Genomic DNA, 230,686 nt, shown 5'->3' on the forward strand with positions numbered 1-230,686 from the left:
TAGCGCAAGGTCCACTCTCCGAAAAGAACGGATCCCCTGCTTTCCCCCGTAGGGCGTATGCGGTATTAATCCAAATTTCTCTGGGCTATCCCCCACTACCAGGCAGATCCCTATGCATTACTCACCCATCCGCCGCTCGTCAGCATCTAGCAAGCTAGATCTGTTACCGCTCGACTTGCATGTGTTAGGCCTGCCGCCAGCGTTCAATCTGAGCCATGATCAAACTCTTCAGTTTAAATCGTTTGCATCTCCATAACCCGAAGGTGATAGAGAAGCGGCTCTATTACGCAAATTACTCAACAAATTGATGAGTCACTTGTTTAACAGAACAAAGTATTTTTTTGCATTCCATCATAACTACGAGAGTTAATCTGAAAGCTTCATCCTGCCAGACAAGCGCCCACACGAATTGTCTGAATTCTTTGTTAAAGATCACTCTTCATCGCATCTTGTGAAGAGGAACACTTGAGCTTGTTTCCAATCCGAGCTCTTTTTAAAAGAAGTTCGGGTCACCCAAGCGAGGCCGCCATTTTACTGATGGCCCGATCAGTGTCAAGTGATCAATTTCGCTCACTTGATTGCCTGTTTGCGTTCATTTCACTTCCGCCGCCAGACAACGGATGCGCATTTTATGCACAGAGACGAAAAGGTCAACAGCTGTTGAATAAATATACGGCAATTACCTAACAATCAGAGCACTTCAATAAAAAGCCAGAGCTAAGCTCTGGCTTTTTATTGAAGTGCGAACCGGCTTAATTCAAACCGGCAGCCTGCTTGATTGCAGTTTTAAGGGCTTCATTCAAATTCTGAGGCTGAATCACACGACCATTTACAAATACAGCCGGGGTACCAGTCAAACCAAGACGCTCGGCTTCATCTTCAGCCCTGGCAACACGAGTTTCAGGACGGTCAGAGTTCATGCATGCCTGAAAAGCCTCTTTATCAAGAGCCAGGGCATCGGCTAACTGCACAGGTGAATCCGGGTTCAGTGAAGACTGCTGCTGATACGCTGCGTCATTGTATTCCCAGAACTTACCCTGCTCATCAGCACAAACGGCACCCAAAGCCACCTGACGGGATATGCCTGACTGATTGATCGGGAAATCCATGTAGATCATCCGCGCCTTATCACCAATCTCTTCCATCAACACATCGAGAGTGGCAGCGGCATCTTTGCAGTGTGGGCACTGATAGTCAGCGAATTTGACGATCGTCACCTTGGCATCCGGATTTCCCTTAACCGGGAACCCTTCATAATCAATCACCGTCAGCGGTGCTTCCGGCTCAGGCAAGGTTACCTGCATATCAAGCTCAGTGCGGAGACGCTCAACCAGCTCCTCCCGCTTCATCTGAACCTGCTGCCCCATCAGATATCCCCGAATCTGCTCTTTGATTTGCTCAAACTCGGCAGGAATACGCTCACGGTTTTGTTCGTAGAAGGCTTTCAGCTCATCATCAGACAGATCATCAATACCCAGTGTCTCTTTTAGAACTGTCTGCCGGTCACCACCCGTCTCCTGCACTTTATTAGAGACATAAATTTCACCGGCAGTACTGGCAAGAATCTGCCTCTTCTGCATCCAGGCCTGAGTATCAACGTCATGAAGTGCACGAGCTGCGGCAGGAGGAAGATCTTCAATCGTGTAAACCTTGCCCCCCATGGACAGAACACCATTGGCCTGGTCAGTTCCCATTCCCGGGCTGACTGCAAAGTAAGTCGCAGCGGCACCAACGGCCAACCCGGCAACCAGTGCGGACAGCACTTTTATTGTCATTGGGGCATCCTTTGTTTTTGTTAATCTTTGAAATCCTAGGGGGATTACTGGAAACGGTCAAATTAAGCCGCCGGAGCCAGCAATTCACTGAGCCGCAAATGCTTTTGCACATGCTCGACAGTCACTTCCAACCCTTTCTGATCATCACTGGTAAAGCGGGCAGGTTCCGGACTATCAATATCCAGGACAGCAACCACCTGTCCATTAATAGAGATGGGTAACACAATCTCGCTGCGGCTCGCAGAATCACAGGCAATATGACCTGGGAAGGCATCCACATCTTCCACCAGCATCACCTTCTTCTCAGCAACGGCCGTACCACACACACCTTTACCAACAGGAATGCGGGTGCAGGCCGGCAAACCATGAAAAGGTCCCAACACCAGCTCACCATCACGCATAATATAGAAGCCAGCCCAGTTAATATCCGGCAGAGTGTGAAACAGCAGACTGGCCAGATTTGCCATCCCTGCAACAGGATTGGCTTCACTGGACAGCAGACCATCCGCCATCAGATTCAGCTCATGATAAAAATCTGCAACCGGTTGATCCTTGTCAATTTCAAAAGCAAACATCATGCGTTCCGTTTAAGTAAAATAATAAAAATTATGAGATGAATATGCCGTTACCCGGGCACGGGTCACGGTCTGGAGCGTCGCTTTCATCTGCGCCATTTCATTTATGGCACGCTGTGCCGGCTTCCCTTCATCACTGGCAAACCAGGGGGAAATATAAATCCGATCTTGCGTATCGAGTTTCACCCTCTCAAAAAAGCGACGGGTTTCCTGGCAATGCTGTTCAAAATCATCGGCAGCCAGAAAGCCAGTCAGTACAGTCACGCCAACACCGCAGCCCGCCTGCTTGAGTTCACGGATCAAATGCTCCGTTGGTACTGTATCGCCACGCTTATTGATCGCACCTCGCAATACAGAGGAACCCGTCTCCAGACCGACAACAACATGGCTAAGACCTGCCTCCGCCAGTTCCTTTAACCGGGATCGCACCTTAGGGCTGAGATTATCGGCATCGGCAAAGCAGGCAATCCCTTTGGGCAAAACCGGAAACTCCGTCTGAATTAGGCTCAGTACGCTCTGCAAAGAATGAAAAGGCAGAGCCAGAGCATTGGCCGACCCGAGAAACACACCAGACCGCGATTCATTAACCAGCCTCCGGACATTAACCATACGAGTCCCTATCACAGATGGATTCATAACCTGAAATGGCTTATCGCGATAAAACACACAGAAAGAGCACTGCCCGTTTGGGCAGCCGGTAGTGACTGGCACCACCCAGTCACGATAGCGATCCGGAGGCAATACCGGCACGCCTTCAGGGTAAGTTTGCGGATAGAGGGCATCCAACTCAGAAAACGCTGAATCAGGTACACTGGAAATCAGTTCAAACTGAGCCCGGGACAAAAATTCAGGATTACCCCGGAACTGTTCAACCAATAACTGCAAGCGTGCCTGCACACCTTCAGCCTGCACAGAAGAATCAAGATGATTATTTTTGAGAATACGGCCGTCCACTAAACGGCGGAAGAAGTCATCACCCAGATGAGCCGAACACCAGGCACCCAGTGCGTCAAAACGGGCGCTCCCCTGATCACCAAACTCGCACTTAAAACCAGACAATTGTGATGAACTCACTGCAGAGGAAACATCCAAACAGACAAAGCCTGACAAAACAGGATTTGACCTTTTATAGAGAGTATTGGAAGGTTATCGTTACGGTCGCTTAAGAACAACACAAAATAAGCAGCATTGGTTATTCATGAAGTTACACCCTTTATCGCTTACTCAAGCCTCTTTCTATATGGCACTCTGCCTTCTCAGCGTCCTGCTTTCGCCTTATTCAGAGGCTTCCGATTCCATCAAAACATGCGACAAGGTTGTGCTTTCCGGCCCCCCAAATCTTCCACCTGTCGTATGGACGGATTACAAAACCATGAAGGGAGCCGCCACCGACCTGCTGACCCAAACACTGGCTGAACATAATATTGCCACCTCCACGGAACATCTTGGTGGTTACCGCCGGGTATTACGCGCCATGGAGGAAGGACGTATTGCCATGACGGTGGGCATCACCCGGGATAAATTTCCTGAGGGGGTCGCCAGCTTTTCCGACACACCTCTTTATAATCACGCTCTGACCATTCTGGTAAAAAGAGACATGGTGGAAAAGCCGCAGGAGATAAGAGACCTGCTGGAGTTAAAAGGCGCCATGCCAGATCAGTTAGCTGTGGAGGATATTTTCGGTGCGCACTCCCCCAAACATCTAATGCGTACCTTTACTCCGAATCTTGCACTAAAGATGTTGGCTATTGGGCGGGTGGATTACACGATCTATCCAGATATGCAGGATGATCTGTTTGTTTCCCTAATGAATATGGAAGGTCAGTTTGAAAAGCTGCCTCTGCTATCAGCCACCATCCCGGTTTATGTCGCTTTTTCCAATCAGCTGGACTGTGCGCTTCCGCTGGACAAGATCAACCAGACTCTCACTCAGGCGGCGGCATCCAAACAGGCTCAGCAGACACTTAACGACAGCCTTTATAAATGGATGAACTATCAACTGGAGAAACGGGACTGACTCCCAGCTCAATGGCGGAGGTAACTTGGCAGGTTGCCGGGGGAATTTGGCCCCACCTCACCGGCCAATGATTTCTTTTCATACTCTTCACAAATAGCAAGATAACGCCGCAAAACAGAAACCGGCAATTCACGCCAGTTGTAGTAGGTATTCTCTAGAGCATTATTTAACAACACCTGCCCGACAAAAGCTGTACGCCCGTCGGCTGAATCTGCGGGATATAAGGCCTCAATGCCATCCAGGATCTGCTGCCGCTCTCTTCTGTTCATGGCGCAACTCCTTCTTTAAATCGTTACTTTTATTGTAGTGTTTCCGCTCTACAGCTCTGTATAGAACCGTTTACTATTATCAATCCCAGCAGCCCCACAAAAGAGCATAAAAAAACCGGCCACTATGGACCGGCGTTAGCTTTTATATAGCTGTAGTCGAGAGCCTGATCAGACACACACCTGCAGGCATTGTTCAACAATATCCAGACCTTCCCGGAGGATATCTTCTTCAATGGTCAACGCTGGCAGAAAACGAATCACGTTCCCACGCACGCCACAGGACAACAAGATCAGTCCGTGCTCTTTGGCCGTACTCACAAGCGCTTTGGTCAACTCAGCCTGTGGTTTGCCCTCAGCATCCACCAGCTCCATAGCGACCATTGCACCCAGCACCCGGATATCACCGATAACAGGAAACTTTTGCTGCAACTGCGCCAGTCGGCTTCCCATAATCTCACCGATAGCCAATGCCTTTTGGCAGAGCTGCTCCTCATCAATCAGCTTCAGCACTTCGAGGGCAGCAGCACACCCCAACGGTGAACCGGCATAGGTTCCACCCAGACCACCAGGGTTTGCGGCATCCATAATGTTCGCCTTCCCTACCAGACCAGCAATAGGGAAGCCACCGGCAATACCTTTGGCCAGCGTCATCAGGTCCGGCTCAATGCCCAGATATTCCGACGCAAACATTTTCCCGGTACGGGCAAAGCCGGTCTGAATTTCATCGGCAATCAACACAATGCCGTGTTTATCACAAATCTCACGGAGAGCCTGGGCAAACTCCGCCGGGGCATGATAAAAGCCACCTTCGCCCTGAACCGGTTCAAAGATAATCGCGGCAACACGATCTGGTTCAATATCGCAGGCAAACAGTTGCTGTAGCGCCTGCAGACTGTCTTCCACAGAGACACCGTGAAACGCATTCGGGTAAGGAGCGTGGTAAATCTCTCCTGGGAAAGGACCAAAGCCAGCCTTATAGGGAACAACCTTACCAGTCAGCCCCATGGTCATATTGGTACGACCATGGAAACCACCATTAAAGGCAATCACACCACTGCGACCGGTATGCACCCGAGCCACTTTGACGGCATTCTCAACCGCCTCAGCCCCTGTTGTGACGAAGATAGCTTTCTTGGGAGACGAACCGGGAACCCGCTCGGTCAATTGCTCAGCCAGCTCTACGAAAGAGGCATAAGGCGTGACCATTGCACAGGTATGAGAAAAGCGCTCCAGCTGCGCCTTCACCGCTTCAACAATACGCGGATGGCTGTGGCCAGTATTATTCACGGCAATACCGGAGCCAAAATCAATATAACGATTCCCTTCCACATCCCAGAGGCAGGAATTCTCGGCACGGTCCACATAAACCGCACTGGCATTGCCCATACCTCTGGCAATCACCGCTTCCTTTCGGGTCTGAAGATTCTGATTTGATGCCATAATACGATTCCTCCTGTTATCCCTGAATGCCGCCAAAGCAGAGGTATTTCACTTCCAGATATTCATCAATGCCTTCTTTTGCACCCTCTCGGCCAAAGCCAGACTGCTTCACTCCACCAAATGGCGCCACTTCGGTTGAAATAATGCCTTCATTAATACCCACCATGCCGTACTCCAGCGACTCAGCCACCTTCCAGATACGGTTAATGTCACGGCTATAAAAGTAAGCAGCCAGACCATAAATGGTGTCATTCGCCTTGGTAATCAGCTCTTCATCACTGCTGAAACGAATAACCGGTGCAACCGGCCCAAAGATCTCTTCCTGAACAATATCCATGGATTGCTCAACATCAGTCAGAACTGTCGGCTCAACAAACAAACCGTCCTGTAACGTGCCGCCCGCTGCAATTTTGGCTCCCTGGCTGACCGCATGATCCACCAGTCCCAGGATTTTGTGTTTAGCAACCTGATCAATCACGGGCCCGACATTCACACCCTCATCAAGTCCATTGCCCATTCTCAGCCGCCCGACTGCGGCAATAAATTTATCCATAAACTGGTCATAGATAGCGTCGTGCACGTAAAGCCGATTGGCGCAGACACAGGTCTGCCCGGCATTTCGGAATTTGGAAGCTATGGCACCGGCAACAGCCGCATCAAGATCCGCATCATCAAACACTACAAACGGGGCATTACCGCCCAACTCCATAGATACCCGCTTCACAGTATCGGCGCACTGAGCCGTGAGAATACGGCCAACACGAGTTGAGCCAGTAAACGACAGCTTCCTTACCGCTTCACTTTTGCAGAATGCGTCACCTACTTCCTGAGGTGACTTGTGCATAACCAGCTGGAAAACATCACGAGGCACACCGGCCTGATAAGCCAGTTCGGCAACGGCATAGGCTGACAAAGGCGTCTGATGAGCAGGCTTGCCAACAAAGCTGCAGCCGGCTGCCAAAGCGGGAGCCGCCTTGCGGGTTATCATGGCAATGGGAAAGTTCCACGGGGTAATCGCAGCGGCCACACCAACCGGCTGTTTAATAGTCATCAAGCGACGGTCACCGGTATGTCCGGGAATGGTATCGCCATAGGTGCGCTTGCCTTCTTCAGCAAACCACTCAATAAAGGAGGCACCATAAGCCACTTCACCCTTGGCTTCTGCCAGTGGCTTACCTTGCTCCATAGTCATAATGCGGCCGAGATCATCCTGATTCGCCATCAGCAGGTCATACCAGCGCTTGAGAATTACGGCCCGCTCTTTCGCTGTGGTTTTCTGCCACTCTTTCTGGGCCTGACGGGATCGCTCCAGCGCGTCATCAATCTCCTGCCGTGACTGCACAGGGATAGAGCCCAATACCTCACCTGTTGCCGGGTTGGTCACTTCAATAGCAGAGTCAGACGGTTTACACAGGCAGGCGAGCAGCGCCTGATTCACAATGGACTTCATAACTTACCTCTGAACATACATCCTTGGATGGCTCCAGACAGCATGGCTCACCCGCAGATTATTATTATTTTTTTGTGTTGGTTTAGATTGCGAGTTTGTCTCTCAGGTTGTACCAGGCCGCGCCCATGGCGGTGAATGGAATCTGGAAGTGCCGTCCGCCCGGGAAGGCATAATGTTTCAGGGAAGCAAAAGCATCGAAGCGCTCTGCATGACCAGCCAGTGCTTCAGCCAGCAGACGCCCTGCCAGATGAGTGCAGGTTACCCCGTGACCACTGTAGCCCTGCAGGTAATAGATGTTGTCATCAAAAGAACCAAACTGTGGCATGCGGGAATAGGTCAGCAGGAAATTACCCGTCCAGGCATAATCAATCTCCACACCTTGTAACTGTGGGAAAACCTTCTCCATCTTTGGACGAATCAAACGCTCCACAGAATCTGGCTCACGGGCGCCATAAACCACACCACCACCAAACAGCAGACGGTTGTCGCCCGTCAGACGGTAATAATCGAGAAGATAATTGCAGTCTTCCACACAGTGATTGTGGGGAATCAACTCCGCGGCCAATTCCTCGGACAACGGCCTTGTTGCAACTACCTGTGTACCACAAGGGATAGCCTTGTTACTGATATTGGGAGCCAGACCTCCCAGATAGGCATTACCCGCCAGAACCAGATAACGGGATTTCACCAACCCCTGAGCGGTATAGACAACAGGGCTGGCCCCTTTTTCAATACGAGTCACAGCAGACTGCTCAAAGATTTGTCCGCCCAGACTAACAATTGCTTCAGCCTCACCCAACGCAAGGTTCAGCGGATGAATATGCCCGCCACGATTATCCAGAAGTGCACCGCAGTAGGCGTCTGTGCCCACATAGTCTCGAAGCTCGTCCTTGCCAATCAAAGTCAGATCCTGATTACCGTAACGCTCCCAATTCGCTTTCTGTTCTTTCAAACCTTCAAACTGCTTATTGTTTAGCGCGGTAAACAGACCACCCTGCTGGTAATCACAGTCGATCTTGTAGGTTTCAATCCGCTCACGAATAATATCCCCGCCTTCCATAATCATGCTGCACAGGGACTGGGCGGTTTTGTTGTCATAACGGCTTTCGATCACATCCACATCACGGCTGTAGCTGTTGACGATCTGCCCGCCATTTCGGCCCGTTGCTCCAAAGCCCACCTTTGCCGCTTCCAATACGATAACGCGAAACCCTTTCTCAACCAGATGCAGCGCCGTGGATAAACCACTGAAACCAGCTCCGACAATACAGACATCACATTCCAGCTCACCTTCCAGAGCGGGAAACTGGCGATGATTATTAACGCTGGCGGCATAATAGGAGTGGGTGTGCTGTTGCATAGCCTGTCCTCACCTTAAAGGTTTATTCTTCTTATGATTATTAAAAGCTGGCGGGCGCATGAGCGCTGATAATTTTGCAGACGGTTTTGCCTGGATTCCTGAAGGAATGGGCAATACTGGTATCGTAAAGAAAGCTCTCACCGGCCTTGATATGGTAGGTTTTATCACCCACCGTCAGCTCCAGCTCACCTTCCAGAACGATGCCGGCCTCTTCGCCTTCGTGCTCGATCGTCTTAACACCGGTGCCGGCACCGGGCTGATACTCTTCAATCAGAAAACCTAGCTGGCGATTGCTGCGCCCATCACACACCAACTTCATGGAAACCTTGTCATTTCCAATCTCAATCAAACGGTCTGGAGTAATAACTACACCCGGCTCAGTAAACACTTCCTCTTCGCAGAAAAATTCCGACAGAGACAGGGAAAACACGTTCACTATTTTATGCAGTGAACTGATGGAAGGACTGACTTTGTTGTTTTCGATGGAAGAAACAGCGCTATGGGTAATCCCGGCCCGCTCTGCAAGATCTCTCTGGGTAAGGTTATGCGCTTTGCGCAAACGGCTAACCTTATCGCCGACATTCACTTTATTCATTTTACTGACCATGCAGGACAGCCTGCTTGCATTCTTGTTCAATTTATAGAGCAAACACTAATCCAAACACTGCCCAACTATCAATTATTTTTTACACTAGAACTCTAAAAGTTACTAATAACCAGTATAAAAAGCAGATGTCGGCTATTTTCGCGAACCCACTCGATCAATATATCGAACAACCACTTCACAAACACACTCAGAATAATGAACAACCACCATCAGGACCAAAGCACATCTATTGCTGCTTTATTAATAGTTTTCAGCCATAGTCAATGCATAAGCGATCAAAACGAGAACAGCAGCTTATGCCAACTCATCTTCCCAAAGGCTCTTTAAGAGCATTACTTTTTTCTTTGACCTTGATTGTTATTGCCGGCTGTACCGGGCGATTGCTGTATAACAATATTGACTGGATCCTGCTGAAAGCGATTGATGATTTCATCACGCTTAATGAGCAGCAGGAGAAGCTAATCACGAAACGAATCCAACCTCTTAAAGTGTGGATTGAAAACAATGAAGTGCCGGCCTATGAAAACCTACTTCAGCAGCTCCTGTCATTAAATAAAGAGTCACTAACGATTGATACCCTATCCGAGCTTCAGAATCAGATTCAGGAGCGCTACAACAGTATTCTTAGCAGGCTCTCGCCCGACCTTATCGCAATCAGCCAGACACTGACCGAAGAGCAAAAGCAGGAATTTCTGGAAAGATTGACTGAGAGGCACCAGGAAAGAGATAAGGAGTATGCCAATAAAAGCGAGCGCCAGATTCGCAGCCAACTCTGCGATAGAACGGAAGAATCTGTAACAGACTGGATTGGCTCAATAAACCGTGAGCAACAAATAATTGTTAAGCACTTCTGCGAGGGCATGCAACTCACAACCAAAGAGTGGCAAGAATACCGCCAACGGCTGCGAGAACAAACTCAGGCCCTGCTGACCATACCACCTGCAAGTACCGACTTTGAAAAACAGCTCAATGTATTACTGATGGAGCGGGAAACCCTATACAGCCCGGCTTTGAAAAAGAAGAATTCCCATAATCGGGAGCTGGCCATGACTGCCATCGTTGAACTGGGGCAAACTCTGAGTGAAGATCAGTGGCAACACTTCTACCGCCGCATTGAAAAATGGCAGAAACTGCTGGCTGATTTCAGACAGCATTAATGTCAGATAATTGGCGAAGCGACCCGCTTAAGCCCGTTCCGAACGCAACAACAGAAAATTCTGACATAAAAAAAGCCCATCTCATTGAGATGGGCTTTTTAATTGGTAGGCGATACCAGATTTGAACTGGTGACCTCCACGATGTCAACGTGGCGCTCTAACCAACTGAGCTAACCGCCTGCTGTGCTTTGGTAGGCGGTACCAGATTCGAACTGGTGACCTCTACGATGTCAACGTAACGCTCTAACCAACTGAGCTAACCGCCTCCAAAGCACGCGGCGTAAGTTACCCTCAGAACCCAGAAAAGGCAAGCCCTGCTTAAAAACTTTAACCCTGGGAAAAACACCTACAAATCACCCCGTAAACAGCCAGAGAAATGACCACTCATTTGAATCCGGCCCGATTCCTGACTACTACTTAACGGGTAAACATGAAGTTTGGCTACGTAGTACAAGGAGGTACGCCAATGATCAAAAAGTTTACCCTCGCCTCACTGCTTTCTATTGCTCTTCTTTCCGGCGGTCACGCCATAGCTGATGATAAAGGCAAACAGGGCAGTCATGTGGTGAATATCAATTCCGCCAGTGCAGAAACCCTGGATAAGGAATTAAAGTTTGTCGGCGAGAAGACTGCGGAGCGCATCGTTGAACACCGCGAGAAACACGGCGAGTTTGAGAACGTCGAAGAATTGAGCGAAGTGAAAGGTGTCGGCGCGCAGATAATCAAAGCTAACCGCACGCGAATGGTGACTGAATAAAAGTCATAAAAAAAGCCGCTTGAAAAAGCGGCTTTTTAAATTTGGCTCCCCGAACTGGACTCGAACCAGTGACCCAATGATTAACAGTCATTTGCTCTACCAACTGAGCTATCGGGGATCCGTATTGGATGCGTTGCAGTTTACTGAGACAGGCGACGACGGTCAATACGCTCTGCGCAAAAACTTACCACCTGCCTCATTATTACCATCAAGCGCTGACAAAAGCCTCCAGACGATCCAAAGCCGCTTCCAGATTTTTCATACTGGTGGCGAAAGACAGTCGCATATGACCCGGCGCACCAAACGCCGAACCCGGCACCATAGCCACACCCGCTTCAAGCAATGCTTCGGCAAAAGCAATATCCGTCTCGTAACCCTTAACAACCATCGCGTCACTCATATCCGGAAAGCTGTAAAAGGTCCCATCAACAGGAAGCGCACTGATACCCGGCATGGCATTCAACCGTTGCAGCACATAATCATGGCGTTTTTTGAACTCAACAACCATTGCCTGCACACAATCCTGAGGACCGGACAATGCCGCCACAGCTGCCGCCTGGGCAATAGAGCAAGGATTGGAGGTGCTTTGCGACTGAATCTTCTTCATATTCTTGATCAGCCACTCCGGACCACCCACATAACCAATCCGCCAACCGGTCATGGAGTAAGCCTTGGAGACCCCATTCATAACAATGGTGCGCTCATACAAATCCGGGCAGACACTGAGGATATTCACATAGGAGCCCTTCTCCCACAGGATATGCTCATACATATCATCCGTGGCAATCAGCACATCTGGATATTCACGCAGAACTTCACCCAGCGCTTCAAGCTCAGCTGCTGAATAAGCCATACCGGTTGGATTGGACGGACTGTTCAAAACCACCAGACGGGTTTTATCCGTCAATGCAGCCCTGAGCTGGGCGGCGGTCATCTTAAACTTCTGGGTAGCATTGGTTTCAATAATGACTGGCTCACCTTCGGCAATACGCACCATATCGGGATAAGACACCCAGTATGGAGCCGGAATCACCACTTCATCACCAGGATTGAGCAGCGCCAGGGCCATATTGAAAAAACTGTGCTTGCCGCCAGCAGATACCAGAATCTGCGTCGGGGTGTAGGTCAGACCATTGTCTCGTTTGAATTTTTCTATAATGGCTTGCTTGAGTGCCGGAGTACCATCTACAGCCGTGTATTTGGTCTGTCCGTCATGAATCGCCTGAATCGCGGCCTGTTTGATATGATCCGGGGTATCGAAATCAGGTTCCCCTGCCCCCAAACCAATAATATCTTTCCCTGAGGCCTTTAATTCTGCGGCTCTTGTAGTTACTGCCAGTGTCGGTGATGGCTTCACAGCCTGCACCCGACGGGAAAGTCGTTGATCCACCCCTCTCTCCTCTTTATTTCGCACAGGTCTCCATGAATAGCTGGACGCTTGTAAATGCGAAAAGCCACCCCCCCGTACACAGACAAGCAGGTTACCACCAGCGAAAGATAAAAGCATCATGGTAGCCCTGCCCCCTCAATACAGCCAGCCTATTTATCCCCCACTTCGTACTTGGTTACCCCAAAGAGAGCATGACGAAGGTAACTGCAGGCACTGAGGCAAAAAGGCGAGAGGATTGATGACGCTCTGGTCAAATGTGGTGACATTTAAATTTGATCAAGCTTGAGATGCCTGGCGGAGAGCCCTCGATGTTGTTGGTGGTGGAATGCAAATGCAGAGCCTTGTTTTATTGTCAACATGGACAGGAAATATCAATGGTGTGGTTCAGAGGGCACCTATCGTGATGGGCGACATCGGTACCCTTGTTTCTCGAGGGAAATTAAAGGAAGAAGTTTACAATTGGGAAAGCGAATATGTACCCACCGAGCATAGGTATCCCAAGGCGGAGGACGACCATTGCGATAGGAATGTTAATGAATAGGCTTACCACCGTACTTAGATCGTCAGTCATGATAGATGTACCGTAACCAATGGCTGCACCTATGAGGACTTGAATTATGATGATGAAGACTACGGAAGCTCCGATAGCACCAGCAGCGGCATTCCCCTTGAAATCACTCATTGCTTTTACTCTGAATTTCGTCAGTGGTTAATAAACTGAATCGTTGACAAGACCTGACAACTCATTCATCAAAGGGTCAGAGCCCATGTAGGAGTTGATATTGGAGACAGTCTCGCTCACATGGTCAAGGATTTCATAATCGATAGCTGTGTAACGGTAGGCGATGTGATTCTTACCGACATCGCTGTGCAACATTAAAAATGCAAGAGATAAGGGGAAAAAAAGTTCGCTGTCAGTGGCTCCCCTTGAAAAGAGATTACGCAATGCATGGTCTAATCCAGCTAGGGCAATAGCAGACTCATGCGCTTTCATCTTTATAAATTCATCTGGAACATTGCTGGCGATAATATTTGCCATTCCATCGGGACTGAAACCGTCTGAGTGAAAAGATTGTTGCAGCTTGAATATTCGCCTTAAAACGACGGTAACTTTTGATCGAGCATAGGTGGATTTTACTGAATCAAGCAGACCCATGATAACCTCAGAAAACTGGCCACTGTATGCATATCGAAGTTATTGTATGTGACCCGCCATAGTAATACGTGCAAACACCTAGACAGGTTTTGGTGAGAAAAAAACCTGCGCCCAATTATTAAGTAGAGTATGGCTCAGTACCCCCCCGTAGCCCCACCTTGGGCTCGGAGCCTTCACCAACAAATCCAGTTTTGGGCAGGTGTCTTTCCTGCTCCGACCGCCATCAGTTTCCGCAGCGTCCAGCCCTGCGCCTTTCCCAGCGAGAACTCGATACCCCCCACCACCATCAGACGACACTGTCCCAATTGGGTATACCTGTGTGGTACTGCCCCACATGTGTCCCACAAGGGTTGCAATCGTTACTTTTGGGACATACGATACGCAACACCTAAGAGCCTATTGGGACACACAGGGCAATACTCATGGCAACGAACACCGGCACACAGACGACAGAGACCACTGGTAAGACCTACTGCTACGCTCGTGTATCCACCACTGACCAAGATACGAGAGTGCAGAAGGACATCCTCTCTACCGCTTACCCTGAAGCAGTGGTCATGGAGGAGAAAGCATCAGCCACCAGCAGAGACAACAGACCCAACCTTGAACTACTGCTGACGCTTATCTCTGAGGGAGACCGCCTGGTGGTCTGGAAGCTTGACCGCCTCGCTCGGAACATGAGAGACCTCACCCAGATTGTCCACGAGCTGGAGCTGAAAGGTGCTTCCCTTGTCATTCACGACCAGCACATAGACACAGGTACTGCTTCAGGCATAGCATTCCTACAGATGCTGGGAGTCTTTGCTGAGTTCGAGACCAATTTGAGGAAGGAGAGGCAGGCAGCAGGGATTGCCAAGGCAAAGGAGGAAGGCAAGTACAAGGGAAGGAAGCCGACGGCGAAGATGCAAGCTGACACAGTGAGGGAACTTAAGGCCAACGGTATGGGGGCATCAGCCATCGCAAAGAAACTGGGTATCGGTCGGGCTTCTGTGTACCGGATACTGGAGGAAGCAACAGCCTAATCTTTTTCCCTTGCCTAAAGACAGAGTGAGATTGTCTCGACTTCGAGACTAGTGATGGTGGTCAGTGTTACAGCGTTTAGCCCTTGCGTGTTTCCTGACCCGCCATACAATGCCCTCTCCCTTCAGCGCATGACTCAGTATCAGGCATGGAATACCTACACGAAGCCCGTGATTGTCTTGTCTCTGTCCTTTCACATCTCCGTAAGGAGAACACCTGCAGCTCCAAGAGTGGCCTTATAGATACGCTGCAGGAGGAATTAGACGATGTCGTCTACCAGATAGAAGCTCACTACTTCCACAACGACTGATCTTAAACACGCAGCTACGCCCCTGAATCAAGGTAGACACCCTGCCGGACATATTCTGTGAGCGTAGCTGTGCGAACCATTCTCAACTACCAAGGACAAACGCAGTATTGGACAGAATCTCGAACACTGAACAGACCTATGGTCAAGACGCTGGTTATCGGAAAGGACAGCAGCGAGATGTTGTGGACTCTATAGGAGCCTACCTCATCAGGGGAAATGGCCTTCTGTTTGGAACCCGAGACAAGTTGGCCTCAAAGTTTGGCTGCAAGCCAGCGGCCTTTAAACGTGCAGTCAATGACCCTCGATTCCCCTTCAACCGCTACCGTGTCATCACTGACAGGGACATTGGACACGTCTACACGCTACCAGAAGTCAGCACGGCACAGGCATTCCGTTACGCTCGCAATTCTGGGGCTTGGCGGTACAAACTCATCATGGAGGATGGCTCAGAGTATCTCAAAGTGCCTTATATAGACCCAGAGCCACTTACGCTGACAGAAGAAGAGGTGGTTGCCATTGACGCTTTCGACATGACGGCCATGCAGACACTGAAGTCACTCTCCGCAGAACGTCTTGCAGAACTTGATGCGGTCAACAGTCTTTACATGGATGAGGTAGAGGAGGATGTCTATGAAGACGAGGAACTGTGTTGGTCAGCGGAAGAAGCCGCATAACTGTACCACTATATAAGACACCCTGAGTTATTGCCCTTAAGGACAACCTCCTAGCCACGGATGAAAACCGGCAAGCGCAGCGATGCAACCATACCGCCCCTAGGAGGAACCCCAGAGCCTGCCACAAGGCTCCCTCCCTCCACTGACTACAAAGCATACAACCATGATTGAGTACCTTTTCCCTGTCGATTACGAAGACCAGCTTGACCAATGGGAGGCAGACCACAGGGTCAGCCCTACCATCACCCATATAGGCGGTCGCAATGAGAACCTGACACCCTTAAAGACCACCACTTGGTCTCCCTCTAACGGTCAACGAACCTGTGAACACTGCCATTGTGTCTTTACTCCACCAGCGTCTTCTTTCTCCATCCACTGTAACCGCTGCCAAGGAAGGTATCGTCAGTATGGGATGTATGAACTACCAAAGCAGTGGAAGGGGGATAAGGCACTTAAGGCCGTACGCAGAGCCACCCAGAAAGTCCTACAGGCTGTGTCAGTAGAAAGCTGTGCCGAGTATCGCCACGCCTTCAGAGCTGTCTCTAATTTGTTCTCCAGCCCTCCTGCCGATGCCTTCCACCTCTACCGTTCTACCCCTTCTCTGTCACAGATACAGACCACGGAACTTAAAGCCAGGTACTTGAGTTACCATCTCCTGATGCACGCTGACCATGAGGAGCTTCTAGGCAAGGCACTCGAACTGGTTGCAGTGGTCACGCATGACTGGTCAATTATCAACTATGCAGGAGAAGAAGTGCGGGAGATATGGTTAGGCCATGAACTCATCAGGTCATATCGTAAACCCAAGGTGAGAACTGATAGGGGAGTCATAAGACACTGGTCTTATATAGATCGAGATTGCAAGCAGGTCATAGGTAACGCCCTCCTGAAGCCACTCCAAGCCCTCTATAATGCCCTACAGCCAGCCATCGCAATGAGGCTGAAGCATGAACTGGTCATCAGCCAGAAGCGAACTGAAGCCCGTACAGAGGCCGTACGCTACAGACACTCCCAGACGATGAAAGCTCAACGCTGGCCTACTATGGCAAAGGATTATATCTGTGGACGAATAATGACAAGAGAAGAAGATGGAAGCTGGAGACCTGCCATTGAGGCAGAGATGGGTAACTGGAGACGCTTTGAGTATCACGCCCCCACGCACTGAGGAAGCGGTCAACCGAAGACCACGTTACCTTTCTTATCAAGACTCCACCGCTCCCCCGTATCGATGGCCTCAAAGTCAGCATCAAGTCTCCATCCTCCGCTCTTGAGTCGCTTCACGGTCACAGTGGTTCCGAGGTCGCTTACAGCTACCGTCAGCCCCTCATCAGTATTGATGGTGGTAGACGTTACCTTTACTGCCGCCTCCATCTTAAGGAGGTCACCCTTCAACCTCTCAAGCTCAGCCTCTGCACGACCCAAAGCCGATAACAAGGCTGCTGACGCTGGGGATTTAGCGATTGCATCAACGATGTTAGCTATTACTGACTCTTCGGTCTTTATTGCTTGCTCACAGGCTAGGTGCGCCTCCCCCTTACCCTGCTGTATTGTCGGCAGAGCAACCTTGCAGTATTCCAGAAGGCGACTCTTGATGTGGTCTTCAGCGTACCTCAAGGGTGCTCTTTTCGTCTGACCGCACTGCCCAACTCGTGCATTTCCACAGCTTAGGTAAAGGTGTTCCTTGACTCGTTGAAGGTGCATCTTGCCACCACAAGACGCACAGAAGGTAATGCCCGACAGGGGGCTGACACGCCTATTCTGACTTGAGCTGCAGCTCTTCTTCCGCTCCTCCATCCCCAATTGAACCTGCTGAAAGACCCCTGATGTTACGAGGCCATAAGTTACAACACGCTCATCCCTCAGGATTTTGTTCAACGTCGAACCTGACCACCGTCCACCCGTAAAGCTGACAGGGTTTTCCTTGTTCATTTGTGAGGCGATGGAGGATGTCCCTACCCCCTTGGAGGCAAGAGCGAAGATTTCAGCAAGTAACGCTGACGCATCCGTTTTAGGAACAATCTGACCATCAACTCTCGTCAGGAAGGCAGGTAGTTTACCCATACTCTCTCGACGCTTCTCCCAAGCAGCCCTTGAGCGGTCAGCTTTGACCTGTGACTCTTTATAGGCGGAATCCGCTGCGATGATAAACATGATCAGGTCAGTGGCTTCAGCGGTCACATCATAGACACGGCCGGTCATGACATCATGCAAAACAACTCCTGCCTCTATGAGCCTGTCCAGAAGCCCAAGGGCTTTACGTGGGGACTGTCTGGTCAGACGATCACCTGACGCAACAAGAAGGGCAATCGGGGTATTTATCTCACCAGCTTCTACACTCCGAAGAAGAAGACCTAGCTCACCTTCCTCAACATTTCGGTTGTGGTAACCAGAGCGACCTATGTCTTCAAGAGTATTAACAAGCTCCAGCTCTGGATGATTGTTAAGGTAGGCTCGTATACTGTCATGCTGGCGAGCGGTTCCAGTACCCTTGATCTGTGCGGCAGTGGAGATACGGTGGTACGATATGGCTTTCATGCTTACTACGGCGCGGGACTTATTTATGAGCATGCGAGTATGCATGCAAACTGATTCATAATAACCCACCTCAACAAAAGCAGGAACCCAATGGTGCAGAGTTCCCCCCAATTAACCGTGGTTTCCCCCTTTCAACCGGCGGGAGACCAGCCAACAGCGATCAAGAAACTGGTTGCTGGCGCTCGAAGCGGCCTGGCCTGCCAGACCCTGCTCGGAGTGACCGGATCGGGCAAGACTTTTACCTCCGCCCATGTCATTGCCGAACTGAACCGTCCCACCCTTGTGATGGCGCCCAACAAAACTCTGGCTGCGCAGCTTTATGGGGAGTTCAAGGAGTTCTTTCCCAATAACTCCGTAGAGTATTTTGTCTCCTACTACGACTACTACCAGCCGGAAGCCTATGTTCCGTCTTCCGACACCTTTATCGAGAAAGATGCCTCGATCAACGAACATATTGAGCAGATGAGACTGTCTGCCACCAAGGCTCTACTGGAAAGAGACGACGCCATTATTATCGCGACGGTCTCCTCCATCTATGGCCTCGGTGACCCGGAATCCTATCTGAAGATGATGATGCATCTGGTTCGGGGTGACCGGATCAATCAGCGCACGGTTTTGCGCCGTCTGGCGGAACTCCAGTACACCCGCAACGATATGGAACTGAAACGTGCCACTTACCGGGTTCGGGGCGATGTGATCGATATCTTCCCGGCGGAATCCGAAAAAGAAGCGGTGCGCCTGGAGCTCTTCGATGACGAACTGGAACAGATAAGCTGGTTTGATCCATTAACAGGAGAAGTTCTGCGCAAGGTTCCCCGGGTAACCATCTATCCGAAGACCCACTATGTCACCCCACGGGAAACCATTCTTGGCGCAATCGACTCGATCCTTGCCGAACTGGACGATCGCCTGAAGTTTCTTAAGGAGCACAACAAACTGGTTGAAGCTCAGCGCCTCGAGCAACGCACTCGCTTCGATACCGAGATGATGCTGGAACTGGGCTACTGCACAGGCATTGAAAACTATTCACGTTATCTGTCCGGCCGCGCACCGGGTGAGCCCCCACCCACCCTGTTTGACTACCTTCCGGACAATGCTTTGCTGCTGATTGACGAATCCCATGTCACAGTGCCTCAGATCGGGGCCATGTATAAAGGCGACCGCTCCCGCAAGGAGACGCTGGTTGAATACGGCTTCCGCCTGCCTTCGGCACTGGATAACCGGCCAATGATGTTTGATGAATGGGAGGACAAGCGTCCACAAACCATTTTTATCTCTGCCACCCCAGGCAACTATGAAAAAGATCATCAGGATCAGGTGGTGGAACAAGTGGTTCGCCCTACCGGTCTGGTTGACCCTGAGATTGAAGTTCGCCCAGCCACAACACAGGTGGACGACCTGTTAAGTGAGATTCAAATCCGCACCTCCAAAGGCGATCGCGTACTAGTCACCACTCTGACTAAGCGCATGGCGGAAGATCTCACAGAGTACCTGGGAGAGAATGGCGTAAGGGTGCGCTACCTTCACTCTGATATTGATACCGTAGAACGAGTAGAAATCATCCGCGACCTGCGGATTGGTGCCTTTGATGTTCTGGTCGGCATCAACCTGCTGCGGGAAGGTCTGGATATGCCGGAAGTCTCGCTGGTCGCGATACTGGATGCCGACAAGGAAGGCTTCCTGCGCAGCGACCGCTCACTTATCCAGACTATTGGTCGTGCCGCTCGAAATGTGAATGGTAAAGCCATTCTTTATGCTGACAAGGTCACCGGCTCCATGCAGCGCGCCATGGATGAAACCGAGCGCCGCCGCCAGAAGCAGATGGACTTCAATGCCGAGCATGGTATTACTCCACAGGGCATTCGCAAAAATGTCACCGATATTCTGGAAGGTGCCGTACCCGGCAGCCGGGGCCGCCAGAAGCAGAAAGTTGCCGAGAGCAAGGCAACCTACACCAGCGCACCGGAACTGCACTCTCCACAGGATATCGCCCGCCGCATCAAGAGCCTGGAAGAACAGATGCACAAGCAGGCCAAAAACCTGGAGTTTGAAGAGGCCGCCAAGACCCGGGATGAGATTATGAAACTGAGGGAAGAATTAAAATCTTTCTGAAGAGAGGATTAAATATCACTGTGACCTGCCTCAGCAGGTCACACACCCTGCAAATCCATTAACTGCGAAGATTCGCCTGATCCGCAAGAATTGGCTGCTCACGACTGATGATATTCAGTAAGACCATACAACGCTGCTCGCCTTTATCACAGAGATAGATGCCTTCCAGATCAGCAAAAGGCCCATCCTTAAAGACAACCTTCTGACCAGTCTTGAACACAGGCACACTTCTGAGATGATCCTCACGCTCCAATAAGCCATCAATCAACTCATTGGGGACGGTAGCCGGCTTGCCACCGAACTTCACGAAGTCATAAACACCACGGGTGGAGCGCACCTTCTCCCATGGCAAAACCTCAGCATACTTCTTCTCATTCAGAAGAAAGATATACCCCGGAAACAGTGCCTCAAACGTGTCCCGTGACTTTTTCTTCATTAACGGGCAAAACGGTTCAAAGCCCTGTCTTTCAAGGTTTTCAACGGCGCGCAGCTCCTGCCGCGGGCGCGTTTTTAATAGATACCACTCATCCATAAGACCTGTCCGCCCGACACTTATTGCAGGCTGTTTATTATAGAGTCCAGAACATCAACCGGAGTATTGGATTGTGTCACCGGGCGACCAACAACCAGGTAGTCGCTGCCATTCAGCATGGCCTTTGATGGTGTCACAATCCTACGCTGGTCACCACTACCAAAACCTTCAGGACGAATACCCGGGGTGACCAATTGAAAAGATTGACCAAGTTCAGACTTCAATAACGCAGACTCCATAGCCGAACAGACGACACCATCCATGCCACTGTTTTTGGCCAAAGTCGCCAATTTGAGCACCTGCTGCTCTGGAGAACCAAAACCCAGCTCAGCCATATCTTCTGCCGACATACTGGTCAAAACCGTCACCGCAATCAGTAACGGCTTCTGCGGAAGAGTCAGCGCCTCCAGCTCTTCACGGCAGGCTTCCATCATTCTACGACCACCGGAAGCATGGACATTAACCATCCACACCCCAAGCTCGGCAGCGGCTTTTACAGCCTTGGAAGCGGTATTGGGAATATCGTGAAATTTTAAATCGAGAAAAACATCAAAGCCCTTGGCCTGCAGAGCTTCTACAACAGCCGGGCCGGCACTGGTGAACAGTTCTTTGCCAACCTTTACCCGACACTTGGCTGGATCAAGACGATCAGCCATGGCCAGAGCCTGATCTGCATGGGGATAATCCAGAGCGATTATGAGAGGACTTGAGCAGACCATAAAACTTCCTGTCACTTGAGAGTATGAGTGTCAGGTGCGGGAGTATAAAGAAGCCAAGCCCAAATTGCATGCGTCAACTGTCGTACATTTAGGCATGACGCATAGGAATCCTCCTGACTTACTCACCCTCCAACCCCATAATCGGGCGGGTACTGCCCCACTCATGGCAGCGAGGACACTGCCAATGTAACTCCTTGCCATCAAAACCACACTGACCGCAACGATAAACAGGCTTGGAATGCTCCAGGCGCCCAGTGAGATCACGAAGCATCATCAGGTTCTGGCGAGCACGCCCTTCAGCCATCTGCAGATGAATATCAATCAGGGAATTCAGCCCCTTCAGCGAAGGCCTCTTAACGATCTGCTCAGCAACAAAACGCCCCGCCTCTTTTTCACCCTGCTGCTGAGCAATCAAGCGTGCAGATGCCATAACGACCGCCGCCGACGGCGCTTCTCTTAAACACCGCCCCAGGTAAGTGCTGAGACCACGCTGAGAGCGCAGGCGGCCATACCCCTCTTCAAGCAATCCCACACTTTCGGGAATAAAACTGCGATCCTGATCAACAATGCGCTCAAGCGCCTTGACCGCATCCTTGGGGTTATCAATCTTCAGCTCAACCTGCCCCTGCAATAGAGAGACACGGACATTTTCAAAACTGGAACGAGCCGCCTGACGCAGATACCTTCTAGCCGATAGCACATCCGACTCACGCAGCGCCTGCTCAGCCAATTCACACAAATAGTGGGAGCGCTGACTCTCAAACCCGGAAGCTTGAACACCCTTCAGTGAACCCACCAACTGAATAGCCTTATCCCACTCCTTCTCACGCTCATAGATAGACAAGAGTGTCTGAATACTTTCCCGCCACCCCGGCCATTGCTGACGAACAATATCGAGAAGCAAAGTTTCGGCGCGATCAAACAGCCCGGCTTTTTTATAATCCCGAGCCAGCTCCAGCTGCACATCCAGCATCTGCTCACGGGTCAGACTCGGTCGCGCAAGAAGATCCTGATGGGTTTGGATCGCTCTATCCAACTCACCCCGCTGACGGAACAGCCTCCCTAAAACCATAAAGGTCTCTGCGGTATCGCTATTAATCTCTAAAGCCTTGATAAAGCTTTCAATAGCCTCATCGGTCTGCTCATTCAATAGATAGTTCAGACCTACAAAGTATTCACTACTCAGTTGATCCGAAGAACGATGACCGGACCGACGCACACGCTCCCGCCGACCGATTAAATAACCAATCCCAAGGGAGACAAAAATAAGAATAAAGAGGGCGAGATCCAACATTCAGGAGGCCAATCCCCGCAGCGCACTGACACGAAGCTTTTGCAACTCCTTCTCACTCAGAGCCAGCTTCTTTTCCAAACGACGACTGCGAAGCAACAAACGCACAAGAACCAGCAATCCGAAAGTGACCGCCACCACAGCCCCACCAAGAAAAGCCAGAAACAGTGCCGTAGACAGCTCAACCGGGCCAGTTATCCACCCCCAGATAGCAACAGTAACTACCTGCTGATTGGAAAGAATAAGACCAGAGAAAAGCACGAGGAGAGCAACCCCTAGCAGCACAAGGCATGAGGCTTTGAGTATCTTGAACAGCCTATCGAGCATACATTTTATCTGCCAGAAACATTTCAGGCCAACAATGAACCCGCAACCACCCTACCAACACGATACAGGTTATTGCGGAGTACCAGCCGAAGTTAATAGTTGCGGAAGCGCCGATCAGCCAACAGAGATTCGTTGACTCGCTCACGCAATTCTTTACCAGGCTTGAAGTGGGGCACATATTTACCGGAGAGATCAACAGCATCACCGGTTTTGGGGTTACGCCCAACGCGTGGCGCGCGGTAATGGAGAGAGAAGCTGCCAAACCCGCGAATCTCTATACGGTGACCACTCGAAAGCGCACCTGAGAGCTCATCAATTATGGTTTTCACCGCCAGTTCGACATCCTTTGAGATCAAATGCCCCTGACGTTCCACCATCCTTTCAATCAACTCAGAACGAGTCATATCCACGCCTCCCGTAACAAGTCCCAAACCTTGGGAAAGCTACTGTTCTTATTATCCCCCAGCACTGACTCCAAAACACGACAAAATCAATCTACACCCCGTCATGATTCGACAACCGAGTACAGCCACCCCAAATTAGCCAATATCCCTAAGCGAATCAAGACACTGGAAACAACTAAATCCAGAAAAGCGGCCAATAAAAAAGCCACAGAGGTATAACCCCTGTGGCTTTTTGAGCTGACCATCACTAAACCATTTGAAAAGTTCAGCGACAGCCGTCAGGCAATATTACTTGCCTTCCATCTGCGCCTTGATCAGGTCACCGATGGTGGTAGGACCAGCTGTGTCGTCCTGCTTGGTACGCAGTTCCTTCATAGCGGTCTTCTCGTCAGCTTCGTCTTTGGCCTTGATGGACAGGCTGATCACACGGTTCTTGCGATCAACGCTAACGATCTTGGCTTCAACTTCTTCGCCAGCCTTCAGCAGAGTGGTCGCATCTTCAACGCGATCACGGCTGATTTCAGACGCCTTCAGAGTACCTTCAACTTCTTCAGCCAGAACTACGGTCGCAGCCTTGGCAGTTACTTCGCTGATGGTGCCCTTAACGATGGTGCCTTTCTGGTTAGCATCAACGTAGTTGGCGAATGGATCGTTCTGCAGCTGCTTGATGCCCAGGGAGATACGCTCACGCTCTGCATCGATAGACAGAATGATGGCTTCAACCTCATCACCCTTCTTGTAGTTGCGAACGGCTTCTTCGCCAGTTTCGTTCCAGCTGATGTCGGACAGGTGAACCAGACCGTCGATACCGCCAGGCAGACCGATGAAGATACCGAAGTCAGTAATGGACTTGATGGTACCCTTAACAACATCGCTCTTGTTGGAGCCAGCAGCGAAGTCTTCCCATGGGTTAGCTTTGCACTGCTTAACACCCAGGGAGATACGACGACGCTCTTCGTCGATGTCCAGAACCATAACTTCAACTTCGTCACCCTGAGAAACAACTTTGCTCGGGTGGATGTTCTTGTTGGTCCAGTCCATTTCGGAAACGTGTACCAGACCTTCAACGCCTTCTTCCAGCTCAACGAAGCAGCCGTAGTCAGTCAGGTTGGTTACGTGACCGGAAACCTTGGCACCTTCTGGGAAGCGCTGCTTGATGTTGACCCATGGATCTTCACCCAGCTGCTTCAGGCCCAGGGATACGCGGTTACGCTCACGGTCGAACTTCAGAACCTTAACCAGGATCTCGTCGCCAACGTTCACGATTTCGCCAGGATGCTTAATACGCTTCCAAGCCATGTCAGTGATGTGCAGCAGGCCGTCAACACCGCCCAGATCTACGAACGCGCCGTAGTCGGTCAGGTTCTTAACAACGCCCTTAACTTCCAGACCTTCCTGCAGGGATTCCAGCAGCTGCTCACGCTCAGCGGAGTTTTCAGCTTCCAGAACTGCACGACGGGAAACAACAACGTTGTTGCGCTTCTGGTCCAGCTTGATAACTTTGAATTCCAGCTCTTTGCCTTCCAGGTGAGCAGTGTCACGTACTGGACGAACGTCAACCAGAGAACCAGGCAGGAACGCACGGATAGTGTTAACGTCGACAGTGAAGCCGCCCTTAACCTTACCGGAGATAACGCCCTTAACGATTTCTTCAGAAGCAAACGCAGCTTCCAGACCTTTCCAGGACTCAGCGCGCTTGGCCTTCTCACGGGACAGACGGGTTTCGCCGAAGCCGTCTTCCACTGCATCCAGAGCTACCTGAACGGTATCACCGATCTGGATGGACATTTCACCGTTTTCGTCACGGAACTGCTCTGCAGGGATAACACCTTCAGACTTCAGACCAGCGTGAACGATTACCCAGTCACCATCGATGTCAACCACGATACCATCGATGATGGAACCTGGCTGCATTTCGATTTCTTTCAAAGACTCTTCAAAGAGTTCGGCAAAACTTTCAGTCATTACAAATCCTGTAGAATACCTTGCCAGAGCATCCGAAACGGATGATTCACAAAAGTATTGTCATCCATACCACCAGCTAGCATGGGCAAAGAGTTTTAAAGGGATAAAAGCCAGTGCTGGCCTTCGTCAACGGCTCCCACCTGAGAACCACGACAATACTTTCATCCCACCCTGAAAATGCCGGCCAAAGCCAGCATTCTCAATCTTGAAAATGAGTTATACCCGGAAGCTTATGAAGCGGAGACAGTGATCAGATCACGGCCTTTTTACGCATTTCTTCAAGTACACGGGCAAGCACTTCCTGAATGGTCAGTTTAGTGCTATCCAGCACGATTGCATCATCGGCTGGAATCATCGGCGCCACGGCACGATTAGCATCTTGCTCGTCACGGCGAATTATATCTTCTAAAAGGCGGTCAAGACTAACATCGACACCCTGCTCCTGCAACTGGATAAACCGACGTTTTGCCCGTTCTTCCGCGCTGGCCGTGAGGAAAATCTTCACCGGTGCATTCGGAAACACCACCGTTCCCATATCCCGACCATCCGCAACCAGACCCGGCAATTCGGCAAATGCCTGCTGACGGGAGAGAAGTGCGGAACGTACCGCCGGCAAGGCAGCAATTTTGGAAGCCCCAAGGCCAATCTCTTCCTGACGGATCGCCTTTTCCACCGGCTCGCCTTCAAGAATAATGCCCGGCGGCACCTGATCGCCGTCACCAGCCACAAACTGCACATCAAGATGGGCGGCCAGCACTTCCAGTGAGGCCTCATCATCCAGTGACACACCATGATTAATGGCGGCCAGTGCCGTCAGCCGGTAAAGCGCGCCACTGTCCAGCAGATGCCAACCTAACTCGCGGGCCAGCAGACCACAGACTGTTCCTTTACCGGAACCACCCGGGCCGTCAATGGTGACGACCGGTACACTGTTTTCAATCACAATCGCTTAACTTTCCGTTTCGCTTACATTCAATCCAACCGAATGGGCCAGATCTACAAAATTCGGGAAGGATGTAGCCACATTGGCACAATCCAGAATCCGGATTTCCGCCGCCGCCCGCAAAGAGGCAACCGCAAAGGCCATGGCAATACGGTGATCTCCATGACTATGAACCGTCCCCCCCTGGAAGACAGTCTCAGCCAGGGAGCCAGGTACACGCATACCATCTGGCAACGCAACCGCATTCACACCCAAAGCATTCAAACCATCCGCCATGGACTGGATACGGTCACTCTCTTTAACCCGCAGCTCTTCCGCACCGGTCAGCAGGGTATCACCTTCCGCACAGGCCGCAGCCACAAACAGAACCGGGAACTCATCAATCGCCAACGGCACCAGGTGCTCGGGAATCTCGATACCTTTCAGAGGCGCATAACGCACCCGGATATCAGCCACCGGCTCACCACCCACTTCGCGTTGATTCTCCAACGTAATATCCGCGCCCATCAGCTTAAGGATATCCAGAATACCGGTACGGGTTGGATTAATGCCCACATGGGTGAGCAGAAGGTCTGCACCCGGGCTGATCGAGGCTGCCACCAGGAAAAACGCTGCCGAAGAAATATCAGCTGGCACATCTATCTGGCCGGCACTGGTGAGCTTGCCACCACCCTGAAGGGATACGCGATCGCCTTCCACGGTGACAGGGTAGCCCAAACCATTCAGCATACGCTCGGTATGATCGCGGGTTACACCCGGCTCAGTCACGGAGGTTTCACCCTCGGCATAGAGACCAGCCAGCAGCAGACAGGATTTTACCTGTGCTGAAGCCATTGGCATATCGTAATGAATACCATGGAGATTTTGCTTACCGCGAATCGCCAGAGGTGGGCGCCCACCTTCTTCCGTTTCAATCACCGCCCCCATTTCTGCTAATGGATGCACGACACGATTCATCGGACGGCGGGAGAGTGATTCATCACCGGTCAGGGTCACATCAAAATTCTGAGCCGCCATAAGGCCTGCCATCAAACGCATGGCCGTACCGGCATTACCGAGATAGAGAGGCCCTGGAGGTGGCTGCAAACCATGCAGGCCAACGCCATAAATCGTCACCCTACCTTCATGGGGGCCCTCAATAACTACACCCATATCACGAAACGCCTGCAGCGTTGCCAGCGCATCTTCCCCTTCCAGGAAGCCGGAGACATGAGTCGTTCCTTCTGCCAGTGCACCCAGCATAATGGAACGGTGAGAAATGGATTTATCCCCGGGGACACGCAGGGTGCCCTTAATCACGCCGCCGGGTCCGGCCGTATAAGTGAGTGTATTGCTGCTCATAGACTTCAGATAAGACTGGCTTTCCAGCATGCGGGTAAAATGTTCACGGGCGGCTTTGGCACGGGTAATAATACCCGTCATTTTCCGACTGTCGCCCTGCTCCACAGCACTGTACATCTCTTGAAGACCGAGAGAGAACTCGTCCAGTGCTGACAACAGAGCCTCACGATTGGCAATAAAGACATCATGCCACATGGTCGGATCACTGGCGGCAATACGGGTAAAATCCCGGAAGCCGCCAGCGGCGTAGCGAAAAATCTCCTGACTGTCCCGATCCCCCGCCAGAGTATCAACCAGAGAGAAGGCTAAGAGGTGAGGTAGATGGCTGGTACGTGCCAGCACCTGATCATGGTGATCTACATCCATCTCCAACACCAACGCACCCACGCTTTCCCACAGACGGCGCACGACAGCAACCGACTGCGGATCATTTTCTGGCATGGGCGTTACGATTACCTTGTGAGCTTCGTAAAGATCCGCCCGTGACGCCGTGACTCCGCTTTTTTCAGAGCCGGCAATCGGATGACCAGGAACAAAAGCAGAAAGACTTTCTCCCAGCACATTCCGTGCAGTCGCAACAACATTACACTTGCTGCTGCCAACATCAGTAATCACCTTTCCGGCCAGATCAAAAGCGGACAGGGTCTCCACCAATGCAGACAACGCCAACACTGGCACCGAGAGCACAACAATATCCGCTTCAGCAACAGCCTGTTCCAGGTCAGGCACAGCCCGATCAATAATGCCGCGCTCTTTGGCGATAATCAGCGCCTGCTCATCCCGATCACAGGCCAGCACTTCACGACAGACACCACGGGATACGAGTGCCGCCGCCAGCGAGCCACCAATCAGACCCAGACCAACTATCAGAACACGGGCATCATTCAGTGATTTCATAGAGCTGCTACTTCGCTCAAGGCTGCTGGCAAAGCATCCAGAAACGCCTGATTCTCTTCCGGCGTACCGACAGAAACCCGCAGATGAGCAGGCAGACCATAACCGGTCACAGGGCGTACAATCACACCACGCTTCAGCAGGGTCTGGTACACCTGTTCGCCATTATGGCCTGTATCGAAGGTGATAAAGTTACCTAAAGACGGGATATACGACAGACCAAGAACATCAAGCCCCTGCTCCAGCTGACGCAAACCATCGGTATTCATAGCCTTACTGCGGGCAACATAATCTTCATCAGCCAGTGCCGCCACAGCTGCGGCCAGAGCAAAACTGTTGACATTAAAAGGCTGACGCACACGGTTCAGCACTTCCGCGATAGCCACAGAAGAAACACTGTAGCCAACCCGAAGGGAAGCCAGACCATAAATCTTGGAGAAGGTGCGGGTGACTACCAGATTCGGATAATCCGCCAACCAGTCCAGACCATTGGGGTAATCGGGATGGTCAATATATTCACAGTAAGCTTCATCCAGAACCACCAGCACCCGCTCGGGTACTGATTGCAGAAAGGTCTTCAAAGCATCCCGATCCAGCCAGTTACCGGTTGGATTATTCGGATTGGCAATAAACACGACACGCGTCTTATCTGTGATAGCTGCTGCCATCGCCACAAGATCATGACCATAGTCTTTCGCCGGAACCTGTACCGGCTGACCACTGGCTGCCAGCGTCGAGATCGGATAGACCGCAAAAGCGTGCTCGGAGAATACCACTTCATCACCGGGAGAAACCCAGGCCCGAACAATCAGATCCAGCACATCATTGGAACCATTACCCAGCGTGATGCCTTGAGGATCAACGCTCAACTTGGCAGCCAGCGCCTGCTTAAGCTGATAACCACTACCATCCGGATAACGTGCCAGGTCCGCACATTCCGACTGCAGAGTCGCAACCACCTTCTCGGATGGCCCCAACGGATTTTCGTTACTGGCCAGCTTCACAATAGCTTTTTCATCCAGCCCCAACTCACGGGCCAATTCTGAAATTGGCTTACCTGGCTGGTAGGGCTTTAACCGGCTAACACCCGGCGTCGTTTGCTGAGCAAAATCGCAGCTCACCTCTCCCCCTTGTACTTTTATTACCAAAGCCTTCTTATCAAAGCCTGCCGTCATACGACAGAAGTTAGCGAGCGAGTTTACAGGACACCTTTGGGATAGGAGCCCAGCACCTTCAACTCAGCCGCCAGAGATTCCACTTCGCGCAGCACATACTGCACCTTTGGATCGTCTTTGTGCCCGCTGAAATCAATAAAGAACACATAGTTCCACACGCCACTGCGGGCCGGGCGCGTTTCAATGCGGGTCAGGTCGATATCATAGCAATGGAACGGTGCTAGCAGCCTGTGCAGACTGCCCGGCTTGTTGCGCATAGCGACAACCAGAGACGTCTTATCTGTGCCGCTGGCCGGTACCGAATCATTACCAATAATCAGGAAGCGGGTGGAGTTATCCGGCTCATCTTCAATCTTCTCAGCGATCTTGGTCAGACCATACAGTTCAGCAGCCATATCTCCGGCAATCGCGGCAGAGTTCCACTCACTCTTCACTCGGCGGGCCGCTTCGGCATTACTGCTGACAGCCACCTTTTCCACCATCGGCCAATGAGCATCCAGCCACTTACGGCACTGAGCCAGAGACTGGGCATGGGAGTAGACACGGGTAATCTTGTCCTGACGGGTGTTTTCACCGCAGAGCAGATGATGATGAATACGCAGCACAACTTCACCGCAAATCTGCAGCGAAGAGTTCATAAAGGTATCGAGCGTATGGGTGACAACCCCTTCGGAGGAATTTTCTACCGGCACCACACCATAATTAACGGCACCGGCTTCCACTTCCCGGAACACCTCATCAATCGCAGACATAGGCACACAGACCGCAGAATGACCGAAGTGCTTCAGAGCGGCCTGCTGGGTAAAGGTGCCTTCCGGTCCCAGATAGGCGACACGAACCGGTTTTTCCAGAGCCAGACATGCGGACATGATCTCCCGAAACAGGCGAGCCATTTCTTCATCATCCAGCGGACCGATATTCTTTTCCATAATCGCCCGCAAAACCTGAGCCTCACGCTCAGGGCGATAAAACACCGCATCACCACCCGCTGCCAGCTTGACTCTGGCGACCTCCTGCGCAAGGCGGGCACGCTCACTGATCAGCTGCAGGATATTGGTATCCAGCTCATCAATACGATCCCGCAAACCTACCAGGGGGTTACTCTGCTCCGCTCCCTTATCCGCTTCACTCATGGTCTTGTCACTCCATCAAACCCGACGCGTACTCATTTTCCCAAAATCTAACCGTACCGCTTTTCAAAATCGGCCATAAAGGCAATCAAGGCATCCACGGACTCTTCACTCACGGCATTATAAATGCTGGCGCGCATACCGCCGACTGCACGATGCCCCTTCAAATAAAGCAGCTTCTGCTCAGCCGCCTGACTGAGAAACTCGGCGTTCAAATTATCATCCTGCAACTTGAACGGAACATTCATTTTTGAACGGTAACGCGGATCGACCGGGTTACTGTAAAAATCACTGCCATCAATCGCACCATAAAGCTTGGCAGCCTTGCGATCATTAACCTGAGCAATTCCTTCAACACCACCCTGACGCTTCAGCCACTTGAACACTAACCCTGCCAGATACCAGGAGTAGGTGGGCGGCGTATTCAGCATGGAATCATTATCTGCGATGTTCTGATAGTTCATCAGTGTCGGACAGGCATCCGCCGCCTGACCCAGCAAGTCGTCCCGAACAATCACTACAGAGATACCAGCCGGCCCGATATTCTTTTGAGCACCGGCATAGATCAGCCCAAACCGGCTGACATCCATTGGGGTTGAAAGGATGTTGGAAGACATATCCGCCACCAGCGGCACACCACCAACATCTGGGATATCAGCAAAGGCCAGACCGCCAATGGTTTCATTCGGGGTGTAATGCACATACGCCGCATCAGGATCCAGCTGCCAGCTGTCCCGATCGGGAATAGTTGAGAAATTCTGATCTTCGCTGCTGGTCGCGACATTCACACCACCAAAGCGGCGGCCTTCTTTGATAGCCTTAATAGACCAGTGACCGGTATTCAGGTAGTCCGCCTTGCTGGCAGCTCCCATCAGGTTCAGTGGCACCATAGCGAACTGGGAAGTGGCGCCGCCCTGCATAAACAGAACTTTGTAATTGGCAGGAATCCCCATCAGATCGCGCAGATCCTGCTCAGCCTCTGTGGCAATAGCCATATACTCAGGGCTGCGATGACTGATCTCCATCACCGAAACACCACGTCCCTGCCAGTCCAGCAGCTCATCGCGAGCCTGTTCCAGTACTTCTTGTGGCAGTGCCGCAGGCCCCGCACTGAAATTATGTGCTCTTGTCATAAATCTTCGGATGCCACCGACCCCAAACGGTTTTGATGTTTTGATACTGCTCAGCCCACGCTTAGCCACCTGCGATTACGGACTTACAAACGAACAGTGCGGAAACCTGCAGGTGTAATGGCCCAGCATTGTAACCAAAACCATGCACCGGTGATACGCCACACCCGACACAATCACACGCCTTACACAGCAAGACATTTGCGCAAATTCATCATCAAATACTGCACAAATAGCAAAAATCTCTAAAAACAATCAGCAAATCAACAAGTTATATTGACAACAATCAGCTCGAACACCTCATCATCCTGCGACAATCGCCTGGCAATGCTTCCACTGTAAATCCCCCCTCGAGAGATTTTTCTTCAATGAGCAAGGCCAACGCAGCCGCTGAGCTGAACAACCGGGCGTCGCTGATCGAACGGATCGGCAAAAAGATTCCGGACCCATTGTTATCTTTATGTTCCTGTACGCCCTTACCGCCATCATTTCGGTGTTAATGGGTGGCTACACCTTCAGCAGTGTTGGCGCCAGCGGCCAGCCGGTCGAATACGCTATCAACAATATGATGACCGGCGAGAAGATTCGCTGGATCTTCGATAACGCTATCCTGCAAAACTGGCTGGCATTCGGTAACGGTGTTCTGGGTGTGATCCTGATTTCTGTTCTGGGTGTAGGCGTGGCGGAAGAGTCCGGCATGCTGGCAGCACTGATCAAGAAAGCAGGCTCCCATATCAACGAACGTTTCCTGCCTCTGCTACTGGTTTTCCTGGGCATCATGAGCAGCGTGGCATCCGATGCCGGTTACCTGATCCTGATCCCACTGGCCGGTCTGCTATACGCCGGTACTGGCAAGAACCCGCTGATCGGTATGGCCGCTGCTTTTGCTGGTGTATCCGCAGGCTTTAGCGCCAACCTGATTCCAGCGACCCCGATTGATGCCATCGTCGGCAACAACGCCATGGTGTTCGCAGAATCCCAGGGCGTTCCGTTCACCACTGCCGCTGGTGAGCCACTGAACGCGTCAACCATGAACTACTTCTTCATTGCCGCGTCTGTATTCCTGCTCTGTACCGTAGGCGCCTGGGTGACCCAACGCTTTGTTGCACCCAAGCTGGAAAAGCAGAGCTATATCATTCCTGAGGATATGGATCTCAACGACTTCACTGTGAAGCCGGAAGAGCACAAGGCCCTGAAGATGGCCGGTCTTGGCCTGATCATATCTGCACTGGCGATTGCCGGTCTGGCTATGGGCCCTCTGGCGGCTTATACCAATGACGCCGGTCGCACAGTTAACCCATTTGTGAACAACATGATTCTGGTCATCGCGTTGTTCTTCATTATTACCGGCGTGTTCTACGGCGTATCGATTGGCAAGTTCAAATCTGTGACCTGCGTGGTAAATGCCATGGTTAAGCAGATGAACACCATGGGCTACATCCTGGTTTTGACCTTCTTCTGCTACGCCTTCCTGGCTCTGCTGGGTCAGTCTGGACTTGGTACATATGTCACTTATCTGGGCGCCAACTTCTTGCAGGCACTGGGCTTGGATGCCGTACCGGTACTGCTGCTGATCGGCTTTATTATTGTGACTGCCATCATCAACCTGCTGGTTGGCGGCCTGACCTCCAAGTGGATGCTGCTCGGCCCGATCTTTATCCCAATGCTCTATCAGGTTAACCCAGCCATGACTCCGGATCTGGTATCTGCAGCATTCCGTGTTGCCGACTCCAGTACCAACATCATCACTCCAATGATGACTTATGCAGGTGTAATCCTGGCCTTTATGCGCAAGTACAAGCCTGAGATGACCATTGGCGACCAGATCAGCATCATGCTGCCTTACTCTGTTGCTTTCCTGACCATCTGGACCACCTTCCTGGTGATCTTCTTTATGTTCAATATCCCGATGGGCTTCTAAACCCTCCCAATTGAGACAAAAAATCTGAACATAAAAAAGAGGGAGAACGCTTTGCCGCTCTCCCTCTTCTTTACATAACCTGAACACTCACCCCTTCAGGTAATTCAAAACCACCTCATGATGATCCTTGGTTTTGAACTTATTAAAGACATGCTCAACCACACCGTTTTCATCAATCAGAAAACTGATGCGATGAATGCCATCAAACACCTTCCCCATAAACTTCTTCTCACCCCAAACACCAAACTGATCAGCCACGGCATGATCCTCATCGGAGAGCAGGGTAATTTTCAGCTCTTTTTTCTGTTCGAAGTTTTTCAGACGTTTGACAGGGTCCGGACTGAGACCAAGAACCACAACATCCAGATCATCAAAATCAGAGCGATGGTCGGTAAGGCTGCAGGCCTGCACAGTACAGCCAGGCGTGGAGGCTTTCGGGTAAAAGTAAACCAGAACTTTTTTACCGGCGAAATCACTTAGGCTAACGCTGTTTCCGTCCTGATCCAGCAGAGTAAAGGCGGGCGCTTTATCACCGGCCTGTAGTGTTTTTATCATCACAACTCCTGACTGTGCTATCTGTCGGAGGTGATTATACCTACATTGCCAAAGGGCAGCACTGTTGACCTTAATACTGCTGAGCTGAGCTTAGCCCTGCAGCCAGCCCTGACGCTGCTGCCAAACCGTAAAGCTATCCAGCCGGTTATTCATATCGTAGACCTGAAACCCTAACTGTACGCCTTCGGGCAACTGCATCTGGAAAACAAGAAATAACGCCTTCACAAAGTACTTGTAGCCATTCAACAACAGCTGCTTGCGCATAATATTGCCGGCATTGTGCTCAAAGTTATGAATCCTGTGGATCCAATTTCGGCGCTGTTCGGGCGTCATTCCACGAATCCAGTTGGCAACAACACCGCCAAGCCAGCGCAGTGGCCACTAGGCATTTTCGGCCGGATTGATAATGGAGTCGGGCGGGAGGCTTTCCACCAAAGAATTCATCATCGACAAATGTGCAGAGATACTTTCTTCACCATCACCGGCAAATTCTTCAAAAGCTTCTGCTCCCGCCAACCCGATGAAGGACAAACTGGCATGCACCAGCTGACACAGCGACATTGCAACATCCCTCACCTTATCAGGAACCGGGACGGTGACCGCAGGTGCGGTAAGGCGAGGCGGTTCGACCCGGGCAGCCCCCACACCGGCAGGGGCACTTTCGGAAGCATCCTTAACCGCAGCAACACCCAACTGAATGTGAGCGTCCTGAAATTGCTTCACCCGGCGCTCAGCTACAGCCTTTTGCGCCTGCTGGCACACACTCAGGGTCAGACCATCTTCAGGACTTCTGAACAATGGGACCTCAGACTGCGGCAGCTCAGAATCCTTTTGCGAGAGCCAGGAAGACTGACAACTGTTGCTTAAGCTTAATGTGAGTGAAGACATCCCCACCCTCCCGGACAAAACCTGATCAACGATTTTTGAGGACTGGCACTTTTACAAACTCACGCACTCTTTTCACCAACACCCGCGCAAGCTGTTCTGACAATACCAATCACCACCTGCCAGCCCGTTGCCTCTGCACGTCAGCCACACTAACAACCTTGTCAGCTACTCGATCAGCATCGGCTTCCTAAGAAACAGACCGATACTGAGCCTGGAAGCAAGCCTTCAACTCGCCGATATCTCCACTGTAATTCTTGCCACGTTCCTGCTCGGCCGCCCTGTCCACAACAGACATCCAGTCCGCTTCGCCATAACCATAATCTGCCGGGTGTACCTTCACACCCAGATCCAGTAACAGCTCCTCCAGCAGTGCCGCAGCCTCCCAGCAGGAACAACCCAAAATATCCTCTACACACCGCAGAAAATAATCATCTTCAGCACAGGCTCTAATAATCACAGGCAGGGTAAAACTACAGGCAACACCATGAGGCATGCTTCTCTCCAGCGTTACGAGATAAGACAGACTATGAGCAATCGCGGTGCGGGTATTAGAGAAGGCCAGACCAGCCAGTAATGCTCCTTCCTGCAGCCCCCTCCGCACATCCAGATCAATTTTGTCTTCCACAACTTCAGACAGGGAATGAAGGATCTTTTTTGCAGCCTGAACAGCGTACAGCCGACTGACAGGGTTACGGTTTTTATTCCAGAGACTTTCAAAGGTATGGGAAAGAGCATCCAGTGCGGAATGGATGGTTACTGATCGCGGCAGACTGCTGGTCAGCTCCGGCTCCAACACTGCAGCCTCTGCATAAAGCAAAGGATCAGATAAAGAATATTTACGCTGACCCTCGGGATCCCAGACCGTTGCCCAACACGTCACCTCACTTCCGGTTCCGGCAGTGGTTGGCACGGCAATATAATCCACCACCTTCTTTATTGACTGCCGCCCTAGAACAATATCCCACAGTTTCGTAGAAGAGTCAGAACAAGCCACCAAAACCTTGCAGGCATCAATAACAGAACCACCACCCAGAGCGATCATTATTTCCGGCCTGAGGCCAGCCGCCTGAAACTGACTATGCAACTCTGCCAGATGTGTAAGAGAAGGGTCTTCCTGCACGCCATTGATAACAAGATCGGGAGGCCTGCCAATAATGTCCGTTACTTGCTGGGTCAGCGTACGAGAATACGCCGAATCATAAGTCACAACGCCATAACGGCGCGCACCAACAAGCTCTTCCAACTTCCCCAAAGATCCCGCGCCCGCATAAATTGCTACAGGGTTGGCATATGTCCACATTGGACAATCCTCTTACGCTGAAAGCCCGGTTCAGGCGCTGCAACCATAGACAAGTTTCAGGAAAAGGAACGAGAAATTGGAAAGCCACAAACATTCAGGGGAGAATACCACCCGCAATGACCTCTCAGCGGATCAATTGCCCAACAATAATGACAACACAATATGGCCCGCACCATGTATTACTACACTCTTTTTTGCGCACTTATTCTGGCTATTGGGGAAACCCTGGTGGTTATCAATACCGAAAAATACTGGCCACTCTCTCTGGATGATTATCTGGCCGTAGCAGCCCTGGCAATTCTGGCTCAGGCGGCCAAAGCCAAACCGAAATGGCTGGCAATGCTTCCGGCAGTCTGGACATTTATTATTGGCAATCTGTACGCCATGCTGTTTACCCGACTTGATCCAGTCACTGGCTCGGGCGAAAGAATTGGGTTGCTTATCGTAGCGATTGCGGCTGCCGCTGTTGGCCTAATTGGTGCTATTCAAACCTGGAGAAAGCAGAGCGCATCCTCCTGACAGCCGAGTGAAAAGGGGCTATAAAAGCCCCTTACCTCACCCTAACCAATATATCTGTGACTGGAAACTTTGGCATCCTTAGGAGCAAGACCCACCTTCTTTTTCGCATAAAGCGTCGCCCCTTCCTTAAGCCGTGAAATAAAATCCCTCTTCACATACATACCTTTCGTGGCACGCAGCGGCGTCAATACATAACGGGATTTATCAATAAAACGCTGGGCATCTTTTATCAGCGGATCCAGATGTTCCCTTTTATTCTTTTCGGCATTATTCATCCAGTCATCTTCCATCAAATTATCAGCGATGACATTCAGCACAATCATATGGTCATTATTCACAATGAAATAACAACCTAGGAGAGGTGAAACATTGAAAAGATCACTATTCAGTTGATGCCCATTGCCGGTGCGCAGGATTTCATTAACACGCTTCATCTCTTTGTATTTAGCACCAAAGACAACCAGCTTGTGGCAAAGCTTGGCAAGTGCTGAAGCCGCAGATACCGCAGGCCCTGTAACTCCGCCAAGATCTGCAAACAGCCCCGCTGTCGAGGTACCTAACTGAGTGGTTCGGATCGTCGCCACTGCCGCATGATCAGCAGAGCTTTCCCGCAGCAGCCTCCGGATAGCATCGCAGGCTGCTCGAGCATCACCCGGGATTAACGCATTCTTATGCTTTGTGGTTTTGCAGGAGCGATAAAACTCCTGAGCCGACTTGCCCCACTCTTTGGCTGCCAGCGCGCCACTCTTCACCTGCTGAACAACAGGAAGAGCCGAGCTGACAAAGTCCAGCATAAACTCCTGCCCCAACTCAGCCAGGATATCTTGCAGATCATCAACATCAAACAACTCAACCAGCAACCGCATGGCTTTATCAAAACCAGGAATCTTCAACATCTCTGACATATTGAGACCCGGCACACTGAGATCCGGAAGATTAATTTCCGGCAGCGATGGATTGGGAAGATTCATAGTGATGTTGACATCGGGAAGCTTCAGATTAGGGAGGGGGATACGCAAATCAACGGAAAAGAAATCAGGAAAAGCATCCTTAAAACCGGAGATCTGACCAGGTAGATCAATCCCCATCAGCTTCTGCAGATCCAACACCAGAGAAGGTAAGGAAATATGAGGCCAGCGTTGACTCAGCCCCCATATCATGGCCCGCAGATTTATCGTCGGAAGCAGATCTTTATGCCGCAGAATACCTTTAAGGTTCAGGCGAAATCGTGGCAAATCAAACCCCGGCAAGCTGCCCAGATTAATATCCGGAATACGAGCAATGGGGAAATCAGGAAGGGTCAGTCCGGGGATTTTTATTTTTGAGAGTTTAGGTAGATCAATACCTTTGAAAATATCCGGATTCAGTGACGGCATATCCAAAGATGGTACGTGAACACCATCTGCCGAAGACACCACCTTCTTAGCCTGTTTCGCTGCGGTCACAGCCTCTACGGCCAGCGCCTTGTAATCCTTAACCTTGAGTTGGGTGCCGGCAAACATTTTCTCCAGTGCCAGTCTGCGTTCACGGGTTACTTCCATGAAAGCAGCCTTCAACCGGATTTCCTCCTGCATACTCAGCGCCATAACTTGCCCCCTCAATAGCCTTTCAATGTTTGAATGATTGTTTTCGCATCTTTCAACATCAGGCTTGAGACAACAGACAACCGAGCCCGTACAACTCAGATACTTATTCTAATGAAACTTCGCTTACCCCTGAACATACAAAAAAGGGCGGTATAAAACCGCCCTTTGATAAACCGATGAAAACTTACTCGTCTCCATCCTCTCCTGCATCGTTGTCGATATCATCCTGCATATCTTCAACAACCTCAGCAGAGTCATCCGCAGGCTCATTCACAGAAGCATCACCGGAATCCAGCACTTCGCCAGAAACCACTTCCATTTCTTCCGGATCTTCAACTCGCTCCAGACCGATCACCTGCTCGCCTTCGGCTACACGTATCAGACGCACACCCTGGGTGTTACGGCCAACCATGGAGACTTCGGCAGCACGGGTCCGCACCAGCGTACCCATATTGGAGATCAGGATAATGTCGTCTTCTTCACCAACCTGCTTGGCACCAACCACCAGACCATTACGCTCGGTCACCTTGATGGACACAACGCCCTGGTTACCACGGCCCTTGGTTGGATACTCTTCCAGCTCAGTACGCTTACCGAAGCCATTAGCGGTTGCAGTCAGAATTGGATCATTACCCTTCGGTACGATCAGGGAGACAACCTTCTGACCATCCTGCAGACGGATACCGCGAACACCGGTGGAGACACGGCCCATGGATCGCACCAGACCTTCCTCGAAACGCACCACCTTACCAGCATCGCTGAACAGCATAATCTGCTGATCCGCTTCACACATGGCTACGCCAATCAGCTCATCACCTTCCACCAGATTAATCGCCCGAATACCGGACGACAGCGGGCGGGAGTAAGCGCTCAGAACCGTCTTCTTAACGGTACCGTTAGCGGTTGCGAAGACCAGGGACTTGTCATCACTGTAACCAGCCACCGGCAGCATCGCGGAGATACGCTCACCTTCGTCCAGCGGCAGAATGTTAATAATCGGACGACCACGGGCAGTACGGGATGCCACAGGAATCTCGTAAACCTTGCGCCAGTAAACCTTACCCTTGCTGGAGAACAACAGCATCTGGGTGTGGGTGCTGGCAACCAGCATATGCTCGACACAATCTTCGTCTTTCAGGGAACCGGAGCTCTTACCCTTACCACCACGCTTCTGGGCCTGGTATTCGGTCAGAGGTACGGTCTTGGCGTAACCGCTGCGGGACAGGGTCACCACCATATCTTCTTCGGTGATCAGATCTTCAACGGTCAGGTCACGACGGGACGAGATAATCTCGGTACGACGCTCATCACCGTATTCGGTCACCACCGCTTCCAGCTCTTCGCGAATCACTTCCAGCAGACGGGCTGGTTCGGACAGGATCAGCGCCAATTCAGCGATACGATCCAGAATCTCACGGTATTCGGTCAGCAGTTTCTCGTGCTCAAGGCCGGTCAGACGATGCAGACGCATTTCCAGAATCGCCTGAGCCTGAGCCGGGGACAGACGATACTTGTTACCTTCCAGACCAAAGCCTTCCGGCAGGTCATCAGGACGGCAAGAGTCGCTGCCTGCTTTTTCCAGCATGCCCAGAACCAAACCGGCATCCCACGCCTGTGCCATCAAAGCTTCTTTCGCTTCAGCGGCATTCTGGGATTTCTTGATGGTCTCGATCACCGGATCAATATTGGACAGAGCAACCGCCAGACCTTCGAGGGTGTGGCCACGCTCGCGCGCCTTGCGCAGTTCGTAAACGGTACGACGGGTCACCACTTCACGGCGGTGACGAACAAATGCTTCCAGCATCTGCTTCAGGTTCAGCGTCTGTGGACGGCCGTCCACCAGCGCAACCATGTTGATACCAAACACGGTTTCCAGCTGAGTCTGGGCGTACAGGTTGTTGAGGATAACCTCACCCACCTCGCCACGGCGCAGCTCGATAACTACCCGCAAACCGTCCTTATCGGACTCGTCACGGATTTCGCTGATACCTTCAATTTTCTTCTCTTTAACCAGCTCGGCGATCTTTTCGATCAGACGCGCCTTGTTCACCTGGTAAGGCAGTTCGTGAATGATAATAACTTCACGATTCTTCTTCGGATCCTGAATCACTTCCGCGCGGGAGCGAATCCAGATACGACCACGACCGGTACGGTAGGCCTGCAGAATACCGGCTTTACCGTTGATAATGGCGGAGGTCGGGAAGTCAGGACCCGGGATAAATCCCATCAGGTCATCGATGGTCGCTTCCGGGTTGTCCAGCAGATGCAGACAGCCGGTCACCACTTCGGTCAGGTTATGGGGCGGAATGTTGGTCGCCATACCTACGGCGATACCGGCACCACCATTGACCAGCAGGTTGGGAACACGGGTCGGGAGAACTTCCGGAATCTGTTCAGTGCCATCGTAGTTCGGCACATAATCCACAGTTTCCTTGTCCAGGTCAGACAGCAGCTCATGGCTGAGCTTATCCATCCGAATTTCGGTGTAACGCATCGCAGCGGCAGAGTCGCCATCGATGGAACCGAAGTTACCCTGACCATCCACCAGCGGATAACGCAGAGAGAAATCCTGCGCCATACGAACGATGGTGTCATACACCGCCGAGTCACCATGGGGATGGTATTTACCGATGACGTCACCAACAACACGAGCAGACTTCTTGTAGGGTTTGTTCCAGTCGTTGGAAAGCTCGTTCATGGCGAACAGCACCCGCCTGTGAACAGGCTTGAGTCCGTCGCGAACATCCGGCAACGCCCGGCCAACGATAACGCTCATCGCATAGTCCAGATAGGACTGCTTGAGTTCGTCCTCAATATTGACCGGTAGAATTTCGTTTGCAGTGTCTACCATAAATGCCTAAAGATCCTTAAAAGCCTGTCATCAGCCGGCACGTCTCCGTTGCCGACTGTGTTGATGCCGGTCCATCCAGCCACCTGCCAGCGGCCACCCAGAGCCCTTCAGGGCGTTTGAGCAACCGGAAATCGATAAATCATACCATAAGCCGTATCAGCGTTCGCACTTAAATCAGAAATTAATCACCCAGAAAATCATTGAGACGCCCACTTTTTCACAGTCTTTGCCCCACGAAGCAAAATGATCAAAAGCACACACGGGCGGGTACAGGGACGCAAGCTGCTAACCAGAGTGTCAGCCATCCTAACTGCGGATTTTGAAAGCGGAACATCGCACTCAGGAGCCGGTCACACATTTATCGGTGGGGCAAGTAACAGGAAACCCGGATATGGACTATTCAGATTTCTCCCAGACAGGGCTATCCAACTATTACCAGCTCAAAAACGACCCCAACACCCAGGTCAATGAAGATGCCAGCAACCCCAACATCTCCACGTCAGGGCAAAAGATTTCAGTGACCGCTGCAGCTGCGCCAGCCCATGTTCACAACTCCATCTTACTCACCCGAGAAAAAACGCTGGAAGATGACGATGTCACGGTGATCCCGCCGGATGATGTCATACCAGAAATCCCCAGAAGAGAACCCTCAATCAGGGATCGTATTTTTGATGAAGCCCATAAAGGCAATTGGGACTTTGTTGCCGACAATGTGGGCTTTCTGGAAATCAGGGACTTTCAGGATGGCAAAGGCAGCACTCTGATTCACCTGGCCGCGCAGACCAAATACTCCCAAAAAGCGCTCGAAGCTATGCTCGCCATTCCGGAGCTGGCGAATGCCAGAGACCGGAATCAGCAAACCCCACTGATGATCGCAGTCATGAACATACGTTCAGACGCGATTATCAAAGTTTTGCTGAAAGCGGGAGCAGACCCAGACCTTGTGGACAGCGACAATCTCTCCACCCGGGATTATGCAGAAAGAAGCGAAGAGCCCCGATTACAGAAAACCTTTTGTCAGGGCCCCACAGAGAATCAGCCCAGCCACACAACATTAAGGACACACCCCAACACAGATAATAGAGACATCCACACTCTGGCCCGAGACCAAGATATTAAAGCCCTGCGTTTGCGCATTCGCAGTGATGTGGATGTCTGGCAGCACGACAGCCAGGGAAGAACAATTATGCACAGTGCGGCAGAAGCTGGTGCTACGCTGACACTGGACTGGCTGATAAACCATTATCCCGACATGTGTCAGGCAACGGATAACAAGGGCAACTGGCCAATCCATAGCGCCTTTCTGAAGCACCAGCTGGAAGCCGCTCGCGCCCTCTGGCTCTACTCTCCCACACCACCAGCCAACCATGATGGTATGAAGCTTCATAATATTGTTGCGACCATGCCCAGCGCGATCAAGGGTCGCTTCGACTACAGTTTCACCACCCTCATTGACGATGAAAACGAACAGCTCAGGCAGATTTACCAGCAGGCAAAACGAGGCCAGTGGAAGCAGGTTATGCCTCAACTTCCCCAACTCCGGCATCGGCTTGAGCAAGCCATGGACGGGCACCAACTTATCCATATTGCTGCAGAGAGTCCGGGCTCCGGAGATGTTCTCGCTTACCTGTGCGAACAGTTTCCAGCCATGCTGCTAAAAACCGACATTAACGGCCAGACCGCCCTTCATATCGCTCTGATTAATAAACGCTCGGCGCGCACATTCCGCACACTACTGAATGGCGGAGCCAATCCCCTGCTCAACAACCATGAAGGCCAATCCGTACTGGATCTGGCCATTAATGGACCTTTGTCATGGCTCCCCTCCCTGCTGCTGGAACATCTGTCAAAACAGACGGGAGGAGATGGCCAATCCCTGCTGGCAACATTAACTGAACAAACCTTCAGAGAGAAATCACTGCCGCTTCTCAACTGCATTTCTCAGCTGAAGCTCACGCAGCAACCGGTTTTTGCCCTGGGCAGAAATTTACTGCACCTGGCCATTGAACATAGTTTTTCCGAGGCCGTCGAACAGCTATCACAAAACCGCGCAGAGCTGATTGAGCAAAGCGATATCAATGGCGACACCCCTCTCCATCTGGCTATTCAGTACGCCCGTTTTGGGCTGACTGTGGCGGTCTACAAAGAGGAGCTGATGTACCAGCAGAATGGCGACCAGGAAACACCAATCGATTTAATCAACCAGATGCCAGAAGACGAGAAGGAACAGTTTCTACAACTGATTCCCGCCCATACCAAGCATACGATCAAACCCTTCCAGCCCCATTCCGCCAAGAAGGAACCTTACTTTTCACAATGGACCATGCCGAAATCCAGCCAGACTGCGGTCAAAATTTATCAGCAGGCTCTGACTGCAGCCAAGAACAAAAAACGGGATGAGTTGCGCCAACTCTACCGGGATACGCCAGACACAGAGTTCGATCAACAGTTTGGCAACTACTCCCATTACGCCATCTTTGCGGTAATGGACGACACAAATCGCCTACACACCGCAATGAATATGTACCCTCGCACTTACAAGGCTGACCTCACACTGCTGGAAAAAGATGAGTTGGACCAATACACCTGCTTTGACCACCTGATACAAAGTGGCCGTATATTGAAGCCTGACAGTAAACTGGTGATCAGCGCCCATGGACCAGGCATTGCCGGCATGAACGGCCGGACCTTTGCCCGGATGCTGGACCGGTGGCTGACAAGTACCGGTTGCTACAAAGACATGACACCCCGCATCACCCTGCGCAGCTGCAAAACCGGTCAGGTCAAATGTGATGAGGACGACAGCTTTGCCCAACAAATGCTGGAAGAACTGTGTGCCCTGGATCGTGAGACCAAAGTGACCGGCTGCACAGAAATTGTCTGGGCGATTGAAAAAGGTGAAGACATTTGTGGTAAGGCCGAAGCTGTCGAAATTGATGGCCGGACGATCAAAAAATTTACTTACTGGCAGGGCAGTGGCATCTGGCTGGATAAAAAACGTCAACAGCAATATGGCTTCCAAAACATTTCCACCAAGAACCGCAGAACCAATCTCGTCAAGGTTTATAAGCTCGGGAAGGGAGGACTGGTAAAGGCTGACAAATTTATTACCGAAGGAGCCGAAGGCCTCCATTCAATAATGCTGCCGGTACGACCCACCATCAGAAAACACTGACCGCCTACAGAAGTTCGTACGAAAGAATGCTTTATCTGAGCGGGTTTTGGGTATAATCCCCGCAAGCAGACTATGGATATCACCATGACGGATTTCGCTCATTCCCAATCAGCCGCTGCGGCTATTGATACCCTGATTCATGCCCGCTGGATTATTCCGGTGGATGGCAGCCAGACCATTCTTGAACATCACACTCTGGCCATAGCGAATGGACGGATCACTGCAATCCTGCCAACGGATAAAGCTAATCACCTTAAGGCAGAGACGGTTTACAACCTGCCTGATCATGCCTTGATGCCCGGTTTTATTAACACCCACGGCCATGCCGCCATGAGTTTGCTGCGTGGTCTGGCAGACGATCTGCCCATCATGACCTGGCTGCAGGATCATATCTGGCCGACAGAAACTACGTTCGTTAACGAAGACTTTGTTTACGATGGTACCCGTCTCGCAATCGCCGAGATGATCCGCTGCGGCACCACCACCTTCAGTGATAACTACTTCTTCCCGAATGCCGCCGGTCAGGCTGCATTGGAAGCGGGCATGAGTGCCCAGCTGGTATTCCCGGTGATGGATCTGGCCACCGCCTGGGCCAAGGATGAAGCACACTACATCTATAAAGGCCTGGAAGTGGTTGACCTGTTCCGCAATCAGGACAGCATCATTGTAGGCTTTGGCCCTCACGCACCTTACTCGGTCAGCGATAAAACCCTGAAAGAGATCATCACGCTTTCGGAACAGCTGGATATCAATATCCAGATGCATATCCACGAAAGCGCCCATGAAGTTCACGACGCGGTCAAAGCCACAGGTGTGCGTCCTCTGCGCCGACTGGCCGATCTGGGCCTGCTGTCTCCGCGACTGCAGTGCACCCACATGACCCAGCTGAACGAAGGCGAGATTCAACTGATCGCCCAGAATGGCTGTAGCGTATTGCACTGTCCGGAGTCCAACCTCAAGCTGGCCAGCGGCTTTGCACCGATTGCCCGTCTGCAGCAGGCTGGAATTAACGTAGCCATTGGTACCGATGGCTGTGCCAGCAACAATGATCTGGATATGCTCGGCGAAATGCGTACCGCATCGCTGATTGCCAAGGCCGTTGGCCAGGATGCCACCGCACTGGGTGCCTGGGGTGCATTGGAAGCCTCGACCATCAACGGTGCCCGCGCCATGGGTATTGAAGCCGAGACCGGCAGTCTGGAGCTTGGCAAGAAAGCGGATATCGCCGCCATTAACCTGAGCGAGCTGGAAAACCAGCCGATGTACAACCCGGTTTCCCAGGTCGTCTATACCGCAACCCGCAACCAGTTTACCCATGTCTGGAACCAGGGCCGCATTCTGATGGCTGATCGTCAACTGACCACACTGGATGAAACCTTCCTGAAGCAGAAGGCCAGACAGTGGCAGGACCGTATCGTGGCCAACCTGACCAATTAAGCGTCAGGGTGTAATGAAAAGCACAGTATTTAGAAAACGACAATGACAGAACAAAGCAAGCCACAGAACAATAATGTCGACCGGGAAGAGGTCGCCAAATTTGAAGCTCTCGCCAGCCGCTGGTGGGACCAGAACAGTGAGTTCAAGCCGCTGCACCAGATCAATCCGCTGCGGCTGGATTATATCGACCAGCGCGCCAGCCTTGCCGGCAAGACGGTACTGGACGTCGGCTGCGGCGGCGGCATTCTCAGCGAGTCCATGGCTCGCCGGGGTGCGAAGGTAACCGGCATTGATATGGGGGAAGCACCTTTGTCAGTGGCGCGTCTGCACGGCCTGGAAAGTGGCGTCGAGGTCACTTACCGACAAGTGACTGCGGAGCAGCTGGCTGACGAGCAGCCTCACAGCTTTGATGTGGTCACCTGCCTGGAGATGCTCGAGCACGTACCGGATCCATCCAAGGTGATTGCGGCCTGCGCCAGGCTGGTTAAACCCGGTGGTGATGTATTCTTCTCCACCCTTAACCGTAATCCCAAGGCCTGGCTGTTCGCCATTGCCGGCGCCGAGTACGTTCTGAATCTGCTGCCCAAGGGCACCCATGATTTCAAGAAGTTTATTCGTCCCCATGAGCTGACCAGCTATTGCCGGGCCGCCAAACTGAACGTGCATCACTCAACCGGTTTGCTCTACAACCCGATCACCAAACACTACAGCCTGAAGGACGGTGATCTGGATGTGAATTATATGATTCATACCACCTCCGCCCCGCTGGACTAACAGCGTCGCTCAGGCGAAGATACAAGGCTCCAAACGGCGGGACTGTCTCCCGCCTTTATCACTGCGGAAAACATCAATGGAAGATTCGCGAAGGCGGCCGGTACAGGCCATTCTTTTTGACCTTGACGGCACACTTCTGGATACTTCGGACGACTTTGTCCACACCCTTAACCGCCTGTTGGCAGACGACGATCGTCCACCACTGCCGGCGCAACTGATCCGCTCGCAGGTATCCAATGGCTCCGCAGCCATGGTGACTCTGGGTTACGGACTTCAGCCAAGCGATGACGACTTCGAGCCACAGCGCCAACGCTTTCTCAAGGCTTATCAGCAGCACACCAGCCAGGCAGACCGGGATACCTCCGCCCACCTGTTTGATGGTATGGACGAACTGCTGGCCGCCATTGAAACCAGTGATATTCCCTGGGGCATTGTCACCAACAAACCCCGTCATCTGACTGTTCCCATTCTGGAACAACTGAAACTCTCTCAGCGTTGCGCCGTACTGGTTTGCCCGGAAGATGTCGCCAATCGCAAGCCTGATCCGGAATCCCTGTGGCTGGCCACCGAAACCCTGGACTGCTCTCCCGAGGCATGCCTCTACGTTGGCGACCACGAACGGGATATCCAGGCGGGTCAGGCGGCAGGCATGTTCACCTTTGCCGCCCTGTACGGTTTTATTCCTGCCGGTGAAGACCCGGACGACTGGCGTGCTGACTATAATGTCGATTCGCCGCAACACCTGTTGGAATGGCTGGATGACTGGGACTGGCAGCTGCCAGACAACTGACCTTGAAGCCCTAAATTCACCCGATAAGGATAATGGCCATGTTTGAATACCAGGCTCCCGCAAATCTGCTGGAAAACCGCGTTATTCTGGTAACCGGTGCCGGTGATGGTATTGGTCGTGCCGCTGCACTCACCTATGCCCGCCACGGTGCCACCGTGATTCTCCTGGGACGCACGACCGAGAAGCTGGAAAAGGTTTACGACGAAATCGAATCGGCCGGTTATCCGCAACCGGCCATTATCCCTTTCAATCTGGAAGGGGCGGCTCCCCACGATTACGATGCCATCGCCGACACCATTGCTCAGGAGTTCGGGCGACTGGACGGCCTGCTGCACAATGCCGGCCTGCTGGGCCGCCTGGGTCCGCTGTTTCAATACGATCCGGATACCTGGCAGCAGGTCATGCAGGTGAATGTGAATGCCGAGTTCATGCTCACCAAGGTGCTGCTGCCGCTGCTGCGGGAAGCACCGGAAGCGTCCGTAGTCTTTACCAGCTCCAGCGTTGGCAGCAAGGGCCGTGCTCACTGGGGCGCCTACAGCGTCTCCAAGTTTGCCACCGAAGGGTTGATGCAGGTGTTGGCTGATGAGGAAGACGGCTTGAGTCAAGTGCGCTCCAATGCCATCAACCCAGGCGCGACCCGTACCGCCATGCGTGCCAAAGCCTATCCGGGTGAAGACCCGAACACCCTGCCAGCCGCTGAAGATATTATGCCGGTCTATCTCTACCTGATGGGCAGTGACAGCCGTGAGGTGAATGGCCAGGTGCTCAAGGCCCAATAATCTCCTTTCTCCCTTTCTTTCCCTGCCACAGTGAAAAGTGCATTTTCGCTGTGGCATTTTGCTCACTTTTCACTCAAAATCTCGCCCCGTCGGGCAATCTCGACTACAAACAACAAAGACACTGACAATAAAATAATGAGCGAGGATTCCTCTATTGGAGCAAAGAACCTCCCGTTCAATGGCCTCCGGACATCCCCCCTGGACCATTGAGCAGGCTGCTGATCTGTATGGCATTCACCGTTGGGCCAACGATTACTTCGGACTGAACAGCGACGGTAATGTCACCGCCAAAACCCTGAACACTCAGGTACCCCTTCTCGATATTATCCATGGCATGGCTGAACGCGATCTGCAGATGCCGGTGCTGCTGCGTATTGAAAATATTCTTGATGCCCAGCTGTGCCGGTTGAATGAAGCGTTTCGCAATGCCATTGACGAGTGCGGGTATCAGAACCGTTACCGGGGCGTTTATCCCATCAAGGTCAATCAGCAGGCCCAGGTGGTGGAAGAGATCGCTGACTTTGGTGCCCGTTATCAGCACGGCTTTGAAGTCGGCAGTAAACCGGAAATGATCGCCGCCCTCTCCACCCTGAAAGAACCCGGCAGCCTGATTATCTGTAATGGCTATAAAGATGCCGAGTTTATCGAGCTGGGGCTGAACGCTGTTCAGCTGGGCTTCGAGTGTTATTTTGTGGTGGAAACCCCCACCGAGCTGCCCATCATTCTTGAGCGCAGCCGGGCACTGGGCATTGAGCCACTCATCGGTATTCGCGCCAAAATGACCAGCGCCGTCAGTGGTCACTGGAATTCCACCAGCGGTGACCGCAGTGTGTTTGGTCTGACCAGCACCCAGATGATTCACGCTGTAGACCGGCTGCGGGATGAAGGCATGCTGCACTGCCTGAAGCTGCTGCACTGCCACCTCGGCTCTCAAATTCCCAATATTCGTGATATCCGCAGCGGCATTGTCGAGGCCTGCCGTTACTACGCTGATCTGGTCAGCGAAGGTGCGGCCATGACGCATCTGGATCTTGGTGGTGGTCTGGCGATTGATTACACCGGCGCCCAGACCAATGATGGCCAGAGCCGGAACTACAGCCTTGAAGAGTATTGCGAAGGCATTGTCGACACGCTGAAAACCAGCTTCGACAATTGCGGCATTGCCCACCCGGTAATTATTACAGAGTCTGGCCGTGCGACCGTTGCCTACTCTTCTGTACTGCTGTTCAACGTGCTGGATGTCACCACCTTTGAGCCCGTCGCTCTTCCGGCTGCCGATATTGAACGGCCAGAGCTAAAACATCTGCGGGACGTGTTCAGCTACCTGACCCCGGAACGGGTTCAGGAGTGTTATAACGACGCCCATTACTACCGCGATGAAATCCGCGAACAGTTCAAGTTTGGTCAGATTGATCTCCGTACCCGTTCCATTGCCGAGAATCTGTTTCTCGATATTCTTCAACGTATTGCCAACCTGATGGATTCCATGGATCGCGTTCCGCCTGACCTTGAAGGTCTGCGCACCTCGCTGGCGGATATCTATTACGGCAACTTCAGTCTGTTCCAGTCTCTTCCCGATATCTGGGCGATCGAGCAGCTGTTCCCGATTATGCCGGTGCATCGCCTGCAGGAAGCCCCAACCCGTCAGGCTGTTCTTGCCGACATCACCTGTGACTGTGATGGCAAGATTGATCGCTTTATTGATCCCTGGGAAGGCACGGCCGCGACTCTTCCATTGCATCCCTTAAAGGAAGGCGAGGAGTATTACCTCGGCGTATTTCTGGTTGGGGCCTATCAGGAAATCCTCGGTGATCTGCACAATCTCTTTGGTGATACCAATGTGGTCAGCGTACGCCTGAACCGCGATGGCAGCTTTGACTTTGTCAAAGAGATTTACGGCGATTCGATTGCCGATGTGCTGAGCTATGTCGAGTATCAGCCTAAAGAGCTCTACAAAAAATTCCGCGACACCGCCGAGCAGGCGGTCAAGGATAAACGCATCAGTGCCTCCGACCGGCAGCGGATGATGAATACCTTCAACGCTAGCCTCCAAGGCTATACCTATTACGAGCGTTGAAACCCGGTTACCGGTTTATAACTAATAATATTTTTGAGGGGGAAATTCCCATGGCAAAAGTTCTGATTATCGGCGCCGGCGGCGTAGGTCAGGTGGTGACTCATAAGTGTGCGCAACTGCCTGAAGTATTTAGCGAGATTGTGTTGGCCAGCCGCACCGAGTCCAAGTGCAAGGCAATTGCTGAGCAAATCCAGAAAACTCAGCAGCGTACTATTGAAACCGCGCAGGTGGATGCGGATAACGTTCCGGAACTGGTGGAGCTGATTAACCAGGTTAAGCCGTTTATGGTGATTAACGTGGCGCTTCCTTACCAGGATCTCACGATTATGGATGCCTGTCTGGAAACCGGTGTTCACTACCTTGATACCGCCAACTATGAGCCACTGGATACCGCTAAATTCGAGTATAAGTGGCAGTGGGCCTATCAGGAGAAGTTTGAGAAAGCCGGCCTGATGGCTTTGCTGGGTTCCGGCTTTGATCCCGGCGCTACCAATATGTTCACTGCTTATGCAGCCAAGCATTACTTTGATGAGATCCACACGCTGGATATCATCGATGTAAATGGTGGTGACCATGGCTACCCGTTTGCTACTAACTTCAACCCGGAAATCAATATCCGGGAGGTGACTGCTGAGTGCCGTCATTGGGAAGATGGTGGTTTTGTCACCACACCGGCCATGTCACTCAATCAAAGCTTTACCTGCCCGGATGGTGTCGGTGAATACAATATTTACCGTATGTACCACGAGGAGCTGGAATCTCTGACCAAGCACTACCCGACGCTGCAGAAGGCGCAGTTCTGGATGAGCTTTGGTGACAGCTACCTGAAGCATCTGGAAGTGCTGGGCAATGTTGGTATGACCGGTATTGAGCCAATCAACTTTAACGGTACCGAGATTGTTCCTATTCAGTTCTTGAAGGAGCTGCTGCCTGATCCTTCTACTCTGGGCCCGCGCACCAAGGGCAAAACCTGTATCGGTTGTGTGGTGCAGGGTATCAAGGATGGCAAAGAGAAGTCTGTGTACGTCTACCAGATTAAGGATCATCAGGACTGCTACGGTGAGGTTCAGTCCCAGGCCATCTCTTACACCACCGGGGTGCCGGCCATGATTGGCGCCAAGATGATGGTGGAAGGCACTTGGCTGAAGCCGGGCGTGTGGAATATGGAGCAGCTGGATCCGGATCCGTTTATGGACGATATGAACCGCTATGGCTTGCCATGGAAGGTGATGGAAGATCCGGCTTTCAAGCTGATTTAATAGTTTGATTGAAAGCTGAACTCTGGCTCCCACGCTCTGCGTGGGAACCAGAATTGTGCGACCAACTAAAGTACCAGAGCTCAGGAGATTCTCTCCGCTCATGCAATACGTCCCTGTATTGGTTCGCTCCCACGCCAGTCCCTGGCGTTTGAGAGAAACACCTGAGTTCTGGTACGTCACGTGTTGAGCAAACGGCTCTTTCAGAGACAACACTTTTAAAATGATAAAAAGCCGCTCTTTTTTAAAATTTGATGCAACCCGGGTTCCCTCCCCCTGCTTTGTGGTCGATGAGGTTGCCGTTGAGAACAACCTGAAAATTCTGAACCGGGTTCAGGAAGAATCTGGTGCCAAAGTTCTGCTGGCGCTCAAAGCCTTTTCCATGTTCAGCCTGGCTCCGCTGATCACCCGCTACCTGTCCGGCACCTGTGCCAGTGGTCTGCATGAAGCGCAGTTGGGTTATGAAGAGTTTGGTGGTAATAGTCAACAAGGCGAGGTGCATACCTTTTCTGCCGCCTATTCCGAGCAGGATTTACAGGAGATTCTGAAGATCTCCAACCATGTGGTCTTTAATTCCCACAGCCAGTGGCAGCGTTTCCAGCCACAGGTTCAAGCCGCGAAAGCTTTGCGGCCGGAGTTACGGTTTGGCCTGCGGGTAAACCCGGAACATTCCGAAGGTGCCACCCCGATCTATGATCCCTGTGCTCCCTGCTCCCGTTTGGGTATTCCTCTCAGTCAGCTGGATACATCTCAGCTCGACGGGATTTCCGGCCTGCACTTCCATACTTTGTGCGAACAGGGGTTCGATGCGCTGGATCGTACGCTGACTGCTGTTGAACAGAAGCTGGGTGACCTACTGCCTACCCTTGAGTGGGTTAACTTTGGCGGCGGTCATCTGATCACCGACCCGAGCTATGATGTTGATGCGCTGATTCAACGTATCAAAGCCTTTCAAAAACAATACAGTGTGCAGGTTTATCTGGAGCCGGGGGAAGCCATTGCTATTCGTACCGGCGTGCTGGTCAGCGAAGTTCTGGATATTACCCATAACACCATGAGCCTCGCTATCCTCGATACTTCGGCCACCTGCCATATGCCTGATACTTTAGAGATGCCTTACCGTGCGGATATCTTCGAGGCCGGGGAAGCGGATGAGAGAGCGCATACCTATCGTCTGGGCGGCATGACCTGTCTGGCCGGTGATGTGATGGGGGATTACAGCTTTGATCAACCTCTGGCTATTGGGCAGAGACTGATCTGGGATGATATGAGCCATTACACCATGGTCAAAACCACCACCTTTAACGGCATTAATCTGCCGGCACTGGCCATCTGGAATTCAGAAACCGATCAACTGAAGATCGTTAAAGCGTTTGGTTATCAGGATTTCCGTAACCGCCTGTCTTGAGACTCAGCACTTCACTGCGAATGGCAAAACAATAGAATAACGGTTTGCCATTCGTAGCTGCCTACATATCTTTCCACCAACTAATCAATTGACCCAAGAAGCGCAACCAGTTGTGAGCCAACGTGCGTTCCAGCCTCTTTGCATTACACTTTTGCCGCCCCGAAACAAAGGTCAAAACAATGATGAGGCTAATCAACAAAAGTTGGCGTGACTTTTCCCTTAACCAGACGATGCTATTCCAGAGGCTGTTCCAGGAGATATGGCAGCAAAGCCGCAATACTTTGCTTCTGCTTTGGCTCTTTGCATCGTTAGGCCATGCAGCTATACAAACAGAGTCTGCCGAATGGCAGGACCTCTACCGACAGATGCATCTCGCTCTGCTCTGGCAACAGCACTCGGATGAAAGTACGGCGTTGTCATTGCAAACCTTTAACATGGCGACGGACATTCTTGCCCGTGAATCCCGTCTGGCCAAAGCCGAGCAGAAGAAGCCTGTGCTGGTTGTCGATATTGATGACACCCTAATCAACAGCACCGCTTACTTTGCCGGTTTTCTGGGGACTAATGATCTTCTCACCCATGAGCGGGATCTTTTGTGGTGGAGCGCCCAGCCTCCCATTCCTAAACCAGGAGCCCTTGATTTTCTGAAGCAGGCTGATGCCATGGGCGTCGATATTCACTATCTCACCGCACGCAGTCTGGATCCTTCTGTCCACCCCGCCACGCTCTCAATGTTGAAGCAGGCGCAGTTTCCACAAACATCCGTGGATCATCTGCATATCAGCCTGTCTATGCAGAAGTTTGATTATATTCAGCAATGGCGTGATCAACCGCCCTACAAACTGGTACTAACGCTGGGTGACAAAGTGTCCGATCTGGGCTTGGTTCACGGTATACAGGCCGATCAGCAGAAACAGTTTCTTGAGCAATATCCCAATCTTCCCGGACAAAATGCACTGCTGCATACCAATGTTGTTTATGGCCGCTGGGAATGCATTACCCATGGCAACTGCACCGGTGATGCCACGGACGAAATGCAGAAGCGTCACGATCGCTTTCACAAGCTGGCCGATCCTTTTCTCACCCGCCCGGATCATTTCCAACCGTCCATTAACGGTATTGCCGGTGAGGAACTGGGCCAGTTACTACTCTGGAATGCCCACGCCGCCGAATACCCATTTATTACCCGACAGGTCTATAACCGGGCCAGCCAGTACTGGCTGAACAAGCCTGAGCCGAACACTGCCGTTATTATTGATATTGATGGCACAGTGCTGGTTGATCTCGAATATTACGCCCATGTCTTCCTGAATGATCACAGCCATCAACCCCTTGAGCTGTTTCATTATCTGGCGACCCTGCAGCTGCCGCCAAGACAGGTACCCGGAGCAAAAGCCTATCTGGATACAGTGCAATTTGCGGGGGGCGAGATTTTTTATGTCACCAACCGCCGGGCGGTGGCTGCCGATGGCAGAAATATGCGCATCTATTTACTGCAGGCTTTGGCCCGAGCCGGTTACCCCATGCCAGCGGAAAATCATCTGCTGATGCTGGAGGATCATAATCCTGAGCTGAACCTCGAAAAGGCACGTCGCTTTCAGGCCATCGAGCAAGGTACCGTGACCGGAACACCGGTAAAAGTTGTGCAATGGATTGGCGACTCTCTGGAAGATCTGGGTCTCACACCCGAAGACCTTGCCCACAATAATGATGCACCAGCCACTGGCAAGCAGGCAGAACTGGGACGTAGCCGTTTCCTTCTGCCTTATGGGCTTTATATGGCTCGCTGGTATCCGCGCCTGATGAAAAGATGGTATGGAGAGAACTGGAAGGATGTTCCTGTAGAACAGCGTACCAAAGACAGAGTGGAACGGATTGAAAAGTGGCGCCCTGCGGCTTGAGTCAATAACGTCCTGAAATAGTGCAGAATATGAGTCGCTGACCGCGACTCATATTCTTTCCTGATCAATCAGGGCTTGATGGCATGGAATACACCCCAATGCTGTAAGCCATTACGATTGCGTTCCAGCTTAATCTGCCAGCCCTGAGTCAAATCCTCGTAGTCTTTAGAGGTGAACAGGCTCAGGAATTCGCCTTTATTATCCTGAATACGGGCAAGCTCCTTGGTCAGCGACTGCTCAAATATATCGGTACGGTTCTCCGCCCGCACCTGAGTAAAGCCAACGTTCTGCAGCATCGTTTCATAATCTTCAACGGTCAGCAGGTGATAGTGACGGGCCGCAACATAATCACGAAACTCGTCCGTCCAGGAACCATCACCGGTGCAGTAATCTGAAACCAGAAGCTGGCCGCCCGGCTTGAGCCATTTAAACAGCTTCTTATACAAAGCAGCTTTATCTTCGATATGCATGATCACATCCCGGCTGTAGATCACATCAAAGCTATTGGCCGGGAAGTCAGCATCCGTCACATCAAGAATATTAAAGCTGACTGACAGATTACGCTGCTCAGCCTTATTCCGGGCTGACGTCACCATATTCCGGGACAGATCAACGCCCTCGACAATCGCCCCATACTCGCGGGCCATATAAAAAGCACTGCCGCCCATACCGGAGCCAACATCCAGCACACGATCACCAGGTTCAAGATTCAGCTGGGCGGTGAGGTCACGGGTGGTATCCAGCCCCCCGATGCTGCAGAAATCCTCGCCAAAGATATATTCGTACCGCTGTATACCATTCAGGGTGTACTGGTTCTCATCGAGAAAAGCCTGGCTATCAGCAACAGACGCATCAACAGCACCGCCATCTGCGAAAGCCCCTCCGGAAGCCGCTCCCCATAGCAGTACCCCGGCAGCCAACATAGCTTTTCCAAACCGCACGCCAGTTCCTGAATGCATATCCTACTCTCGTTTGTTGTGTTGAAAGAGCAAGAACTATGGATCATAGTTGCGAATTATCCAGATATACGTCATTTGACGTTTTGATTCATATTTTGCAGTAGACCGGCAGGGAGCAGGGTCATAAAAACTACGGAAAACTGAAATAGGAATTTCACAGGCCCCGGCACATACTGCAGCTGATTAGTATTAAGAGTTGCGAAGCATGTCTTCTCTGACCCTACACCCCGACAAACTGCGCCATCCCTTCAAGCGTGCCTACAAGCGCTTCCGCAAGCCGTTGCGTTGCGCATTAATTGCCTGCGCGGCCCTTCTGGTTGCTCATCAGACCAATATTGATGACATAGCCTACCGGCAACTGGCGGAATACATTACCCCGGCCGAACTGAAAGACCGTTCCATCTGGCTTAACCAGTATCATATTGATGGCCAGCCAATTCTGCTGGACAACATTACCGAAATTTCCGGGCTGACCTGGAGCAGCGATACCCAGACGCTGTTCGCCGTTGCCAATGATCCTCCCCGGGTTGTCGAATTCAAACCGGATGGCCAGATTCTGCGCATCATCCCCCTGAAGGGATTCCATGATGTCGAGGCGATCACCTGGATTGGCAATGATACCTTTCTGGTGGCCGATGAACGCCGGCAGGATGTTGGTCAGGTGGTGATCAAAGCGGATACCCAGACTCTGGATCGGGCTGACAGCCCTATTGTGACGATTGGTATTGGCGCCGGCCGTAATAAAGGTTTTGAAGGTCTGGCCTGGCACCCTGAGAGCCAGAGTATATTTGTGGCCAAGGAGCGGGATCCTTTAACCATCTACCGGATCAAAGGCTTTATCTCCGAGAGCCGCAATAATCTGGAAGTCAGTCAGGACGAAGGTTTGAACAAAGCTGTCGCCCGGGATAATCAGGACCTCTCCGGCCTGCACCTGGATAGCCGTAGTGGCAACCTGCTGGTGTTGAGTGACCAGTCATCTCTGCTGTCAGAAATTACCATGGATGGGGATATTATCAGCTCCATAGATCTGGGCTGGCTGCCAGGTACTGGTATTACCCAAGCAGAAGGTGTGGCGATGGATGATAAAGGTGACATCTATATCGTCGAAGAGCCAAACCGCCTCTACCGACTCACGAAAAAGAAGTAAAAAATCCGCAGGCCATCGGTGTCATAGAGGCGTGTTTCCCCGAGCCTCTATCATGGTGGGCAACACCATGGCCTGCTTTCCGGAATGGTCCCCGGTAGCGAATCAGGCTACCTGTTTAAACTCCTTCAGGTGGAGATGCCAGCCACCTTTCAGAGGAGAGTCAACCGAAGAGGACTCACCGGTATGAACAGCCTCCCGGTGTTGGGAAGCCATCAGACGTTGCACTTGTTCTTCCTGCCCTGATTCCATATCCACAATCAGCAGGCTTTTGCCATCAGCCAGAAGGTCGTGGTAAGGCGACAATCGCCAGTTATCATGGTTGGCGCCAATCAACCCACCCAGCCAGGTACTGAAGCCAAGGGCAATCAGCGACACAAAGGCTGTAATCACTCCACCCAATTCATGATGACCAAAGTACATCCAGGTCAGAGTTCCGCAAACAGCAGACGCCACGACACCAATAATTAAGCCGCGTAAACCGCTGTGAATTAAATCGGTATCACCAAAGGTCCCGACATCATTTAAATGTTTCTTCTCAAGGGACAGGTGATTGTTGTTAGCAACGTGGAGATGATTATGGGCGACGCCCAAATCTTCCAGATCGTAACAGGCTCTTTCGAGATCGTTTAGAGAATCGAACAGATAGTGATACTGCTTCATTATTCACTCCCTGAATATCAAAGTGTTTTTTGTCTTAGAGGTAGAACTCCAGAATCAGATATTTGATCAATACTTATACAATAGATGAATTTTGTACAACCACACTCCCCACTCAAATGCGATTTTGAAACTGAGCCAGATATTCTTATAACCAATCAAAGTAAGTGCTCCAGACGCCGGATTTAGGGCTAAGCCCAGAATAAACAGCAACCTCGTCATTACCTTCTAAACTGCTCTGCCCAACTGCCTCAGAGAAGGGTTACGACTGTGCTCAGCCTACCGTTGGTGACTATAAAATCCTTACTACGCAGTGCCGCCGTTCTCTTATTCTTTACCTTCTCCTGCTTATGTTTTGCGACGGGATCGCCGAAGCCTGATGCCGAAGAGGAAATCACCTGGGAGTCCTATCATGAATGGCTGACAACAGATGCCCAAAGTCGTGCATTTACCAAGGCATTCACTACTCATCATTTCAATCTTGAAGATGTTGTTATGGCCTGGAAAAACCCTCCTGATTTTCTCGAAGCGTACTCTCTGGATGGCCTGCTAAACGATCTGTTGTTTTATATTGATGAATGGCTGCAAAGTCATGATATAGCGCCACCACCTGCAATCGTGACAATCACTCCCGAACTTCTTCCCGAAAAGCCGTTAGAAGACTTTCTCCAATATGTGACCGATAGAGATGCCATCCTGTTACCGGCCATTGCCCACCTTCACCATCTTGCCTTTGCCGAAGACAGTCCGCTCAGTGAAGAAGAGCTGGAATACTTCCGCTACCGGCTGCGCTGGATTAATGATGTCCGGCTACCCGAAGGCGTGACCATAGATTGGGAGCAAGAGTTCCAGGAACTGGTTGGTGACTTCAGTAACCCAGAGCTTTGGCAAAACCGCCTACAGATCCCCACCAGCAGAACCACCATAGCCCTGAAAAAACAGGCGGCTGCCGACCCTTATAAAGACCGGGTTGAGCCCAACCTCGGGCTTGAGGGCTATAACCTGTCACTGAATATGAAAACAACATGGAATGCCTACATGGCTTTGCATGACAATAAAATGAAGTTTTCGGAAATGACTGACCCGCTCCTGAATGCTCACAACCGCTTCTCGCTGGCCGCTTCAGTGTTTGGGCCGTACTACAGCCGGGAAGAAGATTATCGGCTCATCGCCTACTGGCTCAGACACAGTGAACTGGAGCACAAACTCACACCAACAGGCCGAAAGCTCTGGCGGGAACAGGTCGCTTACTTCACCGTTCCAACCGCAAACAAGCGTGAAGACCTTGCCTTAAAAGACGAATCCTCAGCTCCCCAAACACATAAAAAAAGCAAGGGGCGTAAAAGAACAGTGATAACTAAAAAAGCCGAGAGCAAAACACCGGACAGCAAGCCGAAGGCCTCACCGAAACAGAGAACGCAAAACCAATCAGAGCCGGTTAGCTCCAACAGCCCCAAAGAAGCTCGCTCCCCGATAAAGGTCCCAAACTCTGCCAGTGCATCGACCTTCGATGTCGGCAATGTTATGCAGGCTATGACCACTAACTATGAAGCACTTAAAGAAGCCAACAAACCTCTGCCACGGCTTATTACCAGTATCTCCAGCACAAACGGCAACCGGATGAACGTTCCGCCAAGCCCAATGCTCACGCCTTCAACACCAATGACACCCTCTATCCCCGGGCCACCAACCAACACACCGACGACACCACATATTCCCTATCATGGGAATGGGACAGGATTTCATCCTTTGGATATGATGCCGCAGCCAGTTTCACAGTCTTCGCCGCTGGCGCGGGCAGTCCCCAGCCAACTCGACTTTGGTGGTGGGCATCACCATCCCCCCAATCAACGGGGATTCGGCTTCTTTGGTCCGGTGAACAGTACACAATCCTACTCACCTCCTCCGGCCACACCAACAGTGACCTCCGGGTGGAACTTTGATAGCAGCTTTAAATTTTAAGACCATTGCGCTGCTGGTCTGATTCTGTCGATCGGCAGCGCAACTCACTTCAGCCTTAGTCCTTATCACTAACCCGGTTTTCAGCCCGCTTAGATCTACGGCTTAATCCCCAAACCAGCGCACCGGCAACCGCCAGAGACATCAGCAGATGATCAGGCTCGGTAAAAAAGTGCAGGACTCCAGCAAAGCCATGATCCCCAGGATGGGCATACACAGAAGAAGATATAAGCATCAGAGCCAGTGCTTTCATTATTGTTTTGATGGTCATACCGCCACTCCCAGTTTTTGATCGTCAGTCAGGCGAGCGGGCAACATGCCCTGCTCAATAATAAAGTCGAGAATCTCCCGCAGGCCCTGCCCGGTTTTCATATTGGCAAACACAAACGGACGATCACCACGCATCTTGCGGGTATCCCGATCCATTACCTCAAGCGAAGCACCGACCAACGGTGCAACATCCACCTTATTGATAATCAACAGATCGGAACGGGTGATACCGGGGCCGCCTTTACGGGGAATCTTGTCACCGGCGGAAACATCAATCACATAGATGGTCAGATCAGACAGCTCGGGGCTAAACGTCGCACTCAGGTTATCGCCACCGGATTCCACCAGCACCATCTCCAGACCCGGATGACGGTTGCACAGCTCATCCACCGCAGCCAGATTCATGGAAGCATCTTCACGAATGGCAGTATGCGGACAACCACCAGTCTCAACGCCCATAATCCGATCCTGCTCCAAAGCCTCATGGCGCATCAGGAACTGGGCATCTTCCTTGGTGTAAATATCGTTGGTCACCACTGCGATGTTGTAATGCTCGCGCAGTGAACGACACACCGCCGTCAGCAGTGCGGTTTTACCGGAACCTACCGGACCGCCGACGCCTACTCTTAATGTTTGTGGTTTCATAACACCCTCCCCTAAATTTTTATTTGCGGCTGACAATACTGACCAAGGCTTGCAGAGAGTTTGTTTTTCAAAGGCCATGGATGGCCTGAGAGGGCTTCAGGGCAGGACAGCCCTGCAGCCCGGAAAAACAAACACTCTGCAGCCGCCAAACTCAGGACCGAAACAGCCGCGAATACTGTTGTTCATGCCATGAACTGGCCATGGCGTAATGGTGCAAACTGTTGCCAATCTCTTCATCAGCCAAAGCAAAGCCTGCTGTAATCACTGGCTCAATCTCGGTAATCAGGTTCTGCAAAACCCGCTGGGCAGCGGTTTGCCCCAGCGGTACCGCCTTGGAAGCCGAAGCCACCTGATTTTCACACCAGCTCCATAAAAAACCGGTAGCTGCCATGGTTTGCGGAATCTCCTGCCGTACACATGCCAATGTATACATCGCAATCACTGTTGGCTGCTCCAGCCACTCAACACGATTATCGTCGTGCAATGTGCGATGCCAGGTCTGAAAAGTGCGACCAACCTGACAATCCTCGGTAAACAGCTCTTTGGTCTCCCGAAAAGCCAGCAACCGGTCATTCCAATAATTTATTGCCTCGCGATCCTGCTGCTCCCAGCCCTGATACAAACGACGGAACATAGGAATATCCAGCGTGCCTAACCCCTGCACCATCAAATCCCGTATCCAGCGCCCGGTGCTCTGCTCATCATGGCACCAGCCTTTATCAATCGCGGTTTCCAACCCCTGGGAATAAGCAAAAGCGCCAATCGGCAATGAAGGGCTGGAGATATGCAACAACGAAAGAACATTGGCCAGATTCATGACTTAATGCTCATGATGATCGTGGTGGTGATGGCCATGTGAATGACTATGTGAGTGACCACTCCGAGCATAAGCACCATTTTCAGGCTCAAACGGTGCCGAGCCTTGCACCACTTCAAGGCCAAGCAGCTCCAGCATCTCATCCAGTACATGGTCACACTGATAACGCAGCCACTGGGATGCACCATTATCGGTCGCACCAATCTGCAGTGGGACGTGGCGATTTCCCAGGTGATAACAGGCACGGGCAAACAAGTGTGGATTCTGACAAACCACCGTGCTCACCTGTTCATCCGCCGCGAGCACCTCAACCACTTCACCGGTTTCCGCCTTGAGCAGCGTGCCATGACGCATCACCTCACCGCGTTCCAGAAAAATGCCGGCAGTCTTGCCACTAAGCGTTATGGCTTTTAGACGACCACGTTTACGATCATCAAAAGGCAGGCAAATACTGTCGTCAGCGGCCCGGTGTTCCTCTAATCGTTCAGTCAGTTGCAACATAGTTATTCTCTTTAAAGCCGCTGATTAAAATAAGAAGTAACGCTGTGCCAGTGGCACCACGGTCGCTGGTTCACAGGTCAGCAACTGACCATCGGCTCGCACCTCATAGGTTTCCGGATGCACTTCCATATGGGGCTGCCAACTGTTGAGCACCATATCTTTCTTCTGAACGGTGCGGCAGCCGCGCACGGCGGACAGCGTTTTGCCGAGGCCTAACGCCCTGCGAATGTCGTTATCAAGCGCAGCCTGAGAAACAAAGGTCAAAGCGGTTTTCTCGACCGCCTTACCCATGGCTCCAAACATTGGGCGGTAGTGCACGGGTTGAGGTGTTGGGATAGAAGCATTCGGATCACCCATTGGCGCAGCGGCAATCGCGCCACCCTTGATAATCAGCGAAGGTTTCACACCAAAGAACGCAGGCTTCCAAAGCACCAGATCCGCCAGCTTTCCTTCCTCTACGGAACCCACTTCATGGGCAATACCATGGGTGAGCGCTGGATTAATGGTGTACTTGGCGATATAACGGCGGGCACGGAAATTGTCGTTATCTCCGGTTTCTTCCGGCAAAACGCCACGCTGCTCTTTCATCTTATGAGCGGTCTGCCAGGTACGGGAGACAACCTCACCCACCCGCCCCATCGCCTGGGAATCCGATGCGATCATACTGAACGCCCCCAGATCATGGAGAATATCCTCGGCGGCAATGGTTTCCCTGCGGATACGGGAATCGGCAAAGGCCACATCCTCAGGAATATTCGGGTCGAGGTGATGGCAGACCATCAACATATCGAGATGTTCATCCACAGTATTGATGGTGTACGGTCGGGTCGGATTAGTAGACGATGGCAGTACATTGCTCAGCCCACAGGCCTTGATAATATCCGGCGCATGTCCACCACCGGCCCCTTCGGTATGGTAGGTGTGGATAACCCGCTCTTTGAATGCGGCAATCGTATCTTCAACAAAACCTGACTCATTCAGGGTATCGGTGTGAATGGCAACCTGAATATCGTAATCCTCAGCCACCGATAGACAACAGTCGATCGATGCCGGTGTGGTGCCCCAGTCCTCATGGAGTTTCAGGCCCATCGCACCGGCTCGTACCTGCTCTTCCAGCGCACCCGGCAGGCTCGCATTACCTTTGCCCAGAAAACCAATATTCATAGGAAGGCTATCAACAGCCTGCAGCATGGTGCTCATATGCCAGATACCCGGTGTGCAGGTTGTGGCATTTGTGCCTGTGGCTGGGCCGGTACCGCCACCCAGCATGGTGGTGACGCCAGACATGAGTGCCTCTTCCACCTGCTGCGGGCAGATAAAGTGGATATGAGCATCCACTCCACCGGCGGTTACGATTTGTCCTTCACCGGCAATCACTTCGGTACCGGGACCAACAACGATAGTGACGCCAGCTTGCATATCCGGGTTACCGGCCTTGCCAATGGTTTGAATCCTGCCGTGCTTAATGGCGATATCCGCTTTCACCACACCCCAGTGATCAAGAATCAGCGCATTGGTAATCACCGTATCCGGCACCTCGGCATCAAGAGACTGGCTTTGCCCCATGCCATCACGGATAACCTTGCCGCCACCGAACTTCACCTCATCGCCGTAAACGGTGTAATCCTGTTCCGGGCTGATAAACAGACTGGTGTCACCCAAACGAACCTTGTCGCCAACAGTAGGGCCAAACATCTCCCCATAGGTTCTTCTATCCATCGTCGTATGGTTCATAAGACCACCTCTCCCGAATCAGATACCTCTTCGAGTGGTCCCATCACCTCACCACGAAATCCATAAATAGTGCGGGTACCGGCAAAAGCCACCAGCTCGACTTCCCTATCCTGCCCCGGCTCAAAACGAACGGCTGTGCCGGCAGGAATATTCAGCCGAAAGCCACGGGTCGATGCCCGATCAAAAGACAAGGCCGGATTGGTTTCCATAAAGTGATAGTGAGAGCCCACCTGCACCGGTCGATCACCGGTATTGGCAACAACCACGGTACGTGTCTCACGCCCTGTATTGATGGCCAGCTCTCCGGGAGCTGTAATTAATTCACCGGGAATCATGCTTGCCCCTTGTTGTTATTGATATCAGGGAATCGGGTTGTGAACGGTCACCAACTTGGTGCCATCAGGAAAAGTGGCTTCCACCTGCACTTCGTGGATAATCTCGGCAATACCTTCCATGACCTGCCCGCGACCGATCACCTCGCGCCCTTCATTCATTAACTGGGCAACGGTTTTGCCATCACGGGCACCTTCCATAATATGCATGGAGATCAGAGCAATAGACTCCGGGTAATTCAGCTTAACGCCTCGAGCCAGACGACGCTCGGCAACCAATGCGGCGGTATAGAGTAGAAGCTTGTCTTTCTCCCGGGGTGTCAGTTCCATAATGTTCCCTGCGCTTTGTCGATGACTTTTTCATCACTCAATGCAAACAGTGCGCCAAACTGGAACTTCCCCGCACAGCGCCACAGATGAAAAGCTCGGGGCACTTGGCAACCAACAAGACGCACCATGAGCGAACACAACACCAACCCACAAACAGCCTGGCGCACCATAGGGCAGCACAAGACTATTTATTAAGCATTCAGGTATTCCAGATCCGCGGCCGGCAGGCATCACGACCGTTCACCAACGGACGACACCAACCCCACACACGCTCAAAAACAGTGCGCGCCCGACTGGAGGACTGACCGAGGTAACGCACTAAAAGGAGGCCATTGCGATACGTCATGGCAACCTCCGCAGCAAAGCCGGCCTCATAGAGCTGCTCATGCCATTCCGAGAGTTCAACCTCTTCAGCAAGGGTGACGATCATCGAGCCAAACACCCGACCGCCGTTCAATCCCAATAGATTGCCGAGCCTGTCATCACCAGGCTCCAGATGCAGACGTTCGATAAACAGAGGCTTGCCAGAGCGGCTCACCTCAACCGTCTGCAACATCTGCCCATGATCGAAACCTTCACCAGATGCCTGCCGTCCCAGGCAGAAAATATCCCAACCAATAAACGCTGCATCGGCCTCCAACTTTATACGGGTATGCAATTCCGCCCGGCAACCTTCAAAGAGAATGGTCTCCTGAGGCAACCACTCCAACGAGCCACCCCGGGCAACGGTAATATCCACCCTCTGTATCTGGCTATCCGAAGCCTTGTTGTAATAGACCTTGCCGGCAGCAGGCGTGGTCACCAGACCGGCAGCGTTCGGTTGCACTTTAATCTGCTGCACCAATTCATCTCCCGCCACCAGCCCGCCCGGGGGATGCAATATATAAAGGTGCGCCAGATCCTGCCCTTCGGGATAAAACGGTCGCTGCAGCCGCAAAGGGCCATAATGACGGGTCTTACCAAGAATGCTTTGCTGCTTATAGCGCTCTACCGATACTTCCAGATAGGCCCGCCAATTTTGATAAGCCTGTTTGAGTGCCTCTGTCACGACATCCTGCCTCTGTTCTTATTCTTCCCTTCACAAAGCAAATATCACACCACGCCCCAATATGAAGCTCATTGCTCTGCACAATTTGTGCGCAATACACATCTCTCTCGGGGAAATAACGATTCGCAACAGTGCAGTGCATCATCCAGAAACCACCGAACAAAACCTCTGCAGACACTACTCCAGAGCCATCCAGAACCAGCTGGCACTCACCTTGCTATGACTGCATAGCGTCGAAGGACAATGCACTAACAACAAACAAAACCATTACAAATCGCGCAAGGACTGACCATGAAAACAATAAAAGCGACACTGACAGGACTCTCACTGGCTGTTTCACTGGCAGCCACCGCCAATATTGCTCAGGCTGCCGAAGACACAATCAAGGTAGGCGTGCTGCACTCCCTGTCCGGCACCATGGCCATCAGTGAAACCACATTAAAAGACACTGTTCTGATGATGATCGAGAAGCAGAACAAGGAAGGCGGTCTGCTTGGCAAAAAACTGGAGCCGGTTGTCGTTGATCCCGCTTCCAACTGGCCGCTGTTTGCCGAAAAAGCCCGAGAGCTGCTGGTGAAGGAAGAAGTCGATGTCATCTTCGGCTCCTGGACTTCCGTATCACGCAAATCGGTACTGCCGGTACTGGAAGAGCTGAATGGCCTGATGTTCTATCCGGTGCAGTATGAAGGGGAAGAGTCCTCGAAGAACGTCTTCTACACCGGCGCCGCGCCTAACCAGCAGGCGATTCCGGCAGTGGACTACCTGATGAGCGAAGCCGGTGGCAGCGTTGAGCGTTTTGTTCTGGCTGGCACGGACTATGTCTATCCGCGTACCACCAACAAGATTCTGGAGTCTTACCTGCAGAGCAAAGGCGTGGCGGAGAAGGACATCATGATTAACTACACCCCGTTCGGTCACTCGGACTGGCAGACCATCGTCGCCGATATCAAGAAGTTCGGTAACGCTGGCAAAAAGACTGCCGTGATCTCCACCGTCAATGGCGATGCCAATGTTCCGTTCTACAAAGAACTGGGTAACCAGGGTATCTCGGCGGAAGATATTCCCGTTATCGCCTTCTCTGTGGGTGAAGAGGAACTGTCTGGTATCGATACCGCACCGCTGGTCGGTCATCTAGCAGCCTGGAACTATTTCATGAGTGCTGAAAGTGAGGTCAACGACGAGTTTATCGATACCTGGCAGACCTTTATCAAGGATGAAGAGCGCGTCACCAACGATCCAATGGAAGCCACTTATATCGGCTTTAACATGTGGGCTAAAGCGGTTGAAAAGGCCGGTTCTACAGAAGTTGATGCGGTGCGTGATGCGATCTACGGCGTGACCGTACCTAACCTGACCGGTGGCACCGCTGTGATGAACACCAACCATCACCTGACCAAACCGGTGCTGATTGGCGAGATTCAGGATGATGGCCAGTTTGAGATTGTCTGGGAAACCAGCGGCGGCGTGATCGGTGATGCCTGGACCGACTTCCTGCCGGAAAGCGCCAAGATCATTGCCGACTGGACCTCCCCGGTGAAGTGCGGCAACTACAGCCTGGAAACCGGTGTCTGCTCTGGTCAGAAGTATGAGTAAGCACTGACCCAACTCTGTACGCCGGAACCCGACAACCCACGTTCCGGCGTGCACCTTTCCCACCGCATAACATAACAAGGCTTTTTATGAAGGTATTACAGCGCCTGGCCGTTTTGGTGATGCTGTGCCTGCCGTCATTGGCACAGGCCCTGCCAGACGACCTTGGCCAACAATTATTAAAAGGGTCCTGGACCGAACGGGAACAGTTAGCCTCGACTCTGGCATCCAGCCCTGATGCTCTCTCTCTCAAAGCCGCACAGTTATGGCTGGATGGCGAACTGTTTGTTCTGAAATCCTCAAAGCAGCTGGTGCTGTCAGTTAAAGAAGACAAACGCTACCGAGTGACTGATCTCGTCTCCGGAGCTGACCTGGGTCTGCACAAAAAGCGGGCTATCAAAAAGGTTCCTTTGAATAACAAGCTTCGCGGCCTGCTGCGCACAACACTCTCTCTGCAAAATCTGCAATCTCCCAATAAAGACCTGCGCCGGGAAGCGATTGAAAACCTTCTGGGCGATACCAGCGCAGAAAGTCTGGCGCTGCTGAATCAGGTACAGCAACAAGAACAAAACACTGATCTGCAAGCCTTGATCGCCACCGGGCTGGCTGTTGATGCACTGGAATCCGGTACACCACAGGAACAGATCAAAGCAGCCCAACAGCTGGGAGACTCCAACCACCCTGTTGCGGCACAAGCCTTGCTCGCCCAACAGGCCAATACCGATGATCAAGCCCTGCTGGCAGCCATCAATAAATCCCTGGCCGATATCGAACAACGCCGTCGTTTTTATGGAGCGATTGAAAACACCTTCTTTGGCCTGAGCCTCGGCTCGGTGTTGCTGCTTTCTGCAATCGGCCTCGCGATTACCTTTGGGGTGATGGGCGTGATCAATATGGCCCACGGCGAGATGATTATGCTCGGGGCCTACACAACATTCGTTGTACAAAGTCTGCTGCCTGATCATATTGGCGCTTCACTGTTTATCTCTTTGCCGCTGGCCTTTCTGGTAGCCGGAGCCACTGGTGTTCTGATCGAGCGCACAGTGATACGTCATCTCTACGGCCGCCCCTTGGAAACCCTGCTGGCGACATTTGGTGTCAGCCTGATTCTGCAACAGGCGGTACGCTCTATCTTCTCGCCACTGAACCAGAGCGTTATCACACCGGAATGGATGAGTGGCTCGATTGTTATCAATGAGATGCTGTCGCTGACGGTAAACCGTGTGGTGGTGATTGGGTTTAGTCTGGCGGTGTTCCTCGGCCTGCTGTTTGTTTTGAAATACACCCGCGCCGGATTGTCTATGCGTGCCGTGACCCAGAACCGGGCTATGGCCAGCTCCATGGGTATTCGCACTGGTCAGGTTGATGCTCTCACCTTTGGTCTGGGTTCTGGTATTGCCGGGATTGCCGGTGTCGCACTCTCCCAGCTAACTAACGTCGGCCCTAACCTCGGTCAGAACTACATAATCGACTCGTTTATGGTGGTGGTGTTCGGTGGTGTCGGCAATCTGTGGGGAACCTTCGTCGCCGCTATGGGGCTGGGCATCGTTAACAAATTTATCGAGCCATGGGCCGGGGCAGTGATCGCCAAGATTCTGGTACTGGTCTTTATCATCCTGTTTATCCAGAAGCGACCACGCGGACTGTTTGCCCTCAAGGGCCGTGCCATCGAGTCATAAGGAGCCTCCATGACGACGAAACTTCAAGGCGGCTCGGTCACGCGGCTGCTACTAAACGACAGAGGCGGACGCTGGTTTCTGGCCACTCTTGCCATTGCGACTGTGCTGGTACTGGCGCTGAACCTGCTGGTGCCAGAATCTTCCCCGCTGCATGTCAGCACCTATATGGTCACACTGCTCGGCAAATACCTGTGCTATGGCCTGCTGGCTTTGGCGCTGGATCTGGTGTGGGGCTACTGCGGAATTCTCAGTCTTGGCCACGGTGCGTTCTTTGCACTGGGCGGTTATGCCATGGGCATGTATCTGATGCGCCAGATCGGCGACCGGGGCGTATACGGCAACCCCGATCTGCCCGACTTTATGGTGTTTCTGGATTGGCAGACGCTACCCTGGTACTGGCAGGGTTTTGACCAGTTCTGGTTCGCTGCCCTGATGGTACTGCTGGTGCCAGGGGTACTGGCCTTCCTGTTTGGTTGGCTGGCATTCCGTTCACGGGTCACCGGCGTTTATCTCTCCATCATTACCCAGGCACTGACGTATGCCCTGATGCTGATGTTCTTCCAGAATGACTTTGGCTTTGGCGGTAACAACGGCCTGACCGACTTTAAGGATATTCTTGGGTTTGATCTGCAGGCTGATTCAACCCGGGCGGTTTTATTCCTGCTCTCCTCATTGGCATTGATCGCCGGTTATCTGCTCTGCCGGGCATTGGTCAACAGCCGTTATGGCCGTGTGCTCGTTGCCGTACGTGATGCCGAAAGCCGGACCCGCTTCCTCGGTTACCGGGTCGAACATTTCAAACTGTTGGCCTTTGTCGTCTCCGCCATGCTGGCTGGTATTGCCGGCGCCTTGTATGTGCCGCAGGTTGGCATTATCAACCCGGGTGAGTTCTCCCCTATCAATTCTATTGAACTGGTGATCTGGGTTGCCATCGGTGGCCGTGGCACATTATTTGGCGCTGTGATTGGTGCCCTGATGGTGAGCTATGCCAAAACCTGGTTCACCGGTGCTTTTCCGGAAGTGTGGCTGTTTGCGTTGGGCGCACTGTTTGTGGTCAGCACTCTTTGGCTGCCTAAAGGACTGGTTGGTGTTGTTGGACCGGTACTCGAACGCTGGCGTACACATCGCCAACAACCTGCTTTAAAGGAGGTGGCCGACCATGGTTGAGAGTACCCACGGCAAATCCATTCCAGATGACACCCTGCTCTATCTGGACAGCGTGACCGTCAGCTTTGATGGCTTTAAAGCCCTGAACGATCTTTCACTGTTGATTCGCAAGGGTGAACTGCGGGCGATGATTGGCCCGAACGGCGCCGGTAAAAGCACCATGATGGATGTGATTACCGGAAAAACTCGCCCCGATGAAGGCAAGGTGCTCTATCGGCAGGCTGATAACAGCAGTGCCGATACCGACCTGACTCGCTTCGATGAGGCGGCCGTTGCCAATATGGGCATAGGTCGCAAATTTCAGAAGCCTTCGGTGATTGAAAGCCTGACCGTATGGGAAAACCTTGAACTGGCACTGGCTGGACGACGCTCGCCGTTCGCAACCCTGTTCCATCGTATCGACCAGACCGATGAACAGAAGATATCGGACACACTTGACCTGATTCACCTTGCAGAACGCCGGGATGATCTTGGCGCCAACCTCTCCCACGGACAAAAGCAGTGGCTGGAGATTGGCATGCTGCTGTTACAGGAGCCGGAACTCTTACTGGTCGATGAACCCGCCGCCGGCATGACCGACGAAGAAACCTTTCGCACGGCGGATCTGCTCCGGGAGATTGCCCGGGAACGCTCGGTGGTTGTGGTGGAACACGATATGGAATTTATCCGGGCGCTGGACTGCCGGGTAACGGTGCTGCATGAGGGCCATGTGCTGGCCGAAGGTTCGCTGGACCATGTACAGAACAACCAGCAGGTTATTGACGTTTATCTGGGGCGCTGAACGATGTTGGAAATCAATGATATCGATGTCTATTACGGTGCCAGTCAGGCGCTGAAAAAAGTATCGACCAGGGCAGATAAAGGCAAGATAACCGCCGTGCTTGGCCGCAACGGTGTCGGAAAAACCACACTGATGCAATGCGTCGCCGGCCATGTATTACCAGTGGATGGCAGTATTAGCTGGCAAGGCAAACCAATCATCAACGATCCGGCTCACCTTCGTGCCCGCCATGGTATTGCCTATGTACCGCAGGGGCGACAGATATTTCCGCTGCTGACAGTGCAGGAGAATCTTGAAACCGGTTACGCCTGTGTCTCCCGCAAACATCGGGTGATTGATCCGGAGATTTTTGATCTGTTTCCGGTTCTGCACGACATGCGTCATCGGCGAGGCGGTGATCTCTCCGGTGGTCAGCAACAACAGCTGGCCATTGCCCGAGCGTTAATCACCCGCCCGGAACTGTTAATTCTTGATGAGCCAACCGAAGGCATTCAACCCTCGATTATCAAGGATATCCAGCAGGTCATCGCCATGCTGCGTGACCGGGGAGATATGGCGATCCTATTGGTGGAGCAATACTTTGAATTCGCCTGCGAACTGGCTGACAACTTTACGGTACTGGATCGGGGGGAAGTAGTTCTGGAAGGCGAGAAGGACAAGGTCAACCTTGAGCAAGTGCGGGCTCATATCATGGTCTGACCAAATTTTGTAGTGATAGCAGGAATAATTTGTCCTCTGGAGCGTGCTCTTGACAGAAAGCATTCAGAATAGAAAAGATAACAGCGTGTCTGAACAAAACCATCAATAAAAACAACAGGACTGTCTGTATGAAAAAAACTCTGATTGCACTGTCTATGGCTCTACTCACGCCGGCAATGGCAAGCGCTGAAAACTACTCTATCGGTACTGGCGGCCAGAGCGGCACCTACTACCCATTCGGTGGTGCGCTGGCCAAAGTCTGGACCGACAATATCGACAACATCTCCGTTAAAGCTGAAGTCTCTGCTGCCTCTGTTGAGAACACCATCAAGGTTGTGCGTGGCGATATGCTGACCGGTCTGGCCATGGGCAATGTGGTTCTGGATGCTTATGAAGGTGTTGGCAAGTTCCCGACCAAGATGCCGGTTAACGTGTTGTTCGCGCTCTATCCGAACCTGGTGCATGCCATGTCCCTGAAGGACTCCGGCATCAGCTCTGTTCTGGATATGAAAGGCAAGCGTGTTTCCCTCGGCGCTCCTGGCTCCGGCACCGCGGTCACCTCCGCCGCTCTGCTGGAAAGCATGGGTATTGATGTTGAGAAGGATATCAAAGCCGTTTACCTGAACTACTCCGAAACCACCAACGCACTGTCTAATGGTCAGATTGATGCCGGCTTTATTGTTGGTGGTCAGGGCGTTGGTGCGGTCACCCAGTTCGCACTCACCAAGGATATTCAGATTCTGTCCATCCCGGCGGATGCTCAGAAGAAGTTTATCGGTGAATACCCGGCTTACAGCAGCTACACCATCCCGGCTGATGTGTACAAAGGCGTAAACGCCGTAGATACCCTGAGCATCTGGAACGTGCTGGTAGTGAAAGCGGATATGAGCGAAGAGATGGCGTACCAGCTGACCAAGACCGCCTATGAAAATATCGACAAGGTGCGTCAGGTGGTGAAGGCTGCGGAAATGACAACCCCTGAGAATGCGTCCCGACTGGCAGGCGTGCCTCTGCATCCAGGCGCAGAAAAGTACTTGGCAGAACAGCAATAAATCGTTTTTGTAGTTAGCGAGTGAACTGCCATGAATCAGTTGTCTATCCGTCTGGCCGGATACGTTATCCTGGCACTGGCTGTCTGCCTGTCTGCCTTCCAGATCTGGCAGGCGGTCACGCCTACCATATCCGCCACCTACTTCCGGCCTATTCACCTGGGGTGGGTGATGGTGCTGGTGTTTCTGCACTATCCGCTGGTACAAAACAGCGAGAGCCGCTGGTATGTACCCGGCAAACTGGTTGACCTGATTCTTGGCATTGTGACCGTCGTCGCTGGCTATCAGATAGTCAGCTTCGACTACAACGATATTAATTATCTTCTGTACGGACTGGGCACAGCCGACAAGCTGGCCGGTGCCGCCTATGTTCTGTTACTGCTGGAAGCCTGCCGCCGGGCCACCGGTTGGGTGATGGTGTTTATTACCCTGGTCTTCCTTGGTTACAGCGCCTTTGGTGATCTTATGCCCGGCGCGTTGGCCACCAAGGCTTATTCCCTTGAAGAACTGATTCAGTTCCAGATCTTCTCCACCAACGGTGTCTTTGGTTCTGCTCTTGGTATAGCCGCAACAACCGTATTTATCTTTGTCCTGTTCGGCGCCTTTCTGGAGATTACCGGTGCCGGCAAGTTCTTTATTGATCTGGCCTTCTCCATCGCCGGTAAATACCGTGGCGGCCCTGCCAAAGCGGCGGTAATAGCCTCCGCAGGTTTAGGTTCCATCTCCGGCTCGGCGATAGCGAATACCGTAACCACCGGTTCCATCACTATTCCGATGATGAAGAAGCTGGGCTATCGCCCAGAGCAGGCTGCGGGTATTGAAGCAGCGGCTTCCACTGGCGGACAAATTATGCCACCCATCATGGGTGCCGGTGCTTTTGTTATGGCCCAGTTTACCGGCGTGCCTTACAGCGACATTATGATCGCCTCCATCGCACCGGCGATTCTCTACTTCTTCTGCACCCTGCTTTATGTGCATATCATGGCCTGCAAGCTGGAGTTGAAAACCGTAAGCAAGACAGAAGCCGTATGGGCGGTGATGAAAGAAGGCGCGCACTTCCTGATTCCACTGATTCTGATTACCGTTCTGCTGATGATGGCCTACTCGCCATTGCTGGTAGGTGTCGCCGGCTGTGCCGCGATTCTGGTGATTGCCTCCCTGAGAAAGAGCAGCCGTACCAGCCCGAAACAAATTATTAATGGCATGAAGAACGGTGCGCTGCTGGCTCTGCCTATCTCTGTCGCCTGCGCAGCGGCGGGTATTATTGTCGGCGTGGTCGGACAAACCGGTATCGGCCTGCAATTTACCCAGTTCGTGACGTCTCTTTCCGGCGGCTATATGTTTACCTCACTGATCCTGATCAGCTTGGTCGCCCTGGTGCTGGGTATGGGATTGCCGGTTACTGCCGCTTATATTGTTTTAGCGGTAATAGCTGTGCCAATCCTGGGCGACTTTGGTCTGCCACTGCTGACCAGTCATCTGATTATCTTCTGGCTGTCCCAGACCTCAAACGTGACACCACCCATTGCCTTGGCGGCCTTTGCGGGAGCCGGTGTCGCTAATGCCAATCCTATGCGCTCATCCGTTGAAGCGTTCAAGCTGGCAGGCGGTCTGTTTATTATTCCGCTGATGATGGCCTACTCCAGCATTATCAGTGTGGAAGGTGATCTGACGGCTATTGCCATGGGTGTGGTGCAAACGGCTTCGATTATCTTTGCCATCGCCATGCTGCTGGAGGGCTTTTTGCTGAAGCCGCTAAGCCTGATAGAGCGGGGATTGGCTTTGGTGAGCTTGCCGCTGTTGCTGCTGAATCCGGCGGGCATGTGGTTTGTGGGAACAGTGATTGTGATGGTGGCTGTAGGGAGTCAGGTTCTTAAGAACAAATCGAAAGCAATAACTACATCATAACCGCTCACAGTGAACGTAGAAGGCCAGATGATCTCTGGCCTTCTGTAGTTTCAGGCTTTGCCCAACAACCATCGCTCCACCAGCCAGAGACGATCCTGCCCCCAGCAACTTTGCCCTTCTTTATAAGCAAAGCTCGGCACGCCCCAAAGACCCAGCTTATAAAGCTCTGAACGATGAACCTCAGCCCATGCTCGCCAGCTGTCGTCAGCAAGGCATTTGCGAGCCTGTTCCCAATCCAGACCAGCACGGACAACAATCAATTTAAGCCCTGCTTCCGTATCCGAGTGAACGCCTTCGGCATTCACGGCTCTGCCGTAAGACAGTAGCAGTTCTTTCCCTTTACCAAGAGTCCGGGCGTAATCAAACAGGGCATAGCAATTCTCAACGCCCTTACCCAATGGATCAGCAACAAAGCCATAGGGAATACCCTGCTTTCTTGCTTCCCGGGAGGTATCCCGAAAAATATACATTTTCTTTTGGGATGGAACAGGCACACCTCGCATAACCATAGGCAGAAGCGGTCGTATATCTAAGGGAACCTGATAATGACCAGCCATAGCCACCACCCGCTCCAAAGCTAAATAGGAGTAGGGGCTGCGCATGGAGAAATAAAACCGAAGCGGCTGGGAACGATCGACGACATCTGCAGCCTGACCGATAAAACTTTGCTGGCAGGTTTTATCAAAGTGAACACGCTCATTCGTACTGTTCTGACAACCTATTGCCAGCAGTCGTCGTTCAAGATGATCCAGCCTGTCCAAACCCCAAAACCACTCCCCTTCAAACCAGATCATGGCCGATTGGTAATGCCCCAACTGTTTGCGTCGTGCTTCGCCTTCTGCTGTAGAGGTCGTTATCGTGGGGATATGTTCTGCGAATGGAGGCTCCAGTCCATAAAGTTCGGCCAGTGCTTGTGCATCCTTGATGGCATTCTCTTTCCAGAGTTCAGCTTCCGGAAACATCTCACCGGCCTGCGAAGAGACCTCCCATATTTTGAGTTCTATGGCGAAGCGCTGTTGAAGCGGCGGGAGCACCTGAGCCAGAAGCTGGCTGTAAGGATCGTTACGATCAAGAAACACTTCAACAACTGGCTGAGTACCACGCAAGCGGCGGGATAACCCACTGAATGTATGCACGGTCTGATAAAGGCCTTTAGACGAAAGCAAGGCCGCGCCGTAGGGTTGAATATATTTTTGTAATCTTGCTGTGATTGCAGGCATAGGTGTTATCTTTTTTGATCACAGTAACATTCCCTTCTTTCAACTCAACCTTTTCGTTGCCCTAACTATCCACATAGCCGTGGAACAATAACAGCCTCCAATTGCGACTATTGCACAAGGCTTATCATCTCAGAGAGGTACTTCTCTTTACAGATACGGCGTCGTTTCTGGGAGTAGGAATACTCGCAGTCGGAAAAGTTGAGCTGGTTGTTTATAGGAAGCCCCTGAGAAACACTGCAAACAGATTAGCCGAGTCTCAGAGACTTGTTAATACCTTCCTAAGTTATGCCGTAGCAAACCGATAGCTACCATACACTTGCCCGCTATCATCAAGACGGCGATGTTCGTTCAGCTGCGATTTCAACCAGTTTGCTCATCGTAGACAAGTCAAGAATTCCTACGTCCCTATATCCGTTAATTAATGTTAGGTATTGCATGATCCTTTGAAGGTACTTGTCCGTAGCCATAGCTCCCAAGGTTCCAGCATGGTTCAGTACTGCTGTAGTGACGATGGGGAATGCACCAACTTCGCGATCAAAGATAGCATTAAGACGGTCTTCACTTTTAAATACTTCTCGTGTGTAAGTGTACGGACTGTCTTTTGAAGCATCTTTTTTGAAGGTCAAGTGTGCAACCCACCAGAGGCGGGCAATGCCGTGTCGGACAAGGCGTCCTCTGGTAATTGAGCCGCTATGAAGCAGCCAGCGTGTTTTTACACGCTCTTTCCATTTGAGCATATCCTTTAAGGGCCAACGTTTTTCCATGTACTCTCGATAAGTTCCAAAAGCAAGGTATGTCCACAACCTAGCATCTGAAGCATTTGCCCGATCCATTTCTCCAAGGTATTGATGCACGAGAGGAGCGTTGTCCACATCCACAGCTCTTTTACCGAGAACTGTGAGCATATCTGGTATACCGCGACTTACCGGGAGAGGAAGGATGTTCTTTGGATTAGCAATAATCGCATCAGCACAGCCAAGAAATTCCTCTGGGGAGGATGCAGAATCCAGAGAGTTAAATAGTTCTTGCAGGGCATATTCGGACAGCGCTTTGGCTTCAGGAATCAAATTATCCATCAATCTTCCTCCTCAGAAACAAGACCCGCACGAATTGCCGTATCAATTGGGTTTTCAAGAACTTTCTGTGCCAGTTCGAGCACACTCTGTTTCCAACCTCCACGCGCTTCAACCAATTGATCAATCTCTCTATACCAAATTTTGTCATCCAGCGGCTCTTCCTCACTTTCTTTGTTGGACTTAATAAAATTTAGTGTTTCCATCAAAGCAGGTAATACCACCAATGATATTTGCAGATCTGGTCGATGACTGAATAGTTGAAAGTTATCAAAAGTTTTCTCTGGAATCTGAACATCTACGGTTTCATTACCATCGAAGGCCGCTTTGATTCCTTTATGGCGAGTGCTGCGGATAAATTTGAAACAGCTACCAACTGGAGGATTCAAAGGGTCATATATTTTCTCTGCATCAAATGAGAACGGGCCTCCATCAGCTAATACATCTCCAGGCAATAGGTCGAAGCTTGCATCCCCATAGTCATTATGCTGCCTGAGCCAACAGTGATTCCGCAGCTCTTTTGCTACGATAATGCGAACATTAGCGTCAACTCTGCCTTTGACTTGCTGTTGATCTAGCCAAGCTCTTAGCCGGAATCCTGTTGAAGTTCTCTGATATTCTGCTGGTTCCATTTCACCAGTTGATATAGTAGAAGAACAACGCCAGCGCAGACTATGAATGGCACTGCCATTATCTAAGAGACGTCTGAGGTCAGGATCATCGGTACGAATTTCATATGTAATTTCTATATCTTGCTGGCTTGAGTCCACAAGAATATTTATGACCTTGAAGTCGGATGATACATCATCTGCAGCATCAACAACCGGATGAGGATAGGAACCACGATTTGCCATTATGCCACTCCTAAACGGTAACGCTCACCAGCAGGCATATGAATTTCAATGCGTGTCATCCTACCACCTTCCAGTGTTAAGTTTTTCAATGTGTTCCCTGTAAATTCAATTTCGACTGATTTTCCGTAAAGATGCTGGGCAGCTCGCAATATGGGGAGGTTATATCCCTCCTCTGGCTCTCCCCCAGTCCCTAAAGCCATCAACTCAAGGTCACCAGTCACGTCTTTTTCCGCTTTAATGGCCAAAACCATTACAGATGAATTTCTATTATTATTCTGCTCGCACCAACTTCGGAAGAATAAGGTCGGACTCGGAATACGAGACTTGCCCTCGCCCTCCTGCCCTTGTCCAGGAAACCCTACCTCCTTGCCACGATTTTTGTTTGAACCACCTTGACTCTTACCCTGTTTAGTTCTTTCCTCACCATCACCTTGTGCAGCGTGGTTAATGTTTACACGTACTTTTTTTCGTGGCACGATTACAGTGGGGTTTTGCTGGGTAGAGCTACCAGAAACACTGCTGGACTCAGTATTATCTTCTTCGTTTAGTTTCAACGCTGGGACTGATGGATCTCCAGCCGTATCAACTGGCATACTCTCAGTTGGTAGAAAGCGAGATAATCCGTCGATTGTAACTTCATCCCCTATATCAGTACTGATTCTTTCCTTAAGTGCTTCTCGGACAAAAGTCTTCAAATCACGAAGTACCTTTTTCCCATTCAAGGGATCTCTAGCCGCATCCCACTCATGATGTTGTGGAGGCTCGAGCTGACGAAGATATTTGTTGCCCTCTGTGCTGTCACAGACGAGAACCGCTGCGTATTTTGCTGATAAAGAGTTGTGCTTGAAGGTGTCGATTTTCATCAGCGGTGCACGCATTGTTACTGTATGTAATTTTTTTTCAAGGCTGTCGTCTATGTTGATGTACAGTCTGACATTTCCAACATTCGTTATGGTTGTTTCAGCAGGGTTAGGATCTTGGAGAGCTTGGTAAAAGGCATTGGCTTCAGGGAGATTTTTGGCGAACTTTGGCAGAGTGTCAGCATCAAGAGTCCAATGGTTTCCTTGTGCAATACCCTCGACAACTAGGTGACCCTCTTTAATAGCTGCCATGAAGTTGTCTATCATTGCATCACGTACTCGCTCAAGCTGGGGATCTTTTTCTGTCATCCTGTATCCCAGAATATATATATCGGTACCCGGCTCAGTTCTTTCTGAGAATGGTTCAATCTTCGGGGCAGGCCTCTGATACTTGAAATCATCTTGACAATCCAGCTTTGTGAAATATCCTTCTGCACGGTAGCTGACGTCATTTAGAGAGTGAGTTGCGAGTCTTGTGTAGCCTGCCATTACAGAATCACGAGTGTCTTCAGGAATTGATGTATAAATTACGGTACACAAATCTGAAGCCATAGGGCCCACGGCTGATCCAATCCCAAAAGAACCACCCCGTTCATCGTCACTCGACCCACCTTTACCGCGAGTCAGGCGACTTATAGGGGAGCCTTTGGAGGCTAGAGATTCGTTGCCAGTTAGACCTGTGGTGTTGTAGTCAGAAATTCGAAGAACAGGTATCGTTTCTTCCTTAGATAGAGCAGCTGCCTTAACCATTCTATCGTGACCCTGTTGATGTTCTGTCTGCTCTGCTACCGCATCTAGGTGTTTACGCAGGCCTTCAATGCCAGGGATGTCCTTTGTGTTCATTGTTGCAAGTTCAAACACCATCCGAATTGGGCCTTCAGCATCCGTTCTTGGATTATCTAGGGTATTCTGTCCAGTCTCACGCACTACAGCATGATCTGCATGTGACCCTTCAAAGTATTGCTGGGCGGGATCAATGGGCCCTTCGTCGCCAGACCGACCTTGAGTCTCAAAATAAAATCCGTATTTATTGGTTTTCATTAAAACTGACCTTCCTTGTTGATGGCGAATCGGTGTTGAACTGTGCTCGAACTTCTCTGATTTCTTTAAGAATTGGTCTGAAAAGCTGCTCAACCTCGTCTTCGGTGTAGGAATAGTTCTTCTTATTGGCTAGGTTACCCAGCAGAGATATTTCACGAATTAGTCGATTACCTCTGGACTCTGCCAATCTTCGGAAGCGCTCATTTTTTGATTCTGTACTCATATTTATTTCGTAGCGAGATAAATTATGGATTTATATCCACTATATATCCGATATATAGACCAATCAAGTGATCTTTTTTAAGCGTTTCTGGGGGAGGGGGAGGGAGCACACCGCTACTTTCATTACGGATTCCGTAGCGAAGGTAACGGTATAAAATGTAGATAATATGAGAGGAAAAACTATTGATTACTGTGTATCACAGCCTCTACGTGGGAGGTGCAAAAAAGGTTTTCCACAGTTCGTAAATAACAGATGATATATGGGTCGCTAATAAAGGAGGAACAGCATTTCCAACTTGGGTTCTTTGCTGGGTTGGCTTACCTTCAAAGAAGTAATTGTCAGGAAAAGTCTGCAAACGTGCAGCTTCACGTACTGTAAGGCTTCTGCATTGAACCGGGTCGGGATGTATGTAGTAATGTCCATCTTTTGACAGGTGGCAAGTAACGGTTGTCGCAGGGCTTTCTGCCCGCTGCACTTTAAATCTATCCACAAATGACTGTGTGTTTTTGTGGTCTGGTGCAAGAGAAACCTCTTTAAGATCGTCAAGACTCACTCTATCGTAAATACTGTGCTCCTTTTTAAGAAAATCCTTTACGGTACCTATTTTGGAAAGAACCCTATCAGGGATATCTGCCTTTAAAGCTTCCTCCAGCTCACGATAAGCAACCGCATAGCATGACGAGTAAACATATCTAGCTATGTCAGTGTCCATATGCCCTCTTGGGTAGTGATTTAGGATTGGCAATCCTGCAGATTTATACTTGTACCATGATAAAAGACTCTCAGGACACTCGTGATCTACTGGCCAATTATATTTAGAGCCGATATTGAATTTGGAATCTGCACCCTTCGTCAGCTCATCTATTTTAATTCCTGTCTGTTCGAGAATTTGTTTTATTCTAAACTTAAAGAGCGCATTAATTGTAATAGTGTTATCTGATTTTTTATTTTCTAGAATTTCAGAAAAGTAAAGTTTCTTGCCTGTAGAATTAACCTCATCTTTCCATTCATCAAAGCTTTTGATGTTAATATTTTTTGGTAGATATTTATCTATCTCTCTTGCAATATCTTTGATCTGTATGCAGATTGCTTTTTTCCATTCAGTCTCAGCCTTTGATGTGGGGATGCTTTTACGCTTTGCAAAGTCTGTGCTGACGGAGCTCAGCGTACTAAACTGGGCCGGAAGATCTCCAATAGCCTGTTCAACGCTGACATTATGAGCAAAAATCTCAGGCAGCTTAACAGTCGTAAGCACTTCATCAATGGAGTGTCCATCTAATAGATCCGCTCTAATGCCGAGTAAGATAACTCGATCCCTATGCTGGGGAACGCCGAAGTCCGACGCTCTAACAAGAAAATCGTTGGGATTGATATTTGACAGCTGGCTCTCTTCTCCTGAATAAAAGCAGGTTTTACCAGATACCAAAGACGTTACGACATACTTGGTACTTTTAAATGATGGAATACCTCCTAATGCTTTGGATGGATGGTGCAATTCTGATACAACCCTCTTCCATACTTGTTCTTTTGTGCCGTCAGCATTAGTGAACTGAGCAGAGAGCATTCCTCGTACGTTTTCCATAACAAAAATTGCAGGCTCATTCTCCGCCAGTACTTTTAAATATTCTTTGTATAGAGTAGCTCTTGGGTCTTTATCAAAAACGTATTTTCCCGTATCACCACACATATAGTTTTTGAGGTCTTGTGCGCTTCTTCTAGAGCGGCCAGCATTAGAGTAGGCCTGACATGGAGGACCTCCCACTAGAATAAATTCATGGTAGTCTGCATTATTTGTACAGACCTCTGCTAGTGCCCTTTCAATGTAAGGACTGATGTTTCCCTTTTTATCAGGGACGTCATCCCCTCCAAGTTCAAAGTGCTTAACATCATGGCGAGCATGAAAAATAGCAGTAAGAATGTCATCAAGATGTTCTTTGTAAGTAGAAGCAAAAACCTCCCATTGCTCTTTGAACTCATTCACAAATGATATTCTAAGTTCCGCAATGCAACTTGCGGGAGAAATATCCCGGGAGTGTATTAGCTCACTTAAGAGCAATGCAGGAGTATTTTTGGCCTCTCTAGTCCTATCTGAAACGTAGTCAATATAAACCTTAGGGGCCGTCTCGTTTTTCCGATATATGAAGTACCTTAGAAAAGCCCTGAGTCTAAGAGTGCAAAATGCAGACTCTTCCTTTTCTGCAGATAGAATACTGTAAAACGGATGTCTCAACTCGGAGCCATCACACTGGCGATAGGCAGAGAAACCTTCACTGAGGCCACCAGGCCCCGCAAATATGTCTACAAATGGTATGGATTGATGCATGAACATAAAACTCACATTGTCTACTACCAGGATACCAGGTCGAAGGAGACAGTGAAATATGGTTGATACTTTAGATAAAGCTGCTCGCTCAAGAAACATGTCGCGTATAAGGGGCAAAAATACCAAACCAGAGCTGATCGTCCGCAAGTTCCTCCACTCTAGAGGAGTAAGATTCAGGCTGCATGGAAAAGCACTATGCGGTAAACCAGACATAATTCTGAGAAAGTACCGAGCAGTTATTTTTGTTCACGGCTGCTTCTGGCACAGGCATGAAAACTGTCGATTGGCGTATACCCCCAACTCTAGAATCGACTTTTGGGCTAAGAAATTTGAAATGAACCAAGAGCGAGATAAGAGAGTACATAGCACGCTTAAAAAGGATGGATGGAGGGTACTCACGATCTGGGAGTGTGCATTGAGATCAAAGGATATAGAGCTACATTTATCGGAAGCTTACCATTGGATCATCTCAACCATACCTGAAAAAGTCATTGAAGATATTGGATTGGGGTATGACAAAAGACTACCTAGGAGTAATGTTGATGATATACACAATAGCGAAGGGGTCTGAGATTTGAAGAAATTTAGTCTTTAAGTATAGAAGTTCAGACTCGACCTGACAGTTACCGATAATTTATCTTCATAACAACGTCAGATACCCTTATTGTAGGTAGACGGCTTTATCTTGACCCAAAAAAAATCCACTGGCATCTTGCATTGTCACAACTCCTAAAGGTCTATCGATTCCATTTACACTCGGAAAGGTTTTTACAGAAACCAACTAAGCTCCTCCTAACTCCATAGGCACTGGACTCTTTAGAAGCACCAACCCACATCAGCTATCAAACGCCTCCCCACAGAATCATCTAGATTAAGTATTAACAATACTGATCAGGGAGGAGTCCATATGCTGCACCATATCTGGGGTTTTCTTACCCACCCCCATCAGGAGTGGGATAAGGTCAATGGAGAGATCAAGGATCACGGGCATGATTACCTGTGGCATCTGATTGTTCTGGCGGCTATTCCTGGCCTGGCCTCCTTTATTGGCGCTACACAAGTGGGCTGGTCGGTCACGGGGCTGGATCCGATTAAACTGACCGTTTTCAGCGCACTGATAATGAGCGCACTTTCCTACTTTGCCATCATTGGCGCGGTGATTGTGATGGGGCTCTTTGCCCACTGGATGTCCCGCACTTACGGCTCTAAAGCCTCGTATCAACGCTGTGTTATTTTTGCTGCGTATGTTGCTACACCGCTTTACCTGTGTGGTCTGCTGGCGCTCTACCCTTCCCTACCACTGTCGATGATTGGCATCCTGGCCGGTATTTCCTATGCCGTTTATCTGCTCTTTATTGGCATGCCCCATGTTATGGGTGTCTCTTTCGAGCAAGGCTTTCTATTTGCGGCATCGCTTATCTGCGCAGGGCTTGTGGTGCTGGTCTGTATGAAAGTGGCAACCGCTATTTTCTGGCAAATGGGGATTGGTCCGGTCTTTATGCAATAACCTCACACGCAATTCTCACTCACACCAGAGGCCAGCCATTCCATGCTGGCCTTTCTTTTTACCGGGAAGACTTGACCCAGCAGCCAGAGTTAACGATAAACAGAACCCAAGACAAACAAGAACACCGAACGCCATACCATGAGTCAGACTCACCCGTACAAATATTATCTGCTCAATGCTCACCAGCCCTGCCTGTGGTTTCATCTTGATAATCCGGAACACACGCTGGATATCCATCAGCTATGCCAGTTCTCCGGCCCAACATCACCAACATTTCACCCTGAAGATGATCTGGCAACCGATCAGCCAATTGCTTTGATTGAGCATATCACTGCACTTCACCATCCGGATAAGCTGCCTGGCAGTAAGCATTTGGGCACCCTGCTCTATTTTGGCGGTAACCTTGCAGATTCTTTAATGCACTGGTTGATGGCACGGCAAAGAGCACCGGAAATCTGGCTTTTTCCTGAATATGATGACGTGGGCATGGCCAATTGGCTCAAGCTGAAAAGCGCAATCCCCCATGCACAACTGTTCATACCTGATGATATTGAACAGAGATTTAAGACTGCCCAGCACTCTTCCAAACCACGCCGATGGGAAGACCATCCGCTACTGGACAGCAACAACCTGAAGAAGACAAATGATGCCGGCGTCTTGCAAATTCTGGAGCTGGTAAACACTTACGGTTATGCCTTATCTCAAAGCGATTTAATCAGCTCCTGAATGGCTCAATATCAGGGAGATACCGTGCGCACCTGAAAATTATTCAGCCGCACGGTAAAGGCAGAGCCGGTGTCATCACCATCGGAACTAATCCACAAGGCCAGCACTTTACGGTCGGAATCGGGCTGAATACGAAACAGCTGCGTTTCACCATCTTCGGCCTGTAAAACAAATGATTCATGCAACAGATCAGACGCTGGATGCACACGCTGCTTGCCTTCCAGTTGAGGATCGGTAAACAGATTAAAGAAAGCGATATGATCCACCCCCGTACCGGCAGGAGCAAGAGCAAACAGGGTTTTCACCCAGTCTGCGGCAATGGCACGCTGGAAAATATTCTGTGTCTGCTCACCTTCATATACCAGCCCCAGACGAAATAAAAAGTCATCTGCCCCTTTCTCACCCTGCGCTGAGGCCATCCCCTGCAACTGGCCAATAACACGAATATCCAGACTGATCTCGCTCACGGCTAACGGTTTTTGGAAGGGGTAAATAATCGGGCTGGCCGACTGATTCACGGCAATAATCATTTCACCGTTTTCAATCTCCACCTGATTAGGAGGAATGCTGGAATAGCTCAGTAACTGCCAGCCATTCTTGTCCTCCAGCGGGTTCAGCGCATAGCCCGTAGAAGCGACCAATAGGCACATCAGGCTAATAATCAGCCCAGATAAACGCTCAGGAAACCGTCTTTTCATTCTTTTATCCTAATCCAGTACGGGATCGTCTTCGTAAGAGTCATACGAGTCCTATCCACGGACCGGATTCATCTATTCTTAGGCACTTTATTGTTTTAACAGGGCTGAGGGAAGTACATCATGGATCATGTGTTTGATATTCGGGACGCCCTGCGCGTATACGAGATTATTACCGAGAAAGGCCAGAAGGATGGCGATGCCATTTTCTACAAAGGCTTTTTCGCCGAAACCTCTTTTGATGGCTACACCGTTGTACTCCGTGATCAGAAAACCAAACTGACCATTGGCTTTCACGACACCTTCCGGTTTGATGCCCCTTCCTCCGATGCCCAGAACGCCTTCATCACCGCATTGCTGACACTCGCGGAAGAGAGCTAAGGGTTTGGTCTGGCCGCCCGTTGCCGGATACGTGCGCCGGAGAACAGTTGCCGATTGCCATCTTCATATTCAATGGTGTTGATCAGCACAGCACCATCATTCGCCACCATCTGCCGACACGCCTGGTTGTAACCTTCATCAATAGCCCTGGCCACATCATATTCATTCACACCGGCCTTGGCGTAATTGCCACTGCTAAACCGGCAGGTGCGCAGAGTTTCGAGCGGCTCCAGCCCACGGGCCTTGGCCCGCATATTGTATTCATGCACCAGAGCCAGGGTATTGGCAGCCGTTTTCCGCACTGCCGCCAGAAACTCATCTTTGGTGTTATAGTCTGCACCATTGGGCGGCACGATATAAACCATGGCTCGATTCCGTTGGTTGCGGTACGGGCAGTTTTGATCATCAAACACATGAACAAAAGCACTGCCGATACCATCGTGCGCAGGGCAGCACAGCGAGAATTTCACACCCGGCACAGCCTGACCATCCTGCAGATCAACCTCACAAAAGCCCCGATCATCCACGGGGAGAGCCTGCAGCTTGGTATGGTAATCGGCGTAGGGATTGCCTTGAGGATCAGAGGAGCCAGTAAGAATGTTGCCGAAAGCACTATTGATCGTGCCGCCTCCCAGATACAGCTGACTGTCGCCAGCATTCAGCGAACCAATCACCGGCCCATTGGGGTTACCGCTGCGATCAAAAATATCACTGAAGCCCTGATCATTATTGCCAGGCCCGATAAAGACAGTCGCCGGACGTTGAACGCCATCATTACCATTCAATGCCTGTAAACGGGGAGCATTCAGCAACGGTTTGAGATTCCCCACTGTGTTGGGAATAGCCGTGCCCGGCTGGGGAACACCTTGCCCGGGCTGAGGTTGTTGTGGGGTTGCTTCCTGCCTGGTCTCCTTCGGCTTCGGCTTGTCTGCTGATTTGGGTTTGGCGGTCAGCACAAGATTGCCCTCTTTATCCTCAATCTCGAAAGAGTAATCCCGAGCCTTGAGTTTATTAAACTGCTCCATCCAGTCAGGCTCATCTTTATTCTGGGCTTTTAACTCTTGCTGTATATTGGTCAGCTCGGTTTTCAACCCTTCGATCTGAGTCTTCAATGCGTCTTTATTTAATTCAACGCCCTTATGCGCCTCCTGATAACCATTCAAGGATTTCATGGCGATCTCCTGCAACTCCTTCAACTTCTCCGGATCAATCCCTGGCTCTGGAGGAAATACCGAAACCGCTTTGAAATCGGGCGGCGGAGCCACGGTAATGACAATCTGATCTTTCTCTTTCGCTTCAGCGCCATCTTCCTTATTTAACACCCCCAGCGCCCGACCAATAAGATCAGCGTGAGCCTCATGCTCCATGGCCTTACCAAGCTTTTCCAAAGCACCGGTTTTTCGCGCCTGCAACCCTTCAACAGAATCCTGCTTTAAGCTGGGTAACTGCCCTTCAGGAACAGAGGGCGTCCGCTCCAACAGCGGTTTACCCGGAATAGGCTGCCCCGGTGGTACATGCGGCTGCCCTTCCGTAGTTTCTGTTTTTTTACCGGCAAAGGTGGAGCCACCACCCGGTGCTGGAATGGAAGAATCAGAAACCGGCGGAGGTGGTGGCGGTATAGGCGATCGGGAAGGAGGATCCAGAGGCATAACAGTTCCGTGTTATGGATAACAATCAATTGCTTTAACTCTAGCCACTTCCCGAACTGCTCTCTAGTTACACTTATTTAAATAGTTGTGCTTACTCAAACCACCAGTGCACAGCTAAACCATGGGGATCAAGACTGGCGCCAGCCGGTTTCCAGGAAACCTTGCGTTCATCCCATGGCAATACCGAAGACAACTTTCCCGTCTGTTGATAAGACTCCCACTCGGTGACAGCCTCTTTAGGCAAAGTCCAAATCTGCAACTCGGTCACCAGACCGCTGCTGAGAAAGAACATCCCGCCATCGGATGATTTCCCCGGGCCTGCAGTAATAATTGCCCCACCAACCAGTCCTACCAGCCAGCCGGTCAGATGCGCTTCCCAGGAAGAACGCTCTTTCACCTTATTGGCCAGTTCCTGCAACCGATAGAGATTACGCTGCTTTTCACTCTCACCAGAGAAAGTTTTCGGCACCGAATTGGGATAGAGAGGAAAGACCAACATATCGAGGACTGCCGCCCCGCCGGTGGTGGCATTCACAGTGAAGTAACGCTTGTTGGCACTGTTATGGGTGCGCCCGGCTTCGTAACCGTTGGCCAGAGTTGCCACGCTGTGAAATCCCAGCCAACCGTACTGCCACCATTCGGCCTGACTTTCATACTTCTCCAGCCTCTGGGACAGACCTTCACTCATATCCAGATCATTTCCAGAGGCGGTTTGTACCAAACTGAACCACAAGCAAAGAACGACTGCCGGCACGCAAGACATCCGCAAAGGCGAAGGTTCCATAACACTCTCCCCAATTTAAGGACGGGAGAGTGTAGATCAGTCATTAGCGGCGAAGGGCCTTGGTGGGCTTATCGGGAACGGGACGAAATTTATCCAGCATATGAAAAATGCTGAGAATAGGATGATGAAGCAACATACGCGGACCAGCCCAGCGCATCACAGTGCGGATACGATTGCGCATCGATGGCTTGTAACAGTGCGTAGGACACTTCTCACAGACCGGCTTGTTTTCACCAAAAATACAGCGCTGGGTACGACGCTCGCTGAAGGCCAGTAATTCATGGCACTCAGGGCACAGCCCCTGTTTTTTATGTTGATGAAAATGATGACAGTAAAGTGCCAGCATCTTATGTACTGTCAGCACTTCGCGCTTGGCGCGCGTGGATACGACTGTGTATCTCCCCAAGACAACGCCCCCGTTGGTTGCCACAGAAACAAAAAAAGCGCGCATTAAAATGCACGCTTTTCTTGTTGTAATATTCTGGTCGGAGCGAGAGGATTTGAACCTCCGACCCCCACAACCCCATTGTGGTGCGCTACCAGGCTGCGCTACGCTCCGAACGAGAGTTACTCTATACAAAACATAAGGTTATGACAAGAGGATCCGATCGTTAAACCCGGCTACAAGCGTTACCAGTAAAGGGGTTGCTCTTAGAGTCTGCCTCAACGCCGCTTCAAAAGTGTCCGGATATCTTCCAACTCACGAATGGTCTGTCGAACCAACTGTCGGAACTGGCTGCTGTCGTGGTGTTCGTCTTCTCCAGCCAGACGTGCCCGAGCTCCGGGGATAGTGTAGCCCTGATCATAAAGAAGGCTGCGAATCTGTCGGATAGCCAGTACATCCTGGCGCATATAGTAACGACGATTGCCCCGGCGCTTAACCGGTTTGATATGAGCAAATTCCTGCTCCCAATAACGCAGGACATGCTGTTTGACCTGGCAAAGCTCTGCGACTTCACCAATTGTGAAATACCGTTTTCCCGGAATGGCCGGCAAACCGTCTTCGGTCTCCGCTACCGGAGCCGGGATCTCCTCACTCTTCGACAAGCTGTCCGTGCTGTCTTGCATGCTGTCCCGCATAGTCCTCAACTCTCGCCCTGAGCTTCTGGCCTGGCTTAAACGTCACAACCCGCCGTGGTGTGATAGGAATCTCTTCCCCGGTTTTTGGATTTCGACCAGGACGTTCTCCTTTGTCCCGCAGATCAAAGTTTCCAAAACCGGACAGTTTTACCTGTTCGTTACTTTCCAGTGCCGCACGGATTTCCTCGAAAAACAGATCGACAAGTTCCCGAGCCTCCCGCTTGTTCAGCCCAAGCTCCTCATGCAACCGCTCAGCAATTTCCGCTTTGGTCAACGCCCCCATGGCCAGCACCCTCGATATTTTATTCTGTGCCGTCGATATTTATATGACTTTATATTTAGTACGACAATCCGCCTTTAATGTCTAGGATGCGGCGACTGCAGAAAAATATCAACCCTGTCAGTAAGTTGCCAATCGCTTTTCTCGCTGATTGACACTGACACAAGACATTACACTACCGACAGATGTGATTGGTGACATCTTGAAAATCACTCATGCCTAACTACCTTACGGAGGCGGTATATATACTTTGGGACTTACAATGTTATGCGCTATAACCCTAAAAACCTCATACACATACCGAAACGATTACAGGATCTCTACTTCTCCCCTCTACAATATCTGCACAAATGTTTTCTGTTATTTCTTGGCATCATTCTGAACTCTGCCAACGCCGGCGAGCGTGAACATCAATACAGTATTCATAATGAAAAAGGCTATCTTCTGGCTTTGTTGGTGGTTTCTATTTACGACTTTGATTCCCCTTACGACCAAAATACAGCCTTCCGGGTTATTAAAAAGACCTTGCAATTCAACCAGAAAAAACCCGGACTCAGAAGCCCTGCCACAAAAGGCCCAATAGAAGTCTTTGTCATTGAACGTTATATGCTGGATGACACCCATGAAAGAACACCACAAGGCCCTCCTATCAGCTCCGGCATGTTTTTTGTAGGTCAGAACAATCCGGCGCTGGGACAGACAGTTCAACTTCTGCATGAAGAAAAACTGCGGCTAATTGATTTTCTGCGCAACACCAGTAAATCGTCCTTGCCCGAAAAACGCACCCGCATAGGGTTCTGCCACCGCCCATCCCAGGAAAGCGAGCTGGTGATCTGCGATATCAGCAACCATTTCATGAGCGCGATCAAAACACTACCGACCCGAGGGCTTAACAGCCCTCAAACCCATACGCTCAAGGATGTCAGACAAATCAACATTGCCAATCTACCCCAACTAAAATCCAGTACGTGTACCCTTTATCCAACCATGAACATGAAATCGGAAACAACAATGTCATGTTCACACCCCATTGGTGGAAATCGTAAGTACGAAATCCCTAACGCTGTATCCATAGAGTTCACTCCACCGACAGATACTGCTCCTGCAGATAAGGATATTCTGCAAATCAGCTATACCTACACCTTTAAACAAGGCGCGACACGTGGGGAGGCCAATATCTTTCATATGAATCTGCTGGAAGATTCCTATGACAAAACCCTCACGCAGTGCAATATGGACGAACTGGACTTTCTGCTTGGCATCTTACAACTGCCATGGCCTGTTCTTCCTGAAGTACGCAGACCCAACATGCAGGCAACCGATTCCATCCCTGAGGACATCACAGATCTGATCAACACCTTCACCAAAACAGTGCCATTATCGCAGCACATATTACCAGCAAGCACTCACAGACCCGTCCTTCACCCCCAAAACCCTACACCACTCTCCCTCCCTGTGAGATCCAGTATTGTGCCAAGGGGAACCCCCATAGTGGCAGCGCCTCTGCCCGCAGTCAGCGTTACCTCGCCCAACACACCTAACTTTGCTCATCCCCACAAGAGGCTTCCTGTCTCCACATCTGAGCATTACTTGAATCCTCAACAACTGACAACCAATCTGCAGAGACTGAATCTCAACCGCAGTCCGTACCAAAGCCCCATGCATTCAACATCGAGCAGCCTGTCAAACTCCAGCAGCTCCCTCTCCCAATCTCAAAAAAGCAGCACCCTCACACTCCCCCCTATCAGCCCAGCAACACCGACACCCAAACCCTATTGATATTTCATTCACCCCATAAAAAACAACCCCCGCATTTGCGGGGGTTGTGATCGGGTATAACTCTATTATCCGACGTGCATTTACTGACGCAGCGCAGCACCCAGTTTGTCTGCCAGCGCGCTGGTAATTGCTGCGAAGGAGGCATTGATCTCTTCGTCAGTCAGAGTGCGTTCAGCATGACGCCAGGTCACGCCCAGAGCCAGACTCTTCTTGCCTTCTTCAACACCCTTACCGCTGTATACGTCAAACAAACGGATTGAGCGCAACCACTCACCAGCCTGTTCACGGATAACAGCTTCGACATCGGCCTCCGGTGTTGCCTGATCCAGCACCAGCGCCATATCACGGCGTACTTCAGGGTATTTGGACAGCTCACGGAAGCTGGTAACGGAACCATCTACCAGCACATCCGCAGAGATCTCGAACAGGTAAACCGGTACGTTGATATCGCAAGCCTTGGCAACCTTCGGATGCAGAGCACCGATCACACCCACAACCTCACCATTGCGCAGAATTTCTGCACACTGACCAGGATGCAGCGCAGGACGCTGGGCTGCGCGGAAGCTGTATTCAGCCGCATTACCTACACGGGCAAACAGCGCTTCCACATCACCTTTCAGGTCGAAGAAATCAACGGAGGAACCGGCACCGTGCCAGCTTTCCGGATCACGGCTGCCACAGATCGCACCGCCCATCCACAGATCCTGAGTCAGACTGCTCTCAGTACCACGGGCATTACGGATAAAGATCTGACCGGATTCAAAGATTCGGATACGGTTCTGCTGACGGTTCAGGTTATGACGCAGAGTGGAGACCATGCCCGGCATCAGGCTGGTGCGCATCACTGACATTTCGCTGGAGATCGGGTTCGCCAGCGGCTCAGCTTCACGCTCTGGGTCAAACAGAGTGTGCAGCTTAGGATCGATAAAGCTGAAGTTAATCGCTTCACGGTAGCCACGGGCCACCAGCACACGACGCAGTTCAGACAGATCGATCTTGGCTTCGTCGATAATCTGCAGACGCAGCTCTGCCAGCGGCATGGTGTTTGGCAGGTTGTTGTAGCCGTAGATACGACCAACCTCTTCTACCAGATCTTCTTCGATGCTGATATCAAAGCGCCAGCTTGGTACCGCAACAGACCACTGATCTTCAGAAGTAGCAGTCAGTTCCATACCCAGACAGGTCAGCAGTGGAGCAATCTGGTCGGCAGGCAGATCCACACCCAGCAGGCTGGCAACCTTGCTGCGGTTCAGGATAACGGTCTTGGCCTTTGGCAGATTCTCTTCAACCGCCACTTCCACAACCGGACCAGCTTCACCACCACAGATTTCCAGAATCAGGCCGGTGGCACGCTCAATCGCCTTGGTCTGCATCTGGTAATCCACACCACGCTCAAAGCGGTGGGAGGCATCGGTATGCAGACCGTAAGCACGGGCCTTACCGGCGATAGCAATCTTGTCGAAGAACGCACACTCCAGGAAGATGCTGGTTGCATCCGCGTTCACACCGGAATGCTCACCGCCCATCACACCGGCGATACCAAGAACCTTCTTCTCGTCAGCAATGACCAGAGTATTGCTGTTCAGGGTCTGCTCGGTGCCATCCAGCATCAGCAGCTTTTCGCCCTGTTCTGCCAGACGTACATTGATGCAGCCTTCCAGACGATCCAGATCATAACCGTGCATCGGGGTGCCCAGCTCGATCATCACATAGTTGGTGACGTCAACAACCGGATCAATGGAACGGATACCGGAACGACGCAGACGCTCAACCATCCACACCGGAGTTTCGGCCTTCACGTTCACATTGCGCAGCACACGACCCACAAAACGCGGGCACTGCTCTGGCGCTTCCAGATTTACCTCGAAGGTGTCGTCAATGGTCGCGATCACATCTTCGATGGCAGGAACAGTCACGTCAGCCAGGAAGTTAGCGGACACTTCACGGGCCAGACCGGCGATGCTCAGGCAGTCACCACGGTTCGGGGTCAGATCAACATCAATAATGGTGTCGTTCAGATTAAGGTAGGTGCGGATATCTTCACCCACAGGTGCGTCAACCGGCAATTCCAGCAGACCATCTGCACGCTCTTCCGCCAGACCGATCTCATCAGCACCACACAGCATGCCCAGAGACTCAACACCACGCAGTTTGGCTTTCTTGATCTTGAAGTTGCCCGGCAACACTGCGCCAACCATGGCAAAAGGAATCTTGATGCCAACACGGGCATTCGGTGCACCACAGACCACCTGGAACTCTTCGGTGCCGTGAGACACCTTGGTCACCCGCAGCTTGTCTGCATCCGGGTGCTGTTCGCAGGCCACGATTTCACCGACCACAACGCCGGAAAACGCTGGTGCAACCAGCGTGTATTCGTCCACTTCCAGGCCAGCCATGGTGATCTTGCTGACCAGCTCTTCGGTTGTTGCGTCCGGGTTTACCCAGGTGCGCAGCCACTGTTCGCTGAATTTCATTCTCTATTTACCCTTACATCCCCCAGACGGGAGATAGAAAATTCTTTCGGATCGCATTTGCAAACCGCAGCCGATGGCGTGTTATTTCCACCCGCGCCAATGGACAGTCCCTGTCCGGCGGCGCTAGTCGGCCATCCATGGCCTTTGGTTCCAACAACACACCATCGGCTACTGCAATCCCTGCCCAACAATTACTTGAACTGTTCCAGGAAACGAATGTCGTTCTCGAAGAACTGACGCAGATCCCTTACGCCATAACGCAGCATGGCAAAACGCTCAACACCCATACCGAAGGCAAAGCCGGTGTATTTCTCCGGATCGATGCCGGCGTGACGGAAAACATCCGGGTGAACCATGCCGCAGCCCAGTACTTCCAGCCACTTAATGGAACCATCTTCATTACGGCCCCACTCAATATCCACCTCAGCGGAAGGCTCAGTGAACGGGAAGTAGGACGGACGGAAGCGCACTTCCAGATCGTCACGCTCGAAGAACACCCGCAGGAAGTCAGACAGCAGGCTCTTCAGATCAGCGAAGCTGGCCTTCTCGGCCACATACAGACCTTCGACCTGATGGAACATCGGGCTGTGAGTCATATCAGAGTCACAACGGTACACCTTGCCCGGGCAAACGATCGCGATTGGCGGGTTGCGGTTCTCGGCCACAAAACGCTCCATGGTGCGAATCTGAACCGGGGAAGTGTGAGTACGCAGCACGGAACCGTCCTTCATATAGAAGGTATCGTGCATGGCACGGGCCGGGTGGTGATCCGGGATATTCAGCGCTTCAAAGTTGTGGAAATCGTCTTCAATTTCCGGACCGGCTTCCACGGTAAAACCGATGGTGCGGAAGTATTCGCTGATCCGCTCCATGGTGCGGGTCACCGGGTGGATAGAACCCACATCTTCGCCACGGCCAGGCAGGCTCACATCAATGGACTCTGCCGCCAGTTTGGCATCCATTGCAGCGCTTTCCAGCAGCTCTTTGCGTGCGCGAATAGCGGCTTCAACACCTTGCTTGGCTTCGTTAATTTTAGCGCCGGCCTTTGGCTTCTCTTCCGGGGAGAGGTGACGCAGTTCCTGCATCAGCAGGCTGATTTCGCCCTTCTTACCCAGGTACTGTACCCGCACCTGATCCAGGCTGGCTGCATCGGTCGCAGCCTCAACTGCAGCCAGAGCTGCGTTGGTCAATGCTTGGAGGTTTTCCATGGAGACTCTTTATAAAAGCACAAACGTTATAAAACGGTTAGGGAGCTCATGCTGTACCGCAATCAAGAACCCAAAACGGCAGATTCGGCTGCAACCCTTTGCAGAGTCACAACATGCAGCAATCTGCGGAATAAATTTATAAGCGGGGAAGTGTAACCCAGAGTCAGCGGTAAGACTATGCGCCGCCGGGCCTGAAAGCCGATATTCGGCCAATAAATCAGCAATCTGTCAGACTGGAAACAAACACCTCGAGACCACCACACATAGCTAGGTACATCTCTCGCCGAAACCTCAGCTTTCCGAAATATCACAAACCGTGTCACTACTTCACAATTCATCCCAACCCCTGACAGGGCCTTCATCAGTGACACCTGAAAAGTAGACCGAAACCATGCCAGATCATCGCAACACCCGGGAGATTTCCCGCGCAACACTATGGTTTGGCGAACCGTGGCCGGCCCACCCTGAACGTAATGCAATCCCGGATACCCGTATCTGCGGAATTAAGACTTAAGTCGCTCCTGAACAATCTGTCCTGTGGACAATTAGGAATCCCATGAGAAAAGTAACTGTTTACTCCCTTCTTTTATTGCTTGGACTCATTCTTTCCCAATGGTTGCCCCTGAATTTTGGCGACTCTTACACATCACTTAACCCCGTTATTGTTTACCTGACCATGGCCGCACTCTCCTACATCATGATTGAAGTAGGTTACGAGTTTGATATTGATAAAAACCGACTTGGCCAATACAAGTGGGACTATGTTGTCGCCATGACCGCAGCCACCTTCCCCTGGCTGTTCGTGGTTTTGTACTTCGTTTTTGTTCTGGCTCCCGCAGAGAGCTGGGGATCTTTCGACACCTGGAAAGAGATGTTGCTGCTGGGCCGTTTCGCCGCACCAACCTCTGCCGGCGTTCTGTTCACCATGCTGGCCGCAGCCGGACTGGGCGCCACCTGGCTGTTTAAGAAGGCCCGGGTTCTGGCCATCTTTGATGATCTGGACACCGTACTGCTGATGATTCCGCTCAGTATTATGATGGCCGGCCTGACCTGGCAAATGATGGTCATGATCGCCCTGATCATCGTTATGCTGACGGTGGGTTATCAAAAGATGCGCGCTCTGGCGATTCCCAGCAGCTGGAAGTGGATGCTTTTCTATGCCTTTATTATCGCAACAGCCAGCAAGAGCATTCTGCTGATCAGCACGGCTATCGATCCAAGCACACCAATTCATATTGAAGTGCTGCTGCCTGCATTCCTGCTGGGCTGCATGATCAAGACCTCAGCCCATGGCCACAGCGCTGATCAGGCTAAAGCCAATACTGTGATCTCTGCAGTGTTTATGATTCTGGTTGGCCTGAATATGCCACTGATGAACTTTGATCTGGTCAGTTCCGGTGATGCCTCCCAGGATTGGAACATGATTCTGACCCACGTGTTCTTTGTGACCGTGATTTCCAATATCGGCAAAATGTTCCCACTACTCTGCTACCGCAAAGAGGCTTCCGTGCGTGAACGTCTGGCACTGAGTATTGGCATGTTCCCGCGCGGTGAAGTCGGTGCTGGCGTGCTGATTATCAGCCTGGGATATGGTGTTGGCGGTGTTGCTTTGACTATTGCCATGCTGTCCCTGACTCTGAACCTGTTGCTGACCGGCGTATTTATTATGGCGGTGAAACGCCTGCTGAATACTCAGGACCAGGAAGTAGTAGAACTATCACGGAATCCGGAGCCCGCCTAAGCCCAACAACGCCACAATGACAATACGACAAACCGGCAGGTGCTTAGCCTTTGCCGGTTTGTGTTAGAAAAACAGAAACAATCGAATTAGCTGAGAGTGCAGCTGCGCATGCGTGCACGCCATCCAGTAAACCAGCCGGTTGTTCGGTATTCATCCTTCCCGGCAAGAATACGATCCCGCAAGACCGCAAGCTTTTTAGCGCGCTTGTGCTGGGCCTCTTTGGAAAGGCGTTTCAACTCAGCCAACTCGCGAATCTGGATATTGTTGGCGCATCGCCCCATGGCGCGCACGGTCTCTGTCACTGCCGGTTTATCACGGGCTTCACAAAATACATACTGAAAGTCCTGCCCCATCAGTGCCGGCCTGAGCAGAAGCCGCTCCTCGTTTAAATGACTCTGAGAATCCGACAGGGAACTTGATCCCAGCACCACGCCCAAAGGCCGCTCAGTCCGCCGCACATCAGGTAACTCCGAAACCAGAGCCGCAGAGGCTCTTAACAACTCCATGGAGGAGGTTAAATCATCCAGCATGCCTTTTGCATATCCGCAATGAAACTCCCTTGGCAACTTCATATTACCAACACCTTCAACCACATCTCGGTACTCATCCGTCTTGCTGTAGAGATCTAAAGATCGGTCAAAGGTATCCAGCAGTTTTTTTACCTGAGGCAGCAATCGTTTCGCACCCGGCGTATCAACCCTGATCAGCCGTCCATATTCAAGCGCAAGCTGCTGAGCCCTCTCAAGATAAAGGTAATACTCACTGGCTCGGGTAAACAAAACAGCTTTTGTGCTGAAGCGCCTGCCCTGTGCCAGCATGCCTTTAATTCTCGAGGATATAGAATGAAACAACGCAAACCGATCCGTGTCCGACAGAAAGTCAGTTGCATAGTCGCAACTCACTTGCGCCGCTGTTAAATCAACACCTGATAAAGCTATTTTGTTGATGGATTTGCTGGGCGCTATCGACATCTCTCCCGACAAAGGCACAATCTTTTGCTTCAGCAGGTAACCGCTGTTGACCACCAGACCAGACTGGCGGCCAATCGCATCCAGAGCATCGGTAGTGGTTCCGTGCAGAAAGGTAAGATCATTCGACCGACGCTCGAGACCGATCAGCAGTATATCCTGCACCAGATCAAACAGCTGAAGCACCAAAGAATCTTTCTGGGTGCAGTCTGCCAGACGCCCCAACTCTGGCTCAATAACAGCCCCCAACCCTTCATACAAAGAACGCAACGTCAACTTGTCGCTCACTTTGGCCCGTTTCTCGACAAACTCGGCCAACGCCTCTGTGAATACCAGAAGCGGTTCCTTCCACATACAACCAGGCTTTGATTCGGTGCGCCTGCTTTCTGCCTCACTTCCAAGCTTCTGCAGCAGCATGGTCAATGCTAATACCACACGCTGAACAGCCGGATCGGTCACAGGATCAGGACGCGCCTGACAGCAGACCTTCAAGTAGCGCAGATAAGAGAGCAAAGGATTACTATTTTTCTTCAGCCATTCCAGACCGACCGAATGAGGAATATGAGCCTGCCCCACCAATGACTGAAACAGCTCACGCCCCTGAGCAAGCAATGTCAGCTGTTCATTCAACTGACGAATCGCCTCCTCCATGCCGGCTGATTGTGAACGTCCAGACACTCCACACCTTACCCTCTCTGAGAAAGACAACAGCGCAAAGAACGACTCTGGTTCCAGCCCGCAACGCACCGACATATCATGCAGCAGATTCATCGCCTGCTCTGTGTGCAGATCACCCGTCGCCAGATTCTCCAACAGGTTCCAGGCACCAAGCTCATAAGCTAAGACGGGATTGGGCAAACTTCCCTCTTCCGCTAAAGATAACAGCCGCTCGTATTCCTCCTTCACGGCCGCTGAGATCATCAACCCCTTAGCTGCCTCATTTTTTCGTGATAAAACCAGTTTCTGTGCAGCCGCCATACAAAGCTGACAACACACAAACTGCTGCCAACTACTGAGCTGATCGAAAGAAGAGAATTCCGCTTGATGTAAGGCAAGCTGATCAGTGATCTGATCAAACTCTGAACCCAATATCCGCCTCAACTCCAGCTCCAGTTCAATCTCTGGTTTTGGGCTGGCAACAGTCTCAACCAAACGGGAACCGAGGATGGCCTGACCAGCATTTTGAAGAGATTGCGCTGACCGTTGGGCCTTTAGAAATGATGGTAGTGAAGAGGAGAGATGGCATTTCCGCGCACGGGAATAACGACTTCCCTGCGCTCTGCTTTTAACCGGAACCCGCTGCTGCCTGCGTTCAACGACACCTTTCCTTGTCACCTTTCCCATAATCAACTCCTTGATAACCAGCTTATTGAAAACCTGCCCCGATATGGACAGCGATCAATCAATAGAGATGATTGGGAATAACGGTATCGTTAGACTTGAAGCGAAAGCCCGGGCGGGCAGACGTCAACTTTGCGGTACAGCTTCAGAGAACTTGTGGAGATAATCCCGTTGCACCGCTTTCTTGGGGCAATCCTCCCCCTTAAGACGCGTAAACTGCTCGACTATATGCCCGGCACTGAAACCGAAGGACTTCATCAGACACCCGGCCAGTGTTGCCGAGCGCCCTTCACCATTACGGCAATGAACCAGCACGACAGAGCCGCTCTTCAGACGCTCAGTCACACCTTGTACTAACGAGCGCAGCTCATCAGCCTGATCCGGCGCAGGAACACTGTCACTATCCTCACGAATAACAAACCGCCAGAGCATAAACCCATGCTCGATAACTTTGGCAAAGTAACCTTTGATATGCAGTTCCGTCTCCAGCTCTGTATCCGGTAACGCGCAGACAATATCGGTAACACCCTGCTCCCGGAGGCATCCAAGATCAGCGTTCAAATCACGGCTGTTTAACAGGTAACGCTTGGCGCTGATATCAAACCGGCCGGGACATTCACCAAACGCCAGGGCCCGCCCATCCCCGACACCCTCGACCCAACAGGGGCGGTAAGGCTCTTCGATATGACTGCGCACGGTGAATCCAAAGCCACGGTAACGCAGGGTCTGCTCCCAACGAAAAGCCATACCGGCTCCCTTCGGCATTTTGAACAGTTTTTTCTGCTCTGGGGTCAAAGCCCGGACAGTGTAACGCCCGCTCCGGCCTTCTTGAGTAGCCTCAGGCAAAGCACACTCTTGACCACCCGGCTCTCTCTTGGGATCAGCTGTTTGTGTAATTTTTGCCTGCATGAACATGAAGAAGCCCTGTTTCCGTTACGCTCAGGCTATAGGACAGCACCTTATCAACGAGGGTTATAACAAAGCGGTTACCCACTTGGCCTTTCCCTGTCGCTCACGAGAGGCCTCCTGCGGCAAAAGTGGTGCCACAACAGATAATCGAGCTTCAAATTTCTCACCAGTCTCTGCTGGCTTTCGCTGTATTCAGCGGGAGGCACAATATCACTGACAGAAATAACATCATTTGGTCCATAAAACCGAGCCTGCGCTGCAATCAACTGATTCACATAAGCGAACGAATAAGGCTCCGCATGCCCACGGAGAAACACAGGATTGGTCAGCTTATGCATCATGCCGGGGCAGGTCAGTTGTTTGGGGAGATGTTCCGCTTCAAAGTAATCAAGCTCTTCGGTCTCACCAACCGTCGCAGATCTCCCCATTCCCACATCCCGCCCCATATTCTCTGGAAGAACGGACGGCACGGAGCGGGATCTCGCTCGATACAATGCTGCCAGAGGATGAGTCGCCAACAGCGTGCCTCCCCCACCAACACCCAGACTGCCATATCCAACCGTAAAGGCCAGACAACCCTGTAAACCGGCATAATTGGTACACGCACAAACGACTCCAGCCAGGCACCCGGCCGCACAACACAGCACGCAGCCCCCCAATGGAATCGACATCTTCTGCTGCAGCTCGGCACGATAACGCTGAACAAACAGCGGGCTTTGGGTAGGCAGCAGAGCCACCTGTCGGTCGGCAACACTCTGGAAATGACGCTCAAGTCTGGTCGGAGACGCCCTACCATTTGTCGATACCGGCTGCTGAGTAATCACCGGCCCCTGTTGCTCTTCATACCCTTGGCAGCCGTGCTGGATAGAATCCATAGAATGACTTCTTTGCAGCCTTGGAAAACCCACCATTTTTGGAGAACGACTCCCCCCAACCAACAAAACAGCGTTTACGCCACCTTCCAACCCTGAATTCATACCATCAACCAAGACTTCTCCACTCCACCGCTTGGACAACCCCTCTCACCAAGCAGTGAAACATTGGAGATACCTGCACTAACAACCTGCATGAAACATTGTGTTACTCTCAGCAGACTTGTTAAGGATGTTATCTGGCAGAGCCCTCCATGCACGAAAACGACAGCGATCTTTTCTTTAGCGAGATGTCTGATGTCAAACCCCTCGCCAAGACTCGCAACCTCGCAGAGACCGGCAATAAAAAGGAAAACACACCCGGCCAGCAGCTGCGTCGCGAAGCCGCGCAGGAAGAGTTGATAGACCCCAACCCTCTCTCTCTGGAACTGCGCAAACGGTTACAGCCCCACGACTTTCTGTTCTGGAAAGAGTCCGGGGTACAGGAAGGTGTCTGGAAAAAACTACGGCTTGGCAAATACGCAACCGATGCCCACCTTGCCCTTCATGTGCTGACCGTTAAGGAAGCCCGCCAACAACTGCATGAATTTCTGCAGGACTGCCGGGAACAGAATATCCGTACGGTACTTGTCGTTCATGGCCGTGGAGAAAATAGCGAACCGAAAGCCACCATCAAAAGCTATACTCGCCAGTGGCTGGAAGAACATGACAATGTTCTTGCCTTTCATACCGCTCTTCGCCAGCACGGTGGCACCAGTGCAGTTTATGTACTGATCCGCAAAAATGAGGAGAAGCGCCTGCAGAACAGAGAACTCTTTGCACGACGCCGACCTGGTGTTTCCTGATTAGACATACATATATGAAGCTTCGTACGTAGTTTCACTCCATGAAGGGTTGCATCTTCCTGCTGATCATGGAATATACGCCCCAAACCAACAACAGCTGAATCTTTGATATGACGAATACAGCTCCGCAACAGTCCACAGCCGGACATCTGTTACGATGGCTCATCGTGATCATGATGGTCTATCTGCTTCTGGTCGCGGTCGCAATGATTGGCAGTGGCTTCAAGTGGGCCTCTGGTGGTGCCGAAGGCGCCAAGCAAATTTTCGCCTTCGCCAGCAACCCCATCATGGGATTAGTGATGGGTGCCTTTGCTACGGCACTCGTGCAGTCATCCAGTACCGTAACCTCGGTTATTGTTGGCCTGGTGGCCGGCGGCCTGCCGGTTGCGACAGCCATACCGATGATTATGGGTGCCAATCTGGGAACCACGGTGACCAACACCTTGGTGAGTATGGGACACATTGGTAAGAAGAAAGAGTTCCGCCGCGCCTTTTCTGCTGCAACGGTACATGACTTCTTTAACCTGATGGCTGTCGCCATTTTCCTGCCATTGGAGATATTTACCGGTTACCTGAGCAAAACCTCCGAATGGCTGTCCACGCATTTGGTTGGCGGCGAATCGATGAGCATGAAAGGCTTTGATTTTATCAAGCCACTTACCAAGCCACTGGTTACCGTATTCAAGGATATGTTCGAGAGCCTGCCGGGCATCTGGGGCGGCGTAGCACTGGCTCTTCTGGGCCTGGCCTTTATCTTTGTCTCCATTATCGTCCTCGGCAAGATGCTCAAGGTACTGATGGTTGGCCGTGCGAAGATGATCCTGCACCGCGCTATTGGTCATGGTCCGATCACCGGCATTACCTCCGGCACCCTGATGACCATTGCCGTACAGTCCTCCTCTACCAGCACCAGCCTGATCGTACCGCTGGCCGGTAACGGACTGTTCAAGCTGAAAGAGATCTATCCGTTTACCCTTGGTGCCAATATCGGTACCTGTGTGACGGCACTGCTGGCAGCAACAGCGGTTGAAGGTACCCACGCCATCTTTGCTCTACAGATAGCTTTGGTACATCTGGTCTTTAACGTGTCTGCCGTTATCGTGATTTATGGCATACCACAGCTGCGAGTTATCCCGATGATAACCGCCCGACGCTTCGCCCAGATGGCAAGCCGTCGTAAGTGGATCGTGTTTGCCTATGTGGCCGGTCTATTCTTTGTACTACCTGCCGCATTGATTGCGATTACAGCATAAAGGAGCGTTGCCATGCCTCAGTCTCTTGAAGAATACAAAGCGCACCGGAAGGCGCTGAAGGCACAGATTAAAGAAACCCGCGCTCTGCTGGAGCAACTGGAAGCCGAGCTTGAAGAAGAGCGGCTGGAGATGGGTCACGAAGAGCTGGACCATCTGGAAGAGTATATGGATAAGACCGGCCCGCACCTGGGCGATCTTAAAACCCTCGGCTCTGCTGCGATTTCCGACTTCCGCAAGTCTGTGAATGACTTTGCCAGCTGGGTATCCGGCTCTAAGAAGAAGTAAAACCGGAAAGAGAAAAGCCGGGTAACAAAAAAGCGCCATGATGATGTCATCATGGCGCTTTTTTATATGTCTTGTTTTTAACAGTTTGGTTTAAGCTATCGACCTTAGCTGATAGCTTCTTCTGCAGCAGCCGTCTTCACCATATCGTGGAAACGCGTAGTGATGGTGCTGGCGATATCCAGACGCTGGAACGTAGACAGTTCTTCCAGCTTGTCGATATCCAGCCAGTGCAGGTGAACGTACGGGGATTTGGCCTTGAATTCGCGCAGATCGCCTTTCTTGATCAGCGGCAGGAAGTTATCACGCTTACCCAGCACCTGGTCAAAAGCTTCTGACAGCGGCATGGTTTTGCCTTTACCGCCCTTCAGCGGCAGACGTACATAAAAACCGGTCTTGCCAAAGAGCTCACCCGGGAACATGAAAATACCGGATGGGCGAACAGCCTGTGGAGAAACAAAACTGAACGTGTCGTGCCAGGCATTCTGATCAGGCATTACCTCGATCAGCTCGGCACCCTCTTCACCTGTGTAGTGCAGTTGGTAATTGCTATAGAGTTTGCAAACGCTGGCAGAGTAAACACAAAAGATATTCTTCATCGACCGCATGTAGTCATAAGCTTTTCTGCGGTTCGCAATATGGCTTAGTTCCCACTTCAGTTCAGTATCATTTGTCATTCTTTTTGCCGACTCCCTCTGGATAACTTCCATCTCAACAGGCAACGCCTGTCACACCAGAACGCACACCAGAAATCAGAAAATAATTTGTGCGTAAGATTACCAAGCAACGCACCAAAATACTGCAAAGAAATTGTAAATTGTGACGCGGTACGTCAGCCAGAGTTATCTTCTGACAAATACTGACAACTGCGACACAAAAAAGGCCCCCGCAAGGGAGCCTTTTTTATCTAGCAACAAATCAGACTGGCTGTAAAAGCCGCTTCCGATTAAGCCAGAGCCGCCTTAGCGGTAGCCACGATAGCAGCGAAAGCCGCTTTTTCGTGAACTGCCAGGTCAGCCATAACCTTACGGTCGATCTCAACGTTAGCCTTCTTCAGACCAGCGATCAGACGGCTGTAAGACATACCGTTCATGCGGGCACCAGCGTTGATACGGGCGATCCACAGTGCACGGAACTGACGCTTCTTCTGACGACGGTCACGGTACGCGTACTGACCAGCTTTGGTTACAGCCTGCTTGGCAACACGGAATACACGGGAACGTGCACCGTAGTAGCCTTTAGCCAGCTTGAGAACCTTTTTGTGACGACGACGGGCAACAACCCCACGCTTAACACGAGCCATTTTCTATCTCCTAAACCCAGTCTGAATTAACGTACGCGCAGCATGCGTTCTACCAGCGGCTTGTCCGCAGCGCACACCTGAGAGGTGCCACGCAGCTGACGCTTACGCTTGGTAGTCATTTTGGTCAGGATGTGGCTCTTGAAAGCGCTCTTGCGCTTGAAGCCGCTTGCAGTCTTCTTGAAGCGCTTGGCAGCGCCAGACTTAGTCTTCATCTTTGGCATGATTTGACTCCGCATTCCAGGGCCCGGCCTGAGTATCAATGCCGACTCAGGTTAGGCAGCTTAAAAATATCAGAAGAAATCTTCTGTCTTCGATGAAAGCCAGTAAACCGGCCCTCATAGAAACAAAGAAAAATTACTTCTTCTTCTTAGGGGCAATAACCATGATGAGCTGGCGACCTTCCATCTTTGGACGCTGTTCAACAGTGCCCAGTTCTTCGAGGTCTTTCTCAACCCGGTTGAGCAGTTGCATGCCCAGTTCCTGGTGAGCCATCTCACGACCACGATACCGCAGGGATATCTTGGCCTTATTGCCTTCTTCAAGGAAACGTACCAGGTTGCGTAGTTTTACCTGGTAATCCCCTTCCTCAGTACCAGGACGGAATTTGATTTCCTTCACCTGGGTCTGAACCTGCTTCTTCTTCGCAGCCGCTTTCTGCTTCTTGTCTTCGTAGAGGTGCTTACCATAGTCCATGATCTTACAGACCGGTGGAACTGCGGTGGCATTAATCTCTACCAGATCAAGCTGAGCTTCCAACGCTTGATCAAGAGCTTCCCTCAGCGGAACGACACCGACCATTTCGCCGTCGGCAGCAATCAGGCGTACTTCTTGAGCACGAATGTTTTGATTGATAGGGGGCGCTGCCACCTGCCGACGATCCCGCGGATTCGAACGTTTGATTGCGAATTCTCCTGTTTAGCCTAAAAAGTTACTGAATCGTAAGACCTGCAGATTATGCGGTCTTACCAGCTTCAGAACGGCTGCGTTGTTTAATCTCTGCTGCCAGCATGTTCTGGAATTCATCCAGGGTCATAACACCGAGGTCTTCACCAGAACGGGTGCGAACAGCAACAGAGTTGGATTCCATTTCCTTATCACCGGTTACTAACAGATAAGGTACCCGGTCTAAGGTATGCTGGCGGATTTTAAAGCCGATCTTCTCGTTTCTCAAGTCCGCTTTTACTCGGAAACCACTGTTTTTCAAGCTTTCTTCTACATTTTTTACGTAGTCAGCCTGAGCATCGGTAATATTCATGACCGCAACCTGTACCGGCGCCAGCCATGCAGGGAACCTGCCCTCGAAGTGTTCGATCAGAATACCGATAAAGCGCTCGAACGACCCCAGTGTCGCACGGTGCAGCATAACCGGTGTTTTCCGCTCGCCACTCTCATCAACATACTCGGCACCCAGACGACCCGGCATGGAGAAGTCCACCTGAATGGTTCCGCACTGCCAGACACGACCGATACAGTCTTTCAGGGAGAATTCCACCTTAGGACCGTAGAACGCGCCTTCACCTGGCAGCTCTTCCCATGGAAGGCCCGCAGCATCCAGAGCTTCAGCCAAGGCCTTTTCGGCCTTGTCCCAGATTTCATCTGAGCCTACGCGCTGTTCTGGACGGGTAGAGAGTTTGTAGATCAGGCTGTCTTTTTCAAAGCCGAAGTCAGCGTAAACATCATGCAGGAAGTCGATAAAATCGGAGACTTCTGACTGAATCTGATCTTCGGTACAGAAGATATGGCCGTCATCCTGGGTAAATCCACGTACCCGCATAATGCCGTGCAAAGAACCGGAGGCCTCATTACGGTGACAGGAGCCGAATTCTGCCATACGCAGTGGCAGATCACGGTAGCTGCGCAGCCCCTGGTTGAAGATCTGTACGTGGCATGGGCAGTTCATCGGCTTGACCGCCATCACCCGCTCATCACTCTTCAGGGTGAACATGCCTTCGCCAAACTTGGAAGCGTGGCCGGACTTTTCCCACAGAGAGATATCAACAATGGAAGGGGTCTTCACTTCCACATAGTTGCTTTCATGCTGCTTGCGGCGCATGTACTGTTCCAGCGCCTGATAAATGCTCCAGCCATTTGGATGCCAGAACACCATACCCGGAGCCTCTTCCTGCATGTGGAACAGATCCAGTTTCTTGCCGATCTTGCGATGGTCACGCTTTTCGGCTTCTTCCAGACGGTGCAGGTAAGCTTTCAGCTCTTTCTTGTCTGCCCAGGCAGTGCCATAAACACGGGTCAGCATCTCGTTCTTGGAGTCACCACGCCAGTAGGCACCGGCCACACGCATCAGCTTGAAGACTTTCAGCTTACCGGTGGATGGTACGTGCGGGCCACGACACAGGTCTTTCCAGTCACCCTGCTGGTAAACAGAAATCTCTTCGCCTTCCGGCAGATCCTTGATGATCTCGACCTTGTACTTCTCGCCCATAGCATCGAATTCGGCGATAGCGTCTTCACGGGACATCACCACACGCTTGATCGGGGCATCTTCCTTGGTCAGCTCTTCCATACGCTTTTCGATACGGGCGAGGTCTTCCATATTGAAGGCGCGCTCATAGGAGAAGTCGTAATAAAAGCCATCTTCAATCACCGGACCAATAGTTACCTGCGCACCAGGGAATAGATCCTGGGTCGCTTGAGCCAGCAGGTGAGCGGTGGAGTGACGGATCACTTCCAGACCGTCTGCATCACGGGTGGTGATAATGCTCAGGTTGGCATCATTCTCGATAATAAAGCTGGCATCCACCATCTCATCATTAACGCGACCAGCGAGAGTGGCTTTGGCCAGACCTGGGCCAATATCCTGGGCAACTTCGAGAACGGAAACAGACTGGGCAAACTCGCGCTTGCTGCCGTCAGGCAGAGTAATAACAGGCATGTTGAAATGTACCTTCAATCTTTCAGTGGCAATCCAGACCAGGGACTGCATGGGTAAGCAGGATCAGACCATACCAGAGGCTGCCTGCATCAGACTGCACACCTACAGTTGTGTGCCAGCCAATTGGTTAATGATAACGCTCTGACACACGCCCCGCCAGCCCACACCGACGCTTTATCAAGACGAAAAGCGTTACCAAGTGTAGGTCGCGCCTGTTTTTTCCACCGGGTTTTGTAACTGCCAGCCGGCAGGCACCGGTTAACCCTGCAAGAACTCAGAACTTATCTATTCTTACCCACCGGTATCTGACAGGGATTTCACCCATAGACCAGTGAAGGAGACAAGCGCTGCGCAGGGTCTTCGCAAGCCTTGCAGCCATCGCAAGACCATTGAAGAGGAATAAAGGGAACATCATGAGCGTGTTAAAAAAATCACGAGTGTGGATTGCGCCCCTGTCCGTGCTGGCAGCACTGGCCTGGCAGAGCCCAACCCTTCTGGCGGATGATTCTGCCGAGGTGACCAGTAAAGGCGTAGCCCTGAGCGCCGACGCCAATGGCGACCTGCGCCTGCGTATTGATGACTCGCTCCTGAAGAATGCTCCGGACGATCTCCATAACGCTCTGCTGGAAGTGATCCACAACAATGAAACCTATCGGCAGAAGCCCGGCCTGGTAGGCTCGGACGGCAAGGCTCACTATGTTGTGCGTCTCGGGCGCGAAGAAGCCGGCACAGAGCTGGAGCTGAAGCCCGTGTCTCCGGAGACTCCGGCGACCGAACTGGCCTCCATGCTGGCCACCAGCTTCGGCACCCTGATCACTCTCAGCGTGGCTGACACGTTTTACAACGCGAAATCCGGCAATCACTTCGCCGTGGGCTCTCAACCTAAAGACAATCTGCTGACCGACTTTTTCCGTAACCATGTGCGACAGTCGGTGCTGATCTCCTCCATGGCCAACGGCGATGTCATAACATCCGCAGGACAATCCCTGTTGCCGAAAAATACCACCGGCCGTACCAACTGGGATGAGACTCTGCCGTATCTGGGTTCAGCTGCGGCAACCGGCGCTCTGTCTTTTGGCCTGCACTCCAACAAGACGGCCTGGTTTAACAAGCCATCACTGGATGACAACATTGGCCTTTACCATGCCAGCGCCACCACCACAGCACTGGCCACCGCACTGCGCAAAATTAATGAATCGGCACTGAACGACCTCAGCGATCTGGATGAACGCACGGTTTCCCATGCGGCCCGTGCCGCCACAGTGATCGAAAGTGCAGCCGTGATGGCGATCGCCAATGCAGCCTTTGGCTCCGGTCCGGCAGCCGGAAACGGTAAAAGCTGGATCAACAGTGTTATCCCCAACTCCATGGCGATCACTCTGACCTATACCGTTCGGGACCTCGCCTCTGAGCTGTCAGCAGATATTCTTGGCGATAGCATTATGGGCGACTTTGCTGCTGCCGGAGCGATGACTGCGGGCGCAGGGCTTATGCACCTGTGGGCCAACTATACCGGCCACCCTCTGGATGTGACCGCCATGAACTATCAGTCCACCGTCGGCTTTCTCGCCGGTGAGGCAGCCGGTGTCAGCATTGGTTTTGGTCTGCAAAATCTGATCAATGAAAAGATGGAAGGTCAGTCTCAAGACAAGGTGCGTATGGCACGCCTGGGCTCTGCTGCTGCCCTCAGTTTTGCTATGAAGGTCGCAGCATCGCAGGTGGGTTTTGGCCCTGTTGCAAAAATCCTGAACCCTATGGCCGATGGTGTCATCATCACCAACACACTGGATGCGATGCTGACCGTCAAGGACCTGGTGGTTGAACCATGGATTGTCAAACCACTGATGCAGTGGTCCGGCATGGAAAAGGATCAAACCCCAAGCATGCGTCTTGAGTCGTCTTCTATCCGCAGACCACTGCTGGATGTTTGATTGAACCATAAGACACAGCTGTGATACATGCCGGTACAGATTCGCTGTGCCGGCCTCTCTCTCAACAACTAACGCGATAGGCAAAGCCCCGATATCCGTCGATAGGATATCTGATAGAATGGGAGTTTTTGCGCTTACCGGGTATCACAAACGGAATGTCAGCACCGCGCTCCAACACCACAGATTTTCGCCGCCTGTTTCTTGAAGGCATCCCGATGATGGATGTCCGTGCTCCTATCGAATTCAACAAAGGCGCCTTCCCCAACAGTATCAACGCGCCGATCATGAATGATATCGAACGGGCCAAAGTGGGCACCTGCTACAAGCAGAAAGGCCATGAGGAAGCGGTCAAGCTGGGCCACCAGCTAGTACGCGGAAAAGTTCGTGAAGAAAGAACCCAGGGCTGGATTGATTTCGCCACCAACAATCCGGAAGGCTACCTGTATTGCTTCCGTGGTGGTGAACGCTCCCATCTGGCTCAGGCCTGGCTGAAAGAGGCCGGTATTGAGTACCCCCTGGTCACCGGTGGCTACAAGGCCATGCGTACCTGGCTGATTGAATATCTGGAAGAATCCATTGCCGCCTGCCATTTCGTGATTCTGGGTGGCAAAACCGGCACAGGTAAAACCCGTCTGCTGCACAAGTTTCCAGAGCATATTGATCTGGAAGGCATTGCCAACCATCGCGGCTCGAGCTTTGGTCGCCGTGTCGGTGGTCAGCCAAGTCAGATTGATTTTGAGAATAATCTGGCCATCCAATTTCTGCGTTTCCGTGAGCAGGGTCTGAACAGCTTCCTGCTGGAAGATGAAAGCAAGCTGATCGGTCGCTGCAGCCTGCCACAGACACTGAAAGACAAGATGGAACAGGCTCCAATCCTGCTACTGGAAGAGGATCTGGAAACCCGCGTTCAGATTACCTTCGAGGAATATATTGACCAGAACCTGAAAGACAATATTGCCCTGCACGGCGAAGAACTCGGCTTTGAAACCTTTGCTCAGGACCTGATTGCCAGCCTTGGTCGTATTAGCAAGCGCCTGGGAGGCTTACGCCATCAGGAACTGCTCGATATTATGGAACGGGCACTGTCTGATCAGCGCGAACGCGGTGACAGCAGCCTGCATCGGGAATGGATTCGTATTTTGTTAAATGATTACTACGACCCAATGTACGAGTACCAGCTGGGTAACAAACAAGGGCGCATCGTTGCCCGGGGCAACCAGCATGAACTGGCAGAGCAGTTTGCCGCATCCGGCGCCCTAACCAAACTGACAGTGTTGTAAACAGCTCACTCAACCCTTCTGAACAGCGGCGGTCTAACTCATTATTTTGTGGCAGACCGCAGCCATGCTGAACAAGTTTTATTGCACTTACACCAATCTGCTGCATGCCCTGTCCCCCCATCGCCGACGGTGCACACAAACCGATACGACTCCATCGCAAAATCAGCAACCACCCAAACTGACCGGTGAATGGCAAGGCATGCTGTGTGTCTCGACTCAGGAGCAGCCACCAATCCACCAGCTCTGTTATGAAGAGATCATCAACTTCCGTGAAACCGCAAGCCGTTACACCGCCACTGTCAGCAGCCGTCGTATCGACGCACTGACCCGAGGTCCGATTGCCGGACATATCACTCCCGCCACCAGCAACTTTCAATCCCCGGTGAAGCAGGATGATCAGGAAGTGACCTTGTGGATGAATCGCGGCCGTTCTTTCTGGGTCAACCTGGCTGCCTCCGCCCCTGGAACCCTAACTCACACCTCGTATTTCAGCCACTGGCTGCCAGGCAGGGTGTTTAACCTCAAGTGCTGGATGCATCTGAAAAAGAAGCCCTCCTCGGAGGAAATTCGCTAAACCATTCCGTTCTTTCTCTGCTGACTCTACAATCTCTGCTACCTACGATAACAACAATCAAACCAGCAGCAGACCGTCATGACCAGCGACCTATTTAATACCGAGCATGAACGCCGCGGCACTTCCAGCCTGAAATGGGACAAGTACAAAGACCAGGACATCCTGCCTATGTGGGTCGCGGATATGGATTTCCAGTCTCCACCGGAAGTCATCGAAGCGATGCAGGCTAGGGTCGCCCACGGCATCTTCGGCTACACCAATGCGCCGGAGAGCCTGGAGGAAGTGGTTGTTGAGCGGGCTGCCAATCTCTATGACTGGCCCATTCAGCAGGAGTGGCTGGAATGGCTACCAGGCTTGGTTTGCGCTCTAAATATTTGTGTCCGCGCTTATGCTGCTGAGCAGGAGTTTGTGATTTCCCCCTGCCCGGTTTACTACCCCTTCCTGACCGCCCCCGGTCTGGGCAATCGTCAGATGATGCAGATCTTCTGGCGAGAAGATGGCGACAATAACTGGGTGATGGACTGGGACTGGCTGGAAGAAAACATTCACCCGGACACCCGCCTGTTTATGCTCTGCAACCCACAGAATCCCAATGGTCGGGTACTGACTCTGCAAGAACTGGAAAAACTGGAAGACTTCTGTCGTCGTCACAACCTGATTGTCTGCTCTGATGAGGTGCACTGCGATCTCATCCTGGATCGCAACGCTCAGCATATCCCTTACGCCAGCATCAGTGACTTTGCCCGGGATAACTCCATCACCCTGATGTCGCCGTCCAAAACCTTCAACCTGGCCGGACTCGGCTGCGCTTACGCAGTGATTCCGAACCCGGAACTGAAAGCAAAATTCCAGCGCACCCGCAGTGGTATTGTGCCGTCTGCGGACAGCATGATTATGGGTTATGCAGCAGCGGAAGCGGCCTATCGTCAAGGCGAGCCCTGGCGCCAGTCTTTGCTGGAACATCTGCGCAGCAATCATGATCTGCTGATGGAACGTATCAATAACATTCCCGGCCTTTCCATGCGCCCGCATCAGGCAACCTATCTGGCCTGGATTCATTGCGACCTGCCCGGCATTACCAAGCCCCAGCGTTTTTTTGAGGAGAATGGCATTGGCCTCTCACCCGGTGCCCAGTTTGGTGGTCCGGACTATGTACGCCTGAACTTTGGCTGCACCCGACAGACATTAGAAACCGCTCTGCAGCGGATGGAACAGGCTGTCGCCACCCTCTAACCTTTTCAACCCCATAAAAAAGGAGCCCCGAAGGGCTCCTTTCAATCACTAGCAACGCTTGTATTGTAAGCGCTTACACTATCAGGAAGACTGCACGTTAGAACGCGTAGCCCTTTTGCTGGCGTCAACCAGGTTGATAGCTGCAGGCGTCAGGTCATCCTGAAGACGCTTTTGCTCACGCTCTTGTCTCAGCTTTGCGGCATCCAGCTGCTGCTTCTTGCTCAGCTTTGGACGCTTAGGCGTAGACTTTGGCGAGGTCTTAGGAGCCGTCTTAGGTGCAGGCGCAGCAGAAGGCTTGGTCACCGGCTTCTTAACAGGAGTAGCCTTAGGCTTCTTGCCAGCGGTACCAGCGGAAGGCGTACCTTTCGCTTCCAGCTCGGCAATACGCTTCTCCAGCTGCTTCTTCTCAGCCCGCAGACCGGCATTCAGCTTGTTGGCAGAAGTTGCTTTAGACTGAATATCATCCAGACGCTTCTGCAGTTTGTTGGCACGGGTCTGCTCTTTTACAGCCAGCTTGCGCTGCTCATCAAAGCGCTTTTCCACAGCCGTCAGACGCTCATTCATAGAAGACAGAATCTGGGAAGTTTCTTCGACCTCTTCTTCAGACTCGTCCTCAGACTCCTCACCTTCTTCCATGTCGCTAACATCGCCAGCCAGCATGTAGAAGGAGTTGGCACCAGAGACAGTGCTCTTGGTTTCAGACTCTTCGTCAGAAGACGCTTCAGCAGGATCGTTATCGGTATCCATTTCTGAGTCTTCTTGCTCAGACCCGGAAACCTCTTCCTCTTCGTCGCTCTCGTCTACTTCCATGTCGTCGTCTTCGACCTTGGCCTTGCTCTTCTTGCTGGCCTTCTGAGCCGCTTCCAGAGCAATCGCATTACGCTCCTGAGCAACAATCTGCAGAGCACGGTACTCTTCAATACCCACCATGCTCATCAGAGCCACGGCCAGATCGTTGCAGAGGTTACGGTAGTCTTCAGACTTCTTGCTGGTGGCATCTTCCACACGCAGGAATTTGTACATCGCCTGAATATCTGCGCCAGAGCGGATAGACATAGCCAGCTGCTGCATCAGTGCCTTCTCATAGGTACCGTTCGACTTTTCAGTCTTGGTAGGTATGGCAAATCTCACCTGACCCTGTTCGTTGATGATGATCTTATCCTGATCTTCAAACTTCGCTTTCAGCTCAGCCGCTGTCAGCCCCAGACTCTTCACATAACCAGTGATGAAAGCCTTTGGATCCAGGTATTGACGCTTCTGAGGATTATCCAGAACTGAACGTACCAGGTTTCCGTAAATTACGCTGCGGGCATTCAGAACGCTCGCACGCTCGCCAGTCAGACGCTCACCTTCAATGGCGTTATAAGCGTGCATGGCACTGCGGAAGTAAGTACGGGCAGGCGTGGAGAACTGGCTGTCGCCGGTTTCCTTGGCCGTGGTGTACAGATCCATCAGCATTGGCAGGTTTTCACCCAGCGTATCAACCAGCTGTTCAACATCAGTCTGCTTACGCTTACCGGACACATCATACGGATCGTAAGATGGATCATGGGCAGCAGTGGTAACCAGAATCATACCGATGGCAGGCCAGTCCAGACCACGTTCATGCAGGTACTCACCAATGTTCTGACCACTCAGGGCCGGGTAAGCTTCATTGGCTTCGTCCAGAGTTTTGCCCCGGGCGATCATGTCTTCCTGCAGGTTGTAGTTCAACGTGCGGGCATAGTGCTCCATCACGCTGGTCACCTGTGCATTCAGAGCCTGCTGGGCTTTCAGCTGAGCACCCGCCTTACGCTTACCCTTGGTATCAGGTGTCGCCAGCAGAGTTTTAACGCTGTCGCTGACACTTTCAGCAACTGCGTTGGCCAGTTCCGCGTTCACGTTCGGATTACCGGACAGCTTCTTCAGCAGATCCATCAGCAGTGAACTGTCAGCGAAAGCCTTCTTAACAAGAGGCGTGTGCTGAGTAATAGTCATAGCCTGGTAAATGGCATAGTCAGCACGGATTTCAGAACCCTGGGAGCTGAACGCACCAGTGCCCAGAATCAGAATGGTCAGAGCCTTCACCAGGTTGTCACGGTACTCTTCCTTCACTTTTGTCAGATCACCGTTCCTGCTGTGCAGTGCAGTCAGCGCATCTTCAGTGGCACCAAGAGCCAGCAGAGCCTTGCGGTAAGGGCTGTCTTCAGCAGCGGCCATTTTCAGTACATCAGCAGGAACAGCAGGGGCAGTCCCGGCATGTCTCTTGCTGCCTTTGGTACCAACAAGGGCACGTCTGGCGGCGTTCAGCAGATCGGTTACCGCTTCATCCTTGCCTTTGCCAAAGGTGTTTTGCAGTTCTACCAGCGTGGCTTCGCGATCGCTGAGCTTGGCCGGAGCCGGAGCACAAGGACCAACACGCACGCCGCTCAGCATTTTGCCAAACAGACCTGGGCCGGTGTGAAGATCGACAGGAACCTGATTAACTACGTAGCTGCCGCGACCGAACCAGCCGCTCTTGGCTGGAGCCTGTTGGGCAGGTAACGTAGCAGGCCCGATGCCACCTTGACTTCCAATTTTTGGACTTGCCATATTAATCTCTCCTAAGAGTCTAATGAGCGGCACGAGCCTGCTCGTTTTAAGGAACCTGCTTCAGACGCTCGTGCCACTTGGCGAATTGCAAACCGAAACAGGGTCATCCTCGCAATTGACTCACCCTTAAGAGAGGGGTTCATGACAGCGTGTATAGCCACCCTAACCGTCAGACGACAGTTTTGTTACATTAAGTTTCCGATGTAGCTGCGCAGGGGTTATCAGGCCTGTTATGATGACTTTCCACTGACATCCCTGTTATGAAAATCACACTGTGACAACCACGCCTTTACCCGCTTCCGTAACGCTCGAACCTGTCGGTTTTATCCGTTCCTGCTACCAGGAAAAGTTCGGTATTCCCCGCCAGCCGGGACTGGCCACCAGTGCTCGTGCGGAACTGCATCTGCACGGCCCCTGCAACTGTCCGGAAGCCGTTGTCGGGCTGGATAAGTTCAGCCATATCTGGATTCAGTTTGTCTTTCACCAGACCCAGTCCGAAGGCTGGCGTCCAACAGTACGACCACCGCGTCTTGGTGGTGAAAAGAGACTTGGAGTATTTGCGACCCGATCCACCCATCGCCCTAATCCGCTGGGGTTGTCACTGGTAAAACTGGAAGGCATTCAGCACCGCAAAGGTCAGGTCATTCTGGAACTGTCCGGCATTGATCTTCTGGATGGCACACCAGTGGTGGATATCAAACCTTACCTGCCCTGGGCCGACAGCCAGCCGGAAGCGACGGCAGGCTTTGCTCCCGATGTACCAGTGACCGTACCGGTTCTGTGGACCGAGGACGCCCGCCAGATCAGCGAATCTATCAGCGCCAAAATCGGCCAGCCGTTTCAGCAACTGGTAGAAGAAGTGTTGGGGCAGGACCCGCGCCCGGCCTATCTGAAAAAACGTGACCGGGAAGATTTCGGTGTACTGCTATGGGACTATAACGTGCGCTGGAAAGTACGCCCGGAAGGCTTTGAAGTATTTGCCATTGAACCCGCTCAGGCAGGCAAATAAGCCAGAGACAATCACCGCCTGTCACGCTAAGATCGTGGCAGGCTCATAAAAATAATAACAACTATGAACAAGCATCTCTCTCTGGCCGGTCTCTTGTCATGCTTCGCCCTTATGACCGGCTGCGCCAGCACTCCCACCCAGAACGAAGATGAAGCCGGCGTGTCTTCCTACACCAATCCGGTCGTCAGCTCTGCAAAAGCGGCCGGCCGTGGAATCTACTGGACGTTCGATGAAGGCGCCAAACTCATTATCAAAGGTCTGACCAGCACTCGCGATGCCATTCCCGAAAATGTCCGGGAGACTGGTAGCGAATCTGTCAGCACCACCGTTGATCTGGCGAAAGATGGTGCCCTTTATGGCCTATCTCTGCTGCCCAACGATGTACAGAAGCTGTTGCCCGAAGAGATCGAACAGGCAATCCCTGGTGAAACACCACCGGAAACCACCGCCCTGCCCACTATTCCTGCAGAAGCTGATGCACTGATCTTTGTGATGCGTCCGCACTTTACCGGTGTACTTAATCGCTTTGAGATCTATCTCAACGGTAAGGAGCCGGAAAATCTGGCCGGCTTCACCCAGCACTATGAATATGTGGCCCTGCCGGTGATGGCCGGACGTTATACGATTCACTCCAAAGCCGAGAACTGGTCCAGTGTGGCCGTGCGTATTAATGCCGGCGAGCGTATCTTCCTGGAACAAAAGGCGAGCAAGGGGCTGTTTCTGAGTAACCAGACACTGGTTCAAATCACCCCGCAAAAAGCCAGTGAATATATGGTCTTTACCGAGCCGGGTTCTTTGGTGATTGCCGGACAGGAGATTCCTGGCCAGAGCTATATGGATGAACTGTCTCATCTGGCGGATTACGCCACCCGCAGCAGCGGTAAGCGGCTGGATAAAATGTCTGATCAGGTTGCGGGGCTGTACCAGTCTGTGGCTACCACAGTCACCGGCTCTGATAACGAACAGTCACCTCCCGCCGAATAACGCCCTGCCAGGGTCTGTTGACGTTTTGTGATGCGGCTCAGTGAGACTGGAGCCGCTCACCGCTAGAAAGGCTTGTGAAAATCGTAGCTGCCCTACATTAAGCAAGCCTGACGCAGCGAGGGGCGGCTTCCAGCCTCACCCGAAGGGCTTTCCCGAGAGCTTCCATAGCGTCGTTCCAGCGATTTGAAAGACCACCAGTATTCCTGCATCGCTGCGCCTAGCGCTGAAAACTCTCGGGAAAGCTGAGCGCGATCACAAAACGTCAACAGACCCTAGACCGAAGTGGTAAACTGCGCTTCTTTTTACCACTTCTATGACACCGCTATGATCGTGCCCTGGCAACAACTGGAACAAGATACCCTGCTCAACCTTATCACCGAGTTTGTCACCCGTAATGGTACTGATAATGGTGATGATACTGAGCTGAACACCCGGGTCAGCCAGGTGATGGAGCAACTTCGCCGGGGCGATGCCTTGATTGTCTGGGATGATATGACCGAGTCGGCCAATATTGTTCCAGCAGGCAATATTGGTATTGCCTGAACCTGGAGAGAAGAGACTGGTTACTGCTCCTGACAACAAGCTAAAGAAACAGTAACCAGTTTGAGACGTTTAAATATTGCAGCGCCTTAGCTGTTCACCATATTCACCCGCCCGCCAGTGAACCTTCTTGGCAACATTCAACAACCAGGCCTTTTTCTTATGGGTGCCGCGCGCATAGCCACCCCAGCCCTCGTGATAATTCAGATAAAGATGATCAGCCCGCCACAGGGACACACCATTCTTGGCACGGGACTTATTGGTATACCAGCCAATAAAGTCGATGGCATCTTCAAAATCATCACGGGATGAGAACCAGCCGCCAGCTTCTCTCACATAGACATCCCAAGTGCCATCCAGTGCCTGGGCATAACCATAAGCCGTGCTTGGGCGCCCCAGGGGGACAAACAGAAACCATTCAAACGCCGGCTTGGCATCGTGTCGATAGCTCGACTCCTGATACATCATCGCCATCATCACCTGAATCGGTGTTCCCCAGCGCTCATTCGCCTTCTGGGCGGCACGATGCCAGGACGGCTTCTCCTTGAAGATGGAACAGAGATTATGGGGTTTAGCCGGCGGTGCAGTGGATGCACAACCGGCCAGAAACAAGGCTATGAACAGGACTGTACACAGTCTTCTCACACGCTCACTCCGTTTTCTTTTAACAGGGCAATAAAGGCGTCTTCATCCAGTACCGCAATTCCCAGCCCTTGCGCTTTAGTCAGTTTAGAACCGGCCTTCTCACCGGCCACCAGGCCTGCGGATTTGGCCGAAACCGAACCTGCCACCTTGGCACCTAACTGTTGGAGATAGGCCTTACCCTGATCACGGGTCATCGCGGACAGGGTTCCGGTCAGCACCCAGGTCTGACCAGCCAGAGGCAACTCTGCAGCATCAGCCACCGGGGCTTCCAGCACCTCCCAGCGCACACCCACCTGCAACAGCTGTTCAATCACTTCCCGGTTATGGGGCTGACGGAAGAACAGAGCAATATGATGCGCAACAATCGGGCCGACATCATCCACTTCCAGCAGAGCATCTTCATCGGCATCCATCAGTGGTGTCAGATCCCGGAAGTAGCTTGCCAGACCGGCAGCGGTCGCTTCGCCCACTTCCCGAATACCCAGCGAGTAAATAAACCGGGCCAGGGTTGTGTTTTTGCTTTTATCCAACGCATCCAGAAGATTGGCGGCTGACTTTTCACCCATGCGCTCCATACGCACCAACTGTTCATGCTTGATGCGAAACAGATCAGCCATGGTAGTGACCAGTTCCTTATCAACCAGTTGCTCCACCAGCTTGTCGCCCAGGCCATCCACATCCAGTGCTTTACGGGAGGCAAAGTGCTTGATGGCTTCTTTACGCTGCGCCCGACAGAACAGACCGCCAGTACAACGGGCAACTGCTTCTTCAGCAGTACGTTCAATCTCGGACTGGCAAACCGGACACTGCTTTGGCATCTCAATCGCTTTGGCAGTATCCGGACGACGCTCTTCTACTACCCGCACCACCTGAGGAATCACATCCCCGGCCCGGCGAACAATAACGGTATCCCCGACCTGCACCCCCAGACGCTCCACTTCATCCATATTATGAAGTGTGGCATTACTAACCGTGACGCCTCCGACAAACACTGGCTTTAATCGTGCAACTGGGGTAACTGCACCGGTACGGCCTACCTGAAAATCAACACCCAGTAGCTCAGTCATCTCTTCCTGGGCAGGAAATTTACGGGCAATGGCCCAGCGCGGTGCACGCGCTACGAAACCCAGCTCACGCTGCAGTGCGAAGCTGTTGACCTTGTAGACAATGCCATCTATCTCGTACGGCAGGCTGTTACGCTTGTCAGCCATTTGGCTGTAATAGTCCACGCAGCCCTGCACACCTTTAACAACCCGCATCTCCGGGTTGATCTTCAGACCCCAGGTCTTAAACAGTTCCAGCGTGGCAGCATGTTCAGCAGGAAGCTCACCGCCTTCAACAATACCGGCGCTGTAGCAGCACATTTCCAGAGGTCGTTTAGCGGTAATACGGGAATCCAGCTGACGCAGACTGCCGGCCGCGGCATTACGCGGATTTACAAAGGTCTTTTCACCCTTCTTGCGGGCTTCGTCGTTTAAACGCTCAAAGCCGGCACGGGGCATATAGATTTCCCCACGCACTTCCAGACGACGGGGCCAGCCTTCACCCAAAAGCCGCAGGGGAATGGAAGGAATGGTCCGCACATTCAGGGTGATATCTTCACCGGTGGTACCATCACCACGGGTGGCGCCACGAACCAGCTCACCATTCTCATACAGCAGGCTGACGGCAATACCATCCAGCTTCGGTTCGCAGGCGTATTCAATCTCAGCAGATGATTTCAGACGATCCGAGATGCGACGATTAAAGTCAGACAGCTCTTCATCACTGAAGGCATTATCCAGCGACAACATCGGCATTTCATGACGCACCTGCTGAAAACTGCCCAGTGGCGCCCCACCCACACGCTGGGTGGGCGAGTCTGCTGTTACCAGTGCAGGATGATCGGCTTCCAGTGCCTGCAACTCGCGCATCAGCCGGTCGTATTCACTGTCCGGAATACTCGGCTCATCCAGAACATAATACTTGTAGTTGTGCTGACGAATCTGCTGACGTAGCACATCTATCTGTTCAGCTGCCTCTTTGGCATCCGTCTTCACTGGCTCAGGTTCACCAAACAGGCTGCTTTGAGCATTGTCGGAATCAACGGCAGAAGGGCGGTTCGTTTTGGACATAGCGGAAGACCAGAAAAAAGAAAGCTCCGGCAAACACATTCGCGTGCCTGCCGAAGCCAGGGAGACAATAAACTGAGGGCATCAGGCCCGTGCCGGAGCCTTCCGGCGAGGCGCAAGGTGACGACGCTCATAATCGCAGATACGCTGGCGGTAATGTTCCAGCGTCTGCGCAGTCAGCACACTGTGCTGCTCATCTTTCAGGGAACCGCCCATCTCCCGGGACAGGTTATGGACGCATTCCACCATAATCCGGAAAGCCTGATGCGGTTCAGCCGGCCCTGGCAGCCCCAGGAAGAAGCTGAGCACCGGTGTATAGCTGTTTTCCATAGAACGCAGATTAAACGTACCCGGCTCAACACCGTTGGCAACACTGAACAACACCTGTCCGGTACCATCTTCCTGTACATGACGGTGGAAAATATTCAGATCACCAAAACGTAAACCTTCACTCTGGAAGAAGTGCAACAGACGGTCACCGGTAAACGGTGCATCTTTGGGAGCGACAACATTAATAACCAGCACCTCTTCTTTGGGTGTGGTCAGCTCTTCTTTCTCACTGATGATCTGATCTTCATCCAGTTCAACAGCAAAGCTATCTTCGTCGTGAACAACAGGCTCGTCATGCTTTGCAGCCGCAAAACTGCGCTTTGGCGCTACAGGCTCGGCAACCGGCTCACGAACCGGAGTGCGGATATCATCCACTTCAATCTTTAACACCGGTTCTGGCAGAGGCTCATCAATAATGGGCTCATCCAGTTCCATCAGCGTAGGCACCGGCTCATCCAGTTCAAGAGCCTGCTGTCCCTGATCGGACCAGCCACGTTCCCGACCGGTTGTTAAGGCTTCAGGCTGGGCCGGTTCAACGACAGGGGCGACCTGTACTTCGGCAGCCGCTGCCTGAACAACGTCTTCTTTCCGAGGAGAAGGTGTAACCGGCTTTCGTGCTGACTGTGACACAGATGGCGCAACCGTACGTGGCGCTGAAACAACACCGGCCAGAGGATCCTCACCCTCATCATCACCGAGGAAGGGTTCAGCACGCTCACGCTCGTGATTCTTACGTTCGGCTGCAGCATTTTTGGCAGGCGCAGCAGCAACCGGCTCGGCTTCAGAACGATGACCTGCAGCGCCCAGGACCCGCGCTCCGCCATTCGGCAACTCACTGCCATAATCAGCTTCGTGACCATGTACATCTTCAAGCCCGAAATTCAGCTCGTTCGCCCGACGCCTTGACAGCCAGATACGGCGTAATCCATCCGCCAGTACACCCAGCACTACCAGGACGCCCAGAATGACCAACCAGTCGCGCAAATTCATCTCCATGGGTCTATGCCAACCTGATGTTCCATCTCAGAGCCCGAGAAAGCTCCGCTCTTTCTTCCAAATACCGCTGTCTCTACCAATACAGCCGTGGTTAAAAAATTCCTGCACGAGAAATAGCAGTATCTTTTGCAAAACACGTCACAAAATACTTAATACTATCTCGCTTATGCCATAAATTACCACGGACTGCCGAGCAGGAACATTGCCCTGCAACATATTAACAGCGGCAGCTTTGCCCTGCTGACAATCTGAGCAGGGCCGGGCAATTCACCCGTTACAGGGCAGCCATGGCTGCGGCCTGTTCAATATCTACCGATACCGGACGGGAAACGCCCGGTTCATGCATGGTCACACCGATCAATTGATTCGCAGCTTCCATGGCAATCTTGTTGTGGGAGATATAAATAAACTGCACCTTGGCAGACATCTCTTCCACCATCCGCGCGTACCGGCCTACGTTGGCATCATCCAGTGGTGCGTCAACCTCATCCAGCATACAGAAAGGTGACGGATTCAACTGGAAGATCGCAAACACCAGTGCAATCGCCGTCAACGCCTTTTCACCACCAGACAACAGATGAATAGTACTGTTCTTCTTGCCCGGAGGCTGGGCCATGATGGTCACACCGGTATCCAGCAGATCATCACCGGTCAGCTGCAGATAAGCCTGACCACCGCCAAACACTTTCGGGAACAGCTCACGCAGGCCACTATCGACCCGATCAAAGGTCGCCTTAAAGCGACTGCGGGTCTCTTTATCAATACGACGGATCGCGTTTTCCAGAGTAGACAACGCTTCCCGCAGATCTTCATCCTGCGCATCGAGATAGCGCTTACGCTCGGACTGCTGATCGTACTCTTCAATCGCCGCCAGGTTGATCGCACCCAGACGCTGAATCTTGGCTTCCAGTCGTTGCAGCTCTTCTTCCCACACTGACTCGGTCGCATCTTCCGGCAGGTTATTGCAGACGGTTTCCAGATCGTAACCATCATCCTGCAACTGTTCCTGCAGGGTGGTTTTACGCACCTGCAGAGTCTGCCAATCCATCCGCAGCTTTTCCAGACGTTCACGAATAGCCTGAGCTTCCTGTTCGGCACCGGAACGGTTGCGCTCAAAATCACGCAGCGCATGTTCAACGCTTTCCAGCTGCCGACGGGCTTCACTCATCTCTTCTTCGATTTCCAGACGGCGGTCGAGCAACTCTTCCAGCTCCATCTGCAGATCATCGGTCGGCTCATCGCTGTCCGCCAACGCCAGACGCAATTGCTCCAGTCGCTCCTGACTGCGCTCACCCTGCCCTTGCAGACGGGCAATGCCCTGCACCAGGGACTCACGACGGCTGTCCAGCGTTTGCTTACGCAAGGCCAGCTGGTGCGCCATATCTTTACTGTGACGGGCCATCTGACGGATACGTTCCAGCTCGGCACGTACCTCATCCCGCTCCATCAATAATTCTTCGCGGCGACCTTCATCTTCTTCCATCCGGTCGAGGGCTTCCTGCAGACGCAGGCGGGACTCGGACAGGTTTTCCTGTTCCATACGCCCCTGCTCTTCCGCTTCCTGAACCTCTTCCAGCAAACGGTTACGACGAAGACCTTCCTGTTCCTGCTTAACCTGTCGGGCACCGAGATCGGCACGTAGTTCGCTCTGACGCGCGACAACAGAAGTCAGTTGTCGCTGACTTTCATCACGATCCTGTTCCAGCTGTTCGACCTGATCACGGGCATCCTGCAGGGAATCGGAGCACTGCTGTTCCTTCTCAACCAGAACGGCAATATTCTCAGTCAGGGTTTCCAGCTCCTGCTGGCGAGCCAGCACCCCGGCCCCCGCATCTTTCTCTTTAGCGACGCGCAACCAGTCACGCCCCAGCCAGATACCATCACGGGTAATAATGGATTCACCGGGCGCAAGATTGCCACGCAGACCAAGCGCCTGATCCAGTGAATCGGCAGCATAAATGCCAACCAACAGATCACCGGTTCCCTGAGCATAATCTCCCAGCCATGGCAGCTGGCCGGGTTGTTGGCTAACAGTGCCCAGGTTATTGGACAAGAAGGAAAGACTGGCCTTTTCCAGATCACCAAGACCGCTGGCAATATCATCCAGACCATCAACACAGACAGCCTGCAGGGTATCACCCAGTACGGTTTCAACCGCGGTTTCCCAACCGCCAGAAACCTGCAACTGTTCAGCCAGACGCGGGTTATTGGCCAGACCTTTTTGCTGCAACCAGTGCAGACCGCCTTCGCCCTGGTCCAGCGCGGCCTGTTGCAGCGCTTCCAGGGAGGCATGACGACCACGGGATTCATTCAACAGACGACTGCAGGCCGAACGTTCCTGATCAAGGGTGGTAATGCTCTGACGATTTTCACGAATACTGTCGAGAATCGTTTCATGCTGCATCTGCAGCTCTTCGGCCTGGAATTCCAGCTCCGCCAGCTCTTCATGCAGCGGCTCCAGCTCTTCATCCTGACCGGCAGCCTGTAGCTCAGCCAGTTCTTCTTTCTGACGCTGCAGACGTTCACTCATCCGATCCAGCGCCAATTCAAGATGCTGGATACGGGACTGTTCGACTTCTGCTACACGACGAGGTTCGCTGGACTGCTGGGTAAAGCTGTCCCAGTTCTGCTGCCAGCGATGCATGTTCTCTTCGGCAGCCGCCAGGGCATCGGCCTGATCATCTTCACCGGCCTGCGCCAGTTCCAGCTCTGGTTCAATACCCAGAAGCTCTTCTTCCAGATCAGCCAGCTGCTGCTGATCGGACTCCAGATGCTGACGGGTTTCCTGCCAGGACTGCTCGGCTTCTGCCAGATCACGGGTCAACTGTCCGGCACGTTCCCGGCGATGGGTAATCGTCTGTTCCAGACGGGTAATTTCATTACCGGTGGAATAGAAACGCCCCTGAACCGCCTGAAAGGCATCGCCCAGATCAATCTGCTGTTGGCGCAGCTTTTCAATATCGGTATCACTGGAACGCTGGCGGGCAATCGCTGCTTCCAGCTGAATCTCGAATTCACGAATCGCAGAAGCCTGGGATTCCGCCCCCTGGTTTACTGTCTGCCAGCGCAAAGCATGGAGCTGCGCCTTCTTCAGGCGCTCATCCTGCTTGTACTCTTTGTAGCGAGCAGCCGCTTCTGCCTGACGCTTCAGATGAGAGAGCTGGCGTTCCAGTTCATCTCGCAGGTCAGTCAGACGTTCCAGGTTTTCATTAGTACGGCGGATACGGTTTTCAGTTTCCCGACGACGTTCCTTATAACGGGAGATACCCGCGGCCTCTTCAATAAAGACCCGCAGCTCTTCCGGTTTGGATTCAATCAGGTTGGAAACCGTACCCTGGGAAATAATCGAATAGCTTCGCGGCCCCAAACCACTGCCAAGAAAGATATCCATAATATCTTTCCGGCGACATTTGCTGCCGTTCAGGAAATAGGTGTTCTGGGAATCACTGGTCAGGCGGCGCTTGATAGAAATTTCATTAAACGCAGCATATTCGCCGGTCACCCGCCCTTCGGTATTATCAAAGATCAGCTCAACCTGGGCGTGACTGGCCGGCTTACGGGAGTTGGAACCTTTGAAGATAACGTCGGTAATGGATTCGCCACGGAGATTTTTGGCAGAAGATTCCCCCATAACCCAGCGTACGGCATCGATAATATTAGATTTACCGCAACCATTAGGCCCGACAACACCACACATGTTGCTGGGGAAATAGACGGTGGTCGGGTCCACAAATGATTTGAACCCGGCCAGCTTGATACATTTAAGACGCATCGAGTCCTTATTAATCCTGTTCCGTGACAGTCGTTAACGTTATGCCGTCTGGCTGTCAGCACCGAATCCCTGGTGCCTCGATCGTTGCCTGCCTGGCCTCCCGCCATTGGGTCAGCACACCGAAAGAGCTCCCAAATGACGTAGGTGCAGCCATTACATAGAGATTCTCTATTGTAAAGCCACACCTACCATTAAAACAGGGGTGACTTCCGAAATGCAACTCCCGGAAGTCATGGTCGATTGTCTGCGCCTCTGGCCGGGGTTAGGCATCATCCGCAGAAATCACCAGCGGACGACTCTTGTCACTGCCTACTTCCACATTTTTGATGCGGGTTTCAAAGTCCGGATTCATCACATCACCGGTCAGAGAGAGGCGGGCGACTACATCGACCTGCTCATGGCTGGTCAGAGTCGTGCCTTCCATCATGACCTGACTGTCATCCAGCACAACATCCCGGGGCAGATCAGCGACAGACAGAGGAACAATCGCGATAGGCATCGGGGCATCCGCTGAACGCGCATAGACAAAGACCCGGGCCGAAGCTGGGAGTTCCCCCAGAGCCTTATCCAGCGATACATGCACAGAAACACGGGATTCGGACAAACCACCATCGGCAGCTTCACCGGACATTCCCATTTCCATACGGGCGGTGCGAATACCGGTCATCAGTGCATCACGTCCAACAGGATCAGCCGTCAAAGGCAGCAGACGTTCCCAAGCACGAATCGCGCCCTGATAGTCCTTCGCCTCAAACGCAGCAATACCGGCCAGGCTCAATGCCGTGGTGTGGTCAGGTTCGATTGCCAGCGCCTGTTTGATCAAGGCCTGAATACGGTCGGTCATTTTTGAGCCGCCGGCAATATAAAGCGCTTCCGCAAGACGGCTGACAGGTTCTGCCTGCTGACCGCGAGTCTGACGCACCACTTCTTCAAAAGCGGCAATCGCCCGGACATAATCACCACGACTCATATAGGTACCCGCCAGCATATAGCGGGACTGATAGTCTTCAGGCCATTGGTTGACCACAGACTCCAGCGCAGAAACGGCCTGCTCTGCATCGCTCATGGTGTAGATCTTGCGAATCTCTTCCTGATGACGCACCTGATCACTGCCACCCAGCTGAAAGTACAGGCCAATGGTCAGCACCGGAATCAACGCAGCCATGACTACCGGGATAGCACGATTGCTGCGCTCTTTCTGTTCCCGATCGGTGCCGACTTCTGCCAGCAGGCGACGCTCCAGCTCATTGCGGAGTACCGGATATTCACTCTCGGACACTGTGCCAGCATTTTTGCGCTCTTCCAGATCTTCCAGCTGACCACGGAGAACCTCAAGATTGATTTCATCCTGATCAAGCTCATCACCCGCCAGCGGGTTACGTTGATAGTGCCGCAGCGGCAACAGGACAAACAGAATGGCAAGCAGAATCAGGGCACCAGCTGCAATCCAAAACATCATTATGACTCCTTACTCCGCCCGTGCTCTTTACCCAGCAGCTGATTCAGTCGCTCACGCTCCTCATCACTCAGCTCGGTGACAACAGCAGGCCCGGTCGAACGGGAACGTCTGATCACCACCAGCAGCACAACAAAACCAATCAAGACAAACAGAAACGGTCCCAGCCACAGCCAAAGGGTCTTACCCTCCATACGCGGCTTGTAGAGCACGAACTCGCCATAGCGATCGACCATAAAATCAACAATCTGTTCATCGGTCTGGCCGGCCTGCAGTTTTTCATAGATCACACCGCGCAGGTCGTTGGCAATCGGGGCATTGGAATCACCAATACTCTGACCATCACACTTGGGGCAGCGCAGCTCTTTGCCCAGAGTGTAATAACGTTCCTGCTGCTCCGGGTTCTCAAAGGTCCAGGTATCAATAGCAGCTTGAGAAGGCACTGCCACCATAAACGTTAGTGCGACAGCACTTAAGAAAGACGACAACCAACGCATTATTGTCCGCCTCCGTGCTCTACCTTTAGCTCTGCCAGCAGAGGTTGAAAGGTATTTTTCCAGACCCGCTCGTTCAGCTCGCCTTCATGCTTGTAGCGAATCACACCCTTGTCATCGACCAGAAAGGTTTCCGGCGCTCCGCGCACGCCCAGATCAATACCCAGACGTCCAACCTTGTCGACAAAAGTAGTGGTATAAGGATCACCGAGATCAGCCAGCCACTTCTCAGCCTTGGCCTCGTCATCCTTGTAGTTCATACCGAAGATCACTACGCCCTGCTTGCCCAACTCCATAAAATAAGGGTGCTCGACATAGCAGGTTGGGCACCAGGTCGCCCAGACATTAACCAGTGAGATCTGACCCTGCAGGTCTTTCTCAGTCATCATCTCGCCATCCTGCCCCAGAACTGGCAGTTCAAAGGCCGGGAAGGGTTTGGATATCAGTGCAGATGGAATCGATTCATCCCGCCCCAGACTTCCGTAGAACAGAGCGCCCAGAGCAAGAACCAGAATCAGCGGGAGAACCATTAATAGACGTTTCATTATCTGACTCTCCCTAGCCGGCAACCGGTTCAGCATTAACGGCAGCTGTCTTACGACGGCGAACCGGCATGCGGTAACGGCGATCCATGGCCGCCAGCAAACCACCAACCGTCATGAAGATACCGCCCAGCCAGATCCAGCGAACAAACGCCTTAATCTGAATCCGTACAGCCCAGGCACCATTGCCGAGATTCTCACCCAGTGCCGCATACAGATCACGGAAAAGGCCGGGATCGATGGCAGCGTCTGTCATGACCGAGCCGGCAACGTTATAGGCCCGCTTTTCCGGATGCAGCGTGGCGATTTGACGACCATCCTGATAAACCGTCAGCGTACCGTAGTCGGACATGTAGTTAGGGCCGCGCTGCTTCTCGACACCGGCAAAGACAAACTCATAGCCTTGCAGTGCGATACGATCACCCGGTGCCATACGCAGATCTTTTTCTACGCTGTACAGGGACACCATCAGCACGCCGACCATGGTCACTGCCAGACCGATATGGGCCAGATGCATACCCCAGACATTACGGGGAATCATCTTCAGACCTTCAACCAGAGAAGCCTTGTTCTTACAGCGGTTCAAAATAGCTTTCGCAGAAGCCAGAACGACCCAGAACACCAGCGCCATAACAATAAAGACACGTGGCTGGAATCCATCGCTGTAAATAAACGACATCACCAGACCACCGGCGACAGACACCAGGGCAACCCAACGCAGCTGTTGAACCAGATATTCTGCGGCACCTGTCTTCCAGCGCGCCACGACACCAACACCCAGGGCCAGCGCCAGCAGCAAACTCATCGGTACAAAGGAAGCATTGAAGAACGGCGGGCCCACCGAGATCTTGCCCATGCCCAGCGCATCGATAAACAACGGATAAAGGGTACCCAGCAGCACCATCGCGCAGGCGGCAACCAGGATCACGTTATTGATCAGCAGGAAGACTTCCAGAGACAGACCGCCAAAGCCGCGCTCACTTTTCACCACCGGGGCACGCAAAGCAAACAGCAGCAGAGAGGCTCCTACCACAACAATCAGGAAGGCCAGAATAAATGCGCCTCGTGCCGGATCAGCAGCAAACGAGTGTACCGATGTCAGAACCCCGGAACGGACCAGGAAGGTACCCAGCAAACTCAGGGAGAAAGCACTGATAGCCAACAGCACTGTCCAACTCTTGAACAGACCACGCTTTTCAGAGACTGCGAGGGAATGCATCAGTGCCGTGCCCACCAGCCATGGCATAAAGGAAGCATTCTCGACCGGATCCCAGAACCACCAGCCGCCCCAGCCCAGCTCGTAATAAGCCCACCAGCTGCCCAGCGCGATACCCAGGGTCAGGAACACCCAGGCGACAATGGTCCAAGGTCGGCTCCAGCGAGCCCAGGCTGCGTCAAGACGTCCACCCAGCAGCGCCGCAATCGCGAATGCAAAGGCCACAGAAAAACCAACATAACCCATGTACAGCATGGGTGGATGAACAATCAGGCCAAAGTCCTGCAGCAGCGGATTCAAGTCGCTGCCATCAGTCGGCGCATAAGGCAAAATGCGCTCAAAAGGGTTGGACGTCAGCAGGGTGAACAGCAGGAAACCAATGCTGATCAAACCCATGACCGACAGCACCCGGGCAACCACAATCCGTGGTAGACCGCGGGAGAAAATGGCGACCGCCAGCGTCCAGCTACACAGAGTCAAAGCCCAAAGCAGCAGGGAGCCTTCGTGCGCTCCCCAGACGGCGCTGATCTTGTATTGTATTGGCAGCTGACTGTTGGAGTTATTCGCCACGTAGGCGACAGAGAAATCATCAACAACAAATGCGTGGGTCAGCACCAGATAAGACAGCAGGATAAAGACAAACTGACCGGCCGCAAGCGGCTTGGCCAGAGCCTGCCAGCCCCGGTGTCCGGTATAGGTACCGATCAGTGGAAGCGTGCCCAGCAGAATCGCCAGACACAGGGAGATTATCAGGGCAACCTGACCAAGTTCAGGAATCATCAGCTACCCTCACCTGTCGCCTGAGGGTAAGAGTAACCACCCTCTTTCTTTTCATAGCCTGGGGTACCACCCGGATGGGCCTTATCCAAAGCATCCTGAACTTCCGGCGGCATATAGTTTTCATCGTGCTTGGCCAGCACTTCGGAGGCGACAAACACGCCATTCTTGTTCAGCTCACCCAGCGCGACAACGCCCTGCCCTTCACGGAACAGATCGGGGAGGATGCCATCATATTGAACGGTGGCCATACCTTCGCCGTCAGTGATATCAAAGTGCACCAGCAGGCTGTTCGGATCACGCTTCACGGTTCCGGCCACAACCAGGCCACCACCACGAATTCGCTTGCCAACCGGGGCTTCTCCGGACTGCATCTGCGCCGGGGAATAATAAAGATTAATATTTTCCTGCAGGGCGGTCAGTGCAAGACCAATGGCAATACCCACCCCACACAATACAAATACCAGCAACATCAGGCGCTGTTTACGGACTGCTTTCATTCTTTATGCACCTCTTATTGCTTACTCTGCTGCACGCGCTCTCGGCGTGCCCGGCGCTGGATATCAGCCGCCACAGCACGGTTCTGGCGCAAAGGTGTCAGCAGGTTCCAGGCAAGAACTATCATCCCCAGCCCATAACACGCCCAGACGTACGGACCGTGGCCATCCATGGAGATCAGAGCATTCAGGTCTTCAAAATACATTCAGGAATTCGCCCCCAGAAGATGGCGTACCCACTTGGTACGCTGTTCACGGCTAAGAATCTCCGCCCGGATACGTAGCAGGAAAACAAACAGGCAGAACAGATAAAAGCCGGCAATGGACATCAGCAATGGAATCAGCATCTCCATTGCCATGGTGGATTCTTCGGTAATACGGATGGTTGAGCCCTGATGCAGGGTGTTCCACCACTCCACGGAGTATTTGATGATGGGAATATTAACCACACCAACCATGGCCAGAATGGCACAGGCCCGGGATGCAGTCTCCCGGCTGTCGAACGCTTCGCGGAGGGCAATCAAACCAAAATACAGGAACAGCAGGATCAGCATGGAAGTCAGGCGCGCATCCCACACCCACCAGGTTCCCCAGGTCGGCTTACCCCAGATGGCACCGGTCACCAAAGCGAGGGCACAGAAGGACGCACCAATCGGCGCCAGACAGCTTACCGCCATATCGGCCAGTTTGATTTTCCAGATAAAACCGATGCTGGCAGCGACCGCAAGCCCGACATAAACCGTCATCGCCAGTGAAGCAGAAGGCACGTGCAGGAAAATAATCCGGTAGCTGTTGCCCTGTAGATAATCCGGCTGGGTGAACAATAATCCCCAGGTCAGACCGCCAGCAACCAGGACCAGCGCGAGCACGCCCACCCAGGGCAAAATTTTGCCACTGAAATCATAAAACCATTTCGGTGATGCCATGCGGTGAAAATAAGTCCACTTCATTACTGGCCCGCTTACCCCTGCTAAGTATTTTTCGCTATTCTAAAGTTTTACGCTTTTGAGTCCAGACAGAACCAATAGGTATAAACCCTAAGAATTATCTCATTGACTTCGATCAAACCCGCCATCATCCGCTGACACTCACCCGTAATGAGGCTCCAATCGCCAGCGGTGCAAACGTCACGCCGAGCACCACCAGCACCCCCTGCCACATCAAATGGGCATGCCAGGGCAGTTCATTAACCGCCGCGTCTATCGCCCCCGTCCCCAGAATCAACACCGGAATATAGAGGGGAAGTGTCAGCAGTGAAAGCAGGATGCCGCCCTTGCGCAACCCAACGGTCAGACCGGCACCAATGGCACCGATCAGGCTCAGCATCGGGGTACCCAGCAGCAGAGTCATCACCACGGCAGGCAAAGCCTGGGAAGGCAAACCAAACATGACCGCAATCACCGGTGCCAGCAAAGTAATAGGAAGGCCAGTGACCAGCCAGTGGGCCAGCACCTTGGTCATCGCCACCATCCACAAGGGTGTGGGACTTAACATTAATTGTTCCAGCGAGCCGTCTTCGTAATCCGAGCGGAACAGACTGTCCATCGCCAGCAGATTGGCCAGCAGCGCCGACACCCAGACCACGCCACCACCCATAATCAGCAGCACATCTGAAGACGGGCCGACGCCGAGAGGAAACAGAGAGGCCACCAGCAGGAAAAACACCAGCGGGTTAATCAGGTCACCCCGGTTACGAAATGCCAGTTGCAAATCACGCTTGAGAATAACGCCCAGCCCGGCCGAGAGACTCATACTCCACCTCCCAGTACCAGCTGATGGAAGCCATCATAATTGAGAGACATTTCATGGTGAGTGGTCATCATCACCATGCCACCACTCTTTGCATGGTCAACCAAGAGTTGCTCGAGTTCAGCGACGCCCTGCTTATCAATAGCAGTGAAGGGTTCATCCAGAATCCAGAGGGGCTGACGGGCCAAAAACAGGCGGGCCAGAGCCACACGGCGGTTCTGACCGGCAGAGAGCTGATAACAGGGAATATCTTCAAACCCTGCCAGTTTGACCTTTTCCAGTGCCGACCAGATTTCCTCACGGCTCAGATCATTACGGTGCAGGCCCATGGCCCAGCGCAGATTCTCCTCGGCGGTCATAGTGGATTTCACACCCAGCAGGTGGCCCATATAGAGAAGTGCGGCATGAAATTCAGGGCGCACATCGGCCACAGGCTGCCCGCGCCAGAACACCTCACCGGTAAAATCCAGCGACAGCCCGGCAACCACGCGCATTAATGTGGTTTTACCTGAACCGTTGGGACCGGTGATCTGAAGAATTTCACCGCTATTGAGGGAGAAGGCCAGCGAACGAAACAGACAACGCTCATCCCGTTCACAGGTTAATTCGGAGACAGACAGACCAGGGTTTTGCGACAAACCGTTATTCCAGACCAGTTAAAAATCACGGGTACTATATTACGGTTTCAATCACTTTTGTATGTAGAAAGACGTGTTACGCCGTGACAAAACTGCCACGGGTCATGGCATTGGTGAATACCGCACCGCAGGGAAGGTTTACGGAAGATGGCTGCTGAGAATCGGAGCACGCTCAGGCTGGTCACGAAACTGCACCGGCAGATCTTGCGCCAGCCAGGAGAAATAGCCATCCCGGTAGTAGTACACATGGGTGTACCCCCAGGCTCTGGCCATAAATACTCCTAATGCGCCGCGCATGGTGTGAGGGCCATCACTATACAGCACTATCGGCTGGCTGCGCTCAACAAATCCCTCATGCCGCAACAGCTTGAAGGTTGAGCGCAACCCAAAGTGGCGCGCTCCAACAATGTGCCCCCAGTTCCACTTTTCACGACGGCGTACGTCGATAAACATGGCGCCCTGCTCATAGAGGATTTGAGCTTCAGCGGTTGTGACGGTGACAGCACCGTCTATGTCCTGTGGAGCTTCTGTAGCCTGCACTTTTAAAGTCAGGCCACAGCAGATCGACAGCACAGCAAGCAAACGACAGATATTGTTCATCACACTCTCCGGTCGTTTACTTCCAGCTCTGCAGACGTCCACGAAGACGCAAAGCCGCCTGACTGTGAATCTGACTGACACGAGACTCACTGACCCCCAGCAGCTTGCCAATCTCTTTCAGGTTCAGCTCTTTATCGTAATAAAGTGTCAGTACCAGCTGCTCACGTTCCGGCAGAGTTTTGATCGCATTGAGCAAGGCATTGCGGAATTTTTCATCCTGTAAGTCGGCGTCCGGACGGTCACCCTCACCACTACGCTGCAGGCGGGACTCTTCACTGTCGAACATATCCTCAAAGCTGAACAGACGACAGCCTTTAAGATCCTTGACCATATTGAAGTATTCATCCAGCGTGACATTCAGCTCGGCCGCTACCTCAGCGTCTCTGGCATCCCGACCGACTCTGGCCTCTACGATCTGAATCGCTTCATTCACCCGGCGGGAATTTCGATAGACCGAACGTGGTCCCCAATCGCCCCGACGAATCTCATCCAGCATCGCACCACGAATACGGATACCGGCAAAGGTTTCAAAGCTGGCACCTTTGGAAGCATCATATTTACCAGCTGCTTCCAGCAGGCCAACCATTCCGGCCTGAACCAGATCATCCACCTGCACGCTGGCTGGCATTCTGGCCGACAGGTGTCGGGCAATTCGTTTGACCAGCCCGGAATGCTTCTCCACCATCTCTACCTGGTAGAGATAGAGCTGCTGTTGTTTTTTATTACTGTCGTTACTGCTATCACTGGCGTTCTGTACAAGGGCTTCCATGCTTAAATCCCTCCTGCACTAACAGTCTGTTCGAGAAAAAAGGCCATACCTCCCGGTGCGGGATAGCCAATCCTTCGTCTGTTAAGGGTTTCTGCAAGCATTTGCAGAGAGCGAGCGGTGCGGGAGTCTTCCCGGTCGCTGAACAAGGTTTGTGAACAGTCACTCTGCCGTGCCATTTCCTGGTCATACGGCACCTGTCCACAATGGCGGAGCACCAGATCCTGATCAAAACCCAGACGTTCCTGAAGGGCTTCCATCAAGGTGTGTCCTTCACGCTGACGGCGGGTCATATTGGTCAACACACCAAAATGCTGAATACCACAACTGCTGCGCAGAGCACTGATATAATCCGCTGCATCGGCCTGGGCCATCGGATCGGGAGTCACCACCACCAGCACTTCACCGGCTGCCCGAATCAGATGCAGATCCGTTGGCGACAGGCCACCAGAGGTATCGATCAACAGGTAATCAATCTCCCCGGCCAGCTCATCAACGGCATGAATCAATCCAGAGATATGCTGAACACTCAGCTCGGCAATATCAGGGTTACTGCGGCAACCCGGGATAATGCGCAGGCCATCCGGCGTCTCTATAAAGGTTTCCTGGATGGAGCAGGTTCCCAGCAGTACATCGGAGATCGTCCTGTCTGGCTCAGAGCCAGCCAGTAGCTCAATATTGGCCAGGCCAAAATCAGCATCGAGAATAGCGACCCGTTTTCCCATCCGGGTCAGGGCTTCGCCGAGATTAAGAGTCAGAAAGCTTTTTCCAACTCCGCCCTTACCACTGGCAATGGCAATGACGCGTGCAGGTTTTGATTCCATAGTCCGTTATGGCTCATGCAATGAGGTTTAAAAGAGCGCCATCCTTAGCGCTGCATTAGTTATTGCAGTGACCGTGCCAATCTGGAACATCGGCTTAAAAAAAAGCCTTTTTATCAATAACCCCTTATTTATAAAGTACTTTTCTTCCGCGCATTCTTACGACTACTGTCTCTTATAAGCACATTAAAAATGCATTTTTCATCTGTTTCTTGACGGGTCAAAACTCTGCCGTCAGCCATCTGGCGTAAACAGGTTTTCACCTTCGATTTGAGGAAGAAAACATATTCACCGGTTATTGACGTTTATTTCTTTACCCAGGAAACAGCACCACCTAAACGACAAGTTTCCGTTACTTAAATAAGCGCTAAATCAGGATAAAAAAGGAACAGTCAATGAACGGCAGAAAACGCAGATACCTATAGAACAGGTGAACAACCAGGTTCTGTTGATATGAGCATTAGTATCGGGAAATTACTGCGAAGCGGATTAAGCCTGACCGGCATGAAAGAAGCGGTCAATATTACTGCGACCGCCAACTTTAACTCGGGAAAACGCGCTGTTCGCAAGCTGGATAAAGCCGTAACCCGACTAACGCCAGAAAGCTCTCTACAGAAGCAGACTCGACAGGAGGAAGAGGAAGCCAATCGTTTGCTGCGTGGCTTTCGGAAAATGGCCGTCGCCGTGGCCATGCCTTTTGTGTCGTTGAAATACCACTATTACAAGGCACAGTTCCACGAGCAGAGTGACAACACCATTGATAAAGCTGCCGGTAACTTCGGAACGCTAGGTAAGAAGTTTGCCAACAAGGTTTTGAAACCTGCTGCCAATAGACTGGAATCCGGTAGCAAAGCTGATCAGGCCTGGGCCTATAAGAAGCTCAGCGATACGGATCGTTATATCCTGAAAAGCTTTGTAGAAAAAGAATAAGAAGCAAGAAAAGAAGGAAGGTAGCCAGCTACCGTTTCAGCAGCTGGCTGAAACGGGCAGCGGCAGATTCGGAAGGTTCCGGGTCACCGATCAGCTGATCATAATCCCCCAGCAGAACAATTTTCCCCGGAGAAACCCCCAGCAACAATTGCCGCTCTCCCGCCTGAACAATCACGACACGATCACGTCCACCGAGAGACAGTACAGACTTCACTTCCATACCACCTCTTCCCGGAGCCATACCCGGCTGCCAGCGCTTCAACCACCAGGCACAGGCAAACAGCAGGGCAATAACCGCAAGAAAGGACAACAGAACCCGGGCCAGATCCATAAATCCGGTTCCGGTTTCAGGTTCGGTCAGAGGTTCCGCTGCAGGCTCACCGGCAAACACCAGCGATGAGCCACACAGCAGGAAGAGTTTAAGAAGAGGAGTTATCCATTTGCTCATAGCGGTTCAGACCATACTTGCGCATTTTTTCCACCAGCGTGGTCCGACGAACCTGCAGTTTGTCTGCTGCTCTGGCAACCACATTACTGCAGTCGTCCAGCGCCTGACGAATCAGCTTTCGCTCAAGATCCGCCAGAAACTCTTTCAGGTTCAGGCCATTCACCGGCAGCACCGCCAGCTCATCCAACCCGCCCATACCGGAAGGCTGAATTGTAGTCGGGAACATTTCTGCCACACCGGATTCATCGCCCTGCCCGATACCTTTACGGAAACGATTAGGCAGCTCATCCAGACCAATCACACCCATCGGGTACATAATCGCCAGACGTTCCACCAGATTGGCCAGCTCCCGCACATTCCCTGGCCATTCGTAACGACACAGGCACAAAATGGCAGAAGAGCTAAAGCGCACTGAACCACGCTGCTCACGCTCCATCCGGTTAATCAGATCGTTTAGAATCAGCGGCGTATCTTCGGCACGCTGACGCAGTGACGGTGTTTCAATCGGGAAGACATTCAACCGGTAATAGAGATCTTCCCGGAACTTGCCTTCGGCCACCATCTTCTCAAGATCACAATGGGTGGCGGCAATAATGCGCACATCGGTATCAATGGACTGGGTTCCGCCAACCCGCTCGAATTTTTTCTCCTGCAGAACCCGCAGCAGCTTCACCTGCATAGACAGTGGCATATCGCCTATCTCATCCAGGAACAGGGTGCCGCCTTCCGCCAGTTCAAAGCGACCTTTGCGAGAGGCAATCGCACCAGTAAACGCACCCTTTTCATGACCAAACAGTTCACTTTCCAAAAGATCAGGAGGAATGGCACCACAATTGACCGGCACGAACGGCTGCTCCTTACGGGAAGAGTGCTCATGCAAATTGCAGGCAACAACTTCCTTGCCAGTGCCGGACTCACCGGTAATCAGCACGTTGACGTCTTTATCCATCACCTGGGCCATCAGAGCCCGCACATGACGAATTGCACGACTATTACCAACCAAATTACGGAACAACTGAGCATCATGATGACCGGCCAGAACCTGCCCCTGACGGCAGTGAATGCGATAGACCTGCACCATGTGGAGGGCATCAACAATCTGACTGTAAGACAGCGGATGCTCCAGCTCGCCCACCACCTGGCGGCGCAGGCTGCCCTGCAGACCGACACGGCTGAACGCACCATTAATAAGAATGGGCAGAGCCGGGCAGTGGCGATTGAGTTGCTTTAGAATATCCAGAGTGCGCGGTGAGCGGCCCACAATCACGGCCAGACACTCTTTTGGCGCAACGGTTATACGTGTTTCCCAGCCACCTGCGCCGGAAAGCACAATATCATGGCCAAGAAATTCGAGAATTGTGCGGAGTTGCTGTCGCTGGTGCTGATCATCCTCAATCACCAGAATCCGGCTTGAATCACCCATATTGCCAACCATCCATGTAAGCAATGACTCTTTCGGGTCAAACAGCTGCCAGAGAAGAGATCGTAATCAAACGAAACGTCCGGAACAGACGCATTAATATCCAGTTAAGGCAGAAGCGATTGGTTCGTCAAACCCCGGCCGCCTGTTCGAGGAAATTTCAACAACAGGCTGATTTCAGACAAAAAAAACCGCCGGGGGAATGGCGGTTAAGTAAGAGCAGAAACTGTCAAAACAACTTTTGCGTCATCGCTGACACAATTGAAACTTTACAGGGCAGTTATTACAAAATAATGACCATACCAAACAGCTGCTGCTGAACTATTCATAGTTGTTGGTAGTTATTGGTAATAGCCCTGATCGTAGTCATAGTCCGTGGCATTATCGTCGTAGCCTTCGGCATCGTCGTAATCTGGCTCACCGTAGGGATCGTAATCGTCATAGGGTTGGTAAGCGTCTTCATCACCGCCGTAATCCGGCTCTTCTTCATTTTCCTCGACTTCGTCATCATCCCGCTCTTCACGCCGGTAGTCATCGTCATAACCGTCGTCGTACTCCCCGGTTTCATTCTGATACTCAATATCCTCTTCACCTTCTTCATAAGGAGAGTCCTGATCAAGTTGAGGTCGGGGAATTCGGTCTGGTCTTCGGGCTGGCTGGCCATCGTCCGGCTCACCGGATTCGGGGACTACCGGCTCACCATTAGCGTCATACTCAGGTTCGTAATTATCCCGAAACTGTGACGCACTATCACGATCATCGGCCTCGGGATCATCAGAATCGGTCTGGTTTCGATCCGGATCGGAAGGGTCATCCGGGAGGTAACCCGGATTTTCCTGAGCACCATCACCATTTTCAAACATCTCCCACTCTTCACTGGCCAAGGCCACAGGTGAAGCAAGACCAAAAAGCAGGGAGATAACCGCGATCCACATTCTGGGGGTGTTATTCATGGAATCCTCACCAGGGCAAGATCCAGCACCGGGAATCAGGTACACATTGAACGAAGGTCACGCTACCGGGGCTGAATCCTGACTTTCAGACTGTTCTCGTTCTTGACTCTGACTACCTGGAATTTATCGGCATTTTCGCCCACCGGTACAATATCCAGAGATGGCATGGTCACTTTGTCTGCAGAGATCAGGTTGATTTCCCTGTCCGTCCCCAAATCGAGTCCATCCAATATCAGATAAACATTAGCACCCTTGACGGTTATCTGATGATCCGGCAGATCCAGAAGTGGCTCACCGGACACAGCATCATAGTGCATCAGGGGAAAATAAAGACGGCTTCCGGGCTCAAGGTTAATATCGCTGTGCTCAATCTTCACCCCGGCAAACATCACATCGGAATACGGACGGATATCCAACCCCGTGGGCTTATCCTGCACTTCGGCAAAGCTGATTTGCCCGGAAAGCGTGACCAGCCGGCGCTCCGGATCACTCTCGCTCAGAGTTTTATTACGCTCTGTATTATCGATCACCATCCTGTGCAGATGGCTGATACGCCCAACGACCACCGCACGTTCATTGAGAATCATCACGCTGCCTTTGTGCTCAGGATTCAGCACGATATCACCGCGAAGCACTCCACGATTTACAATTTTCAGATATTCGGGAGAGCGAAAATCCAGAAGCGTTCCAGCACTGATCTCGCCAGTGTTACGCAGTGCCAGTGCGGTGGTGCTCATCGGACTCCAGGGCAGAGAGACCCGGTTATGCACCTTGATCGCCGTACCAACATAAGGATTTCGACGCTTGCCACCGGACTCAGACAACAGCTGTGACGCCTGCAGTTTGGGTGTTGTGATCGTACCGGCGTTATCAATAATGGAGAAGCCATAGCCGGGCATCACCCTGATAGCGACCCTGCGGCAGGCATCGCCAGACTGATGCTGACAATCTTCAGGAACCATCTCTTCCGTACTGTTGCTCTGGCTGGAAATAATGCCGTTCGGCTCATTCATGATTCGCCAACTGGCCCGGTCATTCACGACAATCGCAGCATCGGCTTTGCCCGACAGCTGAATATGGCTGTTTTGCAGCTCGCAAACGTCCATATAATTAATGTAAGAGTACATACACTCATTACCGAAAAAGGCATCACCGCCACTATCCAACTCAATCGTACCTTTATTCCCATCCAGCCCTACCATGGACTCTTTGAGTACCACGGGCAGGCGCCAGCCAACAAATGGCTGCTCTTGCGGGCGACTGTTAATTTTCAGGCTGGCAGGGCGCAGGGGAATCGTCGGGTCAGCAACAGCACCGAAGCTGATCACTGCCGAGAGCAGCGCGAACCACACAATAGCTTTATTGTTCTGGCGAATAGTCATATCTGCTCCCAATCCTCTGGCAACAAAAAAGCGGCCAAAGCCGCTTTTTTGTGCTTGGGAAAATCCCGCAGACAACTAGAAGCGATACTCCAACCGGGCAAAGACAGAGTCCGAGTGGTATCCGCTGCGCCAGTTGCGCTCATAGCCGCCGGAGAGTTCCAGACGCTCATCACGATTCCAGGTCAGGCCGGCACTGGCATTCCAGGTCGTGCGTTCAGGGTCTGCTCCGCGGGCGACAAAGGCATCACCACCCAGGACAAGTCGTGAGGTCACCTCAACGGCATCTGCGGCAAAATCATGCCACCCCATCACTTGAACTTCTGGGGTAATCTGACCATACGAGCCTTGGAAAGTTCGGCTGAAGCCAACCCCGGCACCGACTTCCGCCACCTTGTACTTCTGCTTTTCCGCAGTCAGTGCCGCTGGCGATTCCTTTTCGGTATAAGCATCAACGTTAAAGCGACCGTAGTGCATGCCCACAACCGGGGTAATCAGCCATTTCCCGGCGATCCAGTTCCACCTCAACATGGCTTTCAGGCCGTATTGGTGGGAGTCATAGCTGGCTTTGGCAGGGTCCAGCGTGCCGTTGATGTTATCGAAGTAACGGGTTCGGTCATTTTTGTTAACTCCATAGTTAGCAAAAATATCCATACTGGTCCGGCTATCTATCTGCCACCGGGCATAGAGCGTTCCCAGGTAGGCATCGATATCGGTATTATCTTTCACGCCATTCTTATCGACCGAGCCTCTTCCGGCAGAGAGCGCAGCCCCCACCACCCAGTTGTGGCCAACGTCGGTATCCAATCCCAGGGTCAGCCCGGATAGACGACTTCTATACCCCCGGATGGTTTCGCCCCGGTAGGTTTGATCTTTCTGACGCCCTTCATTGTAAAGAACCTGCATCCAGAACGACCGGGAAGCCATGGTGGAACCGGCATTAATACCAGACTCCACATCATCCAGGCGCTGGGCAACCAGAGAAGTGGCACCCTTTTCAAAATCCTGAGCAAGGTCAATATCTGCACCATTGACCGTAGGCTGAAATTCACCAGCAAGATTCACGGAAGACGGCGCATCCGGCTGACGCAAAACAATATCCCGCAAGATAACCGCATCATCTCGTCTTTCTTTCTTCTCTTCCGGGGTCAATCCTCCGGTGGAGTTTGAGCCGGAATTGTCGCTGCCAGAGTTGGAGTTATCAGAATCCGAGTCAGAATCTTCGGCCTCCTGCTCTTCGTCGTACTGCTGAATAATATCCGTGGTCACATCCAGCACTTCATCAAAGACCTTACCTTCGTCTTCACTACCACCATTCCCGGTAATGAAATCTTCCGGCTCTTCCGAGGTTCTGGCGATACGCACCTTAAGATCGCCACCAGAAGAGATGCTGTCGGAGACAGTGTACAGATCGGAGATCTCCAGCGTATAGCCGTCCTTCTCAAGAGTACCGGCCTGAATCAGGTAGTAATCTTGGCTGCCACTCTGGTGACTGGCTGCTGGCAGAACAAACACCGTGCCCTGGCTGATATCTACGGTTTCATCTTCTGCATCAACAACCGCTTCTCCTTCAGTGCCCTGACTGTCTTCATCCAGATCCAGCTCAAGGGTGGCACCTTCATTCAGGGTAAAGCTTGCCCCCTCTATGATCAGATCGCCGGTCTTCAGTCTCGCTCCGGACAGTACTTTGACAAACCTCTCGTTGCCTAGCCCGTCCTCACTCATATCAAACCAGCTGGAAACCGTGGTCGTGCCGGAGCTGAAGGTTACCTGCTCAATATTATTGGTATTCCCGTTAAACTCGCCGCCGGTGAAGAAAATACTGTCGGTATCCGTATCTGCGACAGAATCAATATCACCCAGAATCTCGCCAGATGAAGTCAGGGTCAGCGCACTGGCCGCCTGCATATCGAGAGCAATGCCTGCCCCCTCTTCGGTATCCGTCCCGCCTTTGAGTATGCCATTGTGATTCAGGTTAAAAGGTCCGGCTCCACTCTTGACGACAATGGCGGTCCCTTCACTGTTGGCATTCACAATCTCCCCGTCATTCTCCAGAGAGAAGAAGGCGCCTTCCGTCACTTCCACAGCCGCATCGGCCCCACCGGAACTGATCGTCCCCGTATTGGTAAAGGTACAGGTGCTGGTTGCCTTATGGCACTTCTTGCCTATGCCTAAAGTGCCATTGTTTTTGCTGAGTTGGATGGCAGAAGAATCGCCAGTAACCCCGGTATAGTTAACATCATTACTCTGCCCCGGCTTTTTGATCACCAGAGGAACTGCCTGAGCAAGACCGGAGAAACCACAAATTGAAGAGATGGTCAGCGCCAGAACCGATCTGGCAAACAGCTTGGAATGGGGAATTTTATTGCTGCCGATCCGTGGCATTGTCCGTGACATGAGCTCGCTTCCCGTCTTGTAGTCAACTTAATGTTCACTCTAGACGGGGCTCAGCATCATGCCACTCTAAGACAAACGACGAATCTCAGTTAACGTTTTTCCAGAATCACACTACCAACGGAATAGCCGGCACCAAAGGAGCAAAGCACACCTTTGCTACCTGATGGCAGATCCTGACTGTATTTATGGAAGGCAATCACCGAACCGGCTGAGCTGGTGTTGGCGTACTCATCCAGAATCACCGGTGCTTCAGTGATATCCGGCTCACGGCCCAGCACCTTGCGGGCTACCAACTGGTTCATGGACAGATTGGCCTGATGCAGCCACATGCGGGACAGATCATCGACCGGGATATCACAGGCGGACAGATGCTCGCTGATATGTTTGGCCACCTGCGGGCAAACCTCTTTGAAGACCTTGCGACCATTCTGGACAAACAGCTTGTCCGGCTGACCGATACCCTCTTCCGCCGTCCGATTCAGGAAGCCGGCATTATTACGGATATTGTTGGAGAACTGGGTCCAGAGCTTGGTACCAAGTACCTTCCAGCCTGTAACCTTGGCCACATCCACACTCTCAACAATCGCGGCTGTGCAGGCATCACCAAAGATAAAATGACTGTCCCGATCACGGAAGTTGAGGTGTCCGGTACAGATTTCAGGATTCACCATCAGCACCCGGCGGGCACTGCCGGACTTGATCATATCGCAGGCCATTTGCAGACCGAAGGTGGCGGAGGAACAGGCCACGTTCATATCAAAGGCAAAACCACCGGCACCCAGCAGCTGTTGAACCTCTACGGCCACAGCCGGATAGGCACGCTGCATATTGGAACAGGCGACAATCACAGCATCGAGCTCAGACGCTTCAAGATTGGCCGCTTCCAGCGCCTGACGGGCAGCAGCAACTGCCATCTCGCTTTGAACAGAAGCTTCTTCGTTACTGCGCTCCGGCAGACGGGGAACCATGCGCTCAGGATCAAGAATGCCTTCTTTATTCATCACATACCGGCTGCGAATACCGGAGGCTTTCTCGATAAAGGCGCTGTTACTTTCCTGCAGGGGCTGCATGTCCCCGGATTCGATAGCCTGTTGATTACGGGCATTTTCCGCAGTCACCCAGGCATTAAAACTGGCAACCAGCTCATCATTGCTGATTGAGAAAGGTGGTGTGTACAGACCAGTACCGGTAAGAATTGCTTCTGCCACTATGCTCCCCTTGAACAACTGGTATCCAGCCGTGCCGCCAATAGATGAAGAATAAAAAGCGTGCGCCGGGCTGGTGTTTTTATTAGTTGAGATGGTATAGCAGCTGATCGGTCATGAAAACAACCAATCAGCTACAACAAGGCTCAGGTAACAAAAGGGCAACAATTTTGCGTTAAGCGACCGGGCACCTGTTACGGTACCCGAACCTCTTCCCACGCTTTACGCAGGCGCTTATCCGAGACCTGCATCCGGGTTTTCAGACTCTGGGCGAACAGAGAGACCCGATACTCTTCCAGCATCCAGCGATACTGCCAGAGGGCATCATCCACGATATTCTGCTTTTCCAGAGCTTCCCGGCGCTTCTGCCACTGCTCGTGAAGATTTTGCAGTTCCTCAACATAAACCCGGTCCCGGTTATAGTTGGCACCGAGTTTATCCAGACGCTGCTCAATTCCCGCCAGATAACGGGGGAACTGCTCCAGCCACTCCAGCGGAGTATCCCGCAGGAAGCCTTTGTAAACCAACCGACCAATCTGAGCCTGAATATCACTCATGGACAACGCGACCTGGAACGAGAGCTTGCCTTTCAAACGCTTCTGAACAGCATTCAAAGCGGTAAAGGTATCCAGCAGCAGCTTGTCGAGCTTTTCGGCAAATGGCACCAGATCCGCCTTGTGCTCAGCAATCAACTGGCGAAAAGCCTGTTCATTGCGCGGCCATTCCGCTTCGTCTTTCAGGAACACATTCCGTACTGCATACAGCTCAATATCATCCAGCAGCGCAGCCTTGGGCACAGTATTCACACCCAGCACGGTAATACGGTTCAGGTTCTTCATCTGCTTGAGCATAAAACGCATCTGCTCTGCCATAGACAGACGAATCAACCGCGCCACACCCCAGGTCATCTCCTGCTTTGCCAGTTCCGGACTATCAAACAGGCGCAGCGCCACTGCCGTTTTCTCATCCACCAAGGCAGGGAAGGAACGGAACAGCAAGCCTCCGCGGGTCTGACGAATCTCTTCCGGCAGCTCACCGATAGTCCAGCTGGTAATGCCGCTCTCTTCCAAACCACGGTCAGTCATATCCCGCAGGCTGGACTGAGCCTGATCGGCAAACTTCTCCCGCAGGCGGGTGAGATCACGCCCCTGCCCCAGAACCTTGCCATCGTCGTTCACCACCCGGATATTCATCAGCAGGTGGTTATCCAGAGTCTCTGGTTTCCAGGCATCTTCCGGAATACGGGTACCGGTCATCCGGAACAGCTTCACACCCAGGAGTTCAGTCAACGGTTCATTGCAGGCATTCAAGCCTTCCATAGCGGCAGCACTGTAATCCGGCACCGGTACAAAATTCTTGCGCACCTGTTTCGGCAGCGAGCGAATCAGGGCAATCACCTTCTCTTTCAGCATGCCCGGCACCAGCCACTCCAACCGGTTCTTCGGCAGTTGCTGCAACAGAGAGACAGGAACAGACACGGTCACACCATCGTCGTCTTCGCCCGGGGCAAAGTGATAGGTGAGCGGCAGTTCCATCCCTTCATGCCTGAAGCGATCCGGGTACTGATTGGCGGTAATATGCCCGGCATCCCTCTGCATCAGATACTCTTTGGTCAGGAACAAGACCTGAGCATCGTCCTGCTCGGCTTTTTTCCGCCAGGCTTCAAAGCCGGCACCATTAACCACATCGGCCGGAATACGCTCGTCATAGAAAGCGAACAGGGTTTCGGGATCAGCCAGAATATCCTGCCGACGGGACTTGGCTTCCAGCTCTTCCACTTCCTGAATCAGAGACAGGTTGTGTTTAAAGAACGGTGCCTTGGAAATGTAATGTCCGGCCACCAACCCTTCGCGGATCAACAACTCACGGGACACCACCGGATCAATCGTGCCGTAGTGCACCTTGCGTCGGGAATAGATTACCAATCCATACACTGTCGCCTGTTCATAGGCGACAGCACGGGCCTGTTTCTTTTCCCAGTGAGGTTCAAACCAGTTGCGCTTGATCAGATGACCAGCCACCGGCTCAATCCACGAAGGCTCGATCTTGGCGACGGTCCGAGCATAGAGTTTGGAAGTTTCCACCAGCTCGGCGACCATCACCCACTTGGGTTTGCGCTTGAACTGACCAGACCCGGGGAACACCCAGAACTTGCGATTGCGGGCCCCCAGATAATCCGCCTCCTCGGTTTTATTACCGAGATGGCTGAGCAGCCCCGGCAGCAGAGCTTTGTGGACGTCGATATAACTGGCTTCTTCCAGATTATGGCGAAGCTTCAGCTCTTTACACACCAGAGCCAGCTGACGGTGCATATCCTTCCACTCACGCATCCGCAGATAACTGAGGAAGTGTTTCTTGCAGAGCTTGCGCAGCTGGTTGGCGGTCAGCTCCTGACGCTGCTCTTCATACCAGCGCCACAGGTTTACGAAGGTCATAAAGTCAGAGTCATCGTGATAGAACTCACGATGGGCCTGATCGGAAGCCTGCTGTTTTTCTGCCGGCCGCTCACGAGGGTCCTGCACGCTCAGCGCACTGGCGATGATCAACACTTCGTCCAATGCGTTGGTGTCGTGGGCCGCCAGTAGCATACGACCAAGGCGCGGGTCGGTTGGCAGAACAGACAGATGTCGTCCAACACGGGTCAGGCGATGGTCCTTATCTACCGCGCCAAGCTCCTGCAATAATTTATAACCATCGTTAATGGCACGGTTATCCGGACGATCAACAAACGGAAACTTGGTCACGTCCCCCAGCCCCAGTTTCAACATCTGCAGGATAACGGCGGCCAGATTAGTACGCAGAATCTCGGCATCCGTAAACTCCGGACGACCGAGGAAATCCTGCTCATCATAAAGACGAATGCAGATCCCTTCAGCCACCCGGCCACAGCGGCCTTTCCGCTGGTTAGCCGAAGCCTGAGACACCGCTTCCACCGGCAACCGCTGCACCTTGTTACGTACGCTGTACCGACTGATGCGAGCCGTACCCGGATCGATCACATAATGGATGCCCGGTACGGTCAAGGAAGTTTCCGCCACGTTGGTCGACAGGATTACCCGACGCCCGGCATGGGACTGGAAGATACGGTTCTGCTCTGCATTGGAGAGACGGGCATACAACGGCAGTATTTCCGTGTCCCTTAATTTCTGATCCCGCAGAAACTTGGCTGTTTCCCGGATATCCCGTTCACCGGGCAGGAACACCAGCACATCGCCCAGGCGATGACCAAAACCATCCCGCTCCAGATTTTCAATCTCTTCCAGTGCCTGATAGATACCCTGCAGCTGACGTTCATCGCTATCCTTGGCATCCACATCAAGATCGGCCAACGGGCGATACAACGTCTCAACGGGATAGGTACGACCGGAGACTTCAATCACCGGTGCCGGAACACCCTTGGCATTGGAGAAATGGTTGGAGAAACGGTCTACGTCGATGGTCGCCGAAGTAATAATGACCTTCAGGTCAGGACGTTTTGGCAGCAGCAGCTTGAGATAACCCATCAGGAAATCGATATTCAGGCTGCGCTCATGAGCCTCATCGATAATGATGGTGTCATAGCCATTCAGGAAACGGTCATTCTGAATCTCTGCCAGCAGGATACCGTCGGTCATCAGTTTGACCCGGGTCTGATCACTGACCTGATCGGTAAAGCGCACCTGATAACCGACCAGGCTGCCCAGTTCGGTTTCCAGCTCTTCGGCGATACGGCTGGCAACAGAACGGGCTGCCAGACGGCGCGGCTGGGTATGGCCAATCAGACCATGGACACCCAATCCCAGCGCCAGACAGATCTTCGGCAGCTGGGTAGTCTTTCCGGAGCCGGTTTCCCCGGCCACGATGACTACCTGATGTTCAGCAATCAGCTTGGCGATGTCGTTTTTCTTCTGGGTAACAGGCAGAGCCTCATCCCAGTTCAGTTTTACGGCCTGTTCCCGGCGCAACTGCACCTGAGCCACCGACTTGTCCAGCCGATGGTAGAAGCGTCCTCGATCCTTGCCGCTGAGGCGCTTCCAGTTGTTCCACTGACGCTTCAGCCAATGGCGATCACGCAACAGGCTGTCGTTTATTTCAGCGACAACGGTTGCTTTATCCTTACGGTTTTCCTCTTGACCACTCTGGGCACGGGTATCCTGATCAGTCATCAACTCTAAACTGTATCTCTGCAAAACCTTATCTGCACAAAAGCCGCCCCCTGAGTGTTCAGGGGGCGGCTTTCACAATAGGCCAACTCTGTAGGAGCAGCGTTTAGGCTTTCTTCGCCTGCTCTTTTTGAACCCGCTTGGCCAGCTCTTCATCACGCAGGGTACGACGCAGTACCTTGCCGACGTTAGTGACTGGCAGCTCGTCACGGAACTCAAATTCTTTTGGCACTTTGTAACCTGTAACATACTGGCGGAAGTGCGCTTTCAGATCTTCTTCATTCAGCGCAGTACTGGCCACTACAAACATTTTGATCTTTTCGCCGGTCTTCTCACATGGCACGCCAATAGCGGCACACTGTTCAACATCCGGGTGACGAACCAGCACGTCTTCCAGCTCGTTTGGATAGACGTTAAAGCCAGACACGCTGATCATATCTTTCTTGCGATCAACAATACGGATATAGCCGTCTTCATCAATCGTACAGATATCTCCGGTACTCAGCCAGCCATCCTCACTCAGGGTGGCCGCAGTCTCTTCCGGACGTTCCCAGTAGCCTTTCATAACCTGCGGACCACGAACCAGCAGCTCACCGATCTGACCGATCTCCAGATCATGGCCTTCATCATCAACGATACGCACTTCGGTAGACGGCAGCGGCATACCGATAGTCCCCAGACGGTTGTCAGTCAGAGGGTTCAGGGAGATCACCGGCGAAGCTTCGGTCATACCGTAACCTTCGTTAATGGCACAGCCAGTCATCTGTTGCCAGCGCTTGGCGGTTTCCATCTGCAGCGCCATACCGCCGGACAGAGTCAACTTAAGCGGAGAGAAATCCAGCTGCTGGAAGTCCGGGTTTTTCATCAGTCCATTAAACAGGGTATTCAGGCCCACGAACATGGTGAAACGGGTCTTCTTGAGATCCTTGACGAAACCGGCAATATCACGCGGGTTGGTCACCAACATACTGTGCATACCGGTCTTCAGACCGATCATGCAATGCACTGTAAACGAGTAGATATGGTACAGCGGCAGTGGCGCCACAATCAGCTCACCGCCCAGTACGATATCCTGCTTCACCATGCCGTGAATCTGCTGCATGTTGGCAATAATATTACCGTGGCTCAGCTCCGCACCCTTGGCGACGCCGGTGGTACCGCCAGTGTACTGCAACACAGCAGTATCATTCACATCACCCTTGTGGCGCTGAACCGGTTTGGTCTTGCCTTTGGCCAGTGCCTGATTAAACGGCACCGCGCCCGGAATGGCATAATCCGGCACCATCTTCTTCACATAACGCACTACGGCATTGATCAGCAGACGCTTGACCGGTGGCAGCATATCCGCCACTTCGGTAATCACCACATGCTTGATACCGGTTTTCGGTACCACTTTCTGCGCCATGTGCGCCATGTTGGCCAGAACAACCAGAGCCTTGGCACCGGAGTCGTTGAACTGGTGCTCCATCTCCCGCTCGGTGTACAGCGGGTTGGTGTTCACGACGATCAGGCCCGCCTTCATGGCTCCGAAGACAACTACCGGGTACTGAAGAAGGTTCGGCAGCTGCACGGCTATACGATCACCAGGAACCAGATCGGTATGGTTCTGCAACCAGGACGCAAAATGATTGCTCTGTTCATTCAGCTCACTGAAAGTGAGTTCACGGCCCAGGTTGGAAAAGGCAGTCTTGAACCGGAACTGGTCGCAGGCTTCGTCCAGCACATCGAGAATAGAGCTGTAAGCACCGCTATCGATTTGTGCAGGTACACCTGCCGGGTATTTATTTGACCAAAAGGTCCCGTTCATGCTCAAACTCCTGACATGACTGGTACGTTCCGGGATGAAGACCCAAACGAAAAGAAATAAAGGTAATGCAGGTCCCTCGGCCTCTGCCTTATGGGGCAGCCAGGATGCGGGTGACCAGTCTCTGAAACAACTTCTTTCGCCAACGGCCTCGCGCCGGGAGCAATAACACAAAAGCTGCTTCGCAGACTGCTGCGACTAACGATGCAAACAGCAGCGCAGAATACCAGTTTTCCCCCTCGACAATCCAGCACCAAGAACTGCGGATACAATTCTCCAACACTACTGACTTTACGATCAAAATTGCAGCACCCCCTGTAGTCTGTCACCATGATCTTCGCCCGAATAACGATGGCAGGGAGGTTATACCATGGCACTGATTACCCGGCTTCTGGATGCCAGCGATTTCCACCAGATTCCGTTGCACACCTGGCAGGCGGCTGCCCCAAAAGCCACTGTACTGATTCTTCATGGCATGGCTGAGCATGGATTGCGATACGGACGTCTGGCAGAGACGTTGAACCAGCACGGATACAATGTTGCAGCCATTGATCATCGCGGCCATGGTCAGAGTGTTCATAATCTTGCCGGGATATTTTCCACCGAGAGAGGCTGGGAGCGGGTGCTGGATGATGTCAGCTGCGCCTATGAGCACCTCCATGAGAACCAGCCGGAGCTGCCGGTATTTATTCTTGGCCACAGCATGGGCAGCTTTATTACCCAAAGCTGGCTGATGCAGCAGGAACGAAAGCTGGCCGGTGTCGTACTTTCCGGCTCTACCTATAACAATCGGATCCTGCTGCAGCTCGGCCGCATGGTCACCCGCATGGAAAGTCTGCGCCTGGGTGCAGATAAAACCAGCCGACTGGTTGACCTGCTCACCTTTGGCTCGTATAACAACGGCTTTAAACCGGCCCGAACCCCATTCGACTGGTTGTCTGCCGATACTGCCGAAGTGGATGCCTATATTGCTGATCCACTCTGCGGTTTCCAGTGCACCAACAGTCTCTGGCTGGATCTGTTTCAAGGCCTGCTCTCCATCACCTCACTGCCTGCCCTGCAAAAGCTCGATTCTCGTCTACCTTTTTACATCTTTGGTGGCGACAGGGATCCTGTCGGGCAGAACGGCAAAGGCCTGCGCAAACTGGCCCATAGGCTTACCGAAGCGGGCGTGGAGCATGTGGATCTGAAGGTCTGGCCGGGTGGGCGCCACGAAATGCTCAACGAGAGCAACCGGGACGATGTGACCCACCAGCTGGTGCAATGGCTGGACAGACACATTCCGCAAACAATACTCACAAACCGTGAACAACAATCCACTCTCGACGGGGTATAGTAGCTAGCCTCGCAAGCACGCCGGTGCGAGTCAGAGTGAATTGTTTTCACCTGCAGCACCGGACAAAGGACGACGCGTGCTGCATCATTGTCTGAGAGGAAGACCGAGTGACAACACTGGCTAACGTGCCCTATGAACAACTGCAGGTGGGCGACACAGCAACCTATGAACGCACCCTGACTGAACGTGACCTGATCCTGTTTGCCACCGTATCCGGTGACCACAACCCGATCCACCTTGATGATGAGTTTGCCAGTACCACCCAGTTTGGCGAGCGTATTGCCCATGGCATGTGGACCGGCTCCCTGATCTCAGCAGCCCTGGCTATGAAACTGCCGGGACCTGGCGGTGTCTACCGCAGTCAGGAACTGAAGTTCCTGCAGCCGGTCAAGCTGAACGACACCGTAACAGTACAGCTGGAAGTGCTGGAAAAGAATGACCGCACCAAAAGCGCCATCATCGCCACCAATGTCGTCAATCAGGACGGCAAGTTTGTCGCCAAGGGCAAAGCAACTGTAATGCCTGCGGTTGAACAGGTCGAAATCAATGCCGGCAAGCTGCCGGACGTAGTCATTAGTAACTGATCAGCTACAACTGATCAACAGCCCCCTCCTTTACGACGGCTGTCGGCCTTTAACCAATCGGCAGCCGTCGCATTCCCCAAAATGGATATTTCCTCCCCTCAGGACTAATTTTGTCAGGTCACTTTGTGGAGGATATGACTTATGCGCCCTATCTGGGTTCTGGTCGCTGACAATAGCAAAGCCAGCATGTATGACTTCCAGCCCCACCAGCACCAGTTGCATCTGCTTGATTCAATCAACCATCAGGAAGGCCGATGGCACAATGGTGACTTTATCTCCGATAAAAATGGCAACCATACCAGCATGCACAGTTATCGCGGTATCCATAATGCCGGCCTGGGAGATACCGACAAATCCCCAAAAGGCGTGGAAAGCGAGCGCTTTACCAAGATGATTGCATCCGCCATCAACCATGCTTACGAGAATCACAACTTTGAGGCTCTGCAGGTTTGTGCACCACCCCGGTTTATGGGCGAGCTGATGCCTCATCTAAAAAAGGACATTCCTGTCCACAAGGTCACCAAGGATCTGGTCGCAGCCGATGCCGAACATATTATGAGTCACCTGACGCCTTTCCCGATCACCTGACAGACGCCTGACAAGACATCATCAATGATCTGGCCGGCTCGGCCAGATCGCTGTCATCCAAATCACACCGCTGGCAGATTATTGTCCAGCCATTGGCTGAACTGCTGAGCAGGCAGTGCACCGCTTAAACGCTCCACTTCCTTCCCTTTGTGCATCACCATCAGAGTTGGAATCGAACGAATCGCAAAACGTCCGGCGGTCTGGGGATTGTTTTCCGTATCCACCTTGATAAACAGTGCCCGGCTGGCAAAAGTCTTGGCGACATCATGGAAGACTGGCGCGAAGTTCTGGCAGGGACCACACCAGCTGGCCCAGAAATCAATCACGATCGGCAGTTCACTCTTTTCCACAAACCGCGCAAAGCTGGCATCGGAAACCGGGATTGGTTCTCCGGGCAGAAGCGGCTTATGACATTTGCCGCATAACGGGTTATCAGACAGCTTCTCATCCGGCACACGATTCAGTGCCTGACAGGACGGACATACCAACTGCATTATCGACTCCTCACCCACTTGGCTTTTTACAGGCTCATACTATGCGACAGATAGTATTTGAAAAAACCTCGGTTTCTCAATTACATTGCCCAATAAGCACAAAACCAACAAGAGCAGGATAGCCATGCAATTTAATTGCGATATGGGAGAGAGTTTCGGGCCATGGGTGATGGGCAACGATGAAGCCGTTATGCCTCATATCGATATGGCCAATATTGCCTGCGGCTTCCATGCCTCCGATCCGGTCCATATGCACCGAACCATTGCCCTGGCCAGCCAGCACCTTGTCCGTATTGGTGCTCACCCCGGCTACCCTGACCTGCAGGGCTTTGGGCGCCGGGCGATGGCGCTGTCACGGGAAGAGCTGTTTACCAGCCTGCTGTATCAGATGGGTGCTCTTGATGCGCTCTGCAAAGCCCAGGGCACATCCGTCTCTTATATGAAGCCCCACGGCGCACTCTATAACCAGATGATGCAGGATGACGCCATTCTGGATACTGTGCTGGCTTCCGCTGCCGCGTTTAAACCCCACTGCTCAGTGGTTGTTATGGCCGGGGTTAATGATGACAAATGCCGGCAACTGGCCAAACAGCATGGCGGTGTCCCTTTACTGTTTGAAGCCTTTTGCGACCGGCTTTATAACGACGATGGCACACTGGTTTCCCGCACTCATCCCGATGCCGTTCACGGCTCTATTGAACAAGTCATTAATCAGGTTCGCGGCATAGTCAAACACCAGACCGTAACAACCATCAGCGGAAAACAGCGTCCACTTAAAGCCGACACCATCTGCCTGCATGGCGATAACACGCACCTGCTGCAGGAAATTGCCCGCATCAAGGACTGTTTGAAGCCATGATCAGCATCCAGCCCGTCAGTGAATCCTCACTGCTGATTTCCGTGGCTGACACTATCAGCCCTGAAGCCTCTGACCAGATTTCAGCGATAACACATTTTTTGCAGGAGCAGTATGCAGAGCTGATCATTGACCTGATTCCATCGTATACAACCATTCTGGTCAGCTACCGGCTAACTCACCCTGAAGCAGAGAGTTTTATCAGCCAATTCCAGACCCAACTGCCAACCATCGCAACGCGAACGCGCAACAACAGTCAGACTATCCGCGAGATTCCGGCCTACTTCGGCCAGGAGGTTGGCTGGGATCTGGAAGACCTTTGCCAGCACGCACAACTCTCCCGGGATGAAGTGCTCAACCTTTTCTGCTCAACAGTGTATCGGGTCTATGCCATAGGCTTCAGCCCCGGCTTTGCCTATATGGGCAGCATTCCCGAGGCACTGAAAATGCCTCGACTGGAAACACCACGGGCCAGAGTCCCGAAAAGCAGCGTTGCTATTGCCGACCGCCAGACAGCGATCTACCCGGACAACTCACCCGGCGGCTGGCGTATTCTGGGGCGCACTCCCTTCAGTCTTCTGCCATCAGACGACAATGCACTCACACTAACTGTCGGCGAACAGGTTCGCTTTACGCCCATCACACAACAGGAATTTATCCAGCTCGGGGGATCCCTGACATGAGTTTTACCGTCATCGATCCGGGCATGCTGACCCTGCTGCAGGACTATGGTCGCTTTGGTCACCAAAGCTCTGGTTATACCCAAGGCGGCCCCATGGATGAACACGCCTTTCTATGGGCAAACCGCTTGTTGCATAACCCAATTAATACACCCCAGCTGGAAATCACCATCGGGCAGCTGGTGCTGGAAGCTACCAGCCCAACGATCATTGCCCTGACCGGGGCGGATATGCAGGCCAAAATCAACGACACCCCTATTCCCTGCTGGCAGACTGCCGAGCTGAAGACTGGTGATCGACTGTCGTTTGGTTTTGCACGTGATGGCCTGCGTACCTATCTGGCAGTCAAGGGTGGGTTTCAGATCACACCCGTTTTGGATAGCGTGGCCACAGTATGCAGGGAGAAAATTGGTGGCCTGACTCAGGCCGGTAGCCGGATTAAAGCCGGAGACTCCCTGCCATACACCTCCTATCAGCGAAACAAACAAAAGCCGCAGCGGCAGGTGCCGGCAAAGTACCAGCCGGATTACAGTGCGCCTCTGGAGCTTCGGGTGATTGAAGGTTATCAGCGTGATCTGTTTCCTGAGTCCGCTGTTGAACAGTTTTATAACAGCGCGTACACCATCAGTCAGAACAGTGATCGTATGGGTTTTCGTCTGGAAGGCCCGGCATTACAAGGTGGGCCGGATGGTGTGGTCTCCGAAGGCATCGCCTATGGTGCCATCCAGATCCCCAGTGACGGTCAGCCTATTATTCTGATGAAAGATCGCCAGACCATCGGCGGCTATCCCAAACTGGGCTGTATCGCAGCAATGGATGCCTTTCGGTTATCTCAGTGCCGCCCCGGTACCGCGGTGACATTTATCAAAGGCGATATCGATACCATCCGGCAGGAGCGTCTGGCCATGCTGCAGTTTTTTGGAATCAATCACTAACGCGAGCCAAGTTGATAATGGTATATTTCCCTAGAAAATGATTTTTATTCTCATTTAAAGGCATTACCGAAAGAATAATATGGCTAAAGACGTATCAATTATTGAAGGTGAAGCACTGGCAGCGATTGAGAAAGGCTGCCATGCACTGATTAACAGTCATATGACCCTGATGCTGTCCACCCTTTCTGAGGATGGTCATCCGGATATCAGCTACACCCCTTACCTGCGCGATGAAGACGGCACCTTTTATGTTTTTATCAGCGAACTGGCCCACCACACTCCGAACTTGATTGCCAATCCGGTGTGCTCTGTGCTGTTTGCTGCTTCCGAGTCCGACACCAAGAATATGTTTGCCCGCGAGCGTGCGTTTTTCCGCTGCTCCTCCAAGGAAATCCCTCGCGGTACAGAAGCCTGCGATACCATGCTGGATAGAATGACAGAGCGATTTGGCAATACTGTTGAACTGCTGCGCCAGCTGAACGATTTCCACCTGTTTGCTCTGAAGCCTTTGAACGGTCAGTACACCGTTGGCTTTGGCAAGGCCTTCTCCATCGCTGCGGATGGTACCTTTGCCCATATCGTTATTGATAAGAAAGCAAAGTAAGCTGCACAAGGGTCAGCGCAGGCTGACCCCTTTCTTCTCTCAATATGTCTGCACACCATGCTTTAACAGCATCCGTGGTAAGACATCATCCAGGTTTTTCACATCGTCATCGTTCAGTTCAATCAGCTTGAACCCGTACTTTTTATAAAGCGCGAGCTTCTGCTTTTTCCGCTCCAGGTAGCGGGCATCATTCTCATAGCCCCAATATTCGATATATACCTTGCCGGTCGGGATATAGAAGTCACAATACATCTCTTCCTCGATGGGAAGTTTACGCTCGTAGGCATGAACGATTTCGGCCATATAAAGCCAGTTATCAATCAGCATCTCGGCTTTGGAACGCACCATATGGCCATCGGTGGTACGGAGAGTGGCGGGGAATTGATCCCGAAAGCTCTGGGTTTCCGATGAGGCATCATCCAGACCAATCGCCTGGGACAGGTCGCCATGCACTTCTTTCAGGGAGAGCACCAGAGCCTTGTTACCAAGAATATCTTCCGGCCAGCACACGAAGGGAACACCTGTACGATAATCTTCCCGCTGCAGACCACCTAAAGCCTTCCCTTGGGGAGTCACATGCCAGCCCTTCAGAGCTTTATCAACCCAGCCCAGTTCGGAAAAGATGGCGTTCACCTTCTGGGCAGACAGTTCAAGCCGCTGCCCAATCGCACTGGAGGTAAGAGGTTTGCTACTCGTATCGGCTCTGGAAGAACTGTTAGAAGAGCTGCCGGAATCATCCATCACCAGCACATCAGGCCAGCAGATATAAGTTCCGTACTTGGGATGAGTGGTGTATTCGCCGCCTTTGCTCTTGCCGCTTTCGGTCAGGCTCCAGCTGTTATCCGCCCGGGTAATCCAGCCGGCACTTTCCATTTTCTGGAACAGTTCCTTTCCGGTCAGCCCCAGCTTTTTAGCCAGTGCACTGGTGGAGATTTTCTTGGCAGCGACAGTGTCCATTTGCATAGCCTTTGTGGGTGTTCCACGATGTTGCCATGCTGCCGGAAGAAATCAAATCCATAAAAAAAGGCAACACCTTGCGGTATTGCCTTTGCATTCACTTATCGTGAATTCACTCTTTACAGAGGAGAGTCCTTACAGAGGACGGATCTCTTCTGCCTGAGGACCTTTCTGACCCTGAGTGATTTTGAATTCAACGCGCTGACCTTCGGTCAGGGTGCGGAAGCCGTCACCAACGATCTGACGGAAGTGAGCGAAAACGTCTGGACCGCCATTTTCCTGGGCGATGAAACCAAAACCTTTCTCGTCATTGAACCACTTAACAGTACCGGTAGTAGTAGACATGATGTCATCCTATCTTTCAAAAATAATAATGGTGCCTTGCAGGCAAGGCGGTTGAGCAAAAAGAGACGCTTATTATTTATGAAGAACAGGACGAGCTATTACACCCGACACAGTGAATCTTTGCATAAATTTCAAACACACTTTTAACGTGCCGCCACTATAAAGGCTCGCCCAATGCAAGCCATAGGTAGTTTACCCAGACTTTGTGACGATTTCTCTACCGAAACATAAAAAAACTCACTATCTGCCCTCTTATTCCGTCTGAACCTGCCGGGAACGGCGATTTCATACAGAATTATGCAGATTATCCCGCAGTTTTTTTATCAATCACCTGCCGCCCCTGAACCCAAACCCTGGTTACATTATGGCGGGATGTGGTTGAGATAATTTTCTCCAGGATATCCGCCGGCGAGTCCATACCCGGCCAGATAGTCAGATCACAGTCTGGTACAGCTGCGTCTACAACCACCGCATCAAAACCAAAGCCTGCTTTGAACAGACCGATATTCTGATCCAGTGACTGACCACCGCCAGCCGTTGCCATCCAGAACGATTCCACCAGCGAGATACGGGTATTGGATTCACCACGCTCCCCTGCTGGGCGATGGGTTGATGTGCCCTCTTCCCGCACCCGGGAATGGGTCACGGCATCAAAACAGGAACGCAGCATCGACGGCGTGACACTGGCGGCAACATCACTGCCAAGACCGCAATGCACCCCTTGATCCAGCAACTCGCGGGTGGTCATCGCGGCATTGGCAAAGCACATGTTCGACAACGGGCAGTGGGCTATACCGGCACCACGATCCTTGATGATCAGAATGTCCTGATTGGTCAGGAAGATAGAATGGGCCAGCAGCGTTTTACGACCCAGCAGACCGGTACGCTCATAAACACTGATATCGGTTTCGCCATACTTCTGCTGACTGTAGTCCCGAGCCCAGTCGCTTTCTGAACAGTGAGTCTGCACATAGCAATCATTGGCCGTGGCAAACTGCCCCAGCTCTTTCAGCAGACCTTCGGTACAGCTGGGAATAAAACGTGGCGTCACCACCGAAGACACCAGCCCTTGATTGCCCTTCATCCCGGCAACAGCGTGATTAAAAGTCTCTGTTTCATACAGGCTCTGCTGGGCACTCTGGCGGTAGTAGTCCGGGCACTGATCCGGATCATCCATACATACCTTGCCGACAAACGCTCTCTGGCCTTTATCCAGACAGGTTTCCGCCAATACTAAAGAAGGCTCCAGATGCAGGCTGGAGAAGTAAACTGCGCTCGTCGTGCCGCTGCTGAGGGTCGATTGCACCAGATCCCCGTATACCTGGCGGGCAAACTCGAGATCCTGATACTTGGCCTCCAGCGGAAAGGTGTAATTTGAGAGCCAGTCGTACAGCGGCAGATCAAGACCTTTGCCCATCTGTGGCCATTGCGGGGCATGATTATGAAGGTCAATCAGCCCGGGGATAAGATACTGACTGGCCGTCAGTCGCTGCAAACGCCCCTGACCTTCAAGAGCCTGAACAATTCCGGATGACTGATATTCCTCCGGACGGAGTACAGCCTGAATGCGGCCTGCCGTATCCACGGTAATCAGGGCATTTTCCAGATACTCAAACTCACCCATCACCGGGCAGTGAAAGGCATTGCCCAGAATGCCAAAAACAATCTCACTGTGATCCATGACTTAACCTGTATTCTTTTCACATAAAAAAATGAGCGTGCTCCCATTGGGATGCACGCTCACTGTTCTTCCTGATCAAACCCGGTCTTACAGCTGCAGAGCGGTATCCAGAGCCAGGGTAATCATATCATTCAGGGTGGTACGACGGTCATCGGCATCCAGATGTTCATGACGCAGGATATGGTCAGTCACCGTGCAGATGGTCAGGGCTTTTGCGCCCAGAGCGGCGGCAACACCGTACAGAGCAGCCGCTTCCATTTCCACACCCAGAATGCCGTGGCTGGCCATCAGCGGGTACAGGTCTTCATCCGGACGGTAGAACAGGTCAGATGAGAACAGGTTACCCACTTTCACAGACAGACCTTTCTGCTCAGCCTGCTCAACGGCCTTGCGTACCATATTGAAGTCCGCCAACGCAGCGAAGTCGTGATCACGCATGCGGATGCGGTTCACTTTGGAGTCGGTGCTGGCACCCATACCAATCACCAGATCCATAAGTTTGACATCATCGTGAATCGCACCACAGCTGCCGATACGGATCAGGTTCTTGACTGCGTAAACGGTAATCAGCTCGTGGAAGTAGATGGACGCGGATGGAATACCCATACCGTGGCCCATAACAGAAACCGGCTTACCCTTGTAGGTACCGGTAAAGCCCAGCATGCCACGCACGTTGGTCACTTCACGCGCATCTTCCAGATAGTTTTCTGCGATAAATTTGGCGCGCAGCGGGTCACCTGGCATCAGGATTGTTTCTGCAAAATCACCCGGTTTGGCATTGATATGGGCAGTGCTCATTATTCAAACTCCAGATTCTTTTTTCTCTATTACTTTGTGTTCTTAACAGTCATGTCCCTGCTGGCGGTGAAACCAGCAGGGGCAAATCATTAGCTGCCGAGGGCAACCAGCAGACCGGCAATGGTGCCGCTCATCAGGTTGGCCAGTACGGATGCCAGCAGGGTCTTCATGGCGATAGCGCTCATTTCCTTACGGCGCTCGGGCACCATGCCACCGATACCACCCACTACCATGGCGACAGAACCGATGTTGGCAAAACCACACAGGGCAAAGGTGATAATGGCCTGGGTCTTAGGGGTCAGCTCAGTCGCGACTTTCATAAAGTCGATGTAGGCCACAAATTCGTTGATAACGATCTTCTGACCAATAAAGGAAGCAGCCTGAATGGCTTCATTCCACGGCACGCCCATCACAAAGGCCAGAGGGGACAGAAGGTAGCCCAGAATCAACTGTACGGTCAGGCCATCAAAGCCAACCAGACCGCCAATACCGCCCACGATGCCATTCAGCAGCGCAATCAGGGCAACAAAGGAGATCAGCAGTGCAGTTACACAAGCCACCTGCTGCATACCGATCATCGAACCCTGACTGATCGCATCCAGAATGGATTCCGGCTGATCATCAGACTGCTCGATCGCATCATTCACATCATTCACCGGAGTGGAGGTTTCCGGGCAGATCAGCTTGGCGAACAGCAGGCCGGCCGGTGCGGTCATAAAGCATGCAGTGAGGATATATTTGATATCGATGCCCAGGTTGATGTAACCGATCATGGTGCCACCGGCCACAGAGGCCAGACCACCGGTCATCACGGCAAAGATTTCAGAGCGGGTCATGCGCTGAACAAATGGACGCACCATGGACGGCGCTTCAATCGGACCCACAAAGATGTTTGCGGTTGCGGACAGGGATTCCGCACGGCTGGTACCCAGAACCTTAGACAGCGCACCACCAATGACATTGATAATGGCCTGCATAATTTTCAGGTAATAAAGGACAGAGATTAATGCGCTGACAAAAATAACAACACACAGCACGTTAATAACAAAAACAAAACCGACTTTGAATTTGGCCAGATCGCCAAATGCAAACGCAAGACCATCGTTTGCGTAATTAATTACGCTCTGAACGCCATTGGATGCGCCCTGCAGAATGGTTTGTCCAATCGGGACATACATAACAAAGGCGCCAAAAGCGACCTGAATTAATAATGCACCAACAACAGTGCGTGCATTAATTGCTTTTCGGTTTTCCGAAAACAGCACAGCAATCCCGATAAGCATTGCCATACCAAACAAGCTCATGAAAATACCCATGAGTGCTCCCTAGACGCAAACAGCGAGACGATTTCAAAGAAAAGGGTGATGAAATAAGGCGAGCCTTAGCTGCCTCTATCTTGCTGGGACAGAGGCAGAGCGATAAAGGACAATTGTCCTCATCCTGAGGTTTTTGTTAGCAAATGGTCGTTTTATTGATTTATATCTGTAGTTCTGCGCGAGCCTGTTCAGGATTGGCAATCCTGAAGCCATCCCCCGCCCTCTGAACTATTCCGTCATCGAGCAGATTTTTAAGAATACGACGGTAAGCCCGTGATGATGTACCCAACCTCTCGGCTTCCACTTCCTGAGAGATCACAAACACCTCTCCACCGGCGGCATCAGCCTGAGCCACTAGCCGCTGAAGCGCATTAAACCTCAGCCCATAAAGGATATTAACCATGGCCTGGGTCACGGTAGAGTGGTAGCGATTGGACATCAGGGTCATAAAATCCAGCGCCAGATCCGGCATCTTAACTAAAGCATCCCGCATCACGGCACGACTCAACTGATATCCGGTCACAGGATTAACCGCAATCACACTCAGCATGTGATTGCTCGTCTCGCTGAACAGCTCCATTTCCCCCAGTACGCCGGAGTAGTTATCTTCCTGAACGATGGTGTACTTACGCCCGGCGGCTGAGATGTACTGCACTTTGATATCCGCTCCGGATACCACCACCACTCCGCAGGATTCGCGCCCCTGGAAACAGATGACATCCCCAGCCTGATATCTGACCGGCTTGCCGCCTGGAATAGTCAGCAAACGATGATAAATTCTTGCATCACAATTCTGGAGCATGATTCCTCCACAAATGAAAACCAGCCATCATCTCTGCTCGCCCAACAAGGGCAATCTCGTCGTTTAACAAATAACATCCTGTCTTTTAACGACATCAAACAACCGAACCGGAAACTGACAACACAATCAATTCCCGAAACGCATCTAGTAATACAGGCCATCGTAGAGAATTCTGCAAACTTGAAAGACCTGATTGAGGGCGGCCATTTTCTCCATTTTTAGACAAATGTCATTATCTCGTAAAAATTGTCTTGGCTATTTATAGAGTTTGTTCTCTGCCTGTTGTTTCAAGTCAAAGATTGCATCCTGAAAATCACTATATTGCCCGCGTCTTTTATTTGATCAGCTCGTCGCTCAGTCACCCTTTCATCATTGGAGAATGACGCGCTGTGTTTTGATGTTGGGGAATCATATGTATAGCTTTCTCGCGGCACTCGCAATTCTGATTGTGGGTTATATCTTTTATGGGAAATGGGTTGACCGTCACTTTGGTGCTGACCCAAGCCGTGAAACGCCGGCTCACACCCTCCGTGATGGAGTCGATTTTGTGCCACTGCCATGGCACAAAATCTTTCTGATCCAGTTCCTGAACATTGCCGGCCTTGGCCCTATTTTTGGTGCCATCATGGGCGCGCTGTACGGCCCGGCCGCATTCCTGTGGATTGCTTTTGGTTGTGTATTCGGCGGTGCCGTTCACGACTACTTCTCCGGTATGCTGTCTGTTCGCCATCAGGGTCAATCCATTCCAGAGATCGTTGGTAATTATCTGGGCGAAGGCTCACGCAAAATCATGCGCGGCTTTTCCGTGATCCTGCTGGTGCTGGTCGGTGTCGTATTTATGATGGGTCCGGCCGGTCTGCTGGCCAACCTGGGCATGAAAGGCATCTTTGCCAACCAGAACTTCTGGCTGGCCATTATTATTGCCTACTACTTTATCGCCACCGTTCTGCCGGTTGATAAGGTCATCTCTAAAATCTATCCGCTGTTTGGTCTGACCCTGCTGATTATGGCGGTGGGTGTTGGCGGCATGATGATTGTTAAAGGTCTGCCGGTTCCAGAACTGACTGACGCTGTCTCTCATCCAAAAGGTCTGCCAATCTGGCCAATGCTGTTTATCACCATCGCCTGTGGTGCGATCAGTGGCTTCCATGCGACTCAGTCTCCGATGATGTCTCGCTGTCTGCCGACTGAAGCTTATGGCCGTCGTGTATTCTACGGTGCCATGATTGCCGAAGGTGTTGTGGCACTGATCTGGGCTGCGGCAGCCATGTCCTTTTTCCCGAATGGTCTGGAAGGTCTGAATGCCGTATTGGCTAAAGGTGGTGCAGGTCTGGTTGTGAACGAAGTGTCTGTCGGCCTGATGGGAACCGTTGGCGGCATGCTGGCGATTCTGGGTGTTATCGCCTGCCCAATCACCTCCGGTGATACCGCATTCCGCAGCGTACGTCTGATCTTTGCCGATGCCCTGAACATCAGCCAGACCAGCTCCAAAAACCGTCTGATGCTGGCCGTGCCAATCTTTGCCATTGGCTTCGCGCTGACCTTTATTGATTTCAATATTATCTGGCGCTACTTCGCATTCTCCAATCAGGCGCTGGCAACCATCGTTCTGTGGGCTTCTGCAATGTACATGGTACATATGGGCAAGAGCCACTGGCTGGCGTCCCTGCCTGCGACCTTTATGACTGCAGTCTGCACCACTTACATTATGATGGCTCCGGAAGGTCTGGGCCTCTCCTCTTCCATTGCCTACCCGGTAGGTGCTGTTGCCGCTATCGCCTCCATCATTTGGTTCCTGATGGCTGCCAACAAGAAATCTCTGACCATTCAACAGGCTGCCTGATAAGCCTGTCTAGAAAAGAACGGCGCCTTATTTGGCGCCGTTGTTTTATCTTCCTCGGGAGCAGTACTTTCTCACAACTGCCAAAACAATCGAAAAATCGATCATCGACTTACCGCTCAGGACCGGTCTATTGAAACGCCAACCCAAGCTGGTATTGTGGAAACAATACAAAGAATTATAAATCGAATGGAAGTAACGATGAGCACTATTAATATCTCAGAAATCTACGAAACGGGAGTGTTTAAGGTTCTTAGCGTTGAAACTCGCGAATACGCATCAACCAAAGTTTCCTCTACTCATTTTGGGGGAAGTAATACGCCCAGCATCTCTTCCAGCACCACCCACCACAAAACAGTCGATGTCTGGCTCGAGCATCTGGAGTCCGGGAAAGAGATCAAGTATGAATTCTCCGGCTACAACCTGGATATGCGCGAAGGTCACCTGATCTTCCTAGCCATTAATACAGAACTCAAATCTATAGAGAGAATTGTGAACCTCAATACCGATCAAGTAAGTTATGGGGATGACAATGTCAATTACGCACAAGGCCAAGGGCTGGCTTTGGCAAATAACTCAAGCAAAAACATTGTCGGTGGCTTTATGGGACTGTTGGCTGCTTTGACTTTTGCTTCCCCCTATCTTGGATCGTTTTTGTTAACCATGGCCGTGCTCTATGGTTTGTTTACCGGGTGGAATACATTTACAGGTACAAAAATCAAGGATCCTCGTTTTGGCAAATCCAAACTCAAGTTAATCGCCCTGTTACCCTTGAGTTACCTGTCCACAGCCACAATCCAAGACATGCCCATAGCCTCCCTGATTCTCTCAACAATCCTATTTCTGGCAGTTCTCAAGATTAATCGGGACGAAACAAGACTCGCTTTTCAGATCCAAAAAGAGCACTCTGATGCCCTTGATGAGCATATCAAAGCCATAGTCAGCAAAAACAAGAGCAACTGGCTTGAACTGGCCCAGAAAAAATCAGCCTAACGCTATTTTGGGGCTTGTTCAGGGCCCCATCTCCATTGCCCCCTGAAAAATGAGTAACTGGGTAACGTCTAAATAAGCCCTCTTGCTCCGTCAACCTTTCACTATTTATGAATAACACGCTGTGTTTTGTTGTGGAGGAATCACATGCATAGCTTTCTCGCAGCACTCGCAACTCAGACAAGCAAGGCGCTCTGAACTGCGCCGTTCTTTTATCTTCCACCTGTCCGGAAGATCGTTAGAGCTTTCCCCACCCGTTTGTTATCATTTCACGTTTCTATTCAGCGCCGCACCCGGGTCAGATTCCGGTGCCGGCAGCCGGCATACCATTCCCTGCCGGTCTTTCCCTGTTTTAATGTGATCAGTGATATTTATGGCGAAAACCAGCGGTCAACCGGAGAGCAACAAAGCGTCCCCCTCCCATACGCCTATGATGCAGCAGTACCTGCGGATCAAGCAGGAGCATCGTAACCAGCTGGTGTTCTATCGCATGGGCGATTTCTACGAGCTGTTCTACGACGATGCCCGTAAAGCGTCCCAACTGCTGGATATCACCCTGACTGCACGTGGCCACTCCGGCGGTGAACCAATCCCGATGGCCGGCATTCCCTACCATGCCGCTGAAGGTTATCTGGCTCGCCTGGTGCGCCTTGGTGAATCTGTTGCTATCTGCGAACAGGTGGGCGACCCGGCAACATCCAAAGGGCCGGTTGAACGCAAGGTGATGCGCATCATCACTCCGGGAACCGTAAGTGATGAAGCTCTGCTGGAAGAACGTGCTGATAACTGGCTGATGGCTGTACATCGCCATGATCAAACCTACGGCCTGGCCTGGCTGGATATTACCAGTGGCCGCTTCCGGGTGATGGAAGTCGCCAGTGAAGAAGCCGTACTCAGTGAAGTGCAGCGTCTGAATCCCCGCGAGCTTCTGCTCAGTGAAGATCGCAGCTGGCCGGACAGTATTGCCAAACGTCGGGGCGTGAATCGCCAACCGCCCTGGTGCTTTGAACTGGATAGCGCCAAAGACCTGCTCACCCGTCAGTTTGCCACCAAGGATCTGGCCGGCTTTGGCTGTGACCATTTAAGCGTTGCCATCGAAGCCGCAGGCTGCCTGCTGCAATATGTTCGCGACACCCAGCGCACCGATATGCCGCATATTCGTTCACTGTCTGTTGAACGCCGCGAAGATACCGTCGTGCTGGATGCAGCCAGCCGTGCCAATCTGGAAATCTCCATCAATATGAATGGCGGCAAGGACAATACCCTGCTGTCGGTGATGGATACCACATCCACCGCTATGGGTGGCCGACTGCTTAGCCGCTGGCTGAACCGTCCACTGTGCAATCGAGAACGACTGGAACAGCGCCAGCAGGCTATTGGTGAACTGGCTGAACAATACATTTATGAAGGCTTGTCACCGGTACTGCGCAATATTGGCGATGTCGAACGTATTCTGGCCCGGGTAGCACTGCGCTCCGCTCGTCCCCGCGACCTGGCACGCCTGCGTGATGCCTTGTCCTGCCTGCCGGATGTTCAGAACGAACTGAGCGTGGCCAGCGCTGAACTGATCAAAGATCTGGCCGAACGTATTGGCACCTTTCCCGATGAAGTGGCTCTGTTACAGTCTTCTATTATCGAGAACCCTCCGGTTGTTATCCGCGACGGTGGTGTCATTGCCACCGGCTACGATGAAGAGCTGGACGAGCTGCGTTCACTCAGTGAAAACGCCGGCGGCTACCTGCTGGATCTGGAAAACCGTGAGCGGGAACGCACCAAACTCAGCTCCCTGAAAGTCGGCTTCAACCGTGTCCATGGCTACTTTATTGAACTGAGTCGCCGGGAAGCGGAAGACGCACCGGTTGACTATATCCGCCGTCAGACTCTGAAGAACACCGAGCGCTTTATTACCCCGGAACTTAAAGAGTTTGAAGACAAGGCCCTGTCCAGCAAAAGCCGTGCGCTGTCCCGGGAGAAAGCCCTCTACGAAGAGCTGCTGGAAAAGCTCAACGAGAACCTTGGACGTTTACAGGAAAGTGCTGCTGCGATTGCCGAATTGGATGTACTCAGCTGTCTGGCAGAACGTAGTCACGCACTGAACCTGTGCTGCCCGACTCTTACCGAAGAAGCCGGTATTCATATCGATGAAGGTCGCCACCCTGTCGTAGAGCAGGTTTTGGATGATCCGTTTGTTGCCAACAGTCTGGAACTGAACAACGATCGCCGTATGCTGGTCATTACCGGTCCCAACATGGGCGGTAAGTCCACCTATATGCGTCAGGCTGCATTGATTGTGCTGCTGGCCCATGTCGGCAGTTATGTACCGGCAGCCAATGCCCGCATTGGTCTGGTAGATCGTATCTTTACCCGTATCGGCTCCTCCGATGATCTGGCCGGCGGTCGCTCCACTTTCATGGTAGAGATGACTGAAACCGCTAGCATTCTCCATAATGCCACCGAACGCAGTCTGGTACTGATGGACGAAGTGGGCCGGGGTACCAGCACCTTTGATGGTTTGTCTCTGGCCTGGGCCTGCGCCCGTCATCTGGCAGACAACGTCAAGGCCTTCACTCTGTTCGCTACCCACTACTTCGAGCTGACCCAGCTGCCGGAAGAAACGACAGGTGTTGCCAATGTCCATCTGAACGCGACCGAGCATGGTGACAGCATTGTCTTCCTGCACGCGGTTCAGGATGGTCCTGCCAGCCAGAGTTACGGTTTGCAGGTTGCACAGCTGGCCGGCGTACCGCGCTCGGTAATACATCTGGCCCGTGAACGCCTGCTGCAACTGGAAGCTGGAGAAAACGCCGCTCCGGTTGAACCTGTTGCTGTAAAAAGTAAAGGCCGACGCACAGTTTCTGTTGTCAGCCCGCAGGTTGATCTGTTCAGCAGCGGTCCGCATCCGGTGGTGGAAAAACTGGAGACCCTGTCTCCGGATGACCTCTCCCCGCGGGAGGCTCTTAATCTGTTATATCAACTGAAAGAACTGGTATAAGTAGAGCGCGCGTGGCTGTTGTGGCAAACGGAAGGCTGCTGATAAACTAGCGCGATTAAAAATAGCGCCATGAAACAGGAGAGTAAAATCTCCTGTTGACCGAGGATGCCCCGGAACGGCACTAAAATGATAACGCCTGAAATGCTGATGAATTGAGATGGAGTCCTGCCATGGCTTTTATAGTGGGTGAAAACTGCATCAAGTGTAAGTACACAGACTGCGTGGAAGTGTGCCCGGTTGATTGCTTTTATGAAGGTCCCAACTTCCTGGTGATCCATCCTGATGAGTGCATAGATTGCGCCCTGTGTGAGCCAGAGTGTCCGGCCAATGCGATCTTCTCAGAAGATGAGGTGCCGGAAGACCAGCAAGAGTTCATCGAACTGAACGCAGAGCTGGCAGAAGTCTGGCCAAACATTACCGAGAAGAAAGACTCCCTGCCCGATGCTGAAGAGTGGGATGGCAAGGAAGGGAAGCTGGAAATGCTTGAGCGCTAAGCTCAGCTTCTGAATACAAAAAAGCCATGACTGTTGGGAGTCATGGCTTATTTATTGCCGCTCTAATCTTCAGCCATTGCTAAAGAGTGAGTCACTGGTCAACCCCTGCTTCTCCAGAATCAAACGCAGACGCTTAAGAGCCTCCACCTGAATCTGACGCACCCGCTCGCGGGTCAGACCAATCTCTTTACCTACCTCTTCCAGCGTGCTGGTTTCATAACCACGCAGACCGAATCGACGTGCTACAACTTCACGCTGCTTTTCAGACAGCTCACACAGCCACTTATCGATACTGTCGTTCAGGTCACTATCCTGCAGCAATACCGCCGGATCGCTTTCCCGAATATCAGAGATGGTATCAAGGATGGATTTGTCGGAATCATGCCCCAGCGGCGTATCCACAGAAGTGACCCGCTCGTTCAGACCGAGCATACGCTTGACGTCGTCCACCGGCTTGTCGAGAAGTTCAGCAATCTCTTCCGGGGTTGGATCATGATCAAGCTTCTGGGTCAGCTCGCGGGCTGCACGCAGATAGACATTGAGTTCCTTAACCACATGAATCGGCAGGCGAATGGTACGGGTCTGATTCATAATCGCCCGCTCAATCGTCTGGCGAATCCACCAGGTCGCATAGGTTGAGAAACGGAAGCCACGTTCCGGATCAAACTTCTCTACCGCTCTGATCAGGCCGAGATTGCCTTCTTCGATCAGATCAAGAAGTGAAAGACCACGGTTTACGTAACGTCGTGAAATTTTGACTACCAACCGCAGGTTACTCTCAATCATACGACGACGGCCTGCTTCAACCCCTTTTCTGGCCAGACGTGCGAAGTGCACTTCTTCTTCCGGCGTCAGCAGAGGAGAAAAGCCGATCTCATTGAGGTACATCTGGGTTGCATCGAGAGATTTGTAGAAAACGTCTTCTTCCCGTCCGCGGGCAGGTGCCGCAGCTGGGGAAGAAACACTTTTCTGCACTGTATTATGCTGAGACAACGTCGAATCATTACCGCTCGCCTCATTACTACTACCAGTGTCAGCATCGAACTCCGTTTCGTGCTCAAAACCCTGATCCAAAGCGGTTAATTCAGCCTCTTCCTTTTTTAGTGCCATAAGTGCCAGCCCTTTTTGATTGGTCCCACTCACAGCCGAAAACAGCCTCTGGCTGCATCGACGACCCTTAACAGGTCCGTCTTTTATATGCCCTTACCACAACCTCGTAACCGCAACTTCCGTATTACTGACGGCCTCAACGATTCGGTAAGAAAAGTAGAGGATCGACAGGCTTACCATTTTGCCGTATTTCAAAGTGCAGCTTTGGCTCATTAGTCCCTGTAGAACCTAATTCGGCTATCTGCTGGCCCGCTTTAACCACATCACCCTCACTGACTAGCAGGGTTTTGTTATGCGCATAAGCACTCAGATAGCGACTGCTGTGTCTGATAATCACCAGGTTTCCATACCCCGTCAGACCGTCACCGGAATAAACCACTTCTCCCGATGCCGTAGCCATTACAGGTTGTCCGATCCGCCCACCAATAGCAATACCCTTGTAGGGCTGCCCTTTGGTACCAAATCGGGTCAGCAGCTTGCCGGAAACCGGCCATTGCCAGCTGACTTTGGTATTTCCCTGATACTGTCCAGTTTTGTTAGAGGGTGATCGTTTTTTGTTCGGCGCGGACTTTACTCCTGTCGACGACACTTGTGAAGCCCTGGGCACAGTTTTATTTTTTGACTGGCTTGTAACCGTTTTTGCCACCACCGGCGTACCTCCGAGGCGCAACCGCTGGCCGGGATAGATTGTGTAGGGGGAGCGGATACCGTTAACCGAAGCTAAGCGCTTGAAATCCTGACCATATTTCCAGGCAATGGTGTAGAGGGTTTCTCCGGGCTGCACCACATGTGAGCCCCAGGTTACGGTGGCTGGGCGGGTACGGTTGGCAACAGGAATGGAAGACGGTGGAGTTGCACAGCCGGCAAGAATGGCAAGCACTATAGCCAGGCTCATGGTTTTTGAGCATACACTCAAATGAATCCGGCCCTTACCCACTCTCATCCTTACATCCTGTCTGGTATCAATCAGTGCTCAATCCGGCAACTGCTCATTTCTTTAAAGAATAAAAACTTAGTTTAAATAACTACAAAGTCTAAAAATTGTGCAATACCCACCTGTAATCCACAACATCTTCCCTTGTATCGGCGCATATTTTGGGTGTAGGAGCCAGAAATATGCGCTTTGACTGTGTGAACTAGAGGGACACTAAGCCTTGCGGGCAGCAATAAAATCAATACCCAGCACCAGCACTATGGCCATTATCATACAGACGACAGCGGAAAGTGTCTGCGCAGGCATACCGTACAGGGTTTCAAAAGCCGCCGGAGAAATATTGGCCTGCAATAAAGGCTCAACCTCACCACTGCTGTTAACCCGTGTGGTCAGCACTTCCTTCCAGGGCCAGAGCTTGTTTAATGAACCCAGCATCAGGCCAATCAGAAAGCCCATGGTTGGCACCCGTGCTTTCAACAGCAGCCAGGACAGGAAGTGGGAAAAGGACAGCAAGCCAATCACACAGCCGGCGCCAAACAGTGCAATTACTGGGAGATTGAACGTCTTGATTGCCGTCATCACCGGAGCATAAAAGCCCAGAAGCAGCAGAATAAAGCTGCCAGAGATACCCGGAAGGATCATGGCACAGATAGCCAGCGCGCCAGCAAAGAAGAAAGACAACAGGCCAATCTCAGTAATCGCCACCGGCAAGCCGGAAGACAATACCCAGCCAATTCCGACACCCGCAACCAGCGTCACTGCAGCAGGTACAGACCACTGCCGCCCGATCTGCTGCCCCATATGCCAGGCCGAAACCAGAACCAGCCCAAAGAAGAACGACCAGACCTGGATTGGGTAGGTCGCCAATAACCAGGTAATAATCCGCGCCAGAGAGAAAATACTGGTTAGCACACCGGCAAACAGGGTCAGCAGAAAGGTCCCGTTAATATGAGACCAGAATGCCTTGGGGCCCTGCTTGAACAGCACCATCAGCGCAGAAGGGCCGCACTTTTTCAGGCTGCCCAACAACTGGTCATAGATCCCGGTAATAAAAGCGATGGTACCGCCGGATACACCCGGCACAACATCGGCCGCCCCCATGGCAAGCCCTTTGCCATAGAGCCAAAGAGAAGATTTCAAATGCATGTAAGAACTCAGCGAATAACACCACTCAGAAGCGGGACAAAGCGTACCGCTTCCAGAAATTGCTTTTCAACACCCGCCTCAGTACGGGTCAGAATATACAGTCCCTGCTCCCGGCCACCGACAGGAATCACCATCCGGCCACCAATAGCCAGCTGATCGATCAACTCTTCGGGAATATTTTCCGGTGCAGCGGTAACAATAATACCGTCGAACGGACCCTCTTCCGACCAGCCCATGCCGCCATCAGAGTGCCGGAAGCGAACATTAAAAGCCTTGAGGAGGCGTAGCTTCTGGCGAGCCTTCTGTTGCAACGGAAGAATACGCTCCACGGTAAAGACCTTGCCGACCAGACCTGCCAGCACAGCTGTCTGATAACCGGAGCCGGTACCGACTTCCAGCACCCGCTCAAGAGGCCCACTGGCCAGCAGCACCTCTGTCATTCTTGCCACAATGAAAGGCTGAGAAATCGTCTGACCATGGCCAATAGGAAGAGCCGTATCTTCATAGGCCCGGTGCGACAGAGCTTCATCAATAAAGATATGGCGGGGAATGGAACGAATCTGATCAACCACCCGATGATCGGTAATGCCCTGATCATAAAGTCGCTGAATCAACCGATCCCTGGTTCTCTGGGAAGTCATTCCAATCCCGGAGAGATTCATACTGCCTGCGCCCACCATAACACTCCTTATCAACCGACTCCGCGCATTCACAGGTATGCAGCCGGTACTCTACACCTCGGTATAAACCGCTAATCGTCCACCTGATTACGGAAATCGACCAGTTCATGAAGAACTGAGGTGGCATAACACCCTTTATTGAGGGTAAAAGCTAACACAAGATCTTCATTGTCCCAACGCCAAACAAGGTTTGCCACCTGAGAAACCAGCGGCCGACGTTCCTGCTTGAGACCTTTCTGTTCCAGAACACGGGCAAAGTTCGGATACTGCGTCGCAACAGCCTGCTCCAGCTCCTTCACCAGCCCCTCTGTTGCCAGCTCACCCTTACCCCAAAGTGGCCCGGTATTGATCAGGTCACAGGCAGCAAAACGTGGAGCAACTGTTTCATCCCGACGGTTCGGATAAATCAGCGAGGCTGCATCCGGAAAGGTCAGCACATCACCATCAAGCAGTTCACACCAGTTGCCAGAGCGGATACGTGAAGCCAGCAATTCGTTAAACAACAGGGAACGTGAGGCTGAGAGCGCAAAGCCTCGGCGCTCACGGGCCAGCTTGATCTCACCGCTGAACAGCTTCTCTGCCAGAATCAGGTTATGACCATCGCGGCCAAAGCGCTGTGATCCGAAATAGTTCGGCACGCCTTTATCAGCAACCTTTTGCAGAAGCCGATCCAGCTGCTCTCGATCACCGTCAAACTCGCGCAGGCGGATCTCAAACTCATTGCCTGACAAAGCACCAGTACGCAGCTTGCGATCGTGGCGCACGGCCTGCAAAAGGCGAACACCTTCCAGCTCAGTCAGACGCTCGGCCCAGATACCGATTTCATTTTCCGGCGGCAGCCCCGGCTGACGCAGACAGAACCATTGTGTCGTCACGCCCTGACGATCTTTCAGACCGGCATAGCTGACATCCACAGCCGGGATATCAGCCATTTTGCCCAACTGACGGGCGAGCCAGGCGGTGTTCTGGCCAGTCTTTTCAATCTGCAGCAGCAAATGCTCGCCATGCCCGAGAGGGGCAAAGGGCAACTGTTCATAAACCCGGAAATCTTCTGGAGACTGTTTAAAAAGAGCGGTGCCGGCAATCCCGGCAAATGCGCGTGGCCACTCAAGCGACCAATCTGATGAGGACATACTTCAGTCCGGCATATAAAAAAAGGTTTCACCCTTACGAATCATACCCAGCTCCAGTCGAGCCATGGCTTCAACAGCTTCAAGACCACCGGCATCTTTGTCTTCCTGCAGAGCCACAACTTCAGCAGCAAGGGCATTATTCCGGTGTTCCAGCAGTTTGTTTTCCTGCTGCTGCTTCTGCACCTGCTGGGTAACATGCCGGTACTGGGCATAGCTACCCTCGCCCACCCACAGACTGAACTGCAGCACGACAAGCAGTGCCAATAACACCAGATGGGCAGGACGCAGAATCATGGCCATAGACAATTAACCCGGGTCATCGGAACACTGTGTTTCCGATTGTTCGTAAAGATATGATCTATCAATCATACCTGAAAAATTATCGACAGGAGATAGCGACAAAACCACCTGCCAGCCAACCATTGTTCAGGCTCCATAAAAAAAGGAGAACGCAGGGTTCTCCTTTCTCGCTGACTCAATACAAATTACTTTGTATCAATTTCATCAAAGCCTTTGACCAAATCATCCAGAGCTTTCATTTGCTTCAGGAATGGTTCCAGCTGACTCAGGCGCAGGGCACTAGGACCGTCGCAACGGGCTTTATCCGGATCCGGATGCGCCTCAATAAACAGGCCGGCAATACCCAGCGCCAGACCGGCACGGGACAGTTCCGTCACCTGATGACGACGCCCACCGGAAGCAGCCCCCATAGGATCACGGCACTGCAGAGAGTGAGTCGCATCAAAGATCAATGGTGCGCCGCCACTGACTTCCGCCATGGTGCGGAAGCCCAGCATATCGACAACCAGGTTGTCGTAACCGTGGCAGGTACCACGTTCACACAGCATGACCTTGTCGTTGCCGGCTTCTTCAAACTTCTCAACGATATTGCCCATCTGGCCAGGGCTCATAAACTGAGGCTTCTTGACGTTGATCACTGCGCCGGTCTCAGCCATAGCTACAACCAGATCAGTCTGACGCGCCAGGAAGGCCGGCAGCTGAATCACATCCGCCACTTCCGCAACTGGCTGGCACTGATGAATTTCGTGCACATCGGTAATCACCGGACAGCCGTGGGTGTCCTTGATTGCCTGCAGAATTTCCAGACCTTTCTCCATACCCGGGCCACGATAGGAAGCCACAGAGGAACGGTTAGCCTTGTCGAAAGAAGCCTTGAACACATAAGGAATGCCCAGTTTCCTGGTGATTTCCACGTAATAGCCGGACACTTCCAGAGCCAGGTCCATGGACTCCAGTACGTTCATGCCACCAAACAGGACAAAAGGCTTGTCGTTGGCAACTTCAATGCCATTTGGCAGAGTAATCGTCTTGTGCTGCATGACTTACTTCTTTTCCTTCAGCGCGGCTTCAACAAACGCGGTAAACAGTTTGTGGCCATAGCGCGGGGTAGAGGTAAATTCCGGATGGAACTGACAGGCCACAAACCATGGGTGATCTTTCACTTCCACAATTTCAACCAGTGACTTATCCACAGAACGGCCGGAAATCACCAGACCAGCCTTCTCCAGCTGCTCTACGTAATTGTTATTCACTTCGTAACGATGACGATGACGCTCTTTAATGGTCTCAGCACCGTAAGCGGCGAAAGCGTTAGTACCTTCTTCCAGATGACACAACTGTGCACCTAGACGCATGGTGCCGCCCAGATCAGACGCATCAGTACGCTGTTCAACCTGACCCGCTTCGTTCATCCATTCGGTGATCAGACCGATTACGGAATTAGCACCGTCTTTAACAAACTCAGAGCTGTTGGCATCAGCAATACCGGCCACATGGCGGGCATACTCGATAACTGCAACCTGCATACCCAGACAGATACCCAGGTAAGGAATCTTGTTCTCGCGAGCGTATTTGACGGTGGCAATCTTGCCTTCCACGCCACGCTCACCAAAACCACCTGGCACCAGAATAGCGTCAACGCCTTCCAGAACACTGGTACCGTCACGCTCGATATCTTCGGAATCGATATAACGCAGCTTGACCTTGGTGCGGGTCTTCAGACCAGCGTGCTTCATCGCTTCGATCAGAGACTTGTAGGCGTCCAGCAGTTCCATGTACTTGCCGACCATCGCCACAGTCACTTCGTTCTGCGGGTTGGCTTCACGCTCAATCACGTCATCCCAGTCGGACAGGTCGGCTGGCTTGCATTCCAGACCAAAGCTGTCCAGCAGGGTGTCATCCAGCCCCTGATCTCGCAGCATGGCTGGAATCTTGTAGATGGAATCCGCATCTTCCAGAGAGATAACCGCACGCTCAGGCACACTGGTAAACAGTGCAATCTTGCGACGGGAAGCAGTGTCAATATGCATCTCGGAACGACAGATCAGTACGTCCGGCTGGATACCGATAGACAGCAGCTCTTTAACAGAGTGCTGGGTCGGCTTGGTTTTCAGCTCGCCGGCCGTCTTGATGTAAGGCACCAGAGTCAGGTGCATATGCTGGGCACGGCGCGGACCCAACTCAACTTTCAGCTGACGAATAGCTTCAAGGAATGGCTGGGATTCGATATCACCCACAGTACCACCGACTTCAACCAGAGCAACGTCAGCATCACCAGCACCGGCAATCACACGTGCCTTGATCTCATCAGTAATATGAGGAATAACCTGAACAGTACCACCGAGATAATCACCGCGACGCTCTTTGCGCAGCACGTGCTCGTAAACACGACCGGAAGTAAAGTTGTTGCCCTGGCTCATGGTTGCGTTGATAAAACGCTCATAGTGGCCAAGGTCAAGATCCGTTTCAGCCCCATCTTCAGTAACAAAAACTTCACCGTGCTGGAACGGGCTCATGGTGCCCGGATCAACGTTGATGTAAGGATCCAGCTTGAGCATGGTGACTTTCAGCCCGCGGGCTTCAAGAATTGCAGCAAGAGAAGCGGCAGCAATGCCCTTTCCCAGTGAGGAAACAACACCGCCCGTGACGAATATATAGCGCGTCATTAAAAACCCGTTTTCTGATCAGCGTTTAACGCTAAGGGGTAGAGGAAGAATGAACTCAAGATGGGAGTGTAGGTTAACAAAAAGCACCTGATCCCTCAACTTGTTGCGCACAAATCGCACATAGAAAACGCCCCGGCAGAGCCGGGGCGTGATATTACAGCTAGCCAACCCGATTTAGAACGGGTCGTATTCCATGCCCAATTCCATTGGCTGAACCATATCCTTCAGGCCATCATAGTTCTCTGCCACAAAGTGATAGAGATAATGACCGGCCAGGCTGCCACTCAGGGCACCCAGAGTTGCGGAACCAGGAACCGGAACATTGCTGGCCGCACTGCCACCAATCCAGGCACCTACCGCAGACGCTGTCGATTCAGCACCCGCCTCCAACATCACACTACCCAGATTGTCGCTGGTCAGTCGGCCTTTGCGATAGTTGTCGTACAGGCTGTTACCCACACCAACCGCTGCACCGGCAACCACATAAGGCAACCTGAGTGAGAGGTTAAAGGTAGCCAGCGAGCTAACCCCGCCACGCAGTGCACTTTCACCGACACCACGCCCCAGCTCCTTCAGCTCTTTGCGGGAATATTGATGCGGCAGCACGCCGTCATTTTGGTATTTCTGATAAATACCAAGGCCCGCCTGAATACCACCACCGATGGTTGCACCACTGGCAAAGGCCACAGCACTGTGCCCCAGATAGCTGCGCAGCCAACCGTCAGCCGAGGCCGGAGTGATTTCGACAACCTTGGTACCTTTCGGAGCATTCAGGTTTTTCGCCCGTTTGACATAACCCTTGTCGAGCAGATCAGCCAGTGACAGAGCCAGCTTTTCATCGAGAACCATACCCTGACTGACATCGTAATAATCACCAGCCCCCTGTCTCCAGAGGGAATCCAGCTTGCTGTAAACCTTGTCGCTTACACCAATAACCGGAATCCGGCTCTTGCCGAAATGTTCCACCAGCCGCTTAACGGCCGCCGTCACCATCTCGGCATCATCACCACCCTTCAGCAGGAAGTACGGCTTGGAAATAGGCGGCAGCGACATGCTATCGAAATTAATATCATAGCCACCACTCATGGCACGGCCTGCCTTAACCGCATTGTAATCCTGCGCTTCAACCAGACCCGATTCACCGATGTAACCCACCTTGCGCATAACCAGGCTGACATCATCGAAATCAACGCTATCGAAAACATCGCGCAAATACTTGGCCGCCACTTCTGAGATGCTGCCTTTATAATTTTCTAACAGCGCAACTACTCTCAGAGAGCCCTGATCCTTTCTGGCAACACCTTTATTCAGTGACTTCTGCAGAACCTCCACCTTGGGTTTTCCGCCAGCAGGCACGTCCACCTCAAACAGAGGCTTCAATGGCTCACCCTGGTTGTATACCCGCAGGCTGACGCTCTTGGCACTGGTCACCAGCAAAGCGACCGCATCGGCACCGATATGATCCACCAGATCAGCATTAACACTGACCAGCTCTTTTAACGCAGCCTCCAGTGCGCCTACCAGATAGGCACTGGTTTCACTGCTGACATTTTCCGGCAGCTGGGCATCCTTGAGTTCGCCATTACGATCGTAAGCTACGCGAGAGCTGACCACCGACAGGTTATAAATGCTGGAGCCGTTACTATCGAGACGCAGCTTGCCCAGTTCGGCGCTCTCAGGAACCGTATCAAACCGGTAGATATCATCTTCTTCGCGAGCAAAGATGCCGTTAGAACCGGATGAGAAATGTGAAAGGTCGACATAGAGCTCGGAATCAAGACCAAACTCCAGGGAAAGTCCCGCAGGACCATTAAACAGCTGAGCATCCTTGACCAGAGGCGCATAAGCCTCATCCTGATTGCCAGCGACCTGAGCTTTAGAGGCTTCGGTATTTGCTGGCGCCGCCAGAACCTGCGTGCCAGCCATTGCTGCCACAGTCAACGCAACCGCCGCAACCAGTCGTGCTGACTGCGGCTTTTTCAAACGCAATTGATCACTTTTGGAAAACTGTCTCATATATACCCACTCCCGCCGTAAAAAAGCGAGCGAAGTGTAGACAGCGCAAGAATACCCCGCCAAAGCCGGGTGTTAAGAATTGTTACTATAGAACTACAAAGTGTGAGGCTTGTGACGAGCGGTGTATAAGCGGGTGAATCCGTGTATCCCGATCATTAAAACACCCTTAAAAACGCCCTCAAAATGACACTCATAATTGCCATTTAAGAGACCAGCCCGGACCTTCACCAGCACAAAAATCAGCGGCCACCAGCACCCCGGGAATGGCTACTACCTCCGCTCCCTTATGCAGAACAGGCAAGCGCTCCCGCAACCAGGCTGGAACACCCAATTCATTGAGCCACTTTTTGAGGGTTTTCCGTCCCTTCCGCCCGGGCAGAGCAAAGGGTTCAACCATAACATCCCGACGCAGGGACCATTGGCCATTCAGAGTTGTCGCACGTAAGGCAGACACACCGGTAGAAGAGTCATACCACTGTGCGATCACATCGCCATTACCTGCAAACGACAAACAGAAATCATCACCCTTCAGTACAGCGGAAGACTGACTTTTACACTCCCCCAGCCGAGGGAGCGCTGCAAGTGCCACCAGCCAGTGCCGATGACGATAAACAGAGCACCCACCCCAGTGCAGCTCCGGTTCAGCATCAACTCGGGCAAGCACAACCTCGTTGTAGATACGCTCCAACATCTCACTATCAGGAACCGGCAAATCTAGAACGCTCAACCAGTGCCGCAAAACCAGATTCCGTCGTGCCGCTGTCTGCTCTGATAGCCAGCCACAATCCACCACCTGCAATTCGCCAACGCCTGGAAAGGTCACGCTCAGACTGGCGGCCTGTAAATCCTCTTTGGCCAATTCATCCAGCAGTTGCACAGAGTCTTGACAAATTTCGCTAAAGCGCGCCACCCGGGACTTCATACCCGGCCAGCGCTGCTCCAGAACCGGCACAATGTCCGCTCGCAGAAAATTACGATCAAACCGGGTATCGGTATTGGAATCATCCTCAATCCACTCCAAACCATGTCGCCGGGCATAATCTTCAAGGGCGGATCGGGGGAAGACCAACAAGGGCCGACACAACTGCCCCACTCCCAGCGAACGGGTGGTCGGCATACCACTCATACCATGAATGCCAGAGCCCCGAACAAGTCGATAGAGCAAGGTTTCTACCTGATCATCCTGGTGGTGTGCCTGTAGCAGCACTTCTCCAACCTGCAGGCTTTCCTCAAATACCTGATAGCGGGCATTACGGGCACTCTCTTCAATATTTTGCCCTTGGCCACACTGAACATAATGCACCTGAAGAGGTATTTCCCAGCTCTGGCATAAAGCTTCAGCGTGATTCACCCAATCATCTGCCAGCCGGCTTAGGCCATGATGAACATGCAGCGCCCCCACCCCTTTCAACACACCCTGCTCACGAAGCTCCCGACACAGAGAAAGCAACACTGTGGAATCCAGACCACCACTGAAACCAACCACAACATCAGGAACCGTTGAACCTTTACAGTTCAGGGCTTGAAGTAAACAGGAACGAAAACGGTCAACCGTCAGTGGATCAGTGCGCATGAATTGAAGTCATTGAGTATCGTTAACAGGCCATATTATCTTATGACACTATGGATTCGACAGCGCCAGAATAGAAAAGGCCGGAGCAGTAAACCACTCCGGCCTTTTCAAGATAATAAACAGTATCGGATCAGCTGATACCGATATTTCGCAAACGCTGATAACGCTCGGCGGCCAACTCAGGGCCAGTTTTGCCTTTCAGACCAGCCAGCTCTTCCACCAACGCCTGCTTCAGCAAAGCAGCAGCTTCACTCATATCACGGTGAGCACCACCTAAAGGCTCCTGAATAATCCGGTCAACCAGACCCAGCTCCTTCAGACGAGGAGCGGTAATTCCCATAGCCTCGGCAGCATCGGAAGCCTTATCCGCAGTTTTCCAGAGAATAGAGGCGCAACCTTCAGGCGAGATGACCGAGTAAGTGGAGTACTGCAGCATCATCAGGCGATCACAAACCCCAATGGCCAGCGCACCACCGGAACCACCCTCGCCAATCACCGTGGAGATAATCGGAGTTTCCAGACGGGACATCACCGCCAGGTTCCAGGCAATCGCTTCACTTTGCCCACGCTCTTCCGCATCAATACCCGGATAAGCTCCTGGCGTATCAATAAAGGTGAGGATTGGCAGCTTGAATCGTTCGGCCATTTCCATCATTCGGCAGGCCTTACGGTAGCCTTCCGGACGAGGCATGCCGAAGTTGCGGCGCACCTTCTCTTTCACTTCACGACCTTTCTGGTGGCCGATAACCATCACCGGCTGACCATCCAGCTCCGCCATACCACCGACAATGGCCTGATCATCAGCAAAATGACGATCACCATGAATCTCATCAAAGTCGGTGAAGATTTCCCGTACATAATCAAAGGTGTAAGGACGACGCGGATGACGCGCCAGCTGGGCCACCTGCCATGCGGAAAGGTCGGTGAAAATATTAGCGGTCAGTGTCTTGCACTTTTCTTCCAGCGTACTGATTTCACCGGTGATATTCAGTTCATTATCAGAACCGACGAGACGCAACTCCTCGATTTTTGCCTCGAGCTCTGCGATCGGCTGTTCAAATTCAAGATAATTAGGATTCATCAGTCCGGAGTCACAACCAGAAAAAGTAAAATTGGCTACACATTAAGGAATCACCCTCGGTATGTCGAGGGTAAAGATGTAAGTCGAAGTTACCAAATTTTACCAGATACCAACAGCGACCTGTCCAGAGGTATTAATGCGGCTAATTACAGCCCTCGCAGCTTGCGGGCGTCTCCAACACTGCCGGCATTAATAACATCGGTATAACCGGCCTTGGCCAGCAACTGAGTGGCCATACCTGAACGGTTACCACTGCGGCAATAAAGAGCTATGGGACGGTCTTTCTCAATCCCCTGCGCCGACAGAAACTCAACGATCCCCTGCCACTCGACCTGACCATCACCCTCAATGCCGTTCGCCTGCTTTTCTTTCAGACTCCGAACATCAACCCAGAGGCGTTCTGGATCTTGCGCTGCTTTTTGCAGAGTATCATCAGCGGCATGGGCAAAGAGTGCTCCACAAAAAGCCAAAATGGTGGCTACCAGTTTTATTTTCATAATGCCTCCTGCATCTTTTATTGCGTTTTATAATCCCGGCGAAAGTTAGCGAGGCTCGGAGAAATCCTTAAGACCGGCCAGACTTTCTACACATTTCATCTGAAGCCGTTGAAGCAGCGACTCCCGCTGCTCAGCCAGATCCGAAAGGTTATTGACTGCCTTCGGCATATCGACAGCACATCTCGCCACCTGCCAGGTCTTATCAAAGATCAGCTCTTTGCTTTTGGCGGGCCGACGCACCACAGTGAGACTCATCTGCTCCTGTAGAGGCGCTAAAGATTGCAAACGCTCATGAAGACTGCGTGAAACCAGAGGTTCGGAAGATGGGGCATATTTCAGGTTATAACGGGCTTCTGAGAGATAAATGCGCTCATCCGGGATAATGACATAATCCGCTTTAATGCTGCGCAGATAACGAACCAGGAGCTTGTTACCGGAATCATCCTCCATACCCGGCAACCAGGCATACCAGCTTTTGGCTTCGCAGGATGGCAGCGGTTTGGTCGCACCGGGAGGGCAGTTCTGCTCCACAGCAGTCAGCACTTTATAATGCCAGCGCAAGCTTTCCTCCCCTGCGACCAGATGCAGGCCCGCATCCTGTATGGACTGATAGAGCTTGATTGACGCTTTATAGTCCGGCAGCAACTGCCCATCTTTCTGCACATCCATCAGAGGTGCCAAAAGTCCTTTACCTGCTAACAGACGAGAGACGTCTTGTGCATCCCAGCCATTTTGAAGCTGCCAGTTTTGGCTACGCTCTATTTCAGGTGACGAGACTTTATCCGGATTTGGGGAGTCAGACCACCAGCTCGAAATCATGGCACATCCCGACAGGGTGAAAGCCAATGTGAAACTTACAGCAGCACGCAGAAGCAGTTGGCCAGCCCGAGTAGCGGCTGACCAGAATAAGGAAACCTTGGAAAGCATGGGCGTCATTAACTTCACCGGGGTTACGTCTTTATAGTTGTTATTCTTTTCACCGAGCTAAAATCAGCCCACCCGGCATCATGGTTTGGCTGCCGGTTCAAGCCCCAGGCCTGTGCCGGCCGGAGAGCTTAGATTACGAATACTGGCCTCGATCTGAACCAGACGACGATTCACCTGCTGACGATGGGCATCAACAGCTTTGATCTTTTCTTCGTAATCTTTCATCTGCTTAGAAACATTGGCAGAAAGCGTCTTGTTACTATCAAGCGCTTTCTTCACGGATACTGACAGGTTATCAATGGTCTTCTGCATGGCGTCCAGCTGCTCACGGTTTACCGTTGAACCAGCAACCAGCTCCGCATTCATGGCGCGCAGCTCTTTCTTAACGCCATCCAGCTCGCCAGCGGTTTTCTCCAGAGCTTTAATATCACCACTGATTTTGCTCACTGAGCCTGACAATGATTTCTCTGTAGCGGCAAGGTTCTTGGTCAAGGAGTCCAGTTCCTTTTCCTGAGACTCAATCATCGGACGATTACGCTTATTGGCAAGATCCCAAAGTTTACGAATCTCGAAATTGACCGCCTTCAATTCGTCCTTAACTTCATTACCACTGCGATTCAGGGTTTCACCTGTTTCAGAGACGGTGCCGGATACATCCATCAACTGGGAAGACGTCATCGCCAACCGGCTACGGGTATCCTGCAATTCCTTCTGCACAGCCTGCAGCTGCAGATAACCACCACCGGCCAGTGCCAGAAGCGCGACACCAAGAACCATGGTGCCTACAGGAAAGCGTGAAGGGGCTTTGGGCTGAGAGTCGTTGTTCTTTTTTGCCGCTGGCCTGGCTGGGCGCGCCTTGGCCGAACGTTCGGTGGGACGCTCAGACAGATCATCCTCAGACAGAGAGATACTGGGTAAATGATCAAGGTCGTCCTGAGAAGTGGATTTCATCGCGGTAAACAAATCTGACTGTTTTCTTGCATTCTAGAGCAAAGCGTATCGCGACCCAATAGGTATGAGAGCACCACCATACGACACCGTTATCACTCTATGACACAAGACTGTGCACAATCTTGTTCAGAAAAACCCCGACAAGTGCCCCGTACGACCTTGGCAAGACACTTGCTTGTAGAGTTTTGACCTAAAAGCACACCAGGAGAATACCATGCACACAGAGACCAGCATCAATCTGAATAAAGAAATGCTCGATCTGATGTCGATCCTGCGCCGTCGGCTGAAAGCTGAGTTTGATGTCATCATCCGCTTCAGCCACGATGATGCTCTGGAAACCATCTACGATCTGGCCCGACGCTCCATGGATCAGACTACCAAAGAGAATGCCTGCCATCTGCTCACCCTCTCGGGCTGGGATATCGAGATAGACCAATTGATTCGCCCGGTACACAGTCAGAGAAGCCCAGCTGGGTCTCCCCCTCCAGCACAGCCCAAAGCCGTAAAGATCTATCGCGGACAGGTGATCGCCTGATAGCAGCCTGCAAACCGGTCTCATACAACGAAATAAGCGCACAACAAACCGTGGAAACAGCGGTTATCACAGTGCTATCATCGGTTATCCGAAATTTTGCCATGCCGAGGCGCATTTCGGCTCTTGCCTGATTAGATAAAAGATGGAGACAACCAAATGGCTTTTGAACTGCCAGCTCTGCCATATGCCCGTGACGCTCTTGTCCCGCATATCTCTGAAGAGACCCTGAACTACCACTATGGCAAACACCACAAGACTTACGTGGACAAGCTGAATGGTCTGGTAGACGGCACCGATATGGCTGGTCAGTCTCTGGAAGAGATTATCAAGTCCTCCAGCGGCCCTGTTTTCAACAACGCTGCCCAGATCTGGAACCACACTTTCTACTGGAACAGCCTGAGCCCTAACGGCGGCGGTCAGCCTTCCGGCGCTCTGGCAGAAGCTATCGACAAGTCTTTCGGTTCTTTCGATGCGTTCGTTGCCAAGTTCAACGAGATGGCTGTAAACAACTTCGGCTCCAGCTGGACCTGGCTGGTGAAGAACACTGACGGCTCCCTGGACATCGTTAACACCAGCAACGCTGCCACTCCTATCACTGGCGACCAAAAGCCACTGCTGACCTGCGACCTGTGGGAACACGCTTACTACATTGACTACCGCAATGTACGCCCTGATTACCTGAAGGCCTTCTGGGCTCTGGTAAACTGGGATTTTGCAGCCGCTAACTTCGCTTAATCAGTCAGCCTGTAAAATATAAAAAGCCCAGCCTCAGCGCTGGGCTTTTTTGGTGCACAAAAACCATCCCGCGCCCCAACAAAGCTCACCCAAACACTCTTACAAAACCACAATTCCTATAAATATCAGCCAGTTAGCGATTTCTCAGACATAGGTAGTATTACGGTTTTATTTCAAGCATAATCTTCGGTGCCTAATGCTTTTAGCACACGGCGCGCACAAAATGACAAGAGCAGATGCTCGAAAAATAAAACACACACAAGAACAAATATGAAAACACTGACCAAATGCACACTGAGTGCAGCTGTTGCTGCCATCATTGCAACCAACGCAGCCCAGGCTGCTGAGGTTGTGACTGTAGACCCAAGCCTGAAACTGACCTACAAGAACTTCAACTGGCAGGAAGACTACGGCTCTGGCGTTTCCAATGAGCGTGACGAGTGGGTTCACGGCGTTATTGCCGACTTCGACACTGGCTACGTTAACGATGTTATCGGTGCCGTTGTAACCACCGGTGCAGTATTCCCTCTGGACGTACAGAAAGGCAGCTCCATGGCTAACGTAGCCAAGGACAGCCGTGGCGATGCTGACAGCATCGGTGGCTTCCAGCAGGTTTACCTGAAAGCCAAGCACACTGCCGGCGACGTTAACCTGAACGCCAGCTACGGTGTGAAGAAGCGTGGCTTCGAGCTGTACGGCAACTCTGGCTCCCGTGTACTGGCTGCCAGCTCCGAAGGTTTTGACGTTTCTGCCGCTTACGGCGACCTGAACGTTTACGCTTCCCGTCTGACCGGTGCCAGCAACCGTAACCAGTCTGCTCTGACCCGCGACATCATGCAGGACGGCAACAAGATCGACAACATCCTGATCTACGGTGCCAACTACAGCATCGCCGGTGTTGGCCTGGTTGCCGAGCAGCTGAAGTCCCAGGACTACCTGAAGAAAGGTTTCCTGATGGCTTCCTACGGCCTGGAACTGTCCGAAGGCATGGGTATTGATCTGGATGCCCGTTACGGTACCGCAAAGCGCGACGGTAACCTGGTACCAGCCGGCTACAAGTCCAAGTACGTTAACCTGAACGCCACCCTGAACGTTGCTAACGCTTTCGTTGGTATTGGCTACAACAAGACCAAAGATGGCGACTGGAACCGTAACAACGGCAGCGGCAACTCTGACGTATTCAACTCCAGCCTGGATCTGTGGGACCAGTTCGCTAACGAAGGCGAGAAAGCTTACCTGCTGACTGCTGGCTACAACTTTGCCGACCTGGGCCTGCCAGGCCTGAGCGTTGACGTAACTACCGCCAAAGGTAAAGACGCCAAGGGCTTCAGCAAGTTTGACCGTCGTGAGTTCTCCGGCAACGTATCCTACAGCTTCAGTGGCGATCTGGAAGGCCTGTCTGTAGCGTGGTACCACTACGACTACAAACTGGATGAGCGTGCCGACGGTGCAACTGCTACTGACAAGACCAAGGAAAACGGTGATCGCGTTTACCTGACCTACTCTGTATCCGTGTTCTAATCGAACTTTTCGGATAGAGACTCGAGCAGGAGCGGCCTCTGGCCCCTCCTGCTTTTTATTGCCCGTAAGAAAGACTTACCAGACTGTTACCCCAACCAACTTATTTCGGTTTTTACTTGCAGCCACTCGGCAACTTGCTTAGTATTTGTTCAAATTTAGTGAGATCTGAACGACTGATGTCCCAAGCCCAGCACAAAACCATGATTATGATGACCGGTATGATGATGAAATCATTCGCCGGGGGTTGTGTTGTGGGCAGCAAAGACTAAAGCCACAGACCAGATACCAAAACCCCCGCACCGCAAGGTTCGGGGGTTTTTTTATGATTTTAAATCAGAGGAGTAAATATTATGTCACAGCCAATCCGTCAATACCGGCTCAAGCTGATCGCAGCCAACACACCAGGCAGCCTGGAGCGTGTTCTGAATAACAGTCGCAGCGGCGGTTTTGCTGTGGATAATTTCTCCGCATCACTATGCGTTGAAAGGAATCAATATCTGATTGATCTGCAGGTATCCGGGGGCAACAGCCAGAATAATCTGATTATTGCCCTGCTGCAGGAAAGCGACATCCGCTCCCTGACACCTTACCGGAAAGGCATGAGCGCCTATTTATGAAGCTTAGTGATAGGAGTGCTTTGCGCCTTCTTCAGGCTCGGCAGACAGCAGTGGCTCTTCGCCCAGATAGAGGAACTGCATCTGCTGGCACTCCTGCATCAACTGACGCACTGTCTCCATGGCCACACCAAAGTATTCATGGAACTGAGCCACGGTAACGCCCTGGGTGGTCAGCAGCGAAGAAGACGCCATCAACATCGGCGTGGCTTCATCAGGAGTATTAACGAACAACTTCAAAGTCGGGAACGACATATTCAGACGGGGCATATCCGCAGACACGGCCAATACAGCACTGGTACGCAGATCAAGCTCGGTAGTGAACATCAACCCCCAGGGCTCAACAAACAGGCGGCTATCCAACACGCCTTCTGAAGACTGCAGTGCAGAGATATGAAGGCCGCTGCACTGATCACAGATATAGGACTCATAACCGGCTTCACCCAGCCACTTCTCCACCAGGGCAATATCCGGAACCAGCAAGTCGTGCATTGTCTTCTATCTCGGAAAATCAAAGAAGCGGGACTTTAACTGATTTTGCCAGTAATGGCGACCGCTGCCCGATACAGGAAAGCCTCACTCGCCTGTAGCAATCTCCCGACTACCATCGGTAATCCACTCACTCCAGGAGCCAGGGTACAAACGAGCTGGCGGTAACCCCGCTAACACCATCCCCAGAATGCTTTGACAGGCAGACACGCCGGAGCCGCAGTAATAAACGACATCTTTCCCTTCAAGATCAGAAAACAATTCCCGTAACTTTTCCGCCCTCTGAAAGTGACCCTGCTCATCAACGGTTGCAGCACAGGGTAAACAATGCGCTCCTGGAATATGGCCAGCCCTAACATCCAGAGGCTCAATCTCTCCCCGATAACGCTCTGGGGCCCGGGCATCCAGTAGCAATCCACCGTCTTTCACAAAAGCAGGAATAGAAGCGGCATCAATCATCACTTCCGGATTAAGGCGAGGCTGAAAATCACCTGAAGGGTATAGGGCAATTTCAGACGAAACTTCACCACTTTCAGCCAACCAACTTTTCATACCTCCACGAAGGATAAAGACCTGCTTATGCCCCAACCATAAGCTGAGCATCCACCAAAGCCTCGGCACAAAGAAGTGGCTTCCATCATCATAGAGAACTACACGACTACGGTTAGAAACGCCAAGTTCCTGTAAGCGGGAAACCAACTGATCAACATCCGGAAGCGGATGCCGCCCGGTCTGACCGCTGATCACAGGACCAGAAAGGTCTTTACCAAGATCCACATATTGCGCACCAGGAATATGAGCCTGCTGATACTGCCGTAAGCCCAAACCAGCATCCTGCAGACTGTAACGCACATCAAAGATCCTCAATTCAGGATCCTGCTGCCACTCCTGCAAAGTCGCCACATCAATCAACAGACTCATGGTAATACCTTATTCGCTGTCTGAAGGTTCAGCCTGCTGAACCACCTGATCATCGACAATCACCTTGCCGGTCAACACTTCACCCACATCAACACTGCCATCATTAATGCTGTCTTTGATAACTATACGGGTAACGTCGTGTTCCATTTCATCCTGCTCAGGTTCAGCCTGCTCCTGATAAGGCGGCATCATCGCCTCTTCTATCTGTGGCGTTTCGGGCAGTGCTATTTCGTCATTGCCGGAGTCACTATTAAAAAACCAAAGACCGCCCAGAATCAGCAATGCCAAACCTGCGACGACACCGATAGCCTGTCGTGTTTCCCTATTCATGGCGCATACCCTGTTTTTACTGTTAGTCGAGTGTAAATCCCCAAACCGGGAATGAATAGGGTCTTTAGAAAATGAAGAATATAAGGAAGAAGATAAAGAAGTGCTTTTTGAAGAAGAGGAAAGAAATTTGCCCGACCAAAGATTGACCGGGCAAATAACAATTAGCGGGTGTGAACAACCCGGCTGCTGCTACCTTGGCTTAATACCTTCACACGATCACCAACACGATAGCTGTTACCTGGCTCTTCCTGCTGCACTACGGAGATGTAACTGCCATTCTCCAGTTGTACAGTCATATTAATCGCCATGGTTTCCGTTGCTTTACGCTCGGCGTAGTTACCTAACACACCGCCAGCAACTGCCCCGGCAATGGTTGCAAGGCTCTTGCCTTTGCCACCACCAATAGTGGAACCACCAATACCACCCACCGCAGCACCAGTAAGCGCACCAACACCGGACTGGGTACCATCAACCCGTACCAGCTCGATCTCGACAATTTCCCCAAACTGGACAGTCTGCATGCTTCTGGCTTCAAGGCGATCATAGTTACTGCCCGTGAGATCAGTCATACAACCACTCAGAAGCAGCGTAAATACCGCGAAAACACTAATAAGGATATTTTTACCTGGATTCATAAATTCGGCCTCCCTGAACCTAGTGACTCATCCTTGAATTGGACATTCTGTCTTCAGTGTAGGTTCAATTGCGCTCTTCACGGGGAATTTCCCGAACGGTATGATCCACCCCACAAAATCAAACCAGCCCCTCTAGATCAGGACATTCCCCTTATGGAAGACCGTTTGAGCAAGCGGGAAAGCCTGCTGCTGTTATGCTCCCTGTCGACTTTGTTGGTATCGGTCACCCTGCTGCTGACCCAAAGCTGACTCAGCAAGCCAATAAAAAAGGCTTACCGCATGGGCGGTAAGCCTTTTTTGACACTAGCTAATCAACGCCGGCTGTGCTGACGTTAATCAATCCAGACTCTGGCATTACGGAACATCCGCATCCAAGGTGCATCCTCCTGCCACTCATCCGGATGCCAGGAGTTCTGAACCGTCCGGAATACCCGCTCAGGATGCGGCATCATGATGGTGACCCGCCCATCCCGACTGGTCAGACCTGTGATACCCTCGGCAGAGCCATTCGGGTTGTACGGGTAACGCTCAGTGACCTGCCCGGCATTATCAACAAAGCGCATGGCAATCGTGCCAGCACGCGTCACTTCCGACAAATCACCATCAGAAGCAAATTCCACCTGACCTTCACCGTGGGCAACAGCCACCGGGATTCTTGCGCCTTCCATACCCTGCAGCAAGATCGACGGGCTCTTCTGGATTTCCACCATGGAGAGACGCGCCTCAAACTGCTCGGAACGGTTACGCACAAAGCGCGGCCAATGCTCAGTTCCCGGAATCAGCTCATGCATGGTCGACAGCATCTGACAACCATTGCAAACGCCCAGCGCAAAAGTGTCCTGACGATCAAAGTAACGGGCAAACTCTTCCCGCACCTGATCATTGAACAGGATGGACTTGGCCCAGCCACCGCCAGCACCCAGAACGTCACCGTAGGAGAAACCACCGCAGGCCACCAGACCACGGAAGGCCTGCAGATCACGACGTCCACCAATGAGATCACTCATATGAACATCAACCGCTTCAAAGCCGGCCCGATCAAAGGCAGCGGCCATCTCTACATGACCATTCACACCCTGCTCACGCAGGATCGCGACCTTCGGACGCACACCTGTAGCGATGTACGGAGCGGCAATATCCTTGCTGATATCCCAGTGCACTGACGCATGCAGGCCAGCGTCATTATCGTCCAGCAGGTTATCAAACTCCTGACGGGCACACTCGGCATTATCCCGCAGCGCCTGGATCTGGTAACTGGTTTCCGCCCAAATACGCTGGAAACGGATACGGTTGCCAGCCAGAACCGGCTTGCCGTCGAAGTTAAAGCTGATCTCCTGCTCGGCAGCCAGAGTACCGATAGTGTGCACACAGCCTGCCAGACCAAAGCTGGCCAGGCAGTCTTTCACCAGCCCTTTATCTTCACGGCGCACCTGAATCACCGCCCCCAGCTCTTCGTTAAAGAGAGCACTGGCCAGCAGATCCTGATGGGTGACAAATTTATCGAGATTAATGGTCAGACCGGTGTGGCCGGCAAACGCCATTTCCACCAGCGTGGTGAACAGACCACCATCAGAACGGTCGTGGTAAGCCAACAGCTTACCTTCGGCCAGCAGCTGCTGAATGCCCTGGAAGAAGCCTTTAAGATCCTGCGGCTCATCCAGGTCAGCTGGCTCGGCACCAATCTGCTTGTAGACCTGAGTCAGGGCAGAACCACCAATACGGTTCTGGCCTCGACCCAAATCGATCAGCAGCAGATCGGTTTCACCTTTATCTGTACGCAGCTCAGGGGTCACGCACTGACGAACATCTGCAACTGGGGCAAATGCCGAGATGACCAAAGACAGGGGTGCGGTGACCGACTTCTCTTCACCATTGTCCTGCCAGGTGGTGCGCATGGACATGGAATCCTTGCCAACCGGAATGGTGATACCCAGCTCCGGGCAAAGTTCCATACCTACCGCTTTAACGGTGTCGTATAGACGCTCGTCTTCACCCTTATGGCCAGCGGCGGCCATCCAGTTGGCCGACAGACGTACTTCTGATAACTGGTTAATACGGGCCGAGGCAATGTTAGTGATCGCTTCACCCACCGCCATACGGCCGGAAGCCGGAGCGTCCAGCAATGCCACAGGCGTACGCTCTCCCATGGACATCGCTTCACCGGTGGTCGCATTAAAGCCGGAAGTCGTCACCGCACAGTCAGCTACCGGCACCTGCCATGGACCGACCATCTGATCACGCACCACCTGACCGGTAATCGTCCTATCACCAATCGTAATCAGGAAGCTTTTACTGGCAACAGCCGGCAGTCGCAGAACCCTTTCAGCGGCTTCCTGCAGATCCAGCCCGGAAACGTCAAACGGCTGCACTTCAAAGCTGCTGCGTTCAACACTGCGATGCATGCGTGGCGGCTTGCCCAGCAGTACATCCAGAGACATATCGACGGGCTGGTTATCAAAGTGCTCATCGTTAACGATGAGGTCTTTTTCTTCTGTGGCTTCACCAACAATCGCATAAGGGCAACGTTCGCGGGCACAGATGGCCTCGAACACCGGCAGATCGTCCGGAGACACCGCCATCACGTAACGTTCCTGGGATTCGTTACACCAGAGCGCCAGTGGGCTCATGCCCGGCTCATCATTCAGAATCTTGCGCAGCTCAAACTTGCCGCCCCGACCACCATCGCTGATGAGTTCCGGCAAGGCATTAGAAAGACCACCAGCACCCACATCGTGGATAAACAGCAGCGGGTTCTTGTCTCCTAACTGCCAGCACTGGTCGATCACTTCCTGGCAGCGACGCTCCATTTCCGGGTTATCCCGCTGCACAGAAGCAAAGTCGAGATCTTCCTGACCTTCGCTGGAGTTCATCGAGGAAGCTGCGCCACCGCCAAGGCCAATCTCCATGGCCGGACCGCCCAGCACAATCAGCTTGCTGCCGGCCGGGTATTCTCCTTTATCAATATGCTGACCACGGATATTGCCCATACCGCCGGCAATCATGATCGGCTTGTGGTAGCCGCGCATCTCTACGCCGGCCGGGCCATTCACCGCTTCTTCATAGGTACGGAAATAACCACACAGTGCCGGACGGCCAAACTCATTATTAAAAGCCGCACCACCCAGCGGGCCTTCGATCATAATATCCAGCGCAGAGACGATACGGTCAGGCTTGCCATAGATACCCTTGGCATCACCTTCCCAAGGCTGCTCAAAGCCAGGAATATTCAGGTTGGACACCGAGAAGCCAGTCAGACCCGCCTTCGGCTTGCCACCACGACCGGTAGCGCCTTCATCACGGATTTCACCGCCGGAACCAGTAGAGGCACCAGGCCAGGGGGCGATAGCTGTCGGGTGGTTATGGGTCTCCACCTTCATCAGGATATGAATATCCTCATCGGTGTAGCTATAGCTGCGGGATTCATAATCCGGGAAGAAGCGATCACCTTTCCAGCCTTTAATAACCGCCGCATTATCTTTATAAGCCGACAACACACCTTCCGAATTCATCTGGTAGGTGTTGCGGATCATGGCGAACAGGGATTTTTCCTGCGCTTCACCATCAATATCCCAGGAGGCATTGAAAATCTTGTGGCGACAATGCTCAGAGTTGGCCTGAGCAAACATCATCAGTTCCACATCGCTGGGATCACGATTCAGTTTGACGAAGCTATCCAGCAGATAATCGATTTCATCATCCGCAAGAGCCAGGCCCAGCGTCTGGTTTGCCTCCACCAGCGCATCACGACCATTAGCGAGTACCGGCACACGATTCAACGGCGCAGGGTCGGCTTCCTGGAATAATTGGCTGGCATCATCGGCCGAGGCCAGAACGGCTTCGGTCATGCGATCGTGAAGAAGAGATTGAATCGTTTCGGCATCTTCCGGGGTGAGTGGTGATGCGCTTGTAATGGTATAGGCGATGCCCCGTTCGAGGCGGTGGATCTGTTTCAGACCACAGTTTCTGGCGATGTCGGTCGCTTTACTGGACCAGGGAGAGATCGTTCCAGACCGAGGTGTAACCAGGAACATCTGGCCTTCCGGGTCCTGACGAACGCGCCGGGGGCCATACTGCAACAATTTTTCTAATATTGTTTGTTGCGCCGGGGTGAGTCCCCCGTCAGGTTTATCGGGGTCATGCAGGTCAGCAAAATGCAGGTACTCCGCATACACACTTTGAACAACCGGCACCTGCTGTTTGAGCGTAGTCAACAGCCTGGCTGCACGGAACGGGGAGAGAGCGGGATTGCCGCGAAAAATCTCCATTTGATGCATGATCCTTGAATTTCAGGTCAGGTTGGCGAGCTGCGCCTATCATACAGACTTGCCCCTACAGGCTCCACCTCCTGCCGCCCTCCAGCGCCTTTATTTCCGCCTGCTACACTGTACTGGTTTTGCCTGAGTCAGATGCCTGAACGGCTCGATTTAGACCTTTTGGTGAACATATGAAGCAGCTCCAACTGTCCGAACACCAGCCCAAAAAGCCATTAACCTGTTGATTTAATTAAACATATCCACTCATTCAGACCTATGTAGAAAAGACGATTCGATAGCAAGATGGTGTAATTCCCGGGAATGGGCAATTCAGAGGTAACAGCCGATGATGGGTTCAGACCTTGCATTAACAAATGGCCGATTAAGACAGCTACTCATGCTGCTTGTGCTGACAGGCGTTCTGTTGACTACAGGAAGCGCCAGTAAAGTTGCCGGCAAACACCTTCACAGTGACTGCCCACACAGTTTTTTGGTGCATCATCAGAACCATGCTCATCTGGCGCGTCTGGAAGAGGAGTATTTCCTGCTGGGTAATCTCCCGCAAAGCTTTGCGACCCAGTTGCAGCCTACTCCAGCAGTAAGATCCCTGACGGCGGGAGAGGTTTTCAGTCTGGAAACTCATATGAGCAACCGGCTGCCTCAGTATCATGACCTGTTTCGTCAGGTTGCCCATGAGCACCGTATCGACTGGCATCTAGTGGCAGCTATCAGCTATCAGGAATCCCACTGGCATCCGAAAGCCAAATCCCCAACCGGGGTTCGCGGCATGATGATGCTAACCCTGCCAACAGCCAAGGAACTGGGTGTTCGCAACCGTCTGGATCCAGAACAGAGTGTTCGCGGCGGTGTTCGTTACCTGCAGCAGTTAAAAGAGAGATTGCCAGAAACTATTCGTGAACCAGATAGAACCTGGCAGGCTCTGGCCGCATACAATGTCGGCATTGGCCATCTGTATGATGCGCGCATCCTGGCTCGCAAGCAGGGTTTCAATCCCGACAAGTGGGCTCAGCTAAAGAACTTTCTGTTAAAGCTGGAAGACCCAGCCTGGCATACCCAAACCCGACATGGATTTGCCCGGGGATCAGAGCCGGTTCGCTATGTGGATAATATCCGCCGTTACTATGGTCACATTATGGCCAACCTTAGCCGCCAGAACTCCCGTGCTCTGGCACAGTGCACAACCACAGGCCGCTCGCGAGGATAATGATGAGATAGGCCGCCTACAGCTCCAGCTGGAGGCGCTTCTGTTCTGCTTTAAGAGCTTTCTTCTCTTTACGGCGCCGACGGAAGAAGGCAGACATCACTTCCGAACACTCCTCCGCTTTCACTCCTCCTTCGGCAATCACTTTATGGTTCAAACTGTCACGCTCTAAAGCCTGATCCCGGCTTTCAATAGCGCCCGCCTTGGGTTCGGTGGCTCCGTAAACCAGACGGCGAATACGGCTGTGCACCAGCGCGCCGGCACACATTGCACAGGGTTCAAGGGTTACATAGAGATCACAGTCAACCAGACGATAATTGCCAAGGGTACGTGCAGCATCCCGTAACGCCAGCACTTCCGCATGAGCGCAGGGGTCGGTGCGGCCTATCGGGCTATTATAGCCGCGTCCAACAATTCGACCGTCATAAATCACCACAGCCCCCACTGGAACCTCACCGACGGCGGAGCCCAGCCGGGCCAGAGAGAGCGCCTCATCCATCCAGCGCTCATCACTTTCATTTTGTGGCTGAACTTCATCCATTGCTCAACATCCTGATCCCAAAGCTCAAAAGCACGATTATACAGTGTTTGAAGCAAGATCAGATCAGGGTGAGTCGCCCTTCCAGATGAGGTTTACCGGAGGATGAACGCAGCCGGAAATCAACCTTGCGGCCTTCAGCATCTTTGGCAGTGGTACTGGTGCGACTGAACTCTACCTTCGCAGGCAGGAAAACCGGTGTTTTAAATACCACTTCCAACTCAAATGGCTGGCCAGCGATATCATCAGTTAATGCCGCTAGGCAACGGGCCTTGGACCACATACCGTGAGCAATATGACGTTTAAAACCAAACAGCTTGGCGGTCACCGGCCAGAGATGAATCGGATTGCGATCTCCGGACACCGCACCATACTGCCGCCCCAGAGAAGACCCAAGGGACCAGGTCTGAATCACATCCAGCGCGTCGAAAGCCTGATGCTGTTTTTTACCACCCGCAGACGGACTGGACTGCCTGCGAAGATTGGTACTGATACCTTCGTAAACCAGCTCACCCGATGCCTCTATGCGGGTCAGGATATCGAACTCCAGACCGGCTTCGACCTCGCGGGATTCTCCAATACTGCACTCGATATGCAACAGTTCACCCTTCTCAACAGGGCGGAGCTGGCGAAGGGTATTGCGCACATGAACCAACCCCATCGGCTTCAAAGGCATAGTCGGATCGGTCAGCAATCGCATATGCAGAGGGAAAGCGAGGATATGCAGAAAGGTAGCTGGGAGAAACCGGCTTTGCGGAAAGTGGCAGATCTTCTCGTAGGTTTTCACATCCTGAGCATTAGCCCGCACCCCCGCCACACTGACAGAGAGTGCCGGCAGCTCACCGGCGTGACCTTTCTTTCTGGCCGCTTTGGCATACAAGCTGAGCATGGAGGGCATACTGGAAAGCGCCAGAGTCTGCATGGAGTGTTTCCTTTTCCTGTTGTTCACGAGCCGGCTTGGCTCATTGATGTCGGGCATGCTGTTGGGCATAGTATCTCCCCTTCCCGATCAACCATTGGCAGACGGGACACGCCTCTAACCACTTACTGCCAGTGTTAAGGCCGCGCCTTATGACCAACAAACGTCTCATCCATTGTCACGAAAGCCAATCGCCTCTAAGATAGCAGCATAAAGTAGAAAAATAACAACAGATCGCCACCTGTTCAGGTACCCGCGAACAACAATAACTCTATAGGGCTGTAAAGTTATGAGCGAACTGAGAGATGCAGGCATCCTGGTCAAGATGGCCCATCAGGGCTTTATCAACGCCGGTATTGACGCAAGTGCCATTTATGAACGCTGCGGTATTACCCGACGCCATATTGAAGACCCGCAAATTCGTACGCCCCATGACGCGCAGACCATTTTCTGGCAAGCCTGTGAAGAGGTCACTAATGACCCTTGCATCGGTCTTCACCTCGGCCAGCACATTCCCGTATTTCGCGGCCAGGTCATTGAATATCTTTTCCTGAGCAGTCCCAATTTTGAAGAAGGTCTGAATCGCGCCTTAAATTACCAGCGCCTGCTCAGCGATGCCGTTGATGCTCGGGTAGAAAGAGATGGTGACCGCTGCATATTCACCATTAATGCCACTTCCCACTCCATCAAGCCGCTTCGCCATCTGATTGATTGCATGCTGTTAGGGGTTATGCGCTTCTTCAGCCACCTGACTCAGGATAATTTCCAACCGCTGTCTGTCAGCGTCTCCCACTCCGGCGCCGAAAACAGCGAAGAGTACAGCAAGGTCTTTGGCTGCCCGGTGATTTTTAACAGCCGGGAAAATGCCATCGAGTTCAGTGCCAACATTCTGCACTTCCCTTCCCAACACGCCGAACCGGAGCTGATGAAAGCTCATGAGCAGGTGGCTTTGGAGCAGATTGCCCGCCTGGAGAAGCAGGACATTATAGTTGATGTGAATCGGGTGATTGGTGAGCTGCTGGACTCTGGTGAAGTCAGTCTGGAAAGTGTTTCCGAACGACTGGATATGACCGCCCGTTCTCTGCGCAGTCGCTTATCAGATGCAGGAACCAGCTTTAATAATTTGCTAGCGAACTATCGCTGCAATCTGGCCAAGCAGTTGCTGGCCCGTACTGATGAGTCCATCGATGAGATTGTTTATCTGACCGGCTTCTCAGAACCCAGTACGTTCTACCGAGCCTTTAAACGCTGGACTGATATGACCCCGATTGAATACCGGAAAAGCAAGAAACACTGTTATAAAAAGCTTTCCACCGTTTAATAAGCAAACCCTAAACAAAAAGCCCGGCACTGAATGCCGGGCTTCTTATTGGTTCGCTTGCAAACCTTATGCACCCAGCAAGGACTGCCCACAGACGCGAATCACATTACCATTCACCCCAACAGAAGCCGGGCTGGCAAAGAAGGCAATCGCTTCAGCAACATCCTGCGGCTGACCACCTTGGGACAGAGAGTTCATCCGACGCCCCACTTCACGGGTCATCAACGGAATAGCCGCTGTCATCTGAGTTTCAATAAATCCAGGTGCCACCGCATTAATCGTGATGTTCTTTTCCGCCAGCGGTGCGGCCATGGCCTGCACATAACCAATCACACCGGCTTTGGAAACCGCATAGTTGGTTTGACCAAAGTTACCGGCAATACCACTCATGGAAGAAACACAGACAATCCGGCCGTTATCGCGAAGCAGATTGCGAGCCAGCAGTTCATCATTGATACGCTCTTCGGAAGACAGGTTGATATCAATGACCATATCCCACCAGTCAGCCTTCATATTACCCAGAGTTTTATCACGGGTAACACCGGCATTATGAACCACCACATCAACACCACCGAACTCCTGCTCCAGCGCATCAGCAATGGCTTTCGGCGCATCCGCTGCAGTGATATCTACGGCGATCACGCTGCCACCAATCCGGGTAGCCACTTTTTCCAGACCGGCTGCCGCCTGCGGCACATCCAGACACACGACCTTGGCCCCATCACGGGCCATCACTTCCGCGATGGCTTCACCAATACCACGTGAGGCTCCGGTAACCAGCACCACTTTGCCATCCAGTGGGCGGGACCAATCGATACCATCATTTTCCTTACCGGTACCTACCTGCAGAACCTGAGCAGAAACATAGGCAGAACGCGGGGAGAGACAGAAGCGTAGAGGAGAATCCAGTTCAGCATCTACGCCTTTGCTGACATAAACCAGCTGAACCGTAGTACCTTTCTTGCCCACTTCCTTACCAAGGCTGCGGGTAAAACCTTCCAGTGAGCGCATGGCTGCGGCCTGGGATACAGAATCACATTCCGCCATCGGCGTGCCCAGCACCACGATGCGGCCAGAGTTTTCCATCTTTTTCACGACCGGGCTGAAGAAATCATGCAGCGCCCGCAGCTCTGCCGTGGAGCTGATACCGGTAGCATCAAACACCAGCGCCTTGAAGCGGGTCGAGTCTTCCTTGCCAGTGCTGACCTGCGTGGTTTTCTTACCCGCCTTTTCAGCGGCGGTCACAACATCAGACGCTGTAGCGGCACTGGCCTGACAGCAGATTTCAGCACTGGAGTTCGCCAGAATACGGGTAACAGCACCCAGCAATGTAGAACCGGAAGCAGCACCAACCAGTACCTTGCCATGCAGGAAGTCGCCTTCAGCTTTGGCCTGACGATCCAGAGTAACGGGAGTGGGTAAACCCAGCGCACTGAACAGGCTTTTGCCCATCGGCGAGGTAGCGATCTTTTGGTATCTATCAGACATCTCTGTTTACTCCCTTTTTATTGCTTACTTGGCTGCGAGTGGCTCAACAGCGGGTATGCAGCAGGCTCGTGTAATTATTAGTAAATGAATTGGGGGCTATTTGAGCAGAGCCCACAAGGCAGTGGATTGACTAGACCTCGAGTAAATTCCAGTCACAATAGCCAATGTGAGGCCATTGTTGCACTATACACTTCACAACACAGCGACAATGCACAGTAAAACACACTACCCTAGGGCTGCTTAAACCGTTATCACGGATCAGCCCAGTACGATGCATCACTATTCTATTCAAAAAAATCAAACATCGACATGGAGTAAGCTATGAGTCAGACCGTAAGACGCGTTGCCATTATCGGAGGTAATCGTCTCCCCTTCGCCCGCTCCAACTCCACTTACTCCCATGCCAGCAATCAGGATATGCTGACTGCGGCTCTGAATGGTCTGGTCAATCGCTACAACCTGCAGGGTGAGCAGATTGGCGAAGTCGTAGCTGGTGCGGTCATCAAGCACTCCCGCGACTTCAACCTGACCCGTGAATCTGTGCTCAGCACCGCTCTTAACCCACACACGCCAGCCTACGACATCCAGCAGGCCTGTGGTACAGGTCTGGAAGCCGCTATCCTGGTTGCCAACAAAATCGCTCTGGGTCAGATCGAGTGTGGTATTGCCGGTGGCTCCGATACCACTTCCGATGCTCCGATTGGCGTCAGTGAAGGTCTGCGCAAAATCCTGCTCGACCTGAACCGTTGCAAGACCAACGGTGAGCGCCTCAAGCATATCGCGAAAATCCGTCCGCGCCACCTGATGCCACTGGTACCATCTAATGGCGAGCCTCGCACCAAGCTGTCCATGGGTGGCCATACAGAGATTACCGCCAAAGAGTGGAATATCCCTCGCGATGAGCAGGACCAGATGGCACTGGCCAGCCACCAGAACCTGAATCGCGCCTATATGGAAGGTTTCTTTGATGATCTGGTCACGCCATACCTCGGCCTTGAGCGTGACAATACCCTGCGTCCGGAAACCAATCTGGAGAAGCTCTCCAGCCTGAAGCCGGCCTTCGACAAGAAAAGCGGCAAAGGCACTCTGACTGCCGCCAACAGCTCCAACCTGACCGACGGTGCCTCTGTCGTTCTGCTGGCCAGTGAAGAGTGGGCGGCTGAACGCAATCTGCCGGTGAAGGCCTATCTGACCTTCTGCGAGACTGCCGGGGTCGATTTCTTTGGTAAAGACAGCAGTGAGAAGGAAGGTCTGCTGCTCGCTCCAGCCTATGCGGTACCAAAGATGCTGAAGAAAGCGGGTCTGAGCCTGCAGGACTTTGATTTCTACGAGATCCACGAAGCCTTTGCCGCTCAGGTACTCGCTACCCTGAAGTGCTGGGAAGATGAAGACTTCTGCAAAAATAAGCTGGGCCTGGATGCGCCACTGGGCTCCATTGACCGCAGCAAGCTGAACGTCAATGGTAGCTCTCTGGCAACCGGTCATCCGTTTGCCGCCACAGGTGGTCGTATTGTGGCTACCCTGGCCAAACTGCTGGAACAGAAGGGTTCCGGCCGTGGCCTGATATCCGTTTGTGCCGCTGGCGGACTGGGTATTACCGCGATCCTTGAGCGTCCATAATCAACGCTGCTGGCATTACTAAGAAGAAGCAGGCCTAGGCCTGCTTTTTTTATGCTTAACTTCTACTAAGACCTTATTTGAACAAACAGCATTGTTTGCTCAACAGTTTTGAAATAACAGACAGAGTTTAAGAGTCAGGGAGGACTTCACTCATGTCCCATCGGCAGAATGTCGAAGAGAACCTGCAGCGTTTTGCTGAGGGCATAGGCCTTGGCGAGCTGAAACTAAATGAACACGGAGCCTGCGGACTCTGCTTTGACGATACTCTGATCGTGAATATGGAGTATCTGGAAGAAGATGAAGCCCTGGTCTTTGTCTCTGCCGTCAAACCCGTGGATATGCACGCCAGTGCTGAAGACAAGCTGGCCCAGTTTGAGAAGCTGCTGTTTATTAACCTGCAACACCACAGCATGCAGGGTGCTTACCTCGCCCTGAACCACGATAAAACCGAGATTCTGCTGATTCGCTCCATGACCGCCGGTATCGATTACGGTGCCTTTGAGTCCACTCTTGAGAAGTTCGTGAATACGCTGGAATGGGTGGTTCAGGAAGCCAGCAATCTCTCCGGCGATGATGCTGCACCTCAATCACCTTCAGCCGGTGCAGGTTCAGGCAGCGCACCGCCAGCCCAACCCGATGGTGGCATGGGCATCATGGTTTAAGCACAACGATCAAATCCCCCACTCATAGCGCCCCATCGGGGCGTTTTTTTTCTGGCCGAAACCCGCCCCTTGCCGATTCTATACTTCTAATACCTCTAATACCTCTCATCGAGCCCGGATCATAAGGAGTTGATCTTGAGTGACAACGATGCCCTCGGCTACCTGACCGAAGCCCTGCAGAATGCCGTTGATGGCAGCCGGCTGGTTGATATCCGTGGCCGGGTGACTGAAGTCCGGGGGATGATCATCAAAGCCGCTGTGCCCGGGGTGAAGATTGGCGAACTCTGTGAGCTGTTTACCCCCGGCGAAGACGATATGAACTACGCCGAAGTTGTGGGTTTTGAAGGCTACGATGCCGTGCTGACCCCGATGGGCGAAATGATGGGCATATCCTCCAATACCGAGGTCATCCCCACTGGCAGGGTGCACCATGTCGCGGTCGGCCCCCATTTACTGGGCCGTGTGCTCGATGGCATGGGCAGGCCGCTCCATCAGGATCCTGATGAGCAGATTACTCCCGAAGCCTGGTATCCGGTTTATGCCGATGCGCCCGATCCACTGACACGAAAAATTATTGATAAGCCTCTGCCTTTAGGGCTGAGAGTGCTCGATGGCGTTTTGACCTGTGGGGAAGGCCAGCGGATGGGTATCTTTGCAGCCGCCGGTGGTGGTAAGTCCACCCTGCTCTCGATGCTCGTAAAAGGTGCTGAAGTGGATGTGACCGTTCTTGCTCTGATCGGTGAACGGGGCCGGGAACTTCGGGAATTCCTGGAGCATGACCTGGGCCCGGAAGGCGTGAAGAAGTCGGTCACGATCGTCGCCACCTCCGACAAGTCATCCATGGAGCGGGCCAAAGCCGCCTATACCGCCACAGCTGTTGCTGAATACTTTCGTGACCAAGGCAAGCGGGTATTGTTGCTGATGGATTCCGTCACCCGTTTTGCCCGGGCCCAGCGGGAGATTGGCCTTGCCGCAGGCGAACCTCCCACTCGACGGGGCTTCCCGCCTTCGGTGTTCGCCACTCTACCCAAATTGATGGAACGGGCAGGCATGTCTGATCGGGGCTCGATTACCGCGCTCTACACGGTTCTGGTGGAAGGTGATGATATGACCGAACCCGTGGCTGATGAGACTCGTTCCATTCTGGATGGCCATATTATCCTTTCTCGAAAACTGGCGTCTGCTAACCACTATCCGGCGATTGATGTCCTCGCCAGTGCCAGCCGGGTTATGAACAATATTGTTGATGATGAGCACAAAGGAGCCGCCGGCCGGGTGCGGGAGCTGATGGCCAAATACGAAGAGATTGAACTGCTGGTTAAAGTGGGTGAATACAAGCAGGGAGCCGATGCCCTGGCCGATGAAGCGCTGGCGCGCATTGAGAACATCCGCAACTTTCTCAAGCAGCGCACGGATGAGTTGAACGACTTCGACACCACCGTCCAGCAGCTCCACCAGCTGATACGGTAAGGTGAACCAGCCATGCTTAATGACCTGCTGCGAATAAAAAGGATTCGGGAAAAGTCGGCTGAAGACGAAGTTCGCAAATGCCGATACCGGGTCGAACTGGCAGTTCAGGATGTGGAAAAGAAAAAGCAGGAACTGGTGAGTTATAAAGAGTGGCGTATCCAGGAAGAGAAGCGCCTCTACGATGAAATAATGAATACTGCGGTCAAACAGTTCGATCTCGACATAGTGAAACAGACGGTAGCGTTACACCGAGAGAAAGACCTGATCCTTCAAGATGCCATCACCCAAGCCGAAGAGCATCTGGAAGAGACCAGGAAAGAGCTGGAAGAAGCGCAGCAGAAACATGTGCTTGCCACTCAGGCCGTACAGAAATTTGAAGAGTTCACCGATGTAATCAATCAGGAAGAGGCCAAAGAGAAGGCCCGCATCGAGGAACTGGAGCTGGAAGAGTTTACGCCCCGCAATCGTTACTAGGGCTGTAAACGCAACACCACAGGGAGAGGGAAACAGTTATGAGCAGTGTACAGGGAGCTCCCGCCAACCGACCTTCGGGTCCGCCGGAAGGTGGCCGCCCCGATGAAAAATCTATGGATGCTGCCCAGAAGAAAGAGGCAGAAAAAAGCGTTCATGCGTTCGATAAGGCTCTTAATGACAAGAAGATGCCCGGCGACCGTAGAGAGCATCCACAAGGTGATCATCCCCTGAAAGGGAAGCAGCAAAAACCTGAAGACCTGCTGCAGAAGCCACGCCAACAGGCTGCCGACCACAAGGGTGAAAAAAAAGAAGGCCTTGAAGATCTGTTTCGCCATGTGCACAGCAAGAAAAAGGAAGAGACCAAAGAAGAGTCTGATACTGCTCTGATGGCCGACGCGGGTAAGTCTCTTGAAGCCCGAATAGGAAAAACAGCCGAAGCTCAGGCTGTTGATAACAAGGCGATGATCGACAAGATAGAGAAGATCGCCGACCGGATTATGGTCAGCAATGCTGCCGATGTGAAACAGGTGAAAGTCGATTTTAAAGACGGCGTTTTGCCCGGAACTGAAGTTATGATCCGCAAGGATGCGACCGGCAAGCTGCAGATCGAATTTACCACCACCTCCGCAGACTCCTTTAATTTTCTTAATAAAGGCGAGCAGGCATTGATGGACACACTGACCCGCAAAATGGGTGGATATGTGTCCGTAGATATCAAGATGCAAAGTGGTAGCGACCAGGATACCGGCGATGGACGATCCCGGGAGCAGTACCAGGCTGATGAGGATGATAAAGACAAGAAGGATGACTGATTACCATGTCTCCACAGGCCGCTAATATTCAACCTCTAGCCCTGCAGACGCTATCCCATCAGCAGGCCAGTATTAATAATCTGGCCTGTGGTACGCACTTGCAACTGCAGAGTCAGATCCATGGTCAGCCCTGGCAAATCAGCCTGAGTGCGTTTTCTCCCACCGGCCCACTCGACTTTGAGCTACAGCTCAGTGTTGACGGTTTGCCCGCTCGGGTGCAGGTCTCCCGAGATCTGTTTCGTGAAGTTGAGATTGGCAACACGCCTCTCCCCGATCTATTGGATCAACTGCCTGATGATCTGCGTCTCGGCTGCCTGAATATTGCTCTGGAGCGTTTACTGTCCGACTTACGGGCCGCGGTTCAGCGAGATATTCGCCTGCAACGGATTTCCCGCTGTGAACATATTGTTGAGGGTACGCCTTGTCTCAGCCTGCAGTTCCAGGGCAATGGACAGAGTTCCCAGGGGATACTGGTGGTAAACGATCAGCTTCACGGTCAACTGCAAGGTGCCATCAGTACAGCAATGCCAAGAGTGGCCGATGATATTGCCATGCCTCTTGCGGTGGAAATTGGGCATACCGTGATCGCAGACCAGCGGCTCAGGCAGCTGGCCTCCGGCGATATCGTATTGATGGATCGCTGCTGGTACCGGGACAAAAAGAGTATTTTGCTCCGACTCTCGGCACATAGCGGTTATGTTGGCAGCCTGGAAGACAGCCGGGTCACCCTGAAGCAGCTGGTAAAAACGGGTCTGGAGAGTGGCATGAGTGACGACTTTGACGACTTCGATGATCTCGACGATGACCTCGATCTCGGCGATGACTTCGACGACGATGACGATCTGGACTTCGATGAACCCACCGCAGCTGCCCCCGAACCTGCCGCACCGGCCATGGAAACACATCAGCAAGCACCTGAGGCCTCGGCTCCAGCACCTGCTGCCGCGCCACAGCAACAGGTTGACCACAAGGATGTTCAGGGTCTGCCAGTGAAGCTGGCCTTCGATGTGGGTCACCATGAGTTGACCGTTGGCGATATGGGTCATCTCGGGCCTGGCTACACCTTTGAGCTGAACCGGGATCTGACCAGCCCGGTCACTATGAAAGCCAACGGCAAACCTTTTGCGGTCTGCGAGCTGGTAAGTATCAACAATCAACTGGGCGCCCGTATCGTCAAGCTGTTGTAAGACAGTTGTTGTAAAACGTTGCAGTCAGTCGGCCTGTCTTATTCAGGCCACGCCCCGGGACAGGATGACCCGGTTATGGATTTTGAGATATCGACACCGTTTTACCTGATACTGCCGCTGGCCCTGATGTCCCTGGTGCCATTCGTAGCGATTCTGGGTACGTCCTTTCTGAAGCTGGTGGTGGTGTTTGGCATACTCAGAAATGCCACCGGCCTCCAACAGATCCCCCCCAATATGGCTTTGAACGCACTGGCGATTATTCTGACCATTTATATTATGGCGCCTGTGGGGATTGAGTCTTTTAACCTGATTAAAGATGAAGAGATCAGCCTCAAAGACGACCAGTGGCGCTCGGTTTATGAAACCGGCATCCAGCCTTACCGCAAGTTCCTGCTGAAAGCGACAACTGACCGAGAACGTCGATTCTTCCAGAAGACGGCCAGTGCCCTCTGGCCTCCGGAATATAAAGAAGAGCTGGCCCAGGACAGCCTGCTGATTCTGGTGCCGGCTTTTGCGATCAGTGAGCTGACCAAGGCTTTTCAGGTCGGGTTCCTGCTTTATCTGCCGTTTATCATTATCGACTTGATTGTCTCGAATATTCTGCTGGCCATGGGGATGATGATGGTCTCGCCCATGACTATCTCTTTGCCGTTTAAACTTTTGCTATTTGTCCTGCTCGATGGCTGGACCCGCCTGATTCACGGGCTGGTTCTTAGCTATCAGTAGAGGAGCGTAACCGATGGTTGAAGCTGAAGTTCTGACAATGACCGCCAAGGCGCTCATGCTTACGCTGGTGCTGTCTATGCCACCCATTGTCGCGGCGGCTGGCATAGGTCTGCTGATCAGCCTGGTTCAAGCTCTGACTCAAATCCAGGAGCAGACCCTGCCCTTCGCTTTCAAGCTGATTGCGGTGGTTATCAGTATCTTTGCCACCGCGCGCTGGATGGGAATTGAGGTCTACAACTTTGCCCTGGCGATCATGAATTACATCCCTGAGATTTAGGGCTGCCGCATGCCTCCTGAAATTGCCGACGAGCTCAAACATGTGCTGTTTATCTACAGCATGACCATGGTTCGGATGGCGGCCGCGTTTAACTCCAGCACAATACTAAACAAGCAGGTGGTTGGCGGCGCCATGGTACGTAATGGCATTGTGGGCAGCCTGGCTATCTTCCTTTACCCGACCATCTCCGCACAACAGCCGCCGGAAGATCTAAGTGGATTTTTTATTTTCACGATCATCGTGAAAGAAGTCATGATCGGGATGTTTATCGGCTTTATTGCCAATATCCCGTTCTGGGCGATGGAAGCGACTGGCTTTATTATTGATAACCAACGTGGTGCCTCCATGGCCAGCACCATGAATCCTATGTCAGGCTCGGAAACCTCGCCCACCGGCCTGATGTTCGCGCAGTCTTTTACCACGCTCTATCTGATCAGCGGCACCTTTCTACTGTTGCTAGGCACGATATTCCACAGCTATGAAACCTGGCCGCTGTTTGAGTTCTATCCCAAGCTCAACCAGTCTGCCGTGCTGTTCTTTATGGGACAGTTCGACATGATTGTCACGCTGGCGGTATGGATGGCGGCACCGATCATGATCTGTATGTTTGTGACCGAGTGGGGGATAGCCCTGATCAGCCGTTCAGCGCCACAGTTGAACGTATTTATTCTCGCCATGCCGATCAAGAGTGCCGTAGCCGTGGCCATTCTGGTGCTCTATATCACCACCTTGATGACACTGGGCAAAGGCAACGCTCTGAAAGTTCCTGAATTTATTCGCCAGCTTGGTCAATACTTTCTTTAAGGAAGGGATTGAGAACACACCATGAGCGGTGAAAAAACCGAAGAACCGACACCGAAAAAACTCCGGGACGCCCGCAAGAAAGGTCAGGTTGCCAAGAGTAAAGAAGTCTCCTCCACCTTTGGCATTATTGCCGTTGTCGTTATTATCTGGGCATTGAGCGACTGGTATGTGCAAATGTTCCAGGAGCTGCTGCTCTACCCGGCAGAGTTTTACGAGATGGAGTTTCGGGTGGCACTCAAGTCTGTAGCTTTGGGATTATTATCCAAGGCCTTGCTGATGATCGCCCCTCTGGTTATTGCTTCCGCTTTTGCTGCGATTGTGGGCAATGTTGTTCAGTTCGGCATGCTGTTAGCTTTTGAACCGATTAAACCTGACATCAAAAAAATAAACCCGATCCAGGGTGCCAAGAAAATTTTCTCGATCAAGAATGTGGTCGAACTGTTCAAATCCATTATTAAAATTTTGTTCTTGTCTCTGGTTGTTTACCTGGTGATTCGCGGCAGTCTTAATAATCTGATGAATATGCCCTGGTGCGGTGCGGAATGCATACTGCCAGTACTTGGCTCATTAATGAAAAAGCTGATGTTGTTTGCCATTGTCGCCTTTATGGTAATCTCGATTCTGGACTTTATGTTTGAGAAATATCAGTTCACCAAAGAACAGAAGATGACCAAGGATGAGGTCAAGCGGGAACATAAGGAAATGGAAGGGAACCCAGAGATCAAAGGTAAGCGTAAACAGATTCACCAAGAGCTGATCAACTCGGAAGACAATGTTGCCCAATCCGATGTGGTGATCAAGAACCCAACTCATATTGCCGTAGGCATGTACTACAGCAAGACCGATACTCCCCTCCCCATGGTCACCTGCCTGGGTAAACGCAACCAAGCCCAGTTTATTTTAAAAGTGGCCGAGCGGCACAAGATCCCGGTAATGGAGAACGTTCCGCTGGCCCACGCCCTGTTTAGTCAGGGCGAAGTGGGTAACTACATTCCCAGCGAACTGATCAGCCCGGTGGCCGAAGTGTTCCGCTGGGTACAGCAGATGAAACAGGACGAGAATCCTGAATAACGGACGACCTTAGACTCAGATAATTTCCAGCAGATCCTCAACAATGGATTTGCTGTAGCGGGTAACCAGATAGGGAACCGTCTGCTCCTGATAGTCCTTCAGCTTCGGCGTAAGAAAGCGCCATTTCTTGTTAATCTGTACCAGAGAGCGACGCGTCTCATCATTAAGGTCCTCACGCTGAAGAATCGCCTGAAACTGCGTAGCAACCGCTTCAGCATGCACATCAATTGTGTCGCCTTCCTTATCAGGAAGAATCCCGGTTCGGGCATTCCAGTGAGCCGCCAGACGTGCATAGCGGGAGCTGATCTTGCGCACAAGTACCGCGCTGCCAAGGATCTGGGTTTCCGAGTTATTAATATTCTTGCTGGTCAGCACATTTCTTAACTCGCCCTGAAAAGCCATCAACGCGGCTTCCATATCATTGATGGCATAAATGGATGTATAGCCCTGATCGGCATACTCATTGGCCTGCACCAGCTTGATAAAGGTTTCCCCATTCATCAACACAGTTTCATGCCCATTAAGAAAAGATGAGTTTTCCAGGCGGATCAGAAGAGATTCGATTTCTCTGGCAATGTCGCCAATGGAGTCACCCACCTCTTTATCACCTTCCATCAGGGTAAACATATGGAAGGCAGTACTGGCCTCGTAAGCCTTTAGCTGAACGCTGTAAACATCTTCGACGGTAACGGCATCATTGCCACTGGCCTGACTTTCCGCCCGGCTGAACTGACTGAAACCCAAAGTAAACGAGAAAAGTATCCAAAACAGCTTTCTGAATAAGTGCATTGTTGTTATCCGTTATTTTTCTTATTCACTGATGACATCCTGTCATTTTTTTCCTAAGACCATCTTGCCACTACGCGAGGCGCTAAGCAAAACACCACCGGCAAATGACAAAAATTGCAGTAGGCAGACCTTTTTATTTCAACATTCCCGTATTTCTACGGATAAAAACCCAACCTCCTTCTCTCTATCCTTACCGACCAATTGATATAGCGCAAAGTTCACATCAATAAACTGATAAGCACGCTAGACAGACCTGCAAGACCGTAAAAACGGCGTTCCTCCCCCTTAAGAACGTTGATAGTTTCAGAGTCTGTTTTCATCCGGAAAATTGTCTGATTTGACTCGAACGTTCTTATGTTACGGGTCATAACACATTCTTCTACCTGACTTGTCCGGATGACAGGTCTGTTTGCAGTTTGCCGATTTTGTGACCAGCGGCTATAAGAACTGACAACTAGGCGTCATAACTTTTTCAGCGCTTATTTATTCTGTTAGCGTACCGGAGCCATCATGCAGCACCCTCAGGAACCCACTGTATTTATCATCGACGATGATGAGGCAGTTCGCGACTCATTAAAAATGCTCATGAATTCCGTGGGTCAGAAAGTGGAAGTGTTTCCTTCTCCGGCAGACTTCCTGGAAGCCTACGATGAGAACAGACCTGGCTGTATCGTTCTGGATATCCGCATGCCGGGCATGAGTGGTCTGGAACTGCAGAGCAAGCTGAACGATATGCACTGCATTCTGCCGATCATCTTCATTACTGGTCACGGTGATGTACCAATGGCGGTACAGGCTATCAAAGACGGCGCAATGAACTTTATCCAGAAGCCATTCCGCGATCAGGAGCTGCTGGATCTGATCAACGATGCTCTGAAGCTGGACGCACAACAGCGTGCTGAACTTCTGGAACACAAAGAAATTCTGCGTCGTCTGTCTACCCTGACCGAGCGTGAGCGTGAAGTTCTGCACCACGTTGTTGAAGGCAAGGCCAACAAGGTTATCGCTGCCGACATCAACCTGAGCCAGCGTACCGTGGAAATCCACCGTTCTCGTGTGATGGAAAAGATGGGCACCAAGTCCCTGGCCCATCTGGTTCGTCAGGTTATGCAGGTCAAAGATCACCTGAAAGAAGATTTCCGCTTTAAGTAATCTTCCACGACCGGTATCGAACCACGATACCGGTCGCCCATCCGCTACAAAAACAAAAACAGATAGACAATTACCCCACACCTAATCTCAAGTTGGCGAAACAAGCCGGGTAAAAACAACTATGTCTGCCATCCTGTCATCCCCCTATGATGGTTAAGATGACAGCCTGGGTTAACCACCCCTGTAGTGTTGTCATTTGTATAATGGATGATCAGCATGAGGTAGAGACATGAGCTCGGATAACCAGTCCCTGGTTTTTTTAGTAGATACCGATTCCGGTGTTGCGCAAACCGTTCATGCCCTGTGCCAGAATCAAAACCTGACCCTGATTCACTTCCAATGCTGGGATGCTATGGAAAGTCACCTCAAGGCGACACATCCCTGCTTTCTGATCGTCTCAGACTCTTCTGATGCCTCCGACACCCATTCGCAGATTTCCCGCCTGACTCTTCAGCACACGACACTTCCTGTTATTGTTTTAGGTCAACAGCACAACCTGACAGCCGCCGTCGCTTCCATTCAGGCAGGTGCCATCGACTACATCGAGAAGCCGGCCTTCTCTGGTCGTCTGCAGGCGCATATATCCAACTTCCAGCTGGCCGGCTAAGCACGTCAGCTCACGACACCTCTAATTGCTGTAGCTGCCCTTCAACAAAGCGCTTGAGATCCGCCAGCACCTGTCGCTTATGAGCATTCTCTTCCTGAGCGATCAGAACATTGAGATGGTTAAGATAATCCGGTAACAGTCGGCTCTGTCCGCCACTCCCCTTTAATACCCGTTCGCGGCAAAAGATCTGCCAGTCGCCCCGCTCTTCATCAGTCAGACTTTCCGGCCAGTTACGTGCCCGATACCGGAACAACATCTCTTCCAGCCGCCCATCACGGAAAGGCAGTGACAGGCTGGCTAGTTGATCGACACGAGTGGTACGCACAGTATCAATCAGTCGTTTGTCATCATTAGAAAAGAAGCCTCCATAGAGCTGGCAGTCCGGATCACTGTCAAACGCTCGCTCCCCGCCAGAGAATACCGTCATCAGTTTTCGACGCAGATTGGCCAACAACTGCCCATCGCCGAAGATCATCCGGTAGTTCTGCTCACATAGTGACATATCGACACCCAGGCGCTCCTGCTCTTCAGGGCTTTTAATCAAAGACTTCGGCAACAGGATTGGACAACGATTCAGACGCACAGTTTTAAGAGCCACACGCGTTAGCCCTTTTTCTTCAAGCTCCAGACGAGTGGTATAGAGCCGTTCCTTGATGTCCTCAGCACTGAGTCTAAGCAGCTCTTCCGGGCTTTCTGCCAGATCGTAAACAATGACTTCGTTCTTATTGGTCGGATGCGCAGCCAGCGGAACGACTACAGCCAGACAGTGACGGCTGGCCGGAAACATTCCTGAGATGTGTAGTACCGCCTTGGGTTGTGAACTGATGGTATCCAGCAGCTCGCCCGCTTTATTTTTCAGGCGATGATCCAGTGCATATTGGAACAGCTTTGGCTGCTTCTCTCTTAACAGCCGGGCCAAAGCAATCGTGGCTCGTACATCGGAAACCGCATCGTGAGCCTGGGCATGGGTAATACCGTTGGCCGCCGTCAGCTCCTCCAGCCGAAAGCTGTTGGTGCCATCTTCCCTTTTCGGCCAGTTGATACCATCAGGTCGTAGGGCCGCACACAGGCGCACCACATCAATCAAATCCCAGCGGCTGCAGCCGTTTTGCCACTCACGGGCATAGGGATCATTAAAATTTCGGTACAGACTGTAGCGGGTGACTTCATCATCAAAGCGAATACTGTTGTAACCCAGCACACAGGTATTGGGACGGGAAAACTGCTCATTGATCTGGCGTATAAACTCAGCTTCACAGATACCTTTACTATTCACGTCATCAGGCGTCAGACCGGTTACCAGACAGGCTTCAGGATGAGGCAGCTGCCCAGCAGGAAGACGACAGAAGAGATTGAGCGGTTCGTCTATCTCTTCAAAGTTGGCATTGGTACGAATGCCGGCAAACTGAGCAGGCCAGTCCCGGGCCGGATCCGTACCCCAGGTTTCATAGTCATAAAAGTAAAAGCTTTGCGCCACAGGACAGCCCCCGATGATGGATTAAGCTAGCTTACCACCATCTTTGAAGAGCTATCAGAGCTGAGATACTAGGGCGTGTTGAGGTTTTATGATCGCGCTCAGCTTTCCCGAGAGTTTTCAGGGCGAGGCGCAGCGATGAAGGAATAGTGGTTCTCTTTCAAATCGCTGCAACGACGCCATGGAAGCTCTCGGGAAAGCCCTTCGGGTGAGGCTGGAAGCCGTCCCTCGCTGCGTCAGGCTTGCTTAATGTAGGGCAACTACGATTCTCACAAGCCTTTCTAACGATGAACGGCTTCCAGTCTCACTGAGCCGCATCCTAAAACCTCAACACGCCCTAGGGAGAAATGACTTATCGGAAAGAGAAATAGCCGCGTAAGGAGTCGATCAACGTATCGTAATTCACCGAGCTGGCGATAACCGTGTATCCGGAATCAAAGCTTTCCGCGTCAATATCCGGGCGGCACCACTGACAACGGGCATCAAAGTCCACATAGCAGTTGGTTTGCAGGTCATCCGGCAACACAATGCGAAGGTGGAAAACCGTATCCGTCTGCACCCTCCAGCGGGTAATCAGCATTAAGCCGTTCCGGCTGATATTACCGATATAACCCAGCTCTCGCCCGGTCCGGCGATTATAAACCTTAAGAAAGCTGGCGAGATTATCCCTGACAAAAGGAAGGGAAACCTGAGTGAACGCTTTTTTTGACATCACCGAAACATCCTTGCTTCATTCGGACTGCTGCGTCACCAGAAAGCTCATTTAACTTCTGACTATTACGCATCAAAGACTCATGGCACATGAAAAGCTGTATAAAAAACCTCTTTCAGTACTTCTTAATCTGAAAGAGGCCAAATCACCCACCCGTACAGCGCTGTGACTCTCGAACCCCCACAGTGACCGGGTACTTCGGTTACTTCATTATCCAGACTAGAGCAGCCAGAATTGCCCCACTTAAAACCCTTTCCTCTTAATTTCGGAATATTGATTCCAACCGCGTTTTTAACCTGAGATTTGGATATAAGACAGAAGGCAATCTATCGCCGAAAGGTGTATTTGCTCATTATCATGACTGCCCCGTCATAAGGCCCAAAGCTTATACGACAGAAGATGTTATCATCCCGTCAGCCCCGAAAAATAATAAGCCCCACTCAGGGAGGATCGGATGCCAAGGGTTAGAAACTTTTTCCGCCAGCGTACCTTGCCACTGCTGATGGTCAGCATCTTTCTGACGGCCTGTACCGTCACCCCCGTTTATATGGCCGAGCTGGGCACCCGAGAGTTTGCTCGCCATGAAGACCTGAAGGGCAAGCTCAGTAATGCCATTATCGATGAAGAGGGGGATATGCTGACGCTGTCTGTTCGCGCTGTGGCCGAAGGTCGCACCCAGGAAGCCGAACAGTTTTATCTGCAGGGTTACCAGAACCCCAACTTTGGCCCGGAAATCAAGGCCATTGCCCTGCACCAGATCGCCATGATCTACAAAAGCAGCTACAACGCTGACAGGGATTACCAGAAAGCGATCAACTACCTCAACAGGATCGTCAATGAATTCCCGCAATCCCGGGGAGCGGAATATGCCCAGGTTCAGATAGCAAAGATCAAAACCCTGCAGGCCAATCCAATCAGCCTGACACCGGCGGAGAAGCTGGCAGAATGGGAGCTGACCGCCGTCAATCTCCAGTCAAAGTACGATCAGCTTGATCAGGATATGAACCCTTTGTCACGCCGTGCCGTGGTGAAGAACCGTACAGCTGAAGCCCTTGAGCTGTACACCCTCGTCTACAACGAGTCCGGCATGCCTGCCGACTTCCGTGCCGCAGCGCTCTATCAGAAAGCGTTGATTCTGGTGAACCGGGAGGAATCCGGCCCCAATGATCGCCATGTTGCCCTGTTAACGCTAAGGCAGATTATCAGCGAATTTCCCAAGACCCGGTATCGGAAAGGGGTAGAACGTCATATCAATGATCTGCTCAACAGGGATCGGGAGACCCTGAAGAGCAGCCAGCAAGGTTAAACCAAAGCCTCAAGGTGCTGATCAGTGGTATAGCACCTTGACCCGCTCCTTACCGTAGCGATCCTTCAGCAACTGCACCAGCTCGTCAGCCGGGCTGATCGACCACTGTTCACCCAGCTGGATACGCCCTCGGGCATCTTCCTTCTCAAACTGGATAGCCACAGGAATGGTTCCCCGGTGATCACCCAGCAGGCGCTGCAATTCCTGAGTGTACTGGCCGCGACAGTCAGCCACATCCATCCCCACTTCCAGCTCTTTCACATATTGGGTACGGGCTTCTACCAGACTCAAGACCCGGCGGGCATTGGCTTTCAGAGAGCCTGAGTAGTCATCAAAGCTGACCTCACCCTCGACCACCACCAGAGTATCTTTTACCAGCAGGTGTTGATGCTTCTGGAAAGCTTCCGCAAAAACAGAGACCTCAACCCGGCCACTACGATCATCCAGAGTCAGGAAGCCCATCTTGTCGCCGCGCTTGTTTTTCATCACCCGCATATTGACAATCAGGCCGGCAATATTGATGGTGTCCCGAGCCGGTTGCAGATCAGTAATCCGGTTACGGACAAAATGCCGTATCTCGTGTTCATACTCATCGATCGGATGACCGGTCAGATAGAGACCCAGAGTCTCCTTTTCACCACGCAGACGCTCTTTATCCGGCCACTCACGAGCGCCCATATATTTCTCATAAGGATTCTCATCTTCGGCTGGCGCCAGGCCGCCGAACAGATCACCCAGACCACCGGCCTCGCTTCGCGCTGATTGTTCAGCCGCCTTGACAGCCTCTTCCATAGAGGCATCCAGAATAGAGCGATTCTGATTGAGCTTCTTCATACCCGGGCAAGGCCCCAGCTTATCGAAGGCACCGGAGCGAATCAAAGCTTCCAGGCAACGTTTGTTGACCTTCTTGCTGTCAATACGGGCACAGAAATCAAACAAATCTTTGAAGTCCCCCCCCTCTTTCCGCGCAGCAACGATGGCATTGATCGGACCTTCACCCACACCTTTGATGGCACCCAGACCATAAACAATCTGGCCATCGTCGTTGACATCGAAAAGATAATCACCGCTGTTCACATCCGGCGGCATCACCGCCAGTTTCATATTACGGCACTCTTCGATCAGAGTAACGACCTTGTCGGTGTTCTGCATATCCGACGACATAACCGCCGCCATAAACTCGGCCGGGAAGTATTTCTTCAGCCACAGCGTATGGTAGGAAACCAGAGCGTAAGCCGCAGAGTGGGACTTGTTAAAACCGTAACCCGCGAACTTTTCCACCAGGTCGAAGATCTTCATGGCCAGCTCGCCATCAATCCCCTGAGCGACCGCACCGGCTTCAAAACCGGCCCGCTGCTTGGCCATCTCTTCCGGCTTTTTCTTACCCATGGCCCGGCGGAGCATATCCGCGCCACCCAGCGTATAACCGGCAAGCACCTGAGCAATCTGCATAACCTGTTCCTGATACAGGATAATGCCGTAGGTCGGCTGCAGAATCGGCTTCAGCCACTCGTGCTGCCACTGCACATCCGGGTAGGAAATTTCCTCCCGACCATGCTTACGGTTGATGAAGTTGTCCACCATGCCCGACTGCAGCGGCCCCGGACGGAACAGGGCCACAAGTGCGATAATATCTTCAAAACAGTCTGGCTGAAGGCGCTTAATCAAGTCCTTCATACCGCGAGATTCCAACTGGAATACTGCAGTTGTTTCTGCGGCTTTCAGCAGGTTGTAGGCGCCCGGATCTTCCAGGTTGATCTGCATAATATCGATCGGCTCTTTCCCTTCCTTTTGCAGGCGGGGATTAATCATCTTGAGCGCCCAATCGATAATGGTAAGAGTCCGCAGGCCAAGAAAGTCAAACTTCACCAGACCCGCGTATTCCACATCGTTCTTGTCATACTGGGTTACAAGACCCTGACCGTTTTCATCACAGTAGAGCGGTGAGAAATCACTCAGCTTGGTCGGGGCAATAACCACACCACCGGCATGCTTACCGACATTTCGGGTAATCCCTTCGAGCTTGAGAGCCATCTCCCAGACTTCCCGGGCATCCTCATCATTCTCAAGAAATTCACGCAGCGGTTCTTCCTGATCGTAGGCCTTATTCAAAGTCATACCGACTTCAAACGGAATCATCTTGGAGAGCTTGTCGGCCATACCATAGGACTTACCCATCACCCGGGCTACGTCCTTAACCACACCCTTGGCCGCCATGGTTCCGAAGGTAATAATCTGGGAAACCGCCTGACGACCATAAGTACGTCCGACATAGTCGATAACCTTGTCCCGGTTCTCCATACAGAAGTCGACGTCAAAGTCGGGCATGGATACCCGTTCCGGGTTCAGGAATCGCTCAAACAGCAAATCATATTGCAGAGGATCGAGGTCGGTAATTTTCTGCACATAAGCCACAAGGGAACCGGCACCGGAACCACGACCTGGACCCACCGGGATACCGTTATTCTTCGCCCATTGGATAAAGTCCATTACGATCAGGAAGTAACCCGGGAATCCCATCTGGAGAATAATATCCAGCTCAAATTCCAGACGGTCGTCGTAGACTTTGCGCTTTTCCTGATAGTCCGGATCATTCTTATCAAGAATCAACTCCAGACGCTCATCCAGACCTTTTTTGGAGAAATCCCGGAAATACTCGTCCATGGTCATACCTTCCGGCACCGGGAAGTTCGGAAGGAAGTACTCACCAAGAGGAACATGAACACTGCAGCGCTTGGCAATCTCAACCGTATTGGCAATGGCTTCCGGAATATCGGCGAACAGTTCAGCCATCTCATCTGCTGACTTCAAATACTGCTCTTCAGAATAATTTTTTGGACGACGAGGGTCGTCGAGTGTGCGGCTTTCACCAATACAGACTCGCGCCTCATGGGCTTCAAAGTCATCACGGGTCAGAAACATCACATCATTGGTGGCCACCACCGGCACATCCATGCGTACAGCCAGATTCACAGCTGCATGAATATAATCTTCTTCCGCCGGACGATTGGTGCGCTGAAGTTCAAGATAGAAACGGTCACCAAACGCCTGCAGCCAATCCTGCATCAGCTTGTCAGCCAAGCCTTTATTATTGCCCAGCAACGCCTGACCGATTTCACCACGACGCCCACCGGACAGGGCAATCAACCCTTCGCTTTTGGCAAATACCCATTCACGCTTAACAATGGCCCGACCCTGATGCTGGTTTAACTGGAAACTGTCGGAAATCAGCTCCATCAGGTTTTTATAACCCTTGGTGGTCATACACAGCAGCACCAGCTGGGTTGGCGGCTCGCCCGCAATCGGGTTCTCCAGCCAGATATCACAACCACAGATTGGCTTGAGCCCCGCATATTGTGCGCCCTGATAAAAACGCACCAGCGAGCACATATTGGCCTGGTCTGTGACTGCAATCGCAGGCATCTCCATCTTGGCGACAGCACCGATCAAAGGCTTGATCCGGACAAGGCTGTCGATCAGGGAGAATTCACTGTGAACTCGCAGGTGAACAAACTGGGCGGGATGGGACATGAAGCGCTCGATATGATTAACCGGTATCCGGCTAATCATACCAGCTGCGCTGAAAGATTCGCACTGTTAGCGCACGATAAGAGGTGAAGATGAGAGCTTAAACAATGGTATCCGGAGTCAGGCAGTCACGAACCGGTTTGAAGGAACGCCGATGGATTGGGGTCACTCCGAGCTTCTGTAAAGCTTCCATATGTGCTTTGGTCGGGTAGCCTTTATGTCCGGCAATGCCATAACCGGGATAGAGCTTATCCAGCTCTTCCATTTCACGGTCACGAGTCACCTTGGCCAGGATTGAAGCGGCAGAAATCTCGGCGATACGACCATCACCTTTCACTTCGGCACGGGCGCGACAGCCAAAGTCCGGCGTACGGTTACCATCAACCAGAACCAGCGTTGGCTTGATATGCAGACCAGCAACAGCACGCTGCATGGCCAGCATGGTAGCCTGCAGAATATTCAGCTGATCAATCTCTTCCACTTCGCAGCGACCAAGAGACCAACTCAACGCCTTCTCTTTAATCTCTTCAAACAAAAGATCACGCTTCTTTTCGCTGAGCTTTTTGGAGTCATTCAAACCGAGAATCGGACGATTAGGATCAAGGATGACGGCGGCCGTCACCACTGCACCACATAAAGGCCCGCGACCGACTTCATCGACTCCGGCAATGATCTCCCGCTCAGGGACGGGCTCCGCAAACAAGCCACCTTGTTGCCACTCACTCACGAAGCTTTCTCCTGTTGATCGGCAATCACATTCATCACCACATCGGCAGCCTTGATACTGGCATCCTGACGCAGCTGAAGATGAATCGCTCGATAATGTTCCTGCAGCCGGCGATTATTCTCGGAGTCTTCCAAGGCCGCCAGCGTAGCTTTGGTTAAAGCCTCAACGGTCGCATCATCCTGAAGCAATTCCGGAATAATTTTTTCACCCGCCAGCAGATTAGGCAAAGACACGCTCTCAACGGTGACCAGCCTGCTCAGCAGCCAGAACGTCAAAGCATTCATCCGATAGCTGATCACCATCGGCTTTTTATGCAGAAGACCTTCCAGAGCGGCAGTCCCGGAAGCCATCAACAGAGCATCGGATGCCGTCATAACCTCATGGGAGCAACCATCGAACAGTTGTACAGAGAGCTCATCTGGCCGTTCCTGCAAAAGCGCTTCGATCTGAGCTCGACGCTGGCTATTGGCACAGGGAACCAGAAACCGTAGACCAGGTCGCAGCTTTTGCAGCTCAGCAGCCGCATCCAGAAACAGTGGCGCCAGCTGCTTTACTTCACCACCGCGACTACCAGGCAGTAAACCAACAACCGTATCAGCTTCATCAACACCCAGCTTCTGACGAGCTGAGGCAACATCAGGCTCCAGTGGAATCTGATTGGCTAATGGATGGCCGATAAACGTCGCTGGAACACCATACTCCTGATAGACATCCGTCTCGAACGGCAACAGGCAGAGCATATGGTCAACGCCTTCACGAATCTTCAAGATTCGCTTACGGCGCCAGGCCCAGACAGACGGACTGACATAGTGAATGGTTTTAATACCGGCATCGTGAAGCTTACGCTCCAGCGGCAGATTAAAATCCGGCGCATCAATACCAATAAAAACAGCGGGAGGCTCAGCCAGCAGGGAATCACGCAGGGTTTTACGAATATGCAGAAGTTCTTTCAAACGCCCCAGCACTTCGACCAGCCCCATAACCGACAGACGCTCCATCGGAAACAGGGTTTCAAACCCTTCCGCAATCATCAACGGGCCACCGATGCCAACAAAGCGAGCATCGGGGCAACGCTGCTTTAATTCACGGATCAACCCTGCCCCCAGAATATCTCCGGAGGCTTCACCGGCAACCAGCGCGAAAGTCAGCGGGCTGCGTGCAGGATGTGAATCAGGCATTAACGAACAATACCGCGGGTCGAACCGAGCAGGCTGCTAACAAGGACTTCAATCTGCGGAGCCTGTTCCGCCATACCCTGCAGAACCTCAACAGCTTCAGTCAGCTTCAGGTTCTGACGGTAAATCACTTTATAGGCACGACGCAGAGCACGGATAGTGTCATCACTCCAGCCACGGCGACGCATGCCTTCAAAATTCATACCATGGGCTTCAGCAGGTGAACCACTGGCCATGATATAGGCCGGAAGATCTTTGAACAGACCGGTGCCCGCAGCAGTCATACTGCCACGACCAATACGGCAGAACTGGTGCACAGTGGTGAAACCACCAAGAATAACATCGTTATCAACAACAACATGGCCGGCCAGCGCCGTATTGTTGGCCAGAATGCAGTTGTCGCCTACCAGACAGTCATGGGCAACATGCACATAGGCCATCAGCAGGTTATTGCTGCCAATTCGGGTCAGACTATTATCCTGAACCGTACCCCGGTGGAGAGTACAGCCTTCACGAATAATATTGTTGTCGCCAATCTCAAGGCGAGTCGGTTCGCCCCGGTATTTTTTGTCCTGGCACTCTTCACCCACAGAAGAGAACTGGAAAATAGTATTGTTACGACCAATGGTCGTTGGCCCTTTAATGACAACGTGGGAGTGGATCTTTGTACCGGCGCCGATTTCAACATCGGGCCCAATGGTAGTGAAAGGTCCTACCTCTACATCATCGGCCAGCCGCGCAGAGGGATGGATAACGGCACGGGAGTCGATCAAGGTCAGATTTCCTTTTTCGCACAAGTTATAACAGCAGAACTCACTATCTTACCATCAACTGAGCCCTGACAGGAAAATTTCCAGATGCCTCTTTTTTCGGCAATAAACTCGGCATGCAGATCAAGCCGGTCTCCGGGAACCACAGGCTGTCGAAAACGAACCTGATCAGCTCCGGCAAAATAATAGACGCTGTTGTCTCCGGGTTGCTTTTTGCCCATGGTAAACCCAAGCAATCCTGCCGCCTGCGCCATAGCCTCAATAATTAATACCCCGGGCATCACCGGATGTTCGGGAAAGTGACCATTAAAGAACTCTTCATTGGCGGTGACATTTTTGTAACCGTCGATGGTATTGGCATCCAGATCAACATTCACTATGCGATCGACCAGCAACATCGGATAACGTTGCGGCAACAAACCTCGAATATCTTCAATATCCAACTTCATTGCGAATCACCCTCCCTAATAACATAAAGCCGGCAATGCCGGCTTTATGCGTCCTGAATACCATGAAACAGTCAGCTGTTCTGGTCAACAGCCTTTTCCAATGCTTTCAGGCGACGAGCCATATCATCCAGCTGACGGAAGCGAACGGTATTCTTCCGCCACTCCTTCACCGGCATGGTACCAATACCCGCCGAAGACCATTCACCAGCGCTGGTGATGGACTTGGTAATCATCGCCATACCGGCAATATGTACATTGTCGGCAATGGTCAGATGCCCGGCCAGACCAGAACCACCGGCAATGGTACAGCCACTGCCAATTTTGGTGCTGCCAGAAATACCCACATTGGCAGCAATCGCCGTGTTTTTGCCAATTTCAACGTTATGAGCAATCTGGATCAGGTTATCCAGCTTCACCCCATCGGCAATCACAGTATTACCGAGCGCACCACGGTCAATCGTGGTATTGGCGCCGATTTCCACATCATTACCAACAACGACACCACCGAGCTGGGCGATCTTTACCCACTCACCGGCGGCACGGGCAAAACCAAAGCCGTCGGAACCAAGCACTGCGCCAGAGTGGATAATGCAACGCTCACCAACACTGACACCATGACACAGAGTCACATTACCCTTGAGTACAGTACCCTTACCTACCCGACTGTCACGGCCGACAAAACAGTTGCCCAGCAGACGGGCTCCCGCTTCAATAACAGCACCATCCTCAACAACGCTGCATGGGCCAACCCAGGCCTGTGGATCGACTGTCGCGGTTTCGGCAACCACTGCTGATGCATGCACACCAACCTGCTCACCATCACCTGCCTCAAACAACCGGCTGGCCTTGGCAAAACCAAGATAAGGATTCGCCATCACCAGAGCCTGGCCGGAGAACTTTTCCGCCATATCCGGCGTCAGCATGACCGCACCGGCTTTGGTTTCCGAGAGATACTTTTCATAGGCCGGATTGGCCAGAAAGGACAACTGCCCCTCGGTCGCATCCTGCAAGGTCGATAACCCCGAAATGACGCAATCAGGGTTACCCTTGATCTCCGCCTGTAAGAATTCTGCCAGTTCCGACAGAGTGTACTGCTTTACAGAAATCATCAGTTATTTCATCACCCGCAGCTTACTTAGCCAGAGTATTCAGCTTTTCAATGACTTTGGCGGTCACATCAAGACCTGGCTTGACGTAGCTTACGGTACGGGCATCAACAACCACTTCATAACCACCCTGCTCGGCTACGCTGGCAATGGCCTGCTGCAGCTTTGGTCCAAGACGGGACAGTTCAGCCTGTTCAGCCTGAGCCATTTCCTGCTCCAACGCACGGCCCTGATACTGGTAATCTTCCTGCTTGCGACGAATCTCTACCTGTACCTTGGAACGCTCGGCTTCGCTCATGGTCGCCGCATCACGCTCATAGTTGGTGATAGAGGTACGGATCTCATCTTCCAGCTTTTTCAGGTTATTTCTCTGGGTAGAGAACTTTTCCTGAGACTTCTTCATAAAAGCCTTGGCCGGTGCAGATTCCGCCAGAGCTTTCTGCATATTAACCACAGCCATGCCCGCAGCATGGGACAAAGGTGCCGCCAGTGCCAGTGCCACAACAGCTGCTTTCAAGCCTGTTTTCATAGTTGAACTTCTCAAGCCTACACTCCTGCAAATTACTGAAAGATTCCGTATTGATTATGCTTCGCTATCCCGGCTTATCTGCCCAGCAGGCGAGTCGTTACCACGATCTCGAACATATCAGAGACCTTTTTATAAGGCAGTTATGGGAGTAATACAACCGCAGACTACCCAGCCGCCCAAATAAAGAAGGGGGCAAGTGATACTTGCCCCCTTCGTGTCAGGCCATTTCAGACCCGGATTTGTTGCTTGTTTTGTAACCAGCCGATCAGAATGGTGTACCCAGAGAGAACTGGAACACCTGAGTCTCATCATCTTCGCCGGTCTTCAGCGCCTTGGCCAGACTGAAGGTCAGCGGCCCCATTGGCGTAATCCAGGTCAGACCGACACCCACACTGTAACGCAGCTCCTGCAGATCAGGTTTGTAACAGCTGGTTGCGTAAGGCTTGCCGCTGGAGTCTTTACTGGTATCACAATCTGTGGAGAAAACGTTACCCATATCAAAGAACGCAGACGTTCTCAGCTGACGCTGATCCTTGATAAATGGCAGCGGGAACAGCACTTCTGCCGTACCTTCCACCAATACGTTACCACCCAGCGGATCGTAATCACCATCCACCTGCAGAGCGCGTGGCCCCAGGGTATTGTCCTTGTAACCACGCACTGAACCGAAGCCGCCGGCGTAATAGTTCTCGAAGAACGGCAGGCGGGTGGTATCCCCATAAGCACCACCATAACCGAGACGGGTCGCCAGACGCAGGGTCAGACTCTTGGTCAGCGGTTGGAAGTACTGACCACGGTAGTTCAGCTTGTAGAAGCGCAGATCACTGCCCGGAATAGTAACTTCGGCCGACAGGCTCTGGGACCAGCCACGGGTTGGCAACAGACCGTTGTTCAACGTGGACTGATAAATACCAATATTACCGGTGAAGTTGGTGAAGTTATCACCTTCACGCGCCAGGAACTGCTGAACCTCACGAGCCGGGTCAGTACCTTCCTTCAACTTGTTATTATCAATACCCACACCGAAACGCAGGCTGGAGATCTCGGAAATCGGATAACCGAAATTCACATCCGCACCCATGGTATCGACGTTGTAGTTGGAGATATCACTGTCTTTGTAGTTGGTCTCACTGTAGTAGAGACTGTAACCACGGCTGACACCATCAACGGTGTAGTACGGATCGTTGAAGGAGAAGCTGTACAGCTTACGGGTGTCACTGGTGTTAAGCGACAGAGCCACTTTATTACCAGAACCCAGGAAGTTGTCCTGACTGATAGAACCACCCAGAATCAGACCATCGGATTGGGAGAAACCCAGACTCGCGGTAATAGAACCGGATGGCTGCTCTTCTACTGTGTAGTTTACATCGACCAGATCACTAGTACCCGGAACTGGAACCGTTTCTACGTCTACCTGCTTGAAGTAACCCAGACGACCAAGACGGGCCTTGGACTGCTCAATCTGTGCAGTATTGGCAGAAGCCCCTTCCATCTGACGCATTTCACGGCGCAGCACTTCATCTTCGGTCTTCACGTTACCGGTGAAGTTGATGCGTCTTACGTATGCACGACGGCCAGGCTCAACGAAGAAGGTGATATCAACAGTATTGTCGTCAGCGTTAGGCTTGGGAATACCAGCCACGTTGGCAAAGGTATAACCCTCATTACCGAGACGGCGAGTGATCAGCTCTTCAGTGGTGGTCATCAGCTGACGGGAGAAGGTCTGCCCATCCTTGACCAGCAGCAGCGGCTCGATTTCACCGCGCTCAACCGCCAGATCACCAGCCAGCTTCACGCCTTTAACGGTAAACTTCTCACCTTCGTCAACATTAACGGTCACGTACACACCCTCTTTATCGGGAGTGATGGAAACCTGGGTCGAGGTGATATTGAAATTGATGTAGCCACGGTCAAGGTAATAGGAACGCAAACGCTCCAGGTCACCGGACAGCTTTTCCCGTGAGTACTTATCATCGCTGGAGTACCAGGAGAGCCAGTTGCTCTTCTTCAACTCAAACAGCTCAAGCAGCTCTTCCCGATCAAATACGGATGCGCCAACAATGTTAACGTCCTTGATCGTGGAGACCTTGCCTTCTTTAACTTTGATAGTGACGCCAACCCGGTTACGGGGCATAGGCTTCACATCGGCTTCAATGCGGGCGCCGTATCGACCCTGAGCCACATACTGACGCTCAAGCTCCATACGAATCGCTTCCAGAGTCGCCTGCTGGAAGATTTCGCCTTCCGCCAGACCGGACTGTTTGAGACCGTTAAGAAGGTCCTCTGTTTTTATTGCTTTGTTGCCTTCTATCTCGATCTTGCTGATCGAGGGCCGCTCCACCATGGTTACGACCAGCACATCTCCGTCACGACCCAGCTGAATATCCTGAAAGTACCCGGTTTTGAACAGCGCTTTGGCAGCGTCAGCCACCTGCGTACCGCTGACATCATCACCAATGGCAATAGGCAGAATATTGAACACGGTACCCGCAGACACCCTCTGCAGGCCGTCAAGACGGATATCGTTTACTACAAAAGCACTGGCCTGTCCGGCTAGCATGCTTCCGGCGACAAGTGGCAGTAATAATCGCTTCATGGAATCCGTTCTTCCAGATAATGGTCTTAAATCCCCCAGGGAGGGTCACAGTCGACTCAGATCATTAAACAGGGCGATAAACATCACCCCCATAATCAATGCCAGTCCTATCCGCATTCCGAACATCTGAGCCTTTTCCGACAGAGGCTTACCTCTGATCAGTTCGATGAAATGGTACACCAAGTGTCCACCATCGAGTACCGGCACGGGTAGCAGATTGATTACCCCAAGACTGACACTCAGCATAGCCAGAAAGCCCAGAAAGCTCTCCAGACCCGATTGAATGGAGGCACCAGCAGCCCGGGCAATTGTAATGGGTCCACTGAGATTACTTACGGATACCAGCCCCGTTATCATCTTGCCCAGTGAATCCACCATCAAGATCGATAACGATGCAGTCTCTTCCATTGCCACCCCCAGTGCAGCAACCGGGCCGAAGCGGATATCTCTGACCCGCTCTTCAGGCCACGTAAAGGGACTGGATCCTGCACCAATGTAACCAATTTTGCTGCCATCGGCTAATGCTTTTTCTCCGGGCACCAGATTAAGCGACTGCTCACGTCCATCACGCAAAACAATCACTTCAACGGCCCGTTTTGGATTCACCCGAATCTCTTCAACCCACTCATCCCAGCTGGAAACGTAGCGCCCATTGATAGAGATCACTTCATCACCGGTTTGCAGGCCGGCCTGCTCAGCGGCACCACCTTCCAAAATCTGGCCAATCACCGGAGGCACCGGTGGAGACCAGGGCTGAATACCCAGACTGCGAATCGGGTTAGGCTGCTCATCACCCACCAGCCAGCGCTGCACCGGCAGACTCTTGGAAGTCGGTTGCTCATGTTCCTGCCCAAACGGACGCACGGCCAGATCAATGGAACGGGTTTCGCCTATGGAACGCATCAGCGCAATATTAATATCGTTCCAGCTGCGGGTCGTTGTGCCATCAACACCAACGATCTCAGCATCTCTATAGAGTCCGGCTTTCTCGGCAGCCGATTCCGGAGCCACATCACCAACTACCGGGACGACCGCCCGTACACCGACCATATACATGATCCACAATGCGACAATTGCCAGCAGGAAGTTGGCGATCGGGCCTGCGGCAACCACAGCAATACGTGCCAAAACCGGCTTACTGTTAAATGAGAGATGGCGCTCGTGCTCAGGAACATCATCCTCCCGCTCATCCAGCATTTTGACGTAGCCACCCAGAGGAATCAGGGCAATCACATACTCTGTGCCCTGCTTGTCGTACCAGGTAAGCAATGGCTTACCAAACCCGACACTGAACCGCAGAACTTTAATGCCACAGCGGCGGGCAACCCAGAAATGACCATACTCGTGCACACTGACCAGTACGCCCAGGGCAACAATAAATGCAAAAACTGTCTGGATGGAATCCATGCTCAGGGGAGTCTCATTAAAATCATAAGGTCAGAACGATGACCTATTTAAAATCCTGTTCGGGCAATGCTCGCATACCACCCCTTCTACTGGCAAATCCTCTATCCTTGCCGCCGCAAGAGGTTAAAGTAAAATCACCCTTTTTCCACACTGTGATCATGAAAAGAGTTTTGAGTGCTAGCTGACCGCAACTTTGACACCCTCGCCGATCGCTTCGAGCGCCAGATTTATGGAACCGACAAAGGCCGGCTGCGTACTGAGCTGATTCGGGAAGATCTCAGCCTGATCCCCTGGCTCGACAACCCGGAAGGCCAGCACATTATTGATGCCGGAGGCGGCACTGGCCTGTTCTCGGCCCAGCTATCCCAAGGTAAGGCCCTACAAGTCAGCTTGTGTGATCTGTCTGCCGAGATGCTGAAACGGGCTGAACGTAACTTTTCCGATATTGCACCGGAGACTTCAGTCAATATTATCCATGCCCCCATTCAAGAGCTGGCACAACACCAGTCGAACCCAGGTGACCTGATTCTCTTTCATGCGGTGATTGAATGGCTGGCAGATCCGAAAGCCGTTTTTGAACAACTGGCTCAACAGGTTAAACCCGGTGGCTGGTATTCCGTACTGTTTTACAACAAGCGCGCGCTGATCTGGCGTCACCTGATGATGGGCAATTTTGTCTACACCAATAATCCGGGTGCCCGCCTGCAGGGCAATGGCAAAACATTAACGCCGGATAATCCACAGATTCTGGAAGATGTGGAGCAATGGATCGAGGAAGCGGGACTGGAAGTGAAGGCGAAAACAGGTATTCGCGCAGTCTATGACAATATGCGTCCTCACGACCTCCAGCGCAGCAGCTTTGCTGACATCCTGGAAGCCGAGAGAATTTACGGCAGACAGAAACCCTATCTGGATATGGCTCGCTACATCCACATTCTGTGCCGGAAGCCGGATTAAACCTCGGCCACCACCACAGCCCGTAGTGGTGCCGGCAAGCCTTCCACGGTCATCAGCGGATCATTGGGGTCAAGGAAGTCTTTCAGCGAGTTAAAGCCCATCCACTGGGTTGGGCGCTGCTCATCCATAGTCGTACGATTAAGGTCAACCACACGAGCGTTACGGAAACCGGCACGGCGCATCCACAACAGCAGAGTATCCGGGCTGGGAATAAACCAGACATTACGCATCATCGCGTAACGATCTTCCGGCATCAGCACTTCACCCAGCACGCCATCAATCACCAACGTTTCCAGCACAACCTGACCGCCAGCTCGCAGAGAACCATAAAGCTCCTGCAGATGCTCTATTGGTGATTTACGGTGATAAAGAACACCCATGGAGAATACGGTATCGAATGCCTTTAATCGTGGCGTCACATCTTCCATCTTCAGAGGTAACAAGTGCACAGGCGCGCCGGGAGCCGCATACTTCTTAATCGCTTCAAACTGATAGAGAAACAGACGAGACGGATCGACGCCAATAACCCGGGATGCCCCCTCACCCAGCATCCGCCACATGTGGTAGCCGGAGCCACAACCCACATCCAGAATCTGACGCCCCTGCAGTGGTGCAATATGTTCGACAACCCGATCCCACTTCCAGTCGGAGCGCCACTCGGTATCAATATATTCACCAAAAAGATTGAACGGACCTTTCCGCCACGGCATCAACCCCTTCAGGGCATGATGCAACTGCTCTCGCACCGCATCAGAGAGCGGCTCATCAACGGCAGCGCCCACTGCACTTTCATCCAGCACTACACGGTCAGGCTGCACTGGCGGCAATGCATCAAGGCAGGCCAACCAGCGAGTGGTATCTCCGTGGGGAGCATTCACCAGAATTTCATGCAGATCCGGTCGCAGGGTATTCAGCCAGGGTTCCAGCCGGGTATCGACCATATCCTCAAGCAGATCGCCATAAAATCTATCAATAATATTGGTCATAGTGACTCTACCCGGAACGACTTAGCGGACAGCCAGCAGGGAACAGAAGTTAAAACCCTGATACCACGGAACAACATGAGAGAAACCGGCCTCGATCAAACGAGCCCGATGCTGCGATAGGGTTTCCGGCACCAGAACATTCTCCAGCGCCGTCCGCTTCTGACTGATTTCCAGCTCAGAATAGCCATTAGCACGCTTATAGTCATAGTAGAGATCATCAAGAATCTCCTGATGTGCGTCCGGAAAAGCCAGCTTCTCCGACAGAACCAGCGCACCACCCGGAACCAGACCATCACGAATTTTTTTCAGCAACGGCAGACGATCATCAACAGGTACAAACTGCAGGGTAAAGTTCAAGGCCGCGACGGAAGCATTCTCAATAGCCACTTCGCGAATATCACCACACACGACATCAACGGGTACACGACCACTATCGTCAGCAACAATCTCACGACAACGACTGACCATAGCTTCCGAGTTATCCACAGCGACAATACGACAACCTTCTGCCTTCACCCCATGCCGCATGGCAATTGCCGTCGCCCCCAGAGAACTACCCAGATCAAACAGCTGCGTGCCTTCTTTGGCATAACGTGCGGCGATCAGGCCAATCATGGACACCACCATGCTATAGCCCGGCACGGAACGCTGGATCATATCCGGAAATACACGGGCCACAGCCTCATCAAAGGCAAATGCGGCAATCTGCTCCTGCTGCTCGGCAAAAACACGGTCTCGATGACTCATAACGGCAATTGAACTGTCTTGGGATTAACGAAAACGGAGAAGTGAAACACAGGGAGAAAAGCAGCGCCAGCCATAGGGTGCGCTCCCAATTAAACATCGATCTCAGCATTTCCAAGAGCTTCCATGGTTAGGCGCAGCTTTGCAGGAATGCTTACTGCCTTTCAAAAAGCTGCAACGCAGCCATGGAAGCTCTTGGGAATGCCCTTCGGGTGCTCCTGAAGGCTGCCATTCGCTGCGTCAGGCTTGCTCAATGTAGGTCAACTACGATTTTCACAAACCTTCCTAACGCCTGACAGCCTTCAGAAGCACTGAGACGTATGTTTAATTGGGAGCGCACCCTAGGCGACACTCCTGTCGATTCCGCAGAATCAGCTGGCCAGCAGCCAGAATACAGAGAAGACGGGAATCGCAGCAGTCAGACTGTCGATCCGATCCATAATGCCACCATGACCTGGCAGAAGACTGCTGCTGTCCTTGATACCACGCTCACGCTTGAACATACTTTCCAGCAGATCACCCAGAACGGATACCAGACCCACCACCCAGGTCATGGCCAGCAAGCCGATGGCATGGAACAGACCCAGCTCACGATACCAGGCAACTCCCAGCGCGATCAGGGTGATAGTCAGCAGGCCACCCAGTACACCTTCCCAGGTTTTGCCCGGGCTAAGATGCGGAGCCAGCTTACGGCGACCAAAGGTCTTACCGGCGAAGTAGGCACCCACATCAGCCCCCCACACCAGCACAAAAACGTAGAGAATCAGAGCATTACCCTGCTGCTCAAACTCCGGTGTACCCTGAGACTTGAGAAACACCAGACCACCCCAGGCAGGAATCAATACCAGCCATCCGATAATCAGCTGCACTATGCGCGGCTTCCAGACCGCAAGGGAATCGGGATAACTGATAACCAGCATCACCGCAACCAGCCACCAGACCAGACCAGCCCCCAGCAGGAAACTTAACGGCAGCACAGACAGGCTGAACAAACAAAGCAGAAGCCCCCCGGTCACCGCCGCGTACAAAACTCGTTGCCAGACGGCAGAGAAGCCGGAGAGGTTGGCCCACTCCCAGGCTGCCAGAGTAATGATTGCCCCGATAAAGATGGCAAACCACTCCTGAGGCAGAAGGAACACACCACACAGCGCTACAGGGAGTAGCGCCAGACCGGTGATAACTCGTTGTTTCAGCATAATCTGTCCGTGTTCATGTGCCTGCTTCACACTGCTCACTGGTGAGCCCGAAGCGACGCTGCCGACCGGCAAATTCACGCAACGCTTTCAGGAACTCCTCCCGACTGAAGTCAGGCCAGAGAACATCAGCAAAGTAAAATTCCGAATAGGCGCACTGCCACAACAGGAAATTGCTGATGCGGTGTTCACCACTCGTTCGGATAAGCAGGTCCGGCGGGGGAAGATCCCCGGTCGTAAGATTGTTCTGTATATGCTCAGGAGTAATATCGGCAGCATTGAGAGAGCCGTCCTGAACCTGATGTGCCAGCTTGCGTGTGGCCTCGGTAATATCCCACTGCCCGCCATAACTGGCAGCAATCACCAGGGTAACCTTGTAGTCATGAGCAGTCTGCTCTTCCGCCTGGTGAATATATTTTTGAATGACCGGACTGAACTGGCTGATATCGCCAATGACTTTCAGCCGGATTTTATGGCGCTGGAGGCGTTTCACTTCACGCTTGAGGGCATGCAGAAAAAGATCCATCAACCCCCGGACCTCATCCTGAGGACGATTCCAGTTCTCACTGGAGAAGGCGAACAGGGTCAGAACCTCAACCCCGTAATCACCACAGGCTTCAATAACCTTGCGGACAGCATCCACACCGGCACGGTGACCAGCCAGCCGGCCCTTGCCATGTTTTTTCGCCCAGCGATTATTGCCATCCATAATGATGGCAACATGGCGCGGGACAACAGGCAAAGATGTTCCGGATACCGTATCAATGCTGACAGTTTCGCCAGCGGATGCTTCAGTCATAGTATTCAACGTACCATCACATCACTTCAGCCCTG

At 52.1% G+C, this 230,686-nt stretch carries 206 protein-coding genes, 4 tRNA genes and 1 rRNA gene; 77 read left to right on the forward strand and 134 right to left on the reverse strand.

Features of this window, described 5'->3' with window-relative positions; all coding sequences use genetic code 11:
* From EHSB41UT_RS06390 to EHSB41UT_RS06405, 4 genes are all read right to left on the reverse strand, one after another.
* A 16S ribosomal RNA gene (locus EHSB41UT_RS06390) occupies nucleotides 1-235 on the reverse strand; the annotation flags it as partial.
* A 517-nt stretch (nucleotides 236-752) separates the two neighbouring features.
* A complete protein-coding gene (locus tag EHSB41UT_RS06395; protein WP_087108018.1) occupies nucleotides 753-1,775 on the reverse strand; it encodes a DsbA family protein in 1,023 nt (340 codons plus the stop codon).
* Nucleotides 1,776-1,837: 62 nt separating this feature from the next.
* On the reverse strand, nucleotides 1,838-2,353 hold the full coding sequence (locus EHSB41UT_RS06400) for a GAF domain-containing protein (RefSeq protein ID WP_242667253.1): 516 nt from the start codon (nucleotides 2,351-2,353) through the stop codon (nucleotides 1,838-1,840).
* Nucleotides 2,354-2,362: 9 nt separating this feature from the next.
* On the reverse strand, nucleotides 2,363-3,409 hold the full coding sequence (locus EHSB41UT_RS06405) for a radical SAM protein (protein WP_165767173.1): 1,047 nt from the start codon (nucleotides 3,407-3,409) through the stop codon (nucleotides 2,363-2,365).
* Nucleotides 3,410-3,722: 313 nt separating this feature from the next.
* Between EHSB41UT_RS06405 and EHSB41UT_RS06410 the strand changes: the two genes are divergently transcribed.
* Nucleotides 3,723-4,367, forward strand: coding sequence for a type 2 periplasmic-binding domain-containing protein (locus tag EHSB41UT_RS06410; protein WP_087108024.1), 645 nt, complete (start codon nucleotides 3,723-3,725; stop codon nucleotides 4,365-4,367).
* Between the two features lie 8 nt (nucleotides 4,368-4,375).
* Here the strand turns inward: EHSB41UT_RS06410 and EHSB41UT_RS06415 are convergent, their stop codons facing one another.
* The 5 genes from EHSB41UT_RS06415 to puuR all read right to left on the reverse strand — a co-directional run bounded on the left by EHSB41UT_RS06415 (nucleotide 4,376) and on the right by puuR (nucleotide 9,481).
* Nucleotides 4,376-4,636 (reverse strand): hypothetical protein, encoded by a 261-nt coding sequence (locus EHSB41UT_RS06415; protein ID WP_087108026.1) that lies wholly within the window; start codon nucleotides 4,634-4,636, stop codon nucleotides 4,376-4,378.
* Between the two features lie 168 nt (nucleotides 4,637-4,804).
* Nucleotides 4,805-6,076 (reverse strand): 4-aminobutyrate--2-oxoglutarate transaminase, encoded by a 1,272-nt coding sequence (gene gabT, locus EHSB41UT_RS06420; protein WP_087108028.1) that lies wholly within the window; start codon nucleotides 6,074-6,076, stop codon nucleotides 4,805-4,807.
* Nucleotides 6,077-6,092: 16 nt separating this feature from the next.
* A complete protein-coding gene (locus EHSB41UT_RS06425) occupies nucleotides 6,093-7,526 on the reverse strand; it encodes an NAD-dependent succinate-semialdehyde dehydrogenase (protein WP_087108030.1) in 1,434 nt (477 codons plus the stop codon).
* An 82-nt stretch (nucleotides 7,527-7,608) separates the two neighbouring features.
* A complete protein-coding gene (locus EHSB41UT_RS06430) occupies nucleotides 7,609-8,886 on the reverse strand; it encodes an NAD(P)/FAD-dependent oxidoreductase (RefSeq protein ID WP_087108032.1) in 1,278 nt (425 codons plus the stop codon).
* A gap of 40 nt (nucleotides 8,887-8,926) precedes the next feature.
* Entirely contained in the window at nucleotides 8,927-9,481 is a 555-nt protein-coding gene (gene puuR / locus EHSB41UT_RS06435; RefSeq protein ID WP_087108959.1) for an HTH-type transcriptional regulator PuuR, read from the reverse strand.
* A 308-nt stretch (nucleotides 9,482-9,789) separates the two neighbouring features.
* On the opposite strand from puuR, the gene EHSB41UT_RS06440 reads away from it, so the two are divergent.
* Complete coding sequence (locus tag EHSB41UT_RS06440; RefSeq protein ID WP_133060419.1) at nucleotides 9,790-10,650, forward strand: DUF6279 family lipoprotein; 861 nt, start codon at nucleotides 9,790-9,792, stop codon at nucleotides 10,648-10,650.
* Nucleotides 10,651-10,753: 103 nt separating this feature from the next.
* Here EHSB41UT_RS06440 and EHSB41UT_RS06445 read toward each other — a convergent pair.
* Together EHSB41UT_RS06445 and EHSB41UT_RS06450 are read right to left on the reverse strand one after the other, a co-directional pair.
* Nucleotides 10,754-10,830 (reverse strand) — tRNA-Val (locus EHSB41UT_RS06445).
* A gap of 9 nt (nucleotides 10,831-10,839) precedes the next feature.
* Nucleotides 10,840-10,916 (reverse strand) — tRNA-Val (locus tag EHSB41UT_RS06450).
* Between the two features lie 200 nt (nucleotides 10,917-11,116).
* Here EHSB41UT_RS06450 and EHSB41UT_RS06455 point away from each other — a divergent pair.
* On the forward strand, nucleotides 11,117-11,407 hold the full coding sequence (locus EHSB41UT_RS06455) for a ComEA family DNA-binding protein (protein ID WP_165767174.1): 291 nt from the start codon (nucleotides 11,117-11,119) through the stop codon (nucleotides 11,405-11,407).
* Nucleotides 11,408-11,449: 42 nt separating this feature from the next.
* Here EHSB41UT_RS06455 and EHSB41UT_RS06460 read toward each other — a convergent pair.
* The 3 genes from EHSB41UT_RS06460 to EHSB41UT_RS06475 all read right to left on the reverse strand — a co-directional run bounded on the left by EHSB41UT_RS06460 (nucleotide 11,450) and on the right by EHSB41UT_RS06475 (nucleotide 13,953).
* Nucleotides 11,450-11,525, reverse strand: a tRNA-Asn gene (locus EHSB41UT_RS06460).
* 90 nt (nucleotides 11,526-11,615) lie between these two features.
* The gene (locus tag EHSB41UT_RS06465; RefSeq protein WP_207626582.1) at nucleotides 11,616-12,797 is read right to left on the reverse strand and encodes a pyridoxal phosphate-dependent aminotransferase; all 1,182 of its coding nucleotides are present in this window, start codon (nucleotides 12,795-12,797) and stop codon (nucleotides 11,616-11,618) included.
* A 709-nt stretch (nucleotides 12,798-13,506) separates the two neighbouring features.
* A complete protein-coding gene (locus EHSB41UT_RS06475; RefSeq protein ID WP_087108042.1) occupies nucleotides 13,507-13,953 on the reverse strand; it encodes a hypothetical protein in 447 nt (148 codons plus the stop codon).
* A 422-nt stretch (nucleotides 13,954-14,375) separates the two neighbouring features.
* On the opposite strand from EHSB41UT_RS06475, the gene EHSB41UT_RS06480 reads away from it, so the two are divergent.
* The 4 genes from EHSB41UT_RS06480 (at nucleotide 14,376) to EHSB41UT_RS06490 (ending at nucleotide 17,122) form a co-directional block, all read left to right on the forward strand.
* Nucleotides 14,376-14,975 (forward strand): recombinase family protein, encoded by a 600-nt coding sequence (locus EHSB41UT_RS06480; RefSeq protein ID WP_087108044.1) that lies wholly within the window; start codon nucleotides 14,376-14,378, stop codon nucleotides 14,973-14,975.
* Nucleotides 14,976-15,121: 146 nt separating this feature from the next.
* Nucleotides 15,122-15,283, forward strand: a complete 162-nt coding sequence (locus EHSB41UT_RS24600; RefSeq protein ID WP_165767175.1) for a hypothetical protein — start codon at nucleotides 15,122-15,124, stop codon at nucleotides 15,281-15,283.
* Nucleotides 15,284-15,717: 434 nt separating this feature from the next.
* The gene (locus EHSB41UT_RS24450; protein ID WP_133060420.1) at nucleotides 15,718-15,957 is read left to right on the forward strand and encodes a hypothetical protein; all 240 of its coding nucleotides are present in this window, start codon (nucleotides 15,718-15,720) and stop codon (nucleotides 15,955-15,957) included.
* 412 nt (nucleotides 15,958-16,369) lie between these two features.
* A complete protein-coding gene (locus EHSB41UT_RS06490; RefSeq protein WP_087108048.1) occupies nucleotides 16,370-17,122 on the forward strand; it encodes a hypothetical protein in 753 nt (250 codons plus the stop codon).
* 8 nt (nucleotides 17,123-17,130) lie between these two features.
* Here the strand turns inward: EHSB41UT_RS06490 and EHSB41UT_RS06495 are convergent, their stop codons facing one another.
* Nucleotides 17,131-18,525, reverse strand: a complete 1,395-nt coding sequence (locus tag EHSB41UT_RS06495; RefSeq protein ID WP_165767176.1) for a recombinase family protein — start codon at nucleotides 18,523-18,525, stop codon at nucleotides 17,131-17,133.
* 57 nt (nucleotides 18,526-18,582) lie between these two features.
* Between EHSB41UT_RS06495 and uvrB the strand changes: the two genes are divergently transcribed.
* Nucleotides 18,583-20,604, forward strand: a complete 2,022-nt coding sequence (uvrB, locus tag EHSB41UT_RS06500; protein ID WP_087108052.1) for an excinuclease ABC subunit UvrB — start codon at nucleotides 18,583-18,585, stop codon at nucleotides 20,602-20,604.
* Nucleotides 20,605-20,662: 58 nt separating this feature from the next.
* On the opposite strand, the gene EHSB41UT_RS06505 is transcribed toward uvrB, so the two are convergent.
* The 11 genes from EHSB41UT_RS06505 to serC all read right to left on the reverse strand — a co-directional run bounded on the left by EHSB41UT_RS06505 (nucleotide 20,663) and on the right by serC (nucleotide 32,458).
* On the reverse strand, nucleotides 20,663-21,136 hold the full coding sequence (locus EHSB41UT_RS06505) for a transcription termination/antitermination NusG family protein (RefSeq protein WP_087108054.1): 474 nt from the start codon (nucleotides 21,134-21,136) through the stop codon (nucleotides 20,663-20,665).
* A 20-nt stretch (nucleotides 21,137-21,156) separates the two neighbouring features.
* Complete coding sequence (gene pyrF, locus EHSB41UT_RS06510) at nucleotides 21,157-21,855, reverse strand: orotidine-5'-phosphate decarboxylase (RefSeq protein ID WP_087108056.1); 699 nt, start codon at nucleotides 21,853-21,855, stop codon at nucleotides 21,157-21,159.
* A gap of 118 nt (nucleotides 21,856-21,973) precedes the next feature.
* Nucleotides 21,974-23,149, reverse strand: a complete 1,176-nt coding sequence (gene lapB, locus EHSB41UT_RS06515; protein WP_087108058.1) for a lipopolysaccharide assembly protein LapB — start codon at nucleotides 23,147-23,149, stop codon at nucleotides 21,974-21,976.
* Complete coding sequence (locus EHSB41UT_RS06520; RefSeq protein WP_165767177.1) at nucleotides 23,150-23,407, reverse strand: LapA family protein; 258 nt, start codon at nucleotides 23,405-23,407, stop codon at nucleotides 23,150-23,152.
* A 158-nt stretch (nucleotides 23,408-23,565) separates the two neighbouring features.
* The gene (gene ihfB / locus EHSB41UT_RS06525) at nucleotides 23,566-23,877 is read right to left on the reverse strand and encodes an integration host factor subunit beta (RefSeq protein ID WP_087108062.1); all 312 of its coding nucleotides are present in this window, start codon (nucleotides 23,875-23,877) and stop codon (nucleotides 23,566-23,568) included.
* 288 nt (nucleotides 23,878-24,165) lie between these two features.
* A complete protein-coding gene (rpsA, locus tag EHSB41UT_RS06530; protein ID WP_087108064.1) occupies nucleotides 24,166-25,842 on the reverse strand; it encodes a 30S ribosomal protein S1 in 1,677 nt (558 codons plus the stop codon).
* A gap of 250 nt (nucleotides 25,843-26,092) precedes the next feature.
* Nucleotides 26,093-26,782: a (d)CMP kinase gene (gene cmk, locus EHSB41UT_RS06535; protein WP_087108961.1), complete on the reverse strand. Its 690-nt coding sequence runs from the start codon at nucleotides 26,780-26,782 to the stop codon at nucleotides 26,093-26,095.
* A gap of 9 nt (nucleotides 26,783-26,791) precedes the next feature.
* Entirely contained in the window at nucleotides 26,792-29,023 is a 2,232-nt protein-coding gene (locus EHSB41UT_RS06540; RefSeq protein WP_087108066.1) for a bifunctional prephenate dehydrogenase/3-phosphoshikimate 1-carboxyvinyltransferase, read from the reverse strand.
* Nucleotides 29,020-30,141 (reverse strand): histidinol-phosphate transaminase, encoded by a 1,122-nt coding sequence (hisC, locus tag EHSB41UT_RS06545; protein ID WP_242667254.1) that lies wholly within the window; start codon nucleotides 30,139-30,141, stop codon nucleotides 29,020-29,022. The genes EHSB41UT_RS06540 and hisC overlap by 4 nt, the downstream gene beginning before the upstream one ends.
* A gap of 77 nt (nucleotides 30,142-30,218) precedes the next feature.
* Complete coding sequence (pheA, locus tag EHSB41UT_RS06550) at nucleotides 30,219-31,328, reverse strand: prephenate dehydratase (RefSeq protein WP_087108070.1); 1,110 nt, start codon at nucleotides 31,326-31,328, stop codon at nucleotides 30,219-30,221.
* Nucleotides 31,329-31,375: 47 nt separating this feature from the next.
* On the reverse strand, nucleotides 31,376-32,458 hold the full coding sequence (gene serC / locus EHSB41UT_RS06555) for a 3-phosphoserine/phosphohydroxythreonine transaminase (protein WP_087108072.1): 1,083 nt from the start codon (nucleotides 32,456-32,458) through the stop codon (nucleotides 31,376-31,378).
* Between the two features lie 451 nt (nucleotides 32,459-32,909).
* On the opposite strand from serC, the gene EHSB41UT_RS06560 reads away from it, so the two are divergent.
* Nucleotides 32,910-34,376 (forward strand): AbgT family transporter, encoded by a 1,467-nt coding sequence (locus EHSB41UT_RS06560; protein WP_278248145.1) that lies wholly within the window; start codon nucleotides 32,910-32,912, stop codon nucleotides 34,374-34,376.
* Between the two features lie 87 nt (nucleotides 34,377-34,463).
* On the opposite strand, the gene bcp is transcribed toward EHSB41UT_RS06560, so the two are convergent.
* The 4 genes from bcp to EHSB41UT_RS06580 form a co-directional block, all read right to left on the reverse strand.
* Nucleotides 34,464-34,931 (reverse strand): thioredoxin-dependent thiol peroxidase, encoded by a 468-nt coding sequence (gene bcp, locus EHSB41UT_RS06565; protein ID WP_242667255.1) that lies wholly within the window; start codon nucleotides 34,929-34,931, stop codon nucleotides 34,464-34,466.
* A 90-nt stretch (nucleotides 34,932-35,021) separates the two neighbouring features.
* Entirely contained in the window at nucleotides 35,022-35,264 is a 243-nt protein-coding gene (locus tag EHSB41UT_RS06570; RefSeq protein ID WP_087108074.1) for a hypothetical protein, read from the reverse strand.
* A 48-nt stretch (nucleotides 35,265-35,312) separates the two neighbouring features.
* Entirely contained in the window at nucleotides 35,313-35,819 is a 507-nt protein-coding gene (locus EHSB41UT_RS06575) for a hypothetical protein (RefSeq protein WP_087108076.1), read from the reverse strand.
* Between the two features lie 187 nt (nucleotides 35,820-36,006).
* The gene (locus EHSB41UT_RS06580) at nucleotides 36,007-37,119 is read right to left on the reverse strand and encodes an iron-containing alcohol dehydrogenase (RefSeq protein WP_087108078.1); all 1,113 of its coding nucleotides are present in this window, start codon (nucleotides 37,117-37,119) and stop codon (nucleotides 36,007-36,009) included.
* Between the two features lie 162 nt (nucleotides 37,120-37,281).
* Here EHSB41UT_RS06580 and EHSB41UT_RS06585 point away from each other — a divergent pair, with 162 nt between their 5' ends.
* A complete protein-coding gene (locus tag EHSB41UT_RS06585) occupies nucleotides 37,282-37,638 on the forward strand; it encodes a hypothetical protein (RefSeq protein WP_087108080.1) in 357 nt (118 codons plus the stop codon).
* A gap of 41 nt (nucleotides 37,639-37,679) precedes the next feature.
* On the opposite strand, the gene EHSB41UT_RS06590 is transcribed toward EHSB41UT_RS06585, so the two are convergent.
* On the reverse strand, nucleotides 37,680-39,224 hold the full coding sequence (locus EHSB41UT_RS06590; protein ID WP_087108082.1) for a hypothetical protein: 1,545 nt from the start codon (nucleotides 39,222-39,224) through the stop codon (nucleotides 37,680-37,682).
* Nucleotides 39,225-39,408: 184 nt separating this feature from the next.
* On the reverse strand, nucleotides 39,409-42,075 hold the full coding sequence (gyrA, locus tag EHSB41UT_RS06595; RefSeq protein WP_087108084.1) for a DNA gyrase subunit A: 2,667 nt from the start codon (nucleotides 42,073-42,075) through the stop codon (nucleotides 39,409-39,411).
* A gap of 391 nt (nucleotides 42,076-42,466) precedes the next feature.
* Here gyrA and EHSB41UT_RS06600 point away from each other — a divergent pair, with 391 nt between their 5' ends.
* The 9 genes from EHSB41UT_RS06600 (at nucleotide 42,467) to EHSB41UT_RS06640 (ending at nucleotide 55,672) form a co-directional block, all read left to right on the forward strand.
* A complete protein-coding gene (locus EHSB41UT_RS06600) occupies nucleotides 42,467-45,250 on the forward strand; it encodes an ankyrin repeat domain-containing protein (RefSeq protein ID WP_087108086.1) in 2,784 nt (927 codons plus the stop codon).
* An 84-nt stretch (nucleotides 45,251-45,334) separates the two neighbouring features.
* Nucleotides 45,335-46,687 (forward strand): TRZ/ATZ family hydrolase, encoded by a 1,353-nt coding sequence (locus EHSB41UT_RS06605; protein ID WP_087108965.1) that lies wholly within the window; start codon nucleotides 45,335-45,337, stop codon nucleotides 46,685-46,687.
* 42 nt (nucleotides 46,688-46,729) lie between these two features.
* Nucleotides 46,730-47,461, forward strand: a complete 732-nt coding sequence (gene ubiG, locus EHSB41UT_RS06610; protein ID WP_087108088.1) for a bifunctional 2-polyprenyl-6-hydroxyphenol methylase/3-demethylubiquinol 3-O-methyltransferase UbiG — start codon at nucleotides 46,730-46,732, stop codon at nucleotides 47,459-47,461.
* A 76-nt stretch (nucleotides 47,462-47,537) separates the two neighbouring features.
* Nucleotides 47,538-48,251, forward strand: coding sequence for an HAD family hydrolase (locus EHSB41UT_RS06615; RefSeq protein WP_087108090.1), 714 nt, complete (start codon nucleotides 47,538-47,540; stop codon nucleotides 48,249-48,251).
* Between the two features lie 38 nt (nucleotides 48,252-48,289).
* Nucleotides 48,290-49,030 carry a YciK family oxidoreductase gene (locus EHSB41UT_RS06620; protein ID WP_087108967.1) on the forward strand — a complete coding sequence of 247 codons (741 nt, stop codon included), beginning with the start codon at nucleotides 48,290-48,292 and terminating at the stop codon, nucleotides 49,028-49,030.
* A 154-nt stretch (nucleotides 49,031-49,184) separates the two neighbouring features.
* A complete protein-coding gene (speA, locus tag EHSB41UT_RS06625) occupies nucleotides 49,185-51,107 on the forward strand; it encodes a biosynthetic arginine decarboxylase (protein ID WP_242667256.1) in 1,923 nt (640 codons plus the stop codon).
* A 50-nt stretch (nucleotides 51,108-51,157) separates the two neighbouring features.
* Nucleotides 51,158-52,366, forward strand: a complete 1,209-nt coding sequence (locus EHSB41UT_RS06630; protein ID WP_087108094.1) for a saccharopine dehydrogenase family protein — start codon at nucleotides 51,158-51,160, stop codon at nucleotides 52,364-52,366.
* A 220-nt stretch (nucleotides 52,367-52,586) separates the two neighbouring features.
* On the forward strand, nucleotides 52,587-53,771 hold the full coding sequence (gene nspC / locus EHSB41UT_RS06635; RefSeq protein WP_087108095.1) for a carboxynorspermidine decarboxylase: 1,185 nt from the start codon (nucleotides 52,587-52,589) through the stop codon (nucleotides 53,769-53,771).
* Nucleotides 53,772-53,950: 179 nt separating this feature from the next.
* Complete coding sequence (locus tag EHSB41UT_RS06640; RefSeq protein ID WP_087108097.1) at nucleotides 53,951-55,672, forward strand: HAD family acid phosphatase; 1,722 nt, start codon at nucleotides 53,951-53,953, stop codon at nucleotides 55,670-55,672.
* A gap of 68 nt (nucleotides 55,673-55,740) precedes the next feature.
* On the opposite strand, the gene EHSB41UT_RS06645 is transcribed toward EHSB41UT_RS06640, so the two are convergent.
* Nucleotides 55,741-56,631 (reverse strand): methyltransferase domain-containing protein, encoded by an 891-nt coding sequence (locus EHSB41UT_RS06645; protein WP_087108099.1) that lies wholly within the window; start codon nucleotides 56,629-56,631, stop codon nucleotides 55,741-55,743.
* 205 nt (nucleotides 56,632-56,836) lie between these two features.
* Between EHSB41UT_RS06645 and EHSB41UT_RS06650 the strand changes: the two genes are divergently transcribed.
* Nucleotides 56,837-57,778 (forward strand): SdiA-regulated domain-containing protein, encoded by a 942-nt coding sequence (locus EHSB41UT_RS06650; RefSeq protein ID WP_087108101.1) that lies wholly within the window; start codon nucleotides 56,837-56,839, stop codon nucleotides 57,776-57,778.
* Nucleotides 57,779-57,880: 102 nt separating this feature from the next.
* Here EHSB41UT_RS06650 and EHSB41UT_RS06655 read toward each other — a convergent pair whose 3' ends face one another.
* Nucleotides 57,881-58,438, reverse strand: a complete 558-nt coding sequence (locus EHSB41UT_RS06655; protein WP_087108103.1) for a hypothetical protein — start codon at nucleotides 58,436-58,438, stop codon at nucleotides 57,881-57,883.
* A 285-nt stretch (nucleotides 58,439-58,723) separates the two neighbouring features.
* On the opposite strand from EHSB41UT_RS06655, the gene EHSB41UT_RS06660 reads away from it, so the two are divergent.
* The gene (locus EHSB41UT_RS06660) at nucleotides 58,724-60,397 is read left to right on the forward strand and encodes a hypothetical protein (RefSeq protein WP_087108105.1); all 1,674 of its coding nucleotides are present in this window, start codon (nucleotides 58,724-58,726) and stop codon (nucleotides 60,395-60,397) included.
* 55 nt (nucleotides 60,398-60,452) lie between these two features.
* On the opposite strand, the gene EHSB41UT_RS06665 is transcribed toward EHSB41UT_RS06660, so the two are convergent.
* The 8 genes from EHSB41UT_RS06665 to EHSB41UT_RS06700 all read right to left on the reverse strand — a co-directional run bounded on the left by EHSB41UT_RS06665 (nucleotide 60,453) and on the right by EHSB41UT_RS06700 (nucleotide 66,071).
* The gene (locus EHSB41UT_RS06665) at nucleotides 60,453-60,665 is read right to left on the reverse strand and encodes a HupE/UreJ family protein (protein ID WP_087108107.1); all 213 of its coding nucleotides are present in this window, start codon (nucleotides 60,663-60,665) and stop codon (nucleotides 60,453-60,455) included.
* Complete coding sequence (gene ureG / locus EHSB41UT_RS06670; protein WP_087108969.1) at nucleotides 60,662-61,309, reverse strand: urease accessory protein UreG; 648 nt, start codon at nucleotides 61,307-61,309, stop codon at nucleotides 60,662-60,664. Before ureG ends, EHSB41UT_RS06665 begins: the two co-directional genes overlap by 4 nt.
* Before the next feature lie 151 nt (nucleotides 61,310-61,460).
* Nucleotides 61,461-62,126 carry an urease accessory protein UreF gene (locus EHSB41UT_RS06675; protein ID WP_087108109.1) on the reverse strand — a complete coding sequence of 222 codons (666 nt, stop codon included), beginning with the start codon at nucleotides 62,124-62,126 and terminating at the stop codon, nucleotides 61,461-61,463.
* Nucleotides 62,127-62,129: 3 nt separating this feature from the next.
* Nucleotides 62,130-62,627, reverse strand: a complete 498-nt coding sequence (ureE, locus tag EHSB41UT_RS06680; RefSeq protein WP_087108111.1) for an urease accessory protein UreE — start codon at nucleotides 62,625-62,627, stop codon at nucleotides 62,130-62,132.
* A gap of 24 nt (nucleotides 62,628-62,651) precedes the next feature.
* Nucleotides 62,652-64,361, reverse strand: coding sequence for an urease subunit alpha (gene ureC, locus EHSB41UT_RS06685; protein WP_087108113.1), 1,710 nt, complete (start codon nucleotides 64,359-64,361; stop codon nucleotides 62,652-62,654).
* Nucleotides 64,358-64,696, reverse strand: a complete 339-nt coding sequence (locus EHSB41UT_RS06690; protein ID WP_087108115.1) for an urease subunit beta — start codon at nucleotides 64,694-64,696, stop codon at nucleotides 64,358-64,360. Before EHSB41UT_RS06690 ends, ureC begins: the two co-directional genes overlap by 4 nt.
* Before the next feature lie 24 nt (nucleotides 64,697-64,720).
* Nucleotides 64,721-65,023: an urease subunit gamma gene (locus EHSB41UT_RS06695; RefSeq protein WP_087108117.1), complete on the reverse strand. Its 303-nt coding sequence runs from the start codon at nucleotides 65,021-65,023 to the stop codon at nucleotides 64,721-64,723.
* Between the two features lie 199 nt (nucleotides 65,024-65,222).
* Complete coding sequence (locus EHSB41UT_RS06700; RefSeq protein ID WP_087108119.1) at nucleotides 65,223-66,071, reverse strand: urease accessory protein UreD; 849 nt, start codon at nucleotides 66,069-66,071, stop codon at nucleotides 65,223-65,225.
* Between the two features lie 291 nt (nucleotides 66,072-66,362).
* Here EHSB41UT_RS06700 and urtA point away from each other — a divergent pair, with 291 nt between their 5' ends.
* From urtA to EHSB41UT_RS06735, 7 genes are all read left to right on the forward strand, one after another.
* Nucleotides 66,363-67,664, forward strand: a complete 1,302-nt coding sequence (gene urtA, locus EHSB41UT_RS06705) for an urea ABC transporter substrate-binding protein (RefSeq protein ID WP_087108121.1) — start codon at nucleotides 66,363-66,365, stop codon at nucleotides 67,662-67,664.
* Nucleotides 67,665-67,750: 86 nt separating this feature from the next.
* Nucleotides 67,751-69,340 (forward strand): urea ABC transporter permease subunit UrtB, encoded by a 1,590-nt coding sequence (urtB, locus tag EHSB41UT_RS06710; RefSeq protein WP_207626583.1) that lies wholly within the window; start codon nucleotides 67,751-67,753, stop codon nucleotides 69,338-69,340.
* Between the two features lie 9 nt (nucleotides 69,341-69,349).
* Nucleotides 69,350-70,507, forward strand: a complete 1,158-nt coding sequence (gene urtC / locus EHSB41UT_RS06715; RefSeq protein WP_087108125.1) for an urea ABC transporter permease subunit UrtC — start codon at nucleotides 69,350-69,352, stop codon at nucleotides 70,505-70,507.
* Nucleotides 70,500-71,288, forward strand: a complete 789-nt coding sequence (gene urtD, locus EHSB41UT_RS06720; protein WP_087108127.1) for an urea ABC transporter ATP-binding protein UrtD — start codon at nucleotides 70,500-70,502, stop codon at nucleotides 71,286-71,288. The genes urtC and urtD overlap by 8 nt, the downstream gene beginning before the upstream one ends.
* A 3-nt stretch (nucleotides 71,289-71,291) precedes the next feature.
* The gene (gene urtE, locus EHSB41UT_RS06725) at nucleotides 71,292-71,987 is read left to right on the forward strand and encodes an urea ABC transporter ATP-binding subunit UrtE (protein ID WP_087108128.1); all 696 of its coding nucleotides are present in this window, start codon (nucleotides 71,292-71,294) and stop codon (nucleotides 71,985-71,987) included.
* A 128-nt stretch (nucleotides 71,988-72,115) separates the two neighbouring features.
* Nucleotides 72,116-73,039, forward strand: coding sequence for a TAXI family TRAP transporter solute-binding subunit (locus tag EHSB41UT_RS06730; RefSeq protein WP_087108131.1), 924 nt, complete (start codon nucleotides 72,116-72,118; stop codon nucleotides 73,037-73,039).
* Between the two features lie 30 nt (nucleotides 73,040-73,069).
* On the forward strand, nucleotides 73,070-74,944 hold the full coding sequence (locus tag EHSB41UT_RS06735) for a TRAP transporter permease (RefSeq protein ID WP_087108133.1): 1,875 nt from the start codon (nucleotides 73,070-73,072) through the stop codon (nucleotides 74,942-74,944).
* 50 nt (nucleotides 74,945-74,994) lie between these two features.
* Here the strand turns inward: EHSB41UT_RS06735 and EHSB41UT_RS06740 are convergent, their stop codons facing one another.
* From EHSB41UT_RS06740 to EHSB41UT_RS24455, 5 genes are all read right to left on the reverse strand, one after another.
* Nucleotides 74,995-76,164, reverse strand: coding sequence for a DsbA family protein (locus EHSB41UT_RS06740; RefSeq protein WP_087108135.1), 1,170 nt, complete (start codon nucleotides 76,162-76,164; stop codon nucleotides 74,995-74,997).
* A gap of 329 nt (nucleotides 76,165-76,493) precedes the next feature.
* Nucleotides 76,494-77,240: a DUF6339 family protein gene (locus EHSB41UT_RS06745; protein WP_087108137.1), complete on the reverse strand. Its 747-nt coding sequence runs from the start codon at nucleotides 77,238-77,240 to the stop codon at nucleotides 76,494-76,496.
* On the reverse strand, nucleotides 77,240-78,091 hold the full coding sequence (locus tag EHSB41UT_RS06750; RefSeq protein ID WP_087108139.1) for a hypothetical protein: 852 nt from the start codon (nucleotides 78,089-78,091) through the stop codon (nucleotides 77,240-77,242). The genes EHSB41UT_RS06745 and EHSB41UT_RS06750 overlap by 1 nt, the downstream gene beginning before the upstream one ends.
* Nucleotides 78,091-79,992 carry a hypothetical protein gene (locus EHSB41UT_RS06755; RefSeq protein WP_087108140.1) on the reverse strand — a complete coding sequence of 634 codons (1,902 nt, stop codon included), beginning with the start codon at nucleotides 79,990-79,992 and terminating at the stop codon, nucleotides 78,091-78,093. Before EHSB41UT_RS06755 ends, EHSB41UT_RS06750 begins: the two co-directional genes overlap by 1 nt.
* A gap of 428 nt (nucleotides 79,993-80,420) precedes the next feature.
* Nucleotides 80,421-82,544 carry a DNA cytosine methyltransferase gene (locus tag EHSB41UT_RS24455; protein ID WP_133060421.1) on the reverse strand — a complete coding sequence of 708 codons (2,124 nt, stop codon included), beginning with the start codon at nucleotides 82,542-82,544 and terminating at the stop codon, nucleotides 80,421-80,423.
* A 52-nt stretch (nucleotides 82,545-82,596) separates the two neighbouring features.
* Between EHSB41UT_RS24455 and EHSB41UT_RS06770 the strand changes: the two genes are divergently transcribed.
* From EHSB41UT_RS06770 to EHSB41UT_RS06780, 3 genes are all read left to right on the forward strand, one after another.
* Nucleotides 82,597-83,109, forward strand: a complete 513-nt coding sequence (locus tag EHSB41UT_RS06770; RefSeq protein WP_087108972.1) for a very short patch repair endonuclease — start codon at nucleotides 82,597-82,599, stop codon at nucleotides 83,107-83,109.
* A 336-nt stretch (nucleotides 83,110-83,445) separates the two neighbouring features.
* Entirely contained in the window at nucleotides 83,446-84,045 is a 600-nt protein-coding gene (locus EHSB41UT_RS06775) for a Yip1 family protein (RefSeq protein ID WP_087108144.1), read from the forward strand.
* 138 nt (nucleotides 84,046-84,183) lie between these two features.
* Nucleotides 84,184-84,771 carry a hypothetical protein gene (locus tag EHSB41UT_RS06780; protein ID WP_087108146.1) on the forward strand — a complete coding sequence of 196 codons (588 nt, stop codon included), beginning with the start codon at nucleotides 84,184-84,186 and terminating at the stop codon, nucleotides 84,769-84,771.
* 11 nt (nucleotides 84,772-84,782) lie between these two features.
* Here the strand turns inward: EHSB41UT_RS06780 and EHSB41UT_RS06785 are convergent, their stop codons facing one another.
* Complete coding sequence (locus EHSB41UT_RS06785) at nucleotides 84,783-85,469, reverse strand: hypothetical protein (RefSeq protein ID WP_087108148.1); 687 nt, start codon at nucleotides 85,467-85,469, stop codon at nucleotides 84,783-84,785.
* A 120-nt stretch (nucleotides 85,470-85,589) separates the two neighbouring features.
* Here EHSB41UT_RS06785 and EHSB41UT_RS06790 point away from each other — a divergent pair, with 120 nt between their 5' ends.
* Complete coding sequence (locus tag EHSB41UT_RS06790) at nucleotides 85,590-85,847, forward strand: DUF3081 family protein (protein ID WP_087108150.1); 258 nt, start codon at nucleotides 85,590-85,592, stop codon at nucleotides 85,845-85,847.
* On the opposite strand, the gene EHSB41UT_RS06795 is transcribed toward EHSB41UT_RS06790, so the two are convergent.
* The 6 genes from EHSB41UT_RS06795 to ihfA all read right to left on the reverse strand — a co-directional run bounded on the left by EHSB41UT_RS06795 (nucleotide 85,844) and on the right by ihfA (nucleotide 89,643).
* Nucleotides 85,844-87,496: a hypothetical protein gene (locus EHSB41UT_RS06795; RefSeq protein ID WP_087108152.1), complete on the reverse strand. Its 1,653-nt coding sequence runs from the start codon at nucleotides 87,494-87,496 to the stop codon at nucleotides 85,844-85,846. The genes EHSB41UT_RS06790 and EHSB41UT_RS06795 overlap by 4 nt on opposite strands.
* Nucleotides 87,497-87,587: 91 nt before the next feature.
* The gene (locus EHSB41UT_RS06800) at nucleotides 87,588-88,184 is read right to left on the reverse strand and encodes a ligand-gated ion channel (RefSeq protein WP_133060422.1); all 597 of its coding nucleotides are present in this window, start codon (nucleotides 88,182-88,184) and stop codon (nucleotides 87,588-87,590) included.
* 139 nt (nucleotides 88,185-88,323) lie between these two features.
* Complete coding sequence (locus EHSB41UT_RS06805; protein ID WP_165767178.1) at nucleotides 88,324-88,686, reverse strand: nitrous oxide-stimulated promoter family protein; 363 nt, start codon at nucleotides 88,684-88,686, stop codon at nucleotides 88,324-88,326.
* Nucleotides 88,687-88,762: 76 nt separating this feature from the next.
* Nucleotides 88,763-88,839: transfer RNA gene (locus EHSB41UT_RS06810), tRNA-Pro, on the reverse strand.
* 104 nt (nucleotides 88,840-88,943) lie between these two features.
* The gene (locus EHSB41UT_RS06815) at nucleotides 88,944-89,348 is read right to left on the reverse strand and encodes a MerR family transcriptional regulator (protein WP_087108158.1); all 405 of its coding nucleotides are present in this window, start codon (nucleotides 89,346-89,348) and stop codon (nucleotides 88,944-88,946) included.
* Complete coding sequence (gene ihfA, locus EHSB41UT_RS06820) at nucleotides 89,314-89,643, reverse strand: integration host factor subunit alpha (RefSeq protein ID WP_087108974.1); 330 nt, start codon at nucleotides 89,641-89,643, stop codon at nucleotides 89,314-89,316. Before ihfA ends, EHSB41UT_RS06815 begins: the two co-directional genes overlap by 35 nt.
* 264 nt (nucleotides 89,644-89,907) lie before the next feature.
* Here ihfA and EHSB41UT_RS06825 point away from each other — a divergent pair, with 264 nt between their 5' ends.
* Complete coding sequence (locus EHSB41UT_RS06825; RefSeq protein WP_087108160.1) at nucleotides 89,908-91,419, forward strand: hypothetical protein; 1,512 nt, start codon at nucleotides 89,908-89,910, stop codon at nucleotides 91,417-91,419.
* An 80-nt stretch (nucleotides 91,420-91,499) separates the two neighbouring features.
* On the opposite strand, the gene pheT is transcribed toward EHSB41UT_RS06825, so the two are convergent.
* Nucleotides 91,500-93,893, reverse strand: a complete 2,394-nt coding sequence (gene pheT / locus EHSB41UT_RS06830; RefSeq protein ID WP_087108162.1) for a phenylalanine--tRNA ligase subunit beta — start codon at nucleotides 93,891-93,893, stop codon at nucleotides 91,500-91,502.
* Nucleotides 93,894-94,084: 191 nt separating this feature from the next.
* The gene (pheS, locus tag EHSB41UT_RS06835) at nucleotides 94,085-95,101 is read right to left on the reverse strand and encodes a phenylalanine--tRNA ligase subunit alpha (RefSeq protein WP_087108164.1); all 1,017 of its coding nucleotides are present in this window, start codon (nucleotides 95,099-95,101) and stop codon (nucleotides 94,085-94,087) included.
* Between the two features lie 391 nt (nucleotides 95,102-95,492).
* Here pheS and EHSB41UT_RS24935 point away from each other — a divergent pair, with 391 nt between their 5' ends.
* A complete protein-coding gene (locus EHSB41UT_RS24935; RefSeq protein WP_278248142.1) occupies nucleotides 95,493-95,615 on the forward strand; it encodes a hypothetical protein in 123 nt (40 codons plus the stop codon).
* A 42-nt stretch (nucleotides 95,616-95,657) separates the two neighbouring features.
* On the forward strand, nucleotides 95,658-96,842 hold the full coding sequence (locus EHSB41UT_RS06840; protein ID WP_087108166.1) for a cation:proton antiporter: 1,185 nt from the start codon (nucleotides 95,658-95,660) through the stop codon (nucleotides 96,840-96,842).
* A gap of 86 nt (nucleotides 96,843-96,928) precedes the next feature.
* On the opposite strand, the gene EHSB41UT_RS06845 is transcribed toward EHSB41UT_RS06840, so the two are convergent.
* The 3 genes from EHSB41UT_RS06845 to EHSB41UT_RS06855 form a co-directional block, all read right to left on the reverse strand.
* Nucleotides 96,929-99,154, reverse strand: a complete 2,226-nt coding sequence (locus EHSB41UT_RS06845; protein WP_133060423.1) for a hypothetical protein — start codon at nucleotides 99,152-99,154, stop codon at nucleotides 96,929-96,931.
* 123 nt (nucleotides 99,155-99,277) lie between these two features.
* A complete protein-coding gene (locus tag EHSB41UT_RS06850; RefSeq protein ID WP_165767179.1) occupies nucleotides 99,278-99,898 on the reverse strand; it encodes a phosphatase domain-containing protein in 621 nt (206 codons plus the stop codon).
* A 239-nt stretch (nucleotides 99,899-100,137) separates the two neighbouring features.
* Nucleotides 100,138-100,935: a hypothetical protein gene (locus EHSB41UT_RS06855; protein WP_087108172.1), complete on the reverse strand. Its 798-nt coding sequence runs from the start codon at nucleotides 100,933-100,935 to the stop codon at nucleotides 100,138-100,140.
* A 251-nt stretch (nucleotides 100,936-101,186) separates the two neighbouring features.
* Between EHSB41UT_RS06855 and smrA the strand changes: the two genes are divergently transcribed.
* From smrA to EHSB41UT_RS06870, 3 genes are all read left to right on the forward strand, one after another.
* Nucleotides 101,187-101,777 carry a DNA endonuclease SmrA gene (smrA, locus tag EHSB41UT_RS06860; RefSeq protein ID WP_087108173.1) on the forward strand — a complete coding sequence of 197 codons (591 nt, stop codon included), beginning with the start codon at nucleotides 101,187-101,189 and terminating at the stop codon, nucleotides 101,775-101,777.
* A 110-nt stretch (nucleotides 101,778-101,887) separates the two neighbouring features.
* Entirely contained in the window at nucleotides 101,888-103,030 is a 1,143-nt protein-coding gene (locus EHSB41UT_RS06865; protein ID WP_087108175.1) for a Na/Pi symporter, read from the forward strand.
* A 12-nt stretch (nucleotides 103,031-103,042) separates the two neighbouring features.
* Nucleotides 103,043-103,315 carry a hypothetical protein gene (locus EHSB41UT_RS06870; RefSeq protein WP_087108177.1) on the forward strand — a complete coding sequence of 91 codons (273 nt, stop codon included), beginning with the start codon at nucleotides 103,043-103,045 and terminating at the stop codon, nucleotides 103,313-103,315.
* Nucleotides 103,316-103,419: 104 nt separating this feature from the next.
* Here the strand turns inward: EHSB41UT_RS06870 and EHSB41UT_RS06875 are convergent, their stop codons facing one another.
* The 5 genes from EHSB41UT_RS06875 to thrS form a co-directional block, all read right to left on the reverse strand.
* On the reverse strand, nucleotides 103,420-103,989 hold the full coding sequence (locus tag EHSB41UT_RS06875; protein WP_133060424.1) for a hypothetical protein: 570 nt from the start codon (nucleotides 103,987-103,989) through the stop codon (nucleotides 103,420-103,422).
* Between the two features lie 269 nt (nucleotides 103,990-104,258).
* A complete protein-coding gene (rplT, locus tag EHSB41UT_RS06880; protein ID WP_087108181.1) occupies nucleotides 104,259-104,615 on the reverse strand; it encodes a 50S ribosomal protein L20 in 357 nt (118 codons plus the stop codon).
* 26 nt (nucleotides 104,616-104,641) lie between these two features.
* On the reverse strand, nucleotides 104,642-104,836 hold the full coding sequence (gene rpmI, locus EHSB41UT_RS06885) for a 50S ribosomal protein L35 (RefSeq protein WP_087108183.1): 195 nt from the start codon (nucleotides 104,834-104,836) through the stop codon (nucleotides 104,642-104,644).
* Between the two features lie 133 nt (nucleotides 104,837-104,969).
* Nucleotides 104,970-105,482: a translation initiation factor IF-3 gene (gene infC, locus EHSB41UT_RS06890; protein WP_087108185.1), complete on the reverse strand. Its 513-nt coding sequence runs from the start codon at nucleotides 105,480-105,482 to the stop codon at nucleotides 104,970-104,972.
* An 85-nt stretch (nucleotides 105,483-105,567) separates the two neighbouring features.
* A complete protein-coding gene (gene thrS / locus EHSB41UT_RS06895) occupies nucleotides 105,568-107,505 on the reverse strand; it encodes a threonine--tRNA ligase (protein ID WP_087108976.1) in 1,938 nt (645 codons plus the stop codon).
* 413 nt (nucleotides 107,506-107,918) lie between these two features.
* Here thrS and EHSB41UT_RS06900 point away from each other — a divergent pair, with 413 nt between their 5' ends.
* The 4 genes from EHSB41UT_RS06900 to EHSB41UT_RS06915 all read left to right on the forward strand — a co-directional run bounded on the left by EHSB41UT_RS06900 (nucleotide 107,919) and on the right by EHSB41UT_RS06915 (nucleotide 112,523).
* Nucleotides 107,919-109,436 carry a hypothetical protein gene (locus tag EHSB41UT_RS06900; protein ID WP_087108187.1) on the forward strand — a complete coding sequence of 506 codons (1,518 nt, stop codon included), beginning with the start codon at nucleotides 107,919-107,921 and terminating at the stop codon, nucleotides 109,434-109,436.
* 155 nt (nucleotides 109,437-109,591) lie between these two features.
* Nucleotides 109,592-110,716 carry a tRNA 2-selenouridine(34) synthase MnmH gene (gene mnmH / locus EHSB41UT_RS06905; RefSeq protein ID WP_087108189.1) on the forward strand — a complete coding sequence of 375 codons (1,125 nt, stop codon included), beginning with the start codon at nucleotides 109,592-109,594 and terminating at the stop codon, nucleotides 110,714-110,716.
* A 64-nt stretch (nucleotides 110,717-110,780) separates the two neighbouring features.
* On the forward strand, nucleotides 110,781-111,290 hold the full coding sequence (locus EHSB41UT_RS06910) for a hypothetical protein (protein ID WP_087108191.1): 510 nt from the start codon (nucleotides 110,781-110,783) through the stop codon (nucleotides 111,288-111,290).
* A gap of 78 nt (nucleotides 111,291-111,368) precedes the next feature.
* Nucleotides 111,369-112,523 (forward strand): MalY/PatB family protein, encoded by a 1,155-nt coding sequence (locus EHSB41UT_RS06915; RefSeq protein WP_087108194.1) that lies wholly within the window; start codon nucleotides 111,369-111,371, stop codon nucleotides 112,521-112,523.
* Nucleotides 112,524-112,604: 81 nt separating this feature from the next.
* Here EHSB41UT_RS06915 and EHSB41UT_RS06920 read toward each other — a convergent pair whose 3' ends face one another.
* Nucleotides 112,605-115,094: a hypothetical protein gene (locus EHSB41UT_RS06920; protein ID WP_087108195.1), complete on the reverse strand. Its 2,490-nt coding sequence runs from the start codon at nucleotides 115,092-115,094 to the stop codon at nucleotides 112,605-112,607.
* Nucleotides 115,095-115,368: 274 nt separating this feature from the next.
* On the opposite strand from EHSB41UT_RS06920, the gene tsaA reads away from it, so the two are divergent.
* The 3 genes from tsaA (at nucleotide 115,369) to EHSB41UT_RS06935 (ending at nucleotide 117,630) form a co-directional block, all read left to right on the forward strand.
* Nucleotides 115,369-116,103, forward strand: a complete 735-nt coding sequence (tsaA, locus tag EHSB41UT_RS06925) for a tRNA (N6-threonylcarbamoyladenosine(37)-N6)-methyltransferase TrmO (RefSeq protein WP_087108197.1) — start codon at nucleotides 115,369-115,371, stop codon at nucleotides 116,101-116,103.
* Between the two features lie 63 nt (nucleotides 116,104-116,166).
* On the forward strand, nucleotides 116,167-117,087 hold the full coding sequence (locus EHSB41UT_RS06930; RefSeq protein ID WP_087108199.1) for a hypothetical protein: 921 nt from the start codon (nucleotides 116,167-116,169) through the stop codon (nucleotides 117,085-117,087).
* Between the two features lie 324 nt (nucleotides 117,088-117,411).
* Nucleotides 117,412-117,630, forward strand: coding sequence for a YheU family protein (locus EHSB41UT_RS06935; RefSeq protein ID WP_087108977.1), 219 nt, complete (start codon nucleotides 117,412-117,414; stop codon nucleotides 117,628-117,630).
* A 69-nt stretch (nucleotides 117,631-117,699) separates the two neighbouring features.
* Here the strand turns inward: EHSB41UT_RS06935 and EHSB41UT_RS06940 are convergent, their stop codons facing one another.
* The 16 genes from EHSB41UT_RS06940 to EHSB41UT_RS07015 form a co-directional block, all read right to left on the reverse strand.
* On the reverse strand, nucleotides 117,700-118,272 hold the full coding sequence (locus tag EHSB41UT_RS06940; protein ID WP_087108201.1) for a transglycosylase SLT domain-containing protein: 573 nt from the start codon (nucleotides 118,270-118,272) through the stop codon (nucleotides 117,700-117,702).
* Nucleotides 118,269-120,386, reverse strand: coding sequence for an NAD-dependent DNA ligase LigA (gene ligA / locus EHSB41UT_RS06945; protein WP_087108979.1), 2,118 nt, complete (start codon nucleotides 120,384-120,386; stop codon nucleotides 118,269-118,271). The genes EHSB41UT_RS06940 and ligA overlap by 4 nt, the downstream gene beginning before the upstream one ends.
* Nucleotides 120,387-120,467: 81 nt before the next feature.
* Nucleotides 120,468-121,709: a cell division protein ZipA gene (zipA, locus tag EHSB41UT_RS06950; protein ID WP_087108203.1), complete on the reverse strand. Its 1,242-nt coding sequence runs from the start codon at nucleotides 121,707-121,709 to the stop codon at nucleotides 120,468-120,470.
* Between the two features lie 274 nt (nucleotides 121,710-121,983).
* Nucleotides 121,984-125,481, reverse strand: a complete 3,498-nt coding sequence (gene smc / locus EHSB41UT_RS06955) for a chromosome segregation protein SMC (protein ID WP_087108205.1) — start codon at nucleotides 125,479-125,481, stop codon at nucleotides 121,984-121,986.
* Between the two features lie 262 nt (nucleotides 125,482-125,743).
* A complete protein-coding gene (gene ccmI, locus EHSB41UT_RS06960) occupies nucleotides 125,744-126,940 on the reverse strand; it encodes a c-type cytochrome biogenesis protein CcmI (RefSeq protein WP_087108207.1) in 1,197 nt (398 codons plus the stop codon).
* Nucleotides 126,940-127,434: a cytochrome c-type biogenesis protein gene (locus tag EHSB41UT_RS06965; protein WP_087108209.1), complete on the reverse strand. Its 495-nt coding sequence runs from the start codon at nucleotides 127,432-127,434 to the stop codon at nucleotides 126,940-126,942. The genes ccmI and EHSB41UT_RS06965 overlap by 1 nt, the downstream gene beginning before the upstream one ends.
* On the reverse strand, nucleotides 127,434-127,976 hold the full coding sequence (locus EHSB41UT_RS06970; RefSeq protein ID WP_087108211.1) for a DsbE family thiol:disulfide interchange protein: 543 nt from the start codon (nucleotides 127,974-127,976) through the stop codon (nucleotides 127,434-127,436). Before EHSB41UT_RS06970 ends, EHSB41UT_RS06965 begins: the two co-directional genes overlap by 1 nt.
* Nucleotides 127,977-127,989: 13 nt before the next feature.
* Nucleotides 127,990-129,969 (reverse strand): heme lyase CcmF/NrfE family subunit, encoded by a 1,980-nt coding sequence (locus EHSB41UT_RS06975; protein ID WP_087108213.1) that lies wholly within the window; start codon nucleotides 129,967-129,969, stop codon nucleotides 127,990-127,992.
* Complete coding sequence (gene ccmE / locus EHSB41UT_RS06980; RefSeq protein ID WP_087108215.1) at nucleotides 129,969-130,466, reverse strand: cytochrome c maturation protein CcmE; 498 nt, start codon at nucleotides 130,464-130,466, stop codon at nucleotides 129,969-129,971. The genes EHSB41UT_RS06975 and ccmE overlap by 1 nt, the downstream gene beginning before the upstream one ends.
* A 14-nt stretch (nucleotides 130,467-130,480) precedes the next feature.
* Nucleotides 130,481-130,669 (reverse strand): heme exporter protein CcmD, encoded by a 189-nt coding sequence (gene ccmD / locus EHSB41UT_RS06985; protein ID WP_087108217.1) that lies wholly within the window; start codon nucleotides 130,667-130,669, stop codon nucleotides 130,481-130,483.
* The gene (locus EHSB41UT_RS06990) at nucleotides 130,670-131,413 is read right to left on the reverse strand and encodes a heme ABC transporter permease (RefSeq protein ID WP_087108219.1); all 744 of its coding nucleotides are present in this window, start codon (nucleotides 131,411-131,413) and stop codon (nucleotides 130,670-130,672) included.
* 124 nt (nucleotides 131,414-131,537) lie between these two features.
* Nucleotides 131,538-132,215, reverse strand: a complete 678-nt coding sequence (ccmB, locus tag EHSB41UT_RS06995; RefSeq protein WP_087108220.1) for a heme exporter protein CcmB — start codon at nucleotides 132,213-132,215, stop codon at nucleotides 131,538-131,540.
* Nucleotides 132,212-132,850, reverse strand: a complete 639-nt coding sequence (ccmA, locus tag EHSB41UT_RS07000; protein WP_207626584.1) for a cytochrome c biogenesis heme-transporting ATPase CcmA — start codon at nucleotides 132,848-132,850, stop codon at nucleotides 132,212-132,214. Before ccmA ends, ccmB begins: the two co-directional genes overlap by 4 nt.
* 138 nt (nucleotides 132,851-132,988) lie before the next feature.
* Nucleotides 132,989-133,450: a rhodanese-like domain-containing protein gene (locus EHSB41UT_RS07005; protein WP_087108222.1), complete on the reverse strand. Its 462-nt coding sequence runs from the start codon at nucleotides 133,448-133,450 to the stop codon at nucleotides 132,989-132,991.
* Nucleotides 133,451-133,466: 16 nt separating this feature from the next.
* A complete protein-coding gene (locus EHSB41UT_RS07010) occupies nucleotides 133,467-134,135 on the reverse strand; it encodes an RNA polymerase sigma factor FliA (RefSeq protein ID WP_242667271.1) in 669 nt (222 codons plus the stop codon).
* A gap of 86 nt (nucleotides 134,136-134,221) precedes the next feature.
* A complete protein-coding gene (locus EHSB41UT_RS07015) occupies nucleotides 134,222-135,040 on the reverse strand; it encodes a P-loop NTPase (RefSeq protein WP_087108226.1) in 819 nt (272 codons plus the stop codon).
* A 450-nt stretch (nucleotides 135,041-135,490) separates the two neighbouring features.
* On the opposite strand from EHSB41UT_RS07015, the gene EHSB41UT_RS07020 reads away from it, so the two are divergent.
* Complete coding sequence (locus EHSB41UT_RS07020; RefSeq protein ID WP_087108228.1) at nucleotides 135,491-135,967, forward strand: hypothetical protein; 477 nt, start codon at nucleotides 135,491-135,493, stop codon at nucleotides 135,965-135,967.
* 28 nt (nucleotides 135,968-135,995) lie between these two features.
* On the opposite strand, the gene fliO is transcribed toward EHSB41UT_RS07020, so the two are convergent.
* The 8 genes from fliO to EHSB41UT_RS07060 all read right to left on the reverse strand — a co-directional run bounded on the left by fliO (nucleotide 135,996) and on the right by EHSB41UT_RS07060 (nucleotide 149,718).
* Nucleotides 135,996-136,415: a flagellar biosynthetic protein FliO gene (gene fliO, locus EHSB41UT_RS07025; protein WP_087108229.1), complete on the reverse strand. Its 420-nt coding sequence runs from the start codon at nucleotides 136,413-136,415 to the stop codon at nucleotides 135,996-135,998.
* Nucleotides 136,387-137,838 carry a sigma-54 dependent transcriptional regulator gene (locus tag EHSB41UT_RS07030; RefSeq protein WP_087108983.1) on the reverse strand — a complete coding sequence of 484 codons (1,452 nt, stop codon included), beginning with the start codon at nucleotides 137,836-137,838 and terminating at the stop codon, nucleotides 136,387-136,389. Before EHSB41UT_RS07030 ends, fliO begins: the two co-directional genes overlap by 29 nt.
* 338 nt (nucleotides 137,839-138,176) lie before the next feature.
* On the reverse strand, nucleotides 138,177-138,788 hold the full coding sequence (locus EHSB41UT_RS07035; protein ID WP_133060425.1) for a hypothetical protein: 612 nt from the start codon (nucleotides 138,786-138,788) through the stop codon (nucleotides 138,177-138,179).
* Between the two features lie 62 nt (nucleotides 138,789-138,850).
* Entirely contained in the window at nucleotides 138,851-140,170 is a 1,320-nt protein-coding gene (locus EHSB41UT_RS07040; RefSeq protein ID WP_087108232.1) for a hypothetical protein, read from the reverse strand.
* A 75-nt stretch (nucleotides 140,171-140,245) separates the two neighbouring features.
* Complete coding sequence (locus EHSB41UT_RS07045; protein ID WP_087108234.1) at nucleotides 140,246-142,564, reverse strand: autotransporter family protein; 2,319 nt, start codon at nucleotides 142,562-142,564, stop codon at nucleotides 140,246-140,248.
* Nucleotides 142,565-142,653: 89 nt separating this feature from the next.
* On the reverse strand, nucleotides 142,654-143,772 hold the full coding sequence (locus EHSB41UT_RS07050; protein WP_087108236.1) for a beta-ketoacyl-ACP synthase III: 1,119 nt from the start codon (nucleotides 143,770-143,772) through the stop codon (nucleotides 142,654-142,656).
* Nucleotides 143,773-143,963: 191 nt separating this feature from the next.
* Nucleotides 143,964-147,914 carry an ATP-dependent RNA helicase HrpA gene (gene hrpA, locus EHSB41UT_RS07055; RefSeq protein ID WP_087108238.1) on the reverse strand — a complete coding sequence of 1,317 codons (3,951 nt, stop codon included), beginning with the start codon at nucleotides 147,912-147,914 and terminating at the stop codon, nucleotides 143,964-143,966.
* 103 nt (nucleotides 147,915-148,017) lie between these two features.
* Nucleotides 148,018-149,718 (reverse strand): AMP-binding protein, encoded by a 1,701-nt coding sequence (locus EHSB41UT_RS07060; protein ID WP_087108240.1) that lies wholly within the window; start codon nucleotides 149,716-149,718, stop codon nucleotides 148,018-148,020.
* Nucleotides 149,719-150,085: 367 nt separating this feature from the next.
* On the opposite strand from EHSB41UT_RS07060, the gene EHSB41UT_RS07065 reads away from it, so the two are divergent.
* The 3 genes from EHSB41UT_RS07065 (at nucleotide 150,086) to EHSB41UT_RS07075 (ending at nucleotide 152,223) form a co-directional block, all read left to right on the forward strand.
* On the forward strand, nucleotides 150,086-151,051 hold the full coding sequence (locus EHSB41UT_RS07065; RefSeq protein ID WP_087108242.1) for an alpha/beta hydrolase: 966 nt from the start codon (nucleotides 150,086-150,088) through the stop codon (nucleotides 151,049-151,051).
* A 107-nt stretch (nucleotides 151,052-151,158) separates the two neighbouring features.
* Nucleotides 151,159-151,635, forward strand: coding sequence for a MaoC family dehydratase (locus tag EHSB41UT_RS07070; protein ID WP_087108244.1), 477 nt, complete (start codon nucleotides 151,159-151,161; stop codon nucleotides 151,633-151,635).
* A 141-nt stretch (nucleotides 151,636-151,776) separates the two neighbouring features.
* Nucleotides 151,777-152,223, forward strand: a complete 447-nt coding sequence (locus tag EHSB41UT_RS07075; protein WP_087108246.1) for a host attachment protein — start codon at nucleotides 151,777-151,779, stop codon at nucleotides 152,221-152,223.
* Nucleotides 152,224-152,285: 62 nt separating this feature from the next.
* Here the strand turns inward: EHSB41UT_RS07075 and trxC are convergent, their stop codons facing one another.
* Nucleotides 152,286-152,717 (reverse strand): thioredoxin TrxC, encoded by a 432-nt coding sequence (gene trxC / locus EHSB41UT_RS07080; protein WP_087108248.1) that lies wholly within the window; start codon nucleotides 152,715-152,717, stop codon nucleotides 152,286-152,288.
* Between the two features lie 124 nt (nucleotides 152,718-152,841).
* On the opposite strand from trxC, the gene EHSB41UT_RS07085 reads away from it, so the two are divergent.
* The 4 genes from EHSB41UT_RS07085 to EHSB41UT_RS07100 all read left to right on the forward strand — a co-directional run bounded on the left by EHSB41UT_RS07085 (nucleotide 152,842) and on the right by EHSB41UT_RS07100 (nucleotide 155,792).
* Nucleotides 152,842-153,576, forward strand: a complete 735-nt coding sequence (locus EHSB41UT_RS07085) for a 5-oxoprolinase subunit PxpA (RefSeq protein WP_087108250.1) — start codon at nucleotides 152,842-152,844, stop codon at nucleotides 153,574-153,576.
* Entirely contained in the window at nucleotides 153,573-154,256 is a 684-nt protein-coding gene (locus EHSB41UT_RS07090) for a 5-oxoprolinase subunit B family protein (protein ID WP_087108252.1), read from the forward strand. Before EHSB41UT_RS07085 ends, EHSB41UT_RS07090 begins: the two co-directional genes overlap by 4 nt.
* Nucleotides 154,253-155,188, forward strand: coding sequence for a 5-oxoprolinase subunit C family protein (locus EHSB41UT_RS07095; RefSeq protein ID WP_087108254.1), 936 nt, complete (start codon nucleotides 154,253-154,255; stop codon nucleotides 155,186-155,188). Before EHSB41UT_RS07090 ends, EHSB41UT_RS07095 begins: the two co-directional genes overlap by 4 nt.
* A gap of 79 nt (nucleotides 155,189-155,267) precedes the next feature.
* On the forward strand, nucleotides 155,268-155,792 hold the full coding sequence (locus tag EHSB41UT_RS07100) for a HugZ family pyridoxamine 5'-phosphate oxidase (protein WP_087108256.1): 525 nt from the start codon (nucleotides 155,268-155,270) through the stop codon (nucleotides 155,790-155,792).
* A gap of 39 nt (nucleotides 155,793-155,831) precedes the next feature.
* On the opposite strand, the gene EHSB41UT_RS07105 is transcribed toward EHSB41UT_RS07100, so the two are convergent.
* The 6 genes from EHSB41UT_RS07105 to EHSB41UT_RS07130 form a co-directional block, all read right to left on the reverse strand.
* On the reverse strand, nucleotides 155,832-156,749 hold the full coding sequence (locus EHSB41UT_RS07105; protein ID WP_087108258.1) for a glycerol kinase: 918 nt from the start codon (nucleotides 156,747-156,749) through the stop codon (nucleotides 155,832-155,834).
* A gap of 135 nt (nucleotides 156,750-156,884) precedes the next feature.
* Nucleotides 156,885-157,094, reverse strand: coding sequence for a transcription antiterminator/RNA stability regulator CspE (gene cspE / locus EHSB41UT_RS07110; RefSeq protein WP_087108260.1), 210 nt, complete (start codon nucleotides 157,092-157,094; stop codon nucleotides 156,885-156,887).
* Between the two features lie 304 nt (nucleotides 157,095-157,398).
* Nucleotides 157,399-158,775: a guanine deaminase gene (guaD, locus tag EHSB41UT_RS07115; RefSeq protein ID WP_087108262.1), complete on the reverse strand. Its 1,377-nt coding sequence runs from the start codon at nucleotides 158,773-158,775 to the stop codon at nucleotides 157,399-157,401.
* Between the two features lie 87 nt (nucleotides 158,776-158,862).
* Nucleotides 158,863-159,573, reverse strand: a complete 711-nt coding sequence (deoD, locus tag EHSB41UT_RS07120) for a purine-nucleoside phosphorylase (RefSeq protein ID WP_087108264.1) — start codon at nucleotides 159,571-159,573, stop codon at nucleotides 158,863-158,865.
* 89 nt (nucleotides 159,574-159,662) lie between these two features.
* A complete protein-coding gene (locus EHSB41UT_RS07125; RefSeq protein ID WP_087108266.1) occupies nucleotides 159,663-160,889 on the reverse strand; it encodes a NupC/NupG family nucleoside CNT transporter in 1,227 nt (408 codons plus the stop codon).
* A gap of 160 nt (nucleotides 160,890-161,049) precedes the next feature.
* The gene (locus EHSB41UT_RS07130; RefSeq protein WP_087108268.1) at nucleotides 161,050-161,691 is read right to left on the reverse strand and encodes a Crp/Fnr family transcriptional regulator; all 642 of its coding nucleotides are present in this window, start codon (nucleotides 161,689-161,691) and stop codon (nucleotides 161,050-161,052) included.
* A gap of 412 nt (nucleotides 161,692-162,103) precedes the next feature.
* Here EHSB41UT_RS07130 and EHSB41UT_RS07135 point away from each other — a divergent pair, with 412 nt between their 5' ends.
* The 4 genes from EHSB41UT_RS07135 (at nucleotide 162,104) to fdxA (ending at nucleotide 168,007) form a co-directional block, all read left to right on the forward strand.
* Nucleotides 162,104-163,534 (forward strand): carbon starvation CstA family protein, encoded by a 1,431-nt coding sequence (locus EHSB41UT_RS07135; RefSeq protein WP_087108270.1) that lies wholly within the window; start codon nucleotides 162,104-162,106, stop codon nucleotides 163,532-163,534.
* A gap of 198 nt (nucleotides 163,535-163,732) precedes the next feature.
* A complete protein-coding gene (locus EHSB41UT_RS07140; RefSeq protein ID WP_133060426.1) occupies nucleotides 163,733-164,524 on the forward strand; it encodes a hypothetical protein in 792 nt (263 codons plus the stop codon).
* 370 nt (nucleotides 164,525-164,894) lie between these two features.
* A complete protein-coding gene (gene mutS / locus EHSB41UT_RS07145) occupies nucleotides 164,895-167,513 on the forward strand; it encodes a DNA mismatch repair protein MutS (RefSeq protein ID WP_207626585.1) in 2,619 nt (872 codons plus the stop codon).
* Nucleotides 167,514-167,683: 170 nt separating this feature from the next.
* Nucleotides 167,684-168,007, forward strand: coding sequence for a ferredoxin FdxA (fdxA, locus tag EHSB41UT_RS07150; protein ID WP_087108276.1), 324 nt, complete (start codon nucleotides 167,684-167,686; stop codon nucleotides 168,005-168,007).
* A gap of 69 nt (nucleotides 168,008-168,076) precedes the next feature.
* Here the strand turns inward: fdxA and rpoS are convergent, their stop codons facing one another.
* From rpoS to EHSB41UT_RS07220, 14 genes are all read right to left on the reverse strand, one after another.
* Nucleotides 168,077-169,117 (reverse strand): RNA polymerase sigma factor RpoS, encoded by a 1,041-nt coding sequence (rpoS, locus tag EHSB41UT_RS07155; protein WP_242667257.1) that lies wholly within the window; start codon nucleotides 169,115-169,117, stop codon nucleotides 168,077-168,079.
* A gap of 136 nt (nucleotides 169,118-169,253) precedes the next feature.
* Nucleotides 169,254-170,012: a peptidoglycan DD-metalloendopeptidase family protein gene (locus EHSB41UT_RS07160; protein ID WP_087108278.1), complete on the reverse strand. Its 759-nt coding sequence runs from the start codon at nucleotides 170,010-170,012 to the stop codon at nucleotides 169,254-169,256.
* A 252-nt stretch (nucleotides 170,013-170,264) separates the two neighbouring features.
* A complete protein-coding gene (locus EHSB41UT_RS07165; protein ID WP_087108280.1) occupies nucleotides 170,265-171,197 on the reverse strand; it encodes a polyprenyl-phosphate transporter in 933 nt (310 codons plus the stop codon).
* 8 nt (nucleotides 171,198-171,205) lie between these two features.
* Nucleotides 171,206-171,859 carry a protein-L-isoaspartate(D-aspartate) O-methyltransferase gene (locus EHSB41UT_RS07170; RefSeq protein WP_462938298.1) on the reverse strand — a complete coding sequence of 218 codons (654 nt, stop codon included), beginning with the start codon at nucleotides 171,857-171,859 and terminating at the stop codon, nucleotides 171,206-171,208.
* A gap of 89 nt (nucleotides 171,860-171,948) precedes the next feature.
* Nucleotides 171,949-173,010: a tRNA pseudouridine(13) synthase TruD gene (gene truD, locus EHSB41UT_RS07175; RefSeq protein ID WP_087108282.1), complete on the reverse strand. Its 1,062-nt coding sequence runs from the start codon at nucleotides 173,008-173,010 to the stop codon at nucleotides 171,949-171,951.
* Between the two features lie 3 nt (nucleotides 173,011-173,013).
* Nucleotides 173,014-173,310, reverse strand: a complete 297-nt coding sequence (locus tag EHSB41UT_RS07180; protein ID WP_242667259.1) for a septum formation initiator family protein — start codon at nucleotides 173,308-173,310, stop codon at nucleotides 173,014-173,016.
* A gap of 185 nt (nucleotides 173,311-173,495) precedes the next feature.
* Nucleotides 173,496-174,350, reverse strand: coding sequence for a 3-deoxy-8-phosphooctulonate synthase (gene kdsA / locus EHSB41UT_RS07185; RefSeq protein ID WP_087108284.1), 855 nt, complete (start codon nucleotides 174,348-174,350; stop codon nucleotides 173,496-173,498).
* Between the two features lie 3 nt (nucleotides 174,351-174,353).
* Nucleotides 174,354-175,976 carry a CTP synthase gene (locus EHSB41UT_RS07190; RefSeq protein ID WP_087108286.1) on the reverse strand — a complete coding sequence of 541 codons (1,623 nt, stop codon included), beginning with the start codon at nucleotides 175,974-175,976 and terminating at the stop codon, nucleotides 174,354-174,356.
* A 174-nt stretch (nucleotides 175,977-176,150) separates the two neighbouring features.
* Nucleotides 176,151-177,992 carry a hypothetical protein gene (locus tag EHSB41UT_RS07195; protein ID WP_087108288.1) on the reverse strand — a complete coding sequence of 614 codons (1,842 nt, stop codon included), beginning with the start codon at nucleotides 177,990-177,992 and terminating at the stop codon, nucleotides 176,151-176,153.
* 190 nt (nucleotides 177,993-178,182) lie between these two features.
* Entirely contained in the window at nucleotides 178,183-179,565 is a 1,383-nt protein-coding gene (gene tilS / locus EHSB41UT_RS07200) for a tRNA lysidine(34) synthetase TilS (RefSeq protein WP_087108290.1), read from the reverse strand.
* A gap of 130 nt (nucleotides 179,566-179,695) precedes the next feature.
* The gene (locus tag EHSB41UT_RS07205) at nucleotides 179,696-180,646 is read right to left on the reverse strand and encodes an acetyl-CoA carboxylase carboxyltransferase subunit alpha (protein ID WP_087108292.1); all 951 of its coding nucleotides are present in this window, start codon (nucleotides 180,644-180,646) and stop codon (nucleotides 179,696-179,698) included.
* Between the two features lie 146 nt (nucleotides 180,647-180,792).
* The gene (locus EHSB41UT_RS07210; RefSeq protein ID WP_133060427.1) at nucleotides 180,793-181,143 is read right to left on the reverse strand and encodes a rhodanese-like domain-containing protein; all 351 of its coding nucleotides are present in this window, start codon (nucleotides 181,141-181,143) and stop codon (nucleotides 180,793-180,795) included.
* A 45-nt stretch (nucleotides 181,144-181,188) separates the two neighbouring features.
* Complete coding sequence (locus EHSB41UT_RS07215; RefSeq protein ID WP_133060428.1) at nucleotides 181,189-181,962, reverse strand: hypothetical protein; 774 nt, start codon at nucleotides 181,960-181,962, stop codon at nucleotides 181,189-181,191.
* Nucleotides 181,963-182,148: 186 nt separating this feature from the next.
* Nucleotides 182,149-183,021, reverse strand: a complete 873-nt coding sequence (locus EHSB41UT_RS07220) for a coiled-coil domain-containing protein (protein WP_087108296.1) — start codon at nucleotides 183,019-183,021, stop codon at nucleotides 182,149-182,151.
* Nucleotides 183,022-183,235: 214 nt separating this feature from the next.
* On the opposite strand from EHSB41UT_RS07220, the gene EHSB41UT_RS07225 reads away from it, so the two are divergent.
* The 4 genes from EHSB41UT_RS07225 (at nucleotide 183,236) to EHSB41UT_RS07240 (ending at nucleotide 186,429) form a co-directional block, all read left to right on the forward strand.
* A complete protein-coding gene (locus EHSB41UT_RS07225) occupies nucleotides 183,236-183,556 on the forward strand; it encodes a hypothetical protein (protein ID WP_087108298.1) in 321 nt (106 codons plus the stop codon).
* A gap of 156 nt (nucleotides 183,557-183,712) precedes the next feature.
* Nucleotides 183,713-184,291, forward strand: a complete 579-nt coding sequence (locus EHSB41UT_RS07230) for a superoxide dismutase (protein WP_087108300.1) — start codon at nucleotides 183,713-183,715, stop codon at nucleotides 184,289-184,291.
* Nucleotides 184,292-184,561: 270 nt separating this feature from the next.
* Nucleotides 184,562-185,812 carry an OprD family outer membrane porin gene (locus tag EHSB41UT_RS07235; protein ID WP_087108302.1) on the forward strand — a complete coding sequence of 417 codons (1,251 nt, stop codon included), beginning with the start codon at nucleotides 184,562-184,564 and terminating at the stop codon, nucleotides 185,810-185,812.
* A gap of 350 nt (nucleotides 185,813-186,162) precedes the next feature.
* Entirely contained in the window at nucleotides 186,163-186,429 is a 267-nt protein-coding gene (locus EHSB41UT_RS07240) for an ACT domain-containing protein (RefSeq protein WP_087108304.1), read from the forward strand.
* Between the two features lie 3 nt (nucleotides 186,430-186,432).
* Here the strand turns inward: EHSB41UT_RS07240 and EHSB41UT_RS07245 are convergent, their stop codons facing one another.
* The 5 genes from EHSB41UT_RS07245 to purL form a co-directional block, all read right to left on the reverse strand.
* Nucleotides 186,433-186,918 carry a YbjN domain-containing protein gene (locus tag EHSB41UT_RS07245; protein WP_087108306.1) on the reverse strand — a complete coding sequence of 162 codons (486 nt, stop codon included), beginning with the start codon at nucleotides 186,916-186,918 and terminating at the stop codon, nucleotides 186,433-186,435.
* Nucleotides 186,919-187,002: 84 nt separating this feature from the next.
* Nucleotides 187,003-187,836, reverse strand: a complete 834-nt coding sequence (locus tag EHSB41UT_RS07250) for a sulfurtransferase (protein ID WP_207626587.1) — start codon at nucleotides 187,834-187,836, stop codon at nucleotides 187,003-187,005.
* 9 nt (nucleotides 187,837-187,845) lie between these two features.
* On the reverse strand, nucleotides 187,846-188,166 hold the full coding sequence (locus EHSB41UT_RS07255) for a hypothetical protein (RefSeq protein ID WP_087108310.1): 321 nt from the start codon (nucleotides 188,164-188,166) through the stop codon (nucleotides 187,846-187,848).
* A gap of 161 nt (nucleotides 188,167-188,327) precedes the next feature.
* Nucleotides 188,328-188,735: an outer membrane lipoprotein gene (locus tag EHSB41UT_RS07260; RefSeq protein WP_087108993.1), complete on the reverse strand. Its 408-nt coding sequence runs from the start codon at nucleotides 188,733-188,735 to the stop codon at nucleotides 188,328-188,330.
* Nucleotides 188,736-189,133: 398 nt separating this feature from the next.
* Nucleotides 189,134-193,066 (reverse strand): phosphoribosylformylglycinamidine synthase, encoded by a 3,933-nt coding sequence (purL, locus tag EHSB41UT_RS07265; RefSeq protein WP_087108312.1) that lies wholly within the window; start codon nucleotides 193,064-193,066, stop codon nucleotides 189,134-189,136.
* Nucleotides 193,067-193,478: 412 nt separating this feature from the next.
* Between purL and EHSB41UT_RS07270 the strand changes: the two genes are divergently transcribed.
* Entirely contained in the window at nucleotides 193,479-194,279 is an 801-nt protein-coding gene (locus EHSB41UT_RS07270; RefSeq protein WP_242667260.1) for a transglycosylase SLT domain-containing protein, read from the forward strand.
* 16 nt (nucleotides 194,280-194,295) lie between these two features.
* Here the strand turns inward: EHSB41UT_RS07270 and tadA are convergent, their stop codons facing one another.
* Together tadA and EHSB41UT_RS07280 are read right to left on the reverse strand one after the other, a co-directional pair.
* Complete coding sequence (gene tadA, locus EHSB41UT_RS07275) at nucleotides 194,296-194,817, reverse strand: tRNA adenosine(34) deaminase TadA (RefSeq protein WP_087108316.1); 522 nt, start codon at nucleotides 194,815-194,817, stop codon at nucleotides 194,296-194,298.
* 58 nt (nucleotides 194,818-194,875) lie between these two features.
* The gene (locus EHSB41UT_RS07280) at nucleotides 194,876-195,736 is read right to left on the reverse strand and encodes a MaoC family dehydratase (RefSeq protein WP_165767180.1); all 861 of its coding nucleotides are present in this window, start codon (nucleotides 195,734-195,736) and stop codon (nucleotides 194,876-194,878) included.
* Between the two features lie 286 nt (nucleotides 195,737-196,022).
* Here EHSB41UT_RS07280 and EHSB41UT_RS07285 point away from each other — a divergent pair, with 286 nt between their 5' ends.
* A complete protein-coding gene (locus tag EHSB41UT_RS07285; protein WP_087108319.1) occupies nucleotides 196,023-197,054 on the forward strand; it encodes an AraC family transcriptional regulator in 1,032 nt (343 codons plus the stop codon).
* Between the two features lie 66 nt (nucleotides 197,055-197,120).
* On the opposite strand, the gene EHSB41UT_RS07290 is transcribed toward EHSB41UT_RS07285, so the two are convergent.
* Nucleotides 197,121-198,542 carry a 3-oxoacyl-ACP reductase gene (locus tag EHSB41UT_RS07290; RefSeq protein WP_087108321.1) on the reverse strand — a complete coding sequence of 474 codons (1,422 nt, stop codon included), beginning with the start codon at nucleotides 198,540-198,542 and terminating at the stop codon, nucleotides 197,121-197,123.
* 321 nt (nucleotides 198,543-198,863) lie between these two features.
* Here EHSB41UT_RS07290 and EHSB41UT_RS07295 point away from each other — a divergent pair, with 321 nt between their 5' ends.
* The 10 genes from EHSB41UT_RS07295 (at nucleotide 198,864) to sctU (ending at nucleotide 207,645) form a co-directional block, all read left to right on the forward strand.
* On the forward strand, nucleotides 198,864-200,162 hold the full coding sequence (locus tag EHSB41UT_RS07295; RefSeq protein ID WP_087108323.1) for an acetyl-CoA C-acetyltransferase: 1,299 nt from the start codon (nucleotides 198,864-198,866) through the stop codon (nucleotides 200,160-200,162).
* 152 nt (nucleotides 200,163-200,314) lie between these two features.
* The gene (locus EHSB41UT_RS07300) at nucleotides 200,315-200,824 is read left to right on the forward strand and encodes a type III secretion system chaperone (protein WP_087108326.1); all 510 of its coding nucleotides are present in this window, start codon (nucleotides 200,315-200,317) and stop codon (nucleotides 200,822-200,824) included.
* Between the two features lie 135 nt (nucleotides 200,825-200,959).
* Entirely contained in the window at nucleotides 200,960-202,294 is a 1,335-nt protein-coding gene (sctN, locus tag EHSB41UT_RS07305; RefSeq protein WP_087108328.1) for a type III secretion system ATPase SctN, read from the forward strand.
* Between the two features lie 12 nt (nucleotides 202,295-202,306).
* A complete protein-coding gene (gene sctO, locus EHSB41UT_RS07310) occupies nucleotides 202,307-202,768 on the forward strand; it encodes a type III secretion system stalk subunit SctO (RefSeq protein WP_087108330.1) in 462 nt (153 codons plus the stop codon).
* 38 nt (nucleotides 202,769-202,806) lie between these two features.
* On the forward strand, nucleotides 202,807-203,580 hold the full coding sequence (locus EHSB41UT_RS07315; RefSeq protein WP_087108332.1) for a type III secretion HpaP family protein: 774 nt from the start codon (nucleotides 202,807-202,809) through the stop codon (nucleotides 203,578-203,580).
* A 5-nt stretch (nucleotides 203,581-203,585) separates the two neighbouring features.
* Nucleotides 203,586-204,767, forward strand: coding sequence for a type III secretion system cytoplasmic ring protein SctQ (sctQ, locus tag EHSB41UT_RS07320; RefSeq protein ID WP_087108334.1), 1,182 nt, complete (start codon nucleotides 203,586-203,588; stop codon nucleotides 204,765-204,767).
* 75 nt (nucleotides 204,768-204,842) lie between these two features.
* A complete protein-coding gene (gene sctR, locus EHSB41UT_RS07325; protein WP_087108336.1) occupies nucleotides 204,843-205,493 on the forward strand; it encodes a type III secretion system export apparatus subunit SctR in 651 nt (216 codons plus the stop codon).
* A 13-nt stretch (nucleotides 205,494-205,506) separates the two neighbouring features.
* Nucleotides 205,507-205,770, forward strand: coding sequence for a type III secretion system export apparatus subunit SctS (gene sctS / locus EHSB41UT_RS07330; protein WP_087108338.1), 264 nt, complete (start codon nucleotides 205,507-205,509; stop codon nucleotides 205,768-205,770).
* Between the two features lie 9 nt (nucleotides 205,771-205,779).
* A complete protein-coding gene (gene sctT / locus EHSB41UT_RS07335; RefSeq protein WP_087108339.1) occupies nucleotides 205,780-206,574 on the forward strand; it encodes a type III secretion system export apparatus subunit SctT in 795 nt (264 codons plus the stop codon).
* Between the two features lie 21 nt (nucleotides 206,575-206,595).
* Complete coding sequence (gene sctU, locus EHSB41UT_RS07340) at nucleotides 206,596-207,645, forward strand: type III secretion system export apparatus subunit SctU (RefSeq protein ID WP_087108341.1); 1,050 nt, start codon at nucleotides 206,596-206,598, stop codon at nucleotides 207,643-207,645.
* Between the two features lie 15 nt (nucleotides 207,646-207,660).
* Here sctU and EHSB41UT_RS07345 read toward each other — a convergent pair whose 3' ends face one another.
* The gene (locus EHSB41UT_RS07345) at nucleotides 207,661-208,434 is read right to left on the reverse strand and encodes a hypothetical protein (RefSeq protein ID WP_133060429.1); all 774 of its coding nucleotides are present in this window, start codon (nucleotides 208,432-208,434) and stop codon (nucleotides 207,661-207,663) included.
* A 510-nt stretch (nucleotides 208,435-208,944) separates the two neighbouring features.
* Between EHSB41UT_RS07345 and EHSB41UT_RS07350 the strand changes: the two genes are divergently transcribed.
* Entirely contained in the window at nucleotides 208,945-209,586 is a 642-nt protein-coding gene (locus tag EHSB41UT_RS07350; protein WP_087108344.1) for a response regulator transcription factor, read from the forward strand.
* Nucleotides 209,587-209,815: 229 nt separating this feature from the next.
* The gene (locus EHSB41UT_RS07355) at nucleotides 209,816-210,193 is read left to right on the forward strand and encodes a response regulator (RefSeq protein ID WP_087108346.1); all 378 of its coding nucleotides are present in this window, start codon (nucleotides 209,816-209,818) and stop codon (nucleotides 210,191-210,193) included.
* A gap of 10 nt (nucleotides 210,194-210,203) precedes the next feature.
* Here EHSB41UT_RS07355 and sbcB read toward each other — a convergent pair whose 3' ends face one another.
* Both sbcB and EHSB41UT_RS07365 read right to left on the reverse strand, forming a co-directional pair.
* The gene (sbcB, locus tag EHSB41UT_RS07360) at nucleotides 210,204-211,670 is read right to left on the reverse strand and encodes an exodeoxyribonuclease I (protein ID WP_242667261.1); all 1,467 of its coding nucleotides are present in this window, start codon (nucleotides 211,668-211,670) and stop codon (nucleotides 210,204-210,206) included.
* Between the two features lie 349 nt (nucleotides 211,671-212,019).
* Nucleotides 212,020-212,379, reverse strand: a complete 360-nt coding sequence (locus tag EHSB41UT_RS07365; RefSeq protein WP_087108349.1) for a PilZ domain-containing protein — start codon at nucleotides 212,377-212,379, stop codon at nucleotides 212,020-212,022.
* A 454-nt stretch (nucleotides 212,380-212,833) separates the two neighbouring features.
* Here EHSB41UT_RS07365 and EHSB41UT_RS07370 point away from each other — a divergent pair, with 454 nt between their 5' ends.
* Nucleotides 212,834-213,685: a tetratricopeptide repeat protein gene (locus tag EHSB41UT_RS07370; RefSeq protein WP_087108351.1), complete on the forward strand. Its 852-nt coding sequence runs from the start codon at nucleotides 212,834-212,836 to the stop codon at nucleotides 213,683-213,685.
* A 21-nt stretch (nucleotides 213,686-213,706) separates the two neighbouring features.
* Here the strand turns inward: EHSB41UT_RS07370 and dnaE are convergent, their stop codons facing one another.
* The 9 genes from dnaE to rseP form a co-directional block, all read right to left on the reverse strand.
* Nucleotides 213,707-217,255: a DNA polymerase III subunit alpha gene (gene dnaE / locus EHSB41UT_RS07375; RefSeq protein WP_415837452.1), complete on the reverse strand. Its 3,549-nt coding sequence runs from the start codon at nucleotides 217,253-217,255 to the stop codon at nucleotides 213,707-213,709.
* Between the two features lie 58 nt (nucleotides 217,256-217,313).
* Nucleotides 217,314-217,940, reverse strand: a complete 627-nt coding sequence (gene rnhB / locus EHSB41UT_RS07380) for a ribonuclease HII (RefSeq protein WP_087108353.1) — start codon at nucleotides 217,938-217,940, stop codon at nucleotides 217,314-217,316.
* Nucleotides 217,937-219,118, reverse strand: a complete 1,182-nt coding sequence (gene lpxB / locus EHSB41UT_RS07385) for a lipid-A-disaccharide synthase (protein WP_087108355.1) — start codon at nucleotides 219,116-219,118, stop codon at nucleotides 217,937-217,939. Before lpxB ends, rnhB begins: the two co-directional genes overlap by 4 nt.
* Entirely contained in the window at nucleotides 219,118-219,888 is a 771-nt protein-coding gene (gene lpxA, locus EHSB41UT_RS07390) for an acyl-ACP--UDP-N-acetylglucosamine O-acyltransferase (protein ID WP_087108356.1), read from the reverse strand. The genes lpxB and lpxA overlap by 1 nt, the downstream gene beginning before the upstream one ends.
* A 2-nt stretch (nucleotides 219,889-219,890) precedes the next feature.
* Nucleotides 219,891-220,334 (reverse strand): 3-hydroxyacyl-ACP dehydratase FabZ, encoded by a 444-nt coding sequence (gene fabZ / locus EHSB41UT_RS07395; protein WP_087108358.1) that lies wholly within the window; start codon nucleotides 220,332-220,334, stop codon nucleotides 219,891-219,893.
* A 71-nt stretch (nucleotides 220,335-220,405) separates the two neighbouring features.
* Nucleotides 220,406-221,443, reverse strand: coding sequence for a UDP-3-O-(3-hydroxymyristoyl)glucosamine N-acyltransferase (gene lpxD, locus EHSB41UT_RS07400; RefSeq protein ID WP_087108360.1), 1,038 nt, complete (start codon nucleotides 221,441-221,443; stop codon nucleotides 220,406-220,408).
* Nucleotides 221,444-221,465: 22 nt separating this feature from the next.
* Nucleotides 221,466-221,984 (reverse strand): OmpH/Skp family outer membrane protein, encoded by a 519-nt coding sequence (locus tag EHSB41UT_RS07405; protein WP_133060430.1) that lies wholly within the window; start codon nucleotides 221,982-221,984, stop codon nucleotides 221,466-221,468.
* A gap of 250 nt (nucleotides 221,985-222,234) precedes the next feature.
* On the reverse strand, nucleotides 222,235-224,565 hold the full coding sequence (gene bamA, locus EHSB41UT_RS07410; RefSeq protein WP_087108364.1) for an outer membrane protein assembly factor BamA: 2,331 nt from the start codon (nucleotides 224,563-224,565) through the stop codon (nucleotides 222,235-222,237).
* Nucleotides 224,566-224,610: 45 nt separating this feature from the next.
* Nucleotides 224,611-225,972: a sigma E protease regulator RseP gene (rseP, locus tag EHSB41UT_RS07415; protein ID WP_087108366.1), complete on the reverse strand. Its 1,362-nt coding sequence runs from the start codon at nucleotides 225,970-225,972 to the stop codon at nucleotides 224,611-224,613.
* A gap of 174 nt (nucleotides 225,973-226,146) precedes the next feature.
* On the opposite strand from rseP, the gene EHSB41UT_RS07420 reads away from it, so the two are divergent.
* Nucleotides 226,147-226,929, forward strand: coding sequence for a methyltransferase domain-containing protein (locus EHSB41UT_RS07420; protein ID WP_087108368.1), 783 nt, complete (start codon nucleotides 226,147-226,149; stop codon nucleotides 226,927-226,929).
* Here the strand turns inward: EHSB41UT_RS07420 and cmoB are convergent.
* The 4 genes from cmoB to uppS all read right to left on the reverse strand — a co-directional run bounded on the left by cmoB (nucleotide 226,926) and on the right by uppS (nucleotide 230,651).
* Entirely contained in the window at nucleotides 226,926-227,915 is a 990-nt protein-coding gene (gene cmoB, locus EHSB41UT_RS07425; RefSeq protein WP_087108370.1) for a tRNA 5-methoxyuridine(34)/uridine 5-oxyacetic acid(34) synthase CmoB, read from the reverse strand. The two genes, EHSB41UT_RS07420 and cmoB, sit on opposite strands and share 4 nt — an antisense overlap.
* A 21-nt stretch (nucleotides 227,916-227,936) precedes the next feature.
* Complete coding sequence (gene cmoA, locus EHSB41UT_RS07430; protein ID WP_087108372.1) at nucleotides 227,937-228,662, reverse strand: carboxy-S-adenosyl-L-methionine synthase CmoA; 726 nt, start codon at nucleotides 228,660-228,662, stop codon at nucleotides 227,937-227,939.
* A gap of 368 nt (nucleotides 228,663-229,030) precedes the next feature.
* Nucleotides 229,031-229,855, reverse strand: a complete 825-nt coding sequence (locus tag EHSB41UT_RS07435) for a phosphatidate cytidylyltransferase (protein WP_087108996.1) — start codon at nucleotides 229,853-229,855, stop codon at nucleotides 229,031-229,033.
* A 13-nt stretch (nucleotides 229,856-229,868) separates the two neighbouring features.
* Nucleotides 229,869-230,651 carry a polyprenyl diphosphate synthase gene (uppS, locus tag EHSB41UT_RS07440; RefSeq protein WP_087108375.1) on the reverse strand — a complete coding sequence of 261 codons (783 nt, stop codon included), beginning with the start codon at nucleotides 230,649-230,651 and terminating at the stop codon, nucleotides 229,869-229,871.
* Nucleotides 230,652-230,686 lie beyond the last annotated feature (35 nt).

It is taken from the genome of Parendozoicomonas haliclonae (assembly GCF_900174585.1).
GTDB classification, from domain to species: Bacteria; Pseudomonadota; Gammaproteobacteria; order Pseudomonadales; family Endozoicomonadaceae; genus Sansalvadorimonas; species Sansalvadorimonas haliclonae.

What these genes read in the sequence shown, in the direction of transcription:
- EHSB41UT_RS07015 (WP_087108226.1), bottom strand. Translation starts at nt 135,040, where the DNA reads ATGGAATCAAAACCTGCACGCGTCATTGCCATTGCCAGTGGTAAGGGC.
- lapB (WP_087108058.1), bottom strand. Translation starts at nt 23,149, where the DNA reads ATGTTGGATCTCGCCCTCTTTATTCTTATTTTTGTCTCCCTTGGGATT.
- EHSB41UT_RS07085 (WP_087108250.1), top strand. Translation starts at nt 152,842, where the DNA reads ATGCAATTTAATTGCGATATGGGAGAGAGTTTCGGGCCATGGGTGATG.
- EHSB41UT_RS07020 (WP_087108228.1), top strand. Translation starts at nt 135,491, where the DNA reads ATGAGCATTAGTATCGGGAAATTACTGCGAAGCGGATTAAGCCTGACC.
- EHSB41UT_RS07125 (WP_087108266.1), bottom strand. Translation starts at nt 160,889, where the DNA reads ATGGGTATTTTCATGAGCTTGTTTGGTATGGCAATGCTTATCGGGATT.
- EHSB41UT_RS06790 (WP_087108150.1), top strand. Translation starts at nt 85,590, where the DNA reads ATGGATCATGTGTTTGATATTCGGGACGCCCTGCGCGTATACGAGATT.
- EHSB41UT_RS07135 (WP_087108270.1), top strand. Translation starts at nt 162,104, where the DNA reads ATGTATAGCTTTCTCGCGGCACTCGCAATTCTGATTGTGGGTTATATC.
- EHSB41UT_RS06430 (WP_087108032.1), bottom strand. Translation starts at nt 8,886, where the DNA reads ATGCAACAGCACACCCACTCCTATTATGCCGCCAGCGTTAATAATCAT.
- EHSB41UT_RS07210 (WP_133060427.1), bottom strand. Translation starts at nt 181,143, where the DNA reads ATGAAAATAAAACTGGTAGCCACCATTTTGGCTTTTTGTGGAGCACTC.
- EHSB41UT_RS06755 (WP_087108140.1), bottom strand. Translation starts at nt 79,992, where the DNA reads ATGAAAACCAATAAATACGGATTTTATTTTGAGACTCAAGGTCGGTCT.
- EHSB41UT_RS06795 (WP_087108152.1), bottom strand. Translation starts at nt 87,496, where the DNA reads ATGCCTCTGGATCCTCCTTCCCGATCGCCTATACCGCCACCACCTCCG.
- EHSB41UT_RS06585 (WP_087108080.1), top strand. Translation starts at nt 37,282, where the DNA reads ATGGCCCGCACCATGTATTACTACACTCTTTTTTGCGCACTTATTCTG.
- EHSB41UT_RS07190 (WP_087108286.1), bottom strand. Translation starts at nt 175,976, where the DNA reads ATGACGCGCTATATATTCGTCACGGGCGGTGTTGTTTCCTCACTGGGA.
- zipA (WP_087108203.1), bottom strand. Translation starts at nt 121,709, where the DNA reads ATGGAGATGAATTTGCGCGACTGGTTGGTCATTCTGGGCGTCCTGGTA.
- puuR (WP_087108959.1), bottom strand. Translation starts at nt 9,481, where the DNA reads ATGAATAAAGTGAATGTCGGCGATAAGGTTAGCCGTTTGCGCAAAGCG.
- EHSB41UT_RS06570 (WP_087108074.1), bottom strand. Translation starts at nt 35,264, where the DNA reads ATGACGCCCGAACAGCGCCGAAATTGGATCCACAGGATTCATAACTTT.
- EHSB41UT_RS07130 (WP_087108268.1), bottom strand. Translation starts at nt 161,691, where the DNA reads ATGCTCCAGAATTGTGATGCAAGAATTTATCATCGTTTGCTGACTATT.
- mnmH (WP_087108189.1), top strand. Translation starts at nt 109,592, where the DNA reads ATGTCAGCACCGCGCTCCAACACCACAGATTTTCGCCGCCTGTTTCTT.
- purL (WP_087108312.1), bottom strand. Translation starts at nt 193,066, where the DNA reads ATGGAGATTTTTCGCGGCAATCCCGCTCTCTCCCCGTTCCGTGCAGCC.
- EHSB41UT_RS24935 (WP_278248142.1), top strand. Translation starts at nt 95,493, where the DNA reads ATGCCAGATCATCGCAACACCCGGGAGATTTCCCGCGCAACACTATGG.
- EHSB41UT_RS06395 (WP_087108018.1), bottom strand. Translation starts at nt 1,775, where the DNA reads ATGACAATAAAAGTGCTGTCCGCACTGGTTGCCGGGTTGGCCGTTGGT.
- rseP (WP_087108366.1), bottom strand. Translation starts at nt 225,972, where the DNA reads ATGGATTCCATCCAGACAGTTTTTGCATTTATTGTTGCCCTGGGCGTA.
- EHSB41UT_RS06865 (WP_087108175.1), top strand. Translation starts at nt 101,888, where the DNA reads ATGACGAATACAGCTCCGCAACAGTCCACAGCCGGACATCTGTTACGA.
- pyrF (WP_087108056.1), bottom strand. Translation starts at nt 21,855, where the DNA reads ATGGTCTGCTCAAGTCCTCTCATAATCGCTCTGGATTATCCCCATGCA.
- EHSB41UT_RS06965 (WP_087108209.1), bottom strand. Translation starts at nt 127,434, where the DNA reads ATGCGTTGGTTGTCGTCTTTCTTAAGTGCTGTCGCACTAACGTTTATG.
- EHSB41UT_RS07030 (WP_087108983.1), bottom strand. Translation starts at nt 137,838, where the DNA reads ATGGGTGATTCAAGCCGGATTCTGGTGATTGAGGATGATCAGCACCAG.
- EHSB41UT_RS07235 (WP_087108302.1), top strand. Translation starts at nt 184,562, where the DNA reads ATGAAAACACTGACCAAATGCACACTGAGTGCAGCTGTTGCTGCCATC.
- uppS (WP_087108375.1), bottom strand. Translation starts at nt 230,651, where the DNA reads ATGACTGAAGCATCCGCTGGCGAAACTGTCAGCATTGATACGGTATCC.
- fliO (WP_087108229.1), bottom strand. Translation starts at nt 136,415, where the DNA reads ATGAGCAAATGGATAACTCCTCTTCTTAAACTCTTCCTGCTGTGTGGC.
- EHSB41UT_RS07280 (WP_165767180.1), bottom strand. Translation starts at nt 195,736, where the DNA reads ATGCAGACTCTGGCGCTTTCCAGTATGCCCTCCATGCTCAGCTTGTAT.
- rplT (WP_087108181.1), bottom strand. Translation starts at nt 104,615, where the DNA reads ATGGCTCGTGTTAAGCGTGGGGTTGTTGCCCGTCGTCGTCACAAAAAG.
- EHSB41UT_RS07355 (WP_087108346.1), top strand. Translation starts at nt 209,816, where the DNA reads ATGAGCTCGGATAACCAGTCCCTGGTTTTTTTAGTAGATACCGATTCC.
- pheS (WP_087108164.1), bottom strand. Translation starts at nt 95,101, where the DNA reads ATGGAAAACCTCCAAGCATTGACCAACGCAGCTCTGGCTGCAGTTGAG.
- EHSB41UT_RS06870 (WP_087108177.1), top strand. Translation starts at nt 103,043, where the DNA reads ATGCCTCAGTCTCTTGAAGAATACAAAGCGCACCGGAAGGCGCTGAAG.
- kdsA (WP_087108284.1), bottom strand. Translation starts at nt 174,350, where the DNA reads ATGCAGCACAAGACGATTACTCTGCCAAATGGCATTGAAGTTGCCAAC.
- EHSB41UT_RS06990 (WP_087108219.1), bottom strand. Translation starts at nt 131,413, where the DNA reads ATGAAGTGGACTTATTTTCACCGCATGGCATCACCGAAATGGTTTTAT.
- EHSB41UT_RS06410 (WP_087108024.1), top strand. Translation starts at nt 3,723, where the DNA reads ATGAAGGGAGCCGCCACCGACCTGCTGACCCAAACACTGGCTGAACAT.
- EHSB41UT_RS06735 (WP_087108133.1), top strand. Translation starts at nt 73,070, where the DNA reads ATGAATCAGTTGTCTATCCGTCTGGCCGGATACGTTATCCTGGCACTG.
- EHSB41UT_RS07065 (WP_087108242.1), top strand. Translation starts at nt 150,086, where the DNA reads ATGGCACTGATTACCCGGCTTCTGGATGCCAGCGATTTCCACCAGATT.
- ureE (WP_087108111.1), bottom strand. Translation starts at nt 62,627, where the DNA reads ATGTTGCAACTGACTGAACGATTAGAGGAACACCGGGCCGCTGACGAC.
- EHSB41UT_RS07225 (WP_087108298.1), top strand. Translation starts at nt 183,236, where the DNA reads ATGCACACAGAGACCAGCATCAATCTGAATAAAGAAATGCTCGATCTG.
- urtE (WP_087108128.1), top strand. Translation starts at nt 71,292, where the DNA reads ATGTTGGAAATCAATGATATCGATGTCTATTACGGTGCCAGTCAGGCG.
- EHSB41UT_RS07315 (WP_087108332.1), top strand. Translation starts at nt 202,807, where the DNA reads ATGAGCAGTGTACAGGGAGCTCCCGCCAACCGACCTTCGGGTCCGCCG.
- EHSB41UT_RS06415 (WP_087108026.1), bottom strand. Translation starts at nt 4,636, where the DNA reads ATGAACAGAAGAGAGCGGCAGCAGATCCTGGATGGCATTGAGGCCTTA.
- EHSB41UT_RS07180 (WP_242667259.1), bottom strand. Translation starts at nt 173,310, where the DNA reads ATGGCCATGATTCTGCGTCCTGCCCATCTGGTGTTATTGGCACTGCTT.
- deoD (WP_087108264.1), bottom strand. Translation starts at nt 159,573, where the DNA reads ATGAGCACTGCCCATATCAATGCCAAACCGGGTGATTTTGCAGAAACA.
- EHSB41UT_RS06620 (WP_087108967.1), top strand. Translation starts at nt 48,290, where the DNA reads ATGTTTGAATACCAGGCTCCCGCAAATCTGCTGGAAAACCGCGTTATT.
- EHSB41UT_RS06665 (WP_087108107.1), bottom strand. Translation starts at nt 60,665, where the DNA reads ATGACCATCAAAACAATAATGAAAGCACTGGCTCTGATGCTTATATCT.
- EHSB41UT_RS07195 (WP_087108288.1), bottom strand. Translation starts at nt 177,992, where the DNA reads ATGAGACAGTTTTCCAAAAGTGATCAATTGCGTTTGAAAAAGCCGCAG.
- sctR (WP_087108336.1), top strand. Translation starts at nt 204,843, where the DNA reads ATGGATTTTGAGATATCGACACCGTTTTACCTGATACTGCCGCTGGCC.
- cmoA (WP_087108372.1), bottom strand. Translation starts at nt 228,662, where the DNA reads ATGAGTCATCGAGACCGTGTTTTTGCCGAGCAGCAGGAGCAGATTGCC.
- fabZ (WP_087108358.1), bottom strand. Translation starts at nt 220,334, where the DNA reads ATGAAGTTGGATATTGAAGATATTCGAGGTTTGTTGCCGCAACGTTAT.
- EHSB41UT_RS06900 (WP_087108187.1), top strand. Translation starts at nt 107,919, where the DNA reads ATGAGCGTGTTAAAAAAATCACGAGTGTGGATTGCGCCCCTGTCCGTG.
- EHSB41UT_RS06490 (WP_087108048.1), top strand. Translation starts at nt 16,370, where the DNA reads ATGTATGAACTACCAAAGCAGTGGAAGGGGGATAAGGCACTTAAGGCC.
- ureG (WP_087108969.1), bottom strand. Translation starts at nt 61,309, where the DNA reads ATGAAACCACAAACATTAAGAGTAGGCGTCGGCGGTCCGGTAGGTTCC.
- EHSB41UT_RS06930 (WP_087108199.1), top strand. Translation starts at nt 116,167, where the DNA reads ATGAACAAGCATCTCTCTCTGGCCGGTCTCTTGTCATGCTTCGCCCTT.
- EHSB41UT_RS06970 (WP_087108211.1), bottom strand. Translation starts at nt 127,976, where the DNA reads ATGAAACGTCTATTAATGGTTCTCCCGCTGATTCTGGTTCTTGCTCTG.
- EHSB41UT_RS07215 (WP_133060428.1), bottom strand. Translation starts at nt 181,962, where the DNA reads ATGATTTCGAGCTGGTGGTCTGACTCCCCAAATCCGGATAAAGTCTCG.
- EHSB41UT_RS07165 (WP_087108280.1), bottom strand. Translation starts at nt 171,197, where the DNA reads ATGCATTTGAAATCTTCTCTTTGGCTCTATGGCAAAGGGCTTGCCATG.
- sctO (WP_087108330.1), top strand. Translation starts at nt 202,307, where the DNA reads ATGCTTAATGACCTGCTGCGAATAAAAAGGATTCGGGAAAAGTCGGCT.
- EHSB41UT_RS07160 (WP_087108278.1), bottom strand. Translation starts at nt 170,012, where the DNA reads ATGAGCCTGGCTATAGTGCTTGCCATTCTTGCCGGCTGTGCAACTCCA.
- EHSB41UT_RS07290 (WP_087108321.1), bottom strand. Translation starts at nt 198,542, where the DNA reads ATGTCTGATAGATACCAAAAGATCGCTACCTCGCCGATGGGCAAAAGC.
- sctQ (WP_087108334.1), top strand. Translation starts at nt 203,586, where the DNA reads ATGTCTCCACAGGCCGCTAATATTCAACCTCTAGCCCTGCAGACGCTA.
- ccmB (WP_087108220.1), bottom strand. Translation starts at nt 132,215, where the DNA reads ATGAGTCTCTCGGCCGGGCTGGGCGTTATTCTCAAGCGTGATTTGCAA.
- EHSB41UT_RS07260 (WP_087108993.1), bottom strand. Translation starts at nt 188,735, where the DNA reads ATGACTGATCTCACGGGCAGTAACTATGATCGCCTTGAAGCCAGAAGC.
- EHSB41UT_RS07370 (WP_087108351.1), top strand. Translation starts at nt 212,834, where the DNA reads ATGCCAAGGGTTAGAAACTTTTTCCGCCAGCGTACCTTGCCACTGCTG.
- lpxB (WP_087108355.1), bottom strand. Translation starts at nt 219,118, where the DNA reads ATGCCTGATTCACATCCTGCACGCAGCCCGCTGACTTTCGCGCTGGTT.
- EHSB41UT_RS06840 (WP_087108166.1), top strand. Translation starts at nt 95,658, where the DNA reads ATGAGAAAAGTAACTGTTTACTCCCTTCTTTTATTGCTTGGACTCATT.
- EHSB41UT_RS06605 (WP_087108965.1), top strand. Translation starts at nt 45,335, where the DNA reads ATGACGGATTTCGCTCATTCCCAATCAGCCGCTGCGGCTATTGATACC.
- EHSB41UT_RS07220 (WP_087108296.1), bottom strand. Translation starts at nt 183,021, where the DNA reads ATGAAATCCACTTCTCAGGACGACCTTGATCATTTACCCAGTATCTCT.
- pheA (WP_087108070.1), bottom strand. Translation starts at nt 31,328, where the DNA reads ATGAGTGAAGCGGATAAGGGAGCGGAGCAGAGTAACCCCCTGGTAGGT.
- EHSB41UT_RS06475 (WP_087108042.1), bottom strand. Translation starts at nt 13,953, where the DNA reads ATGGGTCTGCTTGATTCAGTAAAATCCACCTATGCTCGATCAAAAGTT.
- cmoB (WP_087108370.1), bottom strand. Translation starts at nt 227,915, where the DNA reads ATGACCAATATTATTGATAGATTTTATGGCGATCTGCTTGAGGATATG.
- EHSB41UT_RS06600 (WP_087108086.1), top strand. Translation starts at nt 42,467, where the DNA reads ATGGACTATTCAGATTTCTCCCAGACAGGGCTATCCAACTATTACCAG.
- EHSB41UT_RS07365 (WP_087108349.1), bottom strand. Translation starts at nt 212,379, where the DNA reads ATGTCAAAAAAAGCGTTCACTCAGGTTTCCCTTCCTTTTGTCAGGGAT.
- thrS (WP_087108976.1), bottom strand. Translation starts at nt 107,505, where the DNA reads ATGCCTGTTATTACTCTGCCTGACGGCAGCAAGCGCGAGTTTGCCCAG.
- EHSB41UT_RS06730 (WP_087108131.1), top strand. Translation starts at nt 72,116, where the DNA reads ATGAAAAAAACTCTGATTGCACTGTCTATGGCTCTACTCACGCCGGCA.
- EHSB41UT_RS06590 (WP_087108082.1), bottom strand. Translation starts at nt 39,224, where the DNA reads ATGGCGCTGAGTATGCAGGAGGAAATCCGGTTGAAGGCTGCTTTCATG.
- EHSB41UT_RS07100 (WP_087108256.1), top strand. Translation starts at nt 155,268, where the DNA reads ATGGCTAAAGACGTATCAATTATTGAAGGTGAAGCACTGGCAGCGATT.
- EHSB41UT_RS06675 (WP_087108109.1), bottom strand. Translation starts at nt 62,126, where the DNA reads ATGAATCTGGCCAATGTTCTTTCGTTGTTGCATATCTCCAGCCCTTCA.
- EHSB41UT_RS07250 (WP_207626587.1), bottom strand. Translation starts at nt 187,836, where the DNA reads ATGAGTCTGTTGATTGATGTGGCGACTTTGCAGGAGTGGCAGCAGGAT.
- ihfA (WP_087108974.1), bottom strand. Translation starts at nt 89,643, where the DNA reads ATGGGGGCGTTGACCAAAGCGGAAATTGCTGAGCGGTTGCATGAGGAG.
- guaD (WP_087108262.1), bottom strand. Translation starts at nt 158,775, where the DNA reads ATGGATCACAGTGAGATTGTTTTTGGCATTCTGGGCAATGCCTTTCAC.
- EHSB41UT_RS06655 (WP_087108103.1), bottom strand. Translation starts at nt 58,438, where the DNA reads ATGAAGCAGTATCACTATCTGTTCGATTCTCTAAACGATCTCGAAAGA.
- EHSB41UT_RS07090 (WP_087108252.1), top strand. Translation starts at nt 153,573, where the DNA reads ATGATCAGCATCCAGCCCGTCAGTGAATCCTCACTGCTGATTTCCGTG.
- rpoS (WP_242667257.1), bottom strand. Translation starts at nt 169,117, where the DNA reads ATGGCACTAAAAAAGGAAGAGGCTGAATTAACCGCTTTGGATCAGGGT.
- EHSB41UT_RS07350 (WP_087108344.1), top strand. Translation starts at nt 208,945, where the DNA reads ATGCAGCACCCTCAGGAACCCACTGTATTTATCATCGACGATGATGAG.
- EHSB41UT_RS06690 (WP_087108115.1), bottom strand. Translation starts at nt 64,696, where the DNA reads ATGATTCCCGGTGAATTAATTACAGCTCCCGGAGAGCTGGCCATCAAT.
- trxC (WP_087108248.1), bottom strand. Translation starts at nt 152,717, where the DNA reads ATGCAGTTGGTATGTCCGTCCTGTCAGGCACTGAATCGTGTGCCGGAT.
- pheT (WP_087108162.1), bottom strand. Translation starts at nt 93,893, where the DNA reads ATGAAATTCAGCGAACAGTGGCTGCGCACCTGGGTAAACCCGGACGCA.
- EHSB41UT_RS07240 (WP_087108304.1), top strand. Translation starts at nt 186,163, where the DNA reads ATGTCACAGCCAATCCGTCAATACCGGCTCAAGCTGATCGCAGCCAAC.
- EHSB41UT_RS24455 (WP_133060421.1), bottom strand. Translation starts at nt 82,544, where the DNA reads ATGTTCATGCATCAATCCATACCATTTGTAGACATATTTGCGGGGCCT.
- EHSB41UT_RS06850 (WP_165767179.1), bottom strand. Translation starts at nt 99,898, where the DNA reads ATGGCTTTTCGTTGGGAGCAGACCCTGCGTTACCGTGGCTTTGGATTC.
- fdxA (WP_087108276.1), top strand. Translation starts at nt 167,684, where the DNA reads ATGGCTTTTATAGTGGGTGAAAACTGCATCAAGTGTAAGTACACAGAC.
- tadA (WP_087108316.1), bottom strand. Translation starts at nt 194,817, where the DNA reads ATGGATGAAGTTCAGCCACAAAATGAAAGTGATGAGCGCTGGATGGAT.
- EHSB41UT_RS06920 (WP_087108195.1), bottom strand. Translation starts at nt 115,094, where the DNA reads ATGGCAAGTCCAAAAATTGGAAGTCAAGGTGGCATCGGGCCTGCTACG.
- EHSB41UT_RS07010 (WP_242667271.1), bottom strand. Translation starts at nt 134,135, where the DNA reads ATGGTGGAGAAGCATTCCGGGCTGGTCAAACGAATTGCCCGACACCTG.
- EHSB41UT_RS06615 (WP_087108090.1), top strand. Translation starts at nt 47,538, where the DNA reads ATGGAAGATTCGCGAAGGCGGCCGGTACAGGCCATTCTTTTTGACCTT.
- EHSB41UT_RS07035 (WP_133060425.1), bottom strand. Translation starts at nt 138,788, where the DNA reads ATGAATAACACCCCCAGAATGTGGATCGCGGTTATCTCCCTGCTTTTT.
- EHSB41UT_RS06910 (WP_087108191.1), top strand. Translation starts at nt 110,781, where the DNA reads ATGCTGAACAAGTTTTATTGCACTTACACCAATCTGCTGCATGCCCTG.
- EHSB41UT_RS06785 (WP_087108148.1), bottom strand. Translation starts at nt 85,469, where the DNA reads ATGAAAAGACGGTTTCCTGAGCGTTTATCTGGGCTGATTATTAGCCTG.
- EHSB41UT_RS06640 (WP_087108097.1), top strand. Translation starts at nt 53,951, where the DNA reads ATGATGAGGCTAATCAACAAAAGTTGGCGTGACTTTTCCCTTAACCAG.
- uvrB (WP_087108052.1), top strand. Translation starts at nt 18,583, where the DNA reads ATGGTGCAGAGTTCCCCCCAATTAACCGTGGTTTCCCCCTTTCAACCG.
- EHSB41UT_RS06825 (WP_087108160.1), top strand. Translation starts at nt 89,908, where the DNA reads ATGCGCTATAACCCTAAAAACCTCATACACATACCGAAACGATTACAG.
- EHSB41UT_RS06440 (WP_133060419.1), top strand. Translation starts at nt 9,790, where the DNA reads ATGCCAACTCATCTTCCCAAAGGCTCTTTAAGAGCATTACTTTTTTCT.
- EHSB41UT_RS06815 (WP_087108158.1), bottom strand. Translation starts at nt 89,348, where the DNA reads ATGCAAGACAGCACGGACAGCTTGTCGAAGAGTGAGGAGATCCCGGCT.
- EHSB41UT_RS06540 (WP_087108066.1), bottom strand. Translation starts at nt 29,023, where the DNA reads ATGAAATCACTGAATGATGCCCGTGTTCTGATAGTTGGTCTGGGTCTG.
- lpxD (WP_087108360.1), bottom strand. Translation starts at nt 221,443, where the DNA reads ATGATTTCTGTAAAGCAGTACACTCTGTCGGAACTGGCAGAATTCTTA.
- ccmE (WP_087108215.1), bottom strand. Translation starts at nt 130,466, where the DNA reads ATGAAAGCAGTCCGTAAACAGCGCCTGATGTTGCTGGTATTTGTATTG.
- EHSB41UT_RS07295 (WP_087108323.1), top strand. Translation starts at nt 198,864, where the DNA reads ATGAGTCAGACCGTAAGACGCGTTGCCATTATCGGAGGTAATCGTCTC.
- smrA (WP_087108173.1), top strand. Translation starts at nt 101,187, where the DNA reads ATGCACGAAAACGACAGCGATCTTTTCTTTAGCGAGATGTCTGATGTC.
- EHSB41UT_RS06745 (WP_087108137.1), bottom strand. Translation starts at nt 77,240, where the DNA reads ATGGATAATTTGATTCCTGAAGCCAAAGCGCTGTCCGAATATGCCCTG.
- EHSB41UT_RS07045 (WP_087108234.1), bottom strand. Translation starts at nt 142,564, where the DNA reads ATGTCACGGACAATGCCACGGATCGGCAGCAATAAAATTCCCCATTCC.
- EHSB41UT_RS06935 (WP_087108977.1), top strand. Translation starts at nt 117,412, where the DNA reads ATGATCGTGCCCTGGCAACAACTGGAACAAGATACCCTGCTCAACCTT.
- EHSB41UT_RS07230 (WP_087108300.1), top strand. Translation starts at nt 183,713, where the DNA reads ATGGCTTTTGAACTGCCAGCTCTGCCATATGCCCGTGACGCTCTTGTC.
- rpmI (WP_087108183.1), bottom strand. Translation starts at nt 104,836, where the DNA reads ATGCCAAAGATGAAGACTAAGTCTGGCGCTGCCAAGCGCTTCAAGAAG.
- bcp (WP_242667255.1), bottom strand. Translation starts at nt 34,931, where the DNA reads ATGATAAAAACACTACAGGCCGGTGATAAAGCGCCCGCCTTTACTCTG.
- EHSB41UT_RS06855 (WP_087108172.1), bottom strand. Translation starts at nt 100,935, where the DNA reads ATGGATTCTATCCAGCACGGCTGCCAAGGGTATGAAGAGCAACAGGGG.
- ureC (WP_087108113.1), bottom strand. Translation starts at nt 64,361, where the DNA reads ATGAACCATACGACGATGGATAGAAGAACCTATGGGGAGATGTTTGGC.
- EHSB41UT_RS06630 (WP_087108094.1), top strand. Translation starts at nt 51,158, where the DNA reads ATGGCAAAAGTTCTGATTATCGGCGCCGGCGGCGTAGGTCAGGTGGTG.
- EHSB41UT_RS24600 (WP_165767175.1), top strand. Translation starts at nt 15,122, where the DNA reads ATGGAATACCTACACGAAGCCCGTGATTGTCTTGTCTCTGTCCTTTCA.
- nspC (WP_087108095.1), top strand. Translation starts at nt 52,587, where the DNA reads ATGATAAAAAGCCGCTCTTTTTTAAAATTTGATGCAACCCGGGTTCCC.
- truD (WP_087108282.1), bottom strand. Translation starts at nt 173,010, where the DNA reads ATGTCCTCATCAGATTGGTCGCTTGAGTGGCCACGCGCATTTGCCGGG.
- gyrA (WP_087108084.1), bottom strand. Translation starts at nt 42,075, where the DNA reads ATGGTAGACACTGCAAACGAAATTCTACCGGTCAATATTGAGGACGAA.
- dnaE (WP_415837452.1), bottom strand. Translation starts at nt 217,255, where the DNA reads ATGATTAGCCGGATACCGGTTAATCATATCGAGCGCTTCATGTCCCAT.
- mutS (WP_207626585.1), top strand. Translation starts at nt 164,895, where the DNA reads ATGGCGAAAACCAGCGGTCAACCGGAGAGCAACAAAGCGTCCCCCTCC.
- tilS (WP_087108290.1), bottom strand. Translation starts at nt 179,565, where the DNA reads ATGCGCACTGATCCACTGACGGTTGACCGTTTTCGTTCCTGTTTACTT.
- EHSB41UT_RS06750 (WP_087108139.1), bottom strand. Translation starts at nt 78,091, where the DNA reads ATGGCAAATCGTGGTTCCTATCCTCATCCGGTTGTTGATGCTGCAGAT.
- sctT (WP_087108339.1), top strand. Translation starts at nt 205,780, where the DNA reads ATGCCTCCTGAAATTGCCGACGAGCTCAAACATGTGCTGTTTATCTAC.
- EHSB41UT_RS07435 (WP_087108996.1), bottom strand. Translation starts at nt 229,855, where the DNA reads ATGCTGAAACAACGAGTTATCACCGGTCTGGCGCTACTCCCTGTAGCG.
- sctU (WP_087108341.1), top strand. Translation starts at nt 206,596, where the DNA reads ATGAGCGGTGAAAAAACCGAAGAACCGACACCGAAAAAACTCCGGGAC.
- EHSB41UT_RS06975 (WP_087108213.1), bottom strand. Translation starts at nt 129,969, where the DNA reads ATGATTCCTGAACTTGGTCAGGTTGCCCTGATAATCTCCCTGTGTCTG.
- EHSB41UT_RS06580 (WP_087108078.1), bottom strand. Translation starts at nt 37,119, where the DNA reads ATGTGGACATATGCCAACCCTGTAGCAATTTATGCGGGCGCGGGATCT.
- EHSB41UT_RS06780 (WP_087108146.1), top strand. Translation starts at nt 84,184, where the DNA reads ATGAGTCAGACTCACCCGTACAAATATTATCTGCTCAATGCTCACCAG.
- bamA (WP_087108364.1), bottom strand. Translation starts at nt 224,565, where the DNA reads ATGAAGCGATTATTACTGCCACTTGTCGCCGGAAGCATGCTAGCCGGA.
- EHSB41UT_RS07105 (WP_087108258.1), bottom strand. Translation starts at nt 156,749, where the DNA reads ATGGACACTGTCGCTGCCAAGAAAATCTCCACCAGTGCACTGGCTAAA.
- EHSB41UT_RS06915 (WP_087108194.1), top strand. Translation starts at nt 111,369, where the DNA reads ATGACCAGCGACCTATTTAATACCGAGCATGAACGCCGCGGCACTTCC.
- rpsA (WP_087108064.1), bottom strand. Translation starts at nt 25,842, where the DNA reads ATGACTGAAAGTTTTGCCGAACTCTTTGAAGAGTCTTTGAAAGAAATC.
- EHSB41UT_RS07245 (WP_087108306.1), bottom strand. Translation starts at nt 186,918, where the DNA reads ATGCACGACTTGCTGGTTCCGGATATTGCCCTGGTGGAGAAGTGGCTG.
- hrpA (WP_087108238.1), bottom strand. Translation starts at nt 147,914, where the DNA reads ATGACTGATCAGGATACCCGTGCCCAGAGTGGTCAAGAGGAAAACCGT.
- EHSB41UT_RS06770 (WP_087108972.1), top strand. Translation starts at nt 82,597, where the DNA reads ATGGTTGATACTTTAGATAAAGCTGCTCGCTCAAGAAACATGTCGCGT.
- ccmI (WP_087108207.1), bottom strand. Translation starts at nt 126,940, where the DNA reads ATGATGTTTTGGATTGCAGCTGGTGCCCTGATTCTGCTTGCCATTCTG.
- urtC (WP_087108125.1), top strand. Translation starts at nt 69,350, where the DNA reads ATGACGACGAAACTTCAAGGCGGCTCGGTCACGCGGCTGCTACTAAAC.
- EHSB41UT_RS06505 (WP_087108054.1), bottom strand. Translation starts at nt 21,136, where the DNA reads ATGGATGAGTGGTATCTATTAAAAACGCGCCCGCGGCAGGAGCTGCGC.
- cspE (WP_087108260.1), bottom strand. Translation starts at nt 157,094, where the DNA reads ATGTCTACTACTACCGGTACTGTTAAGTGGTTCAATGACGAGAAAGGT.
- EHSB41UT_RS07285 (WP_087108319.1), top strand. Translation starts at nt 196,023, where the DNA reads ATGAGCGAACTGAGAGATGCAGGCATCCTGGTCAAGATGGCCCATCAG.
- EHSB41UT_RS06480 (WP_087108044.1), top strand. Translation starts at nt 14,376, where the DNA reads ATGGCAACGAACACCGGCACACAGACGACAGAGACCACTGGTAAGACC.
- EHSB41UT_RS07255 (WP_087108310.1), bottom strand. Translation starts at nt 188,166, where the DNA reads ATGAATAGGGAAACACGACAGGCTATCGGTGTCGTCGCAGGTTTGGCA.
- EHSB41UT_RS07075 (WP_087108246.1), top strand. Translation starts at nt 151,777, where the DNA reads ATGCGCCCTATCTGGGTTCTGGTCGCTGACAATAGCAAAGCCAGCATG.
- ubiG (WP_087108088.1), top strand. Translation starts at nt 46,730, where the DNA reads ATGACAGAACAAAGCAAGCCACAGAACAATAATGTCGACCGGGAAGAG.
- EHSB41UT_RS06740 (WP_087108135.1), bottom strand. Translation starts at nt 76,164, where the DNA reads ATGCCTGCAATCACAGCAAGATTACAAAAATATATTCAACCCTACGGC.
- EHSB41UT_RS06800 (WP_133060422.1), bottom strand. Translation starts at nt 88,184, where the DNA reads ATGAGTGAAGGTCTGTCCCAGAGGCTGGAGAAGTATGAAAGTCAGGCC.
- ligA (WP_087108979.1), bottom strand. Translation starts at nt 120,386, where the DNA reads ATGTCCAAAACGAACCGCCCTTCTGCCGTTGATTCCGACAATGCTCAA.
- EHSB41UT_RS06425 (WP_087108030.1), bottom strand. Translation starts at nt 7,526, where the DNA reads ATGAAGTCCATTGTGAATCAGGCGCTGCTCGCCTGCCTGTGTAAACCG.
- EHSB41UT_RS07095 (WP_087108254.1), top strand. Translation starts at nt 154,253, where the DNA reads ATGAGTTTTACCGTCATCGATCCGGGCATGCTGACCCTGCTGCAGGAC.
- EHSB41UT_RS06650 (WP_087108101.1), top strand. Translation starts at nt 56,837, where the DNA reads ATGTCTTCTCTGACCCTACACCCCGACAAACTGCGCCATCCCTTCAAG.
- ihfB (WP_087108062.1), bottom strand. Translation starts at nt 23,877, where the DNA reads ATGACTCGTTCTGAGTTGATTGAAAGGATGGTGGAACGTCAGGGGCAT.
- EHSB41UT_RS07300 (WP_087108326.1), top strand. Translation starts at nt 200,315, where the DNA reads ATGTCCCATCGGCAGAATGTCGAAGAGAACCTGCAGCGTTTTGCTGAG.
- EHSB41UT_RS06645 (WP_087108099.1), bottom strand. Translation starts at nt 56,631, where the DNA reads ATGCATTCAGGAACTGGCGTGCGGTTTGGAAAAGCTATGTTGGCTGCC.
- EHSB41UT_RS24450 (WP_133060420.1), top strand. Translation starts at nt 15,718, where the DNA reads ATGGAGGATGGCTCAGAGTATCTCAAAGTGCCTTATATAGACCCAGAG.
- EHSB41UT_RS06400 (WP_242667253.1), bottom strand. Translation starts at nt 2,353, where the DNA reads ATGATGTTTGCTTTTGAAATTGACAAGGATCAACCGGTTGCAGATTTT.
- urtA (WP_087108121.1), top strand. Translation starts at nt 66,363, where the DNA reads ATGAAAACAATAAAAGCGACACTGACAGGACTCTCACTGGCTGTTTCA.
- EHSB41UT_RS06455 (WP_165767174.1), top strand. Translation starts at nt 11,117, where the DNA reads ATGATCAAAAAGTTTACCCTCGCCTCACTGCTTTCTATTGCTCTTCTT.
- EHSB41UT_RS06495 (WP_165767176.1), bottom strand. Translation starts at nt 18,525, where the DNA reads ATGCTCATAAATAAGTCCCGCGCCGTAGTAAGCATGAAAGCCATATCG.
- EHSB41UT_RS07060 (WP_087108240.1), bottom strand. Translation starts at nt 149,718, where the DNA reads ATGAACGGGACCTTTTGGTCAAATAAATACCCGGCAGGTGTACCTGCA.
- smc (WP_087108205.1), bottom strand. Translation starts at nt 125,481, where the DNA reads ATGCGTCTTAAATGTATCAAGCTGGCCGGGTTCAAATCATTTGTGGAC.
- EHSB41UT_RS07345 (WP_133060429.1), bottom strand. Translation starts at nt 208,434, where the DNA reads ATGCACTTATTCAGAAAGCTGTTTTGGATACTTTTCTCGTTTACTTTG.
- EHSB41UT_RS07205 (WP_087108292.1), bottom strand. Translation starts at nt 180,646, where the DNA reads ATGAATCCTAATTATCTTGAATTTGAACAGCCGATCGCAGAGCTCGAG.
- sctS (WP_087108338.1), top strand. Translation starts at nt 205,507, where the DNA reads ATGGTTGAAGCTGAAGTTCTGACAATGACCGCCAAGGCGCTCATGCTT.
- EHSB41UT_RS06575 (WP_087108076.1), bottom strand. Translation starts at nt 35,819, where the DNA reads ATGTCTTCACTCACATTAAGCTTAAGCAACAGTTGTCAGTCTTCCTGG.
- gabT (WP_087108028.1), bottom strand. Translation starts at nt 6,076, where the DNA reads ATGGCATCAAATCAGAATCTTCAGACCCGAAAGGAAGCGGTGATTGCC.
- EHSB41UT_RS07040 (WP_087108232.1), bottom strand. Translation starts at nt 140,170, where the DNA reads ATGACTATTCGCCAGAACAATAAAGCTATTGTGTGGTTCGCGCTGCTC.
- EHSB41UT_RS06695 (WP_087108117.1), bottom strand. Translation starts at nt 65,023, where the DNA reads ATGGAACTGACACCCCGGGAGAAAGACAAGCTTCTACTCTATACCGCC.
- EHSB41UT_RS07170 (WP_462938298.1), bottom strand. Translation starts at nt 171,859, where the DNA reads ATGAATCTCTCCGGGATTGGAATGACTTCCCAGAGAACCAGGGATCGG.
- EHSB41UT_RS06845 (WP_133060423.1), bottom strand. Translation starts at nt 99,154, where the DNA reads ATGGGAAAGGTGACAAGGAAAGGTGTCGTTGAACGCAGGCAGCAGCGG.
- EHSB41UT_RS06775 (WP_087108144.1), top strand. Translation starts at nt 83,446, where the DNA reads ATGCTGCACCATATCTGGGGTTTTCTTACCCACCCCCATCAGGAGTGG.
- EHSB41UT_RS07140 (WP_133060426.1), top strand. Translation starts at nt 163,733, where the DNA reads ATGAGCACTATTAATATCTCAGAAATCTACGAAACGGGAGTGTTTAAG.
- serC (WP_087108072.1), bottom strand. Translation starts at nt 32,458, where the DNA reads ATGACAAGAGCACATAATTTCAGTGCGGGGCCTGCGGCACTGCCACAA.
- urtB (WP_207626583.1), top strand. Translation starts at nt 67,751, where the DNA reads ATGAAGGTATTACAGCGCCTGGCCGTTTTGGTGATGCTGTGCCTGCCG.
- ccmD (WP_087108217.1), bottom strand. Translation starts at nt 130,669, where the DNA reads ATGTATTTTGAAGACCTGAATGCTCTGATCTCCATGGATGGCCACGGT.
- urtD (WP_087108127.1), top strand. Translation starts at nt 70,500, where the DNA reads ATGGTTGAGAGTACCCACGGCAAATCCATTCCAGATGACACCCTGCTC.
- EHSB41UT_RS06875 (WP_133060424.1), bottom strand. Translation starts at nt 103,989, where the DNA reads ATGACAAATGATACTGAACTGAAGTGGGAACTAAGCCATATTGCGAAC.
- EHSB41UT_RS07005 (WP_087108222.1), bottom strand. Translation starts at nt 133,450, where the DNA reads ATGAACAATATCTGTCGTTTGCTTGCTGTGCTGTCGATCTGCTGTGGC.